Origin of the sequence: Cellulomonas endometrii (assembly GCF_949769265.1) — a bacterium.
GTDB classification, from domain to species: domain Bacteria; phylum Actinomycetota; class Actinomycetes; order Actinomycetales; family Cellulomonadaceae; genus Cellulomonas; species Cellulomonas endometrii.
The window spans coordinates 1-230,686 of sequence record NZ_CATKPC010000005.1; the positions used below are offsets into that span (position 1 = coordinate 1).

Consider the following 230,686-nt stretch of genomic DNA (forward strand, 5'->3'; position numbering starts at 1 on the left):
GTCGGGGGTGCTGCCGTCACCGCTGCGGTCCCGGGTGCGTCCCGGGGGTCGGGGCCTCCGCGCCGTCGTCGGCTCGGCCGCCCGGTCCTCCGGGGACCGCTGCGGTGACGGCAGCACCCCCGACCGCGCGTCCGGGGCCTCCGTCCGGGGTACCGCCGGCGGCGCGGGTACCAGCCGCACCTCAGCCCGCGCGGCGGCGGCGTCCGGTCGCGCGGCGGCGACCCGCAGTCGGGCGCCCGCGGTGCGCGGTGCCGTCGTCGCCCGGGTCGTGGGGTGTTCGGTGCTCATGGGTCCTCCGTCGCAGCCTGTTCGCACACGGTCCGCGGCCCGGTCTACCGGGAACCACCGGCGCGGGCCAAGCCCCATCCCCGTCGCCTGTGGACGACGACCAGGGTGTCGCCGTCCGGCCGGCCCGACTCGCCCCGGTTCGCCCCGATGCACGTGCGGGACGCCGGCGGGCGGCACACTGGACCCGTGCGCCTCTACCTGCCTGCCACCCTGGACGAGCTCGACGACCTGCTGCAGGGTCGGGCGCCGCTGACCGCGCCCCGCCGGGCCCACGCGGTCACCCCGGCGCTCAGCGCCCTCCTGCCCGAGGAGGACGAGGAGGGCGTGGAGTTCGCCGCGCAGCTGATGGCCGCCGACGACGCCCTGGTCCTGCTCGCCGCCCGCCCGCAGGCGCCGGGCCTGCGCCTGGTCGTCACCGTGGAGGTGCCGGACGCCGCGGTGAGCGAGGGCGCGCCCGAGGGCGCGGAGGGCGTCGACGACGAGGCCGCCAGCCTGGTGACGCTCACCGCGCCGGCCGTGCTGGACGACGTGGTGTGCGCGCACGTGGACGAGCCGGCCGCCCGGGACGAGGTCGCCCGTGCCCTCGACGGCGACGACGCCGCGCTGGACGCCCTGGCCGAGCGCGACCTGCTCTGGTACGACGCCACCGAGCTGGACCGCATCCCGCGCTGACCCGGCGGCCCCGGCGGCGCGTCAGTCGATGAGCGGGTCCAGCACCTGCAGCGCCGCCCCGTGCAGCCGGCCGTTCGACACCAGCGCCGACCCGCCGAACGGGCCGTCGACGCCCTGCACCGACGTGAACCGCCCGCCGGCCTCGGTGACGATCGGCACGAGCGCGGCCATGTCGTGCAGGGCGAGCTCGGGCTCGGCGGACAGGTCCACGGCGCCCTCGGCGACGAGCACGTGCGACCAGAAGTCGCCGTACCCGCGCGTGCGCCACACCCTGCGCGTGAGGTCGAGGAACCGGTCGAGCCGGCCCTGCTCCTCCCAGCCGCTCAGGCTGGAGTAGGACAGCGACGCGTCCTGCAGCCGCCCGACCTCGGAGACCTGCAGGCGGGTCGCTGCGGCGAGCGACCGGCCGGTCCACGCCCCGGAGCCCTGGGCGGCCCACCAGCGCCGCCCGAGCGCCGGTGCGCTCACGAGGCCCACGACCACCTCGTCGCCGTCCAGGAGCGCGATCAGGGTGGCCCACACGGGGACGCCCCGCACGAAGTTCTTGGTGCCGTCGATCGGGTCCACGACCCAGCGGCGGGGGCCGTGGCCGGTGTCCGGCATCTCCTCGCCGTGCACCGCGTCGCGCGGTCGGGTGCGGGAGAGCTGCGTGCGGATGAGCTCCTCGGCGGCGCGGTCGGCGTCGGAGACCGGCGTCAGGTCGGGCTTGGTCTCCACCCGGAGGTCCTGCGCCTTGAACCGCGACATGGTGAGCCCGTCCACCTGGTCGGCGATCACGTGGGCGAGGCGCAGGTCGTCGTCGTACCGGGTCATGGCCTCAACCTATCCGGGCGCCGAGGGTGCCCGGGCCGGTCCCGCGCGGGTGGGGCGGCCCTCCCCGGGCTCAGTCCGCGGCGCCGGACCGGCTCACCAGCAGCCGCCGGAACGAGTCGACCCGCGCCGTGCGGGCGTCCTTCGTCTCCTCGTCCGGGGCCGCGGCGACCCAGTCGTCCAGGGCGCAGTCGGGGGCGTCGTCGGCGTGCGTGCAGCCGCGGGGGCACTCCTCGGCGACGGCGGCGAGGTCGGCGAACGCCCCGAGCAGGTGGTTCGGGTCGACGTGCGCCAGCCCGAACGACCGCACGCCCGGGGTGTCGATGATCCAGGTGCCGGCCGGCCCGGGCACGCGGAGCGCCACGGCGGAGGTGGAGGTGTGGCGGCCGCGGCCGGTGACGTCGTTCACCACGCCCGTCGCCCGGAACGCGTCGGGCACGATCGCGTTGACCAGGGTCGACTTCCCGACGCCGGAGTGGCCCACCAGCACCGAGGTCCGCCCCGCGAGGGCGTCGCGGAGGGCGTCGAGGCCGTCGATCTCCTCCGGCCGCTCGCCCGTGCCGTGGGCGACGCCGTCGTGGGCCCAGCGCGTCACGACGACCCGCACGCCGATGGGCTCGTACATCTCCCGGAGGGTGGCGGGGTCGGCCAGGTCCGCCTTCGTCAGCGCGAGCAGCACGTCCATGCCGGCGTCGTACGCCGCGACGACGCACCGGTCGATCATCCGGGTGCGGGGCTCCGGGTCGGCCAGCGCCGTGACGACGACGAGCTGCTCGGCGTTGGCGACGATGACGCGCTCGACGGGGTCGGTGTCGTCGGCGGTGCGGCGCAGCACGGTCGACCGGTCCCGGATGCGCACGATGCGCGACAGCGACCCGGCCGACCCCGACGTGTCGCCCACGAGGTCCACGCGGTCGCCCGGCACGACCCGCTCGCGCCCGAGCTCGCGGGCCTTCATCGCGGTCGCGACCCGCTCGTCCGGCCCGTCCGGGTCGACCAGGACGGTGTACCGGCCGCGGTCGACGCCGGTGACCAGGGCCTCCTCCGCGTCGGCGTGCTCCGGGCGGGTCTTGGTGCGGGGACGCGAGCCGCGGCGGGTCGGCCGGACCCGGATGTCGGACTCGTCGAGCGACCGGCGCGCCACGCTCAGCGCTCCCCGCGGGCGGCGTGCGGGCGGGCGCCGGCGCTCACGCGAGCATCCCGTCCCACAGCCCGACGAAGTCGGGGATGGTCTTGGCGGTCGTCGCGACGTCCTCGACCAGCACGCCCGGCACCGCGAGCCCGAGCAGCGCGCCGAACGTCGCCATCCGGTGGTCCGCGTACGTGCGGACGGTGCCGCCGTGCAGGGGGCGCGGCGTGATGACCAGGCCGTCCGCGGTCTGCTCGGCCTGCCCGCCCAGCCGCGTGATCTCCGCGGACAGCGCCGCGAGCCGGTCGGTCTCGTGCCCCCGCAGGTGTGCGATGCCGCGCAGGCGGGTGGGGGAGTCGCCGAGCGCGGCCACCGCGGCGATGGTCGGGGCGATCTCCCCGGCCGCGCGCAGGTCCAGGTCGACCCCGCGGACCGCGCCGCCGCCGGTGACGGCCAGCACGTCGCCGTCGAGGCGGGTGGTGGCCCCCATCCGCTCGAGGATCCCGGGCAGCAGGCCCCCGGGCTGCGTGGTGCTCGCCGGCCACCCCGGGACCCGCACCGTCCCGCCGGCCACCAGGGCCGCGCAGAGGAAGGGCGCCGCGTTCGAGAGGTCCGGCTCCACGCGCACGTCCCGCGCGCGGACCGGCCCGGGCTCGACGTGCCAGATCTCGGGCCGGGAGTCGTCGACGACCACGCCGGCGGCGCGCAGCACGGCGACGGTCATCTCGATGTGCGGCAGGCTCGGCAGCGTCGGCCCGGTGTGCCGGACCGTCAGCCCCTGGTCGAACCGCGCGGCCGCGAGCAGCAGCCCCGACACGAACTGGGAGGACGCGGACGCGTCGACGTCGACGTTGCCGCCGCGGACGGCGCCCGTGCCGGCGACCGTGAACGGGAGGAAGCCGGGCTCGCCGTGCTCCTCGACGCCGACGCCGAGCGCGCGCAGCGCCCGCAGCACGGGACCCATCGGCCGGACCCGGGCGCCGGCGTCTCCGTCGAACCGCACCGGTCCGTCGGCCAGCGCCGCGACCGCGGGCAGGAACCGCATGACCGTCCCCGCGAGACCGCAGTCGACCGTCCGCGGCCCGCGGATCGTCCCCGGCGTGACCAGCCAGTCGCCCGGCGCGGCCGGGTCGTCCTCGATGCCGGTGCCGAGGTCGCGCAGCGCCTGCGCCATGAGCAGCGTGTCCCGCGACCGCAGCGCCCCGCGCAGCCGGCCCGGTCCGTCCGCCAGGGCGGCCAGGACGAGGTAGCGGTTGGTGAGCGACTTCGACCCGGGCACCTCGACGGTCGCGTCCAGCGGGCCGCGCGCGGTCGGGGCGGCCCAGTCGGGGGCGGCGGCAGCGGCGGCCGCGCTCGGCGAGGCGTCGACGTCGGGGCGGGAGCTCATGCGGCCAGGTTATCGGCCCCGCCCGGCACGCCCTCGCCGGTGTCCGGGGCGCGGGGCGCGCCGGGCGCGGCGACCGGGGCGGGCAGGCGACTCAGCGAGCGGCGGCCTTCCGGTCGCGCTTCGCCGCCGCCTTCTGGGCCGAGGCGAGCCGCTGGGCCGCGGCCTGCTTCTGCGCCGCCGCGGCCTTCTGCGCCGCCTTCGTCGTGACGGCCTTCTTCACCGCCGCCTGCTGGGCGACCACGGCCTTCTTCGCGCCCGCCGACGTCTTCCCGGCGGCGGCGGTCGCCGCGGCGGCGGCCACCTTCGCGGTCGTGGCGCGGGTCGCGCGGGCGTGCTCGACGCGCCACCGCATGCCCGGCCGGCCGGCCGTGTCGGCGGCGACGATGAGCGCGGCGCCGCTGAGGGAGAGCCCCCGCAGGAACCGGGACTTGCGCTCCTTCTTCTCCTGCTCGCTCAGGTGCCCCCGCTCGGAGCGGGACGCCGGGGCGTCCGCGGCGGCCAGCGGCAGCGTCAGCGCGGCGAGCGTCAGGGCGGCGGCGCGGGGCGCGCGGCCGGTGGCGAGCATGAGGGCCGCGAAGGCGGTGGCGCCGCCGTGCACCCGCACCACCGTGCTCAGCTGGCGGTCCGACGGGTGGCGGTACGCGTCGAGCGCCCCGCCGAGCGCCCCCGCGGGGACCACGGACGTGAGCCGGTCGACGGCGCCGCGCGCGACGGCGACGTGCTCGGCGGGTCGGCGCAGGGCGTCGACCCCCTCGCTGAGGAACCACGACGCGAACAGCGGTCGGGCGATGCGGCGCAGCAGCATGACGTCCTCCTCCGGGGCACCCGCGACGCACGGACGCCTGCGGCTCAAACTAGTGGTCCGCGAACCTGTGCGCCGCCCGGGAATGGACCGGGTCGGCGGTGGCGTTGTGCAGGCCATGACCTGTTCCACCCTGGAGCGCCCCGTGGCGTGGCCCTCGACCGGCACCCCGGAGGGTGCCGTCGCCGTGCTCCCCGCGCCGCGCGACACCGGCGGCACCCCGCCGCGCGGACTAGGCTTCGCCGTGATGAGCGAGGACACCACACGCGCCCCCGAGTCCGAGGACGACGCGGCGCGCAGCGAGCGGTTCGAGGCCGAGGCGCTGGTCTACCTGGACCAGCTCTACGGCGCCGCCCTGCGCATGACCCGGAACCCGTCGGACGCCGAGGACCTGGTCCAGGAGACGTTCGCCAAGGCGTTCGCCGCCTTCCACCAGTACCGCCCGGGGACGAACCTCAAGGCGTGGCTGTACCGGATCCTGACGAACACCTTCATCAACACCTACCGCAAGAAGCAGCGCGAGCCGCAGCAGTCCCGGGCCGACGAGATCGAGGACTGGCAGATCGCGCGCGCGGAGTCGCACACCTCGACGGGGCTGCGCTCCGCCGAGGCCGAGGCGCTCGACCACCTGCCGGACTCCGACGTGAAGGACGCGCTGCAGCGCCTTCCCGAGGAGTTCCGGATCGCGGTGTACCTCGCGGACGTCGAGGGCTTCGCCTACAAGGAGATCGCCGAGATCATGGGCACCCCGATCGGGACGGTGATGTCCCGGCTGCACCGCGGGAGGGGCCAGCTGCGCGACATGCTGGCCGACTACGCCCGCGGCCGGGGGCTCGTGGCATCGGCCCCGGCCGAGGGCACGGCCGGTACGGGATCGTCGAGGAGGGCACGATGACGGGCTGGGACGCTGCGGGAGCGACGCCGGCGAAGGACGCGTCCGAGGGCTGCGGCCCGGACTGCGAGCAGGCGCTCGGCCGGCTGTTCGCCTACGTGGACCACGAGCTGGAGCCGGTCGACGCCGACCGGGTCCGCGCGCACATCGAGGACTGCCGGCCCTGCCTGGACGAGATGGCGGTCGACACGATGCTCAAGGAGCTCGTGAAGCGGTCCTGCCACGAGCAGGCGCCGGAGGAGCTCCGCGTCAAGATCCACGCGCGGCTCACGACGCTGAAGGTCACCCGCACCACCACGCTGTAGGTCGCGGGGACGACGAAGGGCCCGGTGCGATGCACCGGGCCCTCGTGCTGTGTGCGGCAGTGCCGTCCGACGCTCAGGCGTTGGGGCGCTTGCCGTGGTTGGCCGAGCTCCCGGCGCGGGAACGGCGCTTGCGACCACGCTTGCTCATCGATCTCTCCCTGGTCTGGCGTGCCGGCGACGTGCTGCCCGCCGGCGGGGTGACCCCCCATGATCCCACATCCGGCGGCCCGCTCCGGACGGGCGGGCGCCGGACGGGTCGCCGCCGGCCGCACCCGGTGCGCGCGGACCGTTCAAGGACGGGGGCGTTCCCGCCGATGGGGAGAGGGTGAGCGACCAGCCGCAGTCCGTCGTCCCCCTCCTGCACGCCCTGGCCCAGGCGGGCGGGTCCGACCTGCACGTCAAGGTCGGCTCGGAGCCCCGCGTGCGCGTCGACGGGCGCCTGCGCCGGCTCCAGGTGCCGTCCCTGACGCCGCGGGACACCGAGCACATGCTGGGGGAGGTGCTCCCGGACGACCTGACCGAGACGTTCGTGCGGACCCACGAGGCCGACTTCGCGTTCTCGCTGTCCGGCGTCGGCCGGTTCCGGGTGAACGCCTACCAGGCGCGCGGCACCTACGGCATGGTGTTCCGCCTGGTCGCGATGGGCGCGCAGTCGCTGTCGGAGCTCGGGCTGCCGCCGGTCCTCGGCGAGCTGGCCCTGGAGCCGCGCGGCCTCGTGCTGGTCACGGGCCCGACCGGTTCGGGCAAGACGACCACGCTCGCGTCGATGATCGACCTGATCAACACCACGCGTGAGGCCAACATCGTCACGATCGAGGACCCGATCGAGGTCCTGCACCCGGACAAGCGCGGCATCGTGTCGCAGCGGGAGATCCGGCAGGACACCGCGGACTTCACCGTCGCGCTGCGCGCCGCGATGCGCCAGGACCCGGACGTGATCTTCGTCGGCGAGATGCGCGACGTCGAGACGGTCCGGGCCGCGCTGTCCGCCGCCGAGACCGGCCACCTGGTGCTGTCGACCCTGCACACGATCGACGCCGCGGAGTCCGTGAACCGCATCGTCGACTTCTTCCCCCCGCACGAGCAGCAGCAGATCCGCGTCGCGCTCGCCCAAGCGCTGCGGGGCATCGTGTCGCAGCGGCTCGCCCGGCGGGCCGACGGGCAGGGACGCACCGCGGTGGTCGAGGTGCTGGTCAACACGGGGCGGACCGCCGAGGCGATCGTCGACCCGGCGGACAGCGAGCCGCTGCTCGACCTGATCCGCCAGGGCGACTACTACCAGATGCAGACGTTCGACCAGCACCTCGTTCGGCTCGTCGCGGAGGGCGTCGTGACGTACGACGAGGCGCTGGCCGTCGCGACCAACCCCCAGGACCTCACCGTCGAGCTGCGCTCCGTCGGCCTGATCGCCTGACGCCGCGTCCGCCCTTGTGCGGACGGGTCCCGCGGGATAGCGTCGCAGGACGCGATATATCTCGACGAAGGAGTCGTCATGGCCACGGAGTCCTGGGTCGTCATCGGCCAGCAGATCATCGAGGTCGAGGACGTGCGCTCGCTGCGGGTCCAGGTCAACGGCGGCCGGGTCGACGTCGTGGCGCACGAGGACCCCGCGGTGACGACGGCGCGGATCGAGGTGCACCGGGTCGACGGCCTGCCGCTGGAGGTGACGTTCGCCGACGGCGCGCTGTGGGCGGGCGTCCGCTCCGTCACGGGGCTCGACGGGTTCCTCGACCGCCTGCGCGGGCCCAGCCAGCGCGACCGCGTCGACGTCCACATCGCGGTGCCCCGGCACGTCGTCGCGTCGCTCTCGTCGGTGAACGCGGACCTGCTGGTCGCGGGCCTGCAGCAGGACGCCACGGTCTCGACCGTCGGGGGCGCGGTCGTGGTCGACGGCACGCGCGGCGCCCTGTCCGTGAAGAGCGTGTCGTCCGCGGTCGTGGTGCGGGACCACGCGGGTGACCTGTCGGCGGGAACCGTCTCCGGCGCCGTCACCGCGGCGGGCGGCCTGTCGCGGGTCAGCGTGAGCACCGTGTCCGGCGAGGTCACGCTCGACTGCCTCGCCGCGAGCTCCGTGTGCCACGTCCGGACGGTCTCCGGCGACGTCGCCGTCCGGCTGCCGGCCGGGCACGGCGTCGGCATCGAGGCCCGCAGCGTCTCCGGCCGGGTCGTGCTCGACGGCGTCGAGCGCGGTGACCGGCGCCCGGGCCGCACCAGCGTGGATCTGCGGGACCCGCAGGCCACGTGCTTCGTGTACTCCCAGACCGTGTCGGGGCACCTCACGGTGCTGCACGGCGCGCCGCTGGCCGCGGCCGCCGGGGACGACGCGCAGGGCGGCGCGGGCGCAGGGATCTGATGGCGGTCTTCGCGCACGGGCAGCTGCGGCTCTACCTGCTGTCCCTGCTCGAGGCGGGTCCGCGGCACGGGTACGAGCTGATCACAGCCCTGTCCGACCGGTTCGGCGGCATGTACCGGCCCAGTGCCGGCACCGTGTACCCGCGGCTCGCCCGGCTGGAGGAGGAGGGCCTCGTCGAGCGGACCGAGTCGGGCCGCAAGACGCTCTACGCGCTGACCGAGCGGGGGCGGGCCGAGGTCGAGTCGCACCGCGGGGACCTCGCGGACCTCGAGCACGAGCTCGCCGTGACGGTGCGGGACCTCGCGGCCCGGGTGCGGGCGGACGTCGCCGGGTCGATGGCCGGGATGCGCGCGGACGTGGCGGCCGCGGCGCAGCAGGCGCGGGCGGCGGCGGTGCAGCCGGGCCGGGAGCGTCGCGGGGCTGCGGCCGCGGACGCCGACGTGCCGGGGCAGCCCGACCACGCCCGGCGACGGGCGGGTGCGGACGCGCGGGTAGCCGGCGCGGACGCGCGGGCGGCCGGCGCGGACGCGCGGCGGGAGGCGCGCGCCCGGCGGTCGGCGGTCGAGGCCGAGCTCGTGACGTTCCGCGCCGAGGTCCGCGCCCTGGTGCGGGCGTCCGAGGCGCAGGGCGGTCCGTCGACGCTCACCGTCGACACCGTCCGGACGGTCCTGGCCAGCGCCCGCGCCGCGATCGCGTCGACCCTGCGCTGAGCGCCCGGCGCCGCCCGGCCCGTCAGACCACGTCCTCCGGCAGGCCGAGCCAGGCGTTCCAGTGCGAGTGCAGGACCAGCCACGCCATCAGGCCGTAGCCCGCCTGGCCCGGTAGGGCGCCGTCGCCGGCGGCGAGGTCGGCCAGCCACTGCTCGTGCCCGGCCAGCGGGGTGAACGTGTCGACGTACGGCACCCGGCGGCGCGTCGTCACGTCCGCGAACGCGGCGGACAGGTCGGCGAGCGTCGTGGCCTCGACGCCCGCGCCCGGGGGCGGGCCGACGACGAAGGCGGGCATCCGGCGCTGCTCGGCCGCGTCGAGGATGTTCGCGAGGTTGAGCCGGCTGCGGGCCAGCGACAGGCCGGCCTGGGCGTCCGCGCGGCCCAGGGCCACGACGAGGCGCGTATCGGCGTCGGGGGAGGACCGGCGGGCGACCTCCTCGTCCCAGCGGGCGGAGAGCCCGGAGGTCGTCTCGCCCGGGACGGCGAGCGTGAGCACCGTGGGCGGCACCGGCGTCGTCGTGCGGGCGGCGACCCGGCCGACCCAGCCCAGCGCGCGGGGGTCACCGGCTCCCGCGGCCAGCTCGTCCCCGACCACCACCAGGCGCAGCGCCTGCTCGCCCACCCCGGACCCCCGACCCTCGCTCGACCACCGGCGCCCCGCGGGACGCGGGGACGGAGTGACCCGGTGTCGCGGCGGCCGGGCGGGATCCGCCTGACCGCCGCGCACCCGCCTGCCGTCGTCGAGCGGGCAGAACGCGTCCCCTGACGGGGTCGGGAGGGGACGTCTTCTGCCCGCTCGGCGGAGGTGTGGCCGGGGTGGGAGCGGGGCGGGGTCAGCGGAGGTAGGCGTCGGTGGAGTCTGTCCAGTCGTGGCGGGGCGCCGGCGGCGAGCGGTGCCCGAGGCCGTCGTGGCGCACCCAGTCGTACAGGCGGGCGGCCAGCCACACGGTGAGGGTGAGGAGCGCGAGGGCGAGGATCAGAGTGAACATGGCAGAAATCCTGCCGGTGTCGAAGTCGCGCCACGAGTGGCAGGACAGTCGTCTCCCATCGACATCCCGCCAGTTCCGTGGGAGGCTCGCCGCATGCTGCAGCGTGTCGCCGCCATCGCGGTCAACGGCGTGTCCGCCTTCGAGCTCGGCCTGGTCTGCGAGGTGTTCGGCATCGACCGCTCGGACACCGGCGGCCCGACGTTCGACTTCACGCTGTGCACCCCCGAGCCGGGGCGGGTGGCCATGGAGCCCGGGCTCGCCGTCGAGGTGACGGCCGGCCTGGACGTCGCCGCCGACGCGGACCTCGTGGTGTTCCTGCCGTACAAGGCGCCCTACACGCTGCCCGTGGAGGCGCGGGACGCCCTGCGCGCGGCGCACGACCGCGGCGCGTGGGTGATGAGCATCTGCTCGGGCACGTTCGCGCTGGGCGAGGCCGGCCTGCTCGACGGCCGGCGCTGCACCACGCACTGGATGTACGCCGACGACCTGCAGCGCCGCTACCCGACGGCCCAGGTCGACCCCGCCGTGCTCTACGTCGAGGACCGCGGGGTGATCAGCAGCGCCGGGACGGCCGCGGGCATCGACGCGTGCCTGCACCTGGTGCGCCGGGAGCTCGGGGCGCAGCAGGCCGCCGCCGTCGCCCGCCGGATGGTCGTGCCGCCGCACCGCGACGGCGGTCAGGCGCAGTACGTCGACACGCCGCTGCCGTGCGACGCCGACACGCTGGCCCCGCTGCTCGCGTGGATGACCGAGCACCTGGACGAGGAGCTCACCGTGCCGGACCTGGCCGCGCGCGCCCTGATGTCCGAGCGGACGTTCGCGCGCCGGTTCCGCGCCGAGACGGGGACGACCCCCGCCGCCTGGGTCACCCGGCAGCGGCTGGTCCGCGCGCAGGAGATGCTGGAGCGGACGTCCGTGGGCGTCGACGAGATCGCCCGGGCCAGCGGCTTCGGCAGCGCCGCCATCCTCCGGCACCACTTCTCCCGCGTGCTCGGCACCAACCCCCAGGCGTACCGCCGGCAGTTCGCGTGCACCGACGAGGCGCAGGAGGCGGCGGCCGCGTCCGTCGCCTGACGCAGCCCCACCGACGCGCACGACGCGCGAGAGGCCGGCCACCCCCGCGGGGTGACCGGCCTCTCGTCAGCGGCGGCTCAGCGCTCGAACGCCTGCCGCAGGAGCTCGGCCTGCTCGGCCTGGTGCGCCTTGGCGGACCCGGCGGCCGTGGACGCCGATGCCGGGCGGGACACCGCGCGGACCGGGGCGCCGACGACCTGGGGCAGCGCGAGCGAGACGTACGCCCACGGCCCCTGGTTGCGCGGCTCGTCCTGCACCCACACCAGCTCGGCCCCGTCGAACGGCGCGAGCGCGGAGCGCAGGCCCTCGTGGTCCAGCGGGTAGAGCTGCTCGAACCGGACGATCGCGGTCCGGTCGTCGCCGAGCTTCTCGCGCTGCGCGACGAGGTCCCAGTAGACCTTCCCGGAGCAGAGCAGCACCCGGTCGACCCGCCCGGCGTTCTCCGCGGCGACGGCGTCGCCGATGACCGGCCGGAACGTGCCCGACGTGAAGTCCCCCACCGCCGAGGCAGCGGCCTTGAGGCGCAGCATCGACTTCGGGGTGAACACCACCATCGGGCGGCGCGGGCGCGCGTACGCCTGGCGGCGCAGCAGGTGGAAGTACGACGCGGGCGTCGTCGGCTGCGCGACCGTCAGGTTGCCCTCGGCGCACATCTGCAGGAACCGCTCGATCCGCGCCGACGAGTGGTCCGGCCCCTGGCCCTCGTAGCCGTGGGGGAGCAGCAGCACGACGGACGAGTGCTGGCCCCACTTCTGCTCGGCGGAGGAGATGAACTCGTCGATGACGGTCTGCGCGCCGTTGACGAAGTCGCCGAACTGCGCCTCCCACAGCACCAGGGCGTCGGGCCGCTCCACGGAGTAGCCGTACTCGAAGCCCAGGGCGGCGTACTCGGACAGGGACGAGTCGTAGATCCAGAACTTGGCCTGGTCCGCCGACAGGTACAGCAGCGGCGTCCACTCCGCGCCGGTCTCGCGGTCGTGCAGGACGGCGTGCCGCTGCACGAACGTGCCCCGGCGGGAGTCCTGGCCGGCGAGGCGCACCGGGGTGCCCTCGATCAGCAGGGAGCCGAACGCGAGGATCTCGCCGAAGCCCCAGTCGATGTTGCCCTCGCGGGACATCTGCTCCCGCTTGGCCAGCAGCTGGGCGAGCTTCGGGTGGATCGTGAAGCCCTCCGGCGCGCGCACGTGCGCGGCGCCGATCCGCTCGAGGACCTTGGCGGGCGCGGCGGTCTGCCAGCCGATGATGACGCCGGCGTCCTCGCGCTGGGACTCCGGGCGCTCCAGGCCGGCCACCGGCTCCGCGTCGGGCGACGGCGGCGTCCAGCCCTCCTCCCGGGTCTCGGCGAACACCCGCTCGAGCTGCGCCTGGTAGTCGCGCAGCACGTGCTCGGCCTCCTCCAGCGTGATGTCCCCGCGGGACACCAGCGCCTCGGTGTAGAGCTTGCGCACCGACCGCTTCGCCTCGATGAGGTTGTACATCAGCGGCTGCGTCATCGAGGGGTCGTCGCCCTCGTTGTGGCCGCGGCGGCGGTAGCAGACCATGTCGATGATGACGTCGCGGTCGAACTGCTCGCGGTACTCGAACGCGAGCTCGGCGACCCGGACGCACGCCTCGGGGTCGTCGCCGTTGACGTGGAACACCGGGACCTGCAGGCCCTTGGCGACGTCGGTGGCGTACTGCGAGGACCGCGAGGACGACGGGCCGGTGGTGAAGCCGACCTGGTTGTTGATGACGACGTGGATCGTGCCGCCGGTGCGGTAGCCGCGCAGCTGCGCGAGGTTGAGCGTCTCGAACACCACGCCCTGGCCCGCGAACGCCGCGTCGCCGTGGATGAGGATCGGCAGCACGGAGAAGCCGTCCCCGCCGAGGTCGATCCGGTCCTGCTTGGCCCGGACGATGCCCTCGAGCACCGGGTCGACGGCCTCCAGGTGCGACGGGTTCGCCGCGAGGTACACCCGGGTGCTGGCGCCCGACTCGGCGTGGAACACGCCCTCGGTGCCCAGGTGGTACTTCACGTCGCCGGAGCCCTGCACCGACTTCGGGTCCTGGTTGCCCTCGAACTCGCTGAAGATCTGGCCGTAGGACTTGCCGGCGATGTTCGCCAGCACGTTGAGCCGCCCGCGGTGCGCCATGCCGATGGCGACCTCGTCGAGCCCGCCCTCGGCCGCCCGGGACAGGATCGCGTCCAGCAGCGGGATGACGGACTCGCCGCCCTCCAGGGAGAACCGCTTCTGCCCGACGTACTTGGTCTGCAGGAAGGTCTCGAACGCCTCGGCGGCGTTCAGCCGGCGCAGGATGCGCAGCTGGTCCTCGCGCGGGGTCGGCGCGTAGCCGGCCTCCAGGCGCTCCTGCAGCCACCGCCGCTGGCGGGGGTCCTGCAGGTGCATGTACTCGACGCCCGTGGTGCGGCAGTAGGAGTCGCGCAGCAGCGCGAGCACCTGACGCAGCGTGGCGCGCGGCTTGCCCGTGAACCCGCCGGTCGGGAAGGTGCGGTCCAGGTCCCACAGGGACAGGCCGTGCGTCTGGACGTCGAGGTCCGGGTGCTTGCGCAGGCGGTAGGCCAGCGGGTCGGTGTCGGCCATGAGGTGGCCGCGCGACCGGTAGGCGTGGATGAGCTCGGCGATCCGGGCCGGCTTGATGGCCTCGGCGTCCGGGTCGGCGGCCTCCTTGACCCAGCGGATCGGCTCGTAGGGCACGCGCAGGGACGCGAACACCCGGTCGTAGAAGCCGTCCTCGCCGAGCAGCTTGCGGTGCAGGATGCGCAGGAAGTCGCCGGACTGGGCGCCCTGGATGATGCGGTGGTCGTAGGTCGACGTCACCGTCAGGACCTTGGACACGCCCATCTTGTTGAGCTGCTCGTCGGACGTGCCCTGGAACTCGGCGGGGTAGTCCATCGCGCCGACGCCGATGATCGTGCCCTGCCCCTGCATGAGGCGCGGCACGGAGTGCACCGTGCCGATCGTGCCGGGGTTGGTCAGCGACAGCGTGGTGCCCGCGAAGTCGTCGACGCCGAGCTTGCCGCCGCGGGCGCGCCGCACGACGTCCTCGTACGCGTTCCAGAACTGCGCGAAGTCGAGCGTCTCGGCCTGCTTGATGCTCGGGACGAGCAGCTGACGGGTGCCGTCGGGCTTCGCGAGGTCGATCGCGAGGCCGAGGTTCACGTGCGCGGGCGTCAGGACACCCGGCTTGCCGTCGACCAGCGTGTAGGAGCTGTTCATGGCCGGCATCTCGCCGACCGCCTCGACCAGCGCGAAGCCGATGAGGTGCGTGAACGACACCTTGCCGCCCCGGCCGCGGGCCAGGTGGTTGTTGATGACGATCCGGTTGTCCACCAGGAGCTTCGCCGGGATGGCGCGCACCGACGTCGCCGTCGGCACCTCCAGGCTCGCCTCCATGTTGACGACCACGCGGGCGCTGGGGCCGCGCAGGCGCTGCACCTCGTCGGACGCCTCGGGGGCGGCCTGCTCGGCCTCGCGCGCCGCCTTCGCCGCGGGGGCGTAGGGGGCGGTCGCCGGCTGCGCGGTCGCGACCGGGGAGGTCGCCGGCGTCGGCTCGGGGTCGCGCGGCGCGTCCTGGACCTTCGGCCGCTCGGCGGTCGGCGCGGGGGCCGGCGGGACCGGGGCGCCGTCGCCGGTGTGCGCCGGGCGGGCGGGGCTCGGCTGGGCGACGGTGCCCGGGCGCTCCCCGGCCGGCGCGCCCTGCAGGGCCGCGGCGGGGGGCGGGGGCGCCGGCGGAGTCGCGGGCGGGGGAGGGGCCGGCGCGGGGGGGGCGGCGGGCCGGGCGGGGGCCGCCGGCGGGGCCGCCGGTGCCGCGGCACCGTTGCTCCGCGCGCCGTCCGTCGGCTCCGCGCCACCCGGCGCGCCGGACGTCGTCGAGGCGGGCGCCGAGGGGCGGTAGCCCTCGAAGAAGTCCCACCACGCGGGGTCCACCGCGGTCTTGTCCTGGAGGTACTGCTCGTACAGCTCGTCCACCAACCACGTGTTCGCGCCGAAGTCGGCACGGTTCACGTCTGGCTCCGCATGCTGGGACACGCGAGGATCGCCCACTTCCTCCGCGGTCACGGACCGCGTCTTCGCCGGATCTGTTCGTGGACAACCCTACGTCCTGACCCGGCGTCATCTCCTCTCGGGAGGTGCGGCGCGCGGAGGGTTCACACGCTCGTCACACGGCGGGTCGGCTGGGGGTGTCCGCCGCCCCATGGATGCGTCCGCGGGGGTTCTGGCGCAGGTCAACTCGGTCATGGCGGGGTCGGGAGCGGCGCCGACCCGGCCTCTCCCTCGACGTCAGCGGAGACGCGCGCGCCCCCGCCACCCGGCGCGGCGGCACGGGGGACGGGGGCGCGGGCGGTGCCGCCCGCGCTCAGGTGATGTCGCGGCGCAGCGTGGTGAGCCGGCCGAGCAGCGCCAGGACGAGCGCGTAGCCGACGAGCACCAGGGCGCCCGCCACCGGGCCGAGGATGTCGCCCGAGCCCGTCGCCGAGTAGAACGACCCGCCGCTGATCGCCTCGCCCGCCGCACCCGGCAGGAACCGCCCGATGCCCGCGGTCGCGTCGTTGAGCGTGAGCACCAGCCGCAGGATCGGCTCGACGAACTGGGTGAACGCCAGCACCACGACGATCGCCACGACCTGGTTCGGCATCGCGAACCCGAGCCCGACGCCGACCATGCACCACACGGTGAGGGCCAGCGCTGTCCGGGCGATGATCGCCCACACGCCTCCGTCGTCCAGCAGGGTCGGTGCGTCGGTGAACGCGAACGCCGCGACGCCGGCACCGACGGTCGCGAGCATGCCGAGCACGCCGTAGAGCAGGCCCATCGGGAGCCCCGCGAGGAGCTTGCCGGCCACGAACCGGTTCCGGTCGGGCTGCGCGAGCAGCGTGGGGGTCAGGGTGCGGTGCCGGAACTCGGCGGTCACCGACAGCACGCCCACCAGCAGCGGCAGCGCGTACCCGAACGACGCGGGCAGCGTGTAGACCGCCGTGGCGACGGCCTCGGGGTCCATCGCGACCGGTTCGCCGCTCGCGCCGCTGACGTCCGCGCCGTCGAAGGTGAACGCGAACGCGAGCATCCCGCCGATGAACGCCATGTAGACGACCATCACGATGAGCAGGACCCACCAGGTGCGGGTGGTGATGATCTTCCGGTACTCGGAGACGAGGGTGTCCTTCATCGCGCACCTCCGGCGGCGGTCGGGGCGGCGGCGGCGGTGTGCGCGCCCGAGGGGCGCCGGTGGCGGGCGCGGTGAGGCGGAGGAACACGTCCTCGAGGCCGACCTCGTGCGTGGCCAGCTCGTGCAGCTCGAGGCCGGCGGCGAACGCCGCGTGGCCGACCGTGGCGACGTCGGTGCCGACGAGCTCCGCCCGGCCCGGGACGGCGGCGGCCCCGTCCCGGACCTGCCAGCCGGCCCGCGCGACGAGGGCGTCGAGCGCGGCGGCGTCCGGCGAGGCGACGCGGACGCGCGGCTCCGCGAGCCGGCCGAGCTCCTCGAGGGTGGAGGCGTGCACCAGCCGGCCGCCCGCGATGATCACGACGTCGTCGACGGTCTGCTGCACCTCCGACAGGACGTGGGAGGACACGAGCACCGTGCGGCCCTGCGCGGCGAGCGCCCGCAGCAGGTCGCGCAGCCAGCGGATGCCCTCGGGGTCGAGGCCGTTCGCCGGCTCGTCCAGCAGCAGGACCGGCGGGTCGCCCAGGAGGGTGGTCGCGAGGGCGAGCCGCTGGCGCATGCCGAGCGAGAACCCGCCGACCCGCCGGCGGGAGGCCGCGCCGAGGCCGACCAGCTCCAGGACCTCGGCGGCGCGGGCGTCCGGCACCCCGGCGTGCGGCGCGTACACCCGCAGGTGGTCCAGGGCGGTGCGCCCGGGGTGGAAGTCGGCGGCCTCGAGGGCGGCGCCGACGGTGCGCATCGGGCGGTCGAGCTCGGTGTACCGGCGGCCCCCGATGGTGGCCGACCCGGCGGTGGGGGAGACGAGGCCGAGGAGCATCCGCAGGGTCGTCGTCTTGCCCGCGCCGTTGGGGCCGAGGAACCCGGTGACCCGCCCGGGGCGGACGGTGAAGCTCAGGTCGTCGACGGCCCGGACCTGGCCGAACGTCTTCGTGAGGTGGCTGACCTCGATGGCGTGCGCTGCGTCGGGTGGCATGCCTCGACCCTAGGAGCCGGCGACCCGCCGGCGGATCCGCCGCGAGACGGAACCGCCGCCCGCGGCCCGGTCCGCCGCCAGGCGGAGCCGTCCCGCCCGGCAGGAACGGGTCAGAAGGCCCCGGTGGCGGGCCGGGTCTGCCGCCGGGACGGCAGCATCACGCGCATCGTGCAGCCGCTGTCCGTGTCCGCGACCTCGACCGTGCCGCCGTGCAGCGTGACGGCCCACCGGACGATCGACAGGCCGAGGCCCGTGCCGCCGGTGGAGATCTGGCCCGTGATCGCGGGCGTGTTGCCGCGGGCGAACCGCTCGAACACGCGCTGCCGCTGGTCGGCGGCGATGCCGGGCCCCTCGTCGACCACGTCGAACCGGACCCAGCCGCCGGCGCGGTGCGCCTCCAGCCGGACGGGTGCGCCGCGGGGGGAGTGCCGCACGGCGTTCTGCACGAGGTTCGCGACGACCTGGTGCAGGCGCTCGCGGTCGGCGGGCACGGTGAGGTTCGGCGGGTCGACGACGACGGGGAACGTGAGGTCCTTGGACGCGCCGACCAGGCGGCCCTCCTGCGCGGCCTCCTCGAGGAACTGCTGCACCGGGACGTCGGTGATCTGCAGGTCGACGGCCCCCGCCTCCAGCCGGGACAGGTCGAGCAGGGTCGCGACGAGCCGGCTCAGGCGCTGTGTCTGCGCGAGCGCGGCCTTCATCGCCTCGGGGTCCGGGTCGCTGACGCCGTCGACGATGTTCTCGAGCTGGGCCTGCAGCGCGGTGACGGGCGTCCGCAGCTCGTGCGAGACGTTCGCGACCATCTCGCGGCGGACGGTGTCGGCCTGCTCCAGGTCGTCCGCCATCCGGTTGAAGGCCGTCGCGAGCTGCCCGACCTCGTCGCGGCTGGTCGCCTGCACCCGGCGGCTGTAGTCGCCGGCCGCCATCGCCCGGGCCGCGGCGGTCATCTCCCGCAGGGGCGACGTCATCCCGCGCGCGAGCACCTGCGTCATGACGAGGGCGATGACGATGACGATCGGGAAGGTCCGGGTCGGGCCGAGCGCGTTGTTCAGGCCGATCCAGGTGAGCGACGCCGCGACGAACACCGCCGCCGCCACGAGGACGCCGAGCTTGATCTTGATGGAGCGGAGCCGGTCGAGCGGGCGGACGTCGGGCAGCCGCGCCATCCGCGGCGACCGCTGGTGCCGGGGGACGGTCACGCCGACCCGTTGCCCGCCCCGCCGGCGGGCTCCAGGGCGTAGCCGACGCCGTGCACGGTCCTGATCAGGTCGGACCCGAGCTTCCTGCGCAAGGCCTTCACATGCGAGTCGACCGTGCGGGTCCCGGAGGCGTCCACCCAGTCCCAGACCTCGGCCAGCAGGCGCTCGCGGGTCAGCACGGTCCGGGGGCTGGCGGCGAGCGCGAGCAGCAGGTCGAACTCCGTCGGCGTCAGGTGCACCTCCTGCCCGCCGCGGTGCACCCGGCGCTGGGCGCGGTCGATCACGACGTCGCCCACGGCCACCGGCGGCTCGGTCTCGGCGGACCCGGCGGCCAGCTCCGCGGCGAGCGCGGCGCGCTGCTGGCGGCGCAGGAGCGCCTTCACCCGGGCCACGAGCTCGCGCATGGAGAACGGCTTGGTCATGTAGTCGTCCGCGCCCACGCCGAGCCCGATGAGCATGTCGGTCTCGTCGTCGCGCGCCGTGAGCATCAGCACGGGAACGGGGCGCTCCGCCTGGATGCGGCGGCACACCTCCAGCCCGTCGATGCCGGGGAGCATCACGTCGAGCACCACGACGTCGGGGGTCAGGCGGGCGGCGGCGTCGACCGCCTGGAGGCCGTCACCCACCGTCTCGACCTGGTAGCCCTCGGCGGCGAGCCGGCGCGCGACGGCGGTCGCGATGGCGGGCTCGTCCTCGACGACGAGGACGGTGGTGGACGTGGCGCCCGGCGTGGCCGCGGGGCTGCCGGCGGCGGCGCCGGGGCGGGATGCGAACGTCATCCCGCCAGCGTAGGACGGACGTGTGGAGGTTTCGTATGATTGCGCCACCATGAGCAGCTCAAGTCGCTGCCGGCGTCCTCCCCGGGCCGACGAGCCCGGGGGCGACCATGCCGGCCCCCACTGCCTCCTGATCCTCCCCGCGCGCGGCCGTCGACCCGGCGGTGACCCGTGCTGACGGAGTGGCTGCTCGTCCTGCTGGGCGTGGCGCTCACCGCCGGCACCGCCGTGTTCGTGGCGAGCGAGTTCTCCCTGGTGACCCTCGACCCGGGCGTCGTCGAGGGCCAGACGCGCCCCGACGACCGGCGCGGCCAGAGCGTCCTGAAGGCCCTGCGCCGGCTGTCCACGGAGCTGTCCGGCGCCCAGGTCGGCATCACGGTCACCACCGTGCTGCTCGGCTACACGACGCAGCCCGCCGTGAACCGCCTGCTCGCGGAGCCGCTGCGGGACTCGTTCCTCGGCGCCGCGGCCGGCGGGGTCGTGGCCGTCGTCCTCACGCTCGTGCTGGTGAACGGGTTCTCCATGCTGTTCGGGGAGCTCGTGCCCAAGAACTTCGCGATCAGCCGCCCGCTCGGCACCGCCCGGTGGGTCGCGCCGCTGCAGGCCGGGTTCACCACCGCGCTGCGCCCGCTGATCACCCTGTTCAACTCCAGCGCCAACGCGCTGCTGCGCCGGGTGGGCGTCGAGCCGCGCGAGGAGCTGTCCGGCGGCCGGTCGCCGCAGGAGCTCGCCGCGCTGGTCAAGCGCTCCGCGCAGGTCGGGACCCTCGACGAGACCACCGCGACGCTGCTGACGAACTCCATCGAGTTCACCGACCTCACCGCCGTCGACGTGATGACCGACCGGCAGCGCGTCGTCGTGCTGCGCCGGGAGGACACCGCCGACGAGGTGGTGCGCCTGTCCCGGGAGACGGGGCACTCGCGGTTCCCGGTGATCGGCGACGACTCCGACGACATCGTCGGCCTGGTGCACCTGCGCCGCGCCATCGCCGTGCCGCACGAGCGCCGCGGCGAGGTGCCCGCCGCCGCTCTCATGGTGGAGGCGCCGCGCGTGCCCGAGACCGTGCACCTGGGCCCGCTGCTCGTCGAGCTGCGGGACCACGGCCTGCAGATGGCGGTCGTCGTGGACGAGTACGGCGGCACCTCCGGGGTCGTCACGCTGGAGGACGTCGTCGAGGAGCTGGTCGGCGACGTCGCGGACGAGCACGACCGCCGGCGCACGGCCGCCTCGCGCCGGGGCGACGGCGCCTGGGTGGTGTCGGGCCTGCTGCGCCCGGACGAGCTCACCGAGGTGACCGGGCTCATCGTCCCGGAGGACGGGCCCTACGAGACGCTGGGCGGGCTCGTGATGGCCGCTCTCGGCCGGGTGCCGCAGCCGGGCGACGAGGTGCGGGCCGGCGACGTCCGGCTGCGCGTCGAGTCGATGACCCGCCGCCGCGTCGAGCGCGTGGTCGTGCAGCCCGAGGGCGCCGCCGCCGACTCGGACACCCGGGCGGGGGGTGAGCGCGCATGAGCCCCGGGGTGGCCCTCGGGCTCGCCGTCGCCCTGCTGGCCGGCAACGCCTTCTTCGTCGCGGCCGAGTTCGCGATCATCTCCGCCCGGCGGTCGGCGATCGAGCCGCTCGCGCAGTCCGGCGACCGGCGCGCCGCGACGGTGCTGTGGGCGATGGAGCACGTCTCCCTCATGCTCGCGTGCGCCCAGCTCGGCGTGACGGTCTGCTCGACGAGCCTCGGCCTGGTCGCCGAGCCGGCGATCGCGCACCTGATCGAGTCGCCGCTGCACGCCCTCGGAGTCGACGAGAGCCTCACGCACCCGATCGCGTTCGTGGTGGCCCTGCTGGTCGTGGTCTACCTGCACGTGGTGCTGGGCGAGATGGTGCCGAAGAACCTCGCCGTGTCCGGGCCGGACCGGGCGGTGCTCGTGTTCGGGCCGCCGCTGGTCTGGCTCGCGCGGGTGGTCCGGCCGGTCATCTTCGCCCTGAACTGGGTGGCCAACCACGTGCTGCGGCTGTTCCGGGTGGACCCGCGGGACGAGGTCGCCTCCGCCTTCACCGCCCAGGAGGTGCAGTCGATCGTCGAGCAGTCCCAGGCCGAGGGGCTCCTGGACGACGAGCAGGGCCTGCTGTCCGGCGCGCTGGAGTTCTCCGACCGGACCGCCGCGGACGTGATGGTCCCCGTGGCCGACCTGGTCCCGGTCGGCGTGGACGTCACGCCCGACGAGGTCGAGCGGCTCGTCGCGCGCACCGGCTACAGCCGGTTCCCGGTGGTCGACCGCCAGGGCACGCCCACCGGGTACCTGCACGTGAAGGACGTCCTGTACGCCGACGACGAGTCGCGGCGGCTGCCCGTCCCGACGTGGCGGGTGCGGGCGCTCGCCGTCGTGGCCCCCGGCGACGAGGTGGAGGAGGCGCTCGCGGCCATGCAGCGCTCCGGCGTGCACCTGGCCCGCGTCGAGGACGGCGGCCGGGCGGTCGGGGTCGTGTTCCTCGAGGACATCCTCGAGGAGCTCGTCGGCGAGGTCCGGGACGCCATGCAGCGCGGGGCGTTCCGCCGCTGAGACGCGGCCGGGTGGCGTGCGCGTCACCCGGCCGGCCCAGCGCGGTGGGACTTTCGTCACACGTCCGGGTGGCCCAGCAGGGTGAACTGCGCCGACACGCCGATGATGCGTCAGCCACCGGGCCCGGAGGGGCTTGGCCGGGCCGCTGTCGTGCCGTTATGGTTTCGTGATCGTCCTCCCCGGAACGCCGGCAGCAGCGCAGTCGCGCGCCCGCCGACCGGGGCGGTAGCCCTCGTCAGCAAGCCAGCACCCGGAGGTTCCGTGGCGTCGCACCGCGTGCAGCCCGCTGCCACGGCGACCCCTACCCGGCGCCAGCTCCGCGAGGCGTCCCGCGCGTCCTCCGGCGTCCGCGCCGTCGCGACGGCCGCTGACACGGCCACCGGCACCGCCGCGCTCACGGCCGGCCCCGCCGGCCGCCGGCACGGCAACCCGCTGGCGCGCTGGGGCACCCGCGCCGGCGTCCTCGTGACCCTCGCGGCCGTCACCGTCGCCATCCCGCTCTCGCAGGGCCCGGCGCGCAGCGACGACCGGGTCAGCGACGCGCAGGCGGACGCCACGCTGCCCGACACCGTCGAGGCGCTGACGTCCTCCGCGTCGTCGGTCCTCCCGCCCGCCTCGCTGCTGTCCAGCGACGCCACGGCCGTCCGCGCCCAGCTCGGCGTCAGCCGCAGCGAGGAGCGCGAGATCCTCCCGGGCTGCGACGGCGAGGCCGGCACCGGCTCCGCGAACGGCCAGCTCCCGCAGTCGGACCTCTGCTACCTGTGGGACGGCGGGACCGAGCTGCGCGCCGACGCCGCCGAGGCGCTGGCCGAGCTCAACGCGATGTGGGTCACCCGGTTCGGCACCGACCTCTGCCTGTCGAGCGGCTACCGCACCCTCGCGGAGCAGCGCGCGGTCAAGGCCCAGAAGGGCGGGCTCGCCGCTCCCGCCGGGCGCAGCAACCACGGCTGGGGCCTGGCGGTCGACCTGTGCAGCTCGCAGACCACCGGCGCGCAGTGGGAGTGGCTGAACGAGAACGCCCCGGTCTTCGGCTGGGAGAACCCGGCCTGGGCGCAGCCCGGCGGCAGCGGCCCGTACGAGCGCTGGCACTGGGAGTACACCAAGGGCGTCATGGCCGACGGCGAGTACTACGGCTGACACCGGCCCCTGACCGACACGCAGAACGGCCCCCGCCTCGACGAGGCGGGGGCCGTTCTCTGCGTCAGGGGGACGATGCGGCTCAGGCGAGCGTCAGGCCCCAGGTCACCTCGTGGGTCGCGCCGGGCTCCAGCCGGACCAGGCGCTCGCCGGTGCGGAACGCGTCAGCGATGCAGCTCATCGGCTCGGCCGCGACGCCGCGCCGCTGGATCAGCGGGATGCCGTCGCCCGTGCACACCTGCCAGGTGTCCATCGAGCCGTCCATCCACATCGCGGCGCCGTGGCCGTCGGGGGAGCCGAGCACGATCCAGGACAGGCCGTCGGCGTCCCGCGTCACGTCGACGAACGCGTCGTCCAGCGCGACCCCGGCCAGCGGCTGGGGGGTGCGGCGGTCCTCGGCACCGGACAGCGCACGCGTGCCGGTCGGCAGCAGCCGCTCGTCGACCGTGACCTGCGAGCCCGCGTCGACGCGCAGGGTGCACGCGTCCACGGCGGCGTCGCCGGGGGAGAGCCACGGGTGGAAGCCGATGCCGTAGGGGGCGGCGGTCGCGTCGAGGTTCGTCGTGGCGACGTGCACGCGCAGCCCGGCGTCGGACAGCGCGTACGTCACGTCGACCCGCAGCGACCAGGGGTACCCCGGCGTCGGCACGAGGTCGTGCCGCAGGGTCACCGAGGTGTCGCCGTCGGCGCCGGCCACGGAGGCGACCTTCTCGAACCGGACCTGGGCCACCAGCCCGTGCAGGGCGGTCATGCGGTCGGGCTCCGTCACCGCGACCTGGTACTCGGTCCCGTCCCACGTGTACTGCCCGTCGCGCAGCCGGTTGGGCCACGGCGCGAGGACGGCGCCGGAGAAGGCGGGCGCGAGCTCGCTCTCGTCGAACGGCAGGACGACGTCGCGGCCGCCGACGGCGTAGGTGCGCACGCTGGCACCCACCTCGGCGATCGTCGCGCGGTGCTCACCGTGCGCGAGGTGGTGCTGGCGTCCGGAGGGTGCGGGTGCGGCTGGCGTGTTCACGCTCACACCGTAGTGGCTGCGCGCGGGCGTGCCGGCGCCGCCCGGTGCGCCCACGGGGACGCTCTGCTCGTGGGCACCCGCGGCAGCCGGTAGCCTGGACCGTCGTGGCAGCCACCGACTTCCCCGCCGAGATCCGCGACCTGCGCAGCACCCTGCAGTCGATCCAGGCGGTGTCCGACCCCGAGGCCCTGCGCGCGCGGATCGCCGACCTCTCGGAGCAGGCGTCCGCGCCCGACCTGTGGGACGACCCCGACGCCGCCCAGAAGATCACCAGCGCGCTGTCCGCGTCCCAGTCCGAGCTCGACCGCGTGAGCCGGATCGGCGGGCGGATCGACGACCTCGAGACCCTGGTCGAGATGGCGACGGAGGACGGCGGGGACGCCGACACCCTCGCCGAGGCCGAGGCCGAGCTCGTGGGCATCCGCAAGGACCTGGGCGAGCTCGAGGTCCGCACGCTGCTCGCCGGCGAGTACGACCAGCGCGAGGCCGTCGTGACGATCCGCGCGGGCGCCGGCGGCGTCGACGCGGCGGACTTCGCCGAGATGCTCATGCGGATGTACCTGCGCTGGGCCGAGCGGCACGGCTACCCGACGTCGGTGCTCGACACCTCCTACGCGGAGGAGGCGGGCCTGAAGTCCGCGACCTTCGAGGTGAAGGCGCCCTACGCGTTCGGCCACCTGTCGGTCGAGGCGGGCACGCACCGCCTGGTGCGGATCTCCCCGTTCGACAACCAGGGCCGCCGGCAGACGTCGTTCGCCGCGGTCGAGGTCATCCCGCTCATCGAGCAGAGCGACGACAACGTCGAGATCCCCGAGTCGGAGATCAAGGTCGACGTGTTCCGCTCCTCGGGGCCCGGGGGCCAGTCGGTCAACACGACCGACTCCGCGGTCCGGATGACGCACATCCCGACCGGCATCGTCGTGTCGATGCAGAACGAGAAGTCGCAGATCCAGAACCGCGCCGCCGCGCTGCGCGTCCTGCAGTCGCGCCTGCTGCTCGTCCGCAAGGCCGAGGAGGACGCGAAGAAGAAGGAGCTCGCGGGCGACATCAAGGCGTCGTGGGGCGACCAGATGCGCTCGTACGTGCTGCACCCGTACCAGATGGTCAAGGACCTGCGCACGGAGCACGAGGTCGGCAACACCTCCGCGGTGTTCGACGGCGACATCGACGGGTTCATCGAGGCCGGCATCCGCTGGCGCCGCAACGCGCAGAACTGAGCGGGCTCGCGCGGGGCTGAGGCGGTTCCCGCCCTCCTGAGCGGGGCAAATCCGGGCAAAGGGTACGGGTGAGTCCCCGCGGGGCGGACTCACAGGTCCGCGGGCGGCGTGTCACGGCCAGGTCACGGCGGCGTGCTGCCTACTCTCGACGCGGCCAGGACTGCACGACACCCTCCCGTCCCCCACCTCTGGCCGCCTCAAGCCTGTGATCAGATTCGAGAACGTCACCAAGGTCTACGCGCGCGGCGCACGCCCCGCGCTGGACCAGATCTCCCTGGACGTCGAGCGCGGCGAGTTCGTGTTCCTCGTCGGCGCGTCCGGCTCCGGGAAGTCCACCTTCCTGCGCCTCGTGCTGCGCGAGGAGCGGCCGTCCGCCGGCCGGGTCTTCGTCGCGGGCAAGGACCTGACGACCCTGTCGTCGTGGAAGGTCCCGCACCTGCGCCGGCAGATCGGCGCGGTGTTCCAGGACTTCCGGCTGCTGCACAACAAGACGGTGTTCGAGAACGTGGCGTTCGCGCTGCAGGTGATCGGCAAGCCGCGGCACCACATCCTCACGACCGTGCCGGACGTGCTCGAGATGGTGGGCCTGGCCGGCAAGGAGAAGCGGCGCCCGCACGAGCTGTCCGGCGGCGAGCAGCAGCGCGTGGCCATCGCCCGCGCGTTCGTGAACCGGCCGTCGATCCTGCTCGCCGACGAGCCCACCGGCAACCTCGACCCGACGACCTCCCTGGGGATCATGCGCCTGCTCGACCGGATCAACCGCACGGGGACGACGGTCGTCATGGCGACGCACGACGACGAGATCGTCGACCAGATGCGCAAGCGCGTGATCGAGCTGTCCGGCGGCGAGATGGTGCGCGACCAGTCGCGCGGCGTCTACGGCTCGGACCGCTGAGGGGGGATCGACGTGCGACTGCAGTTCATCCTCTCGGAGATCGGCATCGGCCTGCGCCGGAACCTGTCGATGACGATCTCGGTGGTCCTCGTGACCTTCGTGTCCCTGACGTTCGTCGGCGCGGCCGCGCTGCTGCAGATGCAGATCGGCAAGATGCAGGACGACTGGTACGACAAGGTCGAGGTCGCGGTGTACCTCTGCCCGGCGGGCCAGTCCCCGGAGCCGACGTGCGCCGCCGGCGAGGTCACCGACGAGCAGAAGCAGGCGATCATGGACGCGCTCGACGCGCCCGACGTCGCCCCGTACATCGACGAGGTCTTCCCGGAGTCCAAGGAGCAGGCGTACGAGACGTTCCAGCGCCAGTTCGAGGGCCAGTACTGGGCGCAGGTCACGACCGTCGACGACATGAACGAGTCGCTGCGGATCAAGCTGACCGACCCGGAGAAGTTCGAGGTCGTCGCCGACGTGCTGCAGGGGCGGCAGGGCATCGAGACGGTCCAGGACCAGCGCGAGCTCTACAACACGCTGTTCCGGGTGCTGAACAGCGCGACGCTGCTGTCGCTCGGGCTCGCGGGCGTCATGCTGCTGGCCGCGGTGCTGCTCATCACGACGACCATCCGGCTGTCGGCGATGAGCCGGCGGCGCGAGACCGGCATCATGCGGATGGTCGGCGCGTCGAACCTGTTCATCCAGCTGCCGTTCATGCTCGAGGGCGCGCTCGCGGCGACGGTCGGCGCGGTGCTGTCGGTCGCGGGGCTGTACGCGGGCGTGCGGTACCTCGTGACCGACTGGCTGGGCGGGCAGATCGCGTGGATCCCGTACGTCACGACGGGCGAGGTGTGGCAGATCGCGCCGTTCCTCGTGGCCGCCGCCATCCTGCTCGCGGCGATCTCGTCCCTGGTCACCCTGAGCCGCTACACGAAGGTCTGACATGCGCGTGACGCCTCGCACCTCCCGCCGGACGCCCGGCCGGACCCGGCTGCTCGCCGGGTCGCTGGCCGGCACGCTCGCGGTCCTCGTCGGCCTGACCGCCGCCGGGCCGGCCGCCGGCGACCCGCTGGACGACCAGCGGGCGGCGCTCCAGGCCCAGCAGCAGCAGAAGGACCAGCAGCGGGCGGACGCGCAGGCGGCGCTCGAGGGGCTCAGCGCGCAGTACCAGCAGACCGCGCTGGACCTGCAGGCCGTCGAGCAGCAGCTGCCGGTCGCGCAGGCGGCGCTGGACGCCGCGGAGGCCACGCTCGCCGGGTACGAGCGGGAGGCGGCGCTGATCGCCGCGCGGCTCCAGGACGCGCAGGACCAGGAGTCGACGATCAGCGCGACCATCGACACCGACTCCGCGCGCGCGGACGAGATCCGGGCGCAGATCGGCCAGATGGCCCGCCAGGCGTACCAGGGCGGCCCGGGGCTGTCCGGGCTGAGCATCGTCGTCGGCGCCGAGACCGTCGAGGACTTCACCGAGCAGTACGGCCTCGCGAACGCCGCGCAGCGGGCGCAGAGCGCGGTGCTCGACGAGCTCGCCGACATCGAGGCCGACAACCGCAACAGCGCGGCGCGCCTGACCGCGGTGCGCGAGCGGATCACGGAGCTCAAGGCCGAGGCGGACCGGAAGGTCGCCGAGGCGGAGGCCGCCCGGCAGGAGGCCGCCGACCGCCAGGCGGAGGTCGAGCGGCTCGTCGCCGAGCAGGCCGCGAAGAAGGCCCAGCTGGAGAGCCAGAAGGCCGCCGCGCAGGCGGAGGTGGACCGGATCGACGCCGAGGCGGCGAGCATCCGCGCGCAGCTCGAGGCCGTCGCCGCCCAGCAGCGCGCCGCTGCCGCCGCCGCGGCCGCCGCGGCCGGGAAGCCCGCGCCCGTGGCCGGGTCGGTGAGCGGGTCGCTGTTCGGCAACCCGACGTCGATCAACCCGATCTACGTGACCAGCGAGTACGGGATGCGGCTGCACCCGCTGCTCGGCTACTACCGCCTGCACGCCGGCATCGACCTGCGCACCTACTGCGGCACCCCGATCTACGCGGGCCGCGAGGGCACCGTGCAGTGGGCGCGGTGGCGCAACGGCTTCGGCAACCAGGTGATGGTCGACCACGGGCTGGTCAACGGGAACTCCGTGATGAGCTCCTACAACCACATGACGAGCTTCGTCGTGGGCGGGGGGCAGCACGTCGACCGCGGTCAGCTGCTCGGCTACTCGGGCAACACCGGCACGTCCGCGGCCTGCCACCTGCACTTCGAGGTGTACGTCAACGGGGCGACCGTGAACCCGCGCCCCCTGCTCGGCCTGTAGCGGAATCCGGTGGGCGGCGGCGGCGCGGCCGGATAGGCTGCTGCGTCGCCCGCACCCGGGCAGCACCCGCACACGCAGGAGGAGGAGTCATGGCCAAGCAGAGCGGACGGTCGCTGGTGGCGTCCAACCGCAAGGCGCGCCACGACTACCTCATCGAGGACGTGTTCGAGGCCGGCGTCGTGCTGACCGGGACCGAGGTCAAGGCGCTGCGCGCCGGCCGGGCGTCCCTGGTCGACGGCTGGTGCACGATCGACGGCGGCGAGGCCTGGCTCGAGGGCGTGCACATCGCCGAGTACTCCCAGGGGACCTGGACGAACCACGCGCCGCGACGCAAGCGCAAGCTGCTCCTGCACCGCCAGGAGATCGAGCGGCTGGAGTCGAAGACGCGCGAGAAGGGGCAGACGATCGTCCCCCTCGCCCTGTACTTCCTGGACGGGCGCGCGAAGGTCGAGATCGCGCTGGCCCGCGGCAAGAAGGAGTGGGACAAGCGCCAGGCGCTGCGCGAGCGGCAGGACAACCTCGAGGCGCAGCGCGCGATCCGGGAGAAGCGCGACCGCTGACGGGCCCCGGGGAGCGCGCTAGGACAGCGCGGTGCGGAGGGCGCCCGGGTCCGTCGTCGGGCGGTCGCAGACGAAGCCCCGGCACACGTAGGCCGCCGCGCGGCCGCCGACCAGCGGACGGTCCCGGAGCAGCCCCACGGCCGCCGGTGACCCCGCGACCTCGTCCGGGTCGCCCTGCGCGAGGACGAGGCCCGGCGCGGGGGAGCGGACCGCGGTGCGGACCAGCGCGACCCGCCCGGGGTCGTCGGCGCGCCCGAGCACGGCCACCTCGCGCGGGCCGTCCAGCACGGCCTCGGCGGTGGCCAGCGCCCAGGCGACGGCCCGGGGGTGCCGGTGCGCGAGGGACAGCGGGCCGGCGAGGGCGAGCTCGGCGGCGCGGCGGTCGGTCGCGGAGCCCGTCAGCGCGGCGCGGGCCAGCAGGGCGCCCGCCGCCGCCGACTGCCCGCCGGCCGAGGGGCCGTCCGTGACGTCGGGGCGGCCCGAGAGCCGCGCGACGACCGGGTCGGTCTGGTCGTCGGCGGTGTCGCGGAACCCGTGGCCCGGGGCGCGGAACCGGGCGAGCACCGTGTCGAGCAGCGCGGAGCCGCGCTGCGACCAGCCCGGGTCGCCCGTGACGCCCGCGAGCACCAGGAACCCCTCGGCGACGGCGGCGTAGTCGGTGAGCACGCCGGGTGCGGTGCCGACGGCCCCGTCGCGCGAGGCCCGCACGAGCCGGACCAGGCCGTCGCCGCCGGACAGCGTGTGCACCTCGTCCAGGACCCGCGCGGCGTCGACCGCCGCGGACACCCACTCGCGCCGCTCGAGCATCGCGCCCGCCTCGGCCAGCGCGGCGACCGCGAGACCGTTCCAGGCCGCGACCACCTTGTCGTCCCGGCCCGGCTGCGGGCGCCGGGACCGTGCCGCGAGCAGCGCGCGGCGGACCCGCTCGAACCGGATCTCGTCCTGCGGCGGCGGGTCGGCCCGGAGCTGCAGCACGGACGTCCCGGCCTCGAACGTCCCCGCGTCCGTGACGCCGAACAGCTCCGCGGCCCAGGCACCGTCCTCCTCGCCGAGCACCTCGACCAGCGTGGCGGGCGTCCACACGTACGTCGCGCCCTCGACCCCGTCGGTGTCCGCGTCGAGCGACGAGGCGAACGCCCCCTCGGGCGTGCGCAGGTCCCGGAGCAGCCAGTCCGCCGTGCCCTCGACGACCCGGCGGGCGAGCGGGGAGCCGGTCTGGCGCCACCAGTGGGCGTACACGCGCAGCAGCATCGCGTTGTCCTCGAGCATCTTCTCGAAGTGCGGCACCGTCCACGTGGCGTCGACGGCGTACCTCGCGAAGCCGCCGCCCACCTGATCGGCCATGCCGCCGCGGGCCATCGCCTCCAGCGTGCCCTCGGCCATCGCGAGGGCCTGGGCGTCGCCCGTGCGCGCGTGCCGGCGCAGCAGCCACTCGAGGGTGGTCGACGGCGGGAACTTCGGCGCGCCGCCGAACCCGCCCTGCTCGGCGTCGAACGTCCCGGCCAGTGCGGTCACCGCGAGGTCGGAGACCTGGCGGACCGCGTCGAGGTCCAGCGCGGCGGCGTCGTCCGCCTGCGGGTCGTGGGCGTGCCCGGCCTCCCCGTCGGCCGCGGCCGTGCCGTCGTGCGGGTGCCCCGGCGCCGCGCCGCCGCCGAGCGCGGCCAGCAGCTCCGCCGCCCCGCCGCGCACCTCGTCGCGCCGCTCCCGCCACGCGCGGGACAGGGCGTCGAGCACCTGCGGGAACGACGGCCGCCCGCCGACCGGCACGGGCGGGAAGTACGTGCCGCAGAAGAACGGGTCGCCCTCGGGGGTCGCGAACACCGTCATCGGCCAGCCGCCCTGCCCGGTCATCGCCTGGGTCGCGGCCATGTAGGCGGCGTCCAGGTCGGGGCGCTCCTCGCGGTCGACCTTGACGTTGACGAACCGGCTGTTCATCACCGCGGCGACGCCCGGGTCCTCGAAGGACTCGTGCGCCATGACGTGGCACCAGTGGCACGCGGCGTACCCGACGGAGACCAGCAGCGGCACGTCGCGGCGCCGCGCCTCGGCGAACGCCTCCTCGCCCCACTCGTACCAGTCGACCGGGTTCTCGGCGTGCTGGCGCAGGTAGGGGCTGGTGCTGCGGGCGAGGCGGTTGGGCATGCCTCCACTGTCGCGCGGGGCCCTCGCGGTCGCGACCGGAGGACGTCGAATCGATTCATCCCGACCCCGGGTGAGCAGGTGCCTCCGAAGGAGGACACGGTTCGGTCACAGCCTCTTGACGTGGGACCAAGGGCCCATCTAGGTTTCCGAGCATCCGCTGTTGAAACGTTCCACAAGCGTTCCCCTCAGCCGGCCCACCCCCGAGGGCCCGTCCGACCAATGGAGGTCTGATGAACACGTCATCCCCCGCGCGCCGCCTGCGCGTGGTGTCCCTGCTCGCGGTGGGCGGCCTCGCCCTGACCGCGTGCTCCGCGGGCAGCCTGGGATCCAGCGACGACGACAGCGGCGACGGCATCACGCTCTCGCTGCTGATCGACAACTCCGAGCAGTCGATGGTCCCGATGCAGGGCGTCATCGACGCGTTCACCGAGGAGCACCCGGACATCACCGTCGAGATGGAGACCCGCCCGCAGGGCTCCGAGGGCGACAACGTGCTCAAGACGCGGCTCGCGACCGGGGACATGACGGACCTGTTCCAGTACAACTCCGGCTCGCTGCTGCAGGCCCTGGACCCGGCGGGCAACCTCGTGCCGCTCACGGACGAGCCCTGGATGGACGCGGTCGACGACTCGTTCCTGCAGGCCGTGCAGAGCGGCGACGACTACTACGGCGCCCCGCAGGGCCAGGCCAGCGCCGGCGGCATCCTCTACAACAAGGACGTCTACGCCGACCTGGGTCTCGAGGTGCCGCTCACCTGGGACGAGTTCATGGCGAACAACGAGACGATCAAGGCGGCGGGCATCGCACCCGTCGTCCAGACCTTCCAGGACACGTGGACGTCCCAGATCCTGCTGCTGGCGGACTTCCACAACGTGCTCGCCGAGAACCCGGACTGGGCCGAGCAGTACACCGCCAACGAGGCGAAGTACGTGGACGAGCCCGCGCTCGCCGGCTTCCAGCACATGGAGGACGTCGCGTCCGCCGGGTACCTGAACAGCGACTTCGCCTCGATCAAGAACGAGGCGGGGCTGGACCAGGTCGCCACCGGCGCCGGCGCGCACTACCCGATGCTCACGTTCTCGATCGGCCCGATGGTCGCCGCGAACCCGGAGGCGGCCGAGAGCGTCGGCTTCTTCGCGCTGCCCGGCACCGACGCCGAGAAGAACGGCCTGACGGTGTGGCCGACCGGCGGCATCTACATCCCGAAGTCCACCGAGGGCGAGAAGCTCGACGCCGCGAAGCAGTTCCTCGAGTTCCTGGTGTCGCCGGAGGGCTGCGACGCGCAGACCGCCGCGATGCCGCCGTCGGGGCCGTACCAGATCGAGGGCTGCACGGTGCCCGACGACCTGCCGGCCGCGGTCGACGACATGACCGCGTACTTCACGGCGGGCAACACCAGCCCGGCGCTGGAGTTCCTGTCCCCGGTGAAGGGCCCGGCGCTCGAGCAGATCATGGTCGAGGTCGGCTCCGGCATCCGCTCCGCCGCGGACGGCGCCGCCCTCTACGACGAGGACGTGAAGAAGCAGGCCCAGCAGCTCGGCCTCGAGGGCTGGTGACCTCACCGGCCGGGCCCCGCTCGCCGGGGCCCGGCCGGTCCTCTCACGGAAAGGGCGGTTCGATGACGACCACCACCCCCACCTCCCCGCAGGCCGCCGCCGCGGCGCGGGCGGTGACCACCCGGCGGCCGAAGGTCGCGCACCGCGGCTACGCCCGGCGGACCTACCCGCTGTGGTTCTACGTGCCCGCCGCCGTCGTGTTCGGCGTGCTGTTCGTGGTGCCGACGTTCGCCTCGTTCTACTTCAGCCTCACGCGCTGGACGATCTTCGACTCCGAGTTCATCGGCCTCGGCAACTTCCAGCAGTTCTTCCGCGAGCCCGCGCTCGTCAAGGGCCTGACGAACACGCTCGTCTTCGGCGTCGTCACGTCGGTCGGCAAGGTCGTGCTCGGCATGGCGCTGGCGCTGCTGCTCACCGCCCCGATCATCGCCCGCGGGTACCTGCGGTCCGTGGTGTTCTTCCCGGTCCTGGTGTCCACCATCGGCGTCGGGCTGACGTTCCAGGTGCTGATGAACCCGACCGAGGGCCTGATCAACCAGGCGCTCGCCGCCGTCGGGATCGACGGGCCCGCGTGGCTCGTGGACCCTGACCTGGCGCTGCTGTCCGTCGCGGCGGTCGACGTCTGGAAGGGGCTCGGGCTCGCGGTGGTCATCTACATCGCGGGCATCGTGTCCATCCCCGCGGAGTACTTCGAGGCCGCGAAGGTCGACGGCGCGGGGTGGTGGCAGCAGTTCCGCAGCATCATCCTGCCGCTGTCGATGCCCGCGACCTCGACGGTGATCCTGCTGTCGCTGATCGGCGGCCTGCGGTCGTTCGACCTGATCTGGGCGATGACGCGCGGCGGCCCCGGGTTCACCTCCGACACGATCGCGTCGGTCATCTACAAGCAGTACCAGGCCGGGTTCTACGGGCTGTCGACCGCCGGCAACGTCGTGCTGTTCCTCGTCGTCGCCGCGATCGCGTTCCCGCTGTCCCGGTTCTTCAACCGCCGGGAGGTGAACCTGTGAGGCGCCCCGGGGCCTGGCTGCTCGGCGGCGTGGGCATCGTCCTGACCACCGTGCTGTTCGTCGTGCCGTTCCTGTTCATCTTCCTCACGGCCGGCAAGACCGCCGAGGAGGCGCGGCTGCTGGACTTCTCGTGGCCGAGCGAGTGGGCCATCGTGGAGAACGTCCGGGCGGTGTTCGAGGCGCGCGACTACATGCTCGTGATCGCCTTCATCAACTCGACGGTCCTCACCGTCGCGAGCGTCACGATCCTCGTGGTCCTCGGCTCGATGGTGGCGTTCGTGCTGCAGCGCCGGAAGTCGCGGATCAACCCGCTGGTCGACTTCCTCATCCTGTCCGGCCTCATCATCCCGCCGGCCGTGGTGCCGACCATCTGGGTGCTGCAGGGCATGGGGCTGTTCCGGACGATGATCGGCCTGGTCCTGGTCGAGGTGGCGTTCGGCATGGCGTTCGTCGTGCTGCTGATCCGGGCCTTCGTCTCCACGATCCCGCGGGACCTGGACGAGGCCGCGATCATCGACGGCGCCGGCCCGGTGCGGCTGTTCTTCCGGGTGATCCTGCCGCTGCTGAAGTCGGTGATCATCACGGTCGTCGTGGTCCAGTCGGTGGCGATCTTCAACGACTTCGCGAACCCCCTGTACTTCCTGCCCGGGGACGAGAACGCCACCGTGCAGCTCACGCTCTACAACTTCCAGAGCCAGTACTCCACGCAGTACAACCTGCTCTTCACCAACATCCTGCTGATCACGATCCCGCCGCTGGTGATGTTCCTGTTCTTCAACAGGCGGATCGTCGCGGGCATGACGGCCGGCGCCGTCAAGGGCTGAGCGCACGCTCGCCAGATCGGAGAACCCCGTGGAATCCACTGCCATCACCGCCGACGTCCTGGACGTCCTCGGCCGCACCCACATCGAGCTGCCGTCCTGGGCGTTCGGCAACTCCGGCACCCGGTTCCGGGTGTTCCCGTCCGCGGGCACGCCGCGGACGGTCCAGGAGAAGATCGCCGACGCCGCCCAGGTGCACCGGTACACCGGCGCGGCCCCGACCGTCGCCCTGCACATCCCGTGGGACCGCGTCGAGGACTTCGCGGCCTTGCGCCGCTACGCGCAGGACCAGGGCGTGCAGCTCGGGACGATCAACTCGAACACGTTCCAGGAGGAGACCTACAAGTTCGGGTCGCTGGCCTCCCGGGACCCGGGCGTGCGCCGCAAGGCGGTCGACCACCACCTCGAGTGCCTGGAGATCATGGCGGCGACGGGCTCGCGCGACCTGAAGATCTGGCTCGCGGACGGCACGAACTACCCGGGCCAGGACGACATCCGCGCCCGGCAGGACGCCGTCGCCGAGTCGCTCGCCCAGATCTACGCGCAGCTCGGGCCGGAGCAGCGGCTGGTGCTGGAGTACAAGCTGTTCGAGCCGGCGTTCTACCACACGGACGTCCCGGACTGGGGCACGGCGTACGCGCACGTGGTCGCGCTGGGGGAGCGGGCCGTGGTGTGCCTCGACACCGGCCACCACGCCCCGGGGACGAACATCGAGTTCATCGTCGCGCAGCTGCTGCGGCTCGGCCGGCTCGGCGCGTTCGACTTCAACTCGCGGTTCTACGCCGACGACGACCTGATCGTCGGGGCCGCCGACCCGTTCCAGCTGTTCCGGATCCTCGCCGAGGTGGAGCGCGGCGGCGGCCTGGCAGCCGGGTCGGACCTCGCGCTGATGCTCGACCAGTGCCACAACATCGAGGACAAGATCCCCGGCCAGATCCGGTCCGTGCTGAACGTGCAGGAGGCGCTGGCCAAGGTCCTGCTCATCGACCGCGAGGCGCTCGACGCCGCGCAGCGGTCCGCGGACGTGCTCGCAGCGAACCAGGTGCTGATGGACGCGTTCTGGACCGACGTCCGCCCGATGCTCGCCGCGTGGCGGGCCGAGCGCGGTCTGCCCGAGGACCCGATGCGCGCGTTCGCGGCGTCCGGCTACCTCGCGCGCATCGCCGAGGAGCGCGTCGGCGGCAGCGGGGTGGGGCGCCTGACCGCCCCGGCCCGCCGAGCCCGCCGCCGAGTCCGCCGCCGCCCCGCCGCCGTACCCCACCGCCCGTCCCGGAAGGACACCACGCATGACCCACCCCGCTGCCGCCGACCTGATCGCCCGGTCCCGCCGGCCCGGCGCCGACCCCCGCACCACCAACTACGCCGGCGGCAACACGTCCGCGAAGGGCACCGCGACCGACCCGGTCACGGGCGGCCCGGTCGAGCTGCTGTGGGTGAAGGGCTCCGGGGGCGACCTGGGCACCCTCACCGAGCAGAACCTGGCCGTGCTGCGCCTGGACCGGCTCCGGTCGCTCGCCGGCGTCTACCCGGGGGTCGACCGCGAGGACGAGATGGTCGCGGCGTTCGACTACTGCCTGCACGGCCGCGGCGGGGCGGCGCCGTCGATCGACACGGCCATGCACGGCCTGGTGGACGCCGCCCACGTGGACCACCTGCACCCGGACGCCGGGATCGCGCTGGCGACGGCCGCCGACGGCGAGGCGCTGACGTCGGAGGTCTTCGGCGACGCGGTCGTGTGGGTGCCGTGGCGCCGGCCCGGCTTCCAGCTGGGCCTCGACATCGCGGCGGTCAAGGAGAAGAACCCGCAGGCGATCGGCTGCGTGCTCGGTGGGCACGGCATCACCGCGTGGGGCGACACGTCGGACGAGGCGGAGGCCCGGTCGCTCGAGATCATCCGGACCGCCGAGCGGTTCATCGAGGAGCGCACCGCGGCCCTCGCGGCGGACGGCCGGCACCCGTTCGGCGACGTGCGACCGGGGTACGAGGCGCTGCCCGAGGCGGAGCGGCGCGCCCGGGCCGCGGCCCTGGCCCCGGTGGTCCGCGGGCTGGCGTCGACGGACCGCCCGCAGGTCGGGCACCTGACGGACTCCGACGTGGTGCTGGACTTCCTGTCGCGGGCGGAGCTCGGCCGGCTGGCGGCGCTCGGCACGTCGTGCCCGGACCACTTCCTGCGCACGAAGGTCTCCCCGCTGGTCGTCGACCTGCCGTCTGACGCGCCGGTCGAGGACGTCGTCGCGCGCCTGCGGGAGCTGCACTCCGCGTACCGCGAGGACTACCGGGCGTACTACGAGCGGCACGCCACCCCGGACAGCCCGCCGATGCGCGGCGCCGACCCGGCGATCGTGCTGGTGCCGGGCGTCGGGATGTTCTCGTTCGGCAAGGACAAGCAGACCGCGCGGGTCGCCGGCGAGTTCTACGTCAACGCGATCAACGCCATGCGCGGCGCCGAGGCGGTCAGCACGTACGCGCCCATCGACGAGGCCGAGAAGTTCCGCATCGAGTACTGGGCGCTGGAGGAGGCCAAGCTCGCGCGGATGCCGAAGCCGAAGCCGCTCGCCACGCGGGTCGCGGTCGTCACCGGCGGCGGGTCCGGCATCGGGAGGGCGATCGCGGAGCGGCTGGCCGCCGAGGGCGCCTGCGTGGTCGTCGCCGACGTGAACCTCGAGGCCGCGCAGCAGGTCGCCGGCGAGCTCGGCGGCCCGGACGTCGCGGTCGCGGTGCACGCCGACGTCACGTCCGAGGAGGCCGTGGCGGAGCTGGTCCGGGCCACGGTCCTCGCGTTCGGCGGGGTCGACCTGGTGGTGAACAACGCCGGCCTGTCCATCTCCAAGCCGCTGCTGGAGACGACGGCCCGCGACTGGGACCTGCAGCACGACGTCATGGCCCGCGGGTCGTTCCTCGTCTCGCGGGAGGCGGCCCGGGCGATGGTCGCGCAGGGCATGGGCGGGGACATCGTCTACATCGCGTCGAAGAACTCGCTGTTCGCGGGCCCGAACAACATCGCGTACTCCGCGACCAAGGCCGACCAGGCGCACCAGGTCCGGCTGCTCGCCGCCGAGCTCGGCGCGCACGGCATCCGGGTCAACGGGGTCAACCCCGACGGCGTCGTGCGCGGCTCCGGCATCTTCGCCGGCGGCTGGGGGGCCCAGCGCGCCGCGACCTACGGCGTCCCGGAGTCCGAGCTCGGCGCGTACTACGCGCAGCGGACCCTGCTGAAGCGCGAGGTGCTCCCCGAGCACGTCGCCGCCGCGGTGGTCGCGCTGACCGGCCCCGACCTGGTCCAGACCACGGGGCTGCACGTGCCGGTGGACTCCGGCGTCGCGGCCGCGTTCCTGCGCTGACATGGCCGGCCCCACCTTCGCCGCGGTCGACCTCGGCGCGTCCAGCGGCCGGGTGCTCGCGGGCCGCCTCGAGCACGGCCGGCTGGTCGCCACCGAGACGGCCCGGTTCCCGAACACCCCCGTCCCGGTCGTGGCCGGCGGCCGGACGACGCTGCACTGGGACCTGCTCGGGCTCTGGTCGGGCGTGCGCTCCGGGCTCCGGGCGGCCGCGCGCGAGCACGGGCCTGTCGCGTCCGTCGGCGTCGACACGTGGGCGGTCGACTACGGCCTGCTGGACGCCGGCGGGCACCTGCTCGGCGACCCCGTGCACTACCGCGACATGCGCACCGCGGGCGCGCCCGCGCGGTTCTTCCGGCACCTCGACGCCGCCCGGCACTACGCCGTCACCGGGGTGCAGGTGCAGCCGTTCAACACGGCGTTCCAGCTGGTCGCCGCGGCCGGGGACGCCTCGTTCGGCGCCGCGCGGTCCCTGCTGCTCGTGCCGGACCTGATCGGGAGCTGGCTGACCGGCGAGCGCGTCACCGAGGTCACCAACGCGTCCACCACCGGCCTGCTGGACGCCGGGACGCGGCGGTGGTCCCCGGAGGTGCTGGCCGCGGCGTCCGCGGCGGCGGGGCGGGACGTCGGCGCGCTGCTGGCGCCGCTCGTCGAGCCGGGCACCGTGCTGGCGCCCGTGCAGCGGGCAGTGGCGGACGACCTCGGCCTCGCCGGGACGCGGTGGGTGACGGTCGGCTCGCACGACACCGCCTCGGCGGTCGCCGCCGTGCCGCTGACCGACCCGTCGACCGCGGCCTACATCTCGTCCGGGACCTGGTCGCTCGTCGGGCTGGAGCTGGACGCACCGGTGCGGACCGAGGCGAGCCGGGTCGCGAACGTGACCAACGAGCTGGGCGTCGACGGCACCGTCCGGTACCTGCGGAACGTCGCCGGGCTCTGGCTGCTGCAGGAGTCCGTCCGCACCTGGACCGAGCGCGGGGACGCCGTCGACCTGCCGGCCCTGCTCGCCGCCGCGGCGGACGTGCCCGCCCTGCGCACGGTGGTCGACGTGGACGACCCGTCCCTGCTCGCGCCCGGGGACCTGCCGCGGCGGATCGCAGACCTCGCGCGGGCGGCGGGCGAGCCTGTGCCCGCGGACCCGGCCGCGGTGGTGCGGTGCGTGCTGGACTCGCTCGCCCTGGCGTACCGCCGGGCCGTGCGGACCGTCGCCGACCTGGCCGGGCGGCGCGTGGAGGTCGTGCACGTGGTCGGCGGCGGCAGCCGGAACGCCCTGCTCTGCCGGCTCACCGCGCAGGCGACCGGGCTGCCCGTCGTCGCCGGGCCCGCCGAAGGGACCGCGCTCGGCAACCTGCTCGTGCAGGCCTGGGGGCTCGGCGCGCTCGACGGCGGCCTGCCCGCGATCCGGGAGGTCGTCCGGGCGTCCGTGGACGTCGTGCGGTACGAGCCCGGCGCCGCGGCCGACGACGCGGCGTGGGACCGGGCCGAGCGGCGCCTGGCCGCGGCGCCCCGCATCGCGACCACCCCCGACCTGGTGCGAGGCTGACGGGCATGCGGATCGCGCTGTTCACCACCTGCCTGGTCGACACGCTGTTCCCCGGCGCCGCGGCGGCGACCGTGCGGCTCCTGGAGCGGCTCGGCCACGAGGTCGACGTCCCCGCGGGCCAGGCGTGCTGCGGGCAGATGCACGTCAACACCGGCTACGCGCCCGAGGCCGTCGGCGTCGTCCGCAACCACGTCCGGACGTTCGCGCCTGTGCTCGACGGGGAGTGGGACGCCGTCGTCGCCCCGTCCGGGTCCTGCGTCGGGTCCACCCGGCACCAGCAGGCCGACGTCGCCCGCCGGCACGGCGACCCGGCGCTCGCGGACGCCGCCGGACGCGTCGCCGCGCGCACCTACGAGCTCACGGAGCTGCTGGTCGACGTGCTGGGCGTCACCGACGTCGGCGCGCACTTCCCGCGCACCGTCACCTACCACCCGACCTGCCACTCCCTGCGGCTGCTGCGCGTCGGCGACCGGCCGACGCGCCTGCTGCGGGCGGTGGACGGGCTGGAGCTGGTGGACCTGCCCGACGCCGACCAGTGCTGCGGGTTCGGCGGGACGTTCGCGCTGAAGAACTCAGCGACGTCGTCCGCGATGGTTCAGGACAAGGTCGCCGCCGTGCGGTCCACGGGCGCGGAGGTGCTGACCGCGGGGGACTGGTCGTGCCTGATGAACATCGACGGGGCGCTGCGCCGGACCGGCGGGGGGACGCACGCCGTGCACCTCGCGGAGATCCTCGCGTCGACCGCGGAGCGGCCGTGGGAGCCCCGGCCCGCACGCGCGCGGCGCGGGCTGCGACGGGTGGCGGGGCGATGAGGGTCGACCTCGGGATGCCGGCCGTCGCGCCGAAGCCCGCCGCGCACCCGGACGACCCGCTGCGGTGGGGGCCGACGTTCCCCGACGCCGCCGACGTCACCCTGGCCGACGGGCAGCTGCGGACGAACCTGCGGCGCGCGACCCGGACCATCCGGGACAAGCGCGTCGCGGTCACCGGCGAGCTGCCCGACTGGGAGGCGCTGCGGGACGCCGGGTCCGCCGTCAAGGCCGACGTCATGGCGCGGCTGCCCGAGCTGCTCGTCCAGCTGGAGGAGTCCGTCACCGCCCGCGGCGGCACCGTGCACTGGGCCCGGGACGCCGCCGAGGCGAACCGGGTCGTCACCGGGATCGTCCAGGCGGCCGGCGCCCGCGAGGTGGTCAAGGTGAAGTCCATGGCCACCCAGGAGATCGGCCTGAACGAGCACCTCGAGCAGCACGGGATCGAGGCGACCGAGACCGACCTCGCCGAGCTCATCGTGCAGCTCGCCGGAGACCTGCCGTCGCACATCCTCGTGCCCGCGATCCACCGCAACCGCGACGAGATCCGGCAGATCTTCACCGACCGGATGGGCGACGCGCCCGCCGGCCTCACCAGCGACCCGCGCGCGCTCGCGGAGGCCGCCCGGGCGCACCTGCGCGCCCGGTTCCTGCGCGCGGACGTGGCGATCAGCGGGGCGAACCTCGCGATCGCCGACACCGGCACCGTCGCGGTCGTCGAGTCCGAGGGCAACGGGCGGATGTGCCTCACGCTGCCGCGGACGCTGATCACCGTCATGGGCATCGAGAAGGTGCTGCCGTCGTTCGAGGACCTCGAGGTATTCCTCCAGCTGCTGCCCCGGTCGTCCACCGGCGAGCGGATGAACCCGTACACGTCGATGTGGACCGGCGTGACGCCCGGCGACGGCCCGCAGGACTTCCACCTCGTGCTGCTGGACAACGGCCGCACCCGGGCGCTGGCGGACGACGTGGGGCGCCAGGCCCTGCACTGCATCCGGTGCTCCGCCTGCCTCAACGTCTGCCCCGTGTACGAGCGCACCGGCGGGCACGCCTACGGCTCGGTGTACCCGGGGCCGATCGGGGCGATCCTCACCCCGCAGCTGCTCGGCCTCGGCGAGCCCGGCGGCGCCCACGACCCGCACGACCCCACCGCGACGCTGCCGTTCGCGTCGTCGCTGTGCGGGGCGTGCTTCGACGCGTGCCCCGTGAAGATCGACATCCCGTCCGCCCTGGTGCACCTGCGCGAGCGCGCCACCCACCCGGAGGGCCGTGCGGCGCCCGGTGCCGTGACCGCCGCGATGTCCGTCGGCGCGGTCGCCCTGTCCGGCGGCGCCCGGTTCCGGTGGGCCGGTCGCGCGCTCGCCCTCGCCGGGCGGCTCACCGGGGGCCACCGGTTCCGGCGGCTGCCCTGGCCCGCGTCCCTGTGGACGGCGAGCCGGGACACGCCGGGCCTGCCCGGGCGGACGTTCCGGGACTCGTGGGCCGCGCGGGCGCGGCGGCGGCGCGGGGGAGCGCGGCCGTGAGCGACGCGCGGGACGAGGTGCTCGCGCGGGTGCGCGCGGCGCTGGGCAGGACGGACGAGCCGGGTGCGCCCGGTGCGCCCGGTGCGCCCGCCGCCCCGGCCCCGGTCGAGCGCGCGTACCGGCGGGCGGGCTCCCTCGCGGCGGCCGGCGACGCGGCGCTGGTCGACCGGCTGGTGGACCGCCTGGAGGACTACCGCGCCACCGTCGTCCGGTGCACGGCGGCGGACCTGCCCGCCGCCGTCGCCGCCCAGCTCGCCGGTGCCGGGTCGGTCGCCGTCCCCCCGGGGCTGGACCGCGCGTGGGTCGCGGCCCTCGACGGCCGGGTCGGCGTACGGGTCGACGACCCGGCCGCGCCGCTCTCGCACGCCGACCTGGACGGGGTCGGCGCGGTGCTCACGGCCTGCCGGGTGGCGGTGGCGGAGACCGGCACGATCGTGCTGGACGCCGCGCCGGACCAGGGCCGCCGGGTGCTCACCCTGCTGCCCGACCGGCACGTGTGCGTCGTGCGCGCCGGCCAGGTCGTCGCCGGGGTGCCGGACGCCGTGGCCGTCCTCGGCGCGCACCCCGAGCGGCCCCAGACGTGGATCTCCGGTCCGAGCGCGACCAGCGACATCGAGCTCGTACGCGTCGAGGGCGTGCACGGGCCGCGCGACCTGCGCGTCCTCCTCGTCGATCCGTAGACGCGGGGGCCCCCGAGCGGTCGCGCCGCACCTGCTCCGGCGGTAGACAGGCAGCGTGACGGACGAGGAGCGACCCGGGCCGGGGGTGGAGGACGCGCGCGTCACGTTCGTGGTGATGAGCCGCGACCGGCGCGACGAGCTCGTGCAGTCCCTCGGCCGGCACCGCGCGCCCGTGATCCTGGTCGACAACGGCTCCACCGACGGCACCGCGGCCGCCGTCCGGGCGGCGCACCCCCACGTGCGGGTCGTCGAGGCCGGGCGCAACCTGGGCGCCGCCGCCCGGACCCTCGGCGTGCGCCTCGCGGAGACGCCCTACGTCGCGTTCGCCGACGACGACTCGTGGTGGGCGCCCGGGTCGCTCGCGCTCGTCGCCGACGTGCTGGACGCCGACCCGGACGTCGCGGTCGTCCAGGCCCGCGTCCTGGTCGGGCCCGAGGAGCGGCCCGACCCGTTCAACGACGTCCTCGCGGCCTCCCCGCTGCCGCGGCCGCCGCGGACGGACCTGCCCACCGCCCTCGGGTTCATGGCCTGCGCCGCGATCGTCCGGCGCGACGCGTTCCTCGCCGCCGGCGGGTTCGACGACGTCGTGCGGTTCCCGGGCGAGGAGGAGCGGCTCGCGCTCGACCTGGCCGCCGCCGGGCACGCGATCGTGCACGCACCGCAGGCCGTGGTCCACCACCACCCCTCGCCGCGCCGGCACAGCCCGGGGGCGCGCGTGACGGCCGCGACCCGCTCGCACCTGCTCACCGCGATCCTCCGGCTCCCGTGGCGGGACGTCGCCCGCGACGCGCGCTCCCCCGCCCGGACACCCCCCCGCCGGCGCCGGCTCGCCGCCCCGGTGCGCGACCTCCGCGCGCTGCGGGAGCGGCGCGTGACCCCGCCGCGCGTCCTGTCGCTGCGGGCCCTGCTCGACGCGCCGCCCGCCGCCGGCCCCACCCGGCACCCGACCCCGCCCACCGACCACAGCGCCGTGGCCACCGCACCGGCCGACCGAGAGGAGCCCCGATGACCGGCACCCGCCCCGACCAGGCCGCCCCGCACGCCCGCACCGGCCCGTTCCGCCGCGCCGTCGTCACCGGCGGCGCCGGGTTCCTCGGGAGCCACCTGTGCACCGCGCTGCGGCAGGCCGGGACCGAGGTGGTCTGCCTCGACAACTTCCTCACGGGCAACCCCGCCAACGTCGCGCACCTCATGGACGACCCCGGCTTCCGCCTCGTGCGCTCGGACCTCACCGACTACGTGCACGTCCCCGGCGCGGTGGACCTCGTCCTGCACTTCGCGTCCCCGGCGTCGCCCATCGACTACCTGCAGCTGCCCATCCAGACCCTCAAGGTCGGCGCGCTCGGCACGCTGCACGCCCTCGGGCTCGCGAAGGAGAAGGGCGCCCGCTTCGTGCTCGCCTCCACCTCCGAGGTCTACGGCGACCCGCAGGTGCACCCGCAGACCGAGGACTACTGGGGCCACGTCAACCCCATCGGCCCGCGCGGCGTGTACGACGAGGCGAAGCGGTACGCCGAGGCGCTGACCACCGCGTACCGCGGCGCGGAGGGGGTGGACACCGGCATCGTCCGGATCTTCAACACCTACGGCCCCCGGATGCGCCCGCACGACGGCCGCGCGATCCCGACGTTCATCCGGCAGGCGCTCGCCGGGGAGCCGATCACGGTCGCCGGCGACGGCAGCCAGACCCGGTCGGTCTGCTACGTCGACGACCTGGTGCGGGGCATCCTCGCGCTCGCGGCGTCCGGGCACCCCGGCCCGATGAACATCGGGAACCCGACGGAGCTCTCCGTCCGGCGGATCGCGGAGGACGTCGTCGCGGCCACCGGCTCCCGCTCGCAGATCCGGCTGATCGAGCGCCCCGTCGACGACCCCGAGGTGCGCCGGCCGGACACCGCGCTCGCGCAGCAGGTGCTCGGCTGGGCGCCCGAGGTGACGTGGGAGGACGGGCTCGCGCGCACCGTGGCGTGGTTCGCGGAGGCGGTCCGGGTCCCGGCGTAGGGGCCGCTCAGGCCGCCCGGTTCGCCTCCCCGGCCAGCTGCGCGACGCGGGCGGCGGACAGGCGGAGCACCGACGCGATGTCCCGCGACGACCATCCCTTGCGCACGAGCTGCCCGACGACAGCCCGGGTGTGGGCGGTGATCTCGTCACGCTGACGGTCTACGTCCGCGCGTTCGCGCGCGAGCCGGTCCGCCTCGACGGCCTCGGGCGCGACCGCCGCGTAGTCCCAGTCCAGGTCGAGGCCCGCCTCCGCGCCCGGCGGGAGGTCCTCGGCGAGGGCGACGGCCTCCCGGACCCGCTCGTCGAGCCCGCGGAGCGTCCGCGCGTGGGTGTGCGCGCCCGTGACGTCGTCGACCTGCGCGAGCCAGCTCGCGCCCTCCCGGGTCACCCGCACGGTGTAGGTCATCGCAGCAGCCACCTCTCTCCCAGTACCGCCTCGGGGTCCCGCTCGATCGCTCGCACGGTAGCGAGGACCGGAGGGGGACGCTAGCTGCTCAGGGACTGAGCAAGCGGGGTCGCGCTCACGTCGTGCGGGGGAGACGGTGCTGACGACAGGCATGCGCGGACGCTAGGCAGCGCCGCGGCCCGAGGGCGGGGTGGTGCCGGCCCGTCGGGGGACGACGCACCCGCGCCCGGCCTGTGGGCGGCTCGGCGCCCGCCCGCCGCGCCGGTCAGTCCGCCACGGCCACCCGCCGGTCCCGCGGCGCGGTGAGCACGAGGCCGCGGCCGACCGCGTCCCAGACCTCGTCCACGGTGATCCGGTCCAGGGCGGGGTCGACCACCTCGGCGTGCGGGTCGCCGGGGTGGTCCAGGTCCCCGTGCCAGAGCACGAGGTGCCGGTCGGCGTCGATCCGCGGGCCCCACCACGCGGGGGGCGTCGGGCCGAACAGCAGGACCGACGGCGTGCCCAGGGCGGTCGCGAGGTGGGCCACGCCGGTGTCTCCGCACACCAGCAGGCGGGCGCCGGCGACCAGCGACGCCAGCCCGGGCAGGTCCAGGGATCCGGACAGGTCCACCGTCCCGGCCCCGGACAGCGCGGCGACGCGGGCGCACAGATCGCGCTCGTCGGGGCCTCCGGTCACCGCGACCGCCCACCCGGTGGTCGTGAGACGCGCACCGAGCGCGCCCCAGCGGTCGGCGGGCCAGCGCCGGGAGCCCGACGCCGCCCCGGGGTGCAGGACGACGACCTCGCCGCTGCGGGGTGGTGCCGGCACGTCGACCCGCAGGTCCTCGGGCCCGCACGGGCCGCCCGCGTCGGACACGAGCCGGCACCACCGGTCGACCTCGTGCTCGTCGGACCGCCACGCGGGGCCGCGGTGGCCCACCACCGGGCAGTCGAACCCGACGAGCAGGCGCGGACCGGTGTCGAGCAGCAGCCGGTGGCTCTGCGGGCCGCGGCCGTGCAGGTCCACCGCCACGTGCCCGCCCGGGCCGTCCCACGCCAGCGGCGCGAGGCCCGCGGCGGGCAGCACGGCGTCGACGACGCCCACCTGCACCAGCCAGTCGCCCACGGCGGGCGGCGCCGCGAGCACGATCCGGTGGTCCGGCCACCGGCGCCGCACGCCACGCAGCGCCGCGACCCCCGTGAGCAGGTCGCCGAGCCCGAGCGCCCGCAGGACCAGGACGTCCCCGGGCCCGCCCGTCACGGCCACGAGCTCTCGCCGGACGCCATGACGAGCAGCTCGCGGATCTCGCTGCCCACCGGCTGGGTCAGCGCGGTCACGACCGCGGCCGCCGTGGCCCGGGGGTCGTTGAGGTCCGCGTCCGGCCCCGGCTTGTACTGCTCGGCCCGGCCGTCGAAGAACGCGGTGCGCATCCCGCCGGGGACGAGCAGCGTCACCCCGACACGGCCGGCGTACTCCGCGGCGAGCGCCTGCGAGAACCCGCGGACGCCGAACTTCGAGGCCGCGTACGCGGTCGCGTCGCCCATGCCGCGCAGCGACAGCGTGGAGCCGACGGTCACGACGGTGCCGCGCACCTTCTCCAGGTACGGCAGCGTGGCGCGGACCACCGCCGCGGTGCCGAACAGGTTGACCCGCACGACCCGCTCCCACGTCTCGGTGTCGATCTCGGTGAGCGGTCCGCACGCGTCGGTGCCCGCGGCGGTGACGACGCCGGTCGGCTCCCCGGCGGTGAGCACCAGCTGCTCGACGGCGGCCGCCGCGGCGGCGGAGTCGGACAGGTCGACCTCGACGTACGGCACGCCCTCGCGCGGCGGGACGCGGTCGAGCACGGCGGGCTTGCCGCCGGCGGCCTCGACGGCGTCGACGACCGCGGCGCCGAGACCGGACGCGCCCCCGGTGACGACGACGGTGCCGAGCGGACGGGGGGTCAGGGGCGGGAGAGCGGTCACGAGAGCTCCTTCGACGAGCGGGAGGCGCTGCGGGCGGCGCCCGTGCGCTGGAGGATCGAGGTGGTGGACCTGCCGTCCAGGTACGGGAGCAGGACCACCCGGCCGCCGTGCTGCTCGACGACGTCCGCCTCGGGCAGCCGGGTGCCGCCGTAGTCCCCGCCCTTCACCCACACGTCCGGGCGCAGGCGGTCGAGGACGGCGCGCGGGTCGTCCTCGTCGAACACCACGACGGCGTCCACGCAGTCCAGGGCCTCGAGGACCCGGGCGCGGTCCGGTGCGCCGACGACGGGGCGGTCCGGGCCCTTGAGCCGGCGCACCGAGTCGTCGGAGTTCATCAGCACGACCAGCGCGTCGCCGAGGCGCCGGGCGGCCTGCAGCGTGGCGACGTGCCCGGCGTGCACCAGGTCGAAGCAGCCGCCGGTCGCGACGAGCGTGCCGCCGGACAGCCGCAGCCGGGCCGCCAGCGCCGCCAGGGGGTCGGCGCCGTTTCCGGGCCGGTGCTCGCCGTCCCCGGGGTCGTCGGCCGCCGGCGGGGCCTCGTCGCGGCGGCGGCGGAAGCCCTCGGCCCCGCCGGCGGCCACCCACGCGGACGCGTCGGTCACCGCGGCGCCGACCGCCGCGGACGGCACCGCACCGCGCGCGAGCGCCACGGTGGCGGACGCGGCGAACCGGTCCCCGGCGCCGCACGGGTCCCCGTGGGGTGCCGGCGGGGCGGGCACGAACACGGTGTCGCCCGCGGCCGCCAGGTACGCCCCGAGCGCCCCCGCCGTGACGACGACCCCGCGCACGCCCCAGGCGTCGCGCAGGGACGCCGCGAGCCGGTCGGGCGGAGTCGGCGCCCCGGCGTCGAGCGCGCGCCGCGCCTCCGCCACGTTCGGCGTGACGAGCAGCGTGCCGGGCACAGGGTCGGCTCCGCGCGGGTGCGGGTCCCAGACGGTGCGGGTCCGGGGCGCGGTCTCGGCGAGCAGCGCCCGCACCCGCGGGTCCCGCGTGGTGCCGGCGCCGTAGTCGGACACCAGCACGGCGTCCGCGCCCAGCAGCGCCTCCCGGACGGCCTCGACGTCGACGTCCTCGGGGTGCCCGGGGCCGCCCTCGTCCAGCCGGACGATCGACTGGCCGCCGCTGCGCACCCGCGTCTTGGTGCGGGTCGGGCCGGCGTGGGGGAGGGCCACCAGGGTCACCTCCGGCGCCAGCAGCCCCGCGAGCCGGCGCCCCGCGTCGTCGTCCGCGACGGGCGCCACCAGCGTGACGTCCGCGCCCGACGCCGCGCAGAGCAGGGCCGCCAGGCCGGCACCGCCGGGGCTCTCCCGCACCGCCGCGACGTCCAGCACGGGCGCGGCCGAGTCCGGGCACAGCCGCTCGGTGGTGCCGTCGACGTCGCGGTCGAGCAGCACGTCGCCGACGACCACGACCCGCGGTCGGCGCCCCGGCGCGCGCCCGTCGTGGAGCGTGCCCGCGTCCCGCCCGCCGGGCACGCCCTGCACCTCCCGCACGCTCCGCACCTCGTCGGCCGGAGCGTCGTGCCCGACGCGCGCCGGCGTGCCCGGCCGGACACTCCGTCCGGGACCGGTCCCCGCCAGCACGTGCTCGTCGAAGACCGCGCACAGCGCGTGCAGCGCCACGAGGTGCCCCGTCTGCACCGCGGCGGTCGTCGGGGCGGCGACGCACAGGGCGTCGTCCGCGAGACCGGCGAGCGCGTTGGGCGCGGGCCCGGCCAGCGCCCACACGGTCAGGCCGAGCCGGCGCCCGCGCTCGGCGGCGCGCAGCACGTTGGGGCTGGTGCCCGACGTCGACAGCAGCACGAGCACGTCGCCCGGCCGCCCGTGCGCCTGCACCTGGCGGGCGAAGACCTCGTCCGCCCCGTAGTCGTTGACGACGGCGGTGAGGGTCGACGTGTCGGCCGTCAGGGCGATCGCCGAGTACGGGTCCCGGTCCTCGCGGAACCGCCCCACGAGCTCGGCGGTGAGGTGCTGCGCCTCGGCGGCGCTGCCCCCGTTGCCGGCGACGAGCAGCCGGCCGCCGGCGCCGAGCACCGCGGCCAGGGTGCCGGCCCACCGGTCGATCCGCGGCGCCTCGCCCCGCAGGGCCTCCAGCGCCCCGCCGACCTCGCGCGTGTGCTCCTCGAGCCAGGTGGCGGCGCTCATCCGGCGCTCACCGCCCGCAGCGCCGGGCGCACGAGCGTCCGGTAGACGGCGGCGGTCTGCGCGGCCACCCGGTCCCACGCGTAGCGGGACACGGCCGCCCGCCGGGCCGCGCGACCGTATGCCGCGCAGCGACCGGGGTCGTCGAGCAGCGCGCGCAGGGCACCGGCGAGCGCCGCGGGGTCGCGCGGCGGGACCAGGACGCCGGTCCGGCCGTCCTGCACGGTGTCGAGCAGCCCGCCGACCGCGCTGCCGACCACCGGCACCCCGCAGGCCGCGGCCTCGACGGGCACGATGCCGAACGGCTCGTACCAGGGGGTCGCGACGACGACGTCCGCCGACCGGATCAGCTCCGGCATCCGGGCGTGCCCGACGCCGCCGAGCAGGTGCACGCGGTCGGCGACGCCGACCTCCCGGGCCACGTCCAGCAGCCGCTGCGCCTCCGGGTCGCCGGCCAGGCGATCCCGCGGCGGGCCGCCGGCGACGGACAGCTCCGCGTCCGGCAGGTCGGCGAGCGCCCGGACCACGGTGTCGACGCCCTTGCGCTCGACGAGCCGGCCGACGCACAGCAGCCGCGGGCCGCCCGGTGGCCGCCCCTGCCGCCGCGCGGGGGAGAAGTGCCGCACGTCCACGCCGCACGGCACGACGCGGGTGCGCGACTCCGGCACGCCCATCCGGCCCAGCTCGGCGACCTCGTCCGAGCACGTCGCGACGACGACGTCCGCGCGCTGCGCCACGACGACCTCCGCCCGCACCCGCCCCGGCGGGCTGGTGTCGGCGGCGCCCTGGTGCCGGCGCTTGACCGAGCCGAGGGCGTGGAACGTCTGGGCGACCGGCACGCTGTGCGGCTCGGCCGCCTGGAGCGTCGCGAGCCCCGACATCCAGAAGTGCGCGTGCGCGACGTCCGGCGGCCCGGTCGCGGCCCACCGGTCCGCGAGCCACCGGCCGAACTCGCCCATGTGCGGCAGCAGCTCGTCCTTGGGCAGGGCGACCGGTGGACCGGCGGGGACGTGCACCACCTCGACACCCGGCGCGAGCGGCACCCGCTCGGGCGTGCCCGGGTCGTCGCGCCGCGTGTAGACGTCGACCTCGTGGCCGAGCCGGGCGAGCTCCGTGGCGAGGGCCGCCACGTGCACGTTCTGCCCGCCGGCGTCGACGCCGCCGAGGACGGCGAGCGGGCTGGCGTGCTCCGAGACCATCGCGATCCTCATCGGGTCACCTCCGTCAGGACGTGCTGCCAGTCGGACAGGAACCGCGCCATGCCGAACCGCCGCAGGGCGTGGGCGCGGGCGGCGGCGCCGCGCTCGCGGGCCTCGTCGGGGTCGGCCAGCCAGCGCCGGGCCGCGGCCGCGAGCATCGCGGGGTCGCTGGAGACGACGCCGGCCTCCGGGGGCACGGACTCGGGGGCCGCGGTGGTGGCGAGGGCGAGGACCGGCATCCCGATCGTCATCGCCTCGACGAGCGACAGCCCGAGGCTGGTCCACCGGTACGGGTGCAGGTACGCGCGGGCCTGCCCGAGCCGCGGGTGCAGCTCGGACTGCCGGACGTCCTCGTGCAGGTGGCCGGTCAGCGCGAGGTCGCCGCGCAGCCCCGCCGCCGCGGCGCGCTCGGCGAGGGCGGACATCCCCATGCCGTAGACCTCGACCGGCACCTGCGCGGCCAGGTCGAGCAGCACGTCGGTGCCCGCGACCCGCCACCGCCGGACCGGCTCGTTGACCACCGCCGCGACCCGCGCGCGCTCGCCCGTGTACAGCGGGCCGGGGTCCGGCACGGCGTGCTCGATCACGGTGGTCGGCGCGCTGCCGTTGTCCCAGACCAGGGCGTTGTAGTGGGTGACGTGCACGACGGGGACGTCGCTGCGGTCGGCGAGGTGGTGGCGGGTCGCCACGGCGGGGCCCGTCGGGGTGTTGTGCTCGACGTAGACCGCCGGGACGTCCACCCCGGCCCGCAGGCCGGTCAGCTCCTGCAGCAGCTCCAGCTCCCGCGGGCGCTGCAGCACGACCACGTCGACCGGCTCGTCGCGCAGCCGCTCGACGGGCACCTCCCGCGCCCGATCCGGCCAGTCCCACGTGCGGGCGCGGCCGAGCCCGTCGGCGGTCCGCCCGGCGTCGACGGGGATCACGTAGTCGAGGTCGCCCTGGACGAACGACGTCATCCAGGACCCGTGCACGTGCCAGGCCAGGACCCTCATGCGGGCACCCCCGCCCGGGCGTCGGCGGTCAGCCGGTCGACGGCGGCCACGACCTCCGCCGGGTCGACACCGGCGAGGCAGGGGTGGCCGGGCACCGGGCACTCCCGCGCGCGGGTGCCGGCGCAGGGTGCGCCGGGGTCGCCCAGCAGCACGGTCGGCACCCCGTACGGCGCCCAGCGGTCCGCCGGCACGACCGGCGCGAACAGCGAGACCACGGGGGTCCCGACCGCGGCCGCGAGGTGCGCGGGCCCGGTGTTGCCGACGACCACCGCGGCGGCCCCGGCCAGCACGCCGGCGAGCGTGGCGAGGTCGGTGCGCCCGCCGAGGTCCACCGCCCCGGGCACGCCCTCGGCGACGCGGGCCGTCAGCCCGCGCTCGGTCGGCCCGCCGGTGACGACCACGGGCCACCCCGCGCCGGCGAGCGCGGCCACCGCGGCGCGCGCGTCTTCCGGCCGGGGCGCCCGCGCGGGCACCGAGGCGCCCGGGTGCAGCACCACGTACGGCCGGTCCGGGACGAGGCCGTGCACCTCGGGGAGCGGGCCGCGGACCGCGAGCCGCCCGTCGTCGCCGGCGGGCAGGTGCCCGCCGGCGGCGTGCGCGAGGTCCAGCGCGGCCTCCACCTCGTGCAGGCCCTCGGGGCGGCGGTGCCGCACGTCGAGCAGCGACCCGGGGTAGTCCTCGCTGGTGGCGGCCACGTGCTGGACGCCGGCGAGCCGGAGCAGCAGGGCGGTCGGCAGCGGGCTCTGGTGGAACGACGTGAACACGACCGCCCGGGCGTAGCGGCGGTCCGCGACGGCGCCGACGACCTGCGCGACCGCCGCCTGGTCGAACACCGCGGGCCGGTAGCCGCTCCACGGGGCGTCGAAGGTCAGCACCTCGTCGACGCCCGGCAGCAGCGCGGCGGCCCGCGAGCCCTGCGGGGACGCGAGCACGTCGACGGGCCCCAGCGCGCGCAGCGCCCGGACGGCCGGGCCGGTCAGCAGCACGTCGCCGTCGCTGTCGAGCCGGACGGCCAGCACCCGGCTCACGCCGCCGCCCCCTCGGCCTCGGTGCCGCTGGCCGCGCTGCCCCGGGCCGCGCTGTCCGGCACGCCGGGCGCGGGCTCCGGGCGGTGCCGGGGCGGCAGCACGCCGGGCACGAGCCGCGCGACGGCCGACCACAGGTCCGGTGCGACCTCCGGCGCGGCCTCGACCTCCTCCGGCCGGGTCGCCGGCGTCGGCACGAGCACCGCCCGGGCTCCCGCGGCGACCGCGGCGTCGACGTCCGCGCCGATGTCCCCGACCACGGCGCAGGCGGCGGGCGGCACCCCGAGAGCGCGCGCGGCCGCGAGCACCATGCCCGGCGCGGGCTTGCGGCAGGTGCACCCGTCGTCCGGGCCGTGCGGGCAGACCTGCACCGTGCCGAACGGTCCGACCAGCTCCGCCAGCCGCGCGTTCACGGCGTCGACCTGGGCCCGCGTCAGGACGCCCCGGGCGACGCCCGACTGGTTCGACACCAGGCCGACGGCGATCCCCGCCGCACGCAGCGCGTCGAGCACCTCGCGCGCGCCGTCGACGGGTCGCACCTGCGCCGGGTCGCCGTTGTAGGGCACGTCGTGCACGAGCGTGCCGTCCCGGTCGAGCAGGACCGCCCGCACCGGGACGGGCCACGGGTCGACGCCGCCGCGGTGCGCGAGCGTGCCGCGCAGCCGGTGCCGGACGGCGACGAACGGGATCACGGCGCTGGTCCACGCCATCCGGCGCCACTCGGGCGCCCAGTCCGGCTCGCCGGGGCGCGGGCCCGGCGCGATCCGCCGGCGCGCGAAGTCGGCCGTCAGCGCGAGCCACGCCGCGCCGGCGAGGGCCGCCGGCCGGCGGTGCCCGGTCAGTGCCGCACCGGCCGCGAGCCCGGCTGCGGCGACCGTCGCGACGTGCCACCGGAACCGGCCGCGTCCGGTCTCGGCCAGCTCGCGCCAGCCGGGACCGTGCAGGGCCCGCATCAGCGCGTCGTCGGCCGCGCCGGCCTGGACGCGCACGCTCACCCGGTCGTCCGCGGGCCGGACCGGGTGCGTGGTGGTCCGGGTCCCGCGCGTGAGGACCCAGCCCGCGAGCCGCACCCGCAGCGCGAGGTCCGAGTCCTCCCGGTAGGCCCGCGGGAACCGCTCGTCGAAGCCGCCGGCCTGCTCCAGGGCCTCACGGCGGAACGCCATGTCCGCCGTCGCCCACCGCGCGCCCTCGAGCCCGGCGGTGCTGCGCTCCCAGTCCAGCGGGGGCCGGTGGGCGGGCAGCGGGACGTGCAGCCGCGCCTGCGTGGCGGCGACGTCCGGGCCCGCGGCGGCCAGGTCGGCGGCGAACGCGTCGGCCCAGCCCTCGGGGAGCAGGACGTCGTCGTCCAGGAACGCCACCCACGGGGTCCGCGTGCTCCGCCAGCCGGCGTTGCGGGCCGCCGCCGGTCCCCGCCCGCCCGACCGCAGCACCCGCAGCGGGGCGGGCAGCGGGGCCAGGTCGGCGAGGTCGAGCGGCGTGGTGTCGGCGAGCGGCCGGTCGTCGACGACGACCACCGCCTCCGGCGCCGGGAGCGCGTCGAACCGCTGAGCAGCCAGCGACCCCAGCATCGCGCGGAGCTGCGGGCGCCCGATCGTCGGGACGACCACCGACCACCGCGGGCCCGTCACGGCGCGACCGCCCCGGCCCGCTCCTGCCGGGACCCGTCGGGCGCCGCGAACACCGCCGCCCGGCGCACCAGGTGCGGCCCCATGACCAGCAGGTCGACCGGCGCGGAGCCGAACAGCTCCAGGGCGTCCCGCGGGTCGTCGACCATCGGCCGTCCCGCGGTGTTGAGGCTCGTGTTGATCACGACCGGCAGGCCCGTGCGGTCGCGGAACGCCTCGATCGTGGCGCCGAGGCGCGGCTGCACGGCGGGGTCGACGGTCTGGATGCGGGCGGTGCCGTCGACGTGCACGGCGGCGGGGATCCGGTCCCGCCACTCCTGCGCGACGGTGTGGACGAACAGCATGTACGGGCTCGGGATCGGCCCGGCGGAGAAGATCTCCGCGGCGTGGTCGAGCAGCACCATCGGCGCGACGGGCCGGAACTGCTCGCGGCCCTTGACGTCGTTCAGGCGCTCCAGGTTCTCCGCGCGGCCGGGGTGCGCGAGCAGCGACCGCTGGCCGAGCGCGCGCGGGCCGTACTCGCTCCTGCCGTCGAACCAGGCGACCACGCCGTCGTCGGCGAGCACGCCGGCGACCTCCGCGGCGAGCTCCTCGGTCGTCGCGGGCGTCGTGAACGGCACCTTCGCGAGCCGCAGCCGCGCCGCGATCTCCTCGTCCGACCAGGACCGGCCGAGCGCCGCGGACGGCATCGGGTGCAGCGGCTCGCCCTCGTCGGCGGCGACCTGCATCGCGGCGCCCAGGGCGGTGCCGGCGTCGCCCGCCGCGGGCTGCACCCACATCTCCTCGAAGCCCGACTCGCGCCAGATCCGGGAGTTCGCCACGCAGTTCAGCGCGGTGCCCCCGGCCATCGTCAGCACCCGGTCCCCGGTGCGCTCGTGCAGCCAGCGCGCGAGGTCGACCAGGACCTCCTCCAGCCGCGCCTGCACCGAGCACGCCAGGTCCGCGTGGTCGCCGCCCCACGTGCCGTCGTCGACCCGGGCCGGCGCCCACCGGCTCCAGTCCGGGGCCTCGGCGACGAACCCGCCGTCGCCCGTGGCGCGGATGACGTCCCGCAGCTCGTCCAGGAAGCGCGGCTTCCCGTAGGAGGCCAGCGCCATGACCTTGTACTCGTCGCTGGACCGCAGGAACCCCAGGTGCTCGGTGAGGGACTCGTACACCAGCCCCAGCGAGTGCGGCAGCTCCTGGCTCGCGAGCACCTCGAGGCGGCCGTCGACGTACCGGCCGGCCAGGTGGGAGGCCCGCTCGCCGCGGCCGTCGAGCACGAGCACGCTGCTGGTCGGGTGCGGCGAGGCCAGCGCGGCGGACGCGGCGTGCGCGACGTGGTGCGGCACGAACCGGACGCGCGACCGGTCGAGGCCCGGCAGGGCCGTGGCGAGGAAGTTCGGGGCCTTCTCCGCGTACATCAGCCGCAGGTGGTCCCACGGGTCCGTGAGGCCGAGCTCCTCGGCCGGCTTGGACAGCGCCGGGTCGAACGAGTACGCGACCGCGTCCAGGTCCTCCGGCCGCAGGCCCGCGACGTCGAGGCACCAGCGCATCGACAGCTCCGGCAGCTCCCACGCGGCGAACGGCACGGGCCGCTTGCCGTGCTTGCGGCGGCTGAACCGCTCCTCCTCCGCCGCGGCGACCACCTGGCCGTCGACGACGAGGGCGGCGGAGGGGTCGTGGTAGATGGCGTTGACGCCCAGGATGCGCATGAGTGGCCGACCTTCCCTGAGTCGTACAGAGTCGAGGTGCTCGACGTACGAGGGGACGTGGCTCGGGCCGCTGGCTGGACCCGGCGATCGTGTGCTCCGCGCCACTCTGTCCGGGTGAAGCACGGTTCGCATCTTGAACCGTGCTTCCGATCCGTCCGGTTCGTCCCGATCCGCTCTCTGACCCGTTCCGAACCGTCCCGTTCCTGCTCCTCACGACCCTCCGGAGGCCCACGTGACCCTGACGTCCGCCACGCCGCAGCAGCAGATCGCCGCGGGCAGCCGCCTCGCCGAGCACCTGGTCGACGGGCACGTGCGCCCCGCGGCCGGTGACCGGGAGGTGCTGCGCGTCGCGCCCACCACCGGCGAGCCCGCCCTCGTGCTGGTGACCGCGACGGCCGCCGAGGTGACGGAGGCGGTGACCGCGGCCGACGCCGCCCGCGCCGCCTGGCGCCGGACCGCGCCGGGGGAGCGCGCCGCCGCGCTGCGGGCCGCCGCGGCCGCCGTGCGCGCCGAGGCCGACGTGCTCGGCGCCGAGCTCTGCGCCGCCACCGGCCGCCTGCTGGGCCAGTCCGTGGAGTCGGCGCTGGTGGCGGCCGAGCTGCTCGAGGAGGCCGCGACGACCGGGCTCGGCGCCACGGGCCGGACGCTCGCGGGCGCGGGCGGCGCGCTCGACGTGGTCCGGCGGGAGCCGCACGGCGTGGTCGCGGTGATCACGCCGTGGAACGACCCGTACCCGGCGGCTGCCGGCCTGCTCGCCGCCGCGCTCGTCACCGGGAACACCGTCGTGCACAAGCCGTCCGAGCGGTCCGCCGTCCCCGGCTGGCACCTCGGCCGGCTCGTCGCCGAGGCGCTGCCCGCGGGCGTCCTGAACGTGGTGAACGGCGACGGGGCGACCGGGCAGGCCCTCGTCGACGACCCGCGCGTGGCGCTCGTCGCCCAGGTGGGCAGCACCGCGACGGGCCGCCGGATCGCGGCGACGGCCGGGGCCCGCGGCGCGCGGGTGCTGCGCGAGAACGGCGGCAAGGACCCGATCCTCGTGGACGCCGGGGTCGACCCCGCGTGGGCAGCCGGGCAGATCGCCACCGGGGCCTTCACCAACACGGGGCAGCTCTGCACGTCGGTCGAGCGGGTGTACCTGCACGAGGAGGTCGCCGACGCCGTGCTGGCCGAGCTGGTCGCGATCGCCGAGGCGCTCGTCGTCGGCGCCCCCGACGACCCGGCGACCGGGCTCGGCCCGCTCGTGGACGCCGAGCAGCGCGCCGTCGTCGAGGCGCACGTCTCCGGCGCGCTCGCGGCCGGGGCGCGGGCCCTGACCGGCGGCACGACGCCCGAGGGTCCGGGCACGTACTACCCGCCGACCGTCCTCGACGGCTGCACGGCCGACATGGCGGTGCTCACCGAGGAGACGTTCGGCCCCGTGGCCGCGGTCACCCGCGTCCGCGACTTCGACGAGGGGCTGCGGCTGGCCTCCGCCGGGCGGTACGGGCTGGCGGCCACCGTCCTGACGCCCGACCTGGAGCACGCGCTCCGGGCGGCCGACGAGCTCGAGGTCGGCACGGTGAAGATCAACGCGGTGTTCGGCGGCGCGCCCGGCGGCTCCGCCGACCCCCGGCGGGACAGCGGCGCGGGCGCGGGGTACGGGCCGGACCTGCTGGCGGCGATGACCGTGCTCAAGGCCGTGCACCTCGAGCCGGCGCCGGGGGCGTGAGCGTGCTGCGCGGCGCGCGGTCGGACGACCGCCGGGCACCCGGGCGGTGGCTCGCGCGGACGGTCGGGGGCGCCCGCCCGCGCGGCCTCGACCCGGCCGCGGGCGTCGTCGTCACGGACGCCGGCGACCCCGGTGCCCCCGCCGTCGTCCTGGTGCACGGGATCGGGGTGTCCGAGCGGTACTTCCGGCCGCTGACCGCCGAGCTCGCGCGGGACCGCCGGGTGCTCGTGCCGGACCTGCCGGGGTTCGGCCGCAGCCCGAAGCCGGAGCGGGTCCCCACCGTCGAGGACCTCGCGGACGTCGTCCTGGCCGTGCTGCGGCACCGCGGCGTCGACCGGGCCGTGCTCGTCGGGCACTCGATGGGCGCGCAGGTGGTCGCCGAGGCGATGCTGCGGGCCCCGGAGGTCGTGGAGCGGGTGCTGATGATCGGCAGCGTCGTGGACGCCGCCGCGCCCACCGTGCTCCGGCAGGCCGGGCGGCTCGCGCGCGACGGGCTGCACGAGCCGCCCGGCGTGAACGCGATCGTGCTGACCGACTACCTTCGGGCCGGCCCCCGGTGGTACTCCGCGGTGCTGCCGCACATGTTCGCCTACGACACCGCCGCGGCCGTCGCGCGGCTGCCCGGCCCGGCCCTGCTGGTCCGCGGCGCTGACGACCCGGTCGCGAGCCGCGAGTGGGTGCGGGAGCTGGCGCGGCTCGCCCCGCGCGGCGCCGTGCGGGAGGTCCCGCACGCCGGGCACATCCCGATGGCGACGCACGCGCCGCTGGTCGGCCGCTGGGTCCGCGACGGCGTGCCGGAGCTGCGCGACGACGTGCCCGAGCTGCGCGAGGGCGTCCCCGAGCTGCGCGGGGACGCCCGGTGACCGCGCGCCCGGTGCCTTCGAGCCCCGTGCCGCCGCGCCCCGTGCCGCCGAGCCCCGTGCCCGCACGCCCGGGGCCCGTCCGGCTGCTGCGGCACGCCGCGTGGTGGGCGCTCGACTACGTGTACGCCGGGGCCCGCCAGGTGCAGGGCCTGCTCTCGCGCACCACGCCGGACACGTACACCGACCCGCACCCCGCCCGCCGGCCGGCGGTGCTGCTGCTGCCCGGGGTGTACGAGTCGTGGCGGTTCCTGGAGCCGCTGGCCCGGGACCTGTTCCGGCACGGCCACGCCGTGCACGTGGTCGCCCCGTTCGGCCTCAACCGCGGCAGCATCCCCGACATGGCAGAGCTGGCGGCCGCCGCCCTGCGCGACGAGGACCTGCGGGACGTGGTGATCGTCGCGCACTCCAAGGGCGGGCTGATCGGCAAGGCGGTCATGGGGCGCACCGACGTCCGGGACCGGGTGCTCGGCATGGTCGCGGTGAACACGCCGTTCTCGGGCTCCCCGTACGCGCGGCTGCTGCCGCTGCGGTCCGTCCGCGCGTTCCTGCCGGACGACGAGGTGCTGACGGCGCTCGCGGCCCAGCGCGCGGACAACAGCCGGATCGTGTCGGCGGCGACCGTCTACGACCCGCACATCCCCGGCGGCAGCGCGCTGCCCGGGGCGCGGCTGGTCCGGCTGGCGACGCCCGGGCACTTCCGGTCCCTCACGGACCCGGGCCTCGTCCCGCTGCTGCTCGCGGAGCTGGAGCGGTTCGCGGCGGGCCCGCCCCCGGGCGCGGCGCCGCCCGCCCCGACGAGGCGGCCACCCCGGCCCCCTGACCGTCCCGGCCGCGTCTCCAGCCCGACGGTGGAACGTTCGGGCGGACACGCGGTCGGCGTGTCCGTCCAGACGTTCCACTCGACGCGGGGCGGCCGCCGGCGTCAGCTGCCGGCGACGTCCTGCGCGCGCCGCGTCGGGTGCTCCGCCCCGCGGGACCGCAGCACCGTCCGCCCGACCACCTGCTGCCAGGTCGCGGTGCGCTCGGAGCGGCCGGTGCCGATGAACGACACCGCCCAGTGCAGCAGCGTCGTGATCCGGTTCTTGAACCCGACCAGGTAGACGATGTGCACGCCGAGCCACAGCAGCCACGCGACGAACCCGGCGGTCTGCACCGGCCCGATCTTCGCGACCGCCTGGAACCGCGACACCGTGGCGAGGCTGCCCTTGTCGCGGTAGACGAACGGCTCACCGGTCGGCTCGCCCTTGACGTGCCGGATGATCTCCTCGGCCGCGTACCGCCCGGACTGCATGGCGGCGGGCGCGACGCCGGGGACGCCCTTGCGGGAGGCCATGTCGCCGACGACGAACACCTCCGGGTGCCCGGGCAGGGACCCGTTGGGCTCGACGCTGACGCGCCCCGCCCGGTCCACCTCGGCGCCGGTCTGCTCCCCGAGCCGGCGGCCCAGCGGGGAGGCGGACACGCCTGCGGCCCACACCTTGGTCTGCGCGTCGATGCGGGTCCGGTTGCCGTCGGTGTCCTCCACGTCGACGAAGTCGGCGCCCACGTCGACGACCTTGTGGTTCATCAGCAGCTCGACGCCGAGGCCCTCGAGCGTGCGGGCGGCCGACTCCTGCAGCTTCTCGGGGTAGCCGGGCAGCACCTGCGGGACGGGGTCCACCAGCAGGATGCGGGCCTGCGAGGGGTCGATGTGCCGGAAGTTGCCGCGCAGCGACCGGTGCGCCAGCTCGGCGAGCTGGCCTGCCATCTCGACGCCGGTGGGGCCGGCACCGACGACGACGGACGTCATGAGGCGGGTGCGGTCGGCCGGGTCGGGCGCGAGCTCCGCGAGCTCGAACGCCCCGAACACCCGGCCGCGGATCTCGAGGGCGTCGTCGATGCTCTTCAGGCCCGGGGCGTGGTCCGCGAACTGGTCCTTGCCGAAGTAGGACTGCCCGGCGCCGGCGGCGACGATCAGGCTGTCGTAGGGCGTCCGCGTCTCCCCGAGCGGCGAGGACGACACGACGACGCGGTTCTCCACGTCGATGTCCGTCACCACGCCCAGCAGCACCCGGGCGTTGCGCTGGCCCCGCAGCACGTCGCGGGTCGCGGGGGAGATCTCCCCGACCGACAGCACGCCCGTAGCGACCTGGTAGAGCAGCGGCTGGAACACGTGCGTCGCGGTGCCGTCGATGACGGTCACCCGCACCGGCGCACCGGCCAGGGCCTTCGTGGCGAACAGGCCGCCGAAGCCGGAGCCGATCACCACCACGTCGTGGGGCTTGCCGGGTGTGCGCGAGGGGACGCTGGCGCTCATCGGGGGTCCTTCCGCGGTGGGGTGGCGGGACCCGTCCGACCCTACGAGCGCGGTGGTCGGAGCGCGCGCGGAGCCGGCGTGCACCGGCGCGTGCCCGGCCGGCGCCCCCGGCTCAGGCCGGCGGCGCGAGGATGTCGGCCAGGCTGAACCCCACCGGCTCCTCGAGCTGCGCGTAGGTGCAGGTGGCCGGGTCGCGGTCGGGGCGCCACCGGCGGAACTGGGCGGTGTGCCGGAACCGGTCGCCCTCCATGTGGTCGTACGCGACCTCGACCACGAGCTCGGGCCGCAGCGGCACGAACGACATGTCCTTGCCGGCGCTCCACCGGCTGACCGCGCCGGGCATCCGCTTGTCGCCGTGGGCGGACTGGTCGGCCCAGTCGCCCCACGGGTGCCCGGACAGGTCGTCGGCGCGCAGCGGCTCCAGCTCCTCCACGAGCGTCTTGCGCCGGGCCATCGGGAACGACGCCGCGACGCCGACGTGCTGCAGCCGGCCGTCGTCGGTCCACAGCCCCAGCAGCAGCGAGCCGACGACCGGGCCGGACTTGTGCCAGCGGAAGCCGGCGACCACGCAGTCGGCGGTGCGGGCGTGCTTGACCTTGAACATCGTGCGCTTGTCCGGCTGGTAGGTGCCGTCCAGCGGCTTCGCGACGACCCCGTCCAGCCCGGCGCCCTCGAACCGGCCGAACCAGTCCTGGGCGACCGCGAGGTCCGCCGTCGACGGCGTCAGGTGCACCGGCGCCTGCGCCCCGCCGAGCGCGTCGACGAGCCGTGCCCGCCGGTCGGCGAACGGCGTCCGCATGAGGTCGTCGTCGCCGAGCGCCAGCATGTCGAAGCCGACGAACGACGCGGGGGTCTGCTGGGACAGCAGCCGCACGCGGCTGTCCGCCGGGTGGATGCGTTGCTGCAGCGCGTCGAAGTCCAGCCGGTCGCCGGACACCACGACGATCTCCCCGTCGACGACGCACCGCTCGGGCAGGTTCGCCTTGAGCGACTCGACGAGCTCCGGGAAGTACCGCGTCATCGGCTTCTCGTTGCGGCTGCCCAGGACGACGTCGTCGCCGTCCCGGAACACGATGGTGCGGAACCCGTCCCACTTGGGCTCGGTGTGCCCGAGGTCGGGGATCTCCGGGACGGCCTTGGCCAGCATGGGGGAGACGGGCGGCATCACGGGCAGGTCCATGGCGCCCATCCTGCTCGTTCACGCCCGGCGGCGCAGCGCCCAGACCGCTCCGGCCACCGACGCCGCGCACCACGCGAGCAGCACGACGAGGGAGCGCGCGGGCAGGGCGAATGCGTCACTCACGAGGCCCGCCCGGACGAGCTGCGCCATCGGCTCGATCGGCAGCCACTCGTGCGCGCCCTGCAGCCACCCGGGCATCCGCTCGGCGGGGTACGACACCGGGCTGAACAGCAGCACGACGAACACCAGGGCCTGCGTCATCAGGGACGCCAGCGCGGGCGCGAGCAGGGAGGCCATCGCGTACCCGACCGCGGCGGCCGTGAGCGAGACCAGCAGGGCGCCCGGCACGAGCCACGGCGCCACCGACAGGTCGATGTCGAACCGCAGCACGCCGGCGACGACGCCGAGCACCATGCCGGGCAGCGCGAGCACGGTCCACACCAGCAGGTCGCTGATCAGGAACAGCGACCGCGGCACCGGCAGGGTCCGCATCCAGTCGAGGCTGCCCTCGGTCCGGGACTGGGACAGCAGCTGCGGCGTGATGACCAGCCCGATGGTGATGAGCGTGACGGTCGGTGCGCCGGTGGCGAGGTAGAGCGCGGTGGCCGGGTCCGGGTCCCCGACCAGCAGGCCGTAGCCGATCACGGTGGCGACGGCCATGAACACCTGCACCACGACCATCAGGGGCAGGAAGGTCGACTGGCGGCGGAGCTGCCACTGCGCCAGCAGCAGGGTCTGCTCGACGGCGGTCACGCGGCCTCACCCGCCAGGGCGGGGGCGGCGCCGGCGTGGTGCTCGTCGCCGACCAGGTCCACGTACACGTCCTCCAGGGACGCGGGGGTGAGCGCGTACCGCTCCAGGCGGCCGGCCGCCACCTCCGCCTGCGCCCACCGCACGACCTCCGCGGCGTCGTCGGACCGGACCGTCCCCGTCTCGCGGCCGCGCGACGCGGACACGCCGCGGACGGCGGGGTGCCACGCCCAGTCACCGTCGAGGTCGTGCGCGAGGTCCGCCTCGACCGTGAGCGTGTCCTGCAGGTGCGCGGTGAGGCCGGCGGGGGTGTCGTCGGCGAGCACGACCCCGTGGTCCAGCACGGCGAGCCGGTCGACGACCCGCTCCGCCTCGCGCACGTTGTGGGTGACCAGCAGGACCCCGCGGCCCTGGTCGGCGAGCGCGCGGATCTGCTGCCACAGCAGCCGGCGGCGCACCGGGTCGACGTCGTTGGTCGGCTCGTCCAGCACCACGAGCCGGCCCGGGGCGACGACGGTCATCGCGAACGCCGTGAGGCGGGCGATGCCGCCGGAGACCTTCTCCGCAGGCGTGTCGGCCCACGGGCCGAGGTCCAGCGCGTCGATCAGCTCGGTCGCGCGCGCCCGGACGGCGGAGCGGTCCGCGCCCCGGATGCGTCCCACCAGCTCGATCGCGCGGCGGGGCGTCAGCCCGGTGATCGGGACGTTGGCCTGCGCCTGGATCGACACGAGCCGGCGGGCCTGGTCCGGGTGGGCGACCGCGTCGACCCCGGCGAGGCCGATGGTCCCCGCGTCGGGCCGCACCAGGCCGACCACCTGGTTCACGAGCGTGGTCTTGCCCGCTCCGTTGTGGCCCAGCAGCCCGACGACCTGCCCCGCGGCGACGTCCAGGTCGATCCCGTCGTTGGCCTGCACGCCGCTGCGTCCGCGGTACCGCTTGCGCAGACCCCGCACGCTCAGCACGTCTGCCGATCCCATCGTGCACCTCCTCCGTCTCGTCACATACCGATCGGTACATCGGTGAACGTAGCAGCACGGACAGTCACATACCAGGGGGTATCACGGCGAGTCTGTGGGTGTTCGCCCAGGTCATCACGCCGGGACGATCGTCCCACTCGCATCGGCATACCGGACGGTACGGGAGTGGGTACGATGGCGGCATGGCCCGCACCCCCGACCGCGACGACCACCCCGACGACACCATCGGCGCCGCGACCCGTGCCCTCGCGGATGCGACCGCCGCGCTGACCCGCCTCATCGGCAAGCAGGTGCAGAGCGTCGTCCCCGAGGTCTCCGAGGCGGTCGCCGCGAGCCTGCGCGAGGCGTCACGCGGCCTGGCCGACGCGTCCGAGCACGTCCAGCGGGCCGGCGACGGCAGCCGGGCCGAGGGCCGCCGGCGGGAGAAGGTGGACCGCACCCGCGCCGACCTGCTCGACGCCGCCGCGCGGGTCATCGCCGCGAAGGGGTACGAGGGCGCGTCCGTCGGCGACATCGCCGCCGAGGCCGGGTACACCAAGGGGGCGCTGTACGGGCACTTCGGGTCCAAGGAGGGCGTGTTCCTCGCCCTCGCGCGCGAGCGCCTGGGGATCGCGATGTCCGACCCCGACCTGGACATCCCCGGGCTCAGCACCGACGGCGTCGACACCGCCGCCCTGGCCGGCTGGCTGCGGGACGCGCAGGACGACCCGAACCTGCTGCTGTCGCTGGAGTTCCTGACCTACGGGCTGCGCAACCCCGACGCGGGCGGCGAGCTCGCGGCGCTGCACGTGCGGTCGTTCGACCTCGTCGCCGAGCAGGTCGCGGCCATGCGCGTGGCCCGGCGTCGCGCGGCCGGTGCCGAGCCAGGGCCCGCCGACCCGACGCAGGACGACCGGGACGCGGCGCTCGCGGTCATCAGCGTGCTCAACGTCGCGACGCTCGAGGGCAAGCTCACCGGGTCGGAGCACATGTCGCCGGAGGCCGGTGCGCGGATCATCGCCCGGCTGCTGGCCGGCTGAGGGTCAGCCCGCGTCGCGGTGCGCGTTGCGGGACAGCCGCAGCGGGACGGCGAGCCACACGACCGAGAGCCCGACGATGACGAGCGCGCCGGCGATCCAGCCCGCCGTGCGGTCGACCACGACGTCGAACAGCAGCAGCGCGGAGCCCGCCAGCACGAGCGCGAGCATCGCCAGACCGGTCTGCGCCATCTTGTCCGCCGACTCCACCAGCTCCCGCTTGAGGTGCCGTCGGAACAGGATCCGGTGCAGCGACACCGGCGCGACGATGAACCCCGTCGCCGCGACCGCGAGCACCACGAGGATGAGGTAGACGCCCTTCTGGTACTCGTCGAGGTCGAGGAACCGCTGCTGGAACGGCACCGTCAGCAGGAACCCGGTGAGGATCTGCACGCCGGTCTGCGCGACGCGCAGCTCCTGGAGCAGCTCGTTCCAGTTCCGGTCCATGCGCTCGGTCGGCGTCTCGCTGCGCCCGTCGTCGGCGCGTGCGGCGCGCTGCTGGTCGGTCATGGTCGTCCTCCGTCCCGCGCCGCGGGGGAGGGGGAGTCCCGCGACGCGCTCGCCGTATGGTGCCGCGCCGCCGGGCTCAGCGCAGGTCGAGCAGCAGCGTGTCGGAGCCGCCCACGCGGCCGACGGGCCGGAACCCGCGGCGCTCGTACATCGCGCGCGCCACGGCGTTGCCGTCCTCGACCGACAGGCTGACCGCCCGCCGGCCCGCCTGACGTGCCGCGTCGAGGCACGCGTCGAGCAGCGCGGAGCCCGCACCGGTGCCGCGCCCCTGCGCCAGCACGGCCATCGACAGCTCCGGCACGTCGTCGGCCACGTACCCCCACCCCGGGGCGTCGGCGGTCAGCAGCCGCAGCCACGCCGCACCCACCGGCTCGCCCGTCCCGTCGAGGGCGACCACCCCGAGGTCCGACGGCCGGCCCCAGCCGGCGACGTACCGCGCCAGGTGCGGGTCGGCGGCGACGTCCCGGGCGCGGACGCGCTCCTCGCCGGTCCAGTTCACGGCGGCGGCGACCAGGTCGGTCAGCAGGTCGGCGTCGTCGGCGGTCGCGGGTCTCAGGTGCACGGCGGGAGTCTCGCCCCCCGCGGGCGCGCGGCGCCACCGGATTCGGGCCCGGGGCAGGGGGGCGCCGGGAATGACCGTGCGGCCGCCCGTGTTGGAACGGTACGATCGACCTGCTGCGCGCGGCGACCGGGTCACACCGGGGGGCGGGCGCGGCGATCGACACGAGATTGACAACTCCACAGCAGCACCCACTGGGGGTGATCGGTTTCGACGGTGATCGTCGAACCAGGAGAAGCGGGCCGAGGACACACGGTTATCTCGCTAACGCTCCGTGTAAACCAATAGGTGCCGATAACAAGCGCACCGACTTCGCCCTCGCCGCCTGAGCGAGCCTCGAAGTCCGTCAGCCTGAGCTAGCTTCCGACTCAGTTCCTGGCGTCATCTAGGAAGCCACTGCTCGCAGCCTTCGTCACCGGGGCTGCGGGGACTTTCAGGTGACTGAGCCCGTCCGCGACTTGTCTGCGTGATCGCGGGGGCCGAGAAAATCTGCTGCAGACTGCGCCCGGAGAAGCCCTGGTCCCACGTCATCGGACGCGGGTTCGATTCCCGCCACCTCCACCAGTGACACGAGGCCCGTCCCGCTCGCGGGGCGGGCCTCGCTGCGTCTGCGGCGGCGCGCGTCGGCCCGTTCGCGATCGGTCAGCCGAAGCGGAGGCGGTCGACCATGAGGTCGGCCTCGTCGAGCACGTCGCCGGCCGCCCACGTCATGTCCCGGCGGGACTCGGTGATGCGGCGCAGGACCCCGGCCTCCTCCAACCGGTCGATCGCCGCGTAGGCACGTGCGGTCGAGGCGCCGGTCAGCCGAACGACGTCGCTCGCGTCGACGACGGGATGTCGGGGCAGCAGGTCGAGCAGGACGGCCGCAGCGGAGCCGGAGCGTGGGCTCACGAGGTCACGCCAGGCGGCTGGAAGCGCGATCAGCCGCTCGGCCGAGACGGTGGCCTCTCGGGTCGCGCGGGCCGTGGCCTCCGCCAGGTACGCCACGAACGGCTCGACGGTCCCGGTGCGGTAGTCGTTGATCAGCGCGAAGTACCGGTCACGGTCGGCGACGATGGCCGAGGCGACGGGCACGGCCATCTGCGTCGTCATGCCGCGGTAGCGCCAGCTCGCGTTGATCAGCGAGCGGCCGACGCGGCCGTTGCCGTCGGTGAACGGGTGGATGGACTCGAACTGGGCGTGCGCGACGGCGGCCTGCACGACGGGATCGAGGTCCGTGCGCCGGAGGAAGTCGACGAGGTCGGCCATCAACGCCGGCAGCAGACCCGGTGCCGGGGGCACGTGCAGCGCTCCTCGCGGTGAGCGGTTGGAGCCACCGATCCAGTTCTGCACCGTGCGCAGCGTGCCCGCGTCCCACTTCTCCTCGGGGTCGTCGGCCATGAGCGGGCGGTGGGCCGCGAGGATGTCGTCGAGCGCGATGCCGTGGGAAGCCCGCTCCACCAGCAGGGACAAGCCGTCGATCGCGCCCTTGACGGTCCGGGCGGATCGCGGGGCGCGGATGCCGTGCTGCGCCCGTGCCAGCTGGTCGACGGTCGTCAGCTCTTCCTCGATCCGCGACGAGGCGATCGCTTCGGTACGGAGCAGGAACGGCTCCAGCGTGGACACCTGGTGGGCGAAGCGCTGCTCGAGGACCCGGACGTCGACCGCGGCGCTGCGGGCGACCTCGAGCAGGCTCCCGCCGAGCGGCAGTTCGAGACCCGCGATCCGGGGCGGGATGCTCGCCACGTAGGTGTCGATCTCAGCGCGTCGCCCTGTGCGGGACGCCCAGGGCATCGTCTCGTGCTCGTGCGGTGGCACTCGGAGGGCGGAGGAGGGAGGCATCGGTCTCCGTAAGCGAGAAGAGCGGGCTCGCTATTCTCGCTTACGGGCACAACCGAGAACAAGGGCGGCGGTGTTCTCGCTTCGTGGGTCGTCAGCGGGGTGGGACCGTCAGGGGGCAGCCACCCGGAACACCGGCCACCCGATCTCGGTGCGCCAGGCCGACGGCTCTGCGGTGTCGCGTGGCCCGACCACGTAGATCTCCCGCACCGGCCCGGCGACCGCGAGCGCGTTGGCGACCACCCACGTGCCGAGCTCGCCGTAGGTGACGTCGATGTCGTGGTGCTCGCCGACGTGCGTCGCGACGGCCATCTCGACCGCCGGCAGGGTCACCGGGTGCACCCGGCCCGTGCGTGGCGGCCGCGGCGTCGGGCGGTAGACCAGCGCGTAACCCCGGCCGTCCTCGAACAGCGCGTTGTCGTACAGGCCGCCGGGCACACCCGTCGGCTCGGCGACCGCGGCGTCCAGCTCGGCCATGGCGCCGGCGTACCAGGCGATGACGTCGTCGTGCGCCACGTCGCCCTCGACCGCGGCGACGGTGGTCGCCGGCACCGCCCGCAGCTCGACGTCGAGCGGAGCCGGTGCCGGTCGCAGCAGCCGGCGCAGGGACGCGACCGCGGCGCGCGTCCGGTCCAGCTCGGACTCCAGCCGGTGCAGGTGGTCGGCGACCAGCTCGGCGCGGGTCCCGGGGTCGGGGGCGTGCAGGATGCGCCGCACGTCGGCGAGGGGGACGTCCAGCTCGCGCAGGCGGTGGACCACCTGCGCGGTCGGGATCTGGTCGGGGCTGTAGGAGCGGTAGCCGGTCGCGTCGTCGACGCTCGCCGGTTCCAGCAGCCCCGCGTCGTAGTAGCGGCGCAGCGTCCGCACGCTCAGGTGGGTGAGCCGCGAGAACTCACCGATGGCCAGCACGCCGCCATGGTGCACCCTCTCCCAGGGGGAGAGTCCAGCCGTTGACCCTCGCGCACCGGGAGCGCCCAGGGTCGGGGCATGACCACTCCCACCACAGTCCAGCCGGGCGAGCTGCCCGCCACGATCCGTGACTACCTCGCCGCGCACACCGCCCACGACACCGACGCGGCGCTCCGCGCGTTCACCTCGACCGCCGTGGTCGTCGACGACGGCACGACCTACCGGGGTGCCGAGGAGGTCCGGCGGTTCCTGTCGAAGGCCGGGGCCGAGTTCCGCTACACCACCGAGCTGATCTCGGCACAGCGCGTCGACCACGCGCACTGGGTCGCGACGCACCGCCTGGAGGGCGACTTCCCGGGCGGCGTCGTCGACCTGGCCTACCGCTTCGCGATGGACGGGGACCTGATCGCGAGGCTGGTTATCGCGCCGTGACCGGCAGCTCCACGTAGTCGCGGCAGCGGACCGGCCACCGCAGCACCGTGCGCTGCGGCTGCGGGATCCGGCGGAGCGCCTCGGCGGGGTCGACCGGCCGGGGCGCGCCGAGCCGCAGCACCCGGCCGCGCAGGAGCATCCGGCACCCGCCCGCCGCGCGGACGTTGCGGAGCCACTCGACGTCCGGCCCGTAGGTCAGCGCCACGGTGACGGTGTCGCCGTGCCGGAACGCCATGAGCGGCGTGCGCCGCACGGTCCCGGTCCGCCGCCCGACGTGCTCGAGCACCACGATCGACCCCCAGCGGCCGGCGACGCGCAGCATGAGCGGGTTGAGCACGCGGCGGTTGAAGCCGGTGATGCGGGTGGTGATGGGCACGGCGGCCTCCGGGGCTCAGGTGATCGTGACGCGGTCGGTGTCGAGGTCGAGGAACGCGGCCATCCGTGCACCCTCCGCCAGCACGGCGTCGGGGTCGCGGAGCGGCTGCAGGGGGTGCACGAGCAGCGTGCCGTCCGCGACGGTCCACCGCGCGGCGACGAACCCGTCCACCAGCACCGTCGCGTGCACCATCGAGTACCCGGGCATCACAGCGGCACGGTGCGCCTCGGGCAGGATCCGGGTGCGGTCGCGGTGCCCGAGCACGGCGTTGTCGAACGCCGCCAGGAACCGGACGGGCGCGGGCGCGTCCTCGTCGGCGATCTCCGCGTCGGGCAGGTCCAGCAGCTCGGCGCCGTCGGGGCCGTGCAGCACGCGCAGCTCGTCCCGCATCGCGTCGACCGCCGGCCGCAGCCGCGTCAGGCCGGTGTACGTCTGCAGGTCCATCACGCCGGCCGGCCCGAACGCCGCGAGGTACCGCCGCACCAGCGCCGGCAGGTCCGGCGGGGCCATCGACCGGCCGAGCCAGACCTCGGCGTCGGACACCGCGATGGACCGGCGGCTCCACCACGACCCCCAGGCGGACGTGTCCGGGCCGTGCACCACCGGGGTCAGCGCCTCGACCGCGGCCGCGAGCACCGCGCCGCGCCGGCCGGGCCAGCGGCCGACCAGCGTCGCGGCGAGGTCCCGGCGCCGCACCAGGTCGTCACCGAGCGCCTCGCGGGCCGCGGCCACCAGCTGCTCCGGGTCGATGCCGCGGGTCTCGGCGGTGTAGTAGGTCGACCGCGCGAGCCGGCTGAGCGCGGGCTGGACCGTGGGCCGCAGCCACACGTAGTCGTCGGCCGTGGTGAGGTGCTGCGTGCCGCGGAGCAGCGGCCCGCGGACGAGCTCGCGCCGCTCGACCGCCGCCTCGAGGTGGTCCCGGGCGAACCCGGCGACCCGCGACCACAGTGCCGCGAACACCCAGTTCGGCTCCTGCGCCTGGAGCGCGAGCACCCGCGCCGTCGCCTCGGCGGGGGACAGGTCGGCCCGGGCGTCGAGGAGCTGGCGCTGCAGGAGCGTCCGGTTGAGCTGCCGGAGCGTCAGCGTGGCCCCGCGGGTCACGGAGGACCCGCTCACCCGGCGGGGACGACGTTCTGGTTCCGCCGGAACAGGTTCTCCGGGTCGTACGTCGCCTTGATCGCCGACAGCCGGTCCCAGGTCGGACCGGGGTAGGCGTCGCGCACGCGCTCCGGCCCGTCGTCGCCGAGGAAGTTCACGTAGGCGCCGGCGTCTCCCTGGTCGAGCAGCGCCGCGGTCCCGGCCACCCACTCCGCGCGCTGCGCGCGGTCGCCCGGGTCCTGCACGAACGCGGCGACATTGCCCATCACGCGGCTGGCCCGGTGCGCGTACGCGGTCGCGTCGGCGGGGACCCGCGCGATCGCACCCCCGAGGACGCGCAGCTGCACGACCCGCATCCCGTCGGTGCTCGTCAGCCGCTCGATCACGCGCTCGGCCAGCGGGAGATCCACGTGGTCGAGCAGCAGCGTCCGCGCGACCGCGGTCGGGCGGTACTCGGGGTCCGCGGGCGGGAACAGCTCCGGGTAGGCGACCGGCCGCACCATGTCCGCCAGCGGGGTGGCGAGCGACCGGAAGGGTGCGAGCGCGCCCTCCGCCGCCTCCGGGGCGCCCGACCAGCACACCAGGGCCATGACGACGAGCGCCCCGTGGTGCTCCGCGGGCACGAACGGCAGCGGCGGGCAGGGCATCACGTTCATGATCGCGCTGAGCTCGTCCGGCGCGGCGGCCGCCGCCGCCATGAACCCCGCGACCGTCTCGGCCGAGGCGGGCAGCAGCAGCATCCCGCCGGTGACCCCGCCGAGCGGGTGCAGCCGGTACCGGAACCGCGTCACGACCCCGAAGTTCCCGCCGCCGCCCCGGATCGCCCAGAACAGGTCCGGGTGCTGCTCGGCGTCCGTCCGCACGACCCGGCCGTCCGCGAGCACCACGTCCGCGGCCAGGACGTTGTCGATCGTCAGGCCCTGGACGCGCGACAGGTAGCCGACGCCCCCGCCCAGCGTGATGCCGGAGATGCCGACGGACCCCGTGTCCCCGAACCCGATCGCGAGCCCGTGCGCCGCGGTGGCCACGGTGACCTCGCCGGCGGTGAGGCCGGCCTCCGCCCAGGCGGTGCGGCCGTCGACGTCGACGTCCAGCCGCTTCCGGTCGCGCAGGTCGATCACGAGGCCGCCGTCGACGGTCCCGTGGCCCGCGCCGCTGTGGCCCCCGCTGCGGACGGCGACCGGCAGGCCCGCGTCCCGCGCGAACGTGACCGCCGCGGACACGTCGCCGTCGTCCACGGGCCGCACGATCACCGCGGGGCGGGGGTCCGTGCCACCCAGCACGATGCCGCGGTACGCGTCGAAGTCCGGGTCGCCGGGCTCCACCACGCGTCCGGTCAGGCGGGAGCGGAGGTCGGCCAGGGAGGTGCTGCTCGACGTGGTCATGCGGCGCTCCTTCGCGCGGCGGGACGGAGTCACCAGCGTCGACCTGTTCGGTCCGCGGGGGCAAGCACCGGGGACAGGTTCCCGGCCGGGGGCCGCGTCCGTACGCTGGCGCGATGGACCTGGGGTTCGAGGGCGAGGTCGTCTGGTGGCGCGGGCCCGCGCCGTTCCACTTCGTCCGGGTGCCCGACGAGGAGGCCGCGGCGCTCCGGGCAGCCGCGTCGCTCGTGTCCTACGGGTGGGGCGTCATCCCCGTCGCGGTGACGCTCGGCTCGACCCGGTGGACCACGTCGCTGTTCCCCCGGGACGGGGGCTACCTCGTGCCGGTCAAGGACGCGGTGCGCCGGGCCGAGGACGTCGAGCTCGGCGACACGGTCGCGCTCCGGCTCACCCTGGACGTGTAGCCGCGCCCCGGTCGCAGGTCGGCTGAGCGGCGATCCGCTCGCGCGGTCGTCGGTGGTCGTCCGTAGGCTCGGGGGCACGGCCTGCCGACGACGTCGCCGGGCCGCCTCGTCGTCACCGTCGACCCGAAGGACCGGCCCCGCATGAAGACGTTCACCCTGCCCGGCACCGACATCGTCGCCCCGGACGTGATCCTCGGCCTGATGCGCATCCAGGAGAAGTCCGACGACGAGGTGCGGGAGCTCGTCCGCACCGCGCGGGACGCCGGCATCGCGTTCCTCGACCACGCCGACATCTACGGCGACCGGCCGCACGGCTGCGAGGAGCGGTTCGCGGAGGCGCTGGACCTCACGCCCGCCGAGCGCGAGGAGTACGTCATCCAGACCAAGTGCGGCATCGTCAAGGACGGCCCGTACTTCGACTTCTCCTACGAGCACATCATCGAGTCGGTGAACGGCTCGCTGGCGGCGCTGCGCACGGACTACGTCGACATCCTGCTGCTGCACCGCCCGGACGCGCTGGTCGAGCCGGACGAGGTCGCGCGGGCGTTCGACGAGCTCGCCGCCGCCGGCAAGGTCCGGGCGTTCGGCGTCTCGAACCACACGCCCCGTCAGATCGAGCTGCTCAAGCGGTCCGTCACCCAGCCGCTCGTCGTCAACCAGGTGCAGCTGAGCATCACGCACTCCCCGCTGATCGCGCAGGGCGTCGCGGCGAACATGGCGGCGCTCGACCAGTCGATCGACCGGGACGGCGGGATCCTCGACTACTGCCGGCTGAACGACATCACGCTGCAGGCCTGGTCGCCGTTCCAGAAGGGCTTCTTCGACGGGGTCTTCCTCGGCGACCGCGAGGCGTTCCCGGAGCTGAACGACGCGATCGACCGGCTCGCCGAGAAGTACGGCGTCACGCCCCTGGGCATCGCGACCGCCTGGATCACCCGGCACCCCGCGCAGATGCAGGTGGTGCTGGGGACGACGACACCGTCCCGGGTGACGGAGGCGGCGGCCGGCTCGGACGTCACGCTGACGCGCGCGGAGTGGTACGAGCTGTTCCGGACGTCGGGCCACACCGTGCCGTGATCCTGGGATTCATCATGAATCCCATCGGTGCTACCGTCGCGGGATGAGCACCCAGATCACGGTCCGGCTGCCCGACGACATGGTGGCGATGGTCGACTCGTTGGTGACGTCGGGTCGCGCCCGCAGCCGCGCGTCGGTGGTCGAGCAGGCGCTGGAGCACGAGGTCCGGCGCCTGCTCACCGAGCGCGACGTGGCGATCCTCCGCGGGGACGGCGCCCCCGACGACCTCGCTCCGCTGGCGGCCTGGGCGCAGGGGCGGCCGGTCGAGGGGCTCGACGGATGAGGTCCATCCACCTCGCCGAGCTCGACAAGCGGCGCCCGGTGCTGGTGCTCACCCGGGAGGCGGTGCGGCCGTACCTCGGCAAGGTCACCGTCGCGCCGATCACCAGCACCGCGCGCGGTCTCGCCACCGAGGTGCCCGTGGGCCCCGAGAACGGCCTCGACCACGCGTCGGTCATCAGCTGCGACAACGTGCTCACCGTTCCCGCCGGTGCGCTCGGCCCGCAGATCAGGATGCTGCTGCCCGACCAGGAGCGGGCGCTGGCGCGGGCGATCTCGCACGCCTTCGACCTCGCGTCGACGTGACGGCCTGCGCGGTGTCAGCGGTGTGCGGGAGCATCGGCGCATGATCTTCGACTTCGAGGCCCCGCTGTGGGAGTGGGACGCCCGCCGCACCGAGCGGTGGACGTTCGTGAGCGTGCCCGAGGACGCGTCCGACGAGATCCTCGAGCGTGCCGGCGCGTTCGCGCGCGGGTTCGGGTCGCTGCGGGTCGAGGTGACGGTCGGTGGCACGACCTGGCGGACGTCGATCTTCCCGGACGGGAAGCGCAAGGCGTACTCGCTGCCGGTCAAGAAGGCCGTGCGTGCGGCCGAGGGACTGACGGTCGGTGGGCCGGTGCGGGTGACCCTGCGGGTGCTGGACGTCTGACGGGCCTCGCCGGGCTCAAGCAGCGAGGTCGACCACCCGCGGCCCGAGGTCCGGCGCCTCGGACAGCGCGGCAGCCGGTGCCGGGGCGGCCGCAGGCGCCTGCGCGGCCTCGCGCGCCCGCTGCCGGCGCGCGCGCAGGACCACCGCGACCGCGTGCGTCCCGACCAGCGCCCACACCGCGTTCGTGACCACCGACGGCCACACCCCGCTGCTCGCGGCGACGAGCCCCATGAACAGCCCCGACACGACGTTCGCCGCCTGGTACCGCCCGGAGGTGGGGGACCACTTCCCCTGCGTGACGAGGACGTAGGCGACGAGGCACGTGACCGCGCCGAGCCAGCCGAGCGCGGTGACGAGAGCGGACACGAGCGTGCTCCAGGAAGGACGAGGGGTGGGTGGAGGGGTGCCGGCTCCCCGCGTGCGGGGTGGGCCGACGCCTCCAGTCTGGCCCTGTGACGGGTTCAGCACAATCGAATGATCGTCCGACCCGGATGTAGCAGAAGTGAATTAGGATGAATGGGTGCCGACCGATCCGCGCCGCCTCGCCGTCCTGCTCGCCGTGCACCGCGCCGGAGGGGTCCTCGCGGCCGCCGACGTGCTGCACGTGACCCCCTCGGCGGTGTCGCAGCAGATCACCCGGCTCGAGGCCGAGGAGGGCGTCGCGGTGCTCGACCGCCACCCCCGGGGCGCGACGCTGACTGCCGCGGGGCGGATCCTCGCCGAGGCGGCGGAGCGCATCGAGTCCGAGCTCGTCGAGGCACGCAAGTCGCTCGCCGCGCTCGGGGGCGAGCTCTCCGGGCGCGTTACGCTCGCCGGGTTCCAGACGGCGATCCGGGCGGTGGTCGCACCGGCGCTGGCCGTCCTGGCCGAGCACCACCCGGGTGTCGAGCTCGTGGTGGAGGAGCGCGAGCCGGGGGAGTCGATGCGCCGGCTGCGGGAGGGCGACGCGGACATCGTCCTGCTGGAGCGCGACGAGGACGCCGACACCCACGTGCCGCGCGGGCAGCGGGACGTGGTGCTGCTGGAGGAGCCGTGGCGCGTGGTCCTGCCGAGCTCCGTCGCGACGCCGACGCAGCTGTCCGACCTCGCCGGGGTGACGTGGCTGGCCGCGGAGGCCGGGACTGCCGCCGCCCGGGCGCTGAGCCGGGTCGCGGCGGCGCTGGGGCCCGTGACCACCCGGCACGTGTACTACGACTTCGACGTGGCGCTCGCGCTGATCGCCGCGGGTCAGGGCGTCGGGATGCTGCCGGCGCTCGCGCTGCAGGGCGAGCTCCCCGACGGCGTGACCGTCGCGACGGTGCCCGGCCTCGGCTCCCGGCGGCTGGTCGCCCGCCACCGCGCCACCCGGAGGGAACCCGGCCCCGCCGTGGTCGCGGTCGTGGAGGAGCTGCTGGCGGTCGCGTCGGGGCTCGACCTGGTCTGACCGGCGCGCTCGCCCGGGCGGGGCCGCGGGGCCGACCGTACGCTCCCGGCATGGACTGCGACGTGGTGATCGTCGGTGCCGGGCTGGCGGGCTTGACCTGCGCGCGGGCGCTGCACCGGCGCGGGTACGCGGTGCGGGTGCTCGAGGCCGCCGACCGGGTCGGCGGCCGGGTGACGAGCCAGCGCGTCGACGGGTTCACGCTGGACCGCGGCTTCCAGGTCATCAACCCGGCGTACCCGGCCCTCGCGGACCTCGTCGACGTCGACGCCCTGCGGCTGCAGCCGTTCCTCCCCGGGGTGGCCGTGCGCCGCGACGACGGTCTCGCGGTGCTGGCGGACCCGCGCCGCGCGCCGCGGGACCTGCTGGCGACGCTGCGCAGCGGGTACCTCCGGCCCGTGGAGCTCGCCGCGCTGGCGCGCTGGCTGGCGCCCGCCCTCGGGTCGGTCCGGCGGCTGGTCGCGGGCGACGACGCCACCCTCGCCGACTCGCTCACCGCCGCCGGGGTGGACGGGCGGATCCGGCGCGAGGTGCTGGAGCCGTTCCTGGCCGGCGTCCTCGGTGACCACGCCGGCGAGACGTCGGCCGCGTTCGTGCGCCTGGTGCTGCGGTCGGACACCCTCGGCACGCCGGGGCTGCCGGTGGGCGGCGCCATCGCGCTGCCGGAGCAGCTGGCCGCCGGGCTGCCCGACGTCGCGACCGGCGTGCGGGTCGACGAGATCGCGGCCATCCCCGGCGGGCACGTGGTGCGCGCCACCGGGGTCGAGGTCCGCGCGCGGGCTGTCGTCGTGGCGGCGGACCCGGTGACCGCGGCGTCGTTGACCGGCCTCCCCGCGCCGACGATGCGCGGGCTGTCCACCACCTGGTGGTCCGCCGACGCGCTGGTGCACCCGACCCGGGCGGTGGTGGTCGACGGCCGCCGGCGTGGCCCCGTCGTCAACGCCGCCGTCGTGTCGCGGGCCGCCCCGTCCTACGCCCCCGCGGGGACCCACCTGATCGAGGCGACGTGCGTGCTGCCGCCGGACGCCGACGCACCGGACCGCGACGCGGTGCGCCGCCAGGCGGGGGAGATCCTCGGCGCGGACCCCCGCGGCTGGACGGAGCTGGCGCGGCACGACCTGCGGCACGCGCTGCCCGCCCTGCCGCCGCCGCTGCGGGACCGCGTCCGCCAGGACGTCGACCTGGGGGACGGACGCTACGTCTGCGGCGACCACCGGGACACGCCGTCGCAGCAGGGCGCGCTGGTCTCGGGCCGGCGCACGGCCCGGGCGGTGGAGCGCCGGCTGGCGGCCTGACCCGGCCCGCACGGTCCCGGCATCACCGGTGCGTCACCCGTTGCCCGTTCCGACCCGCTCGGCGAGCGCCCGCGGGTAGGCGGGGACCGCGGGAGCGAACACGAACCGGCGCTGCACCTCGAAGCTCGCCAGGTACACGACGGCCTCCGTGACCACCTTCGACGCGAGCAGCCCCAGCCCCAGCCCGGTCAGCACCCGGAGCAGCAGGTAGTTCCCGGCCAGCAGCAGCATCGCCAGCACCGCGTACCGCACCGCCGCGCGCCCGGCCCGCGCCCGGTCGCCACCCCGGCCGAACACGAGCCGCCGGTTGACCGCGAAGTTCGTCCCCGCGCTGAGCAGCCGCGCGCCCACCACGGACGCCAGCAGCGACCCGGTCAGCACGTGCAGCACCAGCAGCGCGAGCGTGTCGAGCACGAACGCCGACAGCGACGACAGCGTGAACAGCAGCAGCGGCGCGAGCACCCGCACGGAGTCGGCGAGCGGCCGGAAGTGCGAGGACGCGTTCCGCTCCAGGTAGATGGTCGCGATCTCGACCTCCTCGACCGGCAGCCCCTCCTCCGCCGCGCGCAGCAGGAGGTGGAGCTCGTACTCGAACCGCTCGCCGCGCACGGTCAGCAGCCACGGCAGGAGAGCCGCGGGGTAGCCGCGCAGCCCCGTCTGGGTGTCCCCGAGCCTGCGGCCCGTCGCGAGGTGGAACACGCGGGCGGTCACGCGGTTCCCGACGACCGAGCGCGCCGGGACGGGACCGGTGAACGACCGCCGGCCCAGCACGGTCGCCGGCCGGCCGGCGGGCTGCGCGGCGAGCGCCGCGGCGACCCGGAGGACGTCCGCGACGGAGTGCTGGCCGTCGCTGTCCGCGCACACCACGTCGTGGCCCGGATGGTGGCGCCGGACGTAGGCGAAGCCGGTCTTCAGCGCGCAGCCCTTGCCGCGGTTGGCCGGGTACGTCAGCACGGTGCAGCCGGCCGCGCCGACCCGGTCGAACAGCGCCCGGTACGCTGGGCCGCTGCCGTCGTCGACGACGAGCACGCCCGCGTCCGGGGCGGAGGCCCGCAGGTCCTCGACCAGGCGGACCAGCCGCTCGTCGGGCTCGTAGGCGGGGATGAGCACGATCACGGCTCAGCCCTCGATGTACAGGATGTCGGAGGTGCCGCGCTCGGTGCCCGTGCCGAGGGGGTCGTTGACCAGCTCGCCGTCGAAGTACATGGTCGACGAACCGCCGCCGTCCAGGTTGTAGGCGGTGGTCGCGCCGAGCGACTGCATGATCTCGGCGAGCTCCGTCATGTCGACCCCCGCGCTGTAGCCCGGGGAGCGGCCGTCGACAACCACGAACACCAGGTGGTTGTCGTCGATCACGCCGACGGCGGTGCGGGGCTGGTCGCCCTGGATGGAGTGGTTGCCGACGTTGGTGTCGACCTCCACGTCCTCGATCCCGTCGACGACCTCGCCGTCCTCCACGATCGCCGGCCCGAACGACAGCGTGTTCCAGACGCCCGCGGCGACGAGCTCGTCCGCGGTGGTGGTGGTCTCGTCGTGGACCTCGACCGTGCCGTCGGCGTAGAAGGCCAGTCCCTCCCGGGCGCCCTCGTCGCGGTACACCACGCCGTTGCGGATGACGATGCCCGTGTCCCGGAAGCCGTAGTAGTCGCCGTTGACCGCGAACACCGCGTCGTTGGCCTCCGCCATCTCGGACGTGGTCTGCGTGATGTTGGTGCCGAACTGGTTGTTCGCGAACGCCGACCGGAGCACGGTGGCGTCCGACAGCGTCACGTCGGCGACGTAGGCCGTGACCTGGTCGTCGCCGCTGCCGGTGACGACCGTCGAGATGCTCACGGCGGCGTCGTCGGACGCGTACGTGGTGTCGGTGACTGTGGCGTCCTCGTCGGAGGCGCCGTCGTCGGAGGCGCCGGTCGTGGTGCCCTGCTGCTCGGCCTCGTAGGCCTGCACGTCGGCGATCTCGACGTGGTCGACCACGAACCGGTCGAGCGCCCACGCCGTGCCGCCGCCGAGGGCGAGGACCAGGGCGAGGGCCGAGGCGACGAGCGTGCGTCGGAGGCGCCGGCGCGGGCGCGGGGGGCGGGGTGGGGGCTGCTGCGTCATGCGCCCAGGTCTACGGAGCGGGCCCAGGCCGGCGCGGTGCGGGGGCTGTGCGCGGCGTATGAGCCGTCACACGCCCGCGCACACGCCGGGGGTGTTGCGTGGTCCTCATCAGGCGCCGGGGACCGTCCGGGCGCCGCTCACGACGAGGTGGCTCGAGATGATGACGGTGATCGGTGGCCCGGTGCAGGCCGGCCCGACGGCTCCGGACTGGGGCGCGGTGAAGGACAAGCACCGCGCGATGTGGGCGCTGGGGGACTACCCGTCCCTGGCGGCCGAGGTGATCGCGGACCTCGGGCCGGCCCTGGTCGGGGTGCTGGGCGTCCGGCCCGGGGAGCGGGTGCTCGACGTCGCGGCCGGCTCCGGCAATGCGGCGGTCCCCGCGGCGCTCGCGGGCGCGCAGGTGGTGGCGTCAGACCTGACGCCGGCCCTGCTGGCGGCGGGGGAGCGGGTGGCCCGCGAGCGGGGCGCGACGCTCGACTGGCAGGAGGCCGATGCGGAGGACCTGCCGTACGCCGACGGGTCGTTCGACGTGGTGATGTCGTGCGTCGGCGTGATGTTCGCCCCGCGGCACGAGGCCGCCGCGGCCGAGCTGACCCGCGTGTGCCGCCCGGGCGGACGGATCGGGCTGATCGCCTGGACGCCGGCCGGGTTCATCGGGCAGATGTTCGCCACGATGAAGCCGTACGCCCCGCCGCCGCCCGCCGGGGCGCAGCCGCCGCCGCTGTGGGGCGACGAGCAGCACGTGCGGGGCCTGCTGGGCGAGCGGGTGCGGGACGTGCGGGTGGAGCGCCGCACGATCCGCGTCGAGCGGTTCACGACCCCGGAGGAGTTCCGCGACTACTTCGCGAGCCGCTACGGCCCGACGATCGCGGTCTACCGCGCGGTCGCGGACGACCCGGACCGGGTCGCGGCGCTCGACCAGGCACTCGTCGAGCTGGCCCGCTGGTTCGACCGCGCGGCACCGGGTCAGCCGCTGGTCCTGGACTGGGAGTACCTGCTCGTCACCGCGCGCCGGGGCGACGTCGCGCGACCTTGACGCCGCGAGGGGCGGGCGGCAGTGTGATGGAGGTCACAGGACCGCCCGCCCGTCGATGCAGGAGCACGCCATGCCCACGCGCCTCAACCCGTACCTCGGCTTCCGCGACAACGCGCGGGACGCGATGGAGTTCTACCAGTCGGTGTTCGGCGGCGAGCTCACCGTCAGCACGTTCGGCGACTTCCAGGCCAGCGAGGACCCGGCCGAGAAGGACAAGGTCATGCACTCCCAGCTCGAGACCCCCGGCGGCCTCGTGCTCATGGCCGCCGACACCCCGAACGCGATGGCGTACACGCCGGGGGACACCTTCTCGGTCTCGCTCAGCGGCGGGCCGGACTCCGACGCCGAGCTGCACGGCTACTGGGACAAGCTCGCCGACGGCGGCACGGTCGTCGAGCCGCTGGCCGTCGCGCCGTGGGGTGACGCGTTCGGCATGGTCACCGACAGGTTCGGCGTGACCTGGCTGGTCAACATCGCGGGGAACGCCGACTAGGCCCGCGGGCCCGCCCCCGGGCGCACGAGGGGACGCGGGAGGTGACCTCCGGCATCACCCTGCTCGGCCCGCCCGGCGTCCGGCGGGCCGGGGCGGACGTGCCGGGGCCGCGGGGCAGCAAGGCGTGGCTGCTGCTCGCGTACCTGGTGCTGGCCGGGCGTCCCGTGCCGCGCAGCCGCCTCGCGGGGCTGCTCGTCGAGGAGGCCGACGACCCCGGTGCCGCGCTGCGGTGGAACCTCTCCCAGCTCCGCCGCACGCTCGACGGCGTCGCGGAGCTCGGCGGGGACCCGCTGGTGCTCCGGCTGGAGCCGGGCACCGTGGTCGACGTGCCGGTGCTGAGCTCCGGGGCGTGGGCCGAGGCGCTCGCGCTGCCCGGCTTCGGCGGGGCGCTGCTGGAGGGCGTCACCCCCCGGGGCAGCGCCGCGCTGGAGCTGTGGCTCGCCGCCGAGCGCGAGCGGGTCGCCGGGCTGACGGCCGCGATCCTGCACGAGGCCGCGCACAGCCGGCTCGCCCGCGGCGACGTCGCGTCCGCGGTCGCCCTCGCCGGGCGGCTGGTGGCCGGCGAGCCGCTCGCGGAGCGCGGGCACGAGCTCTGGGTGCGGGCGCTGGTCGCGGCCGGCGACACCGCGGCCGCGGAGCGCCGGGCGGCCGAGTGCCGGGCGCTGTTCCGGCGGGAGCTGGGGACCGACCCCTCGCCGAGCCTCGCGGCGGCGCTGCGGCCCCGGCCCGCCCCGGCGCCGGCGCGCTCGCCCGCGGCGGTCGACGCGGCGGTCGAGGGCGGCGACGGCGCGGCGCACGTCGGCGCGTACGAGCGGTCGATCGACCTGCTGCGCTCGGCGGTCGAGGGCGCGCGGGCCCTCGGCGACGAGCCCCGCCTCGCCGCCGCCCTGGGCGCGCTCGGGCGGGTGCTCGTGCACGGGGTGCGGGGCAGCGACGAGGAGGCGATGACGGTGCTGCACGAGGCGATGGTCGCGGCCCGGCGCACCGGGTCCTCCGGGGTCGCCGCCCGGGCGGCCCTCGAGCTCGGCCACGTGGAGACCCTGCGGGGCCGGTACCCGCGGGCCGCCATGTGGTTCGGCCGGGCGGTCCGGCTCGGGGGCGACGACCCCCGCCTGCGGGCCTGGGTCGGGGTGTTCGCCGGCATCGGCCGCACCGACCAGGGCGACTACCCGGGATCCGCGTCGACGCTGGACGCGGCGGTCGTGGACGCGCGGGAGGCCGCCGACCTCCGGGCCGAGGCGTACGCGCTGACCGCGCTCGGCCGCCTGCGGGTGCTCCGCGACGAGCGGGACGAGGCGCTGGTCGCGCTGGACCGGGCGTGCGCCCTCGCGCAGGACCTGGGCTGGACGTCGTTCCTGCCGTTCCCGCGGTCGCAGCGCGCGGAGGTGCTGCTGCGCTCCGGCGACCTCGACGCGGCCGACGCGGCCCTGGAGGGCGCCTACGCGCTGGCGTGCCAGGTCGGAGACCCCTGCTGGGAGAGCTACGCCGTGCGGGGCCGCGGGCTGCTGGCGGCCGCGCGCGGGGACGACGCCGCCGCGCTGGACCTGCTCACCGAGGCGCCGACCGTCTGCGGCCGCCAGCGCGACGCCCACGACTGGGTCCAGGCGTACTGCCTCGACGCGCTGTGCGGGTTCGCGGTGCCGCGCGGGCTGCCGAGCGCCGCCGGCTGGGTCGAGGACCTGGAGGCGTTCGCCGCGCGGCGCGGGATGCGCGAGCTGGTGGTCCGGGCGGCGCTGCACCGCGCGGCCCTCGGGCAGGCCGGCGCCCAGGAGCACGCCGACGCGCTGGCCGCGGGGGTCGACAACCCGGTCCTGCGCGCGCGGCTCAGTCCCGCGTCCGCAGCTCCCGCTTGAACCCGACGTGCGACGCCGTGAAGCCCAGCCGCTCGTAGAACGCGTGCGCGCCGGTCCGGGCCCGGTCGGAGGTGAGCTGCACGAGCGCGGCGCCGCGCCGGACGCCCTCGGCGCACGCCCACGTGATCATGGCGCGCCCGACGCCCCGGCCGCGCTCGCTCGCCGCGACCCGCACCGCCTCGATCTGCAGGCGCTCGGCGCCGCCGCGGCTCAGGCTCACCAGGGACGAGAGCTGCAGGGTGCCGACCACCCGGCCGTCGCGCTCGGCGACCAGCAGCAGGTCGTGCGGGTCGGAGTCGATCCGCTCGAAGGCCCGGGCGTACGCCGCGGCGTGCTCCGGCCCGGCGGAGTCGCCGCGCGCCGCCGCGAGCTCGTCGTCGGCGAGCACGGCGACCAGCCCGGGCAGGTCCTCGGCCGTGGCGCGGCGCAGCACGACCGGCCCGGACGGCAGCGCGACGGTGGTCGGCAGGTCGGGCGGCAGGTCCGTCGGAGAGGGGAGGGCGGGCGGTCCCGGCGAGCCGGCGCCCGCGTCAGTCATCGAGCTCGTCCAGCAGGCCACCGCCGACCCAGTCGTCGATCGCGGCCTCGTCGGCCTCGGTGAGCTCCATGCGGGCGCCGCGGCACAGCCCGACGACGTTGTCCGCCCACGCCTCGGCGACGTCCTCGGCCGTGACGGTGTCGTCGAGCTCGAGCCCGACGTACAGCACGCCCGACAGGACGAAGTTGACCGTGGACTTCCCGACCGCGGCGCCCTCCTTCTGGCAGGCGTCGCGGACCCGCCGCGCGGTGGCGGCGCGCTCGAACGGGTGCGCGCGCACGTCGTCGGCGATCGCGGTCAGCAGGACGCGGTAGTTCTCCTTGCTCAGCCCTGGCGTGTCGGTCACGGAGATGACCTGCCGCTGCAGCGCCGTCGGGTCCGTGCCCACGGCGGCGGCGCCGGGGAGGTCGGCCTCGCCGAACCGCTTCGGGTCCCAGACGTAGCCCGGGGACGGCCGCGCGGACACGCCGAGCTCCGGGACGGCCTGCGCGAGCCACGGCAGGAAGCCGCCCGCGCCGGCCCAGCGGGTCGACGGCAGCGTGGGGTCGGCCTTCTGCGCGGCGGTCGCGACGGCGCCCGTCGGCACGGGACGGTCGGCGGAGCGCACCCGCTGCAGGACCGCGCGGCGGGCGGCGAGCGAGCCGGGGGAGGACAGCGCGGCCGCCTGCTCCTCGCGGCGGCCGGACCGGGCGTGGTCGCCGGCGGTCGGGGCCGCGACGGCGGCATCCGCCGAGGCGGCGGGCGCCGCGGCCGGCGCGGGGACGTCGGCCACGTCCGGGGTGTCGGACCCCGGCGCGGCCGCGTCCCCGACGGTCACGAGCTCGGCCAGGTCGTCCGCGGTGATGACGGAGTCCGCCACCGCGCGGTACGCGCTCGCGGCGGGGCTCGCCGTGATGATCGTGACGCGGCGGTCGGCCGCGCGGCAGCGCTGCACCAGGGGGGTGAAGTCGGCGTCGGCGGACACGATGAGGAACTCGTCGTACCGGGTGTCGGCGTCCAGGGCGTCCACGGCGTCGAGCACCAGGTTGATGTCCGCGCTGCTCTTGCCCTGCTGCGTCAGCGACGGGCAGTCGACGACCTGGAAGCCGGCGCGCGTGAAGTTCGGGCGGTACCGGGAGAACACCGACGGGTTGAGGTAGCAGGCCCGCACGAGGAACCGCCGCGTGAAGTCCCCGTCGGCGTCGGTGCCGGACTCGAGCTCCCCCAGCCAGTGCCCCGGGTCGGTGGCGAACGCCTCCGCGGCGTCGGGGTCCAGACGGCGCAGGCCGATGTAGACGTTGTCGAAGTCGACGAACATCGCGGCGCGCAGGCGGCGTCCGGTGTCGATGCGGTCGGGGACGAGGTCGTTGCTCACGTGCCCATCTTGCCCGGTCCGGCGTCCGGGCCGCCCGTGGGCGCGCTCGTAGACTGTCCCGGTGCCGAGCGGACCCGGGGTGACCAGTGGACGTCCGTGACCTCCTGGAGGACCCGGGTCTGGGGCTGAGCGTCGTCGCCGCCGAGCCGGACGCCCTCGACCGGCCCGTCACCGCCGCCTACATCACCGACCTCCCGGACCCGTCGCGGTTCCTCTCGACGGGTGACGTGGTGCTGACCTCCGGTCTGTGGCTGGACCGCCCGGACGGCGCGGCGACGTTCCTCGGCGCGCTCGCGCAGCAGAACGTCGCGGCGCTGATCATCGGGCTGATCGAGATCGGCGTGATCCCGGACGAGGTGATCGCGACCTGCCGCGCCCGAGGGCTGACGCTGCTGACCGTGTCGCCCGGGGTGTCGTTCCGGCAGATCGCGGACGAGATCGCGGCGCGCCAGCCCGGGTCGGCCACCGGCCTGGCGACCCGCACCATGCGGTTCAGCCGCCGGATCGCCGACACCGTGTCGCGCGGCGGTGGCGTGGCGGAGCTGCTCGCCCAGCTCGGCGCGGAGTTCTCGATCGGCTGCTGGGTGATCGACGAGACGGGCGTGCTGCTCGCGTCGGCGGGTGCGGCGCCCGACCGCGCCCAGGTCGCCGCGCAGTGGAACGCCGTCATCGCCCGCGACGACCGGCGGGTCATCGTGCAGGGCGACCAGGGCCCGGCGACGATCACGCGCACGGGGGCCCGCGACCGGTCCGGGTTCTTCGGCTGCTGGGGCGACCACCGGTCGTTCTCGGACGAGGTGACGCTGGCGATGGACGCCCTGGTCGGGGCGCTGCGGGTCGAGATGGAGCTCGCGGGCCGGTGGCGCGAGACCCGCGACGCCCAGGTCGCCTCGCTCGTCACGGCCATCCGCGACCAGGAGGCGTCGCCGGGCGCCATCTCCGCCCGGATGCGGCTGGAGGGCCTGGGACCGCAGGACGAGACCACGATCGTCGCCGCCCGGGTGGACGACCCGCGGTTCCCGCTGCCCGCGGTGCTGGAGATGCTGCACCGCACCCTGTCCGCCCGCGGTCACCGGGTCATGGGCTGCCGGTCGGGCGAGCTCGCGATGCTGCTGGTCAACGGCCCCGGCGGCGACGACCGGCCGCTCGCGGAGCAGCTCACCGAGGAGCACCACCTGCTGCTCGCCGGGCGCCAGCTGCGCGTCGGGATGAGCGACCCCGTGAGCGGGGTCAGCCGGCTGAACTCGGCGATCGCCACCGCGGTGGAGCGCGTGCAGAACGCGTCCGGGTCGGGGCCCGTGGTGGTCTCGACCGCCCTGCACGTGCAGACCCACCGGGCGCTGCTGCGGATGCTCGGCGAGAGCACCCGGTCCGGGTACGCCCGCGAGGTGCTGGCGCCGCTGCTGTCCTACGACGAGCGGCACAACGCCGACCTGGTCGGCACGCTGCGGGCGTTCCTGGACGGCGGGGGCGCGTGGCAGGAGACCGCCCGGCAGCTGCACCTGCACACCAACACGCTGCGCTACCGGATCGCGCGGATCGAGGAGCTCACGCACCGGGACATGAGCACGATGGCCGACCGCGTGGACCTGTTCCTGGCGATGACCTGCCTGGACGAGACGGACTGACTTTCCAGGAGTCGGCCGCGAGGTCGTCACATCCGCACGAGGTCGTCCCGCAGGACTGGCGACCTCGTGCACGTGTGACGACCTCGAGGGGCCGGCGCGTGCGTCGGCGCGCCGGGGTCAGGCGAAGTGGAGCGTCGGGATGCCGTAGGCGACGGGGTCCGGGACGCGGAGCATCGCCGGGGCGAGGACCTCCTCGAGCAGCACCTCGACCGTGTAGTGCGCCTCGGCGCCGAGCAGGTGCCCGGCGAAGCCGGCGGCGGCCGCGTTCTTGACGCCGACGGCCAGGTGCACGTGCGGGAGCGCGGACTGCGACTCCTCGTCCCACAGGATCGTCCCGCTGCCGATGCCCTCGGTGTACGTCACGGTGACCTCGTGCGGGAGCGGGGGCTCCTGGTCCGTGACGGGGGAGTCGGCCGCGATGAACCGGACGCTGCGGAACGCCCCGGAGAACACCGGCACGAAGCCCTGCCGGATGCCGTGCTGCCGGCAGGCGTCGGCGAGGCAGCCGAGCACGTCGTCGCCGGGCTCCAGGACGACCGCGACCCGGCGGCCGGTGGTGACCTCGCTGCTGCGCACGTCAGGCCGCGCCGACGGGGGCGAGCGCGAGCGGGGGCACGGCGGCGCCGACCGACTCGGCGTAGGCGCGGACCTCGGCGAGCAGCGCCGCCTTCGCGTCGTCCGGCAGGAACGAGGAGACGACCGCGTTCGCCGCGAGGACCCCGAGGTCGTCCTGGGTGACCGTGCCGGCGGCGTGCAGCGCGCGGACCGCGTCGTCCAGGTACCCGCCGAAGTACGCCGGGTCGTCCGAGTGCACCGACGCGCGCAGGCCCTCGTCGAGCATGACGGCGATCGGGTGGTCGGCCAGGTCGGGTCCGGCGGTGCGCAGCGCGACGTTCGACAGCGGGCACACGGTCAGCGGCGTGCGGGTCTCGCGCAGGTGCGCGACCAGCTCCACGTCCTCCAGCGCCCGGTTGCCGTGGTCGATGCGCTCCGCGCCGAGGACGTCCAGGGCCTCCCAGACGTAGTCCGGACCGCCCTCCTCGCCGGCGTGCGCGACGCGGCGCAGGCCCTCGGCGGCGGCGCGCTCGTACACGTCCCGGAACAGCGACGGCGGGAACCCGACCTCGCTGGAGTCCAGCCCGACGCCGAGCAGGTGCTCGCGGTACGGCAGCACGTCCTCCAGGGCGGCCATCGCGGCGTCCGGCCCGAGGTGCCGCAGGAAGCACACGATCAGCCCGCCGGACATGCCGTGCCGGTCCCGGGCGCCGGCCAGCGCGGCGGACAGCCCGAGCAGCACGTCCGCGACGGGCACGCCCCGCTCGGTGTGGCTCTGGGGGTCGACGAACACCTCCGCGTGCCGGACGCCCGCGGCGGCGGCGCGGTCGAGGTAGCGGGCGCCGAGGTCGTGGAAGTCCTGGCGGGTGCGCAGCACGTCGAGGTTCGCGTAGTAGAGGTCGAGGAACTCCTGCAGGTCGCGGAACGGCGCGCTGCGGTCCATCCGCGCCGCGCCCTCGGGCACGGGCAGGTCGTTGCGCGTCGCGAGCGTGCGGATGAGGTCGGCGTCGAGCGTGCCCTCGATGTGCACGTGCAGCTCGGCCGTCGGCCACATGCCCCGCTCCTCCCTCGTCGTCGGCGTCGCGCGGACCGGGGGCCCGCGCCGTCCCGGAAGCCAACCACAGGGCCCCGGCCTGCATCTTCGTGCGATCGACCAACGACGCCCGCCGCGCCGCCGCCGCGGGCCTGGGCGATCCGCCGGGCCGCCGCGGTGCCGCACCCGTCGTGTGACGTCCGTGTGACGCGCTCGGGCGGTCGCACAACGGACCGCACCGTCCGGGGCGGGGGAGTTCGGAGGATCCCACATGGCGACGGCGGCGGCGGGCCCTGTGGGATGGAGGGCGTCGCCGCACCGCCGGCGCACCCTCCCCCCTGGCACCGCAGCCACCCGATGCCCCGGGTGGCCGCACGACGTGATCGAGGTTGACGTGACCCGCACCATCACGACCCCGCGCCCCCGGCGCCGCATCGCCGGCCTGGCCGCCGCGGTGACCGCCGCCGGCCTGCTGCTCAGCGCGTGCTCCGGCTCCTCCTCCGACGAGGGCACGACCGCCGCCGGCGGGGGCGAGGACTCCTTCGACGCGATCAGCGTCCAGCTGTCCTGGCTGAAGAACCAGCAGTTCGCCGGGGAGTACGTCGCGGCGGAGGACGGCCTGTACACGGACGCCGGCTTCGAGGACGTGACGTTGACCGCGGGCGGGTCGTCCGCCACGAGCGCGGAGGCCGCCGTCGCGACCGGGCAGGCCTTCGTCGGCATCTCCTCGCCGCTCATCACGGCTCCCGCGATCCAGGGGGGCGCGGAGCTGAAGATCATCGGGTCGACGTACCAGCGCAACCCGTTCGCGCTGATCTCCGCGGCCTCGGCGCCGATCGAGGGCCCGGACGACCTCGCGGGCGCGACCATCGCGGTCTCCGACTCGAACACCCTGGTGTGGAACGCGTTCCTCGCGGCGAACGAGATCGACCCCGCCGACGTCACGACGGTCCCGCTGTCCGACACCTCGATGCTCACGACGGGCCAGGTGGACGGCTACATCGGCTACACCACGTCGGGTGCCTCCGCGTTGGTGCAGGCCGGGTTCGACGCGACCGAGTTCCTGCTCGCCGACGAGGGGCTGCCGATGGTCGGCGAGGTGCTCGTCACCAGCCAGGACGCGATCGACGAGCAGCCGGAGGCCGTCAAGGCGTTCCTGCTCGCGACGGTGCAGGGCTGGCAGGGGGCGCTGGCCGACCCCGAGCGCGCGGTCGACCTGACGGTGAACACCTACGGCAAGGACCAGCAGTACGACCTGGCCGCCACGACGCTGGCGTTCGACCGCCAGGCGGAGCTGATCGCGACCGACGAGACGGCGACGAACGGGATCCTCACCGTCAGCGAGGAGCTGCAGGAGGGCACCATCGCCTCCCTCGGCTACGCCGGCATCGACATCGCGGCGCAGGACCTGTTCGACCTCTCCCTCCTGGACGAGGTGTACGCCGAGAACCCGGACCTGCTGTCGTGACGTCCCCCCAGTCCGCGCCCGTCCCCGTGCAGCCGGCTCCCTCGGCCGCGGGGGCGGGCGCGCCCACGTCCGCCGTGCTCCCGGGCATCGAGATCTCCGGGCTGGACAAGGAGTTCCGCTCGGGGCGCCGCACGGTCACCGCGCTGGAGGACGTGAGCCTGTCCACCCCCCGTGGCTCGTTCCTGTCGCTGCTCGGCCCGTCCGGCTGCGGCAAGTCGACGATCCTGCGCATCCTCGCCGGGCTCGAGACGCCGTCGGCCGGCACCGTCGCGGTCAACGGCGCCCCGGTGGCGCCCGGCCGGCGCGCCGACGGCATGGGCATCGCGTTCCAGGATCCCGCCCTGCTGCCGTGGCGCTCCGTGCAGAAGAACATCCGGCTGCCGCTGGAGATCCAGGGCCGCAAGGACGACGGCATCGTCGACGAGCTCATCGAGCTGGTCGGCCTGACCGGGTTCGAGAAGTCGCGGCCCGCGCACCTGTCCGGCGGCATGCGGCAGCGCGCGTCCATCGCCCGGGCGCTCGCCGTCCGGCCGGACTTCCTGCTGCTCGACGAGCCGTTCGGCGCGCTCGACGACATGACGCGCCAGCGCCTGAACTTCGAGCTGCAGCGCATCTGGACGGAGCGGTCCGCGACGACGCTCATGGTCACGCACGGCATCGCCGAGGCGGCGCTGCTGTCCGACGTGGTCGCCGTGATGTCCGCGCGCCCGGGCCGGATCGTCGAGCTCGTCGAGATCCCGTTCGAGCGCCCGCGCACGCCCGAGATGATGCGGACCCCGGAGTTCCACGCGATCGTCGACCACCTGTCCGGGCTGCTGTTCTCGGACGCCCGGCGGTGAGCGTGCTCGCGCCCGCCCGCCGCGCGCTGGCCCGCCCGTGGGTCGGCGGCACCGTCGGCATCCTCCTGCTCCTGGCCCTGTGGTGGGCGATGACCGCGAACCTGGAGAACAGCACGTCGTTCCCGTCGCCGGTCGACGTCGCGCGCTCGGCGGCCGAGGACGGCTGGTCGTTCTACGGCCCCAACGTCAGCCCGACGCTGGCCCGCGCCGCGCAGGGCTACCTGTGGGGCAACCTCGCCGGCCTGGCGCTCGCGGCCGTCGTGCTGATCGTGCCGCGGCTCGAGGAGGTCGTCACCCAGCTCGGCGTCATCAGCTCGTGCCTGCCGGTCACCGCGATCGGCCCGATCGTCATGGTCATCTTCGGCGGCCGCGCGGCGGCGATCTTCCTCGGCGCGCTGCTCGTCTTCTTCACCACGCTGGTCGGGGCCATCCTCGGGATGCGCTCCGCCAGCCGCAGCTCGCTGGACCTGGTGGCCGCGTACGGCGGCGGCCGGTGGACGCGGATCCGCAAGGTCCAGCTCATGTCGGCGCTGCCGGCGATCGTCACCGCCCTGCAGGTGGCAGTCCCGGCAGCGCTGCTCGGCGCCGTCGTCGGGGAGTACCTCGGCGGCATCGACTCGGGGATCGGCGTGGCGCTCAACGCGGCGCAGCGCCAGGTCCAGCCGGACCGGGTCTGGGCGCTGAGCATCCTCGCCGGGCTGGTCTCGCTCGGCGGCTACGCGCTGGTCGGGCTGCTCGGCCGGCTCGTGACCCCGTGGGCGCAGGAGCGGCGCGCATGACCGGCACCTGGGGGTTCGTCGCCCGGCGCGCGGGCACGCTGCTGCTCGCGGTCGTCGTCGCGATCGGCGTGTGGGTCGCGGTGCTCGAGGTGTTCGACGTCAGCGACCTGGTCGGCAAGCGGCCGTGGCAGGTGCTCGACTACGTCGTCACCGGCGAGGGCGCCGCCGAGCACCGGGCGACCATCGCGGCCGACCTGGTCGTGACGCTGCGCGACGCCGGCATCGGCTACGTGGTCGGCCTGGCCGCGGCGTTCGTGCTGGCCGTGGTGTTCTGCGTCTCGCCGGTGCTGGAGCGGATCGTCATGCCGACCGCGATGGTGCTGCGGTCCATCCCGCTGGTCGTGCTGACCCCGCTCATCACCCTGATCTTCGGCATCGGGCAGACCGGCGTCACCGCGATCGTCATCATCGTCGTGTTCCTGCCGGCGCTCGCGAACATCCTGTACGGGCTGCGCAGCGTCTCCGGGGAGCACCGCGACCTGGTGCTCGCCTACGGCGGCTCCGCCTGGACCGTGCTGCGCAAGGTGGCCCTGCCCGCGGCCGTGCCGTCGACGCTGGCCTCCGCCCGGATCGCCGTCCCCTCGGCCGTGACCGGCGCGATGATCGCCGAGTGGCTCTCCACCGGCAAGGGGCTGGGCGGCGCGATCTCCCGGGCGGCCGGGTCGTTCGGGTACGACGCGATGTGGGCGTCGGCGATCACGGTCGCGGCGGTGACGATGCTCGCCTACGCCCTCGTCAGCATCGCCGACACCCTGGTGCAGGACCGGATGGGCCGGCTGTCGTGACCGGCCCCGTGACGCTCGTCCTGCGCGGCGGCACCGTCGTCGACGGGACGGGCGCGGACCCGGTCGTCGCGGACGTGGCGGTCGCGGGGGACCGGGTGCACGCGGTGGGCCGGGACGTGCCCGCCGGGGACGCGCGGGTGCTGGACGTCGGCGGCCTGGTCGTCGCGCCGGGGTTCGTCGACGCGCACACGCACTCCGACGTCGTGCCGTTCATGGCGGAGGCCCAGCCGTTCAAGGTGCTGCAGGGCGTCACCACGGAGGTGGTCGGCAACTGCGGCAACTCCGCCGCCCCGCTGGTGGACGAGCGCGCGGTCGACCTGCACCGGCCGATCTCCAGCACCGTGGCCGCCGGCGTCGGCTCGTGGCCGCGGACGTTCGGCGAGTACCTGGACGCCGTCGAGCGCCACGGGCCCACCACCCACGTCGCGTCGCTGGTCGGCCACAGCACCCTGCGGATCAGCGCGAACGGCATGGACCAGCCGCTGGCGCCCGGCGCGCTGGACCGGATGGTCGCGCTCGCCGAGGCCGCGTTCGCCGACGGGGCCTTCGGGCTGTCCAGCGGCCTGATCTACGCCCCGGGTGTGTACGCCGGCGCCGACGAGGTCGCCGCGCTGGCCGCCGTCGCGGCGCGCTGGGGCCGGCCGTACGCGACGCACCTGCGCGACGAGGGCGACGGCCTGGCCGCCTCGCTCGCCGAGACGTTCGACGTCGCCCGGCGCACCGGCGTCCGGGTGCAGCTGTCGCACTGCAAGGCCGCGGGCCGCCGGAACCACGGGCGGGCCGCCGAGCTGCTGGCCGCGCTGCACGCCGCGCGCGACGAGGGCATCGACGTGCACGGCGACCAGTACCCGTACACCACGGGGGAGAGCTTCCTCACCGCGCTGCTGCCGGCCGAGGCGCAGGTGGGCGGCCGCGACGCGCTGGTCCGCCGGCTCGCCGACCCCGCCGCCCGGGCGTCGCTGCGGGAGCGCGCGCTGACCGGCGGACCGGGCTCCGGGTCGTGGACCCAGACCACCCCCGAGGGCGTCCTGGTCAGCATGCACACCGACTCCCGGCTGCTGGGCGCGAGCGTCGCGCAGGTCGCCGCCGAGCGCGGGATCGGCCCCTGGGACGCGCTGTGCGACCTGGTGCTCGCCGACCCGGGCGCGATGATGGTCTACGAGCTCATGGCCGAGGCGGACGTCCGGACGATCCTGGCGGACCCGCTGATCGGCATCGGCTCGGACAACTCCGTGCCGGTCGGCAACGCCCACCAGCGCGGCTGGGGCTGCTTCCCGACGGTGCTCGGGCGGTACGTCCGCGACCTCGGCGTCCTCGACCTCCCGGAGGCGGTCCGCAAGATGACCTCGCTCACCGCCGACGCCCTCGGCCTGCCGGGGCGCGGGCGCCTGGTGCCCGGGGCCGTCGCCGACCTCGCCGTGCTGGACCCGGCCACGGTCGGGCACGCCGGGACGCCGCAGCGGCCGTGGGTGCGACCGACCGGGGTCCGCTGGACGGTGCTCGCCGGGGTGGTCGTCGTCGAGGACGGGGAGTTCACCGGGGTGCGCGCGGGGCGGGTGCTGCGCGCGGGACGGCCGGAGCCGCGCGCCGCGGCCGGGGTGGCGGCGTGAGCGGGGCGCACGTGGGCGGGGACCCGGTCGTGGACGCGTCCGTGGCCGCCCTCGAGCTGCCGGTGATGCTGCTGCACGACGCGGCGGTCGACCACAACGTCCGCGTCATGGCGGAGTGGTGCCGCGCCGCCGGCGTGCAGCTCGCCCCGCACGCCAAGACCCACATGTCCCGCGAGCTCGTGCGCCGGCAGGCGGACGCCGGGGCCTGGGGCTTCACCGCCGCGACGCCCGCGCAGGTCCGGACGCTCGCCGGGTGGGGCGTCGCCCGGGTCCTGCACGCGAACGTGCTGGTCGACCGCGCGGCGATCGCGTGGGTCGCGACGCACCTGCTGACCGCGGTCTCCGCGACCGAGTACCTCTGCTACGTCGACAGCGACGCCGGGCTCGACCTGCTGGAGACGGAGCTGGCCCGGCACCGCCCGGCCCGACCGCTGCCGGTGCTGGTCGAGCTCGGCTTCCCCGGCGGCCGCACCGGCGTGCGGGACGACGTCGCGGCGCTCGCGCTCGCGCGCCGCGTGGCCGGGTCCGCGCACGTGCGGCTCGCGGGCGTGTCCGCGTTCGAGGGCCTGATGCCGGCCGGCGACGACCCCGGCGCCCCGGACGGCGCCGTCGAGCTGCTCGCCCGCGTCCGGGCGCTCGTCACCGCGGTGACCGACGAGGGCCTCGTCGCGGGCGTGCCGGTGGTCACCGCGGGCGGCTCGTCGTACTTCGACCTCGTCGCCCGTGAGCTCGGGCCGGCGCAGTGGGACCGGCCCGTCACGACCGTGCTGCGGTCCGGCTGCTACGTCACCCACGACCACGGCGTCTACCGACGGACGTCCCCGCTCGGCGCCGACCGCGGCACCGGCACCCTGCGCCCCGCGTTCGAGCTGCGCGCCAGCGTGCTGTCCGTCCCGGAGGAGGGACGGGCGGTCGTCGGCTTCGGCCGCCGCGAGGCCCCCACGGACGACCGGCTCCCGGTCGTGCTCGGGGCGGTGGGGTCCGAGGCCGCCGGCCTCGACGTGTGGGGCTGGGAGGTCACCGGCGTCAACGACCACCACGCGTTCCTCTCCGTGCCGCCCGGCGTCGCCCCGGCGCTCCGCCCCGGGACCGTCCTGCGGTTCGGGATCAGCCACCCGTGCGGCGCGTTCGACCGGTGGCGGCGCATCCCGCTCGTCGACGGCGACCGGGTCGTCGGGTCGATCACCCCCGCGCTCTGACCGCGCTCCCGTCCGCACACGCCCTCCGCCCCTGCTCACGAAGGACTCCGCATGACCGACACCGCAGCGCCCGAGCGCCTCCTCGACGGCATCCCGCTCTGGGACGGCGAGCAGGAGGTCGGGCCCGCGCGGCTGACGTGGTCCGGCGACCGCATCGTCGCGGTCGACCCGGCTCCGGTCCGGCACGACGGGCTCAGCGTGATCCCCGGCCTGGTCGACACGCACGTGCACCTCGGCTACCCCGCGGGCGCGCCGGCGGCGGACCCGTCCGCGTGGCCGATCCTCACCCCGCCGGAGGAGCGGTCCCTGCACGTCGCGGCCAACGCCCTGCGGTGCGCCCGCGCGGGCGTGACCACGCTCCGCGACCTGGCCGCCGACTCGGTGCAGCTCGCGGTGGGCCGCGCGTTCGACGCGGGGGTCCTCGCCGGCCCGCGCCTGCTGTCCCACGGGCAGGTCGGCATGACCGCCGGGCACGGCGACCTGTTCGTGCCGCCGCACTACCCGCACCGCCCGCCGACCGCCGACAGCCCCGACGAGTGCCGCAAGCTGGTCCGGGTCTGGGCCCGCTCCGGCGCCGCCGGCGTGAAGATCTACACCTCCGGCGGCGTGCTCTCCATGGGCGACAAGGTCGGCTGGCGGAACCAGACGCGCGAGGAGATCCGCACCACCGTCGACGAGGCCCACGCGCTGGGGATGCTCGTCGCGGCGCACACGCACAGCGCGGAGGGGCTCGACATCGCGCTCGAGGAGGGCGTCGACTCGATCGAGCACGGCACCGGCATCGCGGAGCGGCACCTCGAGGCGCTCGTGGAGCGGGACCTGCCGGTCGCCCCGACGCTGCTGATCAACGACATCATCGCGGAGGCCCGCCGCCCGGTCTCCGCGGAGGCGCAGGCCAAGGCCCGTGACGTCGTCGCGCTCCGGGACGCCGGGTTCGCCCGCGCCGCGCAGGCCGGGGTGCGGTTCGTGCTCGGGACCGACGCGTCCGGGCAGTTCGTCGGCTTCGGGGACCAGATGGAGGAGGTCCGCGAGATGGCCGCGATGTTCGGGTGGACGCCGGCGCGGGCGCTGGCCGCCGCCACCTCCGACGCCGCCGACGCGATCCGCATGGGGTCGGTGACCGGGCGGCTCCGCGCGGGGCTCGGCAGCGACTTCGTGGTGCTGCGCGGGCGGCCGTGGGAGGACGTGTCGGCCCTGCGGGTCGAGAACATCGTCGCGGTGGTGTCGCGCGGGGTGGTCGTCGCGGGCGCGCTGCCCGCGTGAGGCGGCTCCGCTCCCCGGGCGCGGCGACCCGAGCCCACGGCACGATGGCGGACGTGCCCGCCCGCAGACTCCGCGTCGCCGTCCTCGCCGTCCTCCTGCTCGCGGGGCCCGCGGGCCTCGCGGCGTGCGGGCCGGGCGGGTCCGACGACGCGGTCACCACGCCGGCCTCGGCGCCCGCCTCCACGCTCACGCCCACCCCGACGCCCACGCCGACGCCCACGCCGACGCCCACGCCCACCGGGGCGGCGCTCCCGACGGTCCGCCTCGACGCGGGCACCGTCGCCGACGGCGCCGCGGCGACCGTGTCCGGGGAGGGGCCCGCGCTGGTGAGCGTGCGGCGGGAGGGCGAGTTCGGCGTCGTGGCCCACCTCGACTGCTCCGCGTGCACGGGCGAGGTCGTCGTCACGGCCGAAGGCCGCGGCGACCCGTGGGGTGCGGGGACGGCGCCGCTGACCGGGTCGTACCTCGTCGACGTGTTCCGGGACTCCGAGCCGAAGCAGACGCTGGTCGTGCAGGCGCAGGGGCCGTGGACGATGCGGCTGGAGAGCTGGAACGACCTGCCCCCGGTGACCGGCGTCCAGCAGGGCTCCGGGTCGACGGTGCTGCTCGTCGGGGACACGGCGAGCGCGGTCCGGGTGGACTACACCCCGGCGGGGCCGGGCGACGACCTCCTGGCGCGCGTGTTCTCCGCGGTGGAGGTCGAGGACACCGGGAGCCCGGCCTCCCTCCTGTTCGGGGACGACGTGGCGTTCAGCGAGACGGCCGACGTCCCGATGCCCGGGGTCGTGGCCCTGTCGACGAACGGGTCGTGGACGGTCACGCCGCTGCCCTGACCTGACGCCGGTGCCGAGGGGGGTGCGTCCCGCCGCCCGCCGCGCCAGGCTGGGGGCAGGACGGTGGCGCTCGGGAAGAGGGTGGGCACGGTGCGGGACAGCTACGACTACGTGATCGTCGGGGCCGGCATGGCGGGCGACGCGGCCGCGCGGGGGATCCGCGAGGTCGACGCGGACGGGACCATCGCGGTGGTCGGCCGGGAGCCCACGGCGCCCGTGACCCGCCCGGCCCTGACGAAGGACCTGTGGAACGACCCGGGGTTCGCCTTCGACCAGGTGTGGCTGCGCACGGGCGAGGACACGGGGGCCGACATGGTCCTCGGCGAGTCGGTCGTCGGGATCGACCGCGCGGCCCGCACCGTCACGACCGACGCCGGCGTGACGCTCCGCTACGGCGCCCTGCTGCTGGCGACCGGCGGCCGACCGCGCCACGTCGACGGGGTGGACGACTCCGGCCGGGTCATCTACTACCGCACCGTCCGCGACTACGAGCGGCTGCGCGACCTCGCGGGCGGTGGGCGGCACGTGGTCGTGGTCGGCGGCGGCTACATCGGGACGGAGCTCGCCGCGGCGCTCGTGCGGAACGACACCCGCGTCACCCTGGTGCTGCCGCAGGACACCCTCACGTCGGCGTCGTTCCCGGGCGGGCTCGCGCGGCACCTGGACCGGGTGTACGAGGACGCCGGGGTGACGCTGCTGCGCGGGTCCCGGGTGGCGTCCACGGTGTCGGGGGTGGACGGCGTCACGGTCGCGCTCACCGACGGCCGGGAGGTCGCGGCGGACGGGGTGGTGCTCGGCACGGGCATCGTCGTCGAGACCGACGTGGCGCGCGCCGCCGGCCTGGACGTCGACGACGGCGTCGTCGTGGACGAGCAGCTGCGCACGTCCGACCCGCACGTGTGGGCCGCCGGGGACGTCGCCCGGTACCCGGACCGCATCCTCGGGCGGCGGCGCGTCGAGCACGTGGACAACGCGACCTCGATGGGCCGGCAGGCCGGCCGGAACCTGGCCGGGGCGGGGGAGGCGTACGACCACACGCCGTTCTTCTACTCGGACCTGTTCGACGCCGGGTACGAGGCGGTCGGGACTCTCGACGCGTCGCTGACGACGGTCGAGGACTGGCACGAGGACGACTTCGGCGCGGGCGTCGTCTACTACGTCGACGCGGACCGCGTGGCGGGCGTGCTGCTGTGGAACGTGTGGGACGCGACCGACAGGGCGCGCGAGGTGGTCGACCACCAGCGGGACGTCCGGCCGGAGGCCCTGCGCGGCCTGATCCGCTGAGCCGCCCGGCGGGCCGCGCACCCGTCCGGGCGATCTGCCGGACGGGTGAGGTCGTGGCATCGTGGGTGCACGAGGTACCCGACCCCCCGGAGGTGCCGCATGCCGCTGTCGCTCGTCACCGCCGTGCGCTCCGTCGCGGGCCCGCACCGGTCGCGCAACGAGGACTCGGCGGGTGCCGCCCCGGCGTTCGCCTTCGTCGCCGACGGCGTGGGCGGGCACGCGGGCGGCGACGTGGCGTCCTGGACGGTGGCGCACCGCGTGACGGCGGCGCTGGCCGCGGCGGACGGGCCGGCGCTCGGGGTCGACGAGCTGCGCGCCGCCGTGGCGGTCGCGAACGCGGACCTCGCCCGCAGGGTGCGCCGGGAGCCGGAGCTCGAGGGCATGGCCACGACCTTCACCGGCGTGTTCTGCGGCGCCGACGCCGTCCGGGTCGTGCACATCGGGGACTCGCGGGCGTACCTGCTCCGGGACGGCGACGCGCGGCGGGTCACGCGCGACGACTCCCTCGTCCAGCTGCTCCTGGAGGCCGGGGTGATCGACCCGGCGGAGGCCCCGCAGCACCCCCGCCGCAACGTGATCCTGCACTGCCTCGCCGGCGACACCGCCGACCCGGCGCACGTCACGGTGCTGGAGGTCGACGCCCGGCCGGGCGACCGCTGGCTGATGGCGACCGACGGGCTCACCGACTACCTGCCGGAGGACCGCGTGCTCGAGCTGCTCGGCTCGGCGGACGGTCCGGACGGCGCCGCCGACGCGCTGGTCGAGGCCGCGATGGACGCGGACGCGTGGGACAACGTGAGCGTGGTGGTCGCGGACGTCGTCGTCGCCGAGGCGTCCGCGTCGAGCCGGGAGGCCCGGCTGGCCGGCGCCGCCGCGGACGCCTCGCGCGGGGTGGTGCTGGACCCGACGGCCTGAGCGGCCCGGCGTCCCGTCTGCCCGGCGTCCCGTCTGCCCGGCGCAGATCTGCCGAGGGCAGACCGGACGGCGTCCGCCGCCGCCCGCGGTGCGAGCGTGCAGGGACCAGCCCACCCCAGGAGGTCCCCGTGCCGTTCCCGTCACCCACCGCCCGCACCGCGGCGCCGCCCGTCGCCCGGCCGTTCGACGACGACCTGGCGGCGCGCCTGCTGCACCAGCGCATCGTCGTGCTCGGCCAGGAGGTCGACGACGCTGTCGCGAACCGCGTCTGCGCCCAGCTGCTGCTGCTGTCCGCGGAGGACCCGCGCCGCGACATCGCGCTGTACATCAACTCGCCGGGCGGCTCGGTCAGCGCCGCCCTGGCGATGTACGACACGATGCGCCTGATCCCCAACGACGTCGCGACCCTCGCCATGGGGCTGGCCGCCAGCGCGGGTCAGTTCCTGCTCAGCGCGGGCACGCCCGGCAAGCGGAACGTCATGGCGCACGCCCGGGTGCTCATGCACCAGCCGTCCGGCGGCATCGGCGGCACCGCGGTGGACATCGCGATCCAGGCGCAGAACATGGCGCACACCAAGCGCACCATGCAGCAGCTGATCGCCGAGCACACCGGCCAGAGCGTCGAGACGATCGAGCGCGACTCCGACCGGGACCGGTGGTTCACCGCGCAGGAGGCCCTCGCGTACGGGTTCGTCGACCGGGTGGTGGAGCACCTGGACGACGTGCGCCCCGACGCGTCGCAGCGGCGGGCGGGCCTGTGATGGCCGGCCAGTACACCGTCCCGGTGGTCGTCGAGCAGCGGCCGAACGGCGAGCGCGCGTCCGATGTGTTCTCCCGGCTGCTGAGCGACCGGATCGTGTTCATCGGCACGGAGATCGACGACGGCGTCGCGAACGTCGTGATCGCGCAGCTGCTGCACCTGCAGCAGGAGGACCCCGACAAGCCGATCCACCTGTACCTGAACTCGCCCGGCGGCTCGGTGACCGCGCTGCTCGCGATCTACGACACGATGCGGTACATCCGCCCGGACGTCGCGACGTTCTGCCTGGGCCAGGCCGCGTCCGCCGCGGCGGTGCTGCTCGCGGCGGGCACGGCGGGCCAGCGGCACGTCCTGGAGCACGCCCGGGTGCTGCTGCACCAGCCGTCGGGCGGCGCGCAGGGCACCGCAGCCGACCTGGAGCTCCAGGCCGCGGAGATCCTGCGGCTGCGGGCGCAGGTCGACGAGATCCTCGCCGCGCACACCGGCCGCAGCCCCGAGCAGCTGCGCGCCGACACCGACCGCGACCTGGTGCTCACGGCGCAGCAGGCCGTGGCCTACGGCATCGCGGACACGGTGGTCACGACGATCAAGCGGCCGGAGGCGCCGGCCGCGGCGTGAGCGTCAGGCCGCGAGGCGGACCTCGCTCCGGGACAGCCGCGCGCCGTCGGCGCGGTCCGGGGTCGGGGCGGGGGCCGCCGCGAGGTCGAGGACCACCCGGCCCTGCGCCCGTGCGAGGTGCGCGTGCGCCTCGCCGACCAGGTCGACGAGCCCGAGCCCGAGCGCCCGGCACACGGCCCCCAGCACCTCGGACGACGCCTCCTTGCGGCCGCGCTCGATCTCGGACAGGTACGGCACGGAGACCCGGGCGTCCTCCGCCACGTCCCGCAGGGTGCGGCCCTGGCGCTCGCGGTGCCGGCGCAGGATGGCGCCGACCAGCACGCGCAGGGGCGGGGGGGGGCGGGCGGGGGGGGGGGGGCGGGGGGGGCGCGCGGGCGGCGGGCCGGGGGACTGCGGCTGCGCCGGTGACATGAGACCTCCTCGGCTCCCGTCACGCTATCCCCGCGCCCCGGGGCGCCACCCGCACCGGCGTTCTGCCCTGAGCAGACGCTTGACTTCGAGCGCGCTCCAAGGGGCATCGTCGGCCGTGCCGCGCGGGCCCCGGGCGGCGATCCCACCGCCGTCGGAGGAGCAGCCATGCGTCTCGGTGCCCATCTCATGCGGTTCGACCCGGTCGAGCCCGCCCACCTGCGTCAGGAGCTCGCCGACACCGCGGAGGCCGCGGAGGACGCGGGCCTGTCCTGGCTGTCCGTGATGGACCACTTCTTCCAGATGGAGCCGGCGGGTTTCCCGGCGAGCGACCCGATGCTCGAGGCGTACACGACCCTCGGGTTCCTCGCGGCGCGCACGGAGACCGTGCAGCTCGGTGCGCTCGTCACCGGCGTCACGTACCGGCACCCGGGCCTCCTGGCCAAGATCGTCGCCACGCTCGACGTGCTGTCGGCCGGGCGCGCGACGCTCGGCATCGGCGCCGCCTGGTACGAGAAGGAGCACCGGGCGCTCGGGGTGCCGTACCCGGCGCTCGCGGAGCGGTTCGAGCGGCTGGAGGAGGCCCTGCAGATCTGCCGGCAGATGTGGACGCCCGGTGCCGACGGTCCGTTCGAGGGCGTGCACTACCAGCTCGCCGAGACGCTGTGCTCGCCGCTGCCGCTCAGCCGTCCCGGGCGCGGCCCGGAGATCCTGGTCGGCGGGTCCGGCGAGCGCAAGACGCTGCGGCTGGTCGCGCAGTACGGGGACGCGTGCAACCTCTTCGAGACCACGCCCGACGAGGTCGCGCACAAGCTGGACGTGCTGCGCGGCCACTGCGACACGGTCGGGCGCGACTACGCCGACATCCGCGTGACCCTGCTCATGGGAGGCGACCAGCTGCTGACGGGCGACGTCGACGGGTTCGTCGAGGCGGCCCGGCCGTACGCCGAGCTCGGTGTGGAGTCGGTGATCCTGCGCCCGCCGGCCACGCCCTCGGCCGCCTGGGTCCGGGACCACGTCGCCCCCGCGGTGCCGCGGCTCGCCGAGCTCGGGGCGCGCTGACCGCGCCCGACGTGCCGCATCGGCCCGTGGCGCCCACGATGGGCAGATGCGGGGGCGTGCGCGGGACGGCTGGTGGGGCGTGGTGATCGACGCCCCGGACCCCGCGGCGCTGGCGGAGTTCTACGCCGCGGTTCTCGGCTGGCAGGTGGTCGGCGACGACCCGGACCACGCGGTCGTCGCCGCCCCGTCGGGCGTCGCGTACCTGGCCGTGCAGCGCAACCCCGGGTACGTGCCGCCGGTGTGGCCGGCCGAGGCCGGCGCTCCGCAGATGATGCTGCACCTGGACGTCGAGGTCGAGCAGCTGGAGGAGGCCGTCGCGGACGCCGTCCGGCTCGGGGCGCGGCTGGCCGAGCACCAGCCGCAGGCCTCGCTGCGGGTGCTCGTCGACCCCGTGGGGCACCCGTTCTGCCTGTACCGCGACGGCTGACCCGCGCGGCGGCCGGCGGGCGGGGTCAGGACGCGTCGACCGCCGCGAGCAGCTCCCGGAGCATCGCGTCGATCTCCCGCCGGCGCTGCGGGGGGATCGACGCGAGCAGGCGCTGCTCGGCCGCCAGCCCGGCCGCGACCGCCTCGTCCACCACGTCGGTGCCGCGGTCGCTGAGCGTGATGCGCAGCGCCCGCCGGTCGGCCGGGTCCGGGCTGCGGCGCACGAGCCCGGCCCGCTCGAGCCGGTCGAGCCGCTGCGTCATGCCGCCGGACGTCAGCATCAGCGTCGCGGACAGCGCCGAGGGGGAGAGCGACCCCTCCGGGCCGGAGCGGCGCAGCGTCGCGAGGACGTCGAAGTCCGCGCGGGTCAGGTGCGAGCGCGCGTACGCGGCCGCCGTCGCGTCGCCGCCCGCGCGGGCCAGCCGGAAGATCCGCCCGAAGATGCCCATCGCCTCGGTGTCGAGGTCGGGGCGCTCGCGCGCCCACTGCTCGAGGATCCGGTCCACGCCGTCGCTGTCGCCCACGCGCCCATCCTGCCACGAGCCCCCTTGACGGTCGCTTGCTTGCGAGTATCTTAGACGCTAAGCAATCGGATCGGGGAGATGGGCGACATGGACGGTGCGCGCGGTACGGCCGCCGGGCCCGGGACCGCGGGTCGGCTCCGGACCGCTCCGGCGGGGGGAGCGGCGGCGAGCAGCCCCGCGGCCGGGGCAGACGCGCGCGCCGGTCTCCTCCTCACGCTGACCACCGCGGTGGCACCGGCGGTGTGGGGCACGACGTACCTCGTCACCACGGAGCTGCTGCCCGAGGGGCGGCCGCTGCTCGCCGGCGCGCTGCGGGCGCTGCCGGCCGGGCTGCTGCTCCTGCTGCTGACGCGGCGCCTGCCGTCCGGCGGGTGGTGGTGGCGTGCGGCGGTGCTCGGTGCGCTGAACATCGGGCTGTTCTTCGCGCTGCTGTTCGTGGCGGCCTACCGGCTGCCGGGCGGGGTGGCGGCGACGCTCGGCGCGGTGCAGCCGCTGCTCGTGGCGGGGCTGGGGTCGCTGCTGCTCGGGCAGCGGGTCCGTGCGGGGACGGTGGTCGCGGGGATCGCGGGCGTCGCCGGTGTCGCGCTGCTCGTGCTGCGGGCGACGGCGCAGCTGGACGCGGTCGGTGTCGTCGCCGGGCTCGGCGGCGCGGCGGCGATGGCCCTCGGCGTGGTGCTGACCGCGCGCTGGGGACGACCCGTGCCGCTGCTCGCGTTCACGGGCTGGCAGCTCACGGCGGGCGGGCTGCTGCTCGTGCCCGTCGTGCTCCTGGTCGAGGGGGTGCCGCGCGAGCTGGACGGCGCGGCGCTGGGTGGGATCGTCTACCTCGGGCTGGTCGGGACCGCGCTGGCGTACGCGCTGTGGTTCCGCGGGGTGCAGCGGCTGCCGGCGGCGCGCGTGTCGTTCCTGGGACTGCTCAGCCCGGTGGTGGCCGCCGTGCTCGGCTGGCTGGTGCTCGACCAGGCGCTGAACGGGTGGCAGCTCGCCGGAGCGGGCCTGGCGCTCGCCGCGCTGGTCGTGGCGCAGCGGTCCGGCTCGCCGAGGTCCGGTGCGCCGAGGTCCGGTGCGCCGCGGTCCGGCGCGCCGGGCGCCGGGGGACGACGCGCGGGGCGCTGACGCGTACTGTCAGCGCGGTGAGGTCACCCTGGTTCCGACGCGTCACCGCGGGTACTGCGTGCGGCGCGCTCGCGCGGGAGACGGACTGGGCGGCGACCCCCCTCGGCCCGCCCAGCACCTGGCCGCCCGCGCTGCGGGTCGCCGTCGAGATGTGCTTCACCACGCGCTTCCCGGTGCTCGTCACCTGGGGCCCGGACCTCACCATGATCTACAACGACGGCTACCGGGACATGCTCGGCTCCGACAAGCACCCCGGCGCGATGGGCGGCGCGCTGGCCGAGGTGTGGAAGGAGATCTGGGACGACCTGGCGCCGTCGGTCGAGCGCGTCCTGCGGGACGGCGAGCCGACGTGGTCCGTGGACCAGCACCTCCTGGTGAACCGGTCCGGGTACGACGAGGACACGTTCTTCACCTACTCGTACTCCCCGCTGCGTGACTCCTCCGACGTGGTCCGCGGTCTCCTCGACATCGCGACGGAGACGACGGAGCAGGTCGTGGAGCGCCGGCGCATGCGGCTGCTCGGCGACCTGTCGGTCCGGCTCACGGCTGCCCACGGCGACGTCGAGGGGCTCGCCGCCGCGACCATGGGACTGCTGCGGGACGCCCCCGACGTGGTGGCGGCCGAGCTGCACCTGCTCGACGGCGGCGGCGCGCTCACCCTGGCCGGGACGACGGGGGCGGCGGGCGTACCTGCCGTGCCCGCGGACGTGCTCGAGCGGGTGGCGCGGACCGTGTCGGCGGAGGAGCGCGGTCGCGCCCTCGCCGTGCCGCTGCTCGCGGCGGGCGACCCGGCGGCGAGCGGGGTCCTCGTGCTGGCGGCGGGCAGTCGTCGCCCGTGGGACGACGCCTACCGGGCGTTCTTCCGCCTCGTCGCCTCCGCGGTGGGTGCGGCGGTGAGCGGCACGCTGCGCCACCTGAGGGAGGTCGGCGAGCTCCGGCACGTCAGCGACACGCTGCAGGCGGCGATCGTCCCGGGCGGGTCGGTGCTGCCGGGGGTCGTCGCGCGCTACGTCCCGGCGGTGGGCGACCTCGCGGTGGGCGGCGACTGGTACGACGTGCTCGAGCTCGCCCCGGGCACGCGGGCGCTGGTGGTCGGCGACTGCGTCGGCCACGGGCTCGACGCCGCCGCGCGGATGGGTCAGCTGCGCGCGGCGGCCCGCTCGCTGCTGCTCGACGGCCGGGGCCCGGGGGCGGTGCTCGACGGCCTCGACCGCTTCGCCCGCACCCTGCCCGGCGCGGAGTGCACGACGGTGTTCTGCGGCATCGTCGACGAGGTCCAGCACACCCTCACGTACTCCCTCGCCGGGCACCTGCCACCGGTCCTGCAGCGCGCGGGCGCCGGCACGGTCCTGCTGCAGGGCGGTCGCGGGGCGGCGCTCGCGATCAGCGACAAGCCGCACCCCGAGGCGGTCGAGGCGCTGTCGGACGGCGACCTGCTGGTCGTCTGCACGGACGGGCTCGTCGAGCGCCGGACGGAGTCGCTCGCCCTCGCGCTCCGCCGGCTGGCGGCGGCGGTGGCCGGACAGCCCGTGACCGCCCGGACCGCCGCGGTGGCGGACGACCTGCTCCGCACGCTCGTCCCGAACGGCGCCGACGACGACGTGGCGCTGGTCGTGTACCGGGCCGGCTCGGTCGAGGGGCCCGGCGCGTAGGCCTCAGCTGCCGTCGGCCCCGTCGACGAAGCCCCAGAACGCCGGCTTCGCCTGCAGGTCGTCGTCGAACAGCAGCGGGGCCTCGAACGGACGGTCCTCCGGCCAGAACCGCAGCCAGGACCGGGCGTCGTACAGGCCCCAGACGCTGACGGACGCGAGGTCGCGCTGCGCGAACGCCGCCACGAGCGTGCGGTACTGCTCCTGCTGCTGCGCGAGGCGGTCCTGCGGCGTCGCGTCCAGCTGCTCGTCGCGGCCGGAGACGGCGACGTCGAGCTCGGTGACGGCCTGCCGGAGCCCGAGCGCGGCCACCGCGTCGAGCGTCGTGGCGACCTCCTCGACGGACGTGTCGAGCCCGACGTGCATCTGGTGCCCCACGCCGTCGACCGGCACGTCCTGCGCCTGCAGCTCCATGACCAGCTGCACGAGCGCGCGCCGCCGGTCGGGGGCGTCGGTGTCGTAGTCGTTGAGCAGGAGCGTCACGTCGGTGCCGAACGCCTCGCGCGCGATCCGGAACGCCTCGCCGACGTACTCCGGGCCCAGGACCTCGTACCAGCGGCTGCGGCGCAGCCCGTCGTCCTCCTGCGGGTCGAGCGCCTCGTTCACCACGTCCCACGAGGTGACGGGGCTCTGGTCGCCGTACCGCTCCTCGAGGTGGTCGGCCACCGCCTGCACGTGCGTCCGGAGCCGGTCGAGCAGCAGCGCGCGGTCCTCGTCGCTGCCCGTCAGCGGCCGGCCGTCGGCGGTCTCGAAGAACCAGTCGGGCGTCGAGCGGTGCCACACGAGCGTGTGCCCGTGCACCGTGAGGCCGTGCTCCGCGGCGAAGTCCAGCACCTCGTCCATCGGCGCGAAGTCGAACGTGCCCTCCTCGGGCTGCAGGGTCACGGGCTTCATCGCGTTCTCGGGGGTGACCTGGTCGAAGTGCCGCGCCAGCAGGTCGGCGGGCCGCCCGGTGAGGTCCTGCGGGCCCACGGCCACGCCCACGGGGAACGCGGCGACGTCGCGCAGCGCCGGGACGTCCGTCTGCACCTCGGGGGTCGGGCGCTGCACGGTGACGTCGTCGAGCCGCAGGTCGGCCAGCGACTCCGGCGTCTCGACGTACAGCCGCCAGGCGCCGCCGCCCTCGGGGACCTGCGCCGTGCCCGCGACCTGCACCCAGTCGTCGGACGTCGCGGTCGCGCGGCCGACGTGCACGTAGACCGGGTCCTCGCCGCCGCTGCGGCCCTCGAGCGTGAGCTGCACGTCGGCGTCCTCGGGACCGTCGTCGGCCAGGCGCACCCACGCGGAGATCGTGTGCGCCGCGCCGGGCGTGAGCGCACCGGAGACGTCGACGGCGGCGCCGTGCCACGGCTCCGAGCGCCCGGTGACGAGCAGGCTGCCCGCACCGGCGTGCGTCACGTCCTCGGCGGTCGCGACCGCGACGCCCTCGCCGAGCGGCTCCCAGCCCTCGTCGTCCTCGTCGAACCCGCTGGACAGCACGGTCGTCACCTCCGCGGCGGGCGCGACGGACGCGGTCGGCGAGGCCTCGGGCGCGGGGGAGCGGTCGTCGCGGGACACCAGCACCACCACCAGGACCACCACGAGGACGAGGACGAGGGCTCCGGCCCCGATCAGGACGGCGGGTCGGCGCACGCGGCGGGTTCCTTCGCGGTGGGGGACGGGAGGCACCACGGTAGGCACGCGCTGCGCGCCCTGGCCAGCCGCCCCGGTGAGCGCCTGGTCACGGCCGTCCCTAGGCTGGCCGGGTGCGAGCCATGACGTGGAACGTGTGGTGGCGCTTCGGGGGCGCGTGGCGGGAGCGGGAGCCCGCGATCCTCCGCGTGCTCGAGGAGGCCCGGCCGGACGTCCTCGCGCTGGTGGAGACGTGGCGCGACGCCGACGGGACGCAGGCGGACGTGGTGGCCGAGCACCTGGGCCTGCCGGCGGCGGTGTTCGTGCCGACCGGTCTGCCGCCCGAGCCCGACCCGCCGGAGCACCCGGACCAGGCCGGCGTCGAGATGGGGATCTCGCTGGTGTCCCGGTGGGCGCCGACCGCGACCCGCACCGTGCCGCTGCCCGGTGCGCAGCGGGGCGGGCCGCCCGCGCACGCCCTGCTCGCGACCCTCGACCACCCCGCCGGCCCGCTGCACGTGGTCGTGGTGACGATGGAGTGGCAGCCGCAGTACGACGAGGACCGGATGGCGCAGGCGTGGGCGCTGGCGGACCTCGCGATGGACGCGTCGCTGGACGGGGACCTGCCGGTGCTGCTGCTGGGCGACCTCAACGCCACGCCCGCGGGACCTCAGATGGCGGCCCTGACGCGGCAGCTCACGGACCTGTGGCCCGCCGGCGGCGGCGACCCGGCCGCCGTGACGCTCAGCTCCCGCGTGCCGCAGGCGCCGCTCGAGGCCACGGAGCTCATCGACCAGCGGATCGACCACGTGCTCGCACGCCCGGGGCGCCCCGGCGGCATCGTCCGGGCGACCGGCGCGCGGCTGGCCGGGTCCGCACCGGTGGGCGGGCTGTACCCGTCGGACCACTTCGCGGTGGTCGTCGACGTGGAGCTGACGCCGTGAGGCGGCGGGTCGTCGCGGCGGTCGCGCTCGCCGCGGTCCTGGCGGGCTGCGCGCCCACGGACGACCCCGTCCCGTCCCCGGGCGTCCTCGCCGAGGCCCGGACCCCGGCCCCGCCCGGCGCGACGCCCACGACCGGTGCGGCGCTCCCCGCCGAGCCCGTCGTCGCCCCCGGGGCGCCGTGGGCGGACCACGACGCCGTCGCCCCCGACGCCTACGCGGCCGGGTACGCGGGCACCGTGTCGGCGATCACGCCGGAGCTCGCCGCGCGGATGGCGCCGTCGTGGCGCGAGGGCTGCCCCGTGCCGCTCGCCGACCTGCGGTACGTGACCGTCACGCACCACGACGTCGCCGGCGGCACGGCGACCGGGGAGATGGTGGTGCACGCGGACGTGGCCGACAGCGTGGTGGCCGTGTTCGGCGAGCTGTTCGCCCTGGGCTACCCGGTGCGGTCCGTGCGCCTGGTCGACGACTTCGGCGGCAGCGACGACGCCTCGATGGCGGCGGACAACACCTCGGCGTTCAACTGCCGGCCGATCAGCCGCGGCACCGGCTGGTCCGAGCACGCGTACGGCCGCGCGATCGACCTCAACCCGGTGGAGAACCCGTACGTCCGCGGGTCGCTCGTCCTGCCCCCCGAGGGCGCCCCGTACGCGTCCCGGCCGGACGAGCCGGGCGTCGTGCACGCGGGGGACGAGGTGGTCCGGGCGTTCGCCGCGCACGGCTGGCAGTGGGGCGGGGACTGGTCCTCGCCGGTCGACTACCAGCACTTCTCGACGACCGGGCGCTGAGCCCCGCCGGGGCGGGACCGACGGCCCAGCCGCACCGTCCCGCCCGGGGTGATCCTGGGGGCACGAGTCTCTCTCGGGAGGTCACGATGGACGACAGGGTGATCGTCGGTTACGACACGTCGACAGGCTCCGAGGCAGCGGTCCGCTGGGCGGCCGCGGAGGCCGCCGCGCGCGGCTGGGCGCTGGACGTGGTGCACGCGTGGGGCTTCGCCGGCCAGGAGGGCGGCGGGGCCGGGAGCTCCTGGCTCGGCCGGCAGGTGCAGGCCCAGGTGCAGGAGGTCGCGGACGAGGGCGCACGCGTCGCGCGCGAGGCCGCCCCGGGCGTGGACGCGCGCGGCGTGGTCGCGTACGGCGCGGCCGCCGTCCAGCTGGTCGAGCGCGCCGGGTCCGCCCGGCTGGTGGTGCTCGGCCGGCACGGTGCGGGGCGGTTCGGCGACGGGCTGCTCGGCTCCGTGACGTCCGGGGTCCTGCACCACGCGCCGTGCCCGGTCGTGGTCGTGCCGCAGGAGTCGCACGCCCGCGAGTCCGGCGACCCGGTGGTGGTCGGATTCGACGGGTCTCCCGGGGCGTACGGCGCTCTGGAGGAGGCCTGCGAGCAGGCGCGGCTGCACGGCACGGACGTGTCCGTCGTGACCGCGTGGAGCGCCACGGGCGAGACGTCCAGCGTGTCGTACTGGGTGCTGGCGTACCCGAACCGCTCGCCGGGCGAGGTCGCCCAGGAGGAGGCCGAGCGGGTGCTGGAGCGGGCACGCTCGTGGTCGGCGTCCCGGCACGACGTCGCCGTCTCGTGCGACGTGGCCGAGGGTCGCGCGGCCGAGGTGCTCGCGCGCCGGTCCCGGCACGCGAGCCTCGTGGTGGTGGGGACGCGCGGGCGCAGCGGGTTCACCAGCCTCGTGCTCGGGTCCACCAGCCGCGCGGTGGTGCAGCGGGCGCACTGCCCGGTCCTGGTGACCCGGCCGGCGCGGCCCGTGCCGGAGTCCCCGGCCCCCTGAGGTCAGAGCTCGCGGATCACCCGGGCGGGGTTGCCGGCGACGACCACGCGCGGCGGGACGTCCTTCGTGACGACCGACCCGGCGCCGACGATGCTGTCCGCCCCGATGGTCACGCCCGGCAGCACGACCGCGCTGCCCCCGATCCAGACGTTGTCCCCGACGGCGATCGGCGCGACGCGCTCGTAGCCCGCGCGCCGGTCGTCCGGGTCCAGCGGGTGGTTCGGGGTGTAGAACCGCACGCCCGGGCCGATCAGCACGTCCTCGCCGATGGCGATGCGTCCCCCGCCGAGGGCCAGGAAGTCGGTGTTGACGAACGACCCGCGCCCGATCGACAGGTGCTGCCCGTACTCGACGTAGAACGGCGGGCGGAAGTCGACGCCCTCGCCGACGGCCCCGAGGATCTCGCGGAACAGGGCCAGGCCCTCGGCGGGGTCGGCGCGGTACACCTCGGTCAGGCGCCGGCAGGCCTCGTGGTTGGCGGCGGTGATGTCGGCGAGCTCGGCGCTGAGCCGGTAGCGGTACCAGTCGCCGGCGACCATCTTGGCGTACTCGCTGCGGTCGGGGTCGGGCGTCGGTCGGGTCTGCGGGGCGCTGGTCGTCACGGTCGCCCAGCCTAGGGGCGGGCGGGCGCCGCGGTGCTCGCCCGGACCACCAGCCGGGTCGGCACGACGATGCGGGTGTCCGTGAGCGTCTCGCCGCCGCGGATCTGCCGCAGCAGCAGGTCGACCAGCTGGTTGCCGATCAGGTGGAAGTCCTGCTGGACCGTGGTGAGCGGGGGCCACAGGAACTCGGTGAGCGGGATGTCGTCGAAGCCGACCACCGAGATGTCCTCCGGGACCCGCCGCCCGTGCTCGTACAGCGCGCGCACCAGGCCCGCCGCCATCTCGTCGTTGGCGCAGAAGACCGCCGTGACGTCCGGGTCCTCGGCCAGGGCGCGGCCCTGCTCGTAGCCCGAGCGCGCCGACCAGTCGCCGCGCAGCACGGGCGGGACGGCCCGACCCGAGCCGACCAGGTGCTCGCGCCAGGTGTCGACGCGGATCTCGGCCGGCGCGGAGTCCACCGGCCCCGCGAGGTGGTGCACGGTGCGGTGCCCGAGGTCGAGCAGGTGCTGCACGGCGACGTGCGTGCCGGTGACCTGGTCGGCCGCGACGGCGGGGTGGTGGCCCACGAACCGCGAGTCGGAGACCACGACGGGCATCCGGGGCGGCAGCGCGAGGCTCGCGGGCGTCGCGGTCTCCGCGCGGATGATGACGAGGCCGTCGATCGACTGGTGCGACAGCCGGGCGGCGGCCTCGGTGACGTCGTCGGACGAGGGGCTCTGGACGTCGACCAGGCTGACGGTGTAGCCCTGCGCCCGGGCGGCCTCGACGACGGCCTCGACGGTGCGCGACTCGCCGGTGCGGGCCAGGCGGTGCGCGATCAGCCCGATGGTCCCGAAGCTGCCGTACCGCAGGGCGCGCGCGGCGTGGTTGGGGGAGTAGCCGAGCTCGTCCATGGCGGCGAGCACGCGCTCCCGCGTCTCGGGCCGGACGTTGTCCGCGCCCGTCGAGACCCGCGAGACGGTCTGCGACGACACCCCGGCGAGCTGGGCGACGTCCGCGATGGACGGCCCGGATCTGCCGCGGGGGGCCGGGACGAGGTCGGGCGTCATGCGGCGATGATAGCGGCAGTGGTGACGTCACCATGGGGGACCGACCCGGACGCCGTCGGACAATCCGGGCGGGCCCGCGCCCGGCCGCGGTGCCCGGGCCCGGTCAGGGTCGCACCGCGCGATCACGCGGATGGTGACGTCGCCATGATCACCCGGCGGCGCGCCGGCCGGCGGTTGACACCATTCCCGACCGCGTGGCAGCGTGTGCCCGCACCCGAACATGTTGACGTCAACATCGGGTCCGACCCCCGAAGGAGTGGCTCGCAGTGACGCAGAACGTCCCCGTGCCCGTGGCAGCGACCGGACTGGCCGCCGGCCCGCGCCTGCGCCGGCGCACCCGCCGTGGCCGGTGGACCGGCTGGGGCTTCGTCGGCCCGTTCATGGCCGTCTTCGCCCTCGTGTTCCTGGCGCCCATCGCGTACTCGATCTACCTGAGCCTGTTCCGCAAGCAGCTCGTGGGCGGCAACTCGTTCGTCGGCGTCGAGAACTACCAGCGGGCGTTCTCGGACCCGCAGTTCTGGTCCGCGGTCGGGCGGGTCGGCGCGTTCCTGATCGTGCAGGTGCCGATCATGCTGGGTCTCGCCCTGCTCGTGGCGCTGGCCCTGGACAGCGGCCGCCTGTACGGCAAGAGCTTCTTCCGCATCTCGATCTTCCTGCCGTACGCCGTGCCGGCCGTCGTCGCCGCGCTCATGTGGGGCTTCATGTACGGCACCCGGTTCGGCCTGGTCGGCAACATCAACGACGCGTTCGGGGTCTCGCTGCCGAACCCGCTGGCGCCCGACCTCGTGCTCGCCTCGATCGGCAACATCGTGACCTGGAGCTTCGTCGGCTACAACATGCTGATCTTCTACTCCTCGCTGCGCACCGTGCCGACGTCGCTCTACGAGGCGGCCGAGCTCGACGGCGCGGGGCAGTGGCGGATCATCCGGTCCATCAAGATCCCCGCGATCCGCGGCGGCCTGGTCATCGCGACGATCTTCTCGATCATCGGCAGCTTCCAGCTCTTCAACGAGCCGAGCATCCTGCAGAGCCTCGCGCCGAACGCGATCACCACGTACTTCACACCGAACCTGTACGCCTACTCGCTGTCCTTCTCGGGTCAGCAGTACAACTACTCCGCGACGGTCGCGATCATCATGGGCGTCATCACGATGATCGTCGCCTACGTCGTCCAGCTGCGCGGCATGCGCAAGGAGGCGTGACGACATGACGACCACCACCGCCACCACCGGGCCCGCCGCGGCCCGCCCGGAGCGCCGGACCGCCGGCCGCCCGCGTCTGCGCACCGCCCGCAGGGACTACAGCTCCGACCGTCCCCGCCGCAGCGTGCTGCTGACCGTGCTGACCGCGATCGTCGGCGTCTACGCGCTGATCCCGCTCGCGTGGCTCTTCATCAACGCGACCAAGACGCAGTCGGACCTGTTCGACTCCTTCGGCCTGTGGTTCAGCGGCGACTTCGCGCTGTTCTCGAACATCGCCGACACGCTGACGTACGACGACGGCATCTTCGTGCGCTGGCTCGGCAACACGCTGCTGTACGTCGTGGTCGGCGCCGGCGGGGCCACCGCCCTCGCCGTCCTCGGCGGCTACGGCCTGGCGAAGTTCTCGTTCCCCGGCAAGAAGGCCGTGTTCGCGATCGTCATCGGCGCCGTCGCGGTGCCGGGCACCGCGCTCGCCGTCCCGACGTTCCTCATGTTCAGCCAGATGGGCCTGACCAACACCCCGTGGTCGGTGATCATCCCGTCGCTGATCTCCCCGTTCGGCCTGTACCTCATGTGGACGTTCGCGGCCGACGCGATCCCGACGGAGCTGCTCGAGGCCGCCCGCATGGACGGGGCGGGGGAGCTGCGGACGTTCGGCCGGATCTGCCTGCCGCTGCTCGGGCCCGGCATCGTCACCGTGCTGCTCTTCACGATGGTCGCGACGTGGAACAACTACTTCCTGCCGCTGATCATGCTGAAGAACCCCGACTGGTACCCGCTGACGCTCGGCCTGAACGCGTGGAACGCGCAGGCGGCGACCGCGGGCGGCGAGGCGATCTTCAACCTCGTGCTGACCGGCGCGCTGCTCACGATCATCCCGCTGATCGTCGCGTTCCTGCTGCTCCAGCGCTTCTGGCAGTCCGGCCTCGCCGCCGGCTCCGTCAAGGAGTGACCCACCCTGCGTTCCCGTCCCGTTCTGACAACGAAGTGAGAGGACCCCGCATGACCACCACCCGCACCCTCTGGCGCGGCGTCGCCGCCGCCGGCGTGCTGACCCTGGCGCTCACCGCCTGCTCGTCCGGCGGCTCCGACGACTCGGGCTCCGGCTCCGGCGACGCCGCCGCCGGCGGCGAGCTGACCGTCTGGGCCTGGGACAACACGGTCGAGCCCATCGCCGAGGCGTACATGGAGGACAACCCGGACGTCACGATCGAGGTCGTGAACGCCGGGACCAACACCGACGAGTACACGGCCCTGCAGAACGCGGTGGCCGCCGGCTCCGGCGTCCCGGACCTCGCGCAGATCGAGTACTACGCCGTGCCGCAGTTCGCGATCGGCGAGTCGCTGGCCGACCTGTCCGACCTGGGCGCGTCCGACCTGGACGGCACCTACAGCCCCGGCCCGTGGAACGCGGTCCAGCAGGGCGGCGGCATCTACGGCCTGCCCATGGACTCCGGCCCGATGGCGCTGTTCTACAACACCACCGTGTTCGAGAAGTACGGCGTGCAGGTCCCCACCACCTGGGACGAGTACCTCGCCGCCGCGCGCGCCCTGCACGCCGCGGACCCGAACGTCTACATCACCAACGACACCGGCGACGCGGGCTTCGCGACGTCGATGATCTGGCAGGCCGGCGGCCAGCCGTACCAGGTCGACGGCACCGACGTGACGATCGACTTCTCCGACGAGGGCTCGCAGAAGTTCGCGGACCTGTGGCAGCAGCTGCTCGACGAGGACCTGGTCGCCCCGACCTCGTCCTGGAGCGACGAGTGGTACCAGGGCCTCGGCAACGGCACCATCGCGACGCTGGCCATCGGCGCCTGGATGCCGGGCAACCTCGAGGCGAGCGTCCAGCAGTCCGCCGGCCAGTGGCGGGTCGCCCCGCTGCCCCAGTGGGAGGCCGGCGCGACCGCGTCCTCCGAGAACGGCGGCAGCGCGATGTCGGTCATGGAGGCCTCGCCGAACAAGGAGCTGGCGTACGACTTCCTGTCCTACCTGTCGAACGGTGACGGCACCCAGATCCGCATCGACGCCGGCGGCTTCCCCGCGACGACGGCCGACCTGGAGTCCGACGAGTTCCTGAACAAGGAGTCGGAGTACTTCGGCGGCCAGAAGATCAACGAGGTCCTGTCGCAGTCCGCGGCGGACGTCGTCGAGGGCTGGCAGTACCTGCCGTACCAGGTCTACGCCAACAGCATCTTCAACGACACCGTGGGCCAGGCGTACGTCGGCGGCACCACGCTGACCGAGGGCCTCGCGGACTGGCAGGACCAGTCCATCGCCTACGGCAACGAGCAGGGCTTCACCGCGAAGTGACGCCCGCGGCCGGCGGCGGGGCCACCCCCCGCCGCCGGCCGTGCACCACCCGCCGGCCCGCGCCACCTGCGCGGGACGACCACCCCTGACCTGCGGAGATGCCCCAGCCATGCCGACGTTCGAGATCGGTGACCGCGACTTCCTCCTGGACGGCCGCCCGTACCAGGTGATCTCCGGCGCCCTGCACTACTTCCGCGTCCACCCCGACCAGTGGGCGGACCGGATCCGCAAGGCGCGGCTGATGGGCCTCAACACCATCGAGACGTACGTCGCCTGGAACTTCCACGCCCCCGAGCGCGGCGTGTTCGACCTGACCGGGCACCGCGACCTGGGCCGGTTCCTCGACCTCGTGGCCGCCGAGGGCCTGCACGCGATCGTGCGCCCCGGCCCGTACATCTGCGCGGAGTGGGACGGCGGCGGCCTGCCGGGCTGGCTGCTGGCCGACCCCGACGTGGGTGTGCGCCGCCACGAGCCGCACTACCTCGCGGCGATCGAGCAGTACTACGACCAGCTGCTCCCGCTGGTCGCGGAGCGGCAGGTCACGCGTGGCGGCACCGTCATCGCGGTCCAGGTCGAGAACGAGTACGGCGCCTACGGCGACGACCAGGACTACCTGCGCGCGCTGATCGCCATGGTGCGCGACCGCGGCATCGAGGTCCCGCTGCTCAGCTGCGACCAGGCCGACCACGCCATGCAGTCGCGCGGCAGCGTGCCCGAGCTGCACCGCACCGTGACCTTCGGGTCCCGGGCGGTCGAGAGGCTCGGCCTGCTGCGCGAGCACCAGCCGACCGGCCCGCTCATGTGCATGGAGTTCTGGAACGGCTGGTTCGACTCGTGGGGCCAGCACCACCACGTCGCCCCGCCGGAGACCAACGCCCAGGACCTCGACGACCTGCTGGCCATGGGCGCGTCGGTCAACCTGTACATGTTCCACGGCGGCACGAACTTCGGCTTCACCAACGGTGCGAACGACAAGGGCACGTACCTGCCCATCACGACGTCGTACGACTACGACGCCCCGCTGGCCGAGGACGGCACCCCCACCGCGAAGTACCACGCGATGCGCGAGGTGATCGCCCGGTACGCGCCCGTCCCCGACGAGCTGCCGGCCGAGCGCGCCGCCGCCCCGGAGCTCACCGTCGACCTGGACCGCCGGGTGCCGCTGGCCGACGCCGTGGCGCTGCTCGGGGAGCCCAAGGCCTGGGACCACCTGCCCACCACGGACGAGCTCGGGAGCTGGACCGGGTTCACGCTGTACCGGACGCAGGTCACCCCCGACGACCGCTCGCTGACGTTCGGCGAGGTGCGCGACCGGGCCCTCGTGGCCCTCGACGGCGAGCCCGTCGGCGTCCTCAGCCGCACCGAGCACAGCCGGACGGTCCCGCTGCCGGCGCGCGCCGGGGAGCTGACCCTCCTGGTCGAGGACCAGGGGCGCGTGAACTACGGCCCGCGCATCGGCGAGGCGAAGGGGCTCGTGGGCGGCGCCCGCACCGCGACCCGCGAGGTCACCGACTGGGAGACGGTCCCGCTGCGGCTCGACGGGGTGGAGCCGGCGCTCGCCGAGCGGCTCGCCGCCGCTCCGGTCACCGACGCCGGCGTGCCCGTGGCCGGGCCCGCCTTCCTGCGCGGGACGTTCGCCACGGTCCCCGGGGCCGACCACTTCCTGCGCACCGACGGCTGGGGCAAGGGCCTGGTATGGGTGAACGGGTTCCTGCTCGGGCGGTACTGGAGCGCGGGCCCGACCGGCACGCTGTACGTGCCGGGGCCGCTGCTGCGGGCCGAGGGCAACGAGCTCGTGGTCCTCGAGCTGCACGGCGCCGCCTGCGCGCGCGTCGAGCTCGTCGCCGGGCCGGACCTCGGTTCCTCGGAGGTCTGAGACTCACCCGCTCGCCACGGTGGACCACCCGGTCACAGCCTCAGAAGCGGTTCCGCCGCGCCGATGACACCTACATGGTGCCCGGCCCGCCGGCCGGGCGCGTGTCGTGAGCGAGGACGGGTCGGGACGTGGACGCCGCAGGGCCGCACGAGGGGTGGCGGGACGCCGCGGAGGGCGCGCGCCTGCTGAGCGGCGCCCTGGCGGCGCTGACCCGCGACGGCGGCCTCCCGCTCGACGCCGCCCCCCGGCCGCCCGCCTCGGCCGCGGAGGGTGCCGGCCGGGTCCCCGAGCTCCCGCGCCGGCTGCCGGGCGGCTCGGCCGTGACCGAGGACGTCGCGGCGGTCGCCGCCCGGCAGGCCGAGCAGATCCGTCAGCTGCAGAGCCTCATCGAGGCGGCGCCCGTCGGGATCGGCCTCGTGTCCCTGGACGGCCGCACCCCGCTCACCAACGACACCCTGCGCCGGCTCCTCGGGTACTCCACCGAGGAGTTCGCGTCGATGCCGTTCTCCGAGTACACCGCCCCGGAGGACCAGGCGGAGAACGAGCGGCTGTTCCAGGCCATGGTCGCCGGCGAGTTCGACCGGTTCGCGATGGAGAAGCGGTTCATCCGGCGGGACGGCTCGCTCCTGTGGGTCGACCTCACCGTCTCCCTCGTGCGCGACGACGACGGCCGGCCGGAGTACGCGATCGGCATGACGCAGGACATCACCGAGCGCAAGCGGCTCGCGGACGAGCTGCGGGCGGCCGAGCTGCACTACCGGCTGCTCGTCGAGCACGTGCCGGCCGTGGTCTACATCGCCGAGCCGGGGCCCGACGGCCGGTTCGTGTACGTGAGCCCCCGCCTGGAGTGGATGCTCGGGTACACCCCCGAGGAGTGGCTCGCCGACCCCACGCTGTGGTCCCGGAGCATCCACCCGTCCGACCGCACCGTGCGCAAGCACGAGGAGCTGCTGCGCGAGGAGCTCGCGGAGGGCGAGATGTTCCCCTCGACGACGTACCGGCTGCGGCACCGCGACGGGTACGACGTCTGGGTCCGCGACGACGCGGTGCTCCGCACGGACCGGGACGGCCGGCCGCGGCTGCACGGCGTGCTGCTCGACGTCACGCAGGAGAAGGCGCTCGAGGAGCGGCTCGCGCACATGGTCGACCACGACGCGCTCACCGGCCTGGTCAACCGCGCCCACTTCCACCGGCTCGTCGACGCCGCGCTGACCGAGGGACAGCTGGACGAGGGGCGCAGCGTCGCGGTGCTGTACGTGGACCTCGACGACTTCAAGGCCGTGAACGACGGGTTCGGCCACGCGGTGGGGGACCGGGTGCTGGTCGCCGTCGCCGACCGGCTGCGGGCGCTCGTCCCCGAGGGCAGCGCCGTCGCCCGGCTCGGCGGCGACGAGTTCGCGATCCTCGTGACCGGCCCGCCGGACGCGGGGGCGGCCGCGCGGGCGGCGGCGTCGGCGCTCGGCGAGGTCGCCGTGGACGTGGCGGGGGAGAAGGCCCGGGTGCGCGCCAGCGTGGGGATCGCCGTGGCCGACCGGTTCCACACCACCGAGCTGCTGCTGCACGACGCCGACCAGGCGATGTACGAGGCGAAGCTCGGCGAGGCCGGGCACCGCGGGCGCCGGCCCGTGGACTGAGTCGCGGGGGCCGGCGCGCCGCGGGGCGTCCGGAGGGCGTCCGGGGTCAGGCGGGGGCGCCGACCCGGGCCAGCATCCCGAGCACCACGGCGGCCGAGCGCTCGGCCGCGTCGTCCACGTGGGTGAGGAAGTCGTCCGCACCCGCGGGGCCGCACAGGTCGGAGATGCCGCGCACCGCCAGGAACGGCACGCCGTAGACGTGCGTGACCTGCGCCAGGGCGGTCGTCTCCATGTCCGTGGACAGCCCGCCCGGGAACTGCTCGCGCACCGGCCCGACCAGGCCCGCGTCGACGAACGCGTCGCTCGACAGCATCAGCCCGGTCCGGACGGTGAGGTCCCCGGCGTCCGCGCCCAGGGCCGCGCCGCGCAGGGAGGGGTCGCCCCGGTACGTCGCGGGCATGCCCGGCACCTGGCCGAGCGCGTAGCCGAACGCCCGCGCGTCGGCGCTCGTGTAGAGGTGCTCGGTCCCGACCACGACGTCGCCCACGTGCACGCCGGCCTGCACGCCGCCCGCGGAGCCCGCGCTGATCAGCGCCGCCGGCGCCTCGCCGCCGCGCGCAGCGGCGACCAGCACGAGCGCGGCCGAGGCGGCGGACGCGGCGTTGGCCAGGCCGATGCCGCCGCGGACCAGCAGGACCTGGCGGCCGGCGACCGTCAGGACGTGGTGCTCGGCGCCGCCGACCGTGCTCGGCTCGCCGACGGTGTCGGCGCGCTCCAGGAACGGCGCCGCCTCGTCCGGCATCGCGACCTGGACGACGACGTCCACGCCCGCGAGGGCGCTCACGCGGTCACCGTGCTCCACTCGGCGCGGTGCGCGAGGAACTCCCGCGCCGCGCCCTGGGCACCCTCCAGCGTGTGGTTCGCGCCCCAGCCGCACTGCGTCTCGTTCGCGGCGGGCACCGCGTCGGCCCGGGTGATGTCCTCGAGCGTGTCCTGGACCAGGGTGTAGACGTCCTCGTCGGCCCACTCGCCCTGCAGGATCAGGTAGAAGCCCGTCTGGCAGCCCATCGGCGAGAAGTCGATGACCCGGTCGCTGTGGTTGCGGGAGTGCTCGGCGAACAGGTGCTCCAGGGAGTGCACGACCGGCATCTCCAGGTGCGCCTTGTTCGGCTGGGCGAACCGGATGTCGAACTTGCTGATGACGTCGCCCGCCGGCAGCACCTTCGTGTCGGCCAGCCGGATGTACGGGGCGACGACGGTGCGGTGGTCGAGGTTGAACGACTCGACGTTCATGCGGGGCTGGTTCACGGGGCTCCTCGTGGCGCTGGGTGCGGACGCGACCCATTGTGCAGCGGCCCGGTGGCGCGCGGTATTCCGGCCGCCATGCGGGCCCGGGTGTCGGCGGTCTCAGGCGAACCGCACGGCCCGGGCGGGGCGGTGGCGGGTCCGGGGCGACGTGCTGCGGTCGGTGAGCTCCAGGAACCGGACGACGCGCCCGCGGTGCGGGGCCCACGGCGCCAGCACCTCCAGCACCTCCTCCTGCTCGACGCGCCGGCCCGCGATCGCGGTCCCCACCAGGCGCGGCAGGTGCAGGTCGCCGACGGACACGGCGTCCGCGTCGCCGAGCACCCGGCGCGTCGTCTCGGCGACGGTCCACACCCCGATGCCCGGCACGGTGTGCAGGCGCCGGCGGAGCTCGTCCGGGGTCAGCGCCACCGCCTCCTGCAGCCGCCGGGCGACGGCCGCCGCGCGCAGCACGGTGGAGGCGCGCTGGTCGTCCACGCCCGCGCGGCGCCAGTCCCACACCGGGACCTCGCGCCACCCGACGGCGTCCGGCGGCACCCGCATCCCGGCCGGGGCCGGCCCGGGCGGGGTGCTGCCGTGGCGCAGCAGCAGCCAGCGCCAGGCGTGGTGCGCGTCGACCGTGACGACCCGCTGCTCCAGCACGGCCGGTACGAGGGCGCCGAGCACGTCGCCGGTCCGGGGCACGCGCAGCCCCCGCAGCCGCCTGTGCGCCGCGGCGAGCCCCAGGTGGCCGGCGGGGTCGAACGTGCGGGGGTCGTCGCGGGCGCCGAGCAGGTCCGGCACGCCCGCGACCGCGCGCTCGGCGCCGGGGCCCCAGGCGGTCGCCGCGACGCCGCCCACGGCGGGGCGCAGGAGCAGCGTGGCCGGGCCCGCCGGCGTCCGCAGGACGTGCCACACCGTGCCGTCCGGCAGCACGCGCAGCGTCGGGTCGCCGCCCCCGCGCCGGATCATCAGGAGCGTGAGCCGCACGTCCAGCGGCCCGTCGGGACGGTACGTGCTGGTCACCGGCGCGACGCCGCCGGCGGCTGCGTCGGGGGGCAGGTCGGGCACCCCACCAGCATGACGCACCCCGCCGACACGCCGACCCGGCGTGCGGCGGGGTCGCACCCGCGTCAGCGCTTGAGGAAGTCCAGCAGCAGCTCGTTGACCTCGGCGCCGTGGGTCCAGAGCATCCCGTGCGGGGCGCCCTCGATCTCGGCGTACTCGGCCTGGGGGAGCGCCGCGTGGAACGGCCGGCCGGTGGCGTCGATCGGCAGGATGCGGTCGGCGGTGCCGTGCACGATCAGCGTCGGGACGTCGATCTTCGGCAGGTCGCCCCGGAAGTCGGTCAGCCACGTCGGCACGACGGCGCTGGACGCGAACCACGACGCGTTCGACGCGAGGTCCCAGGAGTGGCGCAGGGCCTCCTCGGAGAGCCGGCTGCCGAGGTTCTCGTCGGTGTTGTAGAAGTCGGCGTAGAAGCTCGTGAAGTACGCGTACCGGTCGGCGGTCACGGCGGCGAGGATGCCGTCGAAGACCTCCTGCGGGACGCCGGTCGGGTTGTCGTCGGTGTGCAGCAGGAACGGCTCCAGCGACGCGAGGAACACGGCCTTCGCGACCCGCTCGGACCCGTAGGTGCCGAGGTAGCGGCCGACCTCGCCGGTACCCATCGAGAAGCCCACGAGCACGGCGTCGCGCAGGTCCAGCGTCTCGAGCACCGTCCGCAGGTCCGCGGCGAACGTGTCGTAGTCGTACCCGGTGGTCGGCTGGCTCGACCGGCCGAAGCCGCGGCGGTCGTAGGTGATGACCCGGTAGCCGGCGTCGAGGAGCGCGGCGGACTGCTTCTCCCAGGAGTGCCCGTCCAGCGGGTAGCCGTGGATGAGGACGACCGGCTGCCCCGTGCCGTGGTCCTCGTAGTACAGGTCGATCGAGGTGCTGTTCTCGGTGCCCACGGTGATGTACGACATGGTCCGCCTTCTTCCTCCGGTGGAGAACGACCGTTCTCCGCGATGTCGCCTACACTAGAGAACGAACGTTTTCCGCGCAAGCCCCGGGAGGTCCGACATGGTGCAGCAGCAGTCCGAGGGTCGTGCGGCGGCCGTGACCCCGGACGACGACGCCCTGCGCGCGCGGGTGCTCGACGCCGCCGACCGGCTCTACTACCGCCGCGGCATCCAGTCCGTCGGCATGGACGAGCTGCGCACGGAGGCCGGCGTCCCCCTCAAGCGCCTCTACCGGCTGTTCGGGTCCAAGGACGCGATCGTCGCCGAGGTGCTGCGCCGCCGGCACGCGATGTGGGAGGAGGGGCTGACCGCCGCGGTCGCCGCCGCCGGCACGCCCCGGGACCGGCTGCTCGCGATCTACGACTACCTGGCCGGGTGGTTCGACCAGGGCGACTTCAACGGCTGCATCTTCATCAACTCGTTCGGGGAGCTCGGCGGGTGCTCGCCCGAGGTGGCGGCGCTCGCCCGGGACCACAAGGCGGGCTTCCAGTCGTTCGTCGCGGACCTCGTGGCGGCGGCGGGCGGCCCCCCGGTGCTGGCGGCGCAGCTCGCGATCCTCGCGGAGGGCGCGCAGACCACCGCGGCCATCTCCGGCTCGGCGGACGCGGCCGCCCAGGCCCGTGCCGCCGCGGAGACGCTCATCGGCGCGGCCGGCGTCCCGGCCGGCTGACCGCGGTCCTCACGCGGCGCGGGTGCCCGTGACCTCCTGGAGCCAGTCGAACACCGCGTCGAGGTAGGCCGCCCGCGGCTCGTCGGCCGACAGGGCCAGGTCGTGGATGCCGCCCGGCACGGTCACGAGGGTCACGTCGTCCCCCAGCCGCGGCGCGCGCGCCCAGATCTGTGCGACGTCCAGCACGGTGTCCTGCGCGTCCAGGAGCGGGTTCTCCCGGGAGTTGGGCCCGGACTCCGCGGCGGTGCACACCAGCACGGGCGCGTCGATCCGCAGGCCCCGCGCGAGCCGCGCCTGCCCCCGGCGCACCGCCCGCAGCCAGCCCGCGCGCACGGGGAAGCCCTCGGACGGCTTCATCGCGAGGTCGTAGTCCCAGCGGCCGCCGTGGTCGACGTGCAGGTGCCAGGAGTACGCGGACGGGCCGTCGGCGAGCACCCGCATCCGGTCGACCGGTCCGAGGCCGTCCAGCACCCAGGTCGACACGACGCGGTGGAACCAGCGGGCGTTCAGGTCGAACCAGGGGCTGTTCAGCACCAGCGCGTCGACGGCGTCCCGCCCGGCGGGGCTGTTCGCCCACAGGGCCGCGGTGAGCCCTCCGGTGGAGTGGGCGTGCACGGTGAGCCGGTCGTGGCCCAGCTCGTCGCGGACCAGGCGCGCGGCGAGGCCGAGGTCGACGCGGTACTCCGCGAGGTCGTCGACGTAGTGGGCGACCTGCCCCGCGCGCCAGGACCGACCGCACCGCCGCAGGTCCACCGCGTAGAACGTGTGGCCGCGGCGCTCCCACTCCTCGGCGAGGTGGGTCTGGAAGAAGTAGTCGTTGAACCCGTGCACGTGCAGAACAGCGGGGCCGCCGGGCTCGCGCGCGGGGTCCGGGCCGGGCGCGCGGCGGACGACGGTCGCGACGAGGTCCGGGTCGGTGGCCGACAGCGCCAGCGTCGTGCGCTCCCAGCCCGGGCCGAGCGCGTCGGGCTCCCAGACCGTCATCCGGCGGCCCCGGGACGGGCCACCGGGGGCAGCGGGCGTGCGGCGGCCGGCAGCCGCAGCGGCAGCAGGGCGGCGAGCCCGATGGCGATGACCAGCACGAGACCCAGGATGCCCCACCGCTGCGACCCCGAGACGGCCACGAACGTCGAGAACGCGAGCGGTGCCAGGAAGCTCGCCGCCCGGCCGGTCGTCGCGTACAGGCCGAAGATCTGGCTCTCCCGCCCGGGCGGCGCCACCCGGGTGAGCAGCGACCGGCTGGCGGACTGCGCCGGGCCGACGAACACGCACAGCAGCAGGCCGCACACCCAGAAGGCCGGCCGCCCCGCGTCGGCGAGCACGAACGTCGCGACGCCCGCGACCACGAGGCCCGACAGGGCGGTGACGATCAGCGCCCGCGGGCCGACCCGGTCGTCGAGCAGCCCCGCCAGCAGGGTCGAGATGCCCGCGACGACGTTGGCGGCGATGGCGAACACCACCACCTCGCTCGCCGTGAACCCGAACGTGCCCGAGGCGATCACCGCGCCGAAGGTGAACACCCCCGCCAGCCCGTCCCGGTACACGGCGCTGGCCAGGAGGAACAGGACGGTGCTGCGCGACGTCCGCCACAGGTCGCGCACGTCGGCGACGATCGTCCGGTACGCCTCGACGACCCCCGGCCGGCGCCCGGGGGCCCGCCCCGCGCCCCTCGGGGCGTCCGGCACGGCCAGCAGCACCGGCACCGCGAACACCCCGAACCACAGCGCCGACAGCAGCACCGCCACCCGGATGTTGAGCCCGTCCTCGCCGGTCACGCCGAACCACCCGACCGCCGGGTCGATGAACCCCACGAACAGCACGAGCAGCAGCACGATGCCGCCCAGGTACCCGGCGCCCCACCCGAGCCCGCTGACCCGGCCGAGCGTCGCGGGCGTCGCGACGCGGGGGAGCAGGGCGTTGTAGTGCACGGACGCCAGCTCGAACGTGAGGTTCCCGGCCGCGAGCAGGGCGATCCCGAGGAGCAGGTTCGCGGTGAGGGCGTCGGCGTCGGGCCGCACCAGGAACATCGCCGCGCACAGCGCCACCGTCACGGCGGACTGCACGGCGAGCCCGCGCCGCCGGCGGCCGGAGCCGTCGGCGCGCGTGCCGGCCAGCGGGGCGAGCACCGCGATCAGCACGCCGGCCGCCGTCAGCCCCCACCCCAGCCAGGTGGAGTGCTCGGCGAGCGCCGCGTCGAGGGCGTCCCCGCCCTGCTCGACGACCGCGGGGTCGACGAACGCGTCGCTGGTCAGCCAGCGTGTGAACACGAACGTCGTGATGACCGCGTTGAACGCCGCCGAGCCCCAGTCCCACAGCGCCCAGGCGACCACCGGCCAGCGGCGCCGGGACGGCGTGCCCGCGGGGGCGACGGCCGCGACGGCACGGGGGCGGGCGGCGGGGCGGCGTCGGCGTGCACGGACCAGGCATACCGCGACCCGGCGTCCGGCGCGTGTCGGGAGCCTGAACACGCCGTGCGTGCGGTTGCCGTGCCGTCGGGGCGTGCCTAGGTTCCCGGCATGACCGGGACCGCGCGCATCGGCATCTCCGGCTGGCGGTACGCGCCGTGGCGCGGGGTGTTCTACCCGAAGGGACTCGCGCAGCGGCGGGAGCTGGAGCACGCGTCCCGGCACCTCGGCACGATCGAGATCAACGGTTCCTTCTACTCCCTGCAGCGCCCGGAGTCCTACCAGGCGTGGCGCGCGGAGGTCCCGCCCGGGTTCGTGTTCTCGGTCAAGGGCGGACGGTTCGTCACGCACATGAAGAAGCTCGCGGACGTCGAGGTCCCGCTGGCGAACTTCTTCGCGTCCGGGATGCTCGCGCTGGGGCCGACGCTGGGGCCGGTGCTGTGGCAGCTGCCGCCGAACCTCGGGTACGACCGCGACCGGCTCGCCCGGTTCTTCGACCTGCTGCCCCGGACCACGGCTGCCGCGGCGGCGCTGGCGACCCGGCACGACGAGCGGCTCGACGACCGCGCCTGGACGACCACCGAGGAGGACCGGCCGCTGCACCACGTGCTGGAGGTCCGGCACGCCACCTTCGAGACCCCGGACTTCCCCGCGCTGCTCCGCGAGCACGGCATCGGCCTGGTCGTGGCCGACACCGCCGGGAAGTGGCCGTACCTGGAGGACGTCACCTCCGACGTCGTCTACGTCCGGCTGCACGGCGACTCCGAGCTGTACGTCTCCGGCTACGACGACCCGGCGCTCGACCGGTGGGCCGACCGGGTGCGCGCCTGGACGTCCGGCGGCGAGCCCGCGGACGCCCGCCGGCTCGGACCGCCCGCCGCCCCGAGCCCGGGCCGCGACGTGTACGTCTACTTCGACAACGACGTGAAGGTCCGCGCCCCGGTCGACGCGATGGGCCTGGCCCGCCGCCTGGGCGTCGGCCCGGCCGTCCCGGCCCCCTGACCCGCCCCAGCCGGTCGTCGACCGGGCAGCAGATGCTGCCTCGCGGACGCCGGTGCCCGCGTCTACTGCCCGCTCGGCGGGTGCGCGCGGCCGCGGAGGCGGTCGATCTCCCGGCGCTCGCGCTTGGTCGGCCGGCCCGCGCCGCGGTCCCGCTGGGCCGCGACCGCGACGTGCTCGCGCGGCGGGGGCGGAGGGGTGCGGTCGATCAGGCACTCGGCGGCCGGCGCGGGCCCGACCCGCCGCTCGATGATCCGCGCGACCTCGACGATCCGCTCCGGCCCGTCACCGCGCACGCGGACCTCGTCCCCGACCTTGACGCTGGTCGCGGGCTTGGCGCGGTCGCCGTTCACGCGGATGTGGCCGGCCCGGCACGCGGCGGCCGCCGCGGCGCGGGTCTTCGTCAGCCGGACCGCCCACACCCACCGGTCGACGCGGGTGCTCGCGGGTCCCGCGGGCAGCGGCCGTGCGGCCGGCGTCGCGCCCGGCGTCGCGGCGGGCGGCTCCGGTGCCGCGGGCTCGGTCACGGGCTCAGGCCGCCGCGCGGGCGGCGCCGAGGATCTCCGCCGCGTCGTGCCCGCCGGGCTGCTCGCCCTCGGCGGCCGCGCGCTCCGCGAGCCGCAGCAGCGCGGCGTTCAGCGGCGTGGCGACGCCGTGCAGGCGGCCGAGCAGCACGATCTCGCCGTTGAGGTAGGCGGCCTCGATCGACCCGGCCCCGCGCACGAGGCTCTGCCAGGTGGACCCGCCGCGGCGCGTGACGCCCGGCAGGTCGACCAGCGTGAAGTCGCCGCGCACCTCGGACTCCTCCTCGGCCGGGGTCGGCTCGATCCCGGCGGCGGCGAGCACGTCGCGCGCCTCGGCGACCGTGGACCGGAGGAGCTCGCGGGCGGCGGGCTCGCGCACCGGCCCGCACAGCGCCTCGACGGCGTTGCCGAGGTTGCTCAGCAGCTTGGCGTACTTCCACGCCATGACGTCCCGCACGACCGGCGCGCGGAACCCGGCGGCCTCCAGGTCGGCGCCCACGACGGCGACGTCCGGGTCCGGCTCGCCCGCCGGGAACGACCCCAGCGTGAGGACGCCCGTCACCGGGCTGCCGCCGGCGGACACGCGGCCGGGCTCGAGGAACGTCGCGGGCAGCCACACGCACATGCCGACCACCCGCTCGAACCGCCGCAGCGCGGTCCGCTCGTTGTCGACGCCGTTCTGGGCGCACACCAGCAGCAGGTCCTCGCCCGCGGTGCGGCCCCCGGCGACCGGGCGGCCCGCCCACTGCGCCGTGGTGGCCGCGGTGTCCTGCCCCTTGACCGCGAGCACGAGCACGTCGTCCGGTCGCAGCTCGACGTCCTCCGGGCCCGCCGCGACGGGTGCGTGCACCACCCGGGCGCCCGCCGGGGTGGTCAGGTGCAGGCCCTCGGACCGCATCGCCTCCAGGTGGGCGCCGCGCGCGACTAGCACGACCTCCCGCCCCGCCTCCGCCAGCAGCCCGCCGATGGTCCCGCCGACCGCGCCGGCACCGATGATCACGTATCGCACGGACGCCACCGTGCCACATCCCGCCGCACCCCGGCGCGGCGCGCTCGCCGGCAGGTGGTTGCCGGAGGTGACGACCCCGGGCGCCGTCGTACGGTGGAGGCCATGACCACCCCCTCTCTCGTCGCCATCACCGGCGGCCACGTCGTCCCTGTCTCCTCCGCCCCCGTGGAGGGCGGCACCGTCCTGATCCGCGACGGCCGCATCGAGGCCGTCGGCGCCGACGTCGTCGTCCCCGACGGCGCCACCGTCATCGACGCGACCGGCCGCTGGGTGCTGCCGGGCTTCGTCGAGGCGCACGGCCACGTGGGCATCCACGAGGAGGGCGAGGGCGTCGAGGGCAACGACACGAACGAGATGACCGGCCCGAACATGGCGGCCGTGCGGGCGGTCGACGCGATCAACATCGACGACGAGGGCTTCCGTGACGCGCTGTCCGGCGGCGTGACGTCGGTGGTCGTGAAGCCCGGCTCCGGCAACCCGATCGGCGGCCAGAGCGTCGCGATGAAGTGCTGGGGCGGCCGCACGATCGACGAGCAGGTCATCTCCGCGTCGGTGAGCGTGAAGTCCGCGCTCGGCGAGAACCCGAAGCGCGTGTACGGCGGCAAGAAGCAGACGCCGTCGACCCGGCTCGGCACCGCGCTGATCATCCGCGAGGCGTTCACCGCGGCCCAGCACTACCGCGCCGCCCGCGCCGCCGCCGAGACCAAGGGCGAGCCGTTCAAGACCGACCTGGGGCTGGAGACGCTCGCCCGGGTGCTCGACGGCGAGCTCTACTGGGACCAGCACACGCACCGGCACGACGACATCGCCACGGCGATCCGGCTGGCCGACGAGTTCGGGTACAAGCTGGTCATCAACCACGGGACCGAGGGGCACAAGGTCGCCGACGTGCTCGCCGAGCGGGACATCCCGGTGATCTTCGGCCCGATGTTCACGTCGCGCTCGAAGGTCGAGCTGCGGGACCGGGCGATCGCCAACCTCGCGGCCCTCGCGCGGGCCGGCGTGCGCGTCGCGATCACGACCGACCACCCCGTCGTCCCGATCAACTTCCTGGTGCACCAGGCGACCCTCGCGGTGAAGGACGGGCTGCCGCGGGAGACCGCGCTCGAGGCGCTCACGGTCAACCCGGCGTCGTTCCTCGGGCTGGCGGACCGGGTCGGCGCGCTCGAGCCGGGGCGCGACGGCGACGTCGTCATCTGGTCGGGCGACCCGCTGGACGTGCACGCGCGCGCCGAGCACGTGCTGATCGAGGGCCGCACGGTCTACACGTGGGACGCGGCGACCTCGACGGGCCGCACGGTCGAGCGCGCGGAGCGCTTCACCGCCTGACGCGGCACCGCCCGAGCCCGCGAGGTCGTCGCGTCCCACGGGTCGTCCCGCCGGACTGACGACCTCGTGCGGATGTGACGACCTCGCGGCCGGCCGGCCGGGCGGGCGGGGCGGGGGTGGCACGGGCGGCACCGGTTCACCGGTGGCTCTCAGGCGGGGCCCAGCGGACGGTCGGGGAGCGGCGTGCACTGAGTGCTGTCGGCGCCACCGCGGCGCCCGCCCGCAGGAGGTGTCCCCATGGACCAGCACGACCCGGCCTCGCCGGCCGACAGCCCCGCCACCACGCCCCCCGCCGCGGAGCCGTACCGCCCGCCCCGCCGGGTCCGACGCCGCCGGACCGCCGTGGCGCTGGTCGCCTCGGGCACCGTCGCCGCGGGCCTCGTGCTCGGCGGGTCCGCGGTCGCCCTGGGCTGGCCGGACGACACGTCCGGCGGCACCGGCCTGACCGTCGCGCCGCGCACGGGGTCCGGCGACGGCCGCGGCACGACGGACCCCGGCGCCACGACCCCCGGCTCGACCGCCCCGGGGAGCGCGGCCCCGTCCACCGGCCTGCCCGGGACCGGGTCGTCCGCGACGGGCACGGCGACCCTGGACACCACGACCGCCACCCCGGCGCAGCAGGCGGGCGTCGTCCTCATCAGCACGGTGCTCGGCTACCAGTCCGCGGAGGCCGCGGGCACGGGCGTCGTGCTGACGTCGGACGGCCTGGTCGTGACGAACAACCACGTCGTCCAGGGCGCGACGCAGATCACCGTGACGGTCGGCGCCACGGGGGAGTCCTTCACGGCCACCGTGGTCGGCACCGACGCGGCCGCGGACGTCGCGGTGCTGCAGCTCGACGGCGCGGCGGGGCTGACGACGGCGCCCCTGGACGACGACGACGCGGTGGCGCTCGGCGACGCGGTGACGGCGGTCGGCAACGCCGAGGGCGGCGGCATCCTGATCGCGGCCGACGGCTCGATCACGGGGCTCGAGGAGTCGATCACCACGCAGTCCGAGGGCGCGTCGGCGGGCGAGTCGCTGACCGGGCTCGTCGAGGTGGACGCCGACGTGGTGCCCGGCGACTCCGGCGGACCCCTCCTGGACGACGAGGGCGAGGTCATCGGCATCACGACGGCGGCGTCGTCCGGCTCGGCGGACATCACCGGGTACGCGATCCCGATCGGGGACGTGCTGGACGTGGTGACGCAGATCGTCGCGGGCCAGGACACCGACGCGATCACGCTCGGGTACCCGGCGTTCCTCGGGGTGCAGATCGCGACCGCCGCCACGACCCCCGGGGCCGGCGCCGCGGCGGGTGCGACGATCGCCGGCGTCATCGAGGGCACCCCCGCCGCGCAGGCGGGCCTCGCGGCGGGCGACACGGTCACGGCCGTCGACGGCACACCGGTGGCCGACGGCGACGCGCTGAGCGCGGCGCTCGCGGGGTACGCCCCCGGCGACCGGGTGACGCTCACCTGGACCGCCGCGGACGGCGGCACGCGGTCCGCGACGGTGACGCTGGTCGCCGGCCCCGCGGACTGACGAGCGGGCGCGGCGCCCCGGGTGGCCGGCGACGGCAGGGGCCCGCGCCCGCCAGGCCCTACGCTGACGCACCATGGCCGTCACCATGCAGGACGTCGCGCGCCGGGCCGCCGTGTCCGCGAAGACGGTGTCCCGCGTGGTCAACGACCACCCGCACATCAGCCCCGACAAGCGGGCGCGCGTGCTGGCGGCGATCGAGGAGCTCGGCTACCAGCTGAACCCCGCCGCCCGGACCCTGCGGACCGGGCGGTCGGGCGTGATCGGGCTCGGGCTCCCGGACCTGCGCGAGCCGTACTACGCCGAGCTCGCGCACGCGGTGCTCGACCACGCGGGGCGGCGCGGGCTCACGGTCCTGGTCGACCCGACGGGCGGTGACCGGGACCGGGAGCTCGCGCTGCTGCGCGGCCGGGGCGGCGGGCTCGACGGCGTGCTGCTGTACGCCCTGGGTGTGGGTGCCGACGAGGCGGCGGGCGCGGCGCTGCCCGCGGTGCTGCTGGGCGAGCGGGTGGCGCCCGGGGCCTCCGCGGCGGTGGACGTGGACCCGGCGGTGGCCGCCGCCGTGGCGCACCTGGTGGAGACCGGCCACCGGCGGATCGCCGTGCTGGGCGCGGACCCCCGCGCGGGGTCGCCGGGAGCCCGCCGCACGGAGGCCTTCCGCCGGGCGGCCGAGGCGGAGGGGCTGACCGTCGACGAGGCCTTGCTGGTCGACGTCGGCCCGCGCTGGGGCCGGCACGAGGGCGCCGCCGCCGCCGCCCGGCTGCTCGACGCCGGCCTGCCGTTCGACGCGGTGCTGGCGCACAACGACGCGCTGGCGCTGGGTGCGCTGCGTACCGCGCTGGACCGGGGGCTGCGGGTGCCGGAGGACGTCGCCCTGATCGGGTCGGGCGACACCGAGGACGCCCGGTACGCGGTGCCGTCCCTGACCTCGATCGCGCAGGGCACCAGCGAGGTCGCCGGCACGGCGGTCGCCCTGCTCGCCGACCGCATCGAGGGCCGCCCGCCCCGCGACGACGAGCGCCGCGCCGCCGCCGTGGACCTGCGGCTGCGGGAGTCGACGCTGGGGGTGGGGGTGGCGTGAGCGACGGGACGGACGGCACCCGCCCCGTGACGATGGCGGACGTGGCCCGGGCGGCGGGCGTCTCGGTCAAGACGGTCTCGAACGTCCTGGCCGACCACGTGCACGTGAGCGAGGGGACGCGCGGGCGGGTGCTCGCGGCGGTGGAGCAGCTGGGCTACCGCGTCAACCCGTTCGCCAGCCGGCTCCGCTCGGGCCGGACGGGCGTCATCGCGTTCGCGCTGCCGCACCTCTACCAGCCCTACTTCGGCGACGTCGCGGAACGGGTGATCGCGGAGGGGGAGCGCCGCGGTCTGACGGTGGTGATCGAGCCGACGAACGCCCTGGCCGACCGGGAGCGCGCCGTGCTGTCCGGGGCGCGCCGGCAGCAGGTCGACGGCGCGATCCTGTCCCCGGCGGCCCTCGGCGTGGCGGAGCTGCAGGCCGTGCGCGTGGAGGGGCCCCTGGTGCTGCTCGGCCCGCGCCTCGAGGCACCGCCGGCGGACCAGGTGGTCATGGACGACCGCGGGGCGTCCCGCACCGCGGTCGCGCACCTGCTGGCCTCCGGCAGGCGACGCATCGCCGCGGTCGGCACCACCCCGGACGGCGGGTCGGCCGACGAGCGCGAGGCGGGGTACCGCGACGCCCTAGCGGCCGCGGGAGTCCCGGTCGACCCCGCGCTGCTGCTCCAGGCGCCGGACTGGGACCGGCGGTCCTCCGGGGCCGCGGCGGCCGTCCGGCTGCTCGCGTCCGGTGTGCCGTTCGACGCGGTGTTCTGCTTCAACGACGCGATGGCGTTCGGGGTGCTGCGGGTGCTGGCCAGCCGTGGGCTGCGCGTCCCGGAGGACGTCGCCGTGGTCGGGTTCGACAACACGGAGCAGTCCCGGTTCTCGACCCCGCCGCTCACGTCCGTCGACCCCGGGCAGGAGCAGATCGCGCGCACCGCGGTCGAGCTGCTGGTGCAGCGCATCGAGGGCCGCACCGGCCCGCCGGAGGTGGTCGTCGCGGACCACCACCTCGTCGTGCGGGAGTCCAGCGGGGGAGCGCGCACGCCCGTCGTCTGAGCGGATCGTGCATCGATGTCATACCGCGCGTGGCCGGCGCGGGCCGCCGTGGCCCCGCGGCCGTGCCGCTCCTGACGGCGCGGATCCGCTCGCGTCCGCGTGATCACCCCGATCCACAGCGGTGCGCCGCCGGGGATGGGTCGCGCTGACCGTCGCGTGCGTGCCGCGTCCGGTGTCCGATCGGCCATAGCGGGGTTGACATCGATGTAAGCCACGTTGCAGAGTGGCGCCGCACCGCACGCACACCAGGCAAGGAAGCCCATGTCGCACCCCACCCGCGCCGCGCAGCAGCCCCGGTCGCCGCAGTCCCGGTCCGCGCAGCCCGGCCCCGTCGCCCCCGTCGCGACCGGACGCCTCGTCCAGCGCCCCCTGCCCGCCTCCGACGTCCGCCTGGACGCCTCGGGTCACCTGGGCCGCTGGCAGCGGCTCAACGCCGAGGCCACGCTCCCGCACTGCGTCGAGATGCTGGAGGACAGCAGGGCGCTCGCGAACCTGCGCCGCGTCGTCGGCGAGGCCGACGGGCCGTTCACCGGCTACCAGTTCGCCGACTCCGACGTCTACAAGGTGCTCGAGGCGATCGGCTGGGAGATCGGCCGCACCGGCACCCGGCGGTGGGACGCCTTCCTGGCCGAGACGCTCGACCTGCTGGAGCGGGCTCAGGACGACGACGGCTACCTGAACTCGTTCGTCCAGGTCGACCGCCCGGCGGAGCGGTTCGCCGACCTGCGCTGGGCCCACGAGCTCTACTGCGCCGGCCACCTGATCCAGGCCGCCGTCGCCCTGCACCGCGGTGCCGGCCGCGCGGACTACCTCGCGCTGGCCCGGCGGTGCGCGGACCTGGTCGTGCAGCGGTTCGGCCCGGACGGGAAGGCCGGCTACTGCGGCCACCCGGAGGTCGAGACGGCCCTCGTCGAGCTGTACCGCGAGACCGGCCACGAGCCGTACCTGGCGACCGCCCGCCGCATGGTCGACGAGCGCGGCCAGGACCTCGCGCTCCTGGGCCCCGACCGCCTCGGCGCGCACTACTTCCAGGACCACGCGCCGGTCCGGGAGTCGCTCGAGGCCACGGGCCACGCCGTGCGCCAGCTCTACCTGAACGCCGGGGTCACCGACGTCTACACGGAGCAGGGCGACGACCGCCTGCTGGCGGCGATGGACGCGCAGTGGGACTCGGCGCACCACCAGAAGATGTACGTGACCGGCGCGATGGGCTCGCGGCACTTCGACGAGTCGTTCGGCGACGCCTACGAGCTCCCGCCGGACCGCGCGTACGCCGAGACCTGCGCCGCGATCGCGGACGTGCACTGGAGCTACCGGATGCTGCTCGTCGAGGGCGGCGCCCGGTACGCGGACGCCGTCGAGCGGGCCCTGTACAACGCGGTCGCCGCGTCGGTCGCGTCCGACGGCTGCTCGTTCTTCTACTCCAACCCGCTGCACCTGCGCGAGGGCCACCGCGAGGAGGAGAACGCGCCGTCGCGGCGCACCCCCTGGTACTCGTGCGCCTGCTGCCCGCCCAACATCGCCCGGCTGGTCGCGTCCCTGCACGCGTACGTCGCGACGTCGACGGACGACACCCTGCGCGTGCACCTGTACAGCGCGGGGGACATCGCGATCCCCGATCACCTGGGCACCGGCACGGTCCGCGTCGACACCGCGTACCCGGCGGACGGCCGCGTGCTCGTCGAGGTCGAGGGCGAGCTCACCGGCCGCCTCGCGCTGCGGGTCCCCGGGTGGGCCGGGGCCGCCGGCGCCACCGTGGACGGCGACCCGGTCGGAGCCGGCGACGGCACGCTCCCGACCGAGGACGGCTACCTGGTGCTCCCCGCGGGCACGCAGAAGGTCGAGCTCGACCTCGACATGCCCGCCACCACGGTGACCGCCCACCCGCGCGTCGACGCGGTCCGCGGCTCCGTCGCGATCGTGCGGGGCCCGGTCGTGTACTGCGTCGAGCAGGCCGACCACCTGGGCGGCCCGTCCGTCGAGGACGTCCGGCTCCAGGCCGGCGGGACCCTGGCGGTCGTGCCCGGCGACGGCCCGCTCCCGCGCATCGAGGCGCAGGGCCTGGCCCAGGACGCCGGCGCCGCCTCGCTCGACCGCACCCCGCTGTACCGGACCCCGCTGCACGGGACCCCGGGCGACGCGGAGGCCGCAGCCGGGTCGCCGGTCCGGCTCACGGCGATCCCGTACGCCCAGTGGGGCAACCGCGAGCCCGGCGCCATGCGCGTCTGGCTCCCGGTCGCCTGACCCAGCAGCACGACACGAGAGGACGGCGCGACGATGCGCAGACTGACGGCGGCGGCGGTGGCCGCGGCGGTGCTGATCGGGACCGGGGCGTGCGCGACCGGTTCCGGCGGCGGGGACGACGACACCGTGACGCTCTGGGTGCGCGACTACCAGAAGAGCATCATGGGGACGCTCGCGGACGAGTTCAACGCCACGCACGACACGCAGGTCGAGGTCACGCTCGTCCCCGCGACCAGCTTCGTGCAGAAGCTCGGGACCGCGGTCGCGGCGTACCAGGGCCCGGACATCGCGTCCCTCGACCTCGTGTTCGCGCCGTACTTCGCCTCCGCGGGCGTGCTGGCGGACATCACCGACGAGGTCGACGCCCTGCCGTACGCCGACGACCTCAGCCCGGCGCACCTGGACCAGGTCACGTACGAGGGCCGGACGTACGGGGTGCCGTTCACCGGCGACGTGTCGGTGATGTTCTACAACAAGACGCTGTTCGCCCGGGCGGGGCTGGACCCGGAGCGGCCCCCCACCACCTGGGCCGAGGTGCAGCAGGCGGCCGAGGCGGTCGCCGCCCTGGGCGACGGCTCCGACGGGTTCGTGTTCTCCGGCGCGTGCGGCGGCTGCAACATCTTCTCGCTGACCCCGCTCGTGTGGGCGTCGGGAGGCGACGTCCTGGACGCGGACGGCACGCAGGCGCAGCTCGACTCCGAGGAGGTCGGCGGTGCGCTGCAGCTCTACCGGGACCTGTACGAGGCGGGGACCATGCCCGAGCTGGTGCGCACCGACGCCGGCCCGAACGCCGCGACGGCGTTCCAGAGCGGCACCGTCGGCATGCGGTTCGACGGCACCTCGTTCATGTCGACGCTGGTCGGCGACGGGGCGGTGGACTTCGGCGTCGCGCCGATCCCCGGCCGGGACGGCGGCTCGGCGTCGTTCGCCGGCGGGGACGTCCTGTCGGTGATGACCGGTGCCGACAACCCGGACGGCGCCTGGGAGTTCCTGCGGTGGGCGACTGACCGGGACGCGCAGCAGGTGCTCGCCGACAACGCGATCCTGCCGATCCGGATGGACCTGCTGGACGAGATCTACGTGCCGCGCGACCCCCGGTTCGGCGTGTTCGCGGACGCGCTCGCGGTCGGCCACGTGCCGTACTCGACCGTCGAGAACGAGCTGTTCAACGACAACAACGGCGTCTGGGCCGGACTGGTCCAGGACGCCGTGTTCGGCCCCGGCAGCGTCGAGGACGCCCAGGCCGCGGCCCAGCGGGACGCCCAGGCGATCCTCGACAAGGCGAACGACTGACCCGACCGCACGCGACCGCACGGTGCCGCCCGGCACCCTGGACGACGGAGTTCTGACGCGATGACCGCACCCGTGATGGCACCACCGGCTCCCGGTGGCGTCGCCCTGCGCAGGAGGCGCCGGCGCACGACGCTCGCCCGCCGGCGCACGTACCTCGGCCTGCTGATGGTGGCGCCCGCCGTCGTCATGCTCGGCCTGTTCTTCCTGTGGCCCCTGACCCAGACCGTCCGGATGTCGTTCTACGACTGGCCCATGCTCGGCGAGCACACGTGGGTCGGCCTGGAGAACTACACCGACGCGCTCGCGGACTCCGACTTCCTCGCCGCCGTCGGCTTCACGCTGCGCTACACCCTGATCGCGACGCCCCTGCTGTTCGTGGTGGCGCTGGTGCTGGCGCTGCTCGTGCGCGGCGGGTCCCGCGGGGCGCGGGCGTTCCGGACCATCTGGTTCATCCCGGTCGTCATCGGCATGGCCGCCGCGTCGTACCTCTGGATGTACCTGTTCCAGCCGGACCTCGGCCCGGCGAGCGCGCTCGGGGAGCGCGCCGGACTCCTGGACGCCTCGCAGAACTACTTCGCCACGTCGACCTCCGCCCTGGTGATCGTGCTGGCGATGGTGACGTGGAAGGTCGTCGGCCTGCAGATGCTGCTGCTGTCCTCCGGGCTGCAGTCCATCCCGCTGGAGGTCACCGAGGCCGCCCGCATCGACGGCGCCGGACGGTGGCAGGCGTTCCGGCACATCACGCTGCCCCTGCTGCGCCCGACGCTGGCCCTCGTGCTGGTGTTCTCCGTCGCCGGGTCGCTGCTGGCCTTCGACCAGTTCTTCATCATGACCGCCGGGGGGCCGTCGAACTCGACGATCACCGCGGTGTTCCAGACCTACCGGACCTCCTTCATCCAGTTCGAGCTCGGCGCCGGTGCCGCGATGTCGGTGCTGCTCATGGTCGTCCTGGCGGCCGTGAGCGCCCTGCAGATGCTCCTGCTGAGGAACACGGACAACGCATGAGCGCCCTGCCCCGCCCCCTGCCGGCCGCCCCGGCCCTCGCCCCCCCCGACCCGCCCCGGGCGCCCGCCCGCCGGCGCGGCCGCGTCCCGCGCAGCCTCGCCGAGGTCCGCGCGTCCATGCCCCGCCTCGCGTGGTGGGTCGTGTGCGTCTGCCTGGCGGTCCTGTTCCTGTACCCGCTGTACGTGATGGTCACGCAGAGCCTCAAGGCGCCCGCCGAGGCCGTCGCCGTGCCCCCGACGATGTTCCCGCACGAGTGGTCGCTGGAGAACTACCGGTCGCTCGCCGACAGCTCGTCGGGGATCAGCCTGCTGCGGTCGCTCGGCAACTCGGTGCTCGTCTCGGTGTCGGTCACGGTGCTCACGACCGTGGTGGCGACGCTCGCCGGCTACGGGTTCGCCAAGCTGCCGTTCCGGGGCTCGGGGATCATCTTCTTCCTCGCGCTGGTCGCGTTCATGGTGCCGTTCCAGGCGATCATCACGCCGCTGTTCCTCATCCTCCGGGACCTGGGGCTGCTGGGGTCGCTGCCGGGGCTGGTGCTCGTCATCGCGACGTTCAGCCTGCCGTTCGGGCTGTTCCTCATGCGCAACACGTTCGCGGCGCTGCCGGGCTCGCTGGAGGAGGCCGCGATGATCGACGGGTGCGGCACCCTGGGAGCCATGCGTCGCGTGCTGCTGCCGGTGGCCCTGCCGGGCGTGATCTCGACCGCGCTGCTCACGTTCTTCACCGCGTGGAACGAGTTCTTCGCGACGCTCATCCTGCTGGTGGACCAGGACAGGTACACCCTGCCGGTCAGCCTGCAGATGCTGGCGTCCGGGCAGAACAACCAGCTCGACTGGGGTGTGATGCAGGCTGGGGTGACGGTCACCGTCGTCCCGTGCGTCGTGATCTTCCTGCTGCTCCAGAAGTACTACGTCAGCGGCCTGCTGTCCGGCGCCGTCAAGTAGCCCCGCCCCACCCTTCGAGGAAGGACCCCCGTGCCCCACGCCCGTCTCACCGTCGACCCCGAGCTCGTCGTCTCCCCGGTGCACCGCCGCACCTTCGGCTCGTTCGTCGAGCACCTCGGCCGCTGCGTCTACACCGGCATCCACGACCCCGGCCACCCCACGGCCGACGCGGACGGGTTCCGCGAGGACGTCCTGGAGCTCGTCCGCGAGCTCGGTGTCACGACCGTCCGGTACCCCGGCGGCAACTTCGTGTCCGGCTACCGCTGGGAGGACGGCGTCGGCCCGGTCGACCAGCGCCCCGCCCGGCTGGACCTGGCCTGGCACTCCCTCGAGCCGAACACCGTCGGCGTCGACGAGTTCATGCGCTGGACCCGCAAGGCCGGCGTCGAGCCGATGATGGCCGTCAACCTCGGCACCCGCGGGGTGCTGGAGGCCGTCGACCTGCTCGACTACTGCAACGGCACCGCGCCGACCGCGTGGGCGAAGCAGCGCGCGGCGAACGGCTCGCCGGAGCCCTACGGCATCCGCATGTGGTGCCTGGGCAACGAGATGGACGGCCCGTGGCAGACGGGCCACAAGACCGCCCACGAGTACGGCCGGCTGGCCGCCGAGACCGCGCGCGCGATGCGCCAGGTCGACCCGACGCTGGAGCTCGTGGCGTGCGGCTCGTCCGCGCCGGACCTGCCGACGTTCGGCTCGTGGGAGCGGGAGGTCCTCACCGAGACCTACGACCAGGTCGACTACATCTCGATCCACCGGTACTACGAGGTGAAGGGCGACGACTTCGCGTCGTTCCTCGGCTCGTGCGTCGACATGGACGCGTTCATCGACGACGTGGTGTCGACCGCCGACGGCGTGCGCGCGGCGCTCAAGGCCACGAAGCGGCTGAACCTCTCGTTCGACGAGTGGAACGTCTGGTACCAGTCCCGGGCCGCGTCGGTCCCGCCGGCCGGCGACGACTGGCCGGTCGCCCCGCCGCTGCTGGAGGACCACTACACCGCCGCGGACGCCGTGGTGGTCGGGAACATGCTCATCACGCTGCTGCGGCACTCGGACCGGGTGACCTCGGCGTCGCAGGCGCAGCTGGTCAACGTCATCGCGCCGATCATGACCGAGCCCGGCGGCCGCGTCTGGAAGCAGACGATCTTCCACCCGTTCGCCCAGGCGTCGTCGCTGGCGCAGGGCGTCGTGCTGCGGGTCGCCCCGCAGTCGCCGACGTTCCCGACCGCCCAGCACGGCGACGTCCCGTCGGTGGACGCCGTCGCGACCTGGGACGAGGAGTCCGGCACCGGCGCGCTGCTCGTGGTCAACCGGAACCCGGAGCAGGCCGTCGAGCTGAACGTCGACCTGAGCCGGCTCGGCGACGTCCGCGTCGCGGCGGCCACCACGCTGCACGACGAGGACCCGTTCGCCCGCAACAGCGCCGACGACCCGGACCGCGTCGCCCCGCGCCCGCGCGACGACGTGGACCTCACCGGGGGCGTCCTGACGATGTCCCTCCCGGCGATCAGCTTCAGCACGGTGTCCCTCACCCGCGCCTGACGGACGCCCGCGTGCCGCCGCCCCGGTGTCCCACCGTGGGCGGCGGCGCCGCGCGCGCCCCCTCAGCGGGCGTCGGCGTCGGGACCCTGGATCGCGGCTCTGCCGGCCTCGAGCCGCGCGACCGGCACCCGGAACGGCGAGCAGGACACGTAGTCCAGCCCGACCGCGTCGAAGAACCGGATCGACTCCGGGTCACCGCCGTGCTCGCCGCACACCCCGACGACGAGGTCCGGACGTGACGCCCGGCCCTCCTCCACCGCGATGCGGACGAGCCGTCCGACACCCTTGGCATCGATGGTCTCGAACGGGGAGATGGTCAGCACCCCGTTCGAGAGGTACTCCGGGAAGAACGCCCCCTCCACGTCGTCGCGCGAGAACCCCCACGTGGTCTGCGTGAGGTCGTTGGTGCCGAAGGAGAAGAACTGCGCCACCTCGGCGATCCGGTCGGCGGTGAGCGCCGCGCGCGGCAGCTCGATCATCGCGCCGACGGGCAGGTCCAGCCGCACGCCCCGGGCCGCGCCGACCTCCGCCATGATCCCGAGCGCCTCGTCGCGGACCAGGTGCAGCTCCATCACGGAGCCGACCAGTGGCACCATGATCTCCGCGTGCGGGTCCCCGCCGGCCTCGATCCGGTCGGCGACCGCCTCGCAGACCGCGCGGATCTGCAGCGCGAACAGCCCCGGGACGACGAGGCCGAGCCGCACGCCCCGCAGGCCGAGCATCGGGTTCGCCTCGTGCATCCGCCGCACCGCCGCGAGCAGCCGCACGTCCCGCGGGTCGGCGCCGTCGCGCTCCTCCGCGAGGGCGACCTGCACCGACAGGTCGGTGAGGTCGGGCAGGAACTCGTGCAGCGGCGGGTCGATGAGCCGGATCGTGGTCGGCAGCCCGTCCATCTCGGCCAGCAGCGCGCCGAAGTCCGCCCGCTGCAGGGGCAGCAGCGCGTCGAGCGCCGCCTGCCGCTCGGTGTCGTCGTCGGCCAGCACCACCCGTTCGACGAGCACCCGGCGCTCGCCGAGGAACATGTGCTCCGTGCGGCACAGCCCGATGCCCTGCGCGCCCAGCGACCGCGCCCGGCGCGCGTCCTGCGCGGTGTCGGCGTTCGCGTGCACCCGCAGGCGCCGCGTCTCGTCGGCGTGCACCAGCAGCCGGTCCACGGACCGCACGAGGTCGGCGGTCTGCTCGTCGTCGCCCGCCTGCCCGAGCGCGGCGTCGAGCCCCTGCTCCAGGTAGGTGGAGACCGGCGACGGGACGACCGGCACCGCGCCGAGGAACACCTCGCCGGTGGACCCGTCGATGGCGATGACGTCGCCCTCGGCCACCTGGTGGCCCCCGACCTTCATCGACCGCGCCGTCGGGTCGATGTCGAGCTCGTCGGCGCCGACCACGCAGGTGCGGCCCATGCCGCGGGCCACGACCGCGGCGTGCGAGGTCTTCCCGCCGCGCGCGGTCAGCACCCCGACGGCGGCGATCATCCCGCCGAGGTCGTCCGGGTTCGTCTCGCGCCGGACCAGCACCACGTCCTGGCCGTCCGCCGCCCACGCCTGCGCCGTCGCCTGGTCGAACACCGCCCGGCCCACCGCCGCACCGGGGGAGGCCGCCATGCCGCGGGTCAGCAGGGTGCGCTCGGCCGCGCGGTCGAACTGCGGGAACATCAGCATCGACAGCTGTGACCCGCTGACCCGCGCCAGGGCCTCGTCCTGCGTGATGAGGTGCTCGTCGACCAGGTGGGTCGCGATCCGGAACGCGGCCGCGGGGGTCCGCTTGCCGACGCGGGTCTGCAGCATCCAGAGCTTGCCGCGCTCGACCGTGAACTCGACGTCGCACAGGTCCCGGTAGTGGGTCTCGAGCCGGCGCATGGCCCGGCGCAGGTCCGCGTACGCCGCGGGGTCCACCTGCTCCATCTCCGCGAGGCTGAGCGTGTTCCGGATGCCCGCGACCACGTCCTCGCCCTGCGCGTTCACCAGGTAGTCGCCGTAGTCGCCCGTGCGCCCGGTCGCGGGGTCGCGCGTGAAGGCGACGCCGGTCCCGGAGGTCGGGCCGAGGTTGCCGAACACCATCGACACCACGTTCACGGCGGTGCCCAGGTCGTCCGGGATGCGCTCGCGGCGCCGGTACAGCCGCGCCCGGTCGGTGTCCCAGGACCGCAGCACCGCGACGATCGCCAGGTCGAGCTGCTCGCGCGGGTGCTGCGGGAACTCCCTGCCGGACTCCGTGCGCACGATCCGCTTGAACGCGTCCACCAGCCGCCGCAGGTCGCCGGCGTCCAGGTCGACGTCGTGCTCGACGCCCTTCGCCGCCTTCGCCTCGTCGAGCGTGTCGGCGAACCGGTCCCCGTCGATGTCGAGCACCGTCTTGCCGAACATCTGGATCAGCCGCCGGTAGGAGTCCCACGCGAACCGCTCGTCGCCCGAGAACTCCGCCAGCCCGACCACCGACGCGTCGTTGAGGCCGACGTTCAGGACGGTCTCCATCATCCCGGGCATCGAGAACTTGGCGCCGCTGCGGACGGACACCAGCAGGGGGTCGTGGAAGTCCCCGAGCCGGCGGCCCACCGTGTCCTCGAGGTGCCGCAGCGCGGTCGTCACCTCCACGCGCAGCTCCGGCGGGAGGTGCCCGGTGCGCATGAACGCGCGGCAGGCCTCGGTCGTGATCGTGAACCCCGGCGGCACCGGCAGCCCCAGCCGCGTCATCTCGGCGAGGTTCGCGCCCTTCCCGCCGAGGAGGTCCTTCTGGTCCATGCCCCCCTCGGAGAAGTCCTGGACGTAGCTGGCCACATGCACCTCCGGGTACGACCGGGGAGCGCCGTTGCTCCCACCCCACGATTGTCCTCCCGGGGGTCGTCCGAGGGCCAGGGACGAACGGCCCCCGCCGTGCGGTCGGCCGTCGCGCGGGACCGGCCGGGCACGGGCCGGAACGGGCAGGCGGTGTGTCGGCAGGGGTCGGTAGGATGGGACCACCACCCCGCCTCTTCGAAGGAGCGCACGGCGTACGCCGAGCACATGGCCGAGACATCGCCCGATCGCCACGATCGTCAGCTCCCCGGCACCGCCGCGCGGGTCGAGCACCGGATCACGATCCCGTCCACCGTGTCGATGGTCGAGCTCCTGGGCCTCAACGACCAGGTGCTGCGCGCCATCGAGACCGGGTTCCGCACGGTGGACGTGCACGTGCGCGGGAACGAGATCACGCTGGCCGGCCCCGCCGGGGACGTCGCGCTCGTGGCCCGGCTGGTCGACGAGCTCGTCGAGATGGCCGCCGGCGGCACCCCGCTCACCCCGGACGTCGTCACGCGCTCCGTCGCGATGCTCACAGCCGGGACCACCACGCGTCCCGCCGACGTCCTGACGTTCAACATCCTGTCCAGCCGCGGGCGCACCATCCGGCCCAAGACGTCCGGGCAGAAGGAGTACGTCGACGCGATCGACCGCAACACGATCACGTTCGGCATCGGCCCCGCGGGCACGGGCAAGACCTACCTCGCGATGGCGAAGGCCGTGCAGGCGCTCCAGGCGCGGCAGGTGAACCGGATCGTGCTGACCCGCCCCGCGGTCGAGGCGGGGGAGCGGCTCGGCTTCCTGCCCGGCACGCTCAGCGAGAAGATCGACCCGTACCTGCGCCCGCTGTACGACGCGTTGCACGACATGGTCGACCCCGACTCGATCCCGCGGCTGATGGAGGCCGGGACCATCGAGGTGGCGCCGCTGGCCTACATGCGCGGCCGCACGCTGAACGACTCGTTCATCATCCTCGACGAGGCGCAGAACACCTCGGCCGAGCAGATGAAGATGTTCCTCACCCGGCTGGGCTTCGGCTCGAAGGTCGTGGTCACCGGCGACGTCACGCAGGTCGACCTGCCGTCCGGCACCACGTCCGGGCTCCGGGTGGTGGAGTCCATCCTGGCGGACGTCGACGACGTCGCGTTCTGCCGCCTCGCCTCCTCCGACGTCGTCCGCCACCGCCTGGTGAGCGACATCATCGACGCCTACGCACGCTGGGACCACAACAGGTGAACGCACCGCACGACCACGTCCGACCCGCCGAGCCCGCCACGGAGGTCGCCGCGTGAGCATCGAGGTCAACAACGAGTCCGGCCACGAGGTCGACGAGGCGGAGTTCGCGGCCCTCGCGCGCTTCGTCCTCGACCAGATGCACGTGCACCCGCAGACGGACCTGTCGATCCTGTTCGTCGACACGGACGTGATGACGGACCTGCACATCAAGTGGATGGACGAGCCCGGCCCGACCGACGTGCTCTCCTTCCCGATGGACGAGCTGCGCCCCGGCCGCGCCGACGAGCCCACGCCCGCCGGGCTGCTGGGCGACGTCGTGCTGTGCCCGGAGGTCGCCGTCGAGCAGGCCCGCACCGCCGGCCACTCGACCGCCGAGGAGCTGCTGCTCCTCACCACGCACGGGATCCTGCACCTGCTGGGCTACGACCACGCGGAGCCGGAGGAGGAGAAGGAGATGTTCGGCCTGCAGCGCCAGCTGCTGCTGACCTTCCTCGCCGGGCGATGAACGACGTCCCCCTCGGGCTGCTCGCGGCCCTGACGGTCCTGGCCGTGCTCGTCGCGGCGGTGCTGTCCGCGGGCGAGGCCGCCGTCATGCGCATCCCGCGCAACACGGTCGCCGACCTGCTCTCCGCCCGGCACCCCGCCGCCGAGCGGGTGCGGGCGCTGACCGACCAGCGCGCGGCCGTCGCCGGTGCCGCCGCGGTGGTGCGGCTGCTCTGCGAGATGCTCGCCGCCGTCTGCCTGACCCTCGCGGTCGCGGCCTCGTCCCTGAGCTGGTCCGTCGAGCTGGTCATCGCCGTGCTGGCCTGCGCCTTCCTCACCGTGGTGCTCGCCCGGCTCAGCCCCCGGTCGATCGGCCACCGGTACCCCCGCCAGGTGCTGACCGCGACGTCGCGGCTGCTCACGGGGGTGCGGGCCGTCGCCGGGCCGCTGGTCCGGATGGCGCCCTCCACCGGGACGGACCTGGACGAGGACGAGCTGCGCGAGATGGTGGAGCGCGCCGGCGACTCCCCGGCGATCGACCTCGACGAGCGCGCGATGGTGCGCTCCGTGCTCGGCCTCGGCGACACGCTGACCCGTGAGGTGATGGTCCCGCGCACCGACATGGTGACCACCGTCGAGAGCACGCCGCTGAGCAAGGTCCTCTCGCTCCTGCTGCGGTCGGGGTACTCGCGGGTGCCCGTCGTGGGGGAGCAGGTCGACGACCTGCGCGGCGTGCTCTACCTCAAGGACCTCGTGCGCCGGATGCAGGACGACCCGGCCGCCGGCGACGCCCCCGCGGGGTCGCTCGTGCGCCCGGCCGTGTTCGTCCCGGAGTCCAAGCCGGTCGACGAGCTGCTCCGCGAGCTGCAGGCCGGCGCCTCGCACATCGCCATGGTGGTCGACGAGTACGGCGGCATCGCGGGCCTGGTCACCATCGAGGACGCCCTCGAGGAGATCGTCGGCGAGCTGACCGACGAGCACGACCCGTCCGCCCCGCAGGTCGAGGACCTGGGCGGCGGGACGTACCTGGTGCCCGCGCGGCTCGGCCGCGACGAGCTCGGCGAGCTCTTCGGGGTCGAGGTGGACGACGACGACGTCGACACCGCGGGCGGGCTGCTCGCCAAGGCGCTCGGCAAGGTCCCGATCCCCGGGTCCGCCGGCGAGATCCACGGGCTGCGGCTGGTCGCCCAGGGCACGGAGGGCCGCCGCAAGCGGGTCGCCCGCGTGCTCGTGAGCCGCGCGCCCGAGCGCGAGCCCGACACCGACACCCGCGAGACGCGCGCGGTGCGGGACACTCGTGACACCCGCGACAGTCGTGACCCCCGCGACACCCGCGACACCGAGCCGGTCGCCGACCGGTCGCCCGCGTCGTCGAACCGCCCCGCAGACCAGTGACAGGAACCCCCGTGACCCACCGCTCCGGCTTCGCCTGCCTCGTCGGGCGCCCCAACGCCGGCAAGTCGACCCTGACCAACGCGCTCGTCGGCCAGAAGGTGGCGATCACCTCCGGGCGGCCGCAGACCACCCGGCACACCGTCCGCGGCATCGTGCACCGCCCGGACGCGCAGCTGGTCCTCGTCGACACCCCGGGCCTGCACCGCCCGCGCACCCTGCTCGGCGAGCGGCTGAACGCCCTGGTCCGGGACACCCTCACCGAGGTGGACGTGGTCGGCTTCTGCCTGCCGTCGGACCAGCGCGTCGGGCCGGGCGACCGGTTCATCGCCGAGCAGCTCGCCCAGCTGGGCCGCCGCACGCCGGTCGTCGCGCTGGCCACCAAGGCGGACCTGGTCGGCAAGCAGCGGCTCGCGGAGCACCTGCTCGCCGTGCAGGAGCTCGGCGAGTGGGCCGAGATCGTCCCCGTGTCGGCGGAGACCGGCTACCAGGTGACGACGGTCGAGGAGGTGCTCATCTCCCACCTGCCGCCCGGTCCCGCGCTGTACCCGGAGGGCGAGCTCACCGACGAGCCCGAGGCCGTCATGGTCGCCGAGCTCGTGCGGGAGGCCGCGCTCGAGGGCGTCCGGGACGAGCTGCCGCACTCGCTCGCCGTCGTCGTCGACGAGATCGTGCCCCGCGAGGCCGCCGAGGGTCAGGCGCCGCTCCTGGACGTGCGGGTCAACCTGTACGTCGAGCGCGACAGCCAGAAGGCCATCATCATCGGCAAGGGCGGCTCGCGGCTGCGCGAGGTCGGCACCCGCGCCCGGCGCGGCATCGAGGCGCTCCTCGGCTCCCGCGTGTACCTCGACCTGCACGTCAAGGTCGCCAAGGACTGGCAGCGGGACCCCAAGCAGCTCGGGCGGCTGGGCTTCTGAGCGTCGGGGCCACGCAGCAGGACCAGCGGGTCCCCGGGCCGGAGCGAGGCGTCGGGGATAATCAGGGCGTGCGTTACCCGACCACCGCGGGGACCGTCGTGGGGGCGATCGTCCTCGCGGTCCTCGGCGCACTCATGGGCCCGCAGTGGGCGCCCGTGCCGATGACCGACCCGCTGACGGTCCAGTCGTCGTCCACGGCGATCGCCGGCGCCCCCACGACAGGTCCGTACCCGGTCCAGTCCTCCGTGGTCACGGTGCAGCTCGACGGCGCCGACGTCGAGGCGCAGGTGCTCATGCCCGTCGGCGTGGAGGGTGACGTGCCCGGCGTGGTGTTCGTGCACGGCGCCGGGACGGGGAAGTTCACGGACGCGTTCGTCGACCAGGCGCACGCCCTCGCCGAGGCCGGCGTCGCGACGATCGTCCCCGACAAGCGGCTCGACACCTACACCGTCCGGCACCGCGACTACGTGACGATGGCCGAGGACTACCTGCGCTCGTTCGACGTGCTCCGCTCGATCGACGGCGTCGACCCGGACCGGGTCGGCGTGTACGCGGAGAGCGAGGGCGCGTGGATCGCGCCGGTGATGGCGGTCGACGAGCCGGACGTGGCGTTCGTGGTGCTGGTCTCCGCGCCGGTGGTGCCCGCGCGGCAGCAGGCGGCCTTCGCCGTCGACAACTACCTGCGCAACACGGGCGTCCCGCAGCAGGTGTTCCGGGCGATCCCGCGCGCCGTCGGCATGTCCCTGCCCGGCGGCGGGTTCGAGTACGCGGACTTCGACGTGGCGCCCTACCAGCGCCGGACCACCCAGCCGGTGCTCGTGGCCTACGGGACGGCCGACGCCTCCATGCCGCAGGTCCAGGGCGCCGAGCAGATCATCCGGGACCTGGCCATCGCCGGGAACACCGACTACACCGTGCGGTACTACCGCGGCGGCGACCACGGCATCCGGGTGGACGGCGAGGTCGCCCCGGCGTTCCTGCGCGACCTGACGGGGTGGGTGCAGGGGCTCCCGCAGACCGGGTCGGCCTGGCCGCGCATCGCGGGGGACCAGCCCGAGCAGCTGTACTGGGCCGCGCCCGTGGCGCAGCCGCGCTGGCTCGGCGACGGGGACGTGCTCGTCTTCCTGGTGGTCGGCGCGGTCGGCCTGGTGGTCGTCCTCCCCGCGGGGCGGTGGACCGCGGTGGGGGTGCGGCGCCTCCGAGGGCTGCCGCCCACCCCCGCGGACCGGGGCCTCACCCAGCGGCTCGCGCTGCTGTCGCTCACGTCCGTCGCCACGGTCGGCGCGCTCGTCTGGTACCTGGTGGCCGTCGCGCGGCTCGCCCTGGGGTACGAGCGCAACGGCTGGATCGTGCAGGGCGGGTGGCTGGGGGTCCGGCTCCTGGGGCTCGCGGCGGTGATCGCCGCCTCCGCCGTGGCGGTCCGGTTGCGGGCGTTGCGCCGGACGGGTGAACCGCTCGCGCGGGGTGTCGTGGGTCACGTCGAGCTGTGGGGGACGTGCGTCGCCTGCGCGGCGCTCCTGGTCGTGCTCGCGTACTGGGGCGTGTACCAGCTCGGGATCTGACCGACCGCCGGGTGAGTGGTGCGCGAGCACCGCGAGGACCAGGCACGATGGTGTCCGACCGACCGCCCCGATCCGACCGAGGAGCTCGAGTGCGCACGACGTGGGGTTCCGCGACCGACCGCGGGCGCGTGCGCGCGCTCAACGAGGACGCGCTGCTGGCCCACCCGCCGGTGTTCCTGGTCGCCGACGGCATGGGCGGCCACGAGGCCGGCGACGTGGCGAGCCGGCTCGCGGTCGAGGAGTTCGCGCGGCTGGCCGGGCTGTCGACCGTCGACCCCTCGGACCTGCACGCCTGCTTCCGCAGCGCCGCCCAGCGGATCCGTGCCGCCTTCGAGCGCAAGGAGGGCGGCACCACCGTCTCCGGCGTCGCGCTCGGCGAGCACGACGGCGCCGCGCACTGGCTGGTGTTCAACGTCGGGGACTCCCGCGTCTACCGGTGGGCGGACGGCGAGCTCGCGCAGCTGACCGTCGACCACTCCGTCGTCCAGGAGCTCGTCGACTCCGGAGCGCTGTCCCGCGAGGCCGCCGAGCAGCACCCCGAGCGGCACGTGCTCACCCGGGCCCTCGGCACCGGCGCCGACCCCGAGCCCGACTACTGGATGCTCCCCGCCCGCCCGGGCGACCGGCTGCTCGTGTGCTCCGACGGCGTGACCGGCGAGCTCACCCCCGCCGAGGTCGCCGCCGTGCTCGCCGGCGCCGGCGGGAGCGGCGAGGCCGCCACCGAGCTCGTGCGGCGCGCCGTCGAGGCCGGGGGTCGCGACAACGCCACCGCCGTGGTCGTGGACGCCGCACCGATCGCAGACGATTCACCCGAATGGCTCGCGTTCGGGGCGGGTCCTGCCGATAAGACGTGGGACGAGACGGTCGACGGAGCAACCGTGCCGCGACCCCGGAGCCACCAGGAGGACCCTCGGTGATCGTGCCCGAGTACACCCCAGGCGACTGGTACGCCGTCGTCGCCGGCGGCGTCGTGCTGCTGCTCGCCCCGTCGACCCCGCCGGAGGTGGTCCGCGACGTGTGGGCCGCCGCCCCGGAGCGCGGCGGCGGCCTCGGCGCCCAGCTGGACGCGCTCGTCCGGCACGGCATCGGCGGGCTGCACCCATTCGCGGCCGTCGACCTCACGACCGGTGCCGTCCACACCGCGCTGCGCGGGGACGTGGAGGTCGAGGTCGTGCGCGGCACCCGCGCCGAGGTGCTGGCCGCGCCGCAGGTCGTGTCCTGGTCCGAGCGCTCCGTCGGCAGCGCCGACGAGGTGACCGTGCGCGCGTCCGGCGCCGGGCGGGGGTCCACGCTGCCGATCGTCAGCGGGGTCGTCCGGGCGTCCCGCGTCCGCGTGCGCCTCGCCGGTGCCGCCGACGCGTCCGAGGCGTCCACGACCGGCCCCGTCGTGCTCGCCGCCGCGCCCACGCCGGTGGCGGTCGCGCCCGCGGCCGACGAGGCGGCGGTGGTCGAGCAGGCGCCGGCCGTCGAGCAGGCGCCGGCCGCCGAGCAGGCGCCGGTCGCCGACGCGGCACCGGTCGCGGAGCAGGCACCGGTCGCGGAGGCTGCGCCGGTCGCCGACGAGGCGGTCGCCGAGCAGGCGCAGGTGACCGAGCAGGCGCCCGTCGCCGAGGTCGAGGCCGAGCCCGCCGTCGTGGAGCCCGAGCCGGCCGCGGTGGAGCCCGAGCCCGCCCTCGTGGAGCCCGAGCCGGTCGCGGTGGAGCCCGAGGCGGCCGAGCCCGTCTCGGTCGAGCCCGAGCTCCCGGCCGAGGACCTCGCTCCCGCCACGCCCGGGCCCGCCCCGGCGCCCGAGCCGTTCGTCCCGCCGGCACCCCCGGCGCCCGTGCTGCCCGGTCCCGCTTCCGCCGACGACCACGACGGCCTGACGATCCTGAGCGGTGAGCTCGCGTCGATCCGGCAGCACCTGCCGTCGTGGGCCGTCTCCCAGACCGGTGACTGGCCGTCCGGCGGCATCGTCCCGACGCCGTCCCCGGCGCCCGGCGCGTTCGGCACCGCCCCGCGCGGCACCGGGGCGATCCCGGTGACCGGCGTCACGTCCGGCACGGCCCCGACCGCGCAGGCCACGGTCCCGCGCCTCGCGCTGTCGACGGGTGCGCTCGTGCCGCTCGACGCCGTGGTGCTGATCGGCCGCGCGCCGCAGGCGACCCGTGCGCCCGACGGCGCCGAGCCGCGCCTCATCACGGTGCCGAGCCCCGAGCAGGACATCTCCCGCACCCACGCGGAGGTGCGCCTGGAGCTCGGCCGCGTGCTGGTCACGGACCTGTACTCGACGAACGGCATCACCGTCGCGAGCGGCGGCCTGCCGCCGCGGCGGATCACCGCCGGCGAGCCCGTCGCGGTCGGCGACGGCGACGTCGTGGACCTCGGCGACGGCGTGACGTTCACCGTGGAGCCGGGTGCGTGAACCGCGGACGTGAGGCCTCGCAGCCGCCACGCCTGCCCGGGTACACCGTGCAGCGGCTGCTGGGTTCGGGGGGCTCGGCCGACGTGTTCCTGTACGAGCAGGAGCTGCCGCGCCGGTCGGTGGCGGTCAAGGTCCTGCTCGCGACCGTCGACGCGCAGACGCGCGAGGCGTTCGAGCGCGAGGCGGACCTGACCGCCCGGCTGTCGCACCACCCGTCGATCGTGACGGTCTACCAGGCGGGGCTGTCCCCGGACGGCCGCCCGTACCTGGTGATGGAGTACTGCTCGCGCCCCGGCCTCGGGCAGCGGTACCGCTCGGAGCGGTTCGCGATCGGCGAGGTGCTGGAGCTCGGGGTGCGGCTGGCGTCGGCCGTCGAGACGGTGCACCGCGCGGGGATCCTGCACCGCGACATCAAGCCGGGCAACGTGCTGACGAACGACTTCGGCCGCCCGGTGCTGACCGACTTCGGCATCGCGTCGACGCTGGACGCCGGCGGACCGGCGGTCGGCATGTCGATCCCGTGGGCCGCGCCGGAGCTCCTCGCCTCCGAGCCGCACGGCGACGCCCGCTCGGACGTCTACTCGCTCGCGGCGACGCTGTTCTCCGCGCTCGCCGGCCGGTCGCCGTTCGAGCGCCCGGGCGGGAGCAACGAGGCGGCGGACCTGGTCGGCCGCATCGAGCGCGGCGCGCCGGTCGCCCCGACCCGCACGGACGTCCCGGAGCGGCTGCGCACCGTCCTGGCGCGGGCGATGGCCCGCGAGCCGCAGCTGCGGTACCCCACGGCGCTGGAGCTCGCGCACGACCTGCGGGCCGTGCAGGCGGACCTCGGGCTGCCGCTGACCCCGGTCGACGTGGAGGACGTCGCGTCCCTCGCCGGCCCGGGCGACGGCGCGGCCGGGGTCGCCGTCGCCGACGCCACCCGCGTCCGTTCGGTCGTCGAGGTCGCCCCGGGCCCCGTCCCGCAGCCGCGCACGACCGTCCCGGCCGGGCCGCCGCTCGACATCGGCGCCGGCGCGGAGTCCACCCGCCTGCGCCCCGTCGTGACCGTGCCGTCGGAGCCGGCGCCCGGGGCCGCCGCCCCTGCCGTCCCGGTTCCTGCCCCGGTGCACGAGGTGCACCCCGGCGGCCCGTCGCGCTCGCGCACCGGCCGGGTGCTCGCCGCGGTCGGCTCCGTGCTGGCCATCGCCGGGGCCGTGCTCGCCGTGGTGCTGCTCGCGAACCGGCCCGACGCCGCGCCCGCGCCGGGGGAGGGCACCGAGTTCCCCGGCCCGCAGGGCACCGTCGCGGCGACCGTGCCGAGCCCCACCAACCTGTTCGGCACCCGCAACGCCGACGGCAGCGTGGAGTTCACCTGGACCAACCCCGACGAGCAGGACGGCGACACGTACCTGTGGGGCCGGCGCACCGCGACCGGCGAGCCGCAGCTCCAGGTGGTCGACGACCAGCGCGTGACCGTGCCCGCGGACGGCGGCGGCGAGGTGTGCGTCGAGGTGTCGATCGTCCGGGCCGACCGCCGCGCGTCGGCCACCCCCGCGGAGGTGTGCGTCCCGTGAGGCTCCGCTGGAACCGGCGGCGGGCCGCGTCCACCGCCGCGGTGGTGACCGTCCCCGCCGTGATCGCGACCCTGGCCCTGGTGAACCCCGGCTTCCCGCTCGCGCAGGTCGACCTCAACGACGGCGCGGTCTGGCTGACGTCGACCAGCACGCTGCAGGTCGGCCGCTACAACGCGCAGGTCGAGGAGCTCAACGCCGGGCTGGTCGCCACCAGCACGGAGTTCGACGTGCTGCAGGACGCCGGTGACGTGCTGATCGTCGAGGCCGGCACGCTGTCCGTCGTCGACCCCGCCGGCGTCACCGCCGCGTCGCAGGTCGCCGTGCCCGCGGGCGCGCAGGTCTCGATGGCCGGCGGCACTGTCGCCGTCATGGACACCGAGGGCCGGGCGTGGGTGCGGTCGTTCGCCGACCTCCCGATGCTCCAGGTCACCACCGACGAGCCGGACGCGGACGTCGGCGCGGGCGGCCTCGTCACGGCGTCCGTCACGGGCGACGCGTTCGCTGTCGCCGCCGAGACCGGCGAGGTCACCCGCCTCACCCCGACCCCGGGCGGGGCGACCGAGGCCGCCGGGGCGCCGTCGCTGGACGGGCCCGTGGACGCGCTGACGGCGGTCGGCGACGTCCCGGTGGGCCTGGACGGCGAGACGGTCCGCACGCCCGGCGGGTCCAGCAGCCTGGGGCTCGCCCAGCCCGTCCTCCAGCAGCCCGGCCCGGCCGCGAGCACCGCGCTGGTCGCGGGCAGCACCGGCCTGGTCGAGGTGAGCCTGTCGTCCGGCGAGGTCGCCGCCGAGCACGAGGCCGGCGGCGCCGGCACGCCCGCGGCGCCCGTCCGCGTCGGCTCGTGCGCGCACGCGGCCTGGCCGACGGCGGCCGACAACTACCTGGAGCTGTGCGACGGCGCGCAGCCGCAGGTGCTCGACCTGGACGGCGTCACGAGCGCCGACCAGCTGGTGTTCCGGGTCAACCGCCAGGTCGTGGCGCTGAACGAGACCGTGAACGGCCGGCTCTGGCTGCCGCTGGAGGACACGCAGCTGCGCGAGCCCGACTGGACGGACGTCGTGCCGGAGGAGGAGCCGGAGGACGAGACCGAGCAGAGCGAGGGCGAGCGCACCACGCAGGAGCTCGTGCCCGAGTGCTCGCCGACCAGCGCCGCCCCGACCGCCGTCGACGACGCGTTCGGCGTCCGTGCGGGGCGGACGACGATCCTGCCGGTCATCGACAACGACACGTCCTCGGACTGCGGCATCCTCGTCCTCACCGACGTCGACCCGCTGCCGGGCGAGTTCGGGACGCTGCAGCAGGTGTACGGCGGCCGCGCGCTCCAGCTCGCGGTGCCCGCGGACGCCACCGGGAGCGTGACGTTCTCGTACTCCGTGAGCGACGGCCGCGGCACCGCCGCCCCGTCGACCGCCCAGGTCACGCTCACCGTCCGCGGCCCCGGCCAGGACGAGCCGCCGGTCCAGGAGCGCACCGGGGAGATCCGCGTCGAGCAGGGCGCGACCGCGACCTACCCGGCGCTCGCCGACTTCGCCGACCCCGACGGCGACCCCCTCACGCTGGTGGGCGCGGTCGCCGAGTCCGGCACCGCGCGGTTCCGCCAGGACGGCACCCTGACGTACGTCGCGGACGGCGGCGAGCTCGGCCGGACCGTCGTGCACGTGGTCGTCTCCGACGGGGTGTCGACCACCGAGGGCACCGTCGACGTCGACGTGCGCGCACCCGGGTCGCTGGACCTGCAGGTCGACCCCGTGCACGCGGTCACCTACGTCGACCAGGACGTCCTGCTGCGCCCGCTGGACGCCGTGCGCTCCCACGGCTCGGAGCGCCCGCGGCTCGCCGGCGTCGAGGAGGTCACGGGCACCACCGTGACGCCCGACCTGGATGCGGGTACGTTCTCGTTCCGGGCGGCGACGGCCGGCACCTACTACGTGTCCTTCACCGTGACCGCGGCGCCGCAGCAGGCCACCGGGCTCGCGCGGATCGACGTGCGCGCGCGGCCCGACCAGCCGGAGCCGCCGGTGGCGGTGCTGGACAAGGCCTGGCTGCCGGGCGGCGGCGAGACGACCGTCGACCCGCTCGCCAACGACACCGACCCGGCCGGCGGCGTCCTGGTCCTGCAGAGCGTGGACGCGCCCGCCGGCCTGCGCGTCGCGATCCGTCAGCGTCAGCTCGTCACCATCTCCGCGGTGAGCGCGCTGACCGAGCCGGTGACCCTGCAGTACGTCGTCTCCAACGGCACGGCGAGCGCGACGGGGCAGATCACCGTGTCGCCCGTGCCGCCCGCGACCACGTCGCAGCCGCCCGTCGTGGAGAACGCGACCGCGGACGTCCGCACCGGCGGGGTCGTGACGATCCCGGTGCTGGAGGGCGCCTACGACCCCGACGGCGACGCGGTCTCCCTCAAGCCGGAGCTCGCGGAGCCGCTCGGCGAGGGCCAGGGGCTGCTGTTCGTGGCCGGGGACGTGCTGCGCTACCAGGCGCCCGACACCCCCATGACGGCCTACGCGACCTTCGTCGTGCGGGACGCGACGGGCAACGAGACGGCGGCCACGGTCACGGTCCGGGTCCACGAGTCCGACCCCACGACCAAGGCCCCGCCCCGCCCGAAGGCCCTCACCGCGCGCGTGTTCGCCGGCGAGACCGTGCGGATCCCCGTGCCGCTGGTCGGCATCGACTCCGACGGGGACGGCATCACGCTGCTCGGCGTGGGCTCCGCGGGCACCAAGGGCCGCGTGACCTCCGTCGGCGCCGACTACCTCGAGTACGAGGCCCTGCCCGGCGAGGCCGGCACCGACGAGTTCACCTACGCGGTCGAGGACTGGACCGGCCAGCGCGCCGTCGCCACCGTGCGCGTCGGCATCGCCGCCCGCCCGAACGACAGCAACCGGGTTGTGGCGCGCGACGACACGATCACGATCCGGCCGGGCCAGCGCGTGGAGGTCCGCGTGCTGGAGAACGACACCGACGTGTCCGGGGGCGACCTGACGCTGCTGGACGACCTCGAGGTCGACGCCGGGCTCACCGCGTCCGTGTCGGGCAGCCGGATCCTCGTCCGGGGCGACCAGGCGGGGGTGCTCAACATCGGCTACACCGCCCAGAACTCGCGTGGCTCGCGGGCCGGCGCGGTCCTGTCGGTCACCGTCGACCCCGACGCCCCCGTGCTCGCCCCGATCGCGCGGGACGTGGTCGTGCCGCCGGTCGACACCGTCGGCCGGACCAGCGTGGACGTCGACGTGCTGGCCGTCGCGCAGAACCCGAGCGGCCCGCTGAGCGACCTGGAGGTCTCGGTGCCGCGCAGCGCGGCGGGCGCCGCCACCGTCGCGGCCGACGGCACCGTCACCGTCACGCTCGCCGAGCGCGCCCAGACGATCCCCTACCTGCTGACGAACCGGACCGCGGAGGGCGTGCGCGCGTACGCGTTCATCTCCGTCCCGGCCCTCGGCTTCTTCCCGCCGACCGCGCGGCCCCGCGCGCCGGAGCTCCGCGTCGCCAGCGGGGAGACCCTCACCATCCCGCTCGACGAGCAGGTGCAGGTCGCGCCCGGGCGCACGGCCCAGGTCGCCGACGCCACCGCGGTGACGGCCACGCGCTCCGACGGCTCCGCGCTCGTGGCGGACTCCACCACGGTGCGGTTCACGTCGGCGGCCGGCTACGTCGGCCCGGCGTCCATCACCGTCCCCGTCACGGACGCGACCGGCCCGGGCGACGCGACGGCGCGGACCTCGGTGATCACGCTGCCGATCACGGTGTTCACCGAGGACGACTACCCGCCGACGTTCGTCCCGTCGACCCTCGAGGTCGGGCCCGGCGAGGCGCCCACGACCGTCGACCTGCTCGCGTTCACGCAGGGGGTCGAGGGCGCCTCCGGGTCCGAGACCTACACCTACCGGCTGGCGTCCGACGTCCCCGCGGGGTTCTCCGCGACGCTCGACGGCTCCCGGCTGTCGGTGTCGTCCGCGGTGGGCACCCCCAAGGGCACGCGCGGCACGATCCAGCTGACGCTCGGCTACGGCCGCTCCGGCTCCATGGCCGTCCAGGTCGACGTCCGGACGATCGCGAGCACCCGCCGTGTCGCGTTCGTCCCGAGCCGCGAGATCAACGACGGCGTGCAGGGCCAGGAGAGCGTCGTCGACATGCTGAGCGCCGCCTCGAACCCGTTCCCCGACCAGCCGCTGCGGATCGTCTCGGCCACCGTCGAGACGCCCGGCACCGGCACCGCGAGCGTCTCGGGCGGCTCGGTGGTCGTGCGGCCGTCGGCGGAGATGGTCGGCCAGATGGTCGTCCGCGTCCGGGTGCGGGACGCGACCGACGACCCCGACCGCGAGGTCGCCGCGAGCGTGACCCTGCGCGTCCGGGGCAAGCCGGCGACCCCGGGCGCCCCCCGCGTGGGCGAGGTCCGGGACGGGACGGTCGTCCTGTCCTGGGACGCCCCCGACGGCCGTGGTGAGCCGATCCGGGGCTACCGCGTGACCGCGAGCAACGGCGGCGGCACGACCTCGTGCGCGAGCACGACGTGCACGATCGCGCCGCTCACCAACAACGTCGAGTACACGTTCACCGTCGCCGCGGAGAACGCCGTCGGCTGGTCCGACCCGAGCCCCGCGTCGGCCGTGGCGCGCCCGGACGCCGTGCCGGACACGCCCGCGGCGCCGGTGTGGACGAAGTTCGGCGACGGCGAGCTCACCGCCACGTGGACGCCGCCGAACAGCAACGGCTCTCCCGTCACGTCGTACACGCTGATGCTCTCGCCCGGGGGCAGCCCGGTGACGACGTCCGGCACGTCGTACACGTTCCGGGGCCTCACCAACGGCACGGCGTACACCGTGCAGGTGCGCGCCCACAACCGCGCGCCCGAGCCGAGCGTGTGGAGCGCCCCGTCGGTGACCGAGGTCCCGGCCGCCCCGCCGCAGGACCCGACGGTCAGCGCCGGCCGCGTCGGCACGCCCGCCGGCGGCCAGATCAACGTCTCCTGGTCGCCGCGCGCCACCAACGGCGACCCGATCAGCGGCTACGAGCTGCGGATCAGCGGCGGCGGCATCAACCGCACCGAGACGTTCGGGGCGGACCGCACCACCTACGCGATGACGGACGCCGCCAACGGCGTCGAGTACCGGTTCGACGTCGTCGCGATCAACAAGGCGGGCCGGTCGCAGGCCGGCTGGACGACCGCGAAGGCGTACGGCCGCCCGACCACCCCGGGCTCCGCGCAGGTCTCGGCCTCGGGACCGGACGCGGGGTGGGGCCAGGGCTGGGCGCGCATCGCCTGGGCCGAGGCCGACGGCAACGGGCAGTCGATCGAGGGCTACGAGATCCTCCGGGACGGCGTCGTCATCGACCGGACGAACGCGTGGGCTCGCGACTACCGCCTCAACGGGCTCACCGGCGGGACGTCGATGACGCTCCAGGTCCGCGCCGTGCACGACGGCGGGCAGAGCGACCTCGCGGGCGGGCAGGTCACTGTGTCGACGCGCCCGAGCGACCCGGGCCGGCCGACGATGACGCAGACGCCGTCCGACCCGTCGCAGCGGCCCACGTCCGTGCGCGTCGCGTGGCAGCCGAGCACCTCGGGCGAGGCCGGCAAGGCGGTCACGTACCGCTACCGCGTCGTCGACTTCCCCGGCCAGGACTCCGGCTGGCAGACCACGGGCGCGACCTCGATCGACCTGGCCGTGCCGGCGACCGCCCGCAGCGGGTTCCGGTTCCGCGTCGAGATCGAGGCCTTCACCACCGACGGGCAGCCGTCGGGCCGCGTGGGTCAGTGGGACCAGCTCACCGTGGCGTGGAACGAGGCGCCGCCCACGCCGCCCGAGCAGCCGGAACCGCCCGGCGCCGGAACCTCTCCGTGAGCCCCGGCCTGCCGATCGGACGTCCGGGACCTCCCGCGCCGCCCGCCACCGCACGCCAGCCCCGACAGACCCGCCAGCCCCGACAGGAGTCGAGCACCCGATGACCCCCGAGCAGTCCGCCTGGTTCTCCGAGACGTTCACCGCGCTGGTCACCAACGTGTCCCGCGCGGTGCTCGGTGCCGACCGCCCGGTGCGGCTCGTGCTGACCGCGATGGTCGCCGAGGGCCACGTCCTGCTCGAGGACGCCCCGGGGACCGGCAAGACCTCGCTGGCCAAGGCCATCGCGGCCTCGGTGCAGGGCACGCACCAGCGCATCCAGTTCACGCCGGACCTGCTGCCGTCCGACGTGACGGGCGTGACGATCTGGGACCAGGGCGCCCGGACCTTCCAGTTCCACCCGGGGCCGGTGTTCACGTCGGTGCTGCTCGCGGACGAGATCAACCGCGCCTCGCCGAAGACGCAGTCCGCGCTGCTCGAGGTGATGGAGGAGGGGCACGTCACCGTCGACCGGGACACGCACCCGGTGGGCCGCCCGTTCGTCGTCATCGCGACGCAGAACCCCATCGAGCAGGCGGGCACGTACCGGCTGCCGGAGGCGCAGCTCGACCGGTTCCTGGTCCGCACGTCGCTGGGCTACCCGGACCGCACGTCGACGGTGGAGATCCTGTCGGGCGCGCGGGACCGCACCAGCACGCTCGACGCCGTGGTCACGACCGCCGGCATGGTCGAGATGGCCGAGCTGGCGCACACGGTCCACGTCGACGGCTCGGTGCTGGACTACGTCGCCCGCCTGATCGAGGGCACCCGCGAGGACCCGCAGACCGCCCTGGGCGCCAGCGTCCGCGGCGGGCTCGCGCTCGTCCGGTGCGCCCGCGTGGCCGCCGCCGCGGCGGGCCGGCCCTACGTCATCCCGGACGACATCAAGGAGCTCGCGGTGCCCGTCCTGGCGCACCGGCTCGTGCTTGACCCGGAGGCCGACTTCCTCGGCGCCACGACCGTCCAGGTCGTCGAGCGCGTCCTGTCCGCCACGCCGCCGCCGGTGGCGCGCGCGTGAGGAGGAACGACACGTGGGTCCGTCGGGGCGTGGCGTGAGGCGGTCGCACACCCGGCTGTCGGGCGTCGGCTGGGGCGCCGTGCTGCTCGGCGCGGCGGCCGCGGCCGCCGGCGTGCTGCTCGGCTGGGTGGAGCTCGCGTCCGCGGGAGCCGTCGGCGTGGCGGCGGTGCTGGTGGCCGTGGCGATGACGTGGGGGCGCCTGCCGCACGACGTGCGGCTGGACCTCGCGGACCGGCGCGTGCGCGTGGGGGAGCGGGCCTTCGGCGGCGTCGTCGTGTCCGCACCCGGCGGGCGCCGCACGCGGGCGGTGCGCCTGGAGCTCCAGGTCGGCGCCGGCCGCGCCGAGCTGGACGTCCCGGCGCTCGCGCCCGGCGAGGAGCACGAGGAGCTGTTCGCCGTGCCCACGGACCGCCGCGCCGTCGTGACGGTCGGCCCGGTGCGCGCCGTCCGCGGCGACCCGCTCGGCCTCGCCGTCCGGCACGCCGTGACCACCGGCTCCGAGGACCTGTACGTGCACCCGCGCGTCGTCATGCTGACCGGCGCCGACGCCGGCCTGCTGCGCGACCTGGAGGGCGGTGCCACGCGCGATCTGTCCGACGCCGACCTCGCGTTCCACGCCCTGCGCGACTACGTGGTCGGCGACGACCGCCGCTCGATCCACTGGCGGACCACCGCGCGCCGCGGGGTCATGACCGTCAAGCAGTACGAGGACACCCGGCGCACGCAGACCGCCGTGGCGCTGGCGACCGACCCCCGCGACTACCGGCACGCCGACGACGACGCCGAGCTGGAGCTGGCCGTGAGCGTCGTCGCGTCCGTCGGCGTGCACGTGCTCGGCGAGGAGCACCCGCTCGCGGTGCTCGCCGGCTCCGGCCGCGTGCGGACCACCGCGCGCCGCCCGTTCCTGGACGACTGCTCCGGCATCGCCGTGGGCCCCGACGGCACGGGCTCGTCGCTGCTCGGCCGGCGGATCGCCCGCGAGGCGCCGGACGTGACCCTGGCCTTCCTGGTCACCGGCTCGGTCGTGGCCGACGCGGACCTGCGCGCCGCGGCCCGGCACGTGCCCGAGGGCACCCGCACGCTCGTGGTGAGCTGCGTCCCCGGCGCCGAGGTGCAGGTCCGCACGCAGCGCACCCTGAGCCTGGTGCGGCTCGGCTCTCTCGACGACCTGCCCCGCGCCCTCCGGCTGGCGGCCGCCGCATGACGACGACGACCATGCCCGCGTCCCCGGCCGCCGCCGCGCCGAGCACGACGCCGCCGGTCACGACCGCGGTGCTGGTCGTCGTGGCGGTCCTCGCGGGCGGCCCGCTCGCCACCCCGTCCGAGGCGCTGGGCGGCGTGCTCCCGACCCCGGCCTCGGTCGTCTCGGTCGTGCGCGGGTCCGCGCTGGGCTGGAAGGACGTGCTGACGCTCCAGCCGCCGCTCGGCGGCTCCGGCTGGCTGCTCGTCCCGCCGTACCTGCTCGCGCTGGTCGGCACCGCGGTCGCCGTCCGCCTGGCGGTCGGCTCCGGCCGCGCCGCACCGGCCGCCGCCCTGCTGCCACCGCTGTGCCTGGCCGCCGCCGTCCTGCTCGGCACGCACACCACGGTCGCCCCCGTGGCCGTCGGCGTCGCGCTCGCCGCGGGGCTGCTGGTCTGGGCGTCCTGGCGCTCCGGGCGCCTGCGCGTCCGGCGCCCCGTCGCGCTCCTGCTCCTGCTGGGTCTCGCGGTGGGCACCGGCGTGGTGTCCGGGGCGGTCGTCCAGGAGCAGCGCGACCGGTACGTGCTGCGCGACGCGCTCGTCCCGCCGTTCGACCCTCGGGACTACGCCAGCCCCCTGTCCGCCTTCCGCGCGTACGTCAAGGACGACGACGCGGTCGAGCTGTTCACCGTCTCCGGGCTGCCGGAGGGCGGCCGCATCCGCCTCGCGACCTTCGACCGGTTCGACGGCGTGGTGTGGAACGTGGCCGGCGACGGCTCGTCCCGCGCGTCGGGGGAGTTCCGGCGCGTCGGGGAGACCGTCAGCGAGCAGGCCGTCGAGGAGGCGGCCGCCGTCGAGGCCTCCGGCACCGGCGGCTCGCGCGTCGAGGTCGAGGTCCAGGTCGGCGAGCTCGACGGCGTCTGGCTGCCGACGGTCGGCGACGCGGTCTCCGTGCGCCTCGAGGACACCGAGGCGCAGTCGCGGCTGCGGTTCAACGACGCGACCGGCGCCGCGGTGCTCACCGGCGGCCTGGACAGCGGCCTGCGCTACACCCTGGACGCCGTGGTGCCGCAGGAGCCCGACGACGAGCGGATCGGCTCCGCCGCGGCGAGCGGCCTCGACCTGCCCGAGGCGCAGGGCGTCCCCGACGCGGTGGTCGCCGCGGCGTCCGACGTCGTCCGCGACGCCGAGACGCCCGTCGAGGTCGCCCGGGCCCTCGAGCGGTCGCTGTCCGAGGGCGGGTTCTTCTCCCACGGGCTGACGGACCGCGGGGACTACCCGTCGCTGTCCGGCCACGGCGCCGACCGGGTCGCCGCGCTGCTCGGCGGCGACCTCATGGTCGGCGACGACGAGCAGTACGCGTCCGCGATGGCGCTCATGGCCCGCGAGATGGGCCTGCCCGCGCGCGTCGTCATGGGCTTCGCCCCGGGCGACGACGAGGCAGCCGAGGCGTCGGCCGCGCCGGCAGACCCGGCAGACCCGGCCGACCCGGACGCGCCCGTCGTGGTCACCGGCGCCGACGTGAGCGCCTGGGTCGAGATCGCCTTCGAGGGCTACGGCTGGGTCACCTTCGACCCCACGCCGCCCGAGAGCCAGACGCCCCAGGACGAGCAGGAGACCAGCCAGGCCGACCCCGAGCCGCAGGTCGCCCAGCCGCCGCCCCCGCCGCCCGCGCCGGTCGACCCGCCGGAGGACGACACCGAGCAGCCGCAGACGCAGGACAGCGAGGACGCCGCCACCTGGCCGCTGTGGCAGCGCGTCGTCCTCGGCGTCGCCGCCGGCTCCGGGCTGGTCCTCGTGCTGCTCGCGCCGTTCCTGGTCATCGCCGGGCTCAAGGCCCGCCGGCGTCGGCAGCGGCGCCGGGCGGCCGAGCCGCTGCGCCGCGTCGTCGGCGGCTGGCAGGAGGTCCTCGACCTCGCGACGGACCTGCGTCGCGACGTCGACCCCGTCGCGACCCGGCGGGAGGGCGCGCGGGACCTGGCCGACGGGTTCACGGCCCCGCCCGCGCCGCCGGAGCGCCGGGGGAAGCGGAAGCGCACCGCGCCCGCTGCCGCCCCCGCCGCACCTCCGACGCCGCCGCCCGCCGCTGCCGAGGCCGCCGCGGCGGTCGTCGCGCTCGCCGAGCGGGCCGACGCCGCGGTGTTCGGCGCCGCGGACCCGACGGTCGCCGACGCCCGCGACTACTGGGCGCAGGTCGACCGGGCGCTCGCCCGGATGCGGGCCGCGACGCCACGCAAGCAGCGCCTGCGCGGGCGCATCACCACCCGGTCGCTGCGCCGGTCCGCCCGGTCCGCCCGGGCCGACCGGGCCGACCGGGCCCGCGAGGGGCGCGCACGACGAGCACGACGGAGCACAGGAGCAGACGGATGAGCAGCACGAACGGCAGCGGCGTCCCCGGGGCGTACGGCGCGCCCCCGGCACCGCTCGGCCGCCGCGTCGCTGCCTGGCTGCTGGACGGTGTGCTCACCTCCCTCGCGGCGGCGCCGCTGTGGCTCGCGCAGCTGCCCGTCCTGACCGCGTCGCTGCGGGACGCGGCGGCCGGGGGGACGGGGAGCACGGCCGCCGCGGAGCCCGTCGCGCCGAACGCGCTGCTGCTGGGCGTCGGTGCGGTGCTGCTGCTCGCCTGGGCGGGCTTCCAGTGGTGGTGCCACGGCACCCGCGGCTGGACGGTGGGGCGCCGCGCCCTCGGGCTGCGGACCGTCGACGTGCGGACCGGGCGGCCCATCGGGCTGGGACGGGCGCTCGGCCGGTACCTGGTCGTGGTGCTCGGCGCGCTCGCCTGCGGCGTCGGCCAGGCCGTCGTCCTGCTGTCCCCGCTGTTCGACGGCACCGGCCGGCGCCGCGGCTGGCACGACCGGGTCGGCGACGCGATCGTCGTCGACGTGCGCGGGCTCGCCGCCACCCGCCGCGTCGCCTCGTGGGACGGGCACGCCCCCGCGACGACGACCGGGTCGCTCACGGCCGGCGTCCCCGGCGGGCACGAACTGCCGACGGCACCCGGCACGCCCGCGCTCCCCGCGCCGGCGCCGTCCGTCGACCCCACGCCGTCGGAGCCCACGCGCACCCGCTGGACCACCCTCGCCACCGAGCGCCAGCTCGACGGCCCCGGGCCGGGCGCGCCGAGCGGCGGGAGGACCCCCCCGGGCCCGGACCTCGACCCCCCGCCGATGCCGGCTGTCCCGCCCGCCCCCCCCCCCCCCCGCCGCGCCCACCGTGGTGGCGCCCGGCTGGCCCGCGATGGCGCCGGCACCGCAGCCGCCCACGCTCCCGGCCCCCGTCTTCCCGGACTCCGTCGCCCCGCACCCCGTCTCCCCGGACCCCGCCTCCCCGGACTCCGGGCCGGGAGCCTGGGGTCGGCACGCCGCCCGCCCGGCCGCGCCGGTGCACCCGGACTCCGCCCCGGTCCGGTCGGTGCCGCCCGCACCTGCCCCCGCACCCGCACCCCCGCCCGCACCTGCCCCCGCGCCCGCACCTGCCCCCGCGCCGCAGCCTGCCTCGGCACCACCCGCGTGGCTCGACCGGGCGGCCTTCCCGCCACCGCCGCCCGCCCCGGCCCCCCTGCCCTCCCCGCCCTCGCTCCCCGCCGGCGACCTCCCGGCCGTCCCGCCGGAGGCGTTCCCGTCCCCGGGGGCGTCGCCCTCCGCGGGGGCCGGCTGGGCCGTGCGGCTGCCGGACGGCACGATCGCCGGGCTCGACGCCCCGCTGCTCGTCGGGCGGAACCCGGACCCGCAGCCCGGGGTGCGCACCGTGCCGGTCGCGGACCCGAGCCGGTCCGTGTCGAAGAACCACCTCATGCTCGGCGTCGACGAGCAGGGCCCGTGGATCGTCGACCGCGGTTCCACCAACGGCACGCTCGTGACCCTCGCGGACGGCCAGCGCATCGTGTGCCTCCCGGACCGCCGGGTGCGGCTCTCGGACGGCTCCCTGGTGACGTTCGGCGACCTCTCGCTGTCGGTGGGGGTCCGCGCCTAGAGTGACGCATGGGCCGCCCGCGGTCTGGTGCGACGATGCAGGACGTCGAGCTGGTGGACGTCGCTGACCGTTCGAGCGCGCCCGGGCCACGGCGCCCGCCCCGGCGGGCGTCCCGCGGCCGCGAGCCCCCCGGGCCCGGTGCACCGGGGGACGCGAGAGCCCCGTCACCGCCGCACCGCCGGCGGTGGGTCGCCGTGCTGGTGACGGCCGCCGTGCTGGTCGGGGGCGTCCTGGCCGTGGGGGAGGCCGCCTCGCGCGAGGCGCCGGCGGAGGCCGTGCCCGCCGGCATGGTCGCGCCGCTCGACGGGCCGCCGTGGGCGCAGTGGCGCGCGCCCGTGGGCCGGACCGACGACGTCCTGTCCGCGTCCGGCGTGCTCGTGGTGTCGTCGGTGCGCGAGCGCCGGTTCACGGTCACGGGGTACGAGGCGACCACGGGGGCCCGCATCTGGACGCGCGACCTGGGCGAGGTGTCCGGGACGCGCCCCCTGACGGGCTGCCCCCACGACGGCGGGGACGTCGGCGACGTGGTGCTGTGCGTCGTGGAGCCGCGGCCCTCGCCGGACGACTGGGAGCCCGGCACGGTGCCGTTCCCCGCGCCGGACGAGGGTCCCGTCCACGTGACCGCCCTGGCCGCGGCGACCGGCGAGGTGCTGAGCCGGTGGACGGTGCAGGGGCGGCTCGCGGCGGTGGAGCGCCTGCGGGACGACCTGGTCATCATGGGCGTCGGGTCGGACGGCCACGCCGAGGTCGGCCGGTACGCGGGCGAGGGCGGGGAGCGGCTCTGGTGGTACCGCGGCGACGAGCGGCTGCGCCTGCGGGAGGGGATCATCTCGGGGTCCGAGGTCCGGGTCAACGACTCCTTCGTGCTGGTGCAGGGCTGGTCCGCGACCGTCCTCGACGCGCGCACCGGTGACCAGATCAGCACGACGCCGCCGACGTGGTTCGTGGTCGGGGCGCTCGCGGGCGACCTGTTCGGCACGTGGACCAGCGGCGAGGGCGGGAGCGTGCGGGACCGGCACGGCCGCGAGCTGTTCACGACCCGGGCGCTGTTCCCGACCATCACGGCGAGCGACGGGGAGCCGGTCGACCTGCTCGTGATGGACGAGGGCGGGACGCTCGTCGGCCGGACGCTGCCCGGCGGCGCGGAGCGGTGGCGGCTCGACACGTACCGGGCGGTGCGCCTGCAGGTCGACGGCCGCCTCGTGCTGCTCGGGGTCGACGGCTACCAGGTGGTGGAGCTGCGCACGGGGGCGGTCGGGTGGGAGTCCCCGTACAAGGTGCTCATGTGGTGGGCGCCGCTCACGGACGGGCGGCTCGTGCTCGCCGCCGGGAGGTCCGCGACCGGGATGCCGACCATGGAGGCGCGCCGGCTGACCGACGGCCACCTGGAGTGGTCGCTGCCCATGGAGGACGGGGTGCGCTCCGTGACGGCCGTCGGCGGGCACCTGCTGCTGCGGACCCGCGAGGAGATGATCGTGCTGCGGTGATCGTGCTGCGCCGATCGTCCAGTGCCGCGGCGAGGAGTCCGGATGCTGAGCGCTTGCGGTCCGCCCCTCGGTGCGGGGTAGGGTGCTGATGTGCTCACGCGACGCGACCTCCTTCTTCGCCGCCGCGACGAGGCCCTCTAGGCCGGATCCTCGTCGCGGAGTTCGGTGCGCCGGCTGACCCCCAGCACCCGCGAGGCGAAGGATCCCCCCGATGAGCTACCACGACCGCACCCCCCAGCAGCCGTCCGGCATGCCGGTGCACAAGTACCGCCCGTTCTCCGAGCAGATCCGCGTCGACCTGCCGGACCGGACGTGGCCGACGAAGCAGATCACGACGGCCCCCCGCTGGTGCGCGGTCGACCTGCGCGACGGCAACCAGGCGCTGATCGAGCCGATGAACGCCGCCCGCAAGCTGGCGATGTTCGAGCTGCTGGTGCAGATGGGCTACAAGGAGATCGAGGTCGGGTTCCCGTCGGCCTCGCAGACGGACTTCGACTTCGTGCGGATGCTCATCGAGGAGGGCCGCATCCCCGACGACGTCGTCATCCAGGTGCTGACCCAGTCCCGTGAGCACCTGATCGAGCGGACGTACGAGGCGATCGCCGGCGCGAAGCAGGCCATCGTGCACCTGTACAACTCGACGTCCGTGCTGCAGCGCGAGGTGGTCTTCCGCAGCGACGAGGACGGCATCGTCGACATCGCGGTCAGCGGCGCGCGGCTCTGCAAGAAGTACGAGGAGACGGTCCCCGGCACCGAGGTCTTCTACGAGTACAGCCCCGAGTCGTACACGGGCACCGAGCTGGAGTTCGCCGTCCGGATCTGCAACGCGGTCCTGGACGTGTTCGAGCCGACCCCCGACAAGCCGGTCATCATCAACCTGCCGGCGACGGTCGAGATGGCCACGCCGAACGTGTACGCGGACTCCATCGAGTGGATGGGCCGGCACCTGCGGCACCGCGAGAACGTGGTGCTGTCCCTGCACCCCCACAACGACCGCGGCACCGCCGTCGCCGCCGCGGAGCTGGGCTACCTGGCCGGCGCGGACCGCATCGAGGGCTGCCTGTTCGGCAACGGCGAGCGCACCGGCAACGTCTGCCTGGTGACCCTCGGCATGAACCTGTTCAGCCAGGGCGTGGACCCGCAGATCGACTTCAGCGACATCGACCACATCCGCCGCACGGTCGAGCACTGCAACCAGATGCCCGTCCCCGAGCGGCACCCGTACGGTGGCGACCTGGTGTTCACCGCGTTCTCCGGGTCGCACCAGGACGCCATCAAGAAGGGCCTGGACGCCATGGCCGCCCGCGCGGAGGCCGAGGGCGTCGGGGTCGACGACATCGCCTGGGCGGTGCCGTACCTGCCGATCGACCCGAAGGACGTCGGCCGCTCGTACGAGGCGATCATCCGCGTGAACTCCCAGTCCGGGAAGGGCGGCATCTCGTACCTGATGAAGTCCGAGCGCGACCTGGACCTGCCGCGCCGCCTGCAGATCGAGTTCTCGCAGGTCGTGCAGCGGTACACCGACGCGCACGGCTCGGAGGTCACGGCGGACGCCCTGTGGCGGATCTTCACCGACGAGTACCTGCCGGTCGAGCCCGGCTCCGACCTGGCGCCCTGGGGGCGGTTCGCCCTCCGCGGCACCCGCGCCACCAGCGGCGAGGAGGGGCCCGACACGCTCACCGTCGACCTGGTGGACGCCGGCACGGAGCGGACCGTCGAGGCGTCCGGCAACGGCCCGATCGCGGCGTTCGTCGCGGCGCTGGGCGAGGTCGGCGTGCGGGTGCAGGTGCTCGACTACGCCGAGCACGCGCTGTCCGCGGGCGGCGACGCCACGGCCGCCGCGTACGTCGAGTGCGCGGTGGGCGACCAGACGCTCTGGGGCGTCGGCATCGACCCCTCGATCACCACCGCGTCGCTCAAGGCGATCATCTCCGCGGTCAACCGCGCCCACCGCTGACCCGGCGCCGGCACCCCCTGGACGGGCCGGCCGCCACCCCTGACCGGCCCAGCGCCCGGTCCCGGCACGCTCGCGCCCACCGGCGCGCGACGCCGGGGCCGGGCGTCGCCGTGCGCGAGACGGGCTCCCGCCGTGGCGGACCTGGGCGGATGCGGCACGCGCTGGGCGAACGGTGCCGCGCGGGGGAGCCCGGCGGGGGGAGAATGGACGACGTGAGCCTCTACCGCGACGAGGCGATCGTGCTGCGCACCCACAAGCTCGGGGAGGCGGACCGGATCGTCACCCTCCTGACCCGCACGCACGGCAAGGTCCGTGCGGTCGGCAAGGGCGTCCGGCGCACCACGTCGCGGTTCGGCTCGCGGCTGGAGCCGTTCATGCACATCGACGTGCAGCTCAGCACCGGCCGGAACCTCGACGTCGTCACGCAGGTCGAGACGATCGGCGCGTACGGCCGGCCGGTGTGCGAGGACTACGCGCTGTACACCGCGGGCACCGTGATGCTGGAGACCGCGGAACGGCTGGTCGAGGCCGAGCGGGAGCCGGCGCTGCAGCAGTACTGGCTGCTGGTCGGGGCGGTCCGGTCGCTGGCCGCCCGGGAGCACGCGCCGGGCCTGGTGCTCGACTCCTACCTGCTGCGCGCCCTGGCCATCGCGGGCTGGGCGCCGTCGTTCACCGACTGCGCGCGCTGCGGCCGCCCCGGCCCGCACCACTCGTTCGCCGTCGCGCAGGGCGGCGCGGTCTGCGGGTCCTGCCGCCCGCCCGGCGCCACCGCGCCCGCACCGGAGACGCTGTCGCTGCTGGCGGCGCTGCTCGTCGGGGACTGGCCGGTGGCGGACGCGTCCGCCGAGCGGCACCGCCGGGAGGGCAACGGCCTGGTCTCCGCGTACTCCCAGTTCCACCTCGAGCGCACGCTGCGCTCGCTGCCCATGGTCGAGAGGATCTGATGCCGGTTCCGCCGCCCCCGCACCCGAGCGGGGCCCGCCCGCCGGTGCTCCCGCAGGAGCTCGTCCCGCAGCACGTCGCGGTCGTGATGGACGGCAACGGCCGGTGGGCGAACGCCCGCGGCCTGCCGCGCACCGCCGGGCACGCCGCGGGGGAGGCGTCGCTGCTGGACGTCGTCGCCGGCGCGATCGAGATCGGGGTCAAGCACGTGTCCGCGTACGCGTTCTCCACCGAGAACTGGTCGCGGTCGCCGGAGGAGGTGCGGTTCCTCATGGGGTTCAACCGCGACGTGCTGCGCCGCCGCCGGGACCTCATGGACTCGTGGGGGGTGCGCGTCCGGTGGGCGGGCCGGCGTCCGCGGCTGTGGCGCTCGGTGATCAGCGAGCTCGAGGAGGCCGAGCGCCGGACCGTGCACAACACCACGTGCACGCTCACGATGTGCGTCAACTACGGCGGCCGTGCCGAGATCGCGGACGCGGCGAAGGCGATCGCGCAGGACGTCGCGGCCGGCCGGCTCAAGGCGGACAAGGTCACCGAGAAGACGGTCCAGCGCTACCTCGACGAGCCCGACCTGCCGGACGTCGACCTGTTCCTGCGCAGCTCCGGGGAGCAGCGCGTGTCGAACTTCATGATCTGGCAGTCCGCGTACGCGGAGATGGTGTTCCTGGACGAGCCGTGGCCCGACGTGGACCGGCGGCACCTGTGGCGCGCGATCGAGACCTACGCCAGCCGCGACCGCCGCTACGGCAAGGCCGTGGACAAGCCGACGACGGCCTGACCAGCGCGATCGCGCCCGCCGTGTCGGTGCCGGGGCCTAGGTTGAGGGCATGAGCACCCTCACCGTGGGCATGATCACCTTCGACACCACCGACGCCGTCGCGCTCGCCACCTGGTGGGCGCGGCACACCGGCGGGACGGTGCAGGACGAGGCCGGCGGCTGGTTCGTCACCGTCGCGTCGGACGGGCCGACGCTCGCGTTCCAGAAGGTCGCGGACCCGACGCCCGGCAAGAACCGGCTGCACCTGGACCTGCACGTCCCCGACCGGCTCGCCACCGCCGACGCCCTCCTCGCCGACGGCGCCACCCTCGTCGCGGAGCGCGTGATGGGGGACCTCTCCTGGACCGTCCTCGCGGACCCGGACGGGAACCAGTTCTGCCTGGCGCAGGAGGACGGCGCCTGACGGGGCGGCTCAGACGAGCTCGTCGGCCGCCCGGTCGCGGTCGGCGTCGGGGCCGGTCGGCCCGTGGACCGGCGCCCGCCGGCGCAGCACCCGCCACGTGACGAGCGCGGCCAGCGCCACCACGACGCCGGCCAGGGCCCACGGCGACGCCGTCGCGAGCCGCACGCCCGCCCACACCGCCGCGAACCCGACGGTGCCCCAGATGACCGCCCACGCCACGCTGCCCGGCACGGACGCCACCGTGAACCGCAGGTACGGCATCCGCACCAGCCCCGACCCGACGAACACGGCGCTCTGCACGCCGACGGTCAGGTAGGCGAAGGTCACGGCGAGCGGCCCCCAGCGGTGCACGAGCGCGAGGCCGCGCCGGGCGGTGCCGGTCCGCATGAGGCGCTGCACCTGCGCGCGCGCCGCGGCACGGCGCCGGGACGGGTCGGCGGCGGTCGCGGGCTCCGAGCCGGCGGTGGCGTCGTCGGACGGCGCCCCGGGCGCCCGGTCGGCCAGCCGTGCGGCGCCGCTGAACACCCCCCGCCCGAGCCAGTACAGCAGGTGCGACCGGGCCATGACGATGCCGAACAGCGCGGCGACGACGGCCCCGATCGGCCACCCGTCCATGCCGTAGGCCGCCGCCACGTCCGTCACCCGCCCGAGTCTACGAGTGAGGTGACCCTCACCCGTAGGGCGGGCGTCACGCGGTCAGTCGCACGTCGCGCGGGCGGTGCCGATCTCGACGTCGTCGGGGAGCTCGGGGTGCGGGTCGTGCGGCGCTTCTGCGGTCCGTCGCCGGGTGAGCAGCGGCCGGGTGACAGCGGCCATCGCGTAGAGGGCGATGGCGAGCAGCACGATGGTCGCGCCGGGCGGGATGTCCTCCCAGTAGGTGATCGACAGCCCGACCACGCTGACGCCGACGCCGATGCCGCTGGCGATCGCCATGGTCCGGGCGAACGACCCGGCGAGGAGCTGGGCGACCGCGACGGGCACGATCATCAGCGCGCTGACCAGCAGCAGCCCGACCACCCGCATCGCGATGGTCACGGTCAGCGCGGACATCGTGGCGACGACCATGTTGAGCGCGGTGACCGGCAGGCCGGACCCGCGGGCGAACTCCTCGTCGTGGCTGACGGCGAACAGCACGTGCCGCAGGCCGATGCCGACGGCGAGCACCCCGACCGCCAGGGCGACGGTCCACCACAGGTCCCCGGTCGACACGGTGGAGATCGACCCGAACAGGTAGGACACGAGGTTCGCGTTGGTGCCGCCGGCGAGCTTGATCAGCAGCACGCCCCCGGCGATGCCGCCGTAGAACATCAGCGCGAGCGCCAGGTCGCCGGACGTCCGGCCGCGGGCGCGGACCCACTCGATGGCGACGGACCCGATGACGGCGGCGACGACGGCCCCCGGCACGGCCAGCGTGTCCTGCGGCACGAGGCCCGCCCAGGTGCCGACCAGCCAGCCGAGCGCCACGCCGGTGAGCGCGACGTGGCCGATGCCGTCGCCCATGAGGGCCAGGCGCCGCTGCACGAGGAACGTGCCGACGACGGGCGCCGCGGCGCCGACCAGGACGGCCGCGAGCAGGGCCCGCTGCATGAGGGGCGACGACAGCATGGCGCCGAGCGTCTCGAACCACGTCACGGCAGGACCTCCATCGACAGCCCGGTGCTGCCGGCGTCCGGCGGGAGCGGGTCGGCGTGCGGGTGGGTGTGCTCGTGGTCCGGTCCGGCGTGCTCGCCGCGGGGGGTGGGCGGCGGGCCGTCGTAGACGACGCGGCCGTGCCGGAGCGCCACGGCCCGGTCGATCAGCCCGGCGAACGAGCCTAGCTCGTGCAGGATGACCAGCACCGTGCCGCCCGCCTCGTGCAGCCGGCGGACCGTCGCGACGAACGTCTCCTGGGTCGGCAGGTCGATGCCGGACGTCGGCTCGTCCAGGACCAGCAGCTCGGGCTCGCGGACCAGCGCCCGGGCGATGAGCACGCGCTGCTGCTGGCCGCCGGACATCTGCAGCACGGAGCGGCGGGCGTGCGCGGCCATGCCGACCTCGTCCAGGGCGGCGAGCGCGCGGCGGCGGGCGTCGCGGGGCGGACGCAGCCGGCGGCCGTGCACCAGGCCCGACATGACGACCTCGAGCGCCGTGGCGGGGACTCCGCCACCGGCCGGCAGGCGCTGCGGCACGTACCCGATGCGCTCCCACGGCACGCCGTTGCCCAGCGCCCCGCCGAGCAGGTGCACCTCGCCGGCGGCGCGCGGCACGATGCTCAGCAGCGCGCGCACGAGCGTGGACTTGCCCGAGCCGTTCGCGCCCAGCAGCGCCACGACCTCGCCCCGGTCGACCCGCAGGTCGACGCCGGACAGGATCTGGTGCCCGCCGAGGGTCACGTCGACGCCGGTGGCCAGCACCGCGGGGGAGCCGGGGGCGTCGCTCATGAGCACACCAGCGCGGTGCGGAGCGTCTCGAGGTTCGCGTCGGCGACCGACGCGTAGTCCTGGGTGTCGTCGGTCAGTCCCTCCAGGGGGTCCAGCACCGCGGTGTCGACGCCCAGCTCGGCCGCGAGGGTCTCGGCGACCTTCGGGCTCGCGAGCGTCTCGAAGAAGATCGTGGAGACCCCCTCGTCCCGGACGACCTGCCCGACCTCGGCCAGGCGCGCGGGGGAGGGCTCGCCCTCCGGGTCGACGCCGGAGATGCCGACCTGCTCGAGGTCGTACCGCTCGGCCAGGTAGGAGAACGCCTCGTGCGTGGTGACGATGGCGCGGCTCTCGCACGTCGCCAGGCCCGCGACGTACCGGGCGTCCAGGTCCGCCATCTGCTGGGCGAACGCCTCGGCGCCCGCGGCGTACTCGTCGGCGTGGTCGGGGTCGATCTCGCTCAGCTGCGCGGCGACGTCGTCGGCGACGGCCGGCAGGCGCGTGGGGTCGAGCCAGAAGTGCGGGTCGAGCGAGCCGTGCCCGTGCTCGTCCTCGTCGGCGTGCTCCTCCTCGTCCGCGTGCTCGCCGTCCTCGGCGTGCTCGGCGGGGTGCAGCTCGGTGTCCTGCGCGGCGTCGACCACGTGCGCGGGCGGGTTCGCGGCCACGGCGTCGTCGACGGACGGCTGGAACTCGGCGAGGTACACGACCAGGTCGGCGCGCCCCACCTCGTCGACCTGCGCGGGGGAGAGCTCGAGGTCGTGCGGCTCGGCCCCGGGCGGGGTGAGGGACTGCACGTCCACCAGGTCGCCGCCGACCTGCTGCGCGACGTACTGCAGCGGGTAGAACGACGCGAGGACGGTCACGCCGTCGCCGGAGCCGGCCGCGTCGCCGGGCGAGCACGCGCTCAGGGCCAGGGCCGTGGCGAGGCCCGCGGACGCGGCGAGGGGCAGGGTGCGTCGACGGGGGGGCATGCGGTCCATCATCGACCTGTTGAGAACGAGTGTCAAAACCGGCACGGGGCTCGCCCCGGGGACGACCGCCGCTCCGGCCGCCCGGACCGGTAGCCTGTCCAGCGATCCCACCCCCCGCGTCACCCAGGCGCGCAGGACCCCGGCACCAGGAGCACATCACCGTGGCAGCACCCTCCCGTCTCGACTCCGTCGTCTCCCTCGCCAAGCGGCGCGGGTTCGTGTTCCAGAGCGGCGAGATCTACGGCGGCTCCCGCTCCGCGTGGGACTACGGGCCGCTGGGCGTCGAGCTCAAGGAGAACATCAAGAAGCAGTGGTGGCGGACCGTCGTGCAGAGCCGCGACGACGTCGTCGGCCTCGACTCCGCGGTGATCCTCCCGCGCCAGGTCTGGGTCGCCTCCGGCCACGTCGGCGTGTTCACCGACCCGCTGACCGAGTGCCTGTCCTGCCACAAGCGGTTCCGCGAGGACCACATGCTGGAGGAGTACGAGGGGAAGAAGGGCCGCGCGCCCGAGAACGGCCTCGCGGACATCGCCTGCCCGAACTGCGGCACCCGCGGCCAGTGGACCGAGCCCCGCGACTTCAACATGATGCTGAAGACGTACCTCGGCCCCGTCGAGGACGAGTCCGGCCTGCACTACCTGCGGCCCGAGACCGCGCAGGGCATCTTCGTGAACTTCGCGAACGTCCTGACCACCAGCCGCAAGAAGCCGCCGTTCGGCATCGGCCAGATCGGCAAGTCGTTCCGCAACGAGATCACGCCCGGCAACTTCATCTTCCGCACGCGCGAGTTCGAGCAGATGGAGATGGAGTTCTTCGTCGAGCCCGGCACGGACGAGACCTGGCACCAGTACTGGATCGACGCGCGCACCGACTGGTACGTCGACCTGGGCATCTCCCGCGACAACCTGCGGCACTACGAGCACCCGGCCGAGAAGCTCTCGCACTACTCCAAGCGCACGGTCGACATCGAGTACAAGTTCGGCTTCAGCGGCTCCGAGTGGGGCGAGCTCGAGGGCATCGCGAACCGCACCGACTTCGACCTGTCGACGCACTCGAAGCACTCCGGCCAGGACCTGTCGTACTTCGACCAGACGAAGGACGAGCGCTGGGTGCCGTACGTCATCGAGCCGGCCGCCGGCCTGACGCGGTCGCTCATGGCGTTCCTCGTCGAGTCCTACACCGAGGACGAGGCGCCGAACGCGAAGGGCGGCGTCGACAAGCGCACCGTCCTGAAGCTCGACCCGCGCCTCGCGCCCGTCAAGGCCGCCGTGCTGCCGCTGTCCCGCAACGAGCAGCTCTCGCCGAAGGCCCGCGACCTCGCCGCGGAGCTCCGGAAGAGCTGGAACGTCGACTTCGACGACGCCGGCGCGATCGGCCGCCGCTACCGCCGCCAGGACGAGATCGGCACCCCGTTCTGCATCACGGTGGACTTCGACACCCTCGACGACCAGGCCGTCACGATCCGGCACCGCGACGACATGTCGCAGGAGCGGGTCGCGCTGGACCAGGTCACCGGCTACCTCGCGCAGCGCCTGCTCGGGGCCTGAACCGAGCCGGAGCGTGCTCTGAGCGCCACGGGCCACGGCCACCACGCCGGCGACGTCCCCGACCTCGAGGTCGGGCGGCGCGCCCGCGTGGTGGTCGTCCTGCTGCTGGCGGTCGCGCTCGCCGTGACCGTCGCCGGGCTGGTGCTGCTCTGGCCGAGCGGGGACGACCGCCCGACGCTGGACACGACGCCGGAGGGCTCGTCCTACGCGGAGGTCACGGTCACCGACGTCGGGCTGCTCGCCGACGCCGAGTCGGGTCCCGCGCTGCTCGCGGAGACCGGCGACGGGGAGAGCATCACCGTGTAGGTCGCGCCGGAGCTGCTCGACGCGCTCGAGGCGGGGGACACGATCCGGGTCCTCGCGCTGCCGCAGGCGACCGGCGCGGCGCCGTACGTGTTCGTCGACGTGGTCCGGGGCCCGCCGATGGCCCTGCTCGCCGCCGTCCTCGGGGTGCTGGTGCTCGCCGTCGCCCGGCTCCGCGGCCTGGGCGCCCTGGTCGGCCTGGCCGTCTCCGTCGGCGGGATCCTGTGGTTCACCGTGCCGGCGCTCCTGGAGGGCCGGCCCGCGCTGCCGGTCGCGCTCGTCACCGCGTCGGCGCTCATGTTCGTGCTGCTGTACGTCGCGCACGGGGTGTCGGTCCGGACGTCGACCGCGCTGCTCGGGACGCTCGGCGGCCTGCTCGCGACCGGTGCGCTCGCGGTGTGGGCCACGGGCGCCACCCACCTCGACGGCCTGACCGGCGAGCACGCCCTGGACCTGCGGTCGCTCGCGCCGGAGGCCGACCTGCGGGGCGTCCTGCTGTGCGGCATGGTGCTGGCGGGGCTCGGCGTGCTGAACGACGTGACGATCACGCAGGCGTCGGCGGTGTGGGAGATGCGGGCGCTGTCGCCCGCCTCCACCCGGCGGGAGCTGTTCGCGGGCGGCATGCGCATCGGGCGTGACCACATCGCGTCGACCGTCTACACCGTCGCGTTCGCCTACCTGGGCGCCGCGCTGCCGCTCGTGCTCCTGGTGGCGATGTCGGACCGGACGCTGCTGGACTCGCTCAGCAGCGGGGAGATCGCCGAGGAGGTCGTCCGGACCCTCGTCGGCTCGATCGGGCTGGTCCTGGCGATCCCCCTGACGACGGCGGTCGCGGCCGCCCTGGTCCCGGCCCCCGCCGCACACCCCGCCTCCGCACCTGCACCCGCACCCGCGCCCAGCGGGCAGCAGGTGTCCCCTCAAGGGCGCTGAGGCCAGCATCTGCTGCCCACTCGGCGAGCCGGGCGGGCCGGGGCCGGGGCGGGCCGGGGCGAGGGCTGGGCCCGGACGGGGTGCCGGTCCGGCCGGCCGCCGAGGTCGGGTCAGTGCGCGTGGGCGTGTGGGGCGTCCTCCGGGTCGCGGTGGCGCGCCGCCGGGACCGCGCCCGCGACCGTGACCACCAGCGCCGCGATGGCCGTCGTGAGCGGGATGGCCAGCACCAGGCCGATGGAGCTGACCATCGTCCGGACGATCTCCTCCGCGAACTCCCCGCTCGTCAGCGTCGGGCCGAGCGGCAGCTGGTAGATCTCCAGCAGCAGCAGGACCGGCAGCGCCGCGCCGGTGTACGCGAACGCGATCGTGTACACCGTGGACGCGATGTGGTCCCGGCCGATGCGCATGCCGCCGCGGAACAGCTCCCGGCGGGACGCGCCCGGCGAGGCCGCCCGCAGCTCCCACACCGCCGAGGCCTGCGTGATGGTGACGTCGTTCAGCACACCGAGGCCGGCCAGCACCAGCCCGCACAGGAACAGCCCCCGCAGCGACGTCGCCCCCGAGTCACCGAGCAGCTGGGCGAGCCGGTACGAGTCCTCGGACGTCACCCCGGACAGGTGCGCCCACGACGCCCCGAGCACCCCCAGGCCGGCGGTCAGCGCCAGTCCGGCGAGGGTGCCGAGCAGGGCCGCCGACGTCCGCAGCGACAGCCCGTGCGCCAGGTACAGGACCACCACCATGATCAGCGTCGACGCGCTCAGCGCCACCACCACGCCGTTCTCGCCCGCCAGCAGCGCCGGGAGCACGTACACGCCGATGACGCCGAACGCGACCACCAGGCCCAGCAGCGCCCGCAGCCCGCGCGTCCGCGCCACGAGCACGATCGCCAGCGCGAACGCCAGCCCGAGGCTCACCAGGGGCAGCGTCCGGTCGAAGTCGTGCCACGCCCAGACCTCGGCGTCGGTCGCGGTCGCGGGGTAGTGCTCGACGACGATCCGCGTGCCGGGCCCCACGTCGGCCGCGGTGATCGACGCGGTCGCCCAGAGCTCGACGTCGCGCCCGCGCTCCGAGCCGCTGGTCACGGTCGCCTGCACCCGCAGGCACGGCACCGTCTCCGGGATCGTCCCGTCGACCTCCCGGTCCTCGACGGTGCCCTCGCACTCCTGCGTGGACGTCCCGGTCACGGTGGCGGAGGGGTAGTCGATGTCGACGGCCTCGATGGTCCGGGCGGTGGGCGCGTCCCCGTGCGGCCACGTCAGGGCCATGCCCACCGCGGCGAGCAGGACGAGGGGCAGCAGGACGGCGGCGATGACGCGGCGCGTGCGCAGCGCGGCAGGGGTCGGCACGGGGTGATTGTGCCGTCTGGGGGACAATGGCGTCATGACCGCACCCGTGACCGCCCCGCCGGCGCGCCCCGCCACCGCGGGACACGTGCTGCCGCCGCTGCGCATCGGCCCGCTGACCGTCGACACCCCCGTCGTCCTCGCGCCGATGGCCGGCGTGACCAACGCGGCGTTCCGGCGCCTGTGCCGGGAGTCGGGCGCGGGCCTCTACGTCGCCGAGATGGTGACCTCCCGGGCGCTGGTCGAGCGCGGCGAGGAGTCGATGCGGATCATCTCGCACGCCCCGGACGAGAAGCCGCGCTCCGTGCAGGTGTACGGCGTCGACCCGGCGACCGTCGGCGCCGCCGTGCACCTCATCGCCTCCGAGGACCGCGCGGACCACGTCGACCTGAACTTCGGCTGCCCGGTGCCCAAGGTGACGCGGCGCGGCGGCGGGTCCGCACTGCCCTGGAAGCGGGAGCTGTTCGAGTCGATCCTGCGCGCCGCCGTCGACGCCGCCGCCCCGTACGGGGTGCCGGTCACGGTGAAGATGCGCAAGGGCATCGACGACGACCACCTGACGTACCTGGAGGCGGGCCTCGTCGCCCAGGACCTCGGGGTCGCGGCGGTCGCCCTGCACGCCCGCACGGCCGAGCAGTACTACTCCGGCACCGCGGACTGGGAGGCGATCGCCCGCCTCAAGGAGACGGTGACCGACATCCCCGTGCTCGGGAACGGCGACATCTGGTCCGCGGAGGACGCCCTGCGCATGGTCCGGGAGACCGGGTGCGACGGCGTGGTCGTCGGCCGCGGCTGCCAGGGCCGCCCGTGGCTGTTCGCGGACCTCGCGGCGGCGTTCGCCGGCTCGGACGAGCGCGTCACCCCCGGCGCCCGGTACGTCGCCGAGATCATCCGCCGGCACGCCGAGCTGATGATCGAGGCGTTCGGCGACGAGGGGAAGGCGCTGCGGGAGCTGCGCAAGCACATGGCCTGGTACTGGAAGGGCTACGTGGTCGGCGGCGAGCAGCGCGCGGCCCTCGGCCTGGTGTCCAGCCTGGCCGAGCTCGACGACCGGCTCGCCGCGCTCGACCTCGACCAGCCGTACCCCGGCGAGGCCGCCGAGGGCCAGCGCGGCCGTGCCGGCACCCCCAAGCGCCCGCACCTGCCCGACGGCTGGCTGGAGAGCCGCGAGCTGAGCGAGGACTTCCGCCGGGCCCTGCACGAGGCGGAGCTGAGCGTCTCGGGCGGCTGACCCGCCCGCACCCCCGCACCCCCGCACCCGCCCCCCGCACCCCCGCACTCCCCGCACTCCCCGCACTCCCGCACCCTCCGCACTCCCCGCCCCCGCACCCCCCACCCCCCCCCCCGCACCCCGCCACGCCGCCGAGACTGCAGAAGGGGGCGCTTCACGCCCGCGACCCCCCGTCTGCTGCAGTCTCGGCGACTGCGGGGGCGACCGGGGGCGGGGAGCGCGGAGGCGCGGCGTCAGGCGCGGCGGACGTCCACGCGCGACGCCAGGGCCGCGACCGTCCGGGCGGTCGCCTGCGGGGCGCCCAGCGACTCCGTCGCGACCGCGCACGCCCCCGCGGCCGACGCGTGCGCGAGCGCCGCCGGCGTGCCGAGGCCCGCGAGCTCCGCCGCGAGCAGGCCGGCCAGGAACGCGTCGCCGGCGCCGTTCGTGTCGACGACCGCGTCGACCGGCGCGGCCGGCACCTCCCAGAACCCGCCGGCGTCCAGGGCGAGCGCCCCCCGCGCCCCGCGGGAGCAGACCGCGAGCCGCGCCCCGCCCGCGACCCGTGCGCGCAGGTACTCCCCGGGGTCGTCGAGCCGGGCGTCGGACACGATGAGCACGTCGGCGCCGTCGGCGAACGGCCGCTGGAACGCCGCGGTCCCGTCGTCGTCGTGCACGTCGCACCACACCGGCACCCCGGCGGCCCGCGCGACGGCCAGCACCGGCAGCCCGTGCGCCGCGAGGTCCACGACCGCGGCCGCCGCACCCTCCAGGCCGGCAGCCGCGTCCGGGTCCACCGCGGGCGACGGCAGCTCCAGGTACAGCGACACCCGTCCGCCGTCGGCGGCCATGAGGTTCACGTGCCGCTCCGTGCGCCCACCGGCGGCGGGCACCGCGTCGAGGCGGATCCGCGGGTGGCCGAGCGCGGCGCGCACCCGGGCGCCCTGCTCGTCGTCGCCGACGAGCGTCCGCAGGTGCACGTCCACGCCGAGCGCGGCGAGGGTCACGGCCTTCCCGGCGGAGGTCCCGCCGAGGCCGTCGTGGTGCCCGGACGCGAACAGGGTCTGCGACCGGGGCTCCGGGAGCGCGTCCAGGTGGACGAGGGTGTTCCACGACGCGGGTCCGACCACGAGCACGTGGCCGGACCCGTCGCGCGCGCCCACGGCGCTCAGCGCACCCGGAGCCACGCGGTGGTGTCGCCGGGCAGCTCGGCGCCGACCTCGGCGTCGCCCGGCAGGCCGGACGCGAGCAGCACCTCGGCGCCCGCGGGCAGCGCGACCGGCGCGGAGCCGAGGTTCGCGACGACCAGCACGGAGCCGTTCCGCACCGCGATGACCTCGGGTGCGTCGGCGTAGGCCGGCTCCCACGCGGCGCCGCCCGTGCCGAGCCGCTCGGACCGCCGCAGGCGCAGCGCCGCGCGGTACAGCTCGAGCGTCGACCCGGGCACGCCGTCCTGGGCGTCCGCGGCGTACGCGGCCCAGGACGCGGGCTGCGGCAGCCAGGTGTCGCCGGTGGGGGAGTAGCCGAAGCCGGGGGCGTCCGCCTGCCAGGGCAGCGGCACGCGGCAGCCGTCGCGGCCGCGCTCGACGCCGTTCGTCCGGAAGAACGCGGGGTCCTCCCGGACCTCGGCGGGCAGCGCCGTGTGCTCGGGAAGGCCGAGCTCCTCGCCCTGGTACAGGTACGCCGAGCCCGGCAGGCCCAGCAGCAGCAGCGTGGCGGCGCGGGCGCGGCGCAGGCCGAGCTCCTCGTCGGGCTGCTCGTCCTCGGCGGCGATGCCGTTGGGCCGCGACGACGGGTCCGCCAGGCCGAGGCGCGACGCGTGCCGGACGACGTCGTGGTTGGACAGCACCCACGTGGTCGGCGCGCCGACGGAGTCGTTCACGGCGTACGAGGCGGCGACGACCTTGCGCAGCGCCGGCGCGTCCCAGCCGGTGGCCAGGAACGCGAAGTTGAACGCCTGGTGCATCTCGTCCGGGCGCACGTAGCGGGCCAGCCGGGACAGCGGCTCGACCCACGCCTCGGCCACGAGCATCCGGTCGCCGTCGTACTCGTCGAGGACCGCGCGCCAGGTGCGGTAGATCTCGTGCACGCCGTCCTGGTCGAACATCGGGCCCTGGTTGCCCACGCCGGTGGGCTCGCCGTCGGCCGCGCCCTCGCCCTCGGCGCCGTCGATCATCGCGACGTGGCCGTCCCAGTCGGGCAGGCCCTCGGCCTTGACCATGCCGTGCGCGACGTCGACCCGGAAGCCGTCGACCCCGCGGTCCAGCCAGAACCGGAGCACGTCCTCGAACTCGGCGCGCACCTCGGGGTTGGTCCAGTCGAGGTCGGGCTGGCGGGTGTCGAACAGGTGGAGGTACCACTGGCCGTCGTCGACGCCGTGCTTCTCGGGGGTCAGCCGCGTCCAGGCGTCGCCGCCGAAGATCGACTGCCAGTTGTTCGGGGGCAGCTCGCCGCGCTCGCCGCGGCCGTCCCGGAACAGATAGCGGGCGCGCTCGGGGGAGCCGGGCGGGGTGCGCAGCGCCTCCTGGAACCACACGTGGTCGTCGGAGGTGTGGTTGGGGACGAGGTCGACGACCACGCGCAGGCCGAGCTCGTGCGCCCGGGACAGCAGCGCGTCGAAGTCCGCGAGCGTCCCGAACAGCGGGTCCACGTCGCGGTAGTCGGCGACGTCGTACCCGGCGTCCGCCTGCGGGGACCGGTAGAACGGGGACAGCCACACCGCGTCGACGCCGAGCGCGGCGAGGTGGTCCAGGCGGGCGGTGATCCCGGGCAGGTCGCCGATGCCGTCGCCGTTCCCGTCGGCGAAAGAGCGGGGGTAGACCTGGTAGATGACCGCGTCGCGCCACCACGGGCCGTCGGCGGGGCCGGGCTCGTGCACCACCAGCGGGTCGGTGAGGTCGGCGGGGCGGTTGTCGAGCAGGGTCACGCGGGTCCTCCGGGGTGTGCAGGTGCCGAGCTGGTGGACCCCCGCACGATGAGCTCCGGGTGGAACAGGAGCTCCGTGCGCGAGGTCGGGGTGCCGTTGATCTCCGCCATCAGCGCGGAGACGGCGGCCTGACCCATCGCCTGGACGGGCTGGCGCACCGTCGTGAGCGGGGGGTCCGTGAAGCCGATCAGGGGCGAGTCGTCGAAGCCGACGACCGACAGGTCCTCGGGCACGTGCAGCCCGCGGGACCGGGCGGCCCGGATCGCGCCGAGGGCCATGAGGTCCGAGCCGCAGATGATCGCGGTGTGCCCGGTGTCGATGAGCTCGTGGGCCGCCGTGGCCCCGCCCTCGACGGTGAACAGGGTGGTGTTGACGTGCGGTGCGGCGTCCTCGATGCCGAGCTGGGCGCGCAGCTGCGCGGCGAACGCCGCCCGCTTGCGCGCCGCGGGCACGAACCGCTCGGGGCCGATCGCCAGCCCGATGCTGCGGTGGCCCAGGGCCACGAGGTGCCGGACGGCGAGCTCGATGGCCACCGCGTCGTCGGTCGCGAGGCTGGGGGCGTCGACGCCTTCGGCGCGGCCGTTCACCAGGACGATCGGCAGCCCGCGGCCGCGCAGGGCCTGGTACCGCTCGACGGAGGCCTGGGTGTCGGCGTGCAGGCCGGACACGAACAGGATGCCGGCCACGTCGTGCTCGAGCAGGATCTCGACGTACTGGTCCTCGGTGGTCCCGCCGGGCTGCTGCGCGCACAGCAGCGGCGTGTAGCCGCGCTGGGTCAGCATCGACTCGATCACCTGGGCCATCGCGGGGAACACGGGGTTCGAGAGCTCGGGGACCACGAGGCCCACGAGCCCGGCGGACCGGGTGCGGAGCTTCTCGGGCCGCTCGTAGCCAAGCACGTCCAGCGCCGCGAGCACGGCCTGGCGCGCCTGCGACGAGACGCCGGGCTTGCCGTTGAGGACGCGGGACACGGTCGCGGTGGACACACCCGCCTGATCTGCGAGGTCGGTCAGCCGGGTGCGCACAGACGCGAGCGTAGAGGGCACCGCTGCCTCCTCGTCGTCGTCGCCGTCATCCGATCGGGTCCGCTTCGTCCCCTCCGGTCGGGGAGCACTGTAACCGATGCCTGAAAGTTACCGTAACGGCTTGCAACGAGGCCCGGACGTTGATTACGGTCCGGGTCATCGAGCCAGCGCCGGCGGTGCCGTCGACGGCTCGCACCGCCCCTTCTGACGCTGGGAGACACCCTGATGCGACGGAGCATCCCCGCCCTCGCCACGACGGCCGTCCTCGCGCTCGCCCTCGCGGCCTGCTCGAGCTCGGACACGCCGTCCGACGCCACCTCCGACAGCCCTGCGGCCGACTCCGCCGAGGGCACCCTGACCATGTGGGTCGACGACACCCGCATCGACTCCATGCGCCCCGTCGTGGAGGCCTTCACCGAGCAGTCCGGGGTCCAGGTCGACCTGGTCCAGAAGGCCACGGGCGACATCGGCCCCGACTTCGTGACCCAGGTCCCGACCGGCGAGGGCCCGGACATCATCGTCTCGGCCCACGACGGCCTGGGCGAGTGGGTCAACAACGGCGTGGTCGCGCCGATCGAGCTCGGCGACAAGGCCGACGCGTTCGCCGACTCGGCCATCGCCGCCATGGCGTACGACGGCCAGACCTACGGCGTGCCGATCTCGATCGAGAACATCGCCCTGGTCCGCAACAACGCGCTGGTGCAGGACACCCCGGCCACCACGTTCGACGAGCTGGTCGCGCAGGCCCAGGGCGCCGGCACCGACTTCTCCGTGCTGATCCAGCAGGGCGAGGAGTCCGACCCGTACCACCTGTACCCGCTGCAGACCTCGTTCGGCGCCCCGGTGTTCGAGCAGTCCCCGGACGGCTCCTACACCGACACGCTGGCGCTGGGCGGCGACGCCGGCCACGCGTACGCCGAGTACCTGGCCAAGCTCGGGCAGGAGAAGGTCCTCGACCTGTCGATCGACGGCGACAAGGCCAAGCAGGCCTTCCTCGACGGCCAGGCGCCGTACATCGTGACCGGGCCGTGGAACACCTCCGCCTTCGAGGAGGCCGGCATGGACATCTCCGTCCTCCCGGTCCCGTCGGCCGGCGGCCAGCCCGCGCAGCCGTTCGTGGGCGTGCAGGGCGTGTTCGTCTCGGCGAAGTCGGCCAACCCGGTGCTCGCCAACGAGTTCGTGGTCAACTACCTGACAACCGAGGAGGCGCAGGACGCGCTGTACGAGGCCGGCGGCCGCCTCCCGGCGCTCACCGCCTCGGCGGACAAGGTCGACGACCCGGTCCTCCAGGGCTTCAACGAGGCGGGCGCCACCGGCGCGCCGATGCCCTCGATCCCGGCGATGAGCTCGGTGTGGTCCTTCTGGGGCGCGACCGAGGCGCAGATCGTCGGCGGCCAGGCGGCCGACGCGGCCGGCGCGTGGGACGCGATGGTCCAGAACATCCAGGACGCCATCGACGGCTGACCGCCGCCGCGACCGCCGGGGTGCCCCACGAGGCGCCCCGGCGGTCGCACCCGCTCGTCCCGACCCCATCCCGCAGCACCCGCACCGCCGCGCGCCCGGAGGCACCCGCATGACCGACCAGTCGACCGTCCAGGAGGTCGCGCCCGACGACGCCGGGACGTCCCGCCCGCGCCGCCGGCGCGCGCCCCGCGGCACCACGTCGCACGCCCGCTCCTTCTCGCCGGGCTTCATCGCCAAGCTGATCCTCATCGGCACGGTCGACGCGCTCGGCGTCTACGGGATCCTGTCCGCCGGGGCCGTGTCGCAGTGGGGGATCCTCGCGTTCCTCGTCGTGGCGCTCGCCGTCGCGAACTGGGCCTACTTCTCCCGCCGGATGCTGCCGGCGAAGTACCTCGTGCCCGGCCTGGTGTTCCTGGTCGTCTACCAGCTGTTCGCGATGGCCTACACCGGCTACGTCGCGTTCACGAACTACGGCGACGGGCACAACTCGACCAAGGCCGACGCGATCACGCAGATCGCCGCCCAGAACGAGCGCCGCGTCGAGGGCTCGCCCTCGCTCCCGCTCACGGTCGTCCAGAACGGCGACGAGCTCGGCTTCGCGGTCGTCACCGAGGACGGCGACACCCAGGTCGGTACCGCGGACCAGCCGTTCGACGACGTGGACGCCACGGTCGAGTCCGGTCGCATCACCGCCGTGCCCGGCTGGGAGGTGCTCGGCTTCGCGCAGGTCGCGGCCGACCAGGAGGCCATCACCTCGTTGCGGGTGCCGTTCTCCGACGACCCGTCCGACGGCTCGGTCCGTACCCAGGACGGCTCCACCGGCTACGTGTTCCAGTCGACGCTCGAGTACGACGCCGCGAGCGACACCTTCACCGACGCCGAGACCGGCACCGTCTACGCGCCCGGCGAGGGCGGCAACTTCGTCTCCGAGGACGGCCAGCGGCTGACCCCGGGATGGCGCGTCGGCGTCGGGTTCGACAACTTCACCGCGATGGTGACCGACTCCCGGATGGCGGGACCGTTCGCGCAGATCTTCGTCTGGACGTTCGCCTTCGCGTTCCTGTCCGTCGTCACGACGTTCGCGCTCGGCCTGTTCCTGGCCATCACGTTCAACGAGCCGCGGGTGCGCGGGCGCAAGGTCTACCGCTCGCTCCTGATCCTGCCGTACGCGTTCCCCGGCTTCCTGTCCGCCCTGGTGTGGCGCGGCATGCTCAACGAGCGGTTCGGCCTCATCAACGAGGTGCTGCTCGGCGGCGCGTCGATCCCGTGGCTGAGCGACCCCTGGCTGGCCAAGGCCGCGGTCATCGGCGTGAACCTGTGGCTCGGGTTCCCGTACATGTTCCTCATCTGCACGGGCGCCCTGCAGTCCATCCCGCACGACATGACCGAGGCCGCGCGGATCGACGGAGCGGGTCGCTGGCGCATCTTCCGCTCGCTGACGCTGCCGCTGCTCATGGTGTCGGTGGCGCCGCTCCTGATCTCCAGCTTCGCCTTCAACTTCAACAACTTCTCGCTGATCTACATGCTCACCGGCGGCGGCCCCAACTTCGTGGGCACCCCGTACGTGGTGGGCCACACCGACATCCTCATCTCGATGGTCTACTCCGTGGCCTTCGAGTCGGGGGTCAAGCAGTACGGCGTCGCCAGCGCGCTGTCGATCGTCATCTTCCTGATCGTCGGGGTCATCTCCTACCTCGGCTTCCGTCGCACCCGCACTCTCGAGGAGATCTGAGATGGCCCGATCGATCGAGCAGCACACCGCCGTGCGCGGACGCCGCTGGTGGTCCGAGATCGGCTGGCGGCACGTCGTCGGCGTCGTCATGATCGCGATCTGCCTGCTCCCGCTGCTGTACGTCCTGTCCGCGTCGCTCAACCCGGGCGGCACGCTCACGGGCTCGAACCAGCTGTTCCGGACGGTCAGCCTCGAGAACTACACCGAGCTGCTGCCGCGCGGGTACGGGAGCTGGGCGCTCAACTCGCTCGTGGTGTCCACCGCGACCGCCGTCGGCACCGTGCTCATGGGCGCCGCCGCGGCGTACGCGTTCTCGCGGTTCCGGTTCCGCGGACGCCGGTCCGGCCTCACGACGCTCCTGCTGGTGCAGATGTTCCCGCAGATGCTGGCGTTCGTGGCGCTGTTCCTGCTCCTGCTGTCGCTGTCCGAGGTGTTCCCCGCCATCGGCCTGAACACGCAGCTCGGCCTGATCTGCGTCTACCTCGGCGGCGCGCTCGGTGTGAACACGTTCCTCATGTACGGCTTCTTCAACACCGTGCCGCGCGAGCTGGACGAGGCGGCCAAGCTCGACGGCGCCACGCACGCGCAGATCTTCTGGACGATCATCCTGCGGCTGGTCGCGCCGATCCTCGCGGTCGTCGGCCTGCTGTCGTTCATCTCGTCCTACGGCGAGTTCATCATCGCGAAGGTCGTGCTGCAGCGGCCGGAGCGGTTCACCCTCGCGCTCGGCCTCTACAACTGGGCGTCCGACGAGCGGAACGCGCGGTGGGGGATCTTCGCCGCCGGGGCCGTGATCGCCGCGATCCCGGTGGTGCTGCTGTTCCTGTTCCTCCAGAAGTACATCGTCGGCGGCCTCACGGCCGGGTCCGTGAAGGGGTGAGACGGTTGTCCGATCCGACGAACCAGGGCCGGCACGTCGCGGGCCCCGCCGCCGCTCCGGTCGCGGAGCCGCTCGGCGCGCACCACGACGGCTCCGCCCTCTACGTCCCGGCGGGGACTCCCGCGCTCGGGGACGTCGTGCCGGTACGGGTGCGGGTGCCCGCGGCCGCGGGGCCGGACCCGGACGTGTGGCTCCGGGTCGTCGAGGACGGCGAGCCCCGGGTCTACCCCGCGCGGGCCGACGGCGGCGACGAGCACGAGCGCTGGTACACGGCCGACGTGCCGGTGACCAACCCGGTGACGTCCTACCGGTTCCTCATCGCGGGTCCCGGCCGGCCCGGAGGGCAGGAGTGGCTGAACGGCGAGGGCACCATCGCCCGCGACGTCCCGGACGCGTCGGACTTCCGGTTGTCGGTCACACCGCCGGGGCCGGACTGGGCGCGGGACGCGGTCGTCTACCAGGTGTTCCCGGACCGGTTCGCGCGGTCCTCCGGCCGGCACGACGGCCCGCCCGAGGGTGCCCTGCCCGACTGGGCGCTGCCCGCGGCGTGGGACGAGGAGCCGATCGGCAGCGGCCCGGGCACGGGCACGCAGCTGTACGGCGGCGACCTCGGCGGCATCGAGCGGCGGCTCGACCACCTGCAGCGGCTCGGGGTCGACACCCTCTACCTGACGCCGGTGTTCCCCGGCCGGTCGAACCACCGGTACGACGCCCGGACGTTCGACCAGGTGGACCCGGTGCTCGGCGGCGACCAGGCGCTCGCGTCGCTGGCCCGCGCGCTGCACGGGCGGGGGATGCGGCTGGTCGGCGACCTGACGACCAACCACACCGGCGACGCGCACGACTGGTTCCGGCGCGCGGTCGAGGACCCGTCCGCCGAGGAGCGCTCCTTCTACTACTGGCGCGACGCCGAGCCGGGTTACGTCGGCTGGCTGGGCCACGCCTCGCTGCCCAAGCTCAACCACCACGCGCCCGCGCTCGCCGCGCGGATGTTCGGCGGGGCCTCGTCGGTCGTGGGCCGGTACCTGTCCGAGCCGTACGCCCTGGACGGCTGGCGCGTCGACGTCGCCAACATGACCGGCCGGCAGGGCGCGGACGACCTGACGCACGAGGTCGCGGAGCGCATGCGCGCGGCCATGGCGGAGATCAACCCGGACGCCGTGCTGGTCGCGGAGCACTTCCACGACGCGGGCGCCGACCTCCGGGCCGCCGGCGGCTGGCACGGGACCATGAACTACTCGGCGTTCACCCGGCCGGTGTGGACCTGGCTGACCGACCCGGCGTCGGACGCCGCCGCGGGGCTGCGCTACGTCGAGCTGCCCGTGGGCATCCCGCGCCGACCCGGCACCGCGGCCGTGGCGGCGATGCGGGAGTTCGGCGCCGCCGTGCCGTGGAGCGTGACGACGCACCAGTGGAACCTGCTGGGCTCGCACGACACCGCGCGGTTCCGGACGATCGCCGGCTCGCGCGACCTGGTCGAGGTCGGCGTCGGCCTGCTCATGACCTACCCGGGCACGCCGGTCGTCTTCGCGGGCGACGAGGGCGGCCTGGCCGGCCGGAACGGCGAGAGCTCGCGGGTGCCGATGCCCTGGGACCAGGTCGACGCCGGCGGCGGGCCCGCGTGGGACGCCGGGCTGTTCGCGGCGTACCGGTCGCTGATCGCGCTGCGCCGGTCGTCCCGCGCGCTGCGCGAGGGCGGGCTGCGCTGGGCGCTGGTCCGGGACGACGCGATCGCGTACCTGCGGGAGACCCCGGAGGAGCGGGTGCTCGTGCTCGCGGCGCGGGGCCCGTGGGGCGGCGCGCTGCTGCCGGGGCACCTGCTGGCCGCGGGCGAGCGGCCGGAGAACCTCTACGGCGGGGCGGCGCTGGGCGTTGAACCCGGCGGGCTGCGGCTGCCAGGTGACGGGCCGGGCGTCCAGGTGTGGCGCCTGGCGTGAGCCCGGGGCGCCCTCGCCCGCGCGCGCGGGGCGTCGACGTCGGCGCCCGCCCATAAACTGCGACGCGTGACCAGTGAGCTCCCCGACGGCTACGTCGACGCCGACCGGGACCGCTGGGTGACCGAGGCGCCCAAGTCGCGCGCCCGCACCCCGTTCGAGCGTGACCGCGCGCGCCTCGTGCACTCCTCGGCCCTGCGGCGCCTCGGCGCCAAGACGCAGGTGCTCGGCCCGTCGTCCGACGACTTCGTCCGCACGCGGCTGACGCACACCCTCGAGGTGGCGCAGGTGGGGCGCGAGATCGGCAAGACGCTCGGCTGCGACCCCGACGTCGTCGACACCGCCTGCCTCGCGCACGACCTGGGCCACCCGCCGTTCGGGCACAACGGCGAGCGGGCGCTGGCGCACCTGTCCCGGGACATCGGGGGGTTCGAGGGCAACGCCCAGACGCTGCGGCTGCTGACCCGCCTGGAGCCGAAGGTCGTCGGCCCGGACGGCACCGCCGTGGGCCTCAACCTGACGCGGGCGTCGCTGGACGCCTCGGTCAAGTACCCGTGGGGCGCCGGCGAGGGCCCGCTGTCGGCCACGGGCCGGCCGACCCACAAGTTCGGCGTCTACGTCGACGACCTCCCGGTGTTCACCTGGCTGCGCGACGGCGCGCCCGCCGGGCACAAGTGCCTGGAGGCGCAGGTCATGGACCTCGCCGACGACATCTCCTACTCGGTGCACGACGTCGAGGACGCGGTCGTCGGCGGGCGGTTCGACCTGACCGTGCTCACGGTGCCGGACGAGCGCGCCCGCGTCGTCGAGTCGATCCACACCTGGTACGGCGACGCCATCGACGCCGCGGGCCTGGAGGCGGCGATGGACCGGCTGGTCGCGGCCGACCTGTGGCGGCCCGGGTTCGACGGCTCCCGCGGCGCGCTCGCCACGCTGAAGGACACCACCAGCCAGCTCATCGGCCGGTTCGCCCGCGCCGCGCAGGTCGCCACCCGGGAGCTGTACGGGCCCGGGCCGCTCACCCGGTACGGCGCCGACCTCATCGTGCCGGACACCACCACCGCCGAGATCCTCGTGCTCAAGGGCCTCGCCGTGACGTACGTGATGGCGCCGCGCGAGCTCGAGCCGCTCTACCAGCGGCAGCGGGAGATCCTCGCCGACCTCGTGCACGTGCTCAGCGACCGCGCGCCCCTGGCGCTGGAGCCGCCGTTCGCGGCCGACTGGCGGGCGGCGCCCGACGACGCCGCCCGGCTGCGCGTCGTGATCGACCAGGTGGCGTCGCTCACGGACGTCTCGGCGGCCGCGTGGCACGCCCGCCTGGCGCCGCCGCCGCGGTTCTGACCGGCCGGGCACGGCCGAGGTCGAGCGATTCCCACGGGATCACGGGTGCAACCGCTCGGCCCCGCCCCGACCCCTCGGCCTCGTGGTGCACGGCACAGCCCGCACGCCTGGAGGGGCCGCCGCGGGACCTAGGATCGTCCCCGTGGCGGGACTGATCCGGCGGGAGGACGTGCAGGCGGTCCGCGAGCGCGCCCGGATCGAGGAGGTCGTCGGCGAGCACGTGTCGCTGAAGACCGCGGGCGTCGGCTCGATGAAGGGCCTGTGCCCGTTCCACGACGAGAAGTCGCCGTCGTTCCACGTCCGCCCGCAGGTGGGGCTCTACCACTGCTTCGGGTGCGGCGAGGGCGGCGACGTCATCGACTTCATCCAGAAGATCGACGGCCTGCCGTTCACCGACGCCGTCGAGTACCTGGCCGGGCGCGTGGGCGTGCAGCTGCGGTACGAGGAGGGCGGCGGCCCGCGTCCGGGTCACGAGCCCGGCAAGCGGCAGCGGCTGCTGGAGGCGCACCGCATCGCGGAGGAGTTCTTCGCCGAGCAGCTGCTGACCCCCGGCGCGGCGGCGGCGCGGGCGTTCCTGGCGGAGCGGGGCTTCGACCGGTCGGCGGCGGAGCAGTTCGGTGTCGGCTACGCCCCGCAGGGCTGGGACAGCCTGCTCAAGCACCTGCGCGGCCGGTCCTTCACCGAGGCCGAGCTGACCGCGAGCGGGCTGATGAGCCAGGGCAACCGCGGCAACTACGACCGGTTCCGCGGCCGGCTGGTGTGGCCGATCCGGGAGGTCACGGGCGACGTCGTCGGGTTCGGCGCCCGCAAGCTGTACGAGGACGACCAAGGGCCGAAGTACCTGAACACCCCCGAGACGCCGCTGTACAAGAAGTCGCAGGTGCTCTACGGCATCGACCTGGCCAAGCGCGAGATCGCGAAGAACAAGCAGGTCGTGGTCGTCGAGGGCTACACCGACGTCATGGCGATGCACCTGTCCGGCATCGGCACGGCGGTGGCGACGTGCGGGACGGCCTTCGGCTCCGACCACGCGCGGATCGCGCGGCGGCTGATGGGCGCCGGCGGGCGGGCGGGGGCATCCAGCTCGCGTCGGGGGAGTCCGTCGGCGGCGAGGTGATCTTCACGTTCGACGGCGACTCCGCCGGGCAGAAGGCCGCGATGCGCGCCTTCGGCGAGGACCAGGCGTTCAGCGCCCAGACGTTCGTGGCGGTCGCCGACGGCGGCATGGACCCGTGCGACCTGCGCCAGGCGCAGGGCCCCGACGCCGTGCGCGCGCTGGTCCGCTCGCGGGCGCCGCTGTTCGAGTTCGTCATCCGGACCACGCTGGAGGGGTTCGACCTGGGCACCGCCGAGGGCCGGGTCGCGGCCCTGCGCGCGGCGGCCCCGGCGATCGGCGGCATCCGCGACACCGCGCTGCGGCCCGAGTACACGCGGATGCTCGCGGGCTGGCTCGGCATGGACCTCGACCCGGTGCAGCGCGCCGTGCAGGCGGCGGGCCGGTCGGCCGGGTCGCGCCCGGGCGGGCGGGACGCGGGACGTCCGCCGGCCGGCGGCGGGTTCAGCAACAACGTCCCGCCCGGTCCCTCCGGCGACCGCTGGCAGCGCCGGGACGGCGGCCCCGGCGGGCGGTCGGGTGGCGGCCAGGGGCGCGGCGGCTCCGGCGGGCGCTGGGAGGGCCAGCGCTCCGGGGCCCGGCGGCGACCGGTTCGCGGGCCGTGGGGGCGCGGGCGGGGCCAGGGCCGTGGCGACCGCCGGTGGGACGAGCACCCGCCCGAGCCGTACGACCGCGAGCCCGGGCACGACGGGGCGGGCGACACGATCGCGCTCCGGCACCGCGCATGGCGCTGCCGACCCGCGCGACCCGTCGCCGCGACGGGCGTCGCGCCCTGGAGGCCGTGCTGCAGCTGCCCGACCTCATCCCGCCGGAGTTCGACGACCTGGAGCCCGACGCGTTCACGGCCCCGGCGTACCGCGCCGTGCACGCCGCCGTCCGCGCCGCCGGGGGAGCCGCGGGCGCGCGACAGCTCGTGGCCGGGGGCGGCCCGACCGCGACCGTCGCGTGGGTCGAGGCCGTCCGCGAGGAGGCCGCCGGACCGGTCGAGGGGCTGATCACCCAGCTCGCCGTCGCGCCGCTGCCCGAGGACCGGGCGGACCGCCTGCCCTCGTACGCCCGCGGGCTGGTGATGGCGCTCGTCGAGATGGAGATCACCCGCCGGATCGCCGACCTGCGCGGGAAGCTGCAGCGGATGGACGCCCGCGCCGACCCCGAGGGCTACCGCACGCTCGCGGCGCAGCTGTTCGACGAGGAGAACCGCCGCCGCGCGCTGCGCGAGAGCGCCTAGCGCGCTGCGCGAGAGCGCCTAGCGCAGCGCCCGCGAAACGTCCCGCTCACGAACGCCCCCTACGCTGGCGGGCATGACGACTGCGGAGGCCGCCCCCGGCCAGGACCTGCCCGCCGAGCGCGAGATCCTCGGCTGGGACCAGTTCGGCGAGGCCGCGCGGGAGCTCGCGCGGGCGGTGGTGGCGTCCGGGTTCGAGCCGGACGTCGTGGTCGCGGTCGCCCGAGGGGGCCTGCTGCCCGCCGGTGCCCTGTCGTACGCGCTGGGCCTGAAGGCGTGCGGCACGCTGAACGTCGAGTTCTACACCGGTGTGGATGCCCGGCTGCCCGACCCGGTGGTCCTGCCCCCGCTGCTCGACACGGCTGCCCTCGTGGGCCGGCGGGCCCTGGTGGTGGACGACGTCGCCGACACGGGGGAGACCCTGGCGCTGGTGCAGCGCCTGGTCGCGGAGCACTGCGAGGAGGCCCGCAGCGCGGTGCTGTACGCCAAGCCGCACTCGATCGTGGCGCCGGACTACGTGTGGCGGCGGACGGACCGCTGGATCACGTTCCCCTGGTCGGCGCTGCCGCCCGTGACCGCCTGAGCTGCGACCGCCCGACCCCGGCCCTCACGCACCGCCCAGGCCCTCCGCCCGGGCGCGGACGATCGCGGCGGACCGATCCGGGACCTCGAGCTTGGTCAGCACGTTCGCGACGTGGTTGCGGACGGTCTTCGCGGACAGGCCGAGCCGCCGGGCGATGACGACGTTGTCGTGGCCGCCCGCCACCAGGTCGAGCACCTCCCGCTCGCGGTCCGTGAGCCGCGGGAACGGCACCCGGACCGCGGTGCGCCCGCCCAGCACGTACGCCATCGCGCGCGCCGCGACGCTCGGGCCCAGGATCATCTCGCCGGCGGCGACCGCCCGGACCGCCCGCTCGACCTGCTCGGGCGGCGCGGACTTCACCAGGTACCCGCGCGCGCCGGCGCGCACCGCCGCGACGACCGCGTCGTCGTCCTCGTGCATGCTCATCACCAGCACGGCCACGTCGGGCCGCGCGGCCAGCACGTCCCGCGTGACGTCGATCCCGGAGCCGTCGCCCAGGTCCAGGTCCATGACCACCACGTCCACCGGGTCGCGGACCTCGCCCGCCAGGAGTGCCCGCGCCTCGTCCGCGCCCGCCGCGGTGCCCACGACCGCCACGCCGGGCAGCGACCCCAGCAGCGCCGTCATGCCGATCCGGAACACGGGGTGGTCGTCGACGAGCGCCACCCGCAGCGTCACGTCGACACCGCCACGCCCGCCGCCACGCCCGCCGCCCTCGCCGCAGGGGTCCGGCCGCCGGGCAGCGGCGCACCCGGCACGAGCGGCAGCACCGCGCGCACCCGCGTCCCGGGCTCGCGTGCGCCGACCTCGACGAACCCGCCGAGCTCCTCCGCGCGCTCCTGCATCGACCGCGTGCCGACGCCGGGCACCCCGCCGGGCCCGCGGCCGTCGTCCTCGCACACGAGCTCCAGCGCGCCGGCGCCCCGGTGCACGGTCAGGCGGCAGCCCGGAGCGCCCGAGTGCCGCCGGGCGTTGCGCGCCGCCTCGCTCAGCAGCGCGTACGCGGCGGCCGCGACGACCGGGTCGAGCTCGCCCGGGTCGTCCCCGTCCCGGGTGACCGCGAACCCGTCCCGGCCGAGCCGGTCCGCGAGGTCGTCGAGCGCGGGGCCCAGCCCCTGCTCGTCCAGCACGGGCGGCAGCAGGCTGCGCGCGAGGTCGCGGACGTCCTCCACCCGGCGCTCCGCCTCGGCCCCGAGCGCCTGCAGGGCCTCGCGCGCGGCGGCCGCACCGGCGGGCGTCCCCGTGTCGAGCAGGTTGACCGCGCCCTGCAGGCCCAGGCGGACGCCGCTGAGCCAGGGCCCGAGGCCGTCGTGCAGCTCGCGGCGCACGACGCGGCGCTCGCGGAGGCGGGCGCTGGTGGCCGCGTCCCGCGCGCGCTCGAGGTCCCGCGCGCCCGCCGCGAGCGCCAGCCCGGCGGCGACGACGGGCAGCACCTGGCCCAGCGCGGCGCGGGTGCGGGTGTCGAGCCGCTCGCCCGGGGGCGGGGTGACGGCCAGGTCGCCGACCACCCGGCCCGCGTGCTCGACGGGGACGTGCAGGGCCTCGGACGTCGGGGCGCCCCACGCGGCGGTCAGCGGGTCGGGGTCCGTGGTGGTGAGCCGGACCGACTCCAGCCGCAGCGACTCCCCGACGCTGGCGACGAGCCCGGCCAGCAGGTCGGCGGAGCCGCCCGGCGCCGTGAGGGTGCGACCGAGGCGCAGCGCCGCGCGGGCCGGGTCGTGGCCGTCGCCGTAGACGAGGTGCCGGACCCGCGCCTGCAGCCACCCGCGGACCGGCTGGAGCAGCAGCACGACGCCGACGGCCGCGGCGACCTGCGCCCCGGCGCTGCTGGCGCCCGCGAGCGCGGAGACGCCCGCGGTGACCGCCGCGTAGACGCCGGCCAGGACGAGCGCCAGCAGCGCGGCGACCGTCCCGCGGCTGACCGCGAGGTCGAGGCCCCACAGCCGGTTGCGCAGGACCGTCACGAGCAGCGCGGCGGGGAACAGCGCCTGGCACACCAGGTGGCTGACCGGCACGGCCAGGAAGAGGCCGGGCCCGGGGTCCGTGAGCACCAGCGGGACGAACGACAGCGCCATGATCCCGGCGGCGACGGCGAGCACCCCGAGCCCGCGGCGCTCCTGCTCCGGCCCGTGCCGGAACCGCCACCACGTCCCGGCGGACGTCACCAGCCCCGCGACGACGACGAGGGCCAGCGCCCAGCGCGCGTCGGACATGGGGGCGAGCAGCCGGGTACCGGTCAGCAGCAGGGCGGCGGTGGCGCCGAGGGCCACCCCGGCGCGCGCAGCGGGGCCGAGGCCGCGGTCCCGGGCGAGCCACGGCACGACCGTGAACAGCGAGACGGTGCCGGGCACCCACGCCCAGCCGAACATCGCCACCAGCCACTCGGGCGACGGCAGCCCGGGCCGGGTGGCGGCGAGCGCGCCCCAGGCGCCGGCCACGGCGGAGACCCCGCCCGCGACGCCGGTGACGGCGACCAGCCAGCCGACGGGGTGCCGCCGGCGCGACAGGATCACCGCGCCGACGGTCCCGTAGACCGCGGCGACGGTGATGTCGACCGCCGTGAACAGCAGGTCCCCGACGACCATCCCGCCGCCCGCGGCGACGTGCAGCACGGTGGCGGTGCCCGCGAGCAGCCAGGCGGCCAGCGCGATCGCGGCGGCGACGACGGGCAGCCCGCCGTCCGCGCGCCCTCGCGCCGCCGACCCCTCGCGGACCATGGCGTCACCGTAGGGGCAAACCACCGCAGAACGGGAGGGGTCGGGCAGCGCGGACGGGGTGATCATGCGGCGGGCCGCACGGGCGACGCGGTCACTTCCGGTCGCCGGCCGCGAACCCGATGGCCGCGACGAGCAGCCAGAGCGGACCCACGAACCCGGCCATGTACTGCAGCGGCGAGACGCCCAGCAGCAGCGTCAGGCCCCCGAGCACGGCGCTGACCCAGCCGATCCACCGCGGTGCGGCGCCGTGCCGGATCGCGGCGACGGCGACGGCCAGCCCCGCGAGGCCCGCGCCGACCCACAGCCACGGGATCGTCGCGATCCAGTCGGTGTAGAAGGCGCCGGACTCGGGCACGAGCAGCTCGGGGTCCGCGAACCCGAACATGAACTGGGTGTCGAGCCCCGACCCGAGCAGGCCGGCGACGGCCACCAGCAGCAGGCCGCCGGACGCCACAGCGGGCAGCAGGCTCCCGGCCGGCGCCTGCTGCCCGAGCCGGCGGGACAGCCCCGCGGCGAAGATCACGACGAGCACCGTCGCGACCAGCGTGGCCGTGTGGAACAGGATCATGGTGCCGGTCTTGCCGGCCATCCCGGCGACGACGGCGTCCGCGTCGCCCGCCGTCTGCTCCCAGTCGACCGACAGGCCGAGCGACGCCTGGATCGAGACGATGCCGGCGAGCCCCGCGCCGATCCCGGCGACGGCCCAGCCCCGCGGCTGCGGGCGCACCCGGGACGTGGCCGCCTCGGACGCCGTCGAGCCCGTGGTGCCGGTGCCGCCCCCTGCGGCGGCGCCGACGCCCCGGGTGCCCGCCCGGCCGGTGGTCGTGTCGTGCGTGGTCATGCGTGCTCCTCGGTCCGGGGAGGCCCGCTGCCTCCGCTGCCGACGACGCTCCCGCCCCCGCCGTCCCGGGCGACAGGGCCCCGCGCCCGACTCCCCGGGCGATTCCCCCCGCCACCCCGCCCCGCCCACCGCCCCGCCCCCGACCACCCGCCCGCCCTCCCGCCCGGCCCCCGCCGAGAGGGCAGAAGATGCGGCCTCGATCGACCGGGAGCAGCACCTGCTGCCCACTCGGCGGTCGTGGGTCGGGCGGGGCGGGGTCGGCGGGAGGGAGGCAGGGGAGGCAGGGAGGCAGGGAGGCGGGGAGGCAGGCCGCCCGGGCCACGGGCCGCGCGGCATGATGGGCGCCGGAGCGGGAGGGGTGCCGCGTGGCGGCAGCGGGGCGGGTGCGGCTGCGGTGCGTCGCGAACCGGGGCGCGTTCCTGCCCGAGGACCGCCGGCCCCGCGGCACGGGGACCCAGTCCGCGTACGCCGTGACGCCGGGCCGCCCGTACGAGGCCGTCGGGGTGCTGGTCCTCGCCGACCACCTGAGCGTGCTCGTGCGGGACGACTGGGGGAGCGCGGCGTTCGTCCCGGCGGAGCTGTTCGACGGCGTGACCGCGGAGGTCCCCGCCGGGTGGCGGTTCGCCCTGGTCGCGGGGGCGCGCGGCGGGGCGCGGAGCCTGTGGGGCGAGCCGTGCGTCGCGGTGTGGGGCTACCCGGCCCTGGTGGACGACCCCGCCCACGTGGGCGCGCTGCTCGCGGGCGACCCGGCGGCGCTCGCGGCGTTCGAGGGAGCGCTGGCGGGACCCGTCGCCGACGGGGCCGTCCGGCGGCGGCCCGCGACGCCCGCCGGGTAAGCCGGTGCGCACGCCCGCCGGGCGTCGATACACTCGGGTACCACAGGCACCGATCCGGCCATCACCGGGGAGCCTCCGGAAGAACAGGGCGCCGCTCGCGACGCCCCCAGTAGAACCGGACGGGTAGGCCCGTCACAGCCGTCGCGAGTGGTCGCGCGCCACCGGGTCAGCACCCGGGGGCGAGCGGCAAGCGGGGTGGTACCGCGGTGGGTACCGGGTCGATCTCGACCCGGCGCACGTCGTCCCCGTGGGTCCGCCACGCACCGCGCCCGCCGGGCGCCGACCACAGGAGCGCCAGCCGCCATGGCCTATCCGCTGCACCGCACGCCCACCGGCAAGCACGCCGCGCCCCCGGCCCCGGGATCGTCCTTCGGCCTGCCCGCGTCCCCGGACCTGCCCGCCCTGGAGAAGGACGTCCTGGCGTACTGGGACGCGGACGGCACCTTCCAGGCGTCGATCGACGCGCGGGACGCCGGCGAGGACGGCGCGAACGAGTTCGTGTTCTACGACGGTCCGCCGTTCGCCAACGGCCTGCCGCACTACGGGCACCTGCTGACCGGGTACGCGAAGGACATCGTCGGCCGCTACCAGACGCAGCGCGGCCGCCGCGTCGAGCGCCGGTTCGGCTGGGACACGCACGGCCTGCCGGCGGAGCTCGAGGCGGAGCGGATCCTCGGCATCACCGACAAGTCGCAGATCGAGCAGATGGGCATCAAGGCGTTCAACGACGCCTGCCGGACCTCGGTGCTGCGCTACACCGACGAGTGGCGCGTGTACGTCACCCGCCAGGCCCGGTGGGTCGACTTCGACCACGACTACAAGACGCTCGACCCGACGTTCATGGAGTCGGTCATCTGGGCGTTCAAGCGGCTGTACGACAAGGGCTGGGCGTACGAGGGCTACCGCGTGCTGCCCTACTGCTGGAACGACCAGACCCCGCTGTCGAACCACGAGCTGCGCATGGACGACGACGTCTACAAGGACGTCCAGGACCAGACCGTCACGGTGACGTTCCCGCTGACCGGCGAGCGCACGGCCGAGCTCGGCCTCGACGGCGTCGCCGCCCTCGCCTGGACGACGACGCCGTGGACCCTGCCGACCAACTCGGCGCTCGCGGTCGGCCCCGACGTCACCTACGCGGTGGTCCCTGCCGGCCCGAACGGCACCTCGGCGACGGGCGCGCAGTTCCTGCTCGCCCGCGACCTCGTCAAGGGCTACGCGAAGGACCTGGGCTACGACTCCGCGGAGGACGCGCTGGCGGCCGTGACCCGCGAGGTGCGCGGCGCGGACCTGGCGGGCGTGCGGTACGAGCGGCTGTTCGACTACCTGGCCGACCAGCCGGGCATGGCCGAGCACGGCTTCCAGATCCTGCTCGCCGACTACGTCACCACCGAGGACGGCACGGGCGTCGTCCACCAGGCGCCCGCCTACGGCGAGGTCGACCAGGAGACCTGCGAGGCCGTCGGCATCCCGACGGTGCTCAGCGTGGACGAGGGCGGGAGGTTCACGAGCCTGGTGCCGGACTTCCAGGGCCTGCAGGTGTTCGAGGCGAACAAGCCGATCACGCAGCGGCTGCGCGCGGACGGCCGGCTGCTGCGCCAGGCGTCGTACGTGCACTCCTACCCGCACTGCTGGCGCTGCCGGAAGCCGCTGATCTACAAGGCCGTCTCGTCGTGGTTCGTCAAGGTCACCGCCTTCCGGGACCGGATGGTGGAGCTCAACCAGGACATCTCCTGGGTGCCCGAGCACATCAAGGACGGGCAGTTCGGCAACTGGCTGGCGAACGCCCGCGACTGGTCGGTGTCGCGGAACCGGTACTGGGGCACGCCGATCCCGGTGTGGGTGAGCGACGACCCGGCGTACCCGCGCATCGACGTGTACGGCTCGTTCGCCGAGCTGGAGGCGGACTTCGGCCGGCTGCCGCTGAACGACGCCGGCGAGCCGGACCTGCACCGGCCGTTCATCGACGAGCTGACCCGCCCGAACCCGGACGACCCGACGGGGGCGAGCACGATGCGCCGCATCCCGGACGTGCTGGACGTGTGGTTCGACTCCGGGTCGATGCCGTACGCCCAGGTGCACTACCCGTTCGAGAACGCCGACTGGTTCGAGCACCACTACCCGGGCGACTTCATCACCGAGTACATCGGCCAGACCCGCGGCTGGTTCTACCTGCTGCACGTGCTGGCCACGGCGCTGTTCGACCGCCCGGCCTTCCGGACGAGCGTCTCGCACGGCATCGTGCTGGGCTCCGACGGCCGCAAGATGAGCAAGTCGCTGCGCAACTACCCGGACGTCAACGAGGTGTTCGACCGGGACGGCTCCGACGCGATGCGCTGGTTCCTCATGGCGTCGCCGATCCTGCGCGGCGGCAACCTGGTGGTCACCGAGGAGGGCATCCGCTCCGAGGTCCGCCAGGTGCTGCTGCCGCTGTGGAGCACCTGGTACTTCTTCGCGCTGTACGCCAACGCGGCGAACGGCGGCGAGGGGCTGACCGCGCGCCGGGTGACGCCGCAGACCCCGCTGAGCACGATGGACCGGTACGTCCTGGCCCGGACCCGGAACCTCGTCGAGCAGGTCACCGCCCAGCTCGACGCGTACGACGTCCCGGGCGCCTGCGAGACCGTCCGCGTGCACCTGGACCTGCTGACCAACTGGTACGTCCGCACGCAGCGGGACCGGTTCTGGGCGGAGGACCAGGCGGCGTTCGACACGCTGTGGACCGCGCTGGAGACCCTGACCCGCGTGATGGCGCCGCTCGCGCCGCTGCTGTCCGAGGAGGTCTGGCGCGGCCTGACCGGCGAGCGGTCGGTGCACCTGTCCGACTGGCCGGACCTCGCGGCCGCCGACAGCGCCGACAGCCTCGCGCTGCCCGCCGACGACGACCTGGTCGCGGCGGTCGACGGCGTCCGCGAGGCGGTGTCCGCCGCGCTGGCGCTGCGCAAGGCGAACGGCCTGCGCGTCCGCCAGCCGCTGCGCGAGCTCCGCGTGGCGACGGCGACCCCGGAGGCGCTGGCGCCGTTCACGGACCTGCTGGCCGCGGAGCTCAACGTCAAGCACGTGGCGCTGTCCACGGTCGAGGAGGCCGCCGCGGGCGGCGTCGCGGTGCGCCGCACCCTCGCGGTGAACGCCCGCGCCGCCGGCCCGCGCCTGGGCCGGGGCGTCCAGGCCGTGATCCGCGCCGCGAAGGCGGGGGCCTGGGGCGTCGGCACCGACGGCGCCCTGGTGGTCCGCACCGACGAGGGCGACGTGCCGATGCTCGAGACGGAGTACGAGCTGAGCACCACGGTCGACGTGGCGTCCGGCGACGGCGAGGGCCCGGCGCTCGCCGCGGGCGTCCTGCCGTCGGGCGGGTTCGTCGTGCTCGACCTGGCCCTGGACGACGCGCTCCGCGCCGAGGGCTACGCCCGCGACGTGGTCCGCGCGGTGCAGGACGCACGCAAGGCGGCCGACCTGGCCGTCAGCGACCGGATCCGGCTGACCCTCGGGGTGCCGGCCGAGCACGAGGAGGCGGTCCGCACGCACCGGGACTTCATCGCCACGGAGACGCTCGCCGCCGAGGTGGTCGTCGAGGCGGCCGCCGAGCTGGCCGTCGCGGTCGAGCGGGTGCAGGCGTGAGCCCGCAGAAGGGTCGCGGCGGGGCCGACCACCTGAAGGACGAGGCCGCCCAGGCCGCCCGCCGCGCGGCCGACGAGGTCTACGCGGGCATCCTCGAGCGGGCGCCGGAGCACGACATCGACCCGACGCTGGACCGCGTCCGGGCGGTGTGCGAGCTGCTCGGCGACCCGCAGAAGGCGTACCGCGTCGTCCACGTCACCGGCACCAACGGCAAGACGTCGACCGCCCGGATGATCGAGCGGCTGGTGCGCGAGCACGGCCTGCGCACGGGCCGGTTCACCAGCCCGCACCTCACGCGGGTCACCGAGCGCATCGCGATCGACGGGGAGCCGATCTCCGACGAGCGGTTCGTCGAGGTCTGGCAGGACGTCGCCCCGTACGTGCACATGGTCGACGTCCAGGAGCAGGCCGCCGACCGGCCGCGCCTCAGCTTCTTCGAGGTGTTCACGGTCATGGCGTTCGCGGCGTTCGCGGACGCCCCGGTGGACGTCGCGGTGATCGAGGTCGGCATGGGCGGGCGCTGGGACGCCACCAACGTGGCCGACGGCGACGTCGCGGTGATCACCCCGGTCGCGTACGACCACGAGCGCTGGCTCGGGCACACCCTGGTGGAGATCGCCGGGGAGAAGTCCGGGATCATCAAGGACGGCGCGACGCTGATCCTGTCCCAGCAGCAGGAGGACGCCGAGGGCGTGATCCTGCACGCCGCCGCCGAGCGCGGGGCCCGCGTGGTCCGCGAGGGCGTCGACATCGACGTGGTGGAGCGGCAGGTCGCCGTCGGCGGCCAGCTGCTGACGCTGCGCGGCACCGGCGGGACGTACACGGAGATCTTCCTGCCGCTGCACGGGGAGCACCAGGCGCACAACGCCCTGGCGGCGCTCGCGGCGACGGAGGCGCTCATGGCCGGAGGCGGGGCGCTCGAGGGCGGCATCGTCGAGGTGGCGTTCGCCGACGCGGAGTCGCCCGGCCGCCTGGAGCTGGTCCGGTCCAGCCCGACGGTGCTGGTGGACGCCGCGCACAACCCCGCGGGCGCGGAGGCGCTGGTCGCCGCGGTCGAGGAGGCGTTCCACTTCCAGCGGGTGGTGGGCGTCGTCGGCGTGATGGCGGACAAGGACCCCGAGAACATCCTCGCGGTGCTGGAGCCGGCGCTGGACGAGATCGTCGTCACCCGGGCCTCGAGCCCGCGGGCGATGGACGTCGAGGACCTCGCGGAGATCGCGGTCGACGTGTTCGGCGAGGACCGGGTGCACGTGCGGGAGCGGCTGGACGACGCCGTGACCCTCGCGGCCGACCTGGCCGAGGCGGAGGTGGAGCGGGGCGCGGCCGTGCTCGTCACCGGCTCGGTCGTCCTGGTGGCCGAGGCGCGGGTCTACCTGGGCCGCGGCTGACGGCCGGTCCCGGCGAGGCGCCGGCGGCGGGCCGCGGCCCCGCCGCCGCACGTTCGCCCCTTGACGCGCGCGACCTGCGCGGCGAGTGTGAGGACTGCAGCGGCGACGGTGCCGCGGCCGGCCGCCGTGAGAGGAATCCCGACGTGAAGAAGCTCATCAACGACCCGCAGACCGTCGTCGCCGAGTCCGTCGAGGGGTTCGGTCTCGCGCACGCCGACGTGGTCGAGGTGCACACGGACCCGCTGTTCGTCGCCCGCGCCGGCGGCGCCGTGAGCGGCAAGGTCGGGCTGGTCTCCGGCGGCGGCAGCGGGCACGAGCCGCTGCACGCCGGGTTCGTCGGCGACGGGATGCTCGACGCCGCGGTGCCGGGCGCCATGTTCACGTCGCCCACCCCGGACCAGATCGCCCCCGCGTTCGCCGCGGCGGACGGCGGCGCCGGCGTGCTCGCGATCGTGAAGAACTACACCGGTGACGTGCTGAACTTCGAGACCGCGGCCGAGCTCGCGGACGCCGACGACCTCACCGTCCGCACGGTGGTCGTCAACGATGACGTGGCCGTGGAGGACTCGCTGTACACCGCGGGCCGGCGCGGCGTGGCCGGCACGGTGGCCGTCGAGAAGATCGCGGGGGCCGCCGCGGCGCGCGGGGACGACCTCGACGCGGTGGTGGCGGTGGCCGAGAAGGTGGTCGCCAACGTGCGGTCGATGGGCGTCGCGCTGACCGCCTGCACCGTCCCGCACGCCGGCAAGCCGTCCTTCGACCTGCCGGAGGACGAGATCGAGATCGGCATCGGCATCCACGGCGAGCCCGGCCGGCGGCGGATCCCGCTGGCCGGCGCGGACGAGATCACCGAGATGCTGCTGACGCCGGTGGCGGACGACCTCGGGCTCGCGTCGGGGGAGCAGGTGCTGCTGCTCGTCAACGGCATGGGCGGCACGCCGCTGAGCGAGCTCTACGTCGTCTATCGTCAGGCACGCAGGCTGCTCGAGGGCCGCGGGGTCCAGGTGACCCGGTCGCTCGTGGGCAACTATGTGACATCACTGGAGATGCAGGGCGCCTCGGTCACTGTGCTCCGGCTGGACGACGAGCTCACCGCGCTCTGGGACGCGCCGGTGCGCACGGCCGCGCTGCACTGGTAGCCGGCCCGCCGCCCTCCGGTGACGTGGCCGTCGGCTCGACGGCGGAGGTGGGAACGCAGGATGACGGAGACCCTGGGTGCGGCGTGGGCGGAGGCCTGGGTGCGCCGGACCGCGCAGGTCGTGGCGGAGCACCGCGAGGAGCTGATCGAGCTCGACCGGCAGATCGGCGACGGCGACCACGGCGAGAACCTCCACCGGGGGTTCACGGCGGTGGTGGCCAAGCTCGACGCGCAGGAGGCCCCGCCCGGTGACGTCGGCTCCGTCCTCAAGCTGGTCGCGACCACGCTGATGTCCACCGTGGGCGGCGCCGCCGGCCCGCTGTACGGGACGGCGTACCTGCGCGCCGCCAAGGTCACCGGCCTGCCGGAGCTCGACAGCGGGGCGGTGGTCGCGATGCTCGAGGCCGGGCTGGAGGGCATCGTCGTCCGCGGCAAGGCCACGACCGGCGAGAAGACGATGGTCGACGCGTGGTCGCCCGCGGTCGAGGCCGCGGTGGCGGCGGCCGACGCGGGCGCGTCGCCGGCGGCGGTGCTGGCCGCGGCGGCGGAGGCGGCGCGCGCGGGGGCCGAGGCCACGATCCCGCTGACCGCCACCAAGGGCCGCGCGTCCTACCTCGGCGAGCGGTCGGTGGGCCACCAGGACCCGGGGGCCACGTCGACCGCGCTCGTCCTCGAGGCGGCGGCGGGCACGGCGGCGGCGGAGGCGGCGGCGTGACGGCGCCGGTCGCGCTCGTGCTGGTGTCGCACTCGGCGACGCTGGCCGAGGGCGCCCGCGAGCTCGCCGCGCAGATGGCGCCGGAGGTGCTGATCCTCGCCGCCGGCGGCGACGGCGCGGGCGGCCTGGGCACGAGCTTCGACCTGGTCGAGCAGGCGCTGACCGAGGCCACCGCGGACGGCCGGTCCGCGGTCGTGCTGACGGACCTGGGGTCGGCGGTCCTCACCACCGAGTCGGTGCTCGACCTGCTCGACGAGGAGGTCGCCGCGCGGGTGCACCTCGCGGACGCGCCGTTCGTCGAGGCGGCGGTCGTCGCGGGGGTGACCGCCGCCGGCGGCGCGCCCGTCGGCGAGGTGCTCGGGGCGGCCGTCGCCGCGGGCGCGGGTTTCCCGCACGCGCTCGGCGCGGGTGAGGTGGAGCCGGCAGGGGAGGGCGTGCCGCACCAGGGCGACCGCACGGGGGTCATCACCGCGCACGTCCTGGTGCGCAACCCGCTCGGGCTGCACGCCCGGCCGGCGGCGGTGCTCGCCCGCATGATGGCCGGGTTCGACGCGGCGGTGCAGGTGGACGGCGTGAACGGCGCCAGCGTGCTCGAGCTCATGCAGCTCGGCGCGACGCAGGGCCGCACGCTGGAGGTCTCCGCCTCCGGGCCGCAGGCGCGCGTGGCGGTCGACGCGTTCGTCGGCGCCGTCGAGGAGGGCTTCGGCGAGGTGTGAGCCGCGCCGTGTGACGGCCGCCGCACCGACGGGTGCCTGACACAACCCTGCAGACCGTGCAAGAATGCATGCCGTGCAGGATTCCGTCGCGGTGGAGCAGGTCGAGGCCGAGGGGCTGCGCGCCCGCAAGAAGCGCGCCCGCCTCGAGGCCCTCGTCGACGCCACCCACCGGCTCGCCGGTGAGCACGGCCTGGACCGCGTGACGGTCGAGGCGATCTGCGCGGAGGTGGGCGTCTCCGTCCGCACGTTCTTCAACTACTTCGAGTCGAAGGACGACGCCGTGCTGGGCATGGCGCACTGGTCCATCGACCCCGCGGCGGCTGAGACGTTCGCGTCCGGGGGCCCCAGCGGCCACCTGCTCACGGACCTCCAGGTGCTCGTGGCCGACGTGCTCGACCACCCGCCGCTCGGCAAGGAGCGCATGGAGCGGGCCTTCGAGGTGGTCAAGGGCCACCCCGAGCTGCTCGTGCGCGCCTACACGCACCTGCAGGGCCTGCACGACGACATCGCGGCCCTGGTCCGGCGCCGGCTCGGCGAGGACACCGACGAGTCGGTGGTCATGCTGGTCGGCTCCCTGCTCATGGTGCTCTCGCACGCGACGTTCATCCGGTGGGACTCCGCCGGCGGTGCGGGCGACGTGCACGAGCACCTGCCGTCGGTCGTGCGTGACCTGACCGAGATCGTGTCCCCGCCCCGCTGAGCCCCGTTTCCCCGCGCACCACCGCCGACCCGCACCCCCGCACTCCGCCGACGACGGCGCACGCCCCCGGCCGGAGCCGCCGCGGGCGTGCGCCGCGCCGGCCCGAACCCAGAACGGACGAGGTACCCCATGGCGACCACCGCCCCCGCCCCCGACAAGCCGCTGGTGGTGCTGAACCAGCGCACCGTCTGGCTGATCTTCGGCGCCCTGCTCGCGAGCATGCTGCTGTCCTCGCTCGACCAGTCCATCGTCGGCACCGCGATGCCGACCATCGTCGGGGAGCTCGACGGCGTCGAGCACCAGGGCTGGGTCGTGACGATCTACATCCTGGCCATCGCGATCGTCATGCCCCTGTACGGCAAGTTCGGCGACCTGTGGGGCCGCCGCTGGCCGTTCCTCGTCGCGATCGGCCTGTTCACGCTCGCGTCGGCCGGCGCCGGCTTCTCGCAGAGCTTCGTGGAGCTCGTGGTCTGGCGCGGCGTCCAGGGCCTCGGCGGCGGCGGCCTGATCATCCTGTCGCAGGCGATCATCGCCGACATCGTCCCCGCCAAGGACCGCGGCAAGTACATGGGCCCGATGGGTGCGCTGTTCGGCGTGTCCGCCGTGGCCGGCCCGCTGCTCGGCGGCCTGTTCACCGACCACGCCGACTGGCGCTGGTGCTTCTGGATCAACATCCCGTTCGGCATCGCGGCGCTCGTCACCGCTTGGTTCACCCTGAAGCTCCCGACGCACCGGTCCGGCCGCAAGCTCGACGTCGCCGGCATCGTGCTGCTCACGCTCGCGACCTCCGGCCTGGTGCTCGTCACCTCGTGGACCTCGGTCTCGGGTGAGGGCCGGTACGACTGGTCCGACGGCCGCCTGGTCGGCCTGCTGGTCGGCACCGTCGTCGCCGCCGTGGCGTTCGTGCTGGTCGAGCTGCGCGCGCAGGAGCCGATCCTGCCGCTGCGCCTGTTCAAGAACCCGACCTTCACCCTCGCCACCGGCGTGGGCCTGGTCATCGGGATGGGGATGTTCGCCTCGCTCGCGTTCCTGCCGACGTTCCTGCAGATGTCCACGGGCTCCGGCGTCACCGAGTCGGGTCTGCTCATGCTCCCGATGACCGTCGGCGTCATGCTCACCGCGATCGGCTCCGGCATCGCGATCACCAAGACCGGCCGGTACAAGGCGTTCCCGATCACCGGCATGGCGATCGCGACTCTCGGCCTGGCGTGGCTGACCACCATCACCGGCGACATGTCGATGGTGCTGTTCGGCGTGATGATCTTCGTGCTGGGCGCCGGCCTGGGCCTGGTGATGCAGACGATCGTGCTGGCCGTGCAGAACTCGGTCGACCCGCACGAGCTCGGCACCGCCACCAGCGCCAACAACTTCTTCCGGGAGATCGGCGCGGCGGTCGGCACGGCGCTGTTCAGCACGATCTTCACGACGCGCCTGTCCGAGCGGCTCGGCGACGTGTTCGCCGGTGCGCCCGCCGGCGGCGTCGACGCGTCGGCCGGCGCGGAGTCGCTGACCCCGGCGATCGTGCAGCAGCTGCCCGAGCAGCTGCACGACGGTGTGGTGAACGCCTACACCGAGGCCCTCGCGCCCGCGTTCTGGTACCTGGTGCCGCTGCTCGCGGTCGGCTTCGTGCTCACGCTGTTCCTCCGCGAGGTGAAGCTCTCCGACGTCGCCGGCATGGTGGCGCGCGGCGAGGCGACGGCGGGCGAGCCCGCGGCCGCCGACCCCGCCGACCGCGCTGCCGACCCCGCCGACCGCGCTGCCGACGGGGTTGCCGACCGCGCCGCCGACCGTGCCTCCGCCGAGCCCAGGTAACCTGCGCGCGTGAGCATGCACGCGTCCCGTCCGCCGCGCCCGAAGCGCCCCGCCAAGCCGCAGTTCACCTCGATGATCCTGGTCCTCGAGGGCGTGCTGGTGCTGTTCGCGGCGCTGACGGCGCACGGGCTCGCGGCCGCCGACCCCGAGGGGAGGGCGGCCGCGGGCCCGCGGCTGTGGATCGTCGCCGGGGTGATGTTCCTGGTGCTGGTGGTCCTGTCCCGCCTGGTCACGGCCCCGGGCGGCTACGTCGCGGGCTCCGTCGCGCAGCTGCTCGTCATCGCGTGCGGGGTGGTGATCCCGTTGATGTACGTGCTCGGCCTGCTGTTCGCGGTGCTGTGGTTCGTCTCGCTGCGGCTGGGCGCGCGGATCGACCGGGAGCGGGCGGCGTTCGACGCGGCGCACCCCGACCAGACCCCGCAGGGCGGCCTGCCGCCGGCACCGGAGCCGCCCGCGGCCCCCGGCGCGGCCCGTTAGGGTTCGTCGGTATGAGCGACATCCAGCGCACCCTCGTCCTGGTCAAGCCCGACGGCGTCAGCCGCGGACTGTCGGGAGAGGTCCTCCGCCGCATCGAGGCCAAGGGCTACACCCTGGTGGCCGTCGAGCTCCGCACCGCCGACGACGCCCTGCTGCAGCAGCACTACGCCGAGCACGAGGGCAAGCCGTTCTTCCAGCCCCTGGTCGACTTCATGAAGTCCGGCCCGGTGCTCGCCGTGGTCGCCGAGGGGCACCGCGTCATCGAGGGCTTCCGCTCCCTGGCCGGCGCCACGGAGCCGACCACCGCCGCCCCGGGCACCATCCGCGGCGACCTGGGCCGCGACTGGGGCCTCAAGGTCACCCAGAACCTGGTGCACGGCTCCGACTCCCCGGAGTCCGCCGAGCGCGAGATCGCCCTCTGGTTCCCGTCGCTGCCGGCCTGACCCTCCACCTCCCGGGGCACGGGCCGCGGCGCCACTAGGCTGCGGCCCGTGCACCTGAAGACGCTCACCCTGCGCGGGTTCAAGTCGTTCGCCTCGGCGACGACGCTGAACCTGGAGCCCGGGGTGACGTGCGTCGTGGGGCCGAACGGCTCCGGCAAGTCGAACGTCGTCGACGCGCTCGCCTGGGTGATGGGCGAGCAGGGCGCCAAGTCCCTGCGCGGCGGCAAGATGGAGGACGTCATCTTCGCCGGCACGTCCGGGCGCCCGCCGCTCGGGCGCGCCGAGGTGTCGCTGACCATCGACAACACCGACGGCGCCCTCCCCATCGAGTACACCGAGGTCACGATCTCGCGGACGCTGTTCCGCAACGGCGGCTCCGAGTACGCGATCAACGGCCGGCCCTGCCGGCTGCTCGACATCCAGGACTTGCTGTCGGACTCCGGCCTGGGCCGCGAGATGCACGTGATCGTGGGGCAGGGGCAGCTCGACGCGGTGCTGCGCGCGACCCCCGAGGAGCGCCGCGGGTTCATCGAGGAGGCCGCGGGCGTCCTCAAGCACCGCAAGCGCAAGGAGAAGGCGCTCCGCAAGCTCGACGCGATGCAGGCCAACCTGACCCGGCTGACCGACCTGACCGGCGAGCTCCGCCGCCAGCTCGGCCCGCTCGGCCGGCAGGCGGAGGTCGCGCGCCGGGCGCAGACCGTGCAGGCGGACCTGCGCGACGCCCGCGCGCGCCTGCTCGCCGACGACCTCGCGCAGCTCACGGCGACGCTGGAGCAGGAGATCGCCGACGACTCGGCCCTGCGCGCGCGCCGGGCGGAGGCCGAGGCGGCGCTGGACTCCGCGCGCGCCCGGCTCGCCGCCCTGGAGCGGGAGGCCGCCGAGGCGGCGCCGGCCCTGGGGGACGCGTCCGACGTCTGGTACCGGCTGTCGGCGCTGCGGGAGCGGCTGCGCGGCACGGCGTCGCTCGCCGCGGACCGGGCCCGGCTGCTCGGGTCGGCCGCCCCGGAGCGCACCGGGGGCCAGGACCCCGCGGACCTGGAGCGGCAGGCGGAGCGGGTGCGGGCCGCGGAGGCCGAGCTCGCCGCGGAGGTCGACGTCGCGCGCGCGGGGCTGGAGGCGGCCCAGGCGGCGCGCCAGCAGGCGGAGGACGCCTCGGCCGCGGCGGAGAAGGCCCTGGCGACCGTGCTCCGCGGCGCCGCGGACCGGCGCGAGGGGCTGGCGCGCCTGGCCGGCCAGGTCGCGGCGCGGCGCAGCCGGCTGGAGGCCACCGAGGCCGAGATCGGGCGGCTCCGCGACACGCTGACCGAGGCCGAGCGGCGCGGGCACGAGGCGACCGTCGCCTTCACCGCGCTCGAGACCCAGGTCGCCGGCGTCGAGGAGGGCGAGGAGGGCCTCGACGCGGCGCACGAGGCCGCGACGGAGGCGGTCGAGACGGCCACCTCGCGGGTCGAGGAGCTCGCCGCCCAGCTCACCGAGGCCGAGCGGGAGCGCGCGGCCCTGGAGTCCCGCATCGAGACGCTCGAGCTGAGCCTGACCCGCAAGGACGGCGCCGGGGCGCTGCTCGCCTCGGACGGGCTCGCGGGCGTGGTGGGGTCCCTGGCGGCGCTGATCGGGGTCGCGCCGGGCGACGAGGACGCGATCGTCGCGGCGCTCGGCGCGTCGGCGGACGCGGTCGCGGTCGAGTCCGTCGAGGCCGCGGTCGACGCCATCCGTTACCTGCGGGAGCAGGACGCGGGGCGCGCGGGCCTGGTCGTCGCGGCGGGGGGCGACGCCGGCGACGCGGGGCAGCCGGGTGCGGCCCCCGAGGGCGCGGCGTGGGCGCTCGACCTCGTCCAGGCGCCGCCCGCCGTGCTGCCCGCGGTGCGCCGGCTGCTGCGGGACGTCGTGGTGGTGGACGACCTCGCCGGCGCCCGGGTCGTCGTGCGGGCCCGGCCCGAGCTGGTGGTCGCGACCCGGGGCGGCGACGTGCTGGCTGCACACCGGGCGTCCGGCGGGTCCGCGACCGCGCCGAGCGCGCTGCACCTGCAGAGCGCCCTGGACGAGGCGCGGCAGGGCGCCGGGTCCGCGGCGGCGCGCGCGGAGCAGGCGCGGTTCGCGCTCGTGGGGGCCCGGGAGGCGGAGGCTGCGGCCCGCGCCGCGTACCAGGACACCCTGGAGCGGCTCAACGAGTCCGACGCCGCGCTCGCGGCCGTCGCGGAGCAGCTGGGCCACCTCGGGGCGACCGCCCGGGCCGCGCGCGCCGAGGCCGACCGGGTGCGCACGTCCCTGGCGACCGCCGAGCAGGCCCTCGCGGAGGGCGGCGCGGAGCTCGCCGGGCTGACCGAGCGGCTGGCGGCGGCCGAGGCCGAGCCGGCCGACAACGACGCCGCCATCGAGGAGCGCACCGCCGCACGCGACGCCCTCGCGCAGGCCGCCTCGGCGGCGCGCGCCCGCGAGACGGAGGCGCGCCTGTCGCTGCGCACGGCGGAGGAGCGGGCCCGGGCGCTCGCGGGCCGCGCGGAGTCGCTGGACCGCGCCGCCCGCACCGAGCGGGCCGCGCGCGAGAGGGCCGCCGAGCGGGAGCGCGCCCGCGCCCGGCACGCGGCCGTCGCCACGGCGGTCGCCCTGGGCGCGACGCAGGCGCTCGGCGCCGTCGAGCGGGCCCTCGCGCAGGCCGCCGACGCCCGGGAGGCCGCGGAGGCCGCGCGGGCGGAGCGGGAGACGGCCCTCGCCGCCGTGCGGACCCAGGTCGACGAGCACCAGCGGGAGGTCGCCCGGCTCACGGACGCGGCGCACCGCGACGAGGTGGTCCGCGCCGAGCAGCGGCTCCGCGTCGAGCAGCTGCAGGCCCGGGCGGTCGAGGACCTCGGCATCGACCCGGCCGTCCTGGTCGAGGAGTACGGCCCGCACCGGACCGTGCCGGTCCTGACGCCGCCGTCGCGCGGCGGCGGTGGGGACGACGGTGCCGACGACCCCGACGCCCCGCCGGCCGAGGTGCCCTACGTCCGCGCCGAGCAGGAGAAGCGGCTGAAGGCGGCCGAGCGCGCGCTGTCCCAGCTGGGGCGGGTCAACCCGCTCGCGCTCGAGGAGTTCGCGGCGCTGGAGGAGCGGCACCGGTTCCTCGTCGAGCAGCTGGCGGACCTGAAGAAGTCGCGCGCCGACCTGCTCGAGATCGTCCGGGAGATCGACGAGCGGGTCGAGCAGGTGTTCGCCGACGCGTACCGCGACACCGCCGCCCAGTTCGACCTCGTCTTCCCGCGGCTGTTCCCGGGCGGCGAGGGCCGGCTCGTGCTGACCGACCCCGACGACATGCTGACCACGGGCATCGAGGTCGAGGCGCGGCCCGCCGGCAAGAAGGTCAAGCGCCTGTCGCTGCTGTCCGGCGGCGAGCGCTCGCTCACGGCGGTGGCGCTGCTGGTGTCGATCTTCAAGGCCCGGCCGAGCCCGTTCTACGTGATGGACGAGGTCGAGGCCGCGCTCGACGACGCCAACCTCGGCCGGCTGCTGGAGATCTTCCGCGAGCTGCAGGAGGACTCCCAGCTCATCGTCGTCACGCACCAGAAGCGGACGATGGAGATCGCCGACGCGCTGTACGGCGTGACGATGCGTGGCGACGGCGTGACCACCGTGATCAGCCAGCGGCTCCGCGACGAGGTGCCCGCCTAGCCCCACCGGCCGCCCGGTGTGAAGATCCGGTGGCTGTTTGCGTGGGTGCCGCGCGGGGTCCGCCCGGGGGTGCCCACGGGCCGGAGAATGCTCCCCATGGGCGGGTACTTGTGGGGCATCGGGCTGGCGCTGCTGGCCGCGGTGGGCGTGATCGTGATGGCGAACGCCGTCGGCGACGGCGGCTCCGACCTGCGCGGGTTCTGGCGTGACCTGAGGAACGGCCTGCGGCGGCGCCGGGACGGGGACGCCGTCGCGGACGACGAGGTCACCGAGCCGGTGGACGTGCCCTTCGAGCAGCTGTTCGCCGAGGCGTCCCAGCCCGACGACGGCTACCTGCAGCTCGACGAGCTCGCCGAGATGCTGGAGCGCACGGGGGAGCGGGCCGGGCGCCTGCTGCCCGGGCAGGCTCGCGAGCACCGTCCGCCGGCGCTCCCGCGGCCCCGGCCGGCGTCCCGGCACCCGCGGGTGCCCGGCGCGGCCCGCACCGCCGCCCGCCGCAGCGGCCACGTGCCCGCGACGACGGCTGCGGGCGCGCCGCCCGCCTCGCCCGCGTCGCCTTCTCAGCCCCAGCCGCCGCAGCCCCGCGACGGCTGACAGACTGTCCCGGTGGACTCCAACAACCTGCTCGACCTGATCCTCGTCGCGGTGCCGGCCCTGGCCATCCTGGGCGGCGGTGCGGCGGTCATCGCCCGGCGCCGCTCGGCGCACCGCTCCGAGGACGAGGCCGGCCCCGCCGCCGGCACGACGACGCTCGAGCGGCCGGCGGACGCGGCCCCGGGCGTCGAGGCCCCGGGCGTCGAGGCGCCCGCGCCGGAGGACGCCGCCGCCCCGCCGGCGCTGGAGGTCCCCGCCCCGGTCGCCGGCCGGCTCTCCCGCCTGCGCGACCGGCTCGCGCGCTCCGGGTCCCCGCTGGGTGCCCGGATGCTCGCCGTGCTGTCCCGCGACCACCTCACCGAGGACGACTGGGACGAGCTGGAGGAGACGCTGCTGCTCGCGGACGTCGGCGCCGGCCCGTCGGCGGACCTCGTCGAGCAGATCCGCACGCAGTCCCGCGTGCAGGGCCTCAAGGACCCCGTCCAGGTCCGGGCGCTCCTGCGCGAGCAGCTCCTGGCGCTGGTGGACCCGTCCCTCGACCGCTCGCTCGCGACCACGCCCGTCACCGGCGAGGACGGCGTGACGGTCCCGTCGGTCGTGCTCGTGGTCGGCGTGAACGGCACCGGCAAGACCACGACGGTCGGCAAGCTGGCCCGCGTGCTGGTCGCGGAGGACAAGACGGTCCTGCTCGGCGCGGCGGACACGTTCCGCGCCGCGGCGGCGGACCAGCTGCAGACCTGGGGCTCGCGCGTCGGCGTGCGCACCGTGCGGTCGGACCGCGACGGCGCCGACCCCGCCTCGGTCGCGTTCGAGGCCGTCCGGGAGGGCGTGGCCGAGGGCGTCGACGTCGTCCTGGTCGACACCGCCGGGCGCCTGCAGAACAAGGCCGGCCTGATGGACGAGCTCGGCAAGATCACGCGCGTCATCACCCGGACCGCCCCGCTGTCCGAGGTCCTGCTCGTCCTGGACGCCACGACCGGCCAGAACGGCATGAACCAGGCGCGGGTGTTCGCGGAGGTCGCCGGCGTCACCGGCATCGTGCTCACGAAGCTCGACGGCACCGCCAAGGGCGGCATCGTCGTGGCCGTGCAGCGGGATCTCGGCGTGCCCGTCAAGCTCGTCGGCCTCGGCGAGGGCCCGGACGACCTGGCGCCGTTCGACGCCGAGGAGTTCGTCGACGGCATCCTCGGCTGAGCCCGCGGGCTGAGACGATCCGCCCCGGGCAACACGATGTTTACGTCGCCCGGGGCGTCGTCACACCGCCGTAACGCGCCCCGCCACCGGCGGTAACGCCCGTTCAGGACTCTGGACCCCGATCCGGCCGCACGGCCGACGAGGGGAAAGGCGACCTGTATGGACGAGTTCGCGCTCGACACTGGAAATACCGCGTGGATGCTCACGTCCGCGTCCCTGGTGCTCCTGATGACGCCGGGCCTGGCGTTCTTCTACGGCGGCATGGTGCGCGGCAAGAGCGTGCTCAACATGATGATGATGAGCTTCGGCGCGATGGGCGTCGTCGGCCTCATCTGGGTGCTCTACGGCTACTCCGGTGTCTTCGGCACCGACGTCGCGGGCCTGTTCGGCAACCCGTTCGACTGGTTCGGGCTGGCGGGCATGACCGACGCCGACTCCCTGATGGCGGCCACGGGCGTCCCGGCGCTCGTCGCGGTGGGCTACCAGGCGACGTTCGCGATCATCACCGTCGCGCTGATCTCCGGCGCCATCGCGGACCGCACGAAGTTCGGCACCTGGATGGCGTTCGTCGCCGTGTGGGTGACGGTCGTCTACGTCCCGCTCGCGCACATGGTGTGGGGCGGCGGCGCGCTCGGCGCCGACGGCATCACCAGCTTCCTGTCCACCCCGATCGACTTCGCGGGCGGCACGGTCGTGCACATCAACGCCGGTGTCGCGGGCCTCGTGCTCGCCCTGGTGATCGGCAAGCGCAAGGGCTTCGGCCGCGAGCCGATGCGGCCGCACAACCTGCCGTTCGTGATGCTCGGCGCGGCGCTGCTGTGGTTCGGCTGGTTCGGCTTCAACGCGGGCTCCGAGTTCGGCGCCGACGGCGTCTCCGGCCGCGCCTGGCTGAACACCCTGGTCGCCACGGCCGTCGCGATGCTCGCCTGGCTGATCACGGAGAAGTTCCGCGACGGCCACGCCACGTCCCTCGGCGCGGCGTCCGGCGTCGTCGCGGGCCTCGTCGCCATCACCCCGGCCGCTGCCGCGGTGGACACCTACGGGGCCATCGCGATCGGCCTGGTCGCCGGCGTGCTCTGCGCCTTGGCGGTCGGCCTGAAGTACCGGTTCGGCTACGACGACTCGCTCGACGTCGTGGGCGTCCACCTGGTCGGCGGTCTGGTCGGCACCGTGCTGATCGGCCTGTTCGCCACGGACGAGAACTCGACCTGGTACCCGGACGGCGCCCTCAACGGCCTGTTCTACGGTGGCGGTCTGACGCAGCTCGGCACGCAGATCATCGTGGCGCTCGCCGCCGTGGTGTTCTCCGGCCTGGCGACCCTGGTCATCGCGCTGATCCTCAAGGCCACCCTCGGCTGGCGGGTCAGCGACGAGGCCGAGGTCGGCGGCATCGACCTGGCCGTGCACGGTGAGACGGCATACGAGACGCTGGGCGGCGCCCGCGTGGTGACGGAGGTGAAGGCATGACGAAGCTCGTGACCGCGGTGATCCAGCCGCACCGGCTCGACGACGTGAAGTCGGCGCTCGAGGCCGCGGGTGTCCGCGGCCTGACGGTGAGCGAGGCCAGCGGCTACGGCCGCCAGCGCGGGCACACCGAGGTCTACCGGGGCGCGGAGTACACCGTCGACCTGGTCCCGAAGGTGAAGATCGACGTGCTCGTCTCCGACGAGGACGCGCCCGGCATCACCGAGGTGATCGTCAAGGCCGCGCAGACCGGCAAGATCGGCGACGGCAAGGTCTGGGTCGTGCCGGTCGAGGACGTCGCGCGCGTCCGCACCGGCGAGCACGGCCCCGAGGCCCTCTGACCCCGGGGTCCGACCGACGCATGGCTGCCCTTCCCGAGGTCCCGCACCCCCACGATCCCGTGGGGGTGCGGGACCTCCGGCGTGAGCGCCTGGACCTCGCCGTCCGGCTCTCCGGCCCGGACGCCGACGGCCCCGCGCGGCGGCGCGCGATGTCCGACCTGGTCCTGCGCCGCCTCGTCGAGCTCTGGGAGCACGCCACCGACGGCCGGGAGACGCCCGGGATCGGCCTGGGCGCGGTCGGCAGCGTCGGCCGCGGGGACGCGAGCCCGGCGAGCGACCTGGACCTGCTGCTCGTGCACGACGGCCGCGGCCACTCCGCGGCGGAGCTCGCCGCGCTGGCCGACCGCCTCTGGTACCCGGTGTGGGACGCGGGGCTCGACCTGGACCACTCCGTGCGGTCGCTGGCCCAGTGCCGGCAGGTCGCCTCCAAGGACCTGCCCGCGGCGGTCGGGCTGCTCGACCCGCAGCCCCTGGCGGGCGACCCCGGCATCGTGCACCGGGCGCAGTCGGCGCTCCTCGCGGACTGGCGGTCCGCCGCCCGCCGCCGGCTGCCCGAGCTGCTGGCGTCGACCCGGCAGCGCGCGGAGCGGCACGGCGAGCTCGCGTACCTGATCGAGCCCGACCTGAAGGAGGCCCGCGGCGGCATCCGGGACGCCGTCGTCCTGTCGGCGCTCGCCGCGACCTGGCTGACCGACCGGCCGCACGGCGCCGTCGACCGCGCCCACACGCACCTGCTCGACGTGCGCGACGCCGTCCAGACGGTCACCCGCCGCCACACCAACCGGCTGCTGCTCGCCGACCAGGACGAGGTCGCCGCGCTGCTCGGCGTCGGCGACCGGGACGACCTGCTCGCGAGCCTCGCCGAGGCGGGCCGCGTGGTGTCCTACGCGCTCGACACCACGGCCCGCAACGCCCGGCAGGCGCTGGCCCGGCCTGCCCGGCGCCCGGTGCTCGTGCGCGGCCGGCGGACGCCGCCGCGGCTGCGCACCGTGGGGGAGGGCCTCGTCGAGCACGACGGCGAGCTGGTGCTCGCGGCCGACGCCGAGCCCGGCACCGACCCGCTGCTGTCCCTGCGCGCCGCCGCGACCGCCGCCCGCAGCGGGCTCGCGCTGTCGCCCATCACCATCGCCAGCCTGACCCGCACGCCGCCGCTGCCGGCGCCGTGGCCGAAGGCCGCCCGCACGCTGCTCGTGCAGCTCCTGGCGACGGGGCCGGCGCAGGTGCCGGTGTGGGAGGCGCTCGACCTGGCGGGCGTCGTCACCACCTGGATCCCCGAGTGGGCCGGCGTCCGGAACCGGCCGCAGCGCTCGCCGGTCCACCGGCACACCGTCGACCGGCACCTCGTCGAGGCCGCGGCGCGGGCGGCGGGCCTGCGGCGCGGGGTCGAGCGCCCGGACCTGCTGCTGGTCGCGGCGCTGCTGCACGACATCGGCAAGCGCGCGGGTGCGGGGGACCACTCCGTGGAGGGCGCGCGGCTCGTCGGGCCGATCGCGCAGCGGATGGGCTTCGGCGCCCCGGACGTCGCCGTCCTGGTGCTGCTGGTGCGGCAGCACCTGACGCTCTCGGAGCTGGCCACCGGCAGCGACCCGGACGACCCCGCCACCGTGACGGCGCTGCTCGCGGCGGTCGACGGCCGCGCGGACCTCCTGGCGCTGCTGCGGGCGCTCACCGAGGCCGACGCCTCGTCCGCCGGGCCGACCGCCTGGACCGCGTGGCGCGCGCAGCTCGTGGACGACCTCGTGGCGCGGGCGACGGCCCGGCTGGCGGGTACGCTGGACCGTCCCTGACCGCCGAGAGAGCGTGAGGATCGCGCGGTGTTCGCCACCCTGTCCGACCGACTGACGTCGACCTTCAAGAACCTGCGCTCCAAGGGGCGGCTGTCCGAGGCGGACATCGACGCCACCGTGCGCGAGATCCGGCGCGCCCTGCTCGACGCGGACGTCGCCGTGCCCGTCGTGCGGCAGTTCACCGGGGCGGTGCGCGAGCGCGCCCTGTCCGTCGAGGTCTCGGGCGCGCTGAACCCCGCGCAGCAGGTCGTCAAGATCGTCAACGACGAGCTCGTGTCGATCCTCGGCGGCGAGACCCGCCCGCTGCGCCTGGCCAAGAACCCGCCGAGTGTCATCCTGCTCGCGGGCCTCCAGGGCGCCGGCAAGACCACGCTCGCCGGCAAGCTCGCGCTGCACCTGAAGAGCCAGGGCCACACCCCGATGCTGGTCGCCGCGGACCTGCAGCGGCCGAACGCCGTGACCCAGCTCCAGGTGGTCGGCGAGCGCGCGGGCGTCCCCGTGTTCGCGCCCCACCCCGGCAACCAGGGCAGCGAGCTGGACGTCGTCACGGGCGCCGACCCGGTGGCCGTCGCCCGCGAGGGCCTCGCGACCGCCCGGGCGCGCCAGCACGACGTGCTCATCGTCGACACCGCCGGCCGGCTCGGCGTCGACGCCGAGCTGATGCAGCAGGCCGCCGACATCCGCGACGCGGTCGACCCGGACGAGGTCCTGTTCGTCATCGACGCGATGATCGGCCAGGACGCCGTCGCGACCGCGACCGCGTTCCAGGAGGGCGTCGGCTTCACCGGCGTCGTCCTGTCCAAGCTCGACGGCGACGCCCGCGGTGGCGCCGCGCTGTCCGTCGCGTCGGTCACCGGCCGCCCGATCCTGTTCGCCTCCACCGGTGAGAAGCTCACCGACTTCGAGGTGTTCCACCCCGACCGGATGGCGTCGCGCATCCTCGACATGGGTGACGTGCTCACCCTCATCGAGCAGGCCGAGAAGGCCTTCGACGCCGACCAGGCCGAGGAGATGGCGGGCAAGCTCGCCAGCGGCAAGGGCTTCACGCTCGCGGACTTCCTGCAGCAGATGCAGCAGCTGAAGAACATGGGCTCGATGAAGAAGATGCTCGGCATGCTCCCCGGCATGGGGCAGATGCGCGAGGCCATCGAGAACTTCGACGAGCGCGAGGTCGACCGCGTCGAGGCGATCATCCGGTCGATGACCCCGGCCGAGCGGGACAACCCGAAGATCATCAACGGCTCCCGCCGGGCGCGCATCGCCGCGGGCTCCGGCGTGCAGGTGTCGGACGTCAACGGCCTGCTCGAGCGGTTCGCCGCCGCGCAGAAGATGATGCAGCAGATGGCCAAGGGCGGCGGCATGCCGGTGCCCGGCATGGGGAACCTGCCCGGCACGGGCAAGAAGGGCCGCGGCCGCGCCGCCGCGCCCGCCAAGAAGGCCAAGGGGAAGTCCGGCAACCCGGCCAAGCGGGCGCAGCAGGAGAAGGCCGCCGCCGACCGCGCCGCCGGCATCCTGCCCGCCGCGCCGGTCGCGAAGGGCTCGGCCTTCGGGCTGGGCGGGGCGGCCCCGCAGCAGCAGCAGCCGGACGCCTTCGACCCCGCCGACCTCCAGGACCTGCAGAAGTTCCTCGGGCGCTGAGGCCGCGGTGGCGGACGCCCTGCACCTCACCGGCCCGGTCGTCCTCGACGACGACCGGGTGGCCGGCGAGGCGTGGGTGGTCGGCGGCCGGCTGACGTTCGAGCGGCCGTCGTCCGGCGACGTCACGACGCTCGACGGGTGGGTGCTGCCGGGCCTGGTGGACGTGCACTGCCACATCGGCCTCGCCGCGGAGGGCGCCGTCGACCGGGCCACCGCGGAGGCGCAGGCGCTCGCCGACCGGGACTCCGGCGTGCTGCTGGTGCGCGACGCCGGGTCGCCCGCGGACACCGGCTGGGTGCACGACCGGCCGGACCTGCCGCGGCTGATCCGGGCCGGCCGGCACCTCGCGCGGCCGAAGCGGTACCTGCGGCACTACGGGCGGGAGCTGGCCTCCACCGCGGAGCTCCCCGACGCGGTCCGCGAGGAGGCCGCGCGCGGCGACGGCTGGGTCAAGCTCGTCGCCGACTGGATCGACCGGGACCTCGGCGCCGACGGGGACCTGCGGCCGCTGTGGCCGGACGACGTCCTCGCCGCGGCGGTCGCCGCCGCGCACGACGCCGGGGCGCGCGTCACCGCGCACACGTTCGCGGGCGAGGCGCTCGACGGCCTGCTCGACGCCGGCGTCGACTGCCTGGAGCACGCCACGGGCGCCGAGGACCGGCACGTCGACCGGATCGCCGCCGCCGGCATCCCCGTGACCGCGACGCTCCTGCAGGTCGCGCAGTTCGGCGCCATCGCCGACCGCGCCGAGCGGTACCCCGTCTACGCCGCGCGGATGCGCCGCATGCACCACCGCAGGTACGCGCACGTCCGGGACCTGCACGACGCGGGCGTGCCGGTGCTGGTCGGCACCGACGCGGGCGGCACCATCGCGCACGGGCGGATCGCCGACGAGGCGGCCGAGCTGGTCGCGGCCGGGCTGCCGGCGCGTGCGGTCGTGGCGGCGGCGTCGTGGCGCACCCGCGCCTGGCTCGGCGTGCCGGGGCTGGACGAGGGGGAGAGCGCCGACCTCGTCGTGTACGACGCCGACCCGCGCGCCGACGTGCGGGTGCTGGCGGCGCCGCGGGCCGTCGTCCTGCGGGGCGTGCGGGTGGCCTAGGCGGGACCTGCGCCGGCCGGCCCGGGCGTGCCGGGCGTGCGGCGCACCACGGAGCCGGCAGCAGTGGCGGCTCGCCTCGGCCCGCACGCGTGTCAGTGGTCGCCACTACCGTGGTGACATGCCTGCTGACCTGCGCGAACACGCCGAGGAGCCGTCGCTCCCCGACGTGCTGCCGGACGCAGACGTGCCGGTGCTGCGCGACCCCGACTGGTCGACGATCCCCGTGCCGGAGCAGCTCTCCCGGTCGTGGTCGGCGCGGCTGGCCGTGCTCCCGGCAGGCTCGCCGGAGTGGCAGCGGGCGACATCGCGACGCGAGGTGGAGCTCATCGGGGCCGCCGAACCAGGTCCCGCGCTCGCGGCGTGGCTCGACGCCGTCGACCCCGGGACCCTGTCCGACGCCGGCGTCGTGGAGGCCACGACGGCCGCGGCACGCGTCGAGGCGGCCGCGCACGCCCGGACCGCGTCCTGGGCCGCGGCCGTCGCGAGCCTGCCGGGCATGGACCCGAGCTGGAGCGGGCTCGCCGGCCCGCCGCCGCTGCAGCGCTCGGTCGCGGGGGACGAGCTCGCGTTCCGGCTCGGGACGTCGCGCATCGCGGCCAACGGGCTCGTCCGGCAGGGCGTCGCGCTCTCGACCCACCTGCTCGCCACGGGTGAGGCCCTCGAGCACGGCGACATCGACGCCGCGAAGACGCGCGTTCTCGTCGACCGGCTCTGGGACCAGCCGTACCAGCTCGCGAACGAGGTCGAGCACCGGGTGCTGCCCACCGCGGCCCGCCGGACCGTCACGGAGCTCCGGCGGGACGTCGAGCAGGCCCTCCTGGAGGCGGATCCCGAAGGTGCGCCCGCTCGCGTGGAGCGGGCCCGTACCGGCCGCCGGGTCGGTCGCCCGCGGGTGCTGCCCGACGGCATGGCGTCGCTGTCCGTGGTCCTGCCCGCCCAGGACGCCGCCCGGGTCGACGGGGTGCTGGACCACACCGCCCGCGCCGCACGGGCCTGCGGAGACACCCGCACGCTCGACCAGCTCCGCGCCGACGGGCTGCGGGACCTCGTCGTCGGGTCCGACGCGGCGCCCGGCGACGGGCCGGCCTGGCAGGTCGACAGCCTGGGCCTCGGCGGCGGCCGCGCGGCGGACCTCTTCCGTCCGGTGCAGGCGGAGCCGGCCGCCGTGCCCGCGGCGCTGGCGGACACGCCCCCGCCCGGCCTGCGCGCCGGCGCCGAGGTCCGGGTCACCGTGGCCGCCTCGACCCTGCTCGGCCTCGACGACCGGCCGGCGGACCTCGACGGCTACGGCCCGGTCGACGCCGTGACCGCCCGTGCGCTCGCCGCGGGCGGGGTCTGGCGGCGGGTCGTCACGGACCCGCTGTCCGGCACCGTCCTCGACGTCGGGCGCAGCCGCTACCGGCCGACCGCCGCGCTCGCCGAGCACGTGCGGGTCCGCGACCGACGTTGCGCCGCTCCGGGCTGCGTCGTGCCCGCCGCCCGCGCGGACCTCGACCACACCCGGCCGTTCCACGCACCACCAGGGGCACCGGCTCCGGCAGGACCGCCCGCTCCACCAGGGCCACTCGGTGCGCCGACCGCCCGCGAACCGCTCGGCACGACGGCCGACCACAACCTCGGGCCGCTGTGCCGACGCCACCACCGCCTCAAGACCGACGGCGGCTACGTGCTGCGCCAGCTCCGGCCAGGCGTGTTCGAGTGGACCACCCCGACCGGGCACCGCTACCTCGTCCGGCCCGGGACGGGGGAGGTGCTCCACCTGGGCACGGCGTCGTCGGGGGAGCCGCCGCCGTTCTGAGGCGGTCGCGTGCGGGCCTGCGCGTCTGGCACAATGGCCTGCTGTACTCGGCGCGCGCGGCCCCTCTACCCGCACGCGATCGTGTCCTTCAGGTCGGACCGGGCCGCATGCCCCACGTGCAACCCGCGACGACCGCCCCGTAGACACCCCAGGAGAGACCACACTGTGGCCACCAAGATCCGCCTGAAGCGCCTCGGCAAGATCCGGGCGCCGTACTACCGCGTCGTCGTCGCGGACTCCCGCACCAAGCGTGACGGCCGCGTCATCGAGGAGATCGGCAAGTACCACCCCACCGAGGAGCCCTCGCTCATCGAGATCTCCTCCGAGCGTGCGCAGTACTGGCTCGGCGTCGGCGCGCAGCCGTCCGAGCAGGTCCTCGCGCTGCTCAAGGTGACCGGCGACTGGCAGAAGTTCAAGGGCCTGCCGGGCGCCGAGGGCACCCTGCGGACGAAGGCCGCCCCGGCCGACGTCAAGGCCGCGGTCGACGCCGTCGCCGCGGACGCCGAGAAGGCCAAGGCCAAGGCGTCCGAGAAGAAGGCCGCCGCCGCCGAGGCCCCCGCCGCTGACGCGTCGGCCGAGGACGAGCAGGCCTGATGCTCGCCGACGCGCTGGAGCACCTGGTCCGGGGCATCGTCGACCACCCGGACGACGTGCAGGTCGACGCCCGCACGCTCCGCCGCGGTGACCTGCTCGAGGTCCGGGTCCACCCCGACGACCTCGGCCGGGTCATCGGCCGCGGCGGCCGGACGGCCCGCGCGCTGCGCACCGTCGTCGGTGCGCTGTCGAGCCAGGGCCCCGTCCGCGTGGACGTGGTGGACGTCGCCCGGCGGTGAGCCGCGCGCCCGCGCCGTCCTCGACGGCGCGGTGAGACACCGGAGCAGGCCCGGTCCCCCCCCGCGGGACCGGGCCTGTCCCGTGCCCGGGGCCGCCCGGGTCGCCGTCCCCCTACGCTGGTCCGGATCCCCCGGACGCCCTGAGAGGAACCCCATGCTGCTGACGGTCGCCCGGATCGGGCGCGCCCACGGGCTGCGCGGCGAGGTCGCGCTGGACCTGCGCACCGACGACCCCGAGGAGCGGCTGGCCGTCGGCGCCGTCCTGCCGACCGAGCCGGCCGACCGCGGCCCGCTGACCGTCGAGCGCACGCGGGTGGCGCAGGGCCGCTGGTACGTCACGTTCGCGGAGGCCCACGACCGCACCGCGGCGGAGGCGCTGCGCGGAACCGAGCTGGTGGTGGAGGTCGCCGAGGGGGACGTGGCCGACGCCACGCCCGACGACGACGACGAGGACGCCTGGTACCCGCACGAGCTCACCGGGCTCCGGGCGGAGCACGTCGACGGGCGCGTCCTCGGCGAGGTCGTCGGCCTCGAGCACCACCCCGCGCACGACGTCCTGGTCCTGCGCGAGCCGGACGGCAGCCGGACGCTCGTCCCGTTCGTCCGGGCGATCGTCCCCGTCGTGGACGTGCCGGGCGGCCGGGTCGTCCTGGACCCGCCGGGCGGGCTGCTCGCCTCGGACGCGGCCAACCTCGTGGTCAGCGAGGAGACGACGGGCGCGGGGGACGACGACTGACGTGCGCATCGACATCGTCTCGATCTTCCCGGACTACCTGACGCCGCTCGACCTGTCGCTCGTCGGCAAGGCGCGCCGGTCCGGGCTCGTCGACCTGCGGGTGCACGACCTGCGCGACTGGGCGACCGACCGGCACCGCACCGTCGACGACACCCCGTTCGGCGGGGGCGCGGGCATGGTCATGCGCCCGGACGTCTGGGGCACGGCGCTGGACGACCTGGTGGTCGAGGGCACGCACCTGCTGCTGCCGACGCCGTCGGGTGCGCCGCTCACGCAGCGGCACGCGGAGCGCTGGGCGGCCGACGAGCACCTCGTCGTCGCGTGCGGCCGCTACGAGGGCATCGACGCCCGCGTGGCGGAGCACTACGCCACCCGGCCGGGCGTGCGGGTCGACGAGTACTCGATCGGCGACTACGTGCTCAACGGCGGCGAGGCGGCCGCGCTGGTGCTGGTCGAGGCGGTCGTCCGGCTGCTGCCCGGCGTCGTGGGCAACCCCGCGTCGCTGGTCGAGGAGTCGCACGGCAGCGCCGGCCTGCTCGAGTACCCCGTGTATACGAAGCCGCCGGCCTGGCGGGACATCGAGGTGCCGGAGGTGCTGCTGTCCGGTCACCACGGCCGGGTCGAGCGCTGGCGCCGGGACCAGGCGCTGGCCCGCACGGCGACCCGGCGCCCGGACCTGCTGACCGTCCTGGACCCCGCGGGCCTCGACGCGGCGGACCGTGCGGTGCTGGCCGAGCTCGGCTGGACGGTCGGCGAGGGTGGCGTGGCACCGGCCGAGGGCTGACCTGCGAGCGACGTCACGCGGGGGCGTTTCGACCGGGCGGTGCCCGCTGTGGCAGACTGGTGGGTCGGTGCGCGACAGTCGCGTCTCTGCCACAGGGGAGACGACCCACGACCCGCCGAGCGATCGGCCGCACACCTCACTCACTGCCATCCCGGCGCCCCTGGGTGCCGACGACGACGCGCGTGACCTGTGGCACGGCGAGAAAGCGACACACGATGTCCCAGATCCTCGACCAGATCGATGCGGCCTCCCTCCGCACCGACATCCCGGACTTCCGCGCCGGTGACACGCTGAAGGTCAACGTCAAGGTCGTCGAGGGCAACCGCTCCCGCGTCCAGGTCTTCCAGGGCGTCGTCATCGCGCGCCAGGGCGACGGCGTGCGCGAGACCTTCACCGTCCGCAAGGTCTCCTTCGGTGTCGGCGTCGAGCGCACGTTCCCCGTGCACTCCCCGACGCTGGAGTCGATCGAGGTCGTCACGCGCGGTGACGTGCGTCGCGCGAAGCTGTACTACCTGCGCAACCTCCGTGGCAAGAAGGCCAAGATCAAGGAGAAGCGCGACGCGATCCCGGCCAAGAAGGCCTGAGACCTCGCACGACGCCGACGGGCGGCCACCGGAGCACCGGGTGGCCGCCCGTCCGGCGTGCGGGGGCCCGCGCCCCGGCGCGGCGCGGGATGGTGGGCAGGTGCTCGGCGACGTGGGAGAGTGAACCGGTGACGGACCAGGACGCTGCCCCCGCCAGCCAGGAGGCCCGCTCCGGCGCGGCACCGCGCGCCCCGCGCCGACGGGGACCGGTCGCGTCGTTCGTCCGCGAGACGGCGATCATCCTCGTCAGCGCGATCGTCCTGTCCTGGGTGGTCAAGACGTTCCTCGCGCAGGCGTTCTTCATCCCCAGCGCCTCCATGCACGACACGCTGCTCGAGGGCGACCGCGTGCTCGTCAGCAAGCTCGCGCCGGGCCCGTTCGACCTGCACCGCGGCGACATCGTCGTCTTCGCCGACCCGGGTGGCTGGCTGGACCAGCAGGCGGTGCCCGAGACCAACGCGTTCCAGGACGCCCTGATCGCCATCGGCCTCATGCCGCAGCAGTCCGAGGACCACCTCATCAAGCGGGTCATCGGCCTGCCCGGCGACCGCGTGGCGTCCGCGGGCGACGGCTCGCCGCTGACGGTCAACGGCGCCGCCGTCGACGAGTCGGAGTACCTGGCCCCCGGCGCGAGCCCCAGCGAGATCGCCTTCGACGTGATCGTGCCCTCCGGCTCGCTGTGGGTGATGGGCGACAACCGCCAGCACTCCGCCGACTCGCGGTGGCACCTCGGGGACCCGGGCGGCGGCGCCGTGCCGGTGGACGACGTGGTCGGCACCGCCTTCGTCACCCTGTGGCCGGTCGACCGGCTCGGGCTCCTGCGCAACCCGGGCGACGTCTTCGACGAGGTCCCGGACCCGTCATGACCCTGCTCGACGACGCCCCGAAGACCGCACCGGTCGCACCGGCGCGGGCCCCCGCGCGGCCGTCCGCGCCCCGGCCCGTCCCGCACCTGCGGCACGAGCGTGGCCTGCTCCGCGAGGGCGCCCTGCTGGTCGCGGGGATGGACGAGGTCGGCCGCGGGTCCCTGGCGGGCCCGGTCAGCGTCGGCGTGGTCGTCATCGACGCGCGCACCCGCAGCTGCCCCCGCGGCGTGGCGGACTCCAAGCTGCTGACGCCCGCGGCGCGCGCCGCGCTCGTGCCCGCGCTGAGCCGGTGGGGCGTCGCCCGCGCGGTCGGGCACGCCTCCGCCGCGGAGATCGACGCCGTCGGGATCATCGCCGCGCTCCGGCTGGCCGGCCGGCGCGCCCTGGCCGCCGCCGCGGAGGTCGCGGGGCCGGTCGACGCGGTGGTGCTCGACGGCTCGCACGACTGGCTGTCGAAGCCGGCCCAGGGCGAGCTGTTCGAGGCGGAGCCGGACCCCGCGCTCGCGCTCGCCGGCGCGCCCCGCGTGCACCTGCGGGTCAAGGCCGACCGCAGCTGCGCCACCGTGGCCGCGGCGAGCGTCCTGGCGAAGTGCGAGCGCGACGGCCTCATGGTGGACCTCGCGGCGCAGCACCCGGAGTACCGCTGGGACTCCAACAAGGGCTACGCCTCCGACGAGCACGTGGCGGCCCTGCGCACCTTCGGCCCCAGCCCGTGGCACCGCCGGTCCTGGCGGCTCCCGCTCGGGGCGGAGCCCGCGGTCGGCGCCGAGGCGTGACGCCGCCCCCGCATGGGGGATGATGGTCGGGTGAGCGCGGAAGACCTGGAGAACTACGAGACCGAGATGGAGCTCGCGCTCTATCGCGAGTACCGCGACGCGGTGGGCCTGTTCTCGTACGTCGTGGAGACCGAGCGCCGGTTCTACCTGGCCAACCACGTCGACCTGCAGGTGCGCTCGGCGGCCGGCGAGGTCTACTTCGAGCTGACGCTCGCCGACGCGTGGGTGTGGGACGTCTACCGCTCCGCCCGCTTCGTGAAGTCGGTGCGCGTCGTGACGTTCAAGGACGTCAACGTCGAGGAGCTGGTCAAGGCGGACCTGGACCTCGGCAGCGGGAGCGGCTTCGCCCGCTGAGCGGGCACCGAGTCGTCCACAACGGGCGGGGGCGCGCGTCGTCCCCACGAACGGCCGCAGCCGGTCGAGCCGCGTGATCTCCCCGGGCAGTGTCGTGCCCGGAGGTGACGCGGATGCGGGCGCAGGACGCACCAGGGCAGGACGCACGAGGGCAGGACGCACGACGGCAGGACGCGCGACGGCAGGACGCACGGCAGCGGGTCGGACGGCTGGGGGAGGACCTCGCAGCCACGCACCTGCTCGGCCTCGGCTGGCGGCTGCTGGACCGGAACTGGTACGGCCGGGCCGGTGAGCTCGACCTCGTCGCCCTGGACGTCGACGTCGACGAGGTGGTGGGCGTCGAGGTCAAGACCCGGCGCAGCGGCGCGTACGGGACTCCCGCGGAGGCCGTGACGCCGCCGAAGGTGCGCCGCTTGCGCGTGCTGACCGCGCAGTGGCTCGCGGAGCACGACGTGCGCTGCACCGGTGTCCGGCTCGACGTGGTGGCGGTGGAGCTCGTCCCGCACGGGCCCCCGCGCGTCGACCACCTGGTGGGGGTCGGCTGATGGCGCTCGGACGGACGTTCGCCGTCGGTCTGGTGGGCCTGACGGGCACCGTGGTCGAGGTCGAGGCGCACCTCGCGGCGTCCCTGCCGGCCTTCGTGCTCGTCGGCCTGCCCGACGCGTCGCTGGCCGAGGCGCGAGACCGGGTACGCGCGGCGATCGGCTCGACCGGCCTGACCTGGCCGAACCGGCGGGTGACCGTGAACCTCTCGCCGGCCGCCCTGCCCAAGTCCGGCCCCGCGTTCGACCTGGCGGTCGCCGTCTCGGTCCTGGCGGCGGCCGAGCTGCTCGACCCCGCGCGGGCCGCCCGGGCGGTGCACCTGGGCGAGCTGGGGCTGGACGGTCGCCTGCGGCCCGTCCGGGGGGTCCTGCCCGCCGTGGCGGCCGCCGTGGCCGCCGGCCGGCCGGACGTCGTCGTGCCGACCGCGGACGTCGCCGAGGCCGCGCTGGTGCCGGGGGCCCGCGTCGTCGGGTGCAGCACGCTCGCGGAGGTGGTGCGGCGGCACGGCGGCGCCGTCAGCGTCCCCGACGTCGCGCCCGTGGCCGTGAGCCGGCACGTGGTCGCCGGCCGGACGCCGGTGGGCGACCTGGCCGACGTCCTCGGGCAGGACGAGGCGCGGGCGGCGGTCGAGGTGGCCGCCGCCGGGGCGCACCACCTGCTGCTCGTCGGACCGCCCGGCGCGGGCAAGACGATGCTCGCGTCACGGCTGCCCGGCCTGCTGCCGGACCTCGCGGAGCAGGACGCCGTCGAGGTGACGGCCGTGCACTCGGTCGCCGGCACGTTCGACCCGACCGACGGGCTGCTCCGGCGACCGCCGTTCGAGGACCCCCACCACACCGCCACGCCCGCGAGCATCGTCGGGGGCGGGAGCGGCACCCCGCGGCCCGGCGCAGCGTCACGCGCGCACCGGGGCGTGCTCTTCATGGACGAGGCCCCCGAGTTCTCGACCACCGTGCTGCAGACGCTCCGGCAGCCTCTGGAGCACGGCGAGCTCGTGATCCACCGGTCCGGCGGCGCGGCCCGCTACCCGGCGCGGTTCCAGCTGGTGCTCGCGGCGAACCCGTGCCCGTGCGGGCAGGCCGTCGGCACCGGGCTGGGCTGCCGGTGCACGTCGCTGGACCGCCGGCGGTACTTCGGCAAGATCTCCGGCCCGCTGCTGGACCGGGTGGACGTGCAGGTGGAGGTGCCCGCCGTCCGGAGCGCGGCGCTGGTCGGCGCGGGGGAGCCGACGGCGGTGGTGGCGGCCCGCGTCGCGGCAGCGCGCGCCGCCCAGGCGGCCCGCTGGGCCGGCACGCCGTGGCGCGTGAACGCCGACGTCCCGGGCCGCGTGCTGCGCGAGCGGCTACGGGCGACGCCGCGGCTCCTCCGGCCGGTCGACGTCGCGGTCGACGAGGGGCGGCTGACCCTCCGCGGCGCCGACCGGGTGCTGCGCCTGGCCTGGACCGTCGCGGACCTCGCCGGTCGCGCGGCGCCGGACGGCAACGACATCGGGGCCGGCGTCGCGCTGCGCACCCGTGGGCAGGTGGGGTGATGCCCGGCGCGGCGGACCCGTCGGAGGCCGAGCTGCTGGCGCGTGCGGCGTGGAGCATCGTCGCGGAGCCCGGGGACGCGGCGGCCGGGGCGGTCGTGGCCGCACTGGGCGCGCCGACCGCGCTCCGGTGGGCGGCGCAGGCGGTCGGCGAGACGCCGGAGGTCGCGTGGCACCGGCTGCGGGGGCTCGTGCACGAGGGCGGCGCCCCGGGCGCCGGTGCCGCGGGACCGACGCCGGTCGCGGGTGCGCCGGGTGGGGCCGGGACGGCGTCGACCGTCCGCGTCCTGGCGCGGGCGCTCCCGCGCTGGGCGCCCCGCCTCGACGGCCTCGACCCCGGCAGCGCCATGGACGCGCTGGCACGCGAGGGCGGGGTGCTGCTGGTGCCCGGCGGACCGGGCTGGCCCGCGCGGCTCGACGACCTCGGGCCCCTGGCGCCGCTGTGCCTGTGGGTGCGTGGTGGCGCCTCGCTGGACGGGCTGACCCGGCGCTCGGTGGCCGTGGTCGGCGCCCGGGCCTCGACCCCGTACGGCGAGCACGTCGCCGTCGGGCTCGGCGGCGGGCTGGCCCCGCACGGCGTGACCGTCGTGTCCGGCGGGGCCTACGGCATCGACGTGGCCGCGCACCGCGGGGCGCTCGCGGCCGGCGGGCCGACGGTCGCGCTGCTCGCCGGCGGCATCGACCGGCCGTCGCCCGCGGGCAACCGCGACCTGCTCGAGCGGGTGGTGGCCGACGGCGGGGCGCTCGTCGCGGAGAGCCCTCCGGGGACCCCGCCGACGCGCTCCCGGTTCCTCCAGCGCAACCGGCTCATCGCGGCGGTGTCCGGCGCGACGGTGGTGGTCGAGGCCGCGTGGCGGTCCGGGGCGCTGAGCACGGCCGCTCGCGCCGCCGAGCTGCTCCGGCCGCTCGGTGCGGTGCCCGGCCCCGTCACCTCGATGGCGTCGACCGGATGCCACCGGCTGCTGAGGGACGGCGCAGCGGTCTGCGTCACGGGCGCCGACGACGTGCTGGACCTGCTCGGGCCCGCCGTCGACCCCGGGGCGGGCCCGCGCGTGGGAACCGGTGCCGCCGGCGGTGCGGGACTCACGCCCGGACGGGACGGGCCCGGCGGGAGCGGCGGGCGCGGCGCCAGCGGCGCCAGTGCCGGGGCGGGGGTCACGGACCGGGCGGACAGCGTCCCGTCCCGGGTCCTCGACGCGCTGCTGCAGCGCCGCGCCCTGGCCGTCGACGAGGTGGCGCGTCGAGCGGGACTGGCGCCGCGGGAGACGGCGGGAGCGCTCGGCCTGCTGGAGCTGGACGGGGCGGCGCAGCGCGTCGACGGCGGGTGGCGGCGCGCTCCGGAGCGCCGCTCCGTCGGGCACGGGTGAGGCGGCATGGCACACCCGCAGCCGCCCCGCACGGCGTGGAAAACGCATTCACACCGACGGGGGACACGGGACCGGACGCGGACCGTCCGAAGGGTGGACGCGGGAACTTCCGGACACGCCTGAAAGCGGATGTAAATCGGACGCGGAATCGGACATTTGCCCGTGATTCGTACAGGGGTGGGTGAAACGCGCCACAGACCGCTTGTCGCCCGGAGGTGTGACGGGCGACCGTAGTCCCGTGCACACGGGGGCGGATGCGGGGACGGCACGGGGGATCACCCCCGTGGCCGAGGCGTTCGCGCTCCACCTGCGGGCCCAGCGCGGCCTCTCCGAGAACACCGTGCGCGCCTACCTGGCCGACCTGGCGGACCTCGCGGGCTACGCGCGCCGCCACGGCGTCCCGGACCTCACGGCCGTCGACATCGCCGTCCTGCGCGGCTGGCTGGCAGCGATGGCCGCCTCCCGGCGCAGCCGCGCGACGCTCGCCCGGCGCGGTGCGGCGGCCCGCACCTTCTTCGCCTGGGCCGCCCGCACGGGCCGGGTCGCGCAGGACCCGGCGCTGCGCCTCGCGAGCGCCCGCCCCGCCTCGCACCTGCCGACGGTCCTCGACCAGGGCTCGGCGGCGGCGCTGCTCGACACCGCCCGCGTCCGCGCGGACGACGGCGACGCGGTGCACCTGCGCGACTGGGCGGCCCTTGAGCTGCTGTACGCCACCGGCGTGCGGGTCGGCGAGCTGAGCGGCGCGGACGTCGACGACCTGGACCTCGGGTCCCGGACGCTCCGGGTCACCGGCAAGGGCGACAAGCAGCGCGTGGTCCCCGTGGGTGAGCCGGCGGTCGACGCGACCGAGGCCTGGCTGACCCGCGGGCGCCCCGCGCTCGCGACGCCCACGTCCGGTCCGGCGCTGCTCCTGGGCCGTCGCGGGGCCCGCGCGGACCAGCGGCAGCTGCGGCAGGTCGTGCACGAGATCGCCCGGCTGGCAGAAGTGGACGACGTCGCGCCCCACGCTCTGCGACACTCGGTGGCGACGCACCTGCTGGAGGGTGGCTCCGACCTGCGCAGCGTGCAGGAGGTGCTGGGTCACGCCAGCCTCGCGACCACCCAGCGCTACACCCACGTGACCGCGGACCGCCTCCGCGCGTCGTTCGAGCAAGCACACCCCCGCGCATGACCCCCGAGATGGAGAGCCCCATGTCAGTCACGGCTGAGGACACCGTCCCGCTGGCTGTCGCCACGCAGCGTCGTGGCACGAGCGCGCCGCTGGGGGTCATCCCGCGCCAGCAGGTCGTCGAGACCGACCTGGGCGTCGAGACGCTGGACTCCGACACGGCGACCGCCCTCGCGGTCGTCGAGGTCGAGGAGGCCGACCTCCTGGGGGTCGTCGTCACGCTCACCGCCGTCGTCGACGACGACCTCGACGAGGTCACCGAGCCGGCCGTCGACCAGGTCGCCCTCGACTGGCAGCTGTTCAAGTCCGGGGGCGACCGCCTGGTCCGGGAGCGGCTGATCCTGCACTACGCGCCGCTGGTCACCGCCGTCGCCGGCCGCGTCGGCATGCGCCTGCCCGCGATGGTCGAGCAGGCGGACCTCGTCTCGTACGGGATGTTCGGCCTGATCGACGCGATCGAGAAGTACGAGCCCGGCCGCTCGGTCAAGTTCGAGACCTACGCCAGCTCCCGCATCCGCGGCGCGATCATCGACGAGCTGCGCGCGATGGACTGGATCCCGCGCTCGGTCCGCACGAAGGCCCGCGCGGTCGACCGCGCCTACGCCGAGCTGGAGAGCGAGCTGCACCGGGTCCCGACCGAGGGCGAGGTCGCGGCGCGGCTGCAGATCGACATCCGCGAGCTGCGCGCCCTGTTCACCCAGCTGTCGACCGTCAAC

201 protein-coding genes, 1 other RNA gene and 4 pseudogenes (1 of these 206 cut by a window edge) are annotated in these 230,686 nt (G+C 75.5%); 140 read left to right on the top strand and 66 right to left on the bottom strand.

Going from position 1 to position 230,686, the window contains the following annotated elements; genetic code table 11:
- Positions 1-474 precede the first annotated feature (474 nt).
- A complete protein-coding gene (locus QNH85_RS07145; protein ID WP_282945513.1) occupies positions 475-960 on the top strand; it encodes a DUF6912 family protein in 486 nt (161 codons plus the stop codon).
- A gap of 21 nt (positions 961-981) precedes the next feature.
- Here QNH85_RS07145 and hisN read toward each other — a convergent pair whose 3' ends face one another.
- From hisN to QNH85_RS07165, 4 genes are all read right to left on the bottom strand, one after another.
- Positions 982-1,773 carry a histidinol-phosphatase gene (hisN, locus tag QNH85_RS07150; RefSeq protein WP_282945514.1) on the bottom strand — a complete coding sequence of 264 codons (792 nt, stop codon included), beginning with the start codon at positions 1,771-1,773 and terminating at the stop codon, positions 982-984.
- A 70-nt stretch (positions 1,774-1,843) separates the two neighbouring features.
- Positions 1,844-2,914, bottom strand: coding sequence for a ribosome small subunit-dependent GTPase A (gene rsgA / locus QNH85_RS07155; RefSeq protein WP_282945515.1), 1,071 nt, complete (start codon positions 2,912-2,914; stop codon positions 1,844-1,846).
- Between the two features lie 43 nt (positions 2,915-2,957).
- Complete coding sequence (aroA, locus tag QNH85_RS07160) at positions 2,958-4,286, bottom strand: 3-phosphoshikimate 1-carboxyvinyltransferase (RefSeq protein ID WP_282945516.1); 1,329 nt, start codon at positions 4,284-4,286, stop codon at positions 2,958-2,960.
- Between the two features lie 91 nt (positions 4,287-4,377).
- Positions 4,378-5,091, bottom strand: a complete 714-nt coding sequence (locus QNH85_RS07165) for a DoxX family protein (protein ID WP_282945517.1) — start codon at positions 5,089-5,091, stop codon at positions 4,378-4,380.
- 115 nt (positions 5,092-5,206) lie between these two features.
- Here QNH85_RS07165 and QNH85_RS07170 point away from each other — a divergent pair, with 115 nt between their 5' ends.
- Both QNH85_RS07170 and rsrA read left to right on the top strand, forming a co-directional pair.
- Positions 5,207-5,983: a sigma-70 family RNA polymerase sigma factor gene (locus tag QNH85_RS07170; RefSeq protein ID WP_282945518.1), complete on the top strand. Its 777-nt coding sequence runs from the start codon at positions 5,207-5,209 to the stop codon at positions 5,981-5,983.
- Positions 5,980-6,285: a mycothiol system anti-sigma-R factor gene (gene rsrA / locus QNH85_RS07175; protein WP_282945519.1), complete on the top strand. Its 306-nt coding sequence runs from the start codon at positions 5,980-5,982 to the stop codon at positions 6,283-6,285. Before QNH85_RS07170 ends, rsrA begins: the two co-directional genes overlap by 4 nt.
- Before the next feature lie 73 nt (positions 6,286-6,358).
- Here rsrA and QNH85_RS20005 read toward each other — a convergent pair whose 3' ends face one another.
- Positions 6,359-6,433, bottom strand: a complete 75-nt coding sequence (locus QNH85_RS20005; RefSeq protein ID WP_123371254.1) for a 50S ribosomal protein bL37 — start codon at positions 6,431-6,433, stop codon at positions 6,359-6,361.
- A 177-nt stretch (positions 6,434-6,610) separates the two neighbouring features.
- Here QNH85_RS20005 and QNH85_RS07180 point away from each other — a divergent pair, with 177 nt between their 5' ends.
- The 3 genes from QNH85_RS07180 to QNH85_RS07190 all read left to right on the top strand — a co-directional run bounded on the left by QNH85_RS07180 (position 6,611) and on the right by QNH85_RS07190 (position 9,348).
- A complete protein-coding gene (locus QNH85_RS07180) occupies positions 6,611-7,699 on the top strand; it encodes a type IV pilus twitching motility protein PilT (RefSeq protein WP_282945520.1) in 1,089 nt (362 codons plus the stop codon).
- Between the two features lie 78 nt (positions 7,700-7,777).
- Complete coding sequence (locus QNH85_RS07185) at positions 7,778-8,638, top strand: DUF4097 family beta strand repeat-containing protein (RefSeq protein ID WP_282945521.1); 861 nt, start codon at positions 7,778-7,780, stop codon at positions 8,636-8,638.
- Positions 8,638-9,348, top strand: coding sequence for a PadR family transcriptional regulator (locus tag QNH85_RS07190; RefSeq protein ID WP_346016300.1), 711 nt, complete (start codon positions 8,638-8,640; stop codon positions 9,346-9,348). Before QNH85_RS07185 ends, QNH85_RS07190 begins: the two co-directional genes overlap by 1 nt.
- 22 nt (positions 9,349-9,370) lie before the next feature.
- Here the strand turns inward: QNH85_RS07190 and QNH85_RS07195 are convergent, their stop codons facing one another.
- Together QNH85_RS07195 and QNH85_RS07200 are read right to left on the bottom strand one after the other, a co-directional pair.
- On the bottom strand, positions 9,371-9,970 hold the full coding sequence (locus tag QNH85_RS07195; RefSeq protein ID WP_282945522.1) for a GDSL-type esterase/lipase family protein: 600 nt from the start codon (positions 9,968-9,970) through the stop codon (positions 9,371-9,373).
- A gap of 211 nt (positions 9,971-10,181) precedes the next feature.
- The gene (locus QNH85_RS07200; protein ID WP_282945523.1) at positions 10,182-10,337 is read right to left on the bottom strand and encodes a hypothetical protein; all 156 of its coding nucleotides are present in this window, start codon (positions 10,335-10,337) and stop codon (positions 10,182-10,184) included.
- A 93-nt stretch (positions 10,338-10,430) separates the two neighbouring features.
- On the opposite strand from QNH85_RS07200, the gene QNH85_RS07205 reads away from it, so the two are divergent.
- Positions 10,431-11,411, top strand: coding sequence for a GlxA family transcriptional regulator (locus tag QNH85_RS07205; RefSeq protein WP_282945524.1), 981 nt, complete (start codon positions 10,431-10,433; stop codon positions 11,409-11,411).
- Positions 11,412-11,488: 77 nt separating this feature from the next.
- Here the strand turns inward: QNH85_RS07205 and QNH85_RS07210 are convergent, their stop codons facing one another.
- From QNH85_RS07210 to QNH85_RS07230, 5 genes and pseudogenes are all read right to left on the bottom strand, one after another.
- A complete protein-coding gene (locus QNH85_RS07210) occupies positions 11,489-15,418 on the bottom strand; it encodes a multifunctional oxoglutarate decarboxylase/oxoglutarate dehydrogenase thiamine pyrophosphate-binding subunit/dihydrolipoyllysine-residue succinyltransferase subunit (RefSeq protein ID WP_282945525.1) in 3,930 nt (1,309 codons plus the stop codon).
- Positions 15,419-15,770: 352 nt separating this feature from the next.
- A complete protein-coding gene (locus tag QNH85_RS07215) occupies positions 15,771-16,580 on the bottom strand; it encodes an ABC transporter permease (protein WP_282945526.1) in 810 nt (269 codons plus the stop codon).
- A gap of 46 nt (positions 16,581-16,626) precedes the next feature.
- Positions 16,627-17,550: pseudogene (locus tag QNH85_RS07220) on the bottom strand (ABC transporter ATP-binding protein); the annotation flags it as partial.
- A gap of 110 nt (positions 17,551-17,660) precedes the next feature.
- On the bottom strand, positions 17,661-18,716 hold the full coding sequence (locus QNH85_RS07225; RefSeq protein WP_282945697.1) for a HAMP domain-containing sensor histidine kinase: 1,056 nt from the start codon (positions 18,714-18,716) through the stop codon (positions 17,661-17,663).
- Between the two features lie 29 nt (positions 18,717-18,745).
- A complete protein-coding gene (locus tag QNH85_RS07230) occupies positions 18,746-19,528 on the bottom strand; it encodes a response regulator transcription factor (protein ID WP_213282051.1) in 783 nt (260 codons plus the stop codon).
- A gap of 168 nt (positions 19,529-19,696) precedes the next feature.
- On the opposite strand from QNH85_RS07230, the gene QNH85_RS07235 reads away from it, so the two are divergent.
- The 3 genes from QNH85_RS07235 to QNH85_RS07245 all read left to right on the top strand — a co-directional run bounded on the left by QNH85_RS07235 (position 19,697) and on the right by QNH85_RS07245 (position 23,217).
- Positions 19,697-21,037, top strand: coding sequence for a hemolysin family protein (locus QNH85_RS07235; protein WP_213282050.1), 1,341 nt, complete (start codon positions 19,697-19,699; stop codon positions 21,035-21,037).
- On the top strand, positions 21,034-22,080 hold the full coding sequence (locus QNH85_RS07240; protein WP_282945527.1) for a hemolysin family protein: 1,047 nt from the start codon (positions 21,034-21,036) through the stop codon (positions 22,078-22,080). The genes QNH85_RS07235 and QNH85_RS07240 overlap by 4 nt, the downstream gene beginning before the upstream one ends.
- A gap of 261 nt (positions 22,081-22,341) precedes the next feature.
- The gene (locus QNH85_RS07245) at positions 22,342-23,217 is read left to right on the top strand and encodes a M15 family metallopeptidase (protein WP_282945528.1); all 876 of its coding nucleotides are present in this window, start codon (positions 22,342-22,344) and stop codon (positions 23,215-23,217) included.
- A gap of 82 nt (positions 23,218-23,299) precedes the next feature.
- Here QNH85_RS07245 and QNH85_RS07250 read toward each other — a convergent pair whose 3' ends face one another.
- Entirely contained in the window at positions 23,300-24,232 is a 933-nt protein-coding gene (locus tag QNH85_RS07250; protein ID WP_282945529.1) for an aldose 1-epimerase family protein, read from the bottom strand.
- 104 nt (positions 24,233-24,336) lie between these two features.
- Here QNH85_RS07250 and prfB point away from each other — a divergent pair, with 104 nt between their 5' ends.
- From prfB to smpB, 5 genes are all read left to right on the top strand, one after another.
- Positions 24,337-25,449: a peptide chain release factor 2 gene (prfB, locus tag QNH85_RS07255; RefSeq protein WP_213282046.1), complete on the top strand. Its 1,113-nt coding sequence runs from the start codon at positions 24,337-24,339 to the stop codon at positions 25,447-25,449.
- Positions 25,450-25,654: 205 nt separating this feature from the next.
- A complete protein-coding gene (ftsE, locus tag QNH85_RS07260; RefSeq protein ID WP_213282045.1) occupies positions 25,655-26,344 on the top strand; it encodes a cell division ATP-binding protein FtsE in 690 nt (229 codons plus the stop codon).
- A gap of 12 nt (positions 26,345-26,356) precedes the next feature.
- The gene (gene ftsX / locus QNH85_RS07265) at positions 26,357-27,274 is read left to right on the top strand and encodes a permease-like cell division protein FtsX (protein WP_213282044.1); all 918 of its coding nucleotides are present in this window, start codon (positions 26,357-26,359) and stop codon (positions 27,272-27,274) included.
- Between the two features lies 1 nt (position 27,275).
- Complete coding sequence (locus tag QNH85_RS07270; protein ID WP_282945530.1) at positions 27,276-28,622, top strand: peptidoglycan DD-metalloendopeptidase family protein; 1,347 nt, start codon at positions 27,276-27,278, stop codon at positions 28,620-28,622.
- A gap of 89 nt (positions 28,623-28,711) precedes the next feature.
- A complete protein-coding gene (gene smpB, locus QNH85_RS07275) occupies positions 28,712-29,182 on the top strand; it encodes an SsrA-binding protein SmpB (RefSeq protein WP_282945531.1) in 471 nt (156 codons plus the stop codon).
- Positions 29,183-29,200: 18 nt separating this feature from the next.
- On the opposite strand, the gene QNH85_RS07280 is transcribed toward smpB, so the two are convergent.
- Positions 29,201-31,324: a thioredoxin domain-containing protein gene (locus QNH85_RS07280; protein WP_282945532.1), complete on the bottom strand. Its 2,124-nt coding sequence runs from the start codon at positions 31,322-31,324 to the stop codon at positions 29,201-29,203.
- A 230-nt stretch (positions 31,325-31,554) separates the two neighbouring features.
- On the opposite strand from QNH85_RS07280, the gene QNH85_RS07285 reads away from it, so the two are divergent.
- From QNH85_RS07285 to QNH85_RS07335, 11 genes and pseudogenes are all read left to right on the top strand, one after another.
- Positions 31,555-32,880 carry an ABC transporter substrate-binding protein gene (locus QNH85_RS07285; protein ID WP_282945533.1) on the top strand — a complete coding sequence of 442 codons (1,326 nt, stop codon included), beginning with the start codon at positions 31,555-31,557 and terminating at the stop codon, positions 32,878-32,880.
- Positions 32,881-32,942: 62 nt separating this feature from the next.
- Positions 32,943-33,887: a carbohydrate ABC transporter permease gene (locus tag QNH85_RS07290; protein WP_282945534.1), complete on the top strand. Its 945-nt coding sequence runs from the start codon at positions 32,943-32,945 to the stop codon at positions 33,885-33,887.
- On the top strand, positions 33,884-34,711 hold the full coding sequence (locus tag QNH85_RS07295; protein WP_282945535.1) for a carbohydrate ABC transporter permease: 828 nt from the start codon (positions 33,884-33,886) through the stop codon (positions 34,709-34,711). Before QNH85_RS07290 ends, QNH85_RS07295 begins: the two co-directional genes overlap by 4 nt.
- A gap of 43 nt (positions 34,712-34,754) precedes the next feature.
- Positions 34,755-35,903, top strand: a pseudogene (gene rhaI, locus QNH85_RS07300) (L-rhamnose isomerase); the annotation flags it as partial.
- A gap of 91 nt (positions 35,904-35,994) precedes the next feature.
- Entirely contained in the window at positions 35,995-38,049 is a 2,055-nt protein-coding gene (locus QNH85_RS07305) for a bifunctional aldolase/short-chain dehydrogenase (RefSeq protein WP_282945536.1), read from the top strand.
- Between the two features lies 1 nt (position 38,050).
- Positions 38,051-39,589 carry a rhamnulokinase gene (locus QNH85_RS07310; RefSeq protein WP_282945537.1) on the top strand — a complete coding sequence of 513 codons (1,539 nt, stop codon included), beginning with the start codon at positions 38,051-38,053 and terminating at the stop codon, positions 39,587-39,589.
- 5 nt (positions 39,590-39,594) lie between these two features.
- Positions 39,595-40,401, top strand: a complete 807-nt coding sequence (locus QNH85_RS07315; RefSeq protein ID WP_282945538.1) for a (Fe-S)-binding protein — start codon at positions 39,595-39,597, stop codon at positions 40,399-40,401.
- Positions 40,398-41,921: a lactate utilization protein B gene (locus QNH85_RS07320; protein ID WP_282945539.1), complete on the top strand. Its 1,524-nt coding sequence runs from the start codon at positions 40,398-40,400 to the stop codon at positions 41,919-41,921. Before QNH85_RS07315 ends, QNH85_RS07320 begins: the two co-directional genes overlap by 4 nt.
- Positions 41,918-42,601, top strand: coding sequence for a LutC/YkgG family protein (locus QNH85_RS07325; protein WP_282945540.1), 684 nt, complete (start codon positions 41,918-41,920; stop codon positions 42,599-42,601). The genes QNH85_RS07320 and QNH85_RS07325 overlap by 4 nt, the downstream gene beginning before the upstream one ends.
- A 55-nt stretch (positions 42,602-42,656) precedes the next feature.
- The gene (locus tag QNH85_RS07330; RefSeq protein WP_282945541.1) at positions 42,657-43,610 is read left to right on the top strand and encodes a glycosyltransferase family 2 protein; all 954 of its coding nucleotides are present in this window, start codon (positions 42,657-42,659) and stop codon (positions 43,608-43,610) included.
- Positions 43,607-44,602, top strand: a complete 996-nt coding sequence (locus QNH85_RS07335) for a UDP-glucuronic acid decarboxylase family protein (protein WP_282945542.1) — start codon at positions 43,607-43,609, stop codon at positions 44,600-44,602. The genes QNH85_RS07330 and QNH85_RS07335 overlap by 4 nt, the downstream gene beginning before the upstream one ends.
- A gap of 7 nt (positions 44,603-44,609) precedes the next feature.
- On the opposite strand, the gene QNH85_RS07340 is transcribed toward QNH85_RS07335, so the two are convergent.
- The 9 genes from QNH85_RS07340 to QNH85_RS07385 form a co-directional block, all read right to left on the bottom strand.
- Entirely contained in the window at positions 44,610-45,008 is a 399-nt protein-coding gene (locus QNH85_RS07340) for a hypothetical protein (RefSeq protein ID WP_282945543.1), read from the bottom strand.
- 265 nt (positions 45,009-45,273) lie between these two features.
- Positions 45,274-46,254, bottom strand: a complete 981-nt coding sequence (locus QNH85_RS07345) for a glycosyltransferase family 9 protein (protein WP_282945544.1) — start codon at positions 46,252-46,254, stop codon at positions 45,274-45,276.
- Positions 46,245-46,955 (bottom strand): SDR family oxidoreductase, encoded by a 711-nt coding sequence (locus QNH85_RS07350; protein WP_282945545.1) that lies wholly within the window; start codon positions 46,953-46,955, stop codon positions 46,245-46,247. The genes QNH85_RS07345 and QNH85_RS07350 overlap by 10 nt, the downstream gene beginning before the upstream one ends.
- Positions 46,952-49,099 (bottom strand): PfkB family carbohydrate kinase, encoded by a 2,148-nt coding sequence (locus QNH85_RS07355; protein WP_346016301.1) that lies wholly within the window; start codon positions 49,097-49,099, stop codon positions 46,952-46,954. The genes QNH85_RS07350 and QNH85_RS07355 overlap by 4 nt, the downstream gene beginning before the upstream one ends.
- On the bottom strand, positions 49,096-50,307 hold the full coding sequence (locus tag QNH85_RS07365; protein ID WP_282945546.1) for a glycosyltransferase: 1,212 nt from the start codon (positions 50,305-50,307) through the stop codon (positions 49,096-49,098). Before QNH85_RS07365 ends, QNH85_RS07355 begins: the two co-directional genes overlap by 4 nt.
- Positions 50,304-51,287 (bottom strand): glycosyltransferase, encoded by a 984-nt coding sequence (locus QNH85_RS07370; protein WP_282945547.1) that lies wholly within the window; start codon positions 51,285-51,287, stop codon positions 50,304-50,306. The genes QNH85_RS07365 and QNH85_RS07370 overlap by 4 nt, the downstream gene beginning before the upstream one ends.
- Positions 51,284-52,315 (bottom strand): glycosyltransferase family 9 protein, encoded by a 1,032-nt coding sequence (locus tag QNH85_RS07375; protein ID WP_282945548.1) that lies wholly within the window; start codon positions 52,313-52,315, stop codon positions 51,284-51,286. Before QNH85_RS07375 ends, QNH85_RS07370 begins: the two co-directional genes overlap by 4 nt.
- Positions 52,312-53,940, bottom strand: coding sequence for an HAD-IIIA family hydrolase (locus tag QNH85_RS07380; protein ID WP_282945549.1), 1,629 nt, complete (start codon positions 53,938-53,940; stop codon positions 52,312-52,314). Before QNH85_RS07380 ends, QNH85_RS07375 begins: the two co-directional genes overlap by 4 nt.
- On the bottom strand, positions 53,937-55,631 hold the full coding sequence (locus QNH85_RS07385) for a carbamoyltransferase family protein (protein WP_282945550.1): 1,695 nt from the start codon (positions 55,629-55,631) through the stop codon (positions 53,937-53,939). The genes QNH85_RS07380 and QNH85_RS07385 overlap by 4 nt, the downstream gene beginning before the upstream one ends.
- Positions 55,632-55,863: 232 nt before the next feature.
- Between QNH85_RS07385 and QNH85_RS07390 the strand changes: the two genes are divergently transcribed.
- Both QNH85_RS07390 and QNH85_RS07395 read left to right on the top strand, forming a co-directional pair.
- The gene (locus QNH85_RS07390; RefSeq protein WP_282945551.1) at positions 55,864-57,339 is read left to right on the top strand and encodes an aldehyde dehydrogenase family protein; all 1,476 of its coding nucleotides are present in this window, start codon (positions 55,864-55,866) and stop codon (positions 57,337-57,339) included.
- Positions 57,336-58,202 carry an alpha/beta fold hydrolase gene (locus QNH85_RS07395; RefSeq protein ID WP_282945552.1) on the top strand — a complete coding sequence of 289 codons (867 nt, stop codon included), beginning with the start codon at positions 57,336-57,338 and terminating at the stop codon, positions 58,200-58,202. Before QNH85_RS07390 ends, QNH85_RS07395 begins: the two co-directional genes overlap by 4 nt.
- Before the next feature lie 922 nt (positions 58,203-59,124).
- On the opposite strand, the gene QNH85_RS07400 is transcribed toward QNH85_RS07395, so the two are convergent.
- The 4 genes from QNH85_RS07400 to QNH85_RS07415 form a co-directional block, all read right to left on the bottom strand.
- A complete protein-coding gene (locus tag QNH85_RS07400; protein ID WP_282945553.1) occupies positions 59,125-60,498 on the bottom strand; it encodes an NAD(P)/FAD-dependent oxidoreductase in 1,374 nt (457 codons plus the stop codon).
- Between the two features lie 112 nt (positions 60,499-60,610).
- Positions 60,611-61,678 carry an ATP-dependent DNA ligase gene (locus QNH85_RS07405; RefSeq protein ID WP_282945554.1) on the bottom strand — a complete coding sequence of 356 codons (1,068 nt, stop codon included), beginning with the start codon at positions 61,676-61,678 and terminating at the stop codon, positions 60,611-60,613.
- Positions 61,679-61,696: 18 nt separating this feature from the next.
- Complete coding sequence (locus QNH85_RS07410; protein WP_282945555.1) at positions 61,697-62,431, bottom strand: ABC transporter permease; 735 nt, start codon at positions 62,429-62,431, stop codon at positions 61,697-61,699.
- Positions 62,428-63,405, bottom strand: a complete 978-nt coding sequence (locus QNH85_RS07415) for an ABC transporter ATP-binding protein (RefSeq protein ID WP_282945556.1) — start codon at positions 63,403-63,405, stop codon at positions 62,428-62,430. Before QNH85_RS07415 ends, QNH85_RS07410 begins: the two co-directional genes overlap by 4 nt.
- Positions 63,406-63,587: 182 nt before the next feature.
- Here QNH85_RS07415 and QNH85_RS07420 point away from each other — a divergent pair, with 182 nt between their 5' ends.
- Entirely contained in the window at positions 63,588-64,424 is an 837-nt protein-coding gene (locus QNH85_RS07420; protein WP_282945557.1) for a TetR/AcrR family transcriptional regulator, read from the top strand.
- A 3-nt stretch (positions 64,425-64,427) separates the two neighbouring features.
- On the opposite strand, the gene QNH85_RS07425 is transcribed toward QNH85_RS07420, so the two are convergent.
- Positions 64,428-64,931 carry a DUF6328 family protein gene (locus QNH85_RS07425; RefSeq protein ID WP_282945558.1) on the bottom strand — a complete coding sequence of 168 codons (504 nt, stop codon included), beginning with the start codon at positions 64,929-64,931 and terminating at the stop codon, positions 64,428-64,430.
- 76 nt (positions 64,932-65,007) lie between these two features.
- Positions 65,008-65,493: a GNAT family N-acetyltransferase gene (locus tag QNH85_RS07430; RefSeq protein ID WP_282945559.1), complete on the bottom strand. Its 486-nt coding sequence runs from the start codon at positions 65,491-65,493 to the stop codon at positions 65,008-65,010.
- A gap of 193 nt (positions 65,494-65,686) precedes the next feature.
- On the opposite strand from QNH85_RS07430, the gene ssrA reads away from it, so the two are divergent.
- Positions 65,687-66,054, top strand: a transfer-messenger RNA (tmRNA) gene (ssrA, locus tag QNH85_RS07435).
- A gap of 78 nt (positions 66,055-66,132) precedes the next feature.
- Here the strand turns inward: ssrA and QNH85_RS07440 are convergent.
- Together QNH85_RS07440 and QNH85_RS07445 are read right to left on the bottom strand one after the other, a co-directional pair.
- Positions 66,133-67,215 carry a Fic family protein gene (locus QNH85_RS07440; protein ID WP_282945560.1) on the bottom strand — a complete coding sequence of 361 codons (1,083 nt, stop codon included), beginning with the start codon at positions 67,213-67,215 and terminating at the stop codon, positions 66,133-66,135.
- Between the two features lie 204 nt (positions 67,216-67,419).
- Positions 67,420-68,217, bottom strand: a complete 798-nt coding sequence (locus QNH85_RS07445) for a MerR family transcriptional regulator (protein ID WP_282945561.1) — start codon at positions 68,215-68,217, stop codon at positions 67,420-67,422.
- 78 nt (positions 68,218-68,295) lie between these two features.
- Here QNH85_RS07445 and QNH85_RS07450 point away from each other — a divergent pair, with 78 nt between their 5' ends.
- Positions 68,296-68,649: a nuclear transport factor 2 family protein gene (locus QNH85_RS07450; protein ID WP_282945562.1), complete on the top strand. Its 354-nt coding sequence runs from the start codon at positions 68,296-68,298 to the stop codon at positions 68,647-68,649.
- Here the strand turns inward: QNH85_RS07450 and QNH85_RS07455 are convergent.
- From QNH85_RS07455 to QNH85_RS07465, 3 genes are read right to left on the bottom strand one after another with little or no spacing between them, the layout of a single operon-like run.
- A complete protein-coding gene (locus tag QNH85_RS07455) occupies positions 68,636-69,025 on the bottom strand; it encodes a nitroreductase family deazaflavin-dependent oxidoreductase (RefSeq protein ID WP_282945563.1) in 390 nt (129 codons plus the stop codon). The genes QNH85_RS07450 and QNH85_RS07455 overlap by 14 nt on opposite strands.
- A 15-nt stretch (positions 69,026-69,040) precedes the next feature.
- The gene (locus QNH85_RS07460) at positions 69,041-70,141 is read right to left on the bottom strand and encodes a winged helix DNA-binding domain-containing protein (RefSeq protein ID WP_282945564.1); all 1,101 of its coding nucleotides are present in this window, start codon (positions 70,139-70,141) and stop codon (positions 69,041-69,043) included.
- The gene (locus QNH85_RS07465; protein ID WP_282945565.1) at positions 70,138-71,508 is read right to left on the bottom strand and encodes an FAD-binding oxidoreductase; all 1,371 of its coding nucleotides are present in this window, start codon (positions 71,506-71,508) and stop codon (positions 70,138-70,140) included. Before QNH85_RS07465 ends, QNH85_RS07460 begins: the two co-directional genes overlap by 4 nt.
- Positions 71,509-71,621: 113 nt before the next feature.
- On the opposite strand from QNH85_RS07465, the gene QNH85_RS07470 reads away from it, so the two are divergent.
- The 5 genes from QNH85_RS07470 (at position 71,622) to QNH85_RS07490 (ending at position 73,914) form a co-directional block, all read left to right on the top strand.
- Positions 71,622-71,909 carry a DUF1905 domain-containing protein gene (locus tag QNH85_RS07470; protein ID WP_282945566.1) on the top strand — a complete coding sequence of 96 codons (288 nt, stop codon included), beginning with the start codon at positions 71,622-71,624 and terminating at the stop codon, positions 71,907-71,909.
- Between the two features lie 141 nt (positions 71,910-72,050).
- Positions 72,051-72,986 (top strand): aldo/keto reductase, encoded by a 936-nt coding sequence (locus tag QNH85_RS07475; RefSeq protein WP_282945567.1) that lies wholly within the window; start codon positions 72,051-72,053, stop codon positions 72,984-72,986.
- A gap of 43 nt (positions 72,987-73,029) precedes the next feature.
- Complete coding sequence (locus QNH85_RS07480) at positions 73,030-73,269, top strand: ribbon-helix-helix domain-containing protein (protein WP_213281173.1); 240 nt, start codon at positions 73,030-73,032, stop codon at positions 73,267-73,269.
- Complete coding sequence (locus QNH85_RS07485; protein ID WP_282945568.1) at positions 73,266-73,571, top strand: type II toxin-antitoxin system PemK/MazF family toxin; 306 nt, start codon at positions 73,266-73,268, stop codon at positions 73,569-73,571. The genes QNH85_RS07480 and QNH85_RS07485 overlap by 4 nt, the downstream gene beginning before the upstream one ends.
- 40 nt (positions 73,572-73,611) lie before the next feature.
- Positions 73,612-73,914, top strand: coding sequence for a DUF1905 domain-containing protein (locus QNH85_RS07490; RefSeq protein WP_213281175.1), 303 nt, complete (start codon positions 73,612-73,614; stop codon positions 73,912-73,914).
- Between the two features lie 15 nt (positions 73,915-73,929).
- Here the strand turns inward: QNH85_RS07490 and QNH85_RS07495 are convergent, their stop codons facing one another.
- Positions 73,930-74,280 carry a CBU_0592 family membrane protein gene (locus QNH85_RS07495; RefSeq protein WP_213281178.1) on the bottom strand — a complete coding sequence of 117 codons (351 nt, stop codon included), beginning with the start codon at positions 74,278-74,280 and terminating at the stop codon, positions 73,930-73,932.
- A gap of 154 nt (positions 74,281-74,434) precedes the next feature.
- Between QNH85_RS07495 and QNH85_RS07500 the strand changes: the two genes are divergently transcribed.
- Positions 74,435-75,337 carry a LysR family transcriptional regulator gene (locus tag QNH85_RS07500; protein ID WP_282945569.1) on the top strand — a complete coding sequence of 301 codons (903 nt, stop codon included), beginning with the start codon at positions 74,435-74,437 and terminating at the stop codon, positions 75,335-75,337.
- Positions 75,338-75,387: 50 nt separating this feature from the next.
- Complete coding sequence (locus QNH85_RS07505; protein ID WP_282945570.1) at positions 75,388-76,629, top strand: flavin monoamine oxidase family protein; 1,242 nt, start codon at positions 75,388-75,390, stop codon at positions 76,627-76,629.
- 33 nt (positions 76,630-76,662) lie between these two features.
- Here the strand turns inward: QNH85_RS07505 and QNH85_RS07510 are convergent, their stop codons facing one another.
- Both QNH85_RS07510 and QNH85_RS07515 read right to left on the bottom strand, forming a co-directional pair.
- Positions 76,663-77,745, bottom strand: a complete 1,083-nt coding sequence (locus QNH85_RS07510) for a glycosyltransferase family 2 protein (RefSeq protein ID WP_282945571.1) — start codon at positions 77,743-77,745, stop codon at positions 76,663-76,665.
- 3 nt (positions 77,746-77,748) lie between these two features.
- The gene (locus QNH85_RS07515) at positions 77,749-78,729 is read right to left on the bottom strand and encodes a phosphodiester glycosidase family protein (RefSeq protein ID WP_282945572.1); all 981 of its coding nucleotides are present in this window, start codon (positions 78,727-78,729) and stop codon (positions 77,749-77,751) included.
- Positions 78,730-78,886: 157 nt separating this feature from the next.
- Between QNH85_RS07515 and QNH85_RS07520 the strand changes: the two genes are divergently transcribed.
- From QNH85_RS07520 to QNH85_RS07530, 3 genes are all read left to right on the top strand, one after another.
- Positions 78,887-79,765: a class I SAM-dependent methyltransferase gene (locus QNH85_RS07520; protein ID WP_282945573.1), complete on the top strand. Its 879-nt coding sequence runs from the start codon at positions 78,887-78,889 to the stop codon at positions 79,763-79,765.
- A gap of 70 nt (positions 79,766-79,835) precedes the next feature.
- A complete protein-coding gene (locus QNH85_RS07525; RefSeq protein ID WP_282945574.1) occupies positions 79,836-80,258 on the top strand; it encodes a VOC family protein in 423 nt (140 codons plus the stop codon).
- 41 nt (positions 80,259-80,299) lie between these two features.
- On the top strand, positions 80,300-82,111 hold the full coding sequence (locus QNH85_RS07530; RefSeq protein ID WP_282945575.1) for an AfsR/SARP family transcriptional regulator: 1,812 nt from the start codon (positions 80,300-80,302) through the stop codon (positions 82,109-82,111).
- Here the strand turns inward: QNH85_RS07530 and QNH85_RS07535 are convergent.
- On the bottom strand, positions 82,083-82,649 hold the full coding sequence (locus QNH85_RS07535; RefSeq protein ID WP_282945576.1) for a GNAT family N-acetyltransferase: 567 nt from the start codon (positions 82,647-82,649) through the stop codon (positions 82,083-82,085). The genes QNH85_RS07530 and QNH85_RS07535 overlap by 29 nt on opposite strands.
- Positions 82,642-84,003 (bottom strand): NYN domain-containing protein, encoded by a 1,362-nt coding sequence (locus QNH85_RS07540; RefSeq protein ID WP_282945577.1) that lies wholly within the window; start codon positions 84,001-84,003, stop codon positions 82,642-82,644. The genes QNH85_RS07535 and QNH85_RS07540 overlap by 8 nt, the downstream gene beginning before the upstream one ends.
- 86 nt (positions 84,004-84,089) lie before the next feature.
- Here QNH85_RS07540 and QNH85_RS07545 point away from each other — a divergent pair, with 86 nt between their 5' ends.
- Complete coding sequence (locus tag QNH85_RS07545) at positions 84,090-85,631, top strand: PucR family transcriptional regulator (RefSeq protein WP_282945578.1); 1,542 nt, start codon at positions 84,090-84,092, stop codon at positions 85,629-85,631.
- A gap of 117 nt (positions 85,632-85,748) precedes the next feature.
- On the opposite strand, the gene QNH85_RS07550 is transcribed toward QNH85_RS07545, so the two are convergent.
- Positions 85,749-86,207, bottom strand: a complete 459-nt coding sequence (locus tag QNH85_RS07550) for a PPC domain-containing DNA-binding protein (RefSeq protein WP_282945579.1) — start codon at positions 86,205-86,207, stop codon at positions 85,749-85,751.
- Position 86,208: 1 nt separating this feature from the next.
- Positions 86,209-87,240 carry an adenosine deaminase gene (add, locus tag QNH85_RS07555; protein WP_282945580.1) on the bottom strand — a complete coding sequence of 344 codons (1,032 nt, stop codon included), beginning with the start codon at positions 87,238-87,240 and terminating at the stop codon, positions 86,209-86,211.
- 373 nt (positions 87,241-87,613) lie between these two features.
- Here add and QNH85_RS07560 point away from each other — a divergent pair, with 373 nt between their 5' ends.
- The 12 genes from QNH85_RS07560 (at position 87,614) to QNH85_RS07615 (ending at position 99,572) form a co-directional block, all read left to right on the top strand.
- Positions 87,614-88,687, top strand: coding sequence for an ABC transporter substrate-binding protein (locus tag QNH85_RS07560; protein ID WP_282945581.1), 1,074 nt, complete (start codon positions 87,614-87,616; stop codon positions 88,685-88,687).
- Entirely contained in the window at positions 88,684-89,526 is an 843-nt protein-coding gene (locus QNH85_RS07565; protein ID WP_428830374.1) for an ABC transporter ATP-binding protein, read from the top strand. The genes QNH85_RS07560 and QNH85_RS07565 overlap by 4 nt, the downstream gene beginning before the upstream one ends.
- Positions 89,523-90,305: an ABC transporter permease gene (locus tag QNH85_RS07570; RefSeq protein WP_282945582.1), complete on the top strand. Its 783-nt coding sequence runs from the start codon at positions 89,523-89,525 to the stop codon at positions 90,303-90,305. The genes QNH85_RS07565 and QNH85_RS07570 overlap by 4 nt, the downstream gene beginning before the upstream one ends.
- Complete coding sequence (locus QNH85_RS07575) at positions 90,302-91,090, top strand: ABC transporter permease (RefSeq protein WP_282945583.1); 789 nt, start codon at positions 90,302-90,304, stop codon at positions 91,088-91,090. Before QNH85_RS07570 ends, QNH85_RS07575 begins: the two co-directional genes overlap by 4 nt.
- Entirely contained in the window at positions 91,087-92,700 is a 1,614-nt protein-coding gene (locus tag QNH85_RS07580) for an N-acyl-D-amino-acid deacylase family protein (RefSeq protein WP_282945584.1), read from the top strand. Before QNH85_RS07575 ends, QNH85_RS07580 begins: the two co-directional genes overlap by 4 nt.
- Positions 92,697-93,899, top strand: a complete 1,203-nt coding sequence (locus QNH85_RS07585) for a type III PLP-dependent enzyme domain-containing protein (protein WP_282945585.1) — start codon at positions 92,697-92,699, stop codon at positions 93,897-93,899. Before QNH85_RS07580 ends, QNH85_RS07585 begins: the two co-directional genes overlap by 4 nt.
- 51 nt (positions 93,900-93,950) lie before the next feature.
- Positions 93,951-95,162, top strand: a complete 1,212-nt coding sequence (locus tag QNH85_RS07590; RefSeq protein ID WP_282945586.1) for an amidohydrolase family protein — start codon at positions 93,951-93,953, stop codon at positions 95,160-95,162.
- Between the two features lie 53 nt (positions 95,163-95,215).
- The gene (locus tag QNH85_RS07595; protein ID WP_282945587.1) at positions 95,216-95,995 is read left to right on the top strand and encodes a hypothetical protein; all 780 of its coding nucleotides are present in this window, start codon (positions 95,216-95,218) and stop codon (positions 95,993-95,995) included.
- A 90-nt stretch (positions 95,996-96,085) separates the two neighbouring features.
- A complete protein-coding gene (locus QNH85_RS07600) occupies positions 96,086-97,279 on the top strand; it encodes an NAD(P)/FAD-dependent oxidoreductase (RefSeq protein ID WP_282945588.1) in 1,194 nt (397 codons plus the stop codon).
- Between the two features lie 99 nt (positions 97,280-97,378).
- Positions 97,379-98,194 (top strand): PP2C family protein-serine/threonine phosphatase, encoded by an 816-nt coding sequence (locus tag QNH85_RS07605; protein ID WP_282945589.1) that lies wholly within the window; start codon positions 97,379-97,381, stop codon positions 98,192-98,194.
- A 128-nt stretch (positions 98,195-98,322) separates the two neighbouring features.
- Complete coding sequence (locus QNH85_RS07610) at positions 98,323-98,955, top strand: ClpP family protease (protein ID WP_282945590.1); 633 nt, start codon at positions 98,323-98,325, stop codon at positions 98,953-98,955.
- On the top strand, positions 98,955-99,572 hold the full coding sequence (locus QNH85_RS07615) for a ClpP family protease (RefSeq protein ID WP_282945591.1): 618 nt from the start codon (positions 98,955-98,957) through the stop codon (positions 99,570-99,572). The genes QNH85_RS07610 and QNH85_RS07615 overlap by 1 nt, the downstream gene beginning before the upstream one ends.
- A gap of 3 nt (positions 99,573-99,575) precedes the next feature.
- Here QNH85_RS07615 and QNH85_RS07620 read toward each other — a convergent pair whose 3' ends face one another.
- Positions 99,576-99,893, bottom strand: a complete 318-nt coding sequence (locus QNH85_RS07620; RefSeq protein WP_282945592.1) for a helix-turn-helix domain-containing protein — start codon at positions 99,891-99,893, stop codon at positions 99,576-99,578.
- A gap of 255 nt (positions 99,894-100,148) precedes the next feature.
- Here QNH85_RS07620 and QNH85_RS07625 point away from each other — a divergent pair, with 255 nt between their 5' ends.
- Positions 100,149-101,042 (top strand): LLM class F420-dependent oxidoreductase, encoded by an 894-nt coding sequence (locus tag QNH85_RS07625; RefSeq protein WP_282945593.1) that lies wholly within the window; start codon positions 100,149-100,151, stop codon positions 101,040-101,042.
- Between the two features lie 46 nt (positions 101,043-101,088).
- Positions 101,089-101,469: a VOC family protein gene (locus tag QNH85_RS07630; protein WP_282945594.1), complete on the top strand. Its 381-nt coding sequence runs from the start codon at positions 101,089-101,091 to the stop codon at positions 101,467-101,469.
- A gap of 25 nt (positions 101,470-101,494) precedes the next feature.
- Here the strand turns inward: QNH85_RS07630 and QNH85_RS07635 are convergent, their stop codons facing one another.
- Complete coding sequence (locus tag QNH85_RS07635; RefSeq protein ID WP_282945595.1) at positions 101,495-101,992, bottom strand: MarR family winged helix-turn-helix transcriptional regulator; 498 nt, start codon at positions 101,990-101,992, stop codon at positions 101,495-101,497.
- A 228-nt stretch (positions 101,993-102,220) separates the two neighbouring features.
- On the opposite strand from QNH85_RS07635, the gene QNH85_RS07640 reads away from it, so the two are divergent.
- Both QNH85_RS07640 and QNH85_RS07645 read left to right on the top strand, forming a co-directional pair.
- The gene (locus QNH85_RS07640; RefSeq protein ID WP_282945596.1) at positions 102,221-103,108 is read left to right on the top strand and encodes an EamA family transporter; all 888 of its coding nucleotides are present in this window, start codon (positions 102,221-102,223) and stop codon (positions 103,106-103,108) included.
- A gap of 17 nt (positions 103,109-103,125) precedes the next feature.
- Positions 103,126-104,760, top strand: a complete 1,635-nt coding sequence (locus QNH85_RS07645) for a SpoIIE family protein phosphatase (RefSeq protein ID WP_282945597.1) — start codon at positions 103,126-103,128, stop codon at positions 104,758-104,760.
- Positions 104,761-104,763: 3 nt separating this feature from the next.
- Here the strand turns inward: QNH85_RS07645 and QNH85_RS07650 are convergent, their stop codons facing one another.
- Positions 104,764-106,389, bottom strand: a complete 1,626-nt coding sequence (locus QNH85_RS07650; RefSeq protein ID WP_282945598.1) for an endo-1,4-beta-xylanase — start codon at positions 106,387-106,389, stop codon at positions 104,764-104,766.
- Positions 106,390-106,511: 122 nt separating this feature from the next.
- On the opposite strand from QNH85_RS07650, the gene QNH85_RS07655 reads away from it, so the two are divergent.
- The 3 genes from QNH85_RS07655 (at position 106,512) to QNH85_RS07665 (ending at position 109,092) form a co-directional block, all read left to right on the top strand.
- Complete coding sequence (locus tag QNH85_RS07655) at positions 106,512-107,312, top strand: endonuclease/exonuclease/phosphatase family protein (protein ID WP_282945700.1); 801 nt, start codon at positions 106,512-106,514, stop codon at positions 107,310-107,312.
- Positions 107,309-108,100, top strand: coding sequence for a M15 family metallopeptidase (locus tag QNH85_RS07660; RefSeq protein WP_282945599.1), 792 nt, complete (start codon positions 107,309-107,311; stop codon positions 108,098-108,100). The genes QNH85_RS07655 and QNH85_RS07660 overlap by 4 nt, the downstream gene beginning before the upstream one ends.
- A gap of 86 nt (positions 108,101-108,186) precedes the next feature.
- Entirely contained in the window at positions 108,187-109,092 is a 906-nt protein-coding gene (locus QNH85_RS07665) for a universal stress protein (protein ID WP_282945600.1), read from the top strand.
- 2 nt (positions 109,093-109,094) lie between these two features.
- Here the strand turns inward: QNH85_RS07665 and QNH85_RS07670 are convergent, their stop codons facing one another.
- Together QNH85_RS07670 and QNH85_RS07675 are read right to left on the bottom strand one after the other, a co-directional pair.
- Positions 109,095-109,694 carry a sugar O-acetyltransferase gene (locus tag QNH85_RS07670; protein WP_282945601.1) on the bottom strand — a complete coding sequence of 200 codons (600 nt, stop codon included), beginning with the start codon at positions 109,692-109,694 and terminating at the stop codon, positions 109,095-109,097.
- A gap of 11 nt (positions 109,695-109,705) precedes the next feature.
- On the bottom strand, positions 109,706-110,743 hold the full coding sequence (locus tag QNH85_RS07675; RefSeq protein ID WP_282945602.1) for a LacI family DNA-binding transcriptional regulator: 1,038 nt from the start codon (positions 110,741-110,743) through the stop codon (positions 109,706-109,708).
- A gap of 380 nt (positions 110,744-111,123) precedes the next feature.
- Between QNH85_RS07675 and QNH85_RS07680 the strand changes: the two genes are divergently transcribed.
- The 5 genes from QNH85_RS07680 (at position 111,124) to QNH85_RS07700 (ending at position 117,771) form a co-directional block, all read left to right on the top strand.
- Positions 111,124-111,945, top strand: coding sequence for a carbohydrate ABC transporter permease (locus QNH85_RS07680; protein WP_428830376.1), 822 nt, complete (start codon positions 111,124-111,126; stop codon positions 111,943-111,945).
- Positions 111,946-111,949: 4 nt separating this feature from the next.
- Positions 111,950-112,897, top strand: a complete 948-nt coding sequence (locus tag QNH85_RS07685; RefSeq protein WP_282945603.1) for a carbohydrate ABC transporter permease — start codon at positions 111,950-111,952, stop codon at positions 112,895-112,897.
- A 50-nt stretch (positions 112,898-112,947) separates the two neighbouring features.
- The gene (locus QNH85_RS07690; RefSeq protein ID WP_282945604.1) at positions 112,948-114,261 is read left to right on the top strand and encodes an ABC transporter substrate-binding protein; all 1,314 of its coding nucleotides are present in this window, start codon (positions 112,948-112,950) and stop codon (positions 114,259-114,261) included.
- 109 nt (positions 114,262-114,370) lie between these two features.
- A complete protein-coding gene (locus tag QNH85_RS07695) occupies positions 114,371-116,137 on the top strand; it encodes a glycoside hydrolase family 35 protein (RefSeq protein WP_282945605.1) in 1,767 nt (588 codons plus the stop codon).
- 128 nt (positions 116,138-116,265) lie between these two features.
- The gene (locus QNH85_RS07700; protein WP_282945606.1) at positions 116,266-117,771 is read left to right on the top strand and encodes a PAS domain S-box protein; all 1,506 of its coding nucleotides are present in this window, start codon (positions 116,266-116,268) and stop codon (positions 117,769-117,771) included.
- A gap of 46 nt (positions 117,772-117,817) precedes the next feature.
- Here QNH85_RS07700 and mtnN read toward each other — a convergent pair whose 3' ends face one another.
- The 4 genes from mtnN to QNH85_RS07720 all read right to left on the bottom strand — a co-directional run bounded on the left by mtnN (position 117,818) and on the right by QNH85_RS07720 (position 120,962).
- A complete protein-coding gene (mtnN, locus tag QNH85_RS07705) occupies positions 117,818-118,555 on the bottom strand; it encodes a 5'-methylthioadenosine/S-adenosylhomocysteine nucleosidase (RefSeq protein WP_282945607.1) in 738 nt (245 codons plus the stop codon).
- The gene (locus QNH85_RS07710) at positions 118,552-119,004 is read right to left on the bottom strand and encodes an S-ribosylhomocysteine lyase (RefSeq protein ID WP_282945702.1); all 453 of its coding nucleotides are present in this window, start codon (positions 119,002-119,004) and stop codon (positions 118,552-118,554) included. The genes mtnN and QNH85_RS07710 overlap by 4 nt, the downstream gene beginning before the upstream one ends.
- 114 nt (positions 119,005-119,118) lie before the next feature.
- Positions 119,119-120,066 carry a DNA-3-methyladenine glycosylase family protein gene (locus QNH85_RS07715; protein WP_282945608.1) on the bottom strand — a complete coding sequence of 316 codons (948 nt, stop codon included), beginning with the start codon at positions 120,064-120,066 and terminating at the stop codon, positions 119,119-119,121.
- A gap of 62 nt (positions 120,067-120,128) precedes the next feature.
- Positions 120,129-120,962: an alpha/beta fold hydrolase gene (locus tag QNH85_RS07720; protein WP_282945609.1), complete on the bottom strand. Its 834-nt coding sequence runs from the start codon at positions 120,960-120,962 to the stop codon at positions 120,129-120,131.
- Positions 120,963-121,059: 97 nt separating this feature from the next.
- Between QNH85_RS07720 and QNH85_RS07725 the strand changes: the two genes are divergently transcribed.
- Positions 121,060-121,668: a TetR/AcrR family transcriptional regulator gene (locus QNH85_RS07725; RefSeq protein ID WP_282945610.1), complete on the top strand. Its 609-nt coding sequence runs from the start codon at positions 121,060-121,062 to the stop codon at positions 121,666-121,668.
- Between the two features lie 9 nt (positions 121,669-121,677).
- Here QNH85_RS07725 and QNH85_RS07730 read toward each other — a convergent pair whose 3' ends face one another.
- Together QNH85_RS07730 and QNH85_RS07735 are read right to left on the bottom strand one after the other, a co-directional pair.
- Positions 121,678-122,652, bottom strand: coding sequence for an alpha/beta hydrolase (locus QNH85_RS07730; RefSeq protein ID WP_282945611.1), 975 nt, complete (start codon positions 122,650-122,652; stop codon positions 121,678-121,680).
- Positions 122,649-123,998, bottom strand: a complete 1,350-nt coding sequence (locus QNH85_RS07735; RefSeq protein ID WP_282945612.1) for an MFS transporter — start codon at positions 123,996-123,998, stop codon at positions 122,649-122,651. Before QNH85_RS07735 ends, QNH85_RS07730 begins: the two co-directional genes overlap by 4 nt.
- A 186-nt stretch (positions 123,999-124,184) precedes the next feature.
- On the opposite strand from QNH85_RS07735, the gene QNH85_RS07740 reads away from it, so the two are divergent.
- The gene (locus QNH85_RS07740; RefSeq protein WP_282945613.1) at positions 124,185-125,075 is read left to right on the top strand and encodes a DUF72 domain-containing protein; all 891 of its coding nucleotides are present in this window, start codon (positions 124,185-124,187) and stop codon (positions 125,073-125,075) included.
- Between the two features lie 62 nt (positions 125,076-125,137).
- On the opposite strand, the gene QNH85_RS07745 is transcribed toward QNH85_RS07740, so the two are convergent.
- Together QNH85_RS07745 and QNH85_RS07750 are read right to left on the bottom strand one after the other, a co-directional pair.
- Positions 125,138-125,533 carry an RNA-binding S4 domain-containing protein gene (locus QNH85_RS07745; protein WP_213281232.1) on the bottom strand — a complete coding sequence of 132 codons (396 nt, stop codon included), beginning with the start codon at positions 125,531-125,533 and terminating at the stop codon, positions 125,138-125,140.
- A 70-nt stretch (positions 125,534-125,603) separates the two neighbouring features.
- The gene (locus QNH85_RS07750; protein WP_282945614.1) at positions 125,604-126,605 is read right to left on the bottom strand and encodes a ketopantoate reductase family protein; all 1,002 of its coding nucleotides are present in this window, start codon (positions 126,603-126,605) and stop codon (positions 125,604-125,606) included.
- A gap of 102 nt (positions 126,606-126,707) precedes the next feature.
- On the opposite strand from QNH85_RS07750, the gene QNH85_RS07755 reads away from it, so the two are divergent.
- From QNH85_RS07755 to arfA, 9 genes are all read left to right on the top strand, one after another.
- The gene (locus tag QNH85_RS07755; protein ID WP_282945615.1) at positions 126,708-127,934 is read left to right on the top strand and encodes an amidohydrolase; all 1,227 of its coding nucleotides are present in this window, start codon (positions 126,708-126,710) and stop codon (positions 127,932-127,934) included.
- Positions 127,935-128,171: 237 nt separating this feature from the next.
- On the top strand, positions 128,172-129,458 hold the full coding sequence (locus QNH85_RS07760; RefSeq protein ID WP_282945616.1) for a S1C family serine protease: 1,287 nt from the start codon (positions 128,172-128,174) through the stop codon (positions 129,456-129,458).
- 73 nt (positions 129,459-129,531) lie between these two features.
- Entirely contained in the window at positions 129,532-130,536 is a 1,005-nt protein-coding gene (locus QNH85_RS07765) for a LacI family DNA-binding transcriptional regulator (RefSeq protein WP_282945617.1), read from the top strand.
- Complete coding sequence (locus QNH85_RS07770; protein WP_282945618.1) at positions 130,533-131,576, top strand: LacI family DNA-binding transcriptional regulator; 1,044 nt, start codon at positions 130,533-130,535, stop codon at positions 131,574-131,576. Before QNH85_RS07765 ends, QNH85_RS07770 begins: the two co-directional genes overlap by 4 nt.
- A 261-nt stretch (positions 131,577-131,837) precedes the next feature.
- Complete coding sequence (locus QNH85_RS07775) at positions 131,838-133,820, top strand: glycoside hydrolase family 127 protein (RefSeq protein ID WP_282945619.1); 1,983 nt, start codon at positions 131,838-131,840, stop codon at positions 133,818-133,820.
- A gap of 33 nt (positions 133,821-133,853) precedes the next feature.
- Positions 133,854-135,113 (top strand): ABC transporter substrate-binding protein, encoded by a 1,260-nt coding sequence (locus QNH85_RS07780; protein WP_282945620.1) that lies wholly within the window; start codon positions 133,854-133,856, stop codon positions 135,111-135,113.
- Between the two features lie 60 nt (positions 135,114-135,173).
- On the top strand, positions 135,174-136,118 hold the full coding sequence (locus QNH85_RS07785) for a carbohydrate ABC transporter permease (RefSeq protein WP_282945621.1): 945 nt from the start codon (positions 135,174-135,176) through the stop codon (positions 136,116-136,118).
- Positions 136,115-137,062, top strand: coding sequence for a carbohydrate ABC transporter permease (locus tag QNH85_RS07790; RefSeq protein ID WP_282945622.1), 948 nt, complete (start codon positions 136,115-136,117; stop codon positions 137,060-137,062). The genes QNH85_RS07785 and QNH85_RS07790 overlap by 4 nt, the downstream gene beginning before the upstream one ends.
- A gap of 30 nt (positions 137,063-137,092) precedes the next feature.
- Positions 137,093-138,604, top strand: coding sequence for an arabinosylfuranosidase ArfA (gene arfA, locus QNH85_RS07795; protein WP_282945623.1), 1,512 nt, complete (start codon positions 137,093-137,095; stop codon positions 138,602-138,604).
- Between the two features lie 62 nt (positions 138,605-138,666).
- Here arfA and ppdK read toward each other — a convergent pair whose 3' ends face one another.
- Entirely contained in the window at positions 138,667-141,378 is a 2,712-nt protein-coding gene (ppdK, locus tag QNH85_RS07800) for a pyruvate, phosphate dikinase (protein ID WP_282945624.1), read from the bottom strand.
- A 225-nt stretch (positions 141,379-141,603) separates the two neighbouring features.
- Between ppdK and QNH85_RS07805 the strand changes: the two genes are divergently transcribed.
- The 19 genes and pseudogenes from QNH85_RS07805 (at position 141,604) to QNH85_RS07890 (ending at position 168,543) form a co-directional block, all read left to right on the top strand.
- Positions 141,604-142,614 (top strand): PhoH family protein, encoded by a 1,011-nt coding sequence (locus QNH85_RS07805; RefSeq protein WP_282945625.1) that lies wholly within the window; start codon positions 141,604-141,606, stop codon positions 142,612-142,614.
- Positions 142,615-142,666: 52 nt separating this feature from the next.
- The gene (gene ybeY, locus QNH85_RS07810; protein ID WP_213283625.1) at positions 142,667-143,119 is read left to right on the top strand and encodes an rRNA maturation RNase YbeY; all 453 of its coding nucleotides are present in this window, start codon (positions 142,667-142,669) and stop codon (positions 143,117-143,119) included.
- A complete protein-coding gene (locus tag QNH85_RS07815; protein WP_282945626.1) occupies positions 143,116-144,492 on the top strand; it encodes a hemolysin family protein in 1,377 nt (458 codons plus the stop codon). The genes ybeY and QNH85_RS07815 overlap by 4 nt, the downstream gene beginning before the upstream one ends.
- An 11-nt stretch (positions 144,493-144,503) precedes the next feature.
- A complete protein-coding gene (gene era, locus QNH85_RS07820) occupies positions 144,504-145,406 on the top strand; it encodes a GTPase Era (RefSeq protein WP_282945627.1) in 903 nt (300 codons plus the stop codon).
- Between the two features lie 68 nt (positions 145,407-145,474).
- Entirely contained in the window at positions 145,475-146,968 is a 1,494-nt protein-coding gene (locus tag QNH85_RS07825; RefSeq protein WP_282945628.1) for an alpha/beta hydrolase family protein, read from the top strand.
- 89 nt (positions 146,969-147,057) lie between these two features.
- A complete protein-coding gene (locus tag QNH85_RS07830; protein ID WP_282945629.1) occupies positions 147,058-147,885 on the top strand; it encodes a PP2C family protein-serine/threonine phosphatase in 828 nt (275 codons plus the stop codon).
- Complete coding sequence (locus tag QNH85_RS07835) at positions 147,882-149,372, top strand: FHA domain-containing protein (RefSeq protein WP_282945630.1); 1,491 nt, start codon at positions 147,882-147,884, stop codon at positions 149,370-149,372. Before QNH85_RS07830 ends, QNH85_RS07835 begins: the two co-directional genes overlap by 4 nt.
- Positions 149,369-150,925, top strand: a complete 1,557-nt coding sequence (locus QNH85_RS07840) for a serine/threonine-protein kinase (RefSeq protein ID WP_282945631.1) — start codon at positions 149,369-149,371, stop codon at positions 150,923-150,925. The genes QNH85_RS07835 and QNH85_RS07840 overlap by 4 nt, the downstream gene beginning before the upstream one ends.
- A complete protein-coding gene (locus tag QNH85_RS07845; protein ID WP_282945632.1) occupies positions 150,922-156,771 on the top strand; it encodes an Ig-like domain-containing protein in 5,850 nt (1,949 codons plus the stop codon). Before QNH85_RS07840 ends, QNH85_RS07845 begins: the two co-directional genes overlap by 4 nt.
- Positions 156,772-156,871: 100 nt before the next feature.
- A complete protein-coding gene (locus tag QNH85_RS07850) occupies positions 156,872-157,825 on the top strand; it encodes an AAA family ATPase (RefSeq protein ID WP_213283618.1) in 954 nt (317 codons plus the stop codon).
- A gap of 34 nt (positions 157,826-157,859) precedes the next feature.
- Positions 157,860-159,029 (top strand): DUF58 domain-containing protein, encoded by a 1,170-nt coding sequence (locus QNH85_RS07855; RefSeq protein ID WP_282945633.1) that lies wholly within the window; start codon positions 157,860-157,862, stop codon positions 159,027-159,029.
- Positions 159,026-161,374, top strand: coding sequence for a transglutaminase TgpA family protein (locus QNH85_RS07860; RefSeq protein WP_282945634.1), 2,349 nt, complete (start codon positions 159,026-159,028; stop codon positions 161,372-161,374). The genes QNH85_RS07855 and QNH85_RS07860 overlap by 4 nt, the downstream gene beginning before the upstream one ends.
- Positions 161,371-161,856: pseudogene (locus QNH85_RS20010) on the top strand (RDD family protein); the annotation flags it as partial. The gene QNH85_RS07860 and the pseudogene QNH85_RS20010, both read left to right, overlap by 4 nt.
- An 808-nt stretch (positions 161,857-162,664) precedes the next feature.
- The gene (locus tag QNH85_RS07865; protein WP_282945635.1) at positions 162,665-162,976 is read left to right on the top strand and encodes an FHA domain-containing protein; all 312 of its coding nucleotides are present in this window, start codon (positions 162,665-162,667) and stop codon (positions 162,974-162,976) included.
- Positions 162,977-163,170: 194 nt separating this feature from the next.
- A complete protein-coding gene (locus tag QNH85_RS07870) occupies positions 163,171-164,463 on the top strand; it encodes an outer membrane protein assembly factor BamB family protein (RefSeq protein WP_282945636.1) in 1,293 nt (430 codons plus the stop codon).
- A 211-nt stretch (positions 164,464-164,674) separates the two neighbouring features.
- Positions 164,675-166,420 carry a 2-isopropylmalate synthase gene (gene leuA, locus QNH85_RS07875; RefSeq protein WP_282945637.1) on the top strand — a complete coding sequence of 582 codons (1,746 nt, stop codon included), beginning with the start codon at positions 164,675-164,677 and terminating at the stop codon, positions 166,418-166,420.
- Positions 166,421-166,632: 212 nt separating this feature from the next.
- Positions 166,633-167,364, top strand: coding sequence for a DNA repair protein RecO (gene recO, locus QNH85_RS07880; protein WP_282945638.1), 732 nt, complete (start codon positions 166,633-166,635; stop codon positions 167,362-167,364).
- Entirely contained in the window at positions 167,364-168,140 is a 777-nt protein-coding gene (locus QNH85_RS07885) for an isoprenyl transferase (protein ID WP_213284145.1), read from the top strand. Before recO ends, QNH85_RS07885 begins: the two co-directional genes overlap by 1 nt.
- Positions 168,141-168,189: 49 nt before the next feature.
- On the top strand, positions 168,190-168,543 hold the full coding sequence (locus QNH85_RS07890) for a VOC family protein (RefSeq protein WP_282945639.1): 354 nt from the start codon (positions 168,190-168,192) through the stop codon (positions 168,541-168,543).
- 9 nt (positions 168,544-168,552) lie between these two features.
- On the opposite strand, the gene QNH85_RS07895 is transcribed toward QNH85_RS07890, so the two are convergent.
- The 4 genes from QNH85_RS07895 to QNH85_RS07910 are packed head-to-tail and all read right to left on the bottom strand — an operon-like array spanning position 168,553 to position 171,913.
- Positions 168,553-169,185, bottom strand: coding sequence for a DedA family protein (locus QNH85_RS07895; RefSeq protein ID WP_282945640.1), 633 nt, complete (start codon positions 169,183-169,185; stop codon positions 168,553-168,555).
- Positions 169,186-169,239: 54 nt separating this feature from the next.
- Complete coding sequence (locus QNH85_RS07900) at positions 169,240-170,148, bottom strand: metal ABC transporter permease (RefSeq protein ID WP_428830377.1); 909 nt, start codon at positions 170,146-170,148, stop codon at positions 169,240-169,242.
- A 23-nt stretch (positions 170,149-170,171) separates the two neighbouring features.
- Complete coding sequence (locus QNH85_RS07905) at positions 170,172-170,963, bottom strand: metal ABC transporter ATP-binding protein (RefSeq protein WP_282945642.1); 792 nt, start codon at positions 170,961-170,963, stop codon at positions 170,172-170,174.
- The gene (locus QNH85_RS07910) at positions 170,960-171,913 is read right to left on the bottom strand and encodes a metal ABC transporter substrate-binding protein (protein WP_282945643.1); all 954 of its coding nucleotides are present in this window, start codon (positions 171,911-171,913) and stop codon (positions 170,960-170,962) included. Before QNH85_RS07910 ends, QNH85_RS07905 begins: the two co-directional genes overlap by 4 nt.
- A gap of 161 nt (positions 171,914-172,074) precedes the next feature.
- On the opposite strand from QNH85_RS07910, the gene QNH85_RS07915 reads away from it, so the two are divergent.
- From QNH85_RS07915 to QNH85_RS07925, 3 genes are all read left to right on the top strand, one after another.
- Positions 172,075-173,460 carry a glycine--tRNA ligase gene (locus QNH85_RS07915; RefSeq protein WP_282945644.1) on the top strand — a complete coding sequence of 462 codons (1,386 nt, stop codon included), beginning with the start codon at positions 172,075-172,077 and terminating at the stop codon, positions 173,458-173,460.
- A gap of 87 nt (positions 173,461-173,547) precedes the next feature.
- Entirely contained in the window at positions 173,548-173,766 is a 219-nt protein-coding gene (locus tag QNH85_RS07920) for a hypothetical protein (protein WP_282945645.1), read from the top strand.
- An 87-nt stretch (positions 173,767-173,853) separates the two neighbouring features.
- Complete coding sequence (locus QNH85_RS07925) at positions 173,854-174,693, top strand: YibE/F family protein (RefSeq protein WP_282945646.1); 840 nt, start codon at positions 173,854-173,856, stop codon at positions 174,691-174,693.
- 110 nt (positions 174,694-174,803) lie between these two features.
- Here the strand turns inward: QNH85_RS07925 and QNH85_RS07930 are convergent, their stop codons facing one another.
- On the bottom strand, positions 174,804-176,039 hold the full coding sequence (locus QNH85_RS07930; RefSeq protein WP_282945647.1) for a YibE/F family protein: 1,236 nt from the start codon (positions 176,037-176,039) through the stop codon (positions 174,804-174,806).
- A 34-nt stretch (positions 176,040-176,073) separates the two neighbouring features.
- Here QNH85_RS07930 and dusB point away from each other — a divergent pair, with 34 nt between their 5' ends.
- On the top strand, positions 176,074-177,267 hold the full coding sequence (gene dusB, locus QNH85_RS07935; protein WP_282945648.1) for a tRNA dihydrouridine synthase DusB: 1,194 nt from the start codon (positions 176,074-176,076) through the stop codon (positions 177,265-177,267).
- A 233-nt stretch (positions 177,268-177,500) separates the two neighbouring features.
- Here dusB and QNH85_RS07940 read toward each other — a convergent pair whose 3' ends face one another.
- Genes QNH85_RS07940 through QNH85_RS07950 form a run of 3 tightly spaced genes read right to left on the bottom strand, consistent with a single transcriptional unit; the run spans position 177,501 to position 181,197 of the window.
- The gene (locus QNH85_RS07940; RefSeq protein WP_282945649.1) at positions 177,501-178,409 is read right to left on the bottom strand and encodes a carbohydrate kinase family protein; all 909 of its coding nucleotides are present in this window, start codon (positions 178,407-178,409) and stop codon (positions 177,501-177,503) included.
- 5 nt (positions 178,410-178,414) lie between these two features.
- Entirely contained in the window at positions 178,415-180,172 is a 1,758-nt protein-coding gene (locus QNH85_RS07945) for a glycoside hydrolase family 13 protein (RefSeq protein ID WP_428830375.1), read from the bottom strand.
- Positions 180,169-181,197 carry a LacI family DNA-binding transcriptional regulator gene (locus QNH85_RS07950; protein WP_282945650.1) on the bottom strand — a complete coding sequence of 343 codons (1,029 nt, stop codon included), beginning with the start codon at positions 181,195-181,197 and terminating at the stop codon, positions 180,169-180,171. Before QNH85_RS07950 ends, QNH85_RS07945 begins: the two co-directional genes overlap by 4 nt.
- Before the next feature lie 225 nt (positions 181,198-181,422).
- Here QNH85_RS07950 and QNH85_RS07955 point away from each other — a divergent pair, with 225 nt between their 5' ends.
- The 8 genes and pseudogenes from QNH85_RS07955 (at position 181,423) to QNH85_RS07990 (ending at position 191,470) form a co-directional block, all read left to right on the top strand.
- A complete protein-coding gene (locus QNH85_RS07955) occupies positions 181,423-182,661 on the top strand; it encodes a sugar ABC transporter substrate-binding protein (RefSeq protein ID WP_282945651.1) in 1,239 nt (412 codons plus the stop codon).
- Positions 182,662-182,770: 109 nt separating this feature from the next.
- Positions 182,771-184,393, top strand: a complete 1,623-nt coding sequence (locus QNH85_RS07960; RefSeq protein ID WP_282945652.1) for an ABC transporter permease subunit — start codon at positions 182,771-182,773, stop codon at positions 184,391-184,393.
- 1 nt (position 184,394) lies between these two features.
- Positions 184,395-185,273, top strand: a complete 879-nt coding sequence (locus QNH85_RS07965) for a sugar ABC transporter permease (RefSeq protein ID WP_282945653.1) — start codon at positions 184,395-184,397, stop codon at positions 185,271-185,273.
- 5 nt (positions 185,274-185,278) lie between these two features.
- Positions 185,279-187,210, top strand: coding sequence for a glycoside hydrolase family 13 protein (locus tag QNH85_RS07970; RefSeq protein WP_282945654.1), 1,932 nt, complete (start codon positions 185,279-185,281; stop codon positions 187,208-187,210).
- A 66-nt stretch (positions 187,211-187,276) separates the two neighbouring features.
- Positions 187,277-188,548, top strand: coding sequence for a deoxyguanosinetriphosphate triphosphohydrolase (locus tag QNH85_RS07975; RefSeq protein ID WP_282945655.1), 1,272 nt, complete (start codon positions 187,277-187,279; stop codon positions 188,546-188,548).
- Positions 188,549-188,690: 142 nt separating this feature from the next.
- Positions 188,691-190,153: pseudogene (gene dnaG, locus QNH85_RS07980) on the top strand (DNA primase); the annotation flags it as partial.
- 233 nt (positions 190,154-190,386) lie between these two features.
- Complete coding sequence (locus QNH85_RS07985) at positions 190,387-190,890, top strand: hypothetical protein (protein ID WP_282945656.1); 504 nt, start codon at positions 190,387-190,389, stop codon at positions 190,888-190,890.
- A gap of 73 nt (positions 190,891-190,963) precedes the next feature.
- Positions 190,964-191,470 carry a phosphoribosyltransferase gene (locus QNH85_RS07990; RefSeq protein ID WP_213281789.1) on the top strand — a complete coding sequence of 169 codons (507 nt, stop codon included), beginning with the start codon at positions 190,964-190,966 and terminating at the stop codon, positions 191,468-191,470.
- A 24-nt stretch (positions 191,471-191,494) separates the two neighbouring features.
- On the opposite strand, the gene QNH85_RS07995 is transcribed toward QNH85_RS07990, so the two are convergent.
- From QNH85_RS07995 to QNH85_RS08005, 3 genes are all read right to left on the bottom strand, one after another.
- A complete protein-coding gene (locus tag QNH85_RS07995; RefSeq protein WP_282945657.1) occupies positions 191,495-192,148 on the bottom strand; it encodes a response regulator transcription factor in 654 nt (217 codons plus the stop codon).
- Complete coding sequence (locus QNH85_RS08000; protein ID WP_282945658.1) at positions 192,145-194,187, bottom strand: sensor histidine kinase; 2,043 nt, start codon at positions 194,185-194,187, stop codon at positions 192,145-192,147. Before QNH85_RS08000 ends, QNH85_RS07995 begins: the two co-directional genes overlap by 4 nt.
- Positions 194,188-194,278: 91 nt before the next feature.
- On the bottom strand, positions 194,279-195,028 hold the full coding sequence (locus QNH85_RS08005; protein WP_282945659.1) for a hypothetical protein: 750 nt from the start codon (positions 195,026-195,028) through the stop codon (positions 194,279-194,281).
- 365 nt (positions 195,029-195,393) lie between these two features.
- On the opposite strand from QNH85_RS08005, the gene QNH85_RS08010 reads away from it, so the two are divergent.
- The 32 genes from QNH85_RS08010 to whiG form a co-directional block, all read left to right on the top strand.
- Positions 195,394-195,864, top strand: coding sequence for a hypothetical protein (locus QNH85_RS08010; RefSeq protein ID WP_282945660.1), 471 nt, complete (start codon positions 195,394-195,396; stop codon positions 195,862-195,864).
- A gap of 303 nt (positions 195,865-196,167) precedes the next feature.
- Positions 196,168-199,482 carry an isoleucine--tRNA ligase gene (gene ileS, locus QNH85_RS08015; RefSeq protein ID WP_282945661.1) on the top strand — a complete coding sequence of 1,105 codons (3,315 nt, stop codon included), beginning with the start codon at positions 196,168-196,170 and terminating at the stop codon, positions 199,480-199,482.
- Positions 199,479-200,870: a bifunctional folylpolyglutamate synthase/dihydrofolate synthase gene (locus QNH85_RS08020; protein WP_282945662.1), complete on the top strand. Its 1,392-nt coding sequence runs from the start codon at positions 199,479-199,481 to the stop codon at positions 200,868-200,870. Before ileS ends, QNH85_RS08020 begins: the two co-directional genes overlap by 4 nt.
- Positions 200,871-201,013: 143 nt before the next feature.
- Positions 201,014-202,009, top strand: coding sequence for a dihydroxyacetone kinase subunit DhaK (gene dhaK / locus QNH85_RS08025; protein ID WP_282945663.1), 996 nt, complete (start codon positions 201,014-201,016; stop codon positions 202,007-202,009).
- Positions 202,010-202,069: 60 nt separating this feature from the next.
- Positions 202,070-202,723: a dihydroxyacetone kinase subunit DhaL gene (dhaL, locus tag QNH85_RS08030; protein WP_282945664.1), complete on the top strand. Its 654-nt coding sequence runs from the start codon at positions 202,070-202,072 to the stop codon at positions 202,721-202,723.
- The gene (dhaM, locus tag QNH85_RS08035) at positions 202,720-203,439 is read left to right on the top strand and encodes a dihydroxyacetone kinase phosphoryl donor subunit DhaM (protein WP_282945665.1); all 720 of its coding nucleotides are present in this window, start codon (positions 202,720-202,722) and stop codon (positions 203,437-203,439) included. The genes dhaL and dhaM overlap by 4 nt, the downstream gene beginning before the upstream one ends.
- A 73-nt stretch (positions 203,440-203,512) precedes the next feature.
- Positions 203,513-204,139, top strand: coding sequence for a TetR/AcrR family transcriptional regulator (locus tag QNH85_RS08040; protein ID WP_282945666.1), 627 nt, complete (start codon positions 203,513-203,515; stop codon positions 204,137-204,139).
- Between the two features lie 129 nt (positions 204,140-204,268).
- The gene (locus tag QNH85_RS08045; RefSeq protein WP_282945667.1) at positions 204,269-205,951 is read left to right on the top strand and encodes an MDR family MFS transporter; all 1,683 of its coding nucleotides are present in this window, start codon (positions 204,269-204,271) and stop codon (positions 205,949-205,951) included.
- Between the two features lie 15 nt (positions 205,952-205,966).
- On the top strand, positions 205,967-206,428 hold the full coding sequence (locus QNH85_RS08050; RefSeq protein WP_282945704.1) for a DUF4233 domain-containing protein: 462 nt from the start codon (positions 205,967-205,969) through the stop codon (positions 206,426-206,428).
- Between the two features lie 11 nt (positions 206,429-206,439).
- Positions 206,440-206,871 (top strand): nucleoside-diphosphate kinase, encoded by a 432-nt coding sequence (gene ndk / locus QNH85_RS08055; protein WP_282945668.1) that lies wholly within the window; start codon positions 206,440-206,442, stop codon positions 206,869-206,871.
- Between the two features lie 48 nt (positions 206,872-206,919).
- On the top strand, positions 206,920-210,516 hold the full coding sequence (gene smc / locus QNH85_RS08060; RefSeq protein WP_282945669.1) for a chromosome segregation protein SMC: 3,597 nt from the start codon (positions 206,920-206,922) through the stop codon (positions 210,514-210,516).
- A 96-nt stretch (positions 210,517-210,612) separates the two neighbouring features.
- Positions 210,613-211,110, top strand: coding sequence for a hypothetical protein (locus QNH85_RS08065; protein WP_282945670.1), 498 nt, complete (start codon positions 210,613-210,615; stop codon positions 211,108-211,110).
- Between the two features lie 12 nt (positions 211,111-211,122).
- Positions 211,123-212,304, top strand: coding sequence for a signal recognition particle-docking protein FtsY (gene ftsY, locus QNH85_RS08070; protein WP_282945671.1), 1,182 nt, complete (start codon positions 211,123-211,125; stop codon positions 212,302-212,304).
- A 159-nt stretch (positions 212,305-212,463) separates the two neighbouring features.
- Positions 212,464-213,771, top strand: coding sequence for an ammonium transporter (locus tag QNH85_RS08075; RefSeq protein WP_282945672.1), 1,308 nt, complete (start codon positions 212,464-212,466; stop codon positions 213,769-213,771).
- Positions 213,768-214,109, top strand: a complete 342-nt coding sequence (locus QNH85_RS08080; RefSeq protein ID WP_213281774.1) for a P-II family nitrogen regulator — start codon at positions 213,768-213,770, stop codon at positions 214,107-214,109. Before QNH85_RS08075 ends, QNH85_RS08080 begins: the two co-directional genes overlap by 4 nt.
- A gap of 20 nt (positions 214,110-214,129) precedes the next feature.
- Positions 214,130-215,896 carry a [protein-PII] uridylyltransferase gene (locus QNH85_RS08085; protein ID WP_282945673.1) on the top strand — a complete coding sequence of 589 codons (1,767 nt, stop codon included), beginning with the start codon at positions 214,130-214,132 and terminating at the stop codon, positions 215,894-215,896.
- 27 nt (positions 215,897-215,923) lie between these two features.
- Positions 215,924-217,534, top strand: coding sequence for a signal recognition particle protein (gene ffh, locus QNH85_RS08090; RefSeq protein WP_282945674.1), 1,611 nt, complete (start codon positions 215,924-215,926; stop codon positions 217,532-217,534).
- A gap of 7 nt (positions 217,535-217,541) precedes the next feature.
- A complete protein-coding gene (locus QNH85_RS08095; RefSeq protein ID WP_282945675.1) occupies positions 217,542-218,633 on the top strand; it encodes an amidohydrolase family protein in 1,092 nt (363 codons plus the stop codon).
- A 118-nt stretch (positions 218,634-218,751) separates the two neighbouring features.
- Complete coding sequence (locus QNH85_RS08100) at positions 218,752-220,431, top strand: DUF222 domain-containing protein (protein WP_282945676.1); 1,680 nt, start codon at positions 218,752-218,754, stop codon at positions 220,429-220,431.
- A 165-nt stretch (positions 220,432-220,596) separates the two neighbouring features.
- Complete coding sequence (gene rpsP, locus QNH85_RS08105) at positions 220,597-221,025, top strand: 30S ribosomal protein S16 (protein WP_213281769.1); 429 nt, start codon at positions 220,597-220,599, stop codon at positions 221,023-221,025.
- A complete protein-coding gene (locus QNH85_RS08110) occupies positions 221,025-221,264 on the top strand; it encodes an RNA-binding protein (protein ID WP_213281768.1) in 240 nt (79 codons plus the stop codon). Before rpsP ends, QNH85_RS08110 begins: the two co-directional genes overlap by 1 nt.
- Positions 221,265-221,418: 154 nt before the next feature.
- The gene (rimM, locus tag QNH85_RS08115; RefSeq protein ID WP_282945677.1) at positions 221,419-222,000 is read left to right on the top strand and encodes a ribosome maturation factor RimM; all 582 of its coding nucleotides are present in this window, start codon (positions 221,419-221,421) and stop codon (positions 221,998-222,000) included.
- Position 222,001: 1 nt separating this feature from the next.
- Positions 222,002-222,784 (top strand): tRNA (guanosine(37)-N1)-methyltransferase TrmD, encoded by a 783-nt coding sequence (trmD, locus tag QNH85_RS08120; protein WP_282945678.1) that lies wholly within the window; start codon positions 222,002-222,004, stop codon positions 222,782-222,784.
- A 215-nt stretch (positions 222,785-222,999) separates the two neighbouring features.
- Positions 223,000-223,368 carry a 50S ribosomal protein L19 gene (gene rplS, locus QNH85_RS08125; RefSeq protein ID WP_282945679.1) on the top strand — a complete coding sequence of 123 codons (369 nt, stop codon included), beginning with the start codon at positions 223,000-223,002 and terminating at the stop codon, positions 223,366-223,368.
- Between the two features lie 128 nt (positions 223,369-223,496).
- Complete coding sequence (gene lepB / locus QNH85_RS08130; RefSeq protein WP_282945680.1) at positions 223,497-224,234, top strand: signal peptidase I; 738 nt, start codon at positions 223,497-223,499, stop codon at positions 224,232-224,234.
- Complete coding sequence (locus tag QNH85_RS08135; RefSeq protein WP_282945681.1) at positions 224,231-225,010, top strand: ribonuclease HII; 780 nt, start codon at positions 224,231-224,233, stop codon at positions 225,008-225,010. The genes lepB and QNH85_RS08135 overlap by 4 nt, the downstream gene beginning before the upstream one ends.
- Positions 225,011-225,040: 30 nt before the next feature.
- A complete protein-coding gene (locus QNH85_RS08140) occupies positions 225,041-225,364 on the top strand; it encodes a DUF2469 domain-containing protein (RefSeq protein ID WP_213281762.1) in 324 nt (107 codons plus the stop codon).
- 113 nt (positions 225,365-225,477) lie between these two features.
- Positions 225,478-225,909, top strand: a complete 432-nt coding sequence (locus tag QNH85_RS08145) for a YraN family protein (RefSeq protein WP_282945682.1) — start codon at positions 225,478-225,480, stop codon at positions 225,907-225,909.
- Entirely contained in the window at positions 225,909-227,438 is a 1,530-nt protein-coding gene (locus tag QNH85_RS08150; protein WP_282945683.1) for a YifB family Mg chelatase-like AAA ATPase, read from the top strand. Before QNH85_RS08145 ends, QNH85_RS08150 begins: the two co-directional genes overlap by 1 nt.
- Positions 227,438-228,802: a DNA-processing protein DprA gene (gene dprA / locus QNH85_RS08155; protein ID WP_282945684.1), complete on the top strand. Its 1,365-nt coding sequence runs from the start codon at positions 227,438-227,440 to the stop codon at positions 228,800-228,802. The genes QNH85_RS08150 and dprA overlap by 1 nt, the downstream gene beginning before the upstream one ends.
- A 274-nt stretch (positions 228,803-229,076) precedes the next feature.
- A complete protein-coding gene (locus tag QNH85_RS08160) occupies positions 229,077-229,973 on the top strand; it encodes a tyrosine recombinase XerC (RefSeq protein ID WP_428830378.1) in 897 nt (298 codons plus the stop codon).
- A 20-nt stretch (positions 229,974-229,993) separates the two neighbouring features.
- On the top strand, positions 229,994-230,686 hold the 5' portion of the coding sequence (whiG, locus tag QNH85_RS08165) for an RNA polymerase sigma factor WhiG (RefSeq protein ID WP_282945686.1). Its footprint extends 318 nt past the window's final position; 693 of the gene's 1,011 nt are visible here — the first part of the coding sequence; it begins with the start codon at positions 229,994-229,996; the stop codon falls past the right edge of the window.

Bases quoted from the DNA above. Each gene is read 5' to 3' on its own strand.
- QNH85_RS07850 (WP_213283618.1), top strand. From the start codon at position 156,872: ATGACCCCCGAGCAGTCCGCCTGGTTCTCCGAGACGTTCACCGCGCTG.
- QNH85_RS07990 (WP_213281789.1), top strand. From the start codon at position 190,964: ATGACGACTGCGGAGGCCGCCCCCGGCCAGGACCTGCCCGCCGAGCGC.
- QNH85_RS07400 (WP_282945553.1), bottom strand. From the start codon at position 60,498: ATGAGCGCCAGCGTCCCCTCGCGCACACCCGGCAAGCCCCACGACGTG.
- QNH85_RS08045 (WP_282945667.1), top strand. From the start codon at position 204,269: ATGGCGACCACCGCCCCCGCCCCCGACAAGCCGCTGGTGGTGCTGAAC.
- QNH85_RS08065 (WP_282945670.1), top strand. From the start codon at position 210,613: ATGGGCGGGTACTTGTGGGGCATCGGGCTGGCGCTGCTGGCCGCGGTG.
- QNH85_RS07775 (WP_282945619.1), top strand. From the start codon at position 131,838: ATGTCGCACCCCACCCGCGCCGCGCAGCAGCCCCGGTCGCCGCAGTCC.
- QNH85_RS07415 (WP_282945556.1), bottom strand. From the start codon at position 63,405: ATGGGATCGGCAGACGTGCTGAGCGTGCGGGGTCTGCGCAAGCGGTAC.
- QNH85_RS07625 (WP_282945593.1), top strand. From the start codon at position 100,149: ATGCGTCTCGGTGCCCATCTCATGCGGTTCGACCCGGTCGAGCCCGCC.
- QNH85_RS07590 (WP_282945586.1), top strand. From the start codon at position 93,951: ATGACCGACACCGCAGCGCCCGAGCGCCTCCTCGACGGCATCCCGCTC.
- QNH85_RS07710 (WP_282945702.1), bottom strand. From the start codon at position 119,004: ATGAACGTCGAGTCGTTCAACCTCGACCACCGCACCGTCGTCGCCCCG.
- hisN (WP_282945514.1), bottom strand. From the start codon at position 1,773: ATGACCCGGTACGACGACGACCTGCGCCTCGCCCACGTGATCGCCGAC.
- QNH85_RS08000 (WP_282945658.1), bottom strand. From the start codon at position 194,187: ATGGTCCGCGAGGGGTCGGCGGCGCGAGGGCGCGCGGACGGCGGGCTG.
- QNH85_RS07885 (WP_213284145.1), top strand. From the start codon at position 167,364: ATGCCGGTTCCGCCGCCCCCGCACCCGAGCGGGGCCCGCCCGCCGGTG.
- QNH85_RS07740 (WP_282945613.1), top strand. From the start codon at position 124,185: ATGACCGGGACCGCGCGCATCGGCATCTCCGGCTGGCGGTACGCGCCG.
- QNH85_RS07270 (WP_282945530.1), top strand. From the start codon at position 27,276: ATGCGCGTGACGCCTCGCACCTCCCGCCGGACGCCCGGCCGGACCCGG.
- QNH85_RS07185 (WP_282945521.1), top strand. From the start codon at position 7,778: ATGGCCACGGAGTCCTGGGTCGTCATCGGCCAGCAGATCATCGAGGTC.
- QNH85_RS08050 (WP_282945704.1), top strand. From the start codon at position 205,967: ATGCACGCGTCCCGTCCGCCGCGCCCGAAGCGCCCCGCCAAGCCGCAG.
- QNH85_RS07370 (WP_282945547.1), bottom strand. From the start codon at position 51,287: ATGAGGGTCCTGGCCTGGCACGTGCACGGGTCCTGGATGACGTCGTTC.
- QNH85_RS07190 (WP_346016300.1), top strand. From the start codon at position 8,638: ATGGCGGTCTTCGCGCACGGGCAGCTGCGGCTCTACCTGCTGTCCCTG.
- QNH85_RS07475 (WP_282945567.1), top strand. From the start codon at position 72,051: ATGAAGACGTTCACCCTGCCCGGCACCGACATCGTCGCCCCGGACGTG.
- QNH85_RS07655 (WP_282945700.1), top strand. From the start codon at position 106,512: ATGACGTGGAACGTGTGGTGGCGCTTCGGGGGCGCGTGGCGGGAGCGG.
- QNH85_RS07485 (WP_282945568.1), top strand. From the start codon at position 73,266: ATGAGGTCCATCCACCTCGCCGAGCTCGACAAGCGGCGCCCGGTGCTG.
- QNH85_RS07960 (WP_282945652.1), top strand. From the start codon at position 182,771: ATGACCGACCAGTCGACCGTCCAGGAGGTCGCGCCCGACGACGCCGGG.
- QNH85_RS07505 (WP_282945570.1), top strand. From the start codon at position 75,388: ATGGACTGCGACGTGGTGATCGTCGGTGCCGGGCTGGCGGGCTTGACC.
- QNH85_RS07575 (WP_282945583.1), top strand. From the start codon at position 90,302: ATGACCGGCACCTGGGGGTTCGTCGCCCGGCGCGCGGGCACGCTGCTG.
- QNH85_RS07340 (WP_282945543.1), bottom strand. From the start codon at position 45,008: ATGACCTACACCGTGCGGGTGACCCGGGAGGGCGCGAGCTGGCTCGCG.
- QNH85_RS07480 (WP_213281173.1), top strand. From the start codon at position 73,030: ATGAGCACCCAGATCACGGTCCGGCTGCCCGACGACATGGTGGCGATG.
- QNH85_RS07985 (WP_282945656.1), top strand. From the start codon at position 190,387: ATGGCGCTGCCGACCCGCGCGACCCGTCGCCGCGACGGGCGTCGCGCC.
- QNH85_RS07890 (WP_282945639.1), top strand. From the start codon at position 168,190: ATGAGCACCCTCACCGTGGGCATGATCACCTTCGACACCACCGACGCC.
- QNH85_RS07365 (WP_282945546.1), bottom strand. From the start codon at position 50,307: ATGAGGATCGCGATGGTCTCGGAGCACGCCAGCCCGCTCGCCGTCCTC.
- QNH85_RS07730 (WP_282945611.1), bottom strand. From the start codon at position 122,652: ATGACGGTCTGGGAGCCCGACGCGCTCGGCCCGGGCTGGGAGCGCACG.
- QNH85_RS07765 (WP_282945617.1), top strand. From the start codon at position 129,532: ATGGCCGTCACCATGCAGGACGTCGCGCGCCGGGCCGCCGTGTCCGCG.
- QNH85_RS08135 (WP_282945681.1), top strand. From the start codon at position 224,231: ATGACCCTGCTCGACGACGCCCCGAAGACCGCACCGGTCGCACCGGCG.
- QNH85_RS07450 (WP_282945562.1), top strand. From the start codon at position 68,296: ATGACCACTCCCACCACAGTCCAGCCGGGCGAGCTGCCCGCCACGATC.
- QNH85_RS07215 (WP_282945526.1), bottom strand. From the start codon at position 16,580: ATGAAGGACACCCTCGTCTCCGAGTACCGGAAGATCATCACCACCCGC.
- leuA (WP_282945637.1), top strand. From the start codon at position 164,675: ATGAGCTACCACGACCGCACCCCCCAGCAGCCGTCCGGCATGCCGGTG.
- QNH85_RS08005 (WP_282945659.1), bottom strand. From the start codon at position 195,028: ATGACCACGCACGACACGACCACCGGCCGGGCGGGCACCCGGGGCGTC.
- QNH85_RS07170 (WP_282945518.1), top strand. From the start codon at position 5,207: ATGACCTGTTCCACCCTGGAGCGCCCCGTGGCGTGGCCCTCGACCGGC.
- QNH85_RS07280 (WP_282945532.1), bottom strand. From the start codon at position 31,324: ATGCCCAACCGCCTCGCCCGCAGCACCAGCCCCTACCTGCGCCAGCAC.
- rplS (WP_282945679.1), top strand. From the start codon at position 223,000: ATGTCCCAGATCCTCGACCAGATCGATGCGGCCTCCCTCCGCACCGAC.
- QNH85_RS08085 (WP_282945673.1), top strand. From the start codon at position 214,130: ATGGCTGCCCTTCCCGAGGTCCCGCACCCCCACGATCCCGTGGGGGTG.
- QNH85_RS08075 (WP_282945672.1), top strand. From the start codon at position 212,464: ATGGACGAGTTCGCGCTCGACACTGGAAATACCGCGTGGATGCTCACG.
- QNH85_RS07200 (WP_282945523.1), bottom strand. From the start codon at position 10,337: ATGTTCACTCTGATCCTCGCCCTCGCGCTCCTCACCCTCACCGTGTGG.
- dhaL (WP_282945664.1), top strand. From the start codon at position 202,070: ATGACGGAGACCCTGGGTGCGGCGTGGGCGGAGGCCTGGGTGCGCCGG.
- rimM (WP_282945677.1), top strand. From the start codon at position 221,419: ATGCTGCTGACGGTCGCCCGGATCGGGCGCGCCCACGGGCTGCGCGGC.
- QNH85_RS07290 (WP_282945534.1), top strand. From the start codon at position 32,943: ATGACGACCACCACCCCCACCTCCCCGCAGGCCGCCGCCGCGGCGCGG.
- rsrA (WP_282945519.1), top strand. From the start codon at position 5,980: ATGACGGGCTGGGACGCTGCGGGAGCGACGCCGGCGAAGGACGCGTCC.
- ileS (WP_282945661.1), top strand. From the start codon at position 196,168: ATGGCCTATCCGCTGCACCGCACGCCCACCGGCAAGCACGCCGCGCCC.
- add (WP_282945580.1), bottom strand. From the start codon at position 87,240: ATGTGGCCGACGGCCGAGCTGCACGTGCACATCGAGGGCACGCTCGAC.
- QNH85_RS07525 (WP_282945574.1), top strand. From the start codon at position 79,836: ATGCCCACGCGCCTCAACCCGTACCTCGGCTTCCGCGACAACGCGCGG.
- QNH85_RS07615 (WP_282945591.1), top strand. From the start codon at position 98,955: ATGGCCGGCCAGTACACCGTCCCGGTGGTCGTCGAGCAGCGGCCGAAC.
- QNH85_RS07605 (WP_282945589.1), top strand. From the start codon at position 97,379: ATGCCGCTGTCGCTCGTCACCGCCGTGCGCTCCGTCGCGGGCCCGCAC.
- QNH85_RS07780 (WP_282945620.1), top strand. From the start codon at position 133,854: ATGCGCAGACTGACGGCGGCGGCGGTGGCCGCGGCGGTGCTGATCGGG.
- QNH85_RS07320 (WP_282945539.1), top strand. From the start codon at position 40,398: ATGAGGGTCGACCTCGGGATGCCGGCCGTCGCGCCGAAGCCCGCCGCG.
- QNH85_RS07725 (WP_282945610.1), top strand. From the start codon at position 121,060: ATGGTGCAGCAGCAGTCCGAGGGTCGTGCGGCGGCCGTGACCCCGGAC.
- QNH85_RS07285 (WP_282945533.1), top strand. From the start codon at position 31,555: ATGAACACGTCATCCCCCGCGCGCCGCCTGCGCGTGGTGTCCCTGCTC.
- smpB (WP_282945531.1), top strand. From the start codon at position 28,712: ATGGCCAAGCAGAGCGGACGGTCGCTGGTGGCGTCCAACCGCAAGGCG.
- QNH85_RS07860 (WP_282945634.1), top strand. From the start codon at position 159,026: ATGACGACGACGACCATGCCCGCGTCCCCGGCCGCCGCCGCGCCGAGC.
- QNH85_RS07955 (WP_282945651.1), top strand. From the start codon at position 181,423: ATGCGACGGAGCATCCCCGCCCTCGCCACGACGGCCGTCCTCGCGCTC.
- QNH85_RS07630 (WP_282945594.1), top strand. From the start codon at position 101,089: ATGCGGGGGCGTGCGCGGGACGGCTGGTGGGGCGTGGTGATCGACGCC.
- QNH85_RS08150 (WP_282945683.1), top strand. From the start codon at position 225,909: ATGGCGCTCGGACGGACGTTCGCCGTCGGTCTGGTGGGCCTGACGGGC.
- QNH85_RS07755 (WP_282945615.1), top strand. From the start codon at position 126,708: ATGACCACCCCCTCTCTCGTCGCCATCACCGGCGGCCACGTCGTCCCT.
- QNH85_RS07695 (WP_282945605.1), top strand. From the start codon at position 114,371: ATGCCGACGTTCGAGATCGGTGACCGCGACTTCCTCCTGGACGGCCGC.
- QNH85_RS07385 (WP_282945550.1), bottom strand. From the start codon at position 55,631: ATGCGCATCCTGGGCGTCAACGCCATCTACCACGACCCCTCCGCCGCC.
- QNH85_RS07685 (WP_282945603.1), top strand. From the start codon at position 111,950: ATGACGACCACCACCGCCACCACCGGGCCCGCCGCGGCCCGCCCGGAG.
- QNH85_RS07665 (WP_282945600.1), top strand. From the start codon at position 108,187: ATGGACGACAGGGTGATCGTCGGTTACGACACGTCGACAGGCTCCGAG.
- QNH85_RS07760 (WP_282945616.1), top strand. From the start codon at position 128,172: ATGGACCAGCACGACCCGGCCTCGCCGGCCGACAGCCCCGCCACCACG.
- QNH85_RS07355 (WP_346016301.1), bottom strand. From the start codon at position 49,099: ATGAGCGCCGCCACCTGGCTCGAGGAGCACACGCGCGAGGTCGGCGGG.
- QNH85_RS07805 (WP_282945625.1), top strand. From the start codon at position 141,604: ATGGCCGAGACATCGCCCGATCGCCACGATCGTCAGCTCCCCGGCACC.
- QNH85_RS07305 (WP_282945536.1), top strand. From the start codon at position 35,995: ATGACCCACCCCGCTGCCGCCGACCTGATCGCCCGGTCCCGCCGGCCC.
- QNH85_RS07815 (WP_282945626.1), top strand. From the start codon at position 143,116: ATGAACGACGTCCCCCTCGGGCTGCTCGCGGCCCTGACGGTCCTGGCC.
- dprA (WP_282945684.1), top strand. From the start codon at position 227,438: ATGCCCGGCGCGGCGGACCCGTCGGAGGCCGAGCTGCTGGCGCGTGCG.
- QNH85_RS07205 (WP_282945524.1), top strand. From the start codon at position 10,431: ATGCTGCAGCGTGTCGCCGCCATCGCGGTCAACGGCGTGTCCGCCTTC.
- QNH85_RS07405 (WP_282945554.1), bottom strand. From the start codon at position 61,678: ATGGACCTGCCCGTGATGCCGCCCGTCTCCCCCATGCTGGCCAAGGCC.
- QNH85_RS07515 (WP_282945572.1), bottom strand. From the start codon at position 78,729: ATGACGCAGCAGCCCCCACCCCGCCCCCCGCGCCCGCGCCGGCGCCTC.
- QNH85_RS07425 (WP_282945558.1), bottom strand. From the start codon at position 64,931: ATGACCGACCAGCAGCGCGCCGCACGCGCCGACGACGGGCGCAGCGAG.
- QNH85_RS07535 (WP_282945576.1), bottom strand. From the start codon at position 82,649: ATGACTGACGCGGGCGCCGGCTCGCCGGGACCGCCCGCCCTCCCCTCT.
- QNH85_RS07785 (WP_282945621.1), top strand. From the start codon at position 135,174: ATGACCGCACCCGTGATGGCACCACCGGCTCCCGGTGGCGTCGCCCTG.
- ndk (WP_282945668.1), top strand. From the start codon at position 206,440: ATGAGCGACATCCAGCGCACCCTCGTCCTGGTCAAGCCCGACGGCGTC.
- QNH85_RS07420 (WP_282945557.1), top strand. From the start codon at position 63,588: ATGGCCCGCACCCCCGACCGCGACGACCACCCCGACGACACCATCGGC.
- QNH85_RS07240 (WP_282945527.1), top strand. From the start codon at position 21,034: ATGAGCCCCGGGGTGGCCCTCGGGCTCGCCGTCGCCCTGCTGGCCGGC.
- QNH85_RS07490 (WP_213281175.1), top strand. From the start codon at position 73,612: ATGATCTTCGACTTCGAGGCCCCGCTGTGGGAGTGGGACGCCCGCCGC.
- QNH85_RS07790 (WP_282945622.1), top strand. From the start codon at position 136,115: ATGAGCGCCCTGCCCCGCCCCCTGCCGGCCGCCCCGGCCCTCGCCCCC.
- QNH85_RS07225 (WP_282945697.1), bottom strand. From the start codon at position 18,716: ATGGCGCGGCTGCCCGACGTCCGCCCGCTCGACCGGCTCCGCTCCATC.
- QNH85_RS07520 (WP_282945573.1), top strand. From the start codon at position 78,887: ATGATGACGGTGATCGGTGGCCCGGTGCAGGCCGGCCCGACGGCTCCG.
- QNH85_RS07900 (WP_428830377.1), bottom strand. From the start codon at position 170,148: ATGCTGTCGTCGCCCCTCATGCAGCGGGCCCTGCTCGCGGCCGTCCTG.
- QNH85_RS07690 (WP_282945604.1), top strand. From the start codon at position 112,948: ATGACCACCACCCGCACCCTCTGGCGCGGCGTCGCCGCCGCCGGCGTG.
- QNH85_RS07965 (WP_282945653.1), top strand. From the start codon at position 184,395: ATGGCCCGATCGATCGAGCAGCACACCGCCGTGCGCGGACGCCGCTGG.
- QNH85_RS08110 (WP_213281768.1), top strand. From the start codon at position 221,025: ATGCTCGCCGACGCGCTGGAGCACCTGGTCCGGGGCATCGTCGACCAC.
- QNH85_RS07310 (WP_282945537.1), top strand. From the start codon at position 38,051: ATGGCCGGCCCCACCTTCGCCGCGGTCGACCTCGGCGCGTCCAGCGGC.
- QNH85_RS08145 (WP_282945682.1), top strand. From the start codon at position 225,478: ATGCGGGCGCAGGACGCACCAGGGCAGGACGCACGAGGGCAGGACGCA.
- QNH85_RS07315 (WP_282945538.1), top strand. From the start codon at position 39,595: ATGCGGATCGCGCTGTTCACCACCTGCCTGGTCGACACGCTGTTCCCC.
- QNH85_RS07905 (WP_282945642.1), bottom strand. From the start codon at position 170,963: ATGAGCGACGCCCCCGGCTCCCCCGCGGTGCTGGCCACCGGCGTCGAC.
- QNH85_RS07470 (WP_282945566.1), top strand. From the start codon at position 71,622: ATGGACCTGGGGTTCGAGGGCGAGGTCGTCTGGTGGCGCGGGCCCGCG.
- dusB (WP_282945648.1), top strand. From the start codon at position 176,074: ATGACCGCACCCGTGACCGCCCCGCCGGCGCGCCCCGCCACCGCGGGA.
- QNH85_RS07680 (WP_428830376.1), top strand. From the start codon at position 111,124: ATGGCCGTCTTCGCCCTCGTGTTCCTGGCGCCCATCGCGTACTCGATC.
- QNH85_RS07720 (WP_282945609.1), bottom strand. From the start codon at position 120,962: ATGTCGTACATCACCGTGGGCACCGAGAACAGCACCTCGATCGACCTG.
- QNH85_RS07675 (WP_282945602.1), bottom strand. From the start codon at position 110,743: ATGACGCCCGACCTCGTCCCGGCCCCCCGCGGCAGATCCGGGCCGTCC.
- QNH85_RS07910 (WP_282945643.1), bottom strand. From the start codon at position 171,913: ATGCCCCCCCGTCGACGCACCCTGCCCCTCGCCGCGTCCGCGGGCCTC.
- QNH85_RS08100 (WP_282945676.1), top strand. From the start codon at position 218,752: ATGCCTGCTGACCTGCGCGAACACGCCGAGGAGCCGTCGCTCCCCGAC.
- QNH85_RS07465 (WP_282945565.1), bottom strand. From the start codon at position 71,508: ATGACCACGTCGAGCAGCACCTCCCTGGCCGACCTCCGCTCCCGCCTG.
- QNH85_RS07230 (WP_213282051.1), bottom strand. From the start codon at position 19,528: ATGACGTTCGCATCCCGCCCCGGCGCCGCCGCCGGCAGCCCCGCGGCC.
- QNH85_RS08080 (WP_213281774.1), top strand. From the start codon at position 213,768: ATGACGAAGCTCGTGACCGCGGTGATCCAGCCGCACCGGCTCGACGAC.
- QNH85_RS07335 (WP_282945542.1), top strand. From the start codon at position 43,607: ATGACCGGCACCCGCCCCGACCAGGCCGCCCCGCACGCCCGCACCGGC.
- QNH85_RS07165 (WP_282945517.1), bottom strand. From the start codon at position 5,091: ATGCTGCTGCGCCGCATCGCCCGACCGCTGTTCGCGTCGTGGTTCCTC.
- aroA (WP_282945516.1), bottom strand. From the start codon at position 4,286: ATGAGCTCCCGCCCCGACGTCGACGCCTCGCCGAGCGCGGCCGCCGCT.